Annotated in this window: 221 protein-coding genes, 5 tRNA genes, 1 pseudogene, 6 riboswitches and 1 other annotated feature (2 of these 234 only partly in view); of the genes and pseudogenes, 56 read left to right on the forward strand and 171 right to left on the reverse strand. The window is 49.8% G+C overall.

Annotated features, from left to right (window positions below):
• Positions 1 to 1276, reverse strand: partial view of a PrkA family serine protein kinase gene (locus IEY46_RS17540; RefSeq protein WP_188993232.1) — the 5' portion only. The gene continues 620 nt to the left of window position 1, outside the view; only the first 1276 of its 1896 coding nucleotides appear in the window; its start codon is at positions 1274 to 1276; its stop codon lies off the left edge, out of view.
• A 445-nt stretch (positions 1277 to 1721) separates the two neighbouring features.
• Here IEY46_RS17540 and IEY46_RS17545 point away from each other — a divergent pair, with 445 nt between their 5' ends.
• Both IEY46_RS17545 and IEY46_RS17550 read left to right on the forward strand, forming a co-directional pair.
• Positions 1722 to 2474 carry a DUF2161 family putative PD-(D/E)XK-type phosphodiesterase gene (locus IEY46_RS17545; RefSeq protein WP_188993233.1) on the forward strand — a complete coding sequence of 251 codons (753 nt, stop codon included), beginning with the start codon at positions 1722 to 1724 and terminating at the stop codon, positions 2472 to 2474.
• Complete coding sequence (locus tag IEY46_RS17550) at positions 2467 to 2802, forward strand: Rieske (2Fe-2S) protein (protein ID WP_188993234.1); 336 nt, start codon at positions 2467 to 2469, stop codon at positions 2800 to 2802. The genes IEY46_RS17545 and IEY46_RS17550 overlap by 8 nt, the downstream gene beginning before the upstream one ends.
• Before the next feature lie 61 nt (positions 2803 to 2863).
• On the opposite strand, the gene IEY46_RS17555 is transcribed toward IEY46_RS17550, so the two are convergent.
• From IEY46_RS17555 to trmL, 3 genes are all read right to left on the reverse strand, one after another.
• Positions 2864 to 4060 (reverse strand): aminotransferase-like domain-containing protein, encoded by a 1197-nt coding sequence (locus IEY46_RS17555; RefSeq protein ID WP_188993979.1) that lies wholly within the window; start codon positions 4058 to 4060, stop codon positions 2864 to 2866.
• Positions 4061 to 4603: 543 nt separating this feature from the next.
• Positions 4604 to 4852 (reverse strand): AbrB/MazE/SpoVT family DNA-binding domain-containing protein, encoded by a 249-nt coding sequence (locus tag IEY46_RS17560; RefSeq protein WP_188993235.1) that lies wholly within the window; start codon positions 4850 to 4852, stop codon positions 4604 to 4606.
• A 171-nt stretch (positions 4853 to 5023) separates the two neighbouring features.
• On the reverse strand, positions 5024 to 5488 hold the full coding sequence (trmL, locus tag IEY46_RS17565; protein WP_188993236.1) for a tRNA (uridine(34)/cytosine(34)/5-carboxymethylaminomethyluridine(34)-2'-O)-methyltransferase TrmL: 465 nt from the start codon (positions 5486 to 5488) through the stop codon (positions 5024 to 5026).
• A gap of 137 nt (positions 5489 to 5625) precedes the next feature.
• On the opposite strand from trmL, the gene IEY46_RS17570 reads away from it, so the two are divergent.
• The gene (locus IEY46_RS17570) at positions 5626 to 6351 is read left to right on the forward strand and encodes a response regulator (protein ID WP_188993237.1); all 726 of its coding nucleotides are present in this window, start codon (positions 5626 to 5628) and stop codon (positions 6349 to 6351) included.
• 100 nt (positions 6352 to 6451) lie between these two features.
• Here IEY46_RS17570 and serC read toward each other — a convergent pair whose 3' ends face one another.
• The 16 genes from serC to IEY46_RS17650 form a co-directional block, all read right to left on the reverse strand.
• Positions 6452 to 7540 (reverse strand): 3-phosphoserine/phosphohydroxythreonine transaminase, encoded by a 1089-nt coding sequence (serC, locus tag IEY46_RS17575; RefSeq protein ID WP_188993981.1) that lies wholly within the window; start codon positions 7538 to 7540, stop codon positions 6452 to 6454.
• A gap of 153 nt (positions 7541 to 7693) precedes the next feature.
• Positions 7694 to 9118, reverse strand: coding sequence for a type I glutamate--ammonia ligase (gene glnA / locus IEY46_RS17580; RefSeq protein ID WP_188993238.1), 1425 nt, complete (start codon positions 9116 to 9118; stop codon positions 7694 to 7696).
• 274 nt (positions 9119 to 9392) lie between these two features.
• Positions 9393 to 10454 carry a 3-deoxy-7-phosphoheptulonate synthase gene (gene aroF, locus IEY46_RS17585; protein ID WP_188993239.1) on the reverse strand — a complete coding sequence of 354 codons (1062 nt, stop codon included), beginning with the start codon at positions 10452 to 10454 and terminating at the stop codon, positions 9393 to 9395.
• A 114-nt stretch (positions 10455 to 10568) separates the two neighbouring features.
• The gene (locus tag IEY46_RS17590) at positions 10569 to 11105 is read right to left on the reverse strand and encodes a DUF2062 domain-containing protein (RefSeq protein WP_188993240.1); all 537 of its coding nucleotides are present in this window, start codon (positions 11103 to 11105) and stop codon (positions 10569 to 10571) included.
• Positions 11102 to 12052, reverse strand: coding sequence for a 4-hydroxy-3-methylbut-2-enyl diphosphate reductase (locus IEY46_RS17595; protein WP_188993983.1), 951 nt, complete (start codon positions 12050 to 12052; stop codon positions 11102 to 11104). Before IEY46_RS17595 ends, IEY46_RS17590 begins: the two co-directional genes overlap by 4 nt.
• Before the next feature lie 120 nt (positions 12053 to 12172).
• A complete protein-coding gene (locus IEY46_RS17600; RefSeq protein ID WP_188993241.1) occupies positions 12173 to 13666 on the reverse strand; it encodes a sensor histidine kinase in 1494 nt (497 codons plus the stop codon).
• 5 nt (positions 13667 to 13671) lie between these two features.
• Complete coding sequence (locus tag IEY46_RS17605; protein ID WP_188993242.1) at positions 13672 to 14364, reverse strand: response regulator transcription factor; 693 nt, start codon at positions 14362 to 14364, stop codon at positions 13672 to 13674.
• Positions 14365 to 14544: 180 nt separating this feature from the next.
• Positions 14545 to 16158, reverse strand: a complete 1614-nt coding sequence (locus IEY46_RS17610; RefSeq protein WP_188993243.1) for a S1C family serine protease — start codon at positions 16156 to 16158, stop codon at positions 14545 to 14547.
• A 177-nt stretch (positions 16159 to 16335) separates the two neighbouring features.
• Positions 16336 to 16764, reverse strand: coding sequence for a YugN family protein (locus IEY46_RS17615; RefSeq protein ID WP_188993244.1), 429 nt, complete (start codon positions 16762 to 16764; stop codon positions 16336 to 16338).
• A 62-nt stretch (positions 16765 to 16826) separates the two neighbouring features.
• On the reverse strand, positions 16827 to 17492 hold the full coding sequence (locus IEY46_RS17620) for a response regulator (protein WP_229750342.1): 666 nt from the start codon (positions 17490 to 17492) through the stop codon (positions 16827 to 16829).
• Entirely contained in the window at positions 17452 to 18525 is a 1074-nt protein-coding gene (locus IEY46_RS17625; RefSeq protein ID WP_188993245.1) for a sensor histidine kinase, read from the reverse strand. Before IEY46_RS17625 ends, IEY46_RS17620 begins: the two co-directional genes overlap by 41 nt.
• 8 nt (positions 18526 to 18533) lie before the next feature.
• The gene (liaF, locus tag IEY46_RS17630; protein ID WP_308422816.1) at positions 18534 to 19787 is read right to left on the reverse strand and encodes a cell wall-active antibiotics response protein LiaF; all 1254 of its coding nucleotides are present in this window, start codon (positions 19785 to 19787) and stop codon (positions 18534 to 18536) included.
• A gap of 285 nt (positions 19788 to 20072) precedes the next feature.
• Complete coding sequence (locus IEY46_RS17635; RefSeq protein ID WP_229750395.1) at positions 20073 to 20612, reverse strand: RNA polymerase sigma factor; 540 nt, start codon at positions 20610 to 20612, stop codon at positions 20073 to 20075.
• 125 nt (positions 20613 to 20737) lie between these two features.
• Positions 20738 to 21367 (reverse strand): 3D domain-containing protein, encoded by a 630-nt coding sequence (locus tag IEY46_RS17640; RefSeq protein ID WP_188993247.1) that lies wholly within the window; start codon positions 21365 to 21367, stop codon positions 20738 to 20740.
• Between the two features lie 95 nt (positions 21368 to 21462).
• Positions 21463 to 23400, reverse strand: a complete 1938-nt coding sequence (gene thrS / locus IEY46_RS17645; protein ID WP_188993248.1) for a threonine--tRNA ligase — start codon at positions 23398 to 23400, stop codon at positions 21463 to 21465.
• A gap of 358 nt (positions 23401 to 23758) precedes the next feature.
• On the reverse strand, positions 23759 to 24763 hold the full coding sequence (locus tag IEY46_RS17650; protein ID WP_188993249.1) for a putative sporulation protein YtxC: 1005 nt from the start codon (positions 24761 to 24763) through the stop codon (positions 23759 to 23761).
• A gap of 188 nt (positions 24764 to 24951) precedes the next feature.
• Between IEY46_RS17650 and IEY46_RS17655 the strand changes: the two genes are divergently transcribed.
• Entirely contained in the window at positions 24952 to 26061 is a 1110-nt protein-coding gene (locus tag IEY46_RS17655; protein WP_188993250.1) for a GGDEF domain-containing protein, read from the forward strand.
• Positions 26062 to 26136: 75 nt separating this feature from the next.
• Here the strand turns inward: IEY46_RS17655 and mqnC are convergent, their stop codons facing one another.
• The 4 genes from mqnC to metA all read right to left on the reverse strand — a co-directional run bounded on the left by mqnC (position 26137) and on the right by metA (position 30899).
• Positions 26137 to 27273: a cyclic dehypoxanthinyl futalosine synthase gene (mqnC, locus tag IEY46_RS17660; protein ID WP_188993251.1), complete on the reverse strand. Its 1137-nt coding sequence runs from the start codon at positions 27271 to 27273 to the stop codon at positions 26137 to 26139.
• Positions 27274 to 27532: 259 nt separating this feature from the next.
• Positions 27533 to 28717 (reverse strand): trans-sulfuration enzyme family protein, encoded by a 1185-nt coding sequence (locus IEY46_RS17665; protein WP_188993252.1) that lies wholly within the window; start codon positions 28715 to 28717, stop codon positions 27533 to 27535.
• The gene (locus IEY46_RS17670; protein WP_188993253.1) at positions 28717 to 29886 is read right to left on the reverse strand and encodes a PLP-dependent transferase; all 1170 of its coding nucleotides are present in this window, start codon (positions 29884 to 29886) and stop codon (positions 28717 to 28719) included. The genes IEY46_RS17665 and IEY46_RS17670 overlap by 1 nt, the downstream gene beginning before the upstream one ends.
• Positions 29887 to 29981: 95 nt before the next feature.
• Positions 29982 to 30899 (reverse strand): homoserine O-acetyltransferase MetA, encoded by a 918-nt coding sequence (gene metA, locus IEY46_RS17675; protein ID WP_188993254.1) that lies wholly within the window; start codon positions 30897 to 30899, stop codon positions 29982 to 29984.
• A 113-nt stretch (positions 30900 to 31012) separates the two neighbouring features.
• Positions 31013 to 31121: riboswitch (SAM riboswitch) on the reverse strand.
• Between the two features lie 468 nt (positions 31122 to 31589).
• Here metA and corA point away from each other — a divergent pair.
• On the forward strand, positions 31590 to 32525 hold the full coding sequence (gene corA / locus IEY46_RS17680) for a magnesium/cobalt transporter CorA (RefSeq protein WP_188993255.1): 936 nt from the start codon (positions 31590 to 31592) through the stop codon (positions 32523 to 32525).
• 90 nt (positions 32526 to 32615) lie between these two features.
• Here the strand turns inward: corA and IEY46_RS17685 are convergent, their stop codons facing one another.
• Positions 32616 to 33911 (reverse strand): MFS transporter, encoded by a 1296-nt coding sequence (locus tag IEY46_RS17685; RefSeq protein ID WP_188993256.1) that lies wholly within the window; start codon positions 33909 to 33911, stop codon positions 32616 to 32618.
• A 228-nt stretch (positions 33912 to 34139) separates the two neighbouring features.
• On the opposite strand from IEY46_RS17685, the gene IEY46_RS17690 reads away from it, so the two are divergent.
• The 3 genes from IEY46_RS17690 to IEY46_RS17700 all read left to right on the forward strand — a co-directional run bounded on the left by IEY46_RS17690 (position 34140) and on the right by IEY46_RS17700 (position 37250).
• On the forward strand, positions 34140 to 35042 hold the full coding sequence (locus IEY46_RS17690) for a LysR family transcriptional regulator (RefSeq protein WP_188993257.1): 903 nt from the start codon (positions 34140 to 34142) through the stop codon (positions 35040 to 35042).
• 14 nt (positions 35043 to 35056) lie between these two features.
• Entirely contained in the window at positions 35057 to 35866 is an 810-nt protein-coding gene (locus IEY46_RS17695) for a histidinol-phosphatase (RefSeq protein WP_188993258.1), read from the forward strand.
• Positions 35867 to 36332: 466 nt separating this feature from the next.
• Positions 36333 to 37250 carry an EamA family transporter gene (locus IEY46_RS17700; RefSeq protein ID WP_188993259.1) on the forward strand — a complete coding sequence of 306 codons (918 nt, stop codon included), beginning with the start codon at positions 36333 to 36335 and terminating at the stop codon, positions 37248 to 37250.
• 33 nt (positions 37251 to 37283) lie between these two features.
• Here IEY46_RS17700 and IEY46_RS17705 read toward each other — a convergent pair whose 3' ends face one another.
• Positions 37284 to 38120: a DUF695 domain-containing protein gene (locus IEY46_RS17705; protein WP_188993260.1), complete on the reverse strand. Its 837-nt coding sequence runs from the start codon at positions 38118 to 38120 to the stop codon at positions 37284 to 37286.
• A gap of 275 nt (positions 38121 to 38395) precedes the next feature.
• Between IEY46_RS17705 and IEY46_RS17710 the strand changes: the two genes are divergently transcribed.
• Complete coding sequence (locus IEY46_RS17710) at positions 38396 to 38704, forward strand: winged helix-turn-helix transcriptional regulator (protein WP_308422810.1); 309 nt, start codon at positions 38396 to 38398, stop codon at positions 38702 to 38704.
• Positions 38705 to 38844: 140 nt separating this feature from the next.
• Here the strand turns inward: IEY46_RS17710 and IEY46_RS17715 are convergent, their stop codons facing one another.
• From IEY46_RS17715 to IEY46_RS17730, 4 genes are all read right to left on the reverse strand, one after another.
• Positions 38845 to 39954 carry a citrate/2-methylcitrate synthase gene (locus IEY46_RS17715; protein WP_188993261.1) on the reverse strand — a complete coding sequence of 370 codons (1110 nt, stop codon included), beginning with the start codon at positions 39952 to 39954 and terminating at the stop codon, positions 38845 to 38847.
• Between the two features lie 170 nt (positions 39955 to 40124).
• Complete coding sequence (gene sdhB / locus IEY46_RS17720; RefSeq protein WP_188993262.1) at positions 40125 to 40889, reverse strand: succinate dehydrogenase iron-sulfur subunit; 765 nt, start codon at positions 40887 to 40889, stop codon at positions 40125 to 40127.
• Positions 40890 to 40904: 15 nt separating this feature from the next.
• Positions 40905 to 42647, reverse strand: coding sequence for a succinate dehydrogenase flavoprotein subunit (sdhA, locus tag IEY46_RS17725; RefSeq protein ID WP_188993263.1), 1743 nt, complete (start codon positions 42645 to 42647; stop codon positions 40905 to 40907).
• A gap of 25 nt (positions 42648 to 42672) precedes the next feature.
• Positions 42673 to 43344, reverse strand: coding sequence for a succinate dehydrogenase cytochrome b558 subunit (locus IEY46_RS17730; RefSeq protein ID WP_188993264.1), 672 nt, complete (start codon positions 43342 to 43344; stop codon positions 42673 to 42675).
• Between the two features lie 287 nt (positions 43345 to 43631).
• Between IEY46_RS17730 and IEY46_RS17735 the strand changes: the two genes are divergently transcribed.
• On the forward strand, positions 43632 to 44534 hold the full coding sequence (locus IEY46_RS17735; RefSeq protein ID WP_188993265.1) for a LysR family transcriptional regulator: 903 nt from the start codon (positions 43632 to 43634) through the stop codon (positions 44532 to 44534).
• 154 nt (positions 44535 to 44688) lie between these two features.
• Here the strand turns inward: IEY46_RS17735 and IEY46_RS17740 are convergent, their stop codons facing one another.
• Positions 44689 to 45351: a potassium channel family protein gene (locus tag IEY46_RS17740; protein WP_188993266.1), complete on the reverse strand. Its 663-nt coding sequence runs from the start codon at positions 45349 to 45351 to the stop codon at positions 44689 to 44691.
• Between the two features lie 13 nt (positions 45352 to 45364).
• Complete coding sequence (locus IEY46_RS17745) at positions 45365 to 46717, reverse strand: TrkH family potassium uptake protein (protein ID WP_229750344.1); 1353 nt, start codon at positions 46715 to 46717, stop codon at positions 45365 to 45367.
• 76 nt (positions 46718 to 46793) lie between these two features.
• A riboswitch (cyclic di-AMP (ydaO/yuaA leader) is annotated at positions 46794 to 46987 on the reverse strand.
• Positions 46988 to 47230: 243 nt separating this feature from the next.
• Between IEY46_RS17745 and IEY46_RS17750 the strand changes: the two genes are divergently transcribed.
• Complete coding sequence (locus IEY46_RS17750) at positions 47231 to 48868, forward strand: CPBP family intramembrane glutamic endopeptidase (RefSeq protein ID WP_188993267.1); 1638 nt, start codon at positions 47231 to 47233, stop codon at positions 48866 to 48868.
• On the opposite strand, the gene uvrC is transcribed toward IEY46_RS17750, so the two are convergent.
• A complete protein-coding gene (gene uvrC / locus IEY46_RS17755; protein WP_188993268.1) occupies positions 48840 to 50816 on the reverse strand; it encodes an excinuclease ABC subunit UvrC in 1977 nt (658 codons plus the stop codon). The genes IEY46_RS17750 and uvrC overlap by 29 nt on opposite strands.
• Positions 50817 to 51027: 211 nt before the next feature.
• On the opposite strand from uvrC, the gene IEY46_RS17760 reads away from it, so the two are divergent.
• From IEY46_RS17760 to rsgA, 4 genes are all read left to right on the forward strand, one after another.
• The gene (locus IEY46_RS17760) at positions 51028 to 51174 is read left to right on the forward strand and encodes a YqzM family protein (protein ID WP_188993269.1); all 147 of its coding nucleotides are present in this window, start codon (positions 51028 to 51030) and stop codon (positions 51172 to 51174) included.
• Positions 51175 to 51415: 241 nt separating this feature from the next.
• Positions 51416 to 52051: a TetR/AcrR family transcriptional regulator gene (locus IEY46_RS17765; protein ID WP_188993270.1), complete on the forward strand. Its 636-nt coding sequence runs from the start codon at positions 51416 to 51418 to the stop codon at positions 52049 to 52051.
• 95 nt (positions 52052 to 52146) lie between these two features.
• Positions 52147 to 54378: an MMPL family transporter gene (locus IEY46_RS17770; protein ID WP_188993271.1), complete on the forward strand. Its 2232-nt coding sequence runs from the start codon at positions 52147 to 52149 to the stop codon at positions 54376 to 54378.
• Positions 54379 to 54761: 383 nt separating this feature from the next.
• Positions 54762 to 55853 (forward strand): ribosome small subunit-dependent GTPase A, encoded by a 1092-nt coding sequence (rsgA, locus tag IEY46_RS17775; RefSeq protein ID WP_188993272.1) that lies wholly within the window; start codon positions 54762 to 54764, stop codon positions 55851 to 55853.
• Positions 55854 to 55938: 85 nt separating this feature from the next.
• On the opposite strand, the gene IEY46_RS17780 is transcribed toward rsgA, so the two are convergent.
• The 15 genes from IEY46_RS17780 to IEY46_RS17850 all read right to left on the reverse strand — a co-directional run bounded on the left by IEY46_RS17780 (position 55939) and on the right by IEY46_RS17850 (position 71346).
• Positions 55939 to 57657, reverse strand: a complete 1719-nt coding sequence (locus IEY46_RS17780) for an ABC transporter ATP-binding protein (protein ID WP_188993273.1) — start codon at positions 57655 to 57657, stop codon at positions 55939 to 55941.
• A gap of 33 nt (positions 57658 to 57690) precedes the next feature.
• On the reverse strand, positions 57691 to 58722 hold the full coding sequence (locus tag IEY46_RS17785; RefSeq protein ID WP_188993274.1) for a FecCD family ABC transporter permease: 1032 nt from the start codon (positions 58720 to 58722) through the stop codon (positions 57691 to 57693).
• Entirely contained in the window at positions 58723 to 59778 is a 1056-nt protein-coding gene (locus IEY46_RS17790; RefSeq protein WP_188993275.1) for a FecCD family ABC transporter permease, read from the reverse strand. It lies immediately after the preceding gene.
• A gap of 425 nt (positions 59779 to 60203) precedes the next feature.
• Entirely contained in the window at positions 60204 to 60467 is a 264-nt protein-coding gene (locus IEY46_RS17795) for a YezD family protein (RefSeq protein ID WP_188993276.1), read from the reverse strand.
• A gap of 50 nt (positions 60468 to 60517) precedes the next feature.
• The gene (locus tag IEY46_RS17800) at positions 60518 to 61582 is read right to left on the reverse strand and encodes an ABC transporter ATP-binding protein (protein ID WP_188993277.1); all 1065 of its coding nucleotides are present in this window, start codon (positions 61580 to 61582) and stop codon (positions 60518 to 60520) included.
• Positions 61579 to 62466, reverse strand: a complete 888-nt coding sequence (gene cysW, locus IEY46_RS17805; protein ID WP_188993278.1) for a sulfate ABC transporter permease subunit CysW — start codon at positions 62464 to 62466, stop codon at positions 61579 to 61581. The genes IEY46_RS17800 and cysW overlap by 4 nt, the downstream gene beginning before the upstream one ends.
• Before the next feature lie 15 nt (positions 62467 to 62481).
• Positions 62482 to 63327 (reverse strand): sulfate ABC transporter permease subunit CysT, encoded by an 846-nt coding sequence (cysT, locus tag IEY46_RS17810; protein ID WP_188993279.1) that lies wholly within the window; start codon positions 63325 to 63327, stop codon positions 62482 to 62484.
• Between the two features lie 25 nt (positions 63328 to 63352).
• A complete protein-coding gene (locus IEY46_RS17815; protein WP_229750345.1) occupies positions 63353 to 64489 on the reverse strand; it encodes a sulfate ABC transporter substrate-binding protein in 1137 nt (378 codons plus the stop codon).
• Positions 64490 to 65222: 733 nt separating this feature from the next.
• Positions 65223 to 65681, reverse strand: coding sequence for a YitT family protein (locus IEY46_RS17820; RefSeq protein ID WP_188993280.1), 459 nt, complete (start codon positions 65679 to 65681; stop codon positions 65223 to 65225).
• Between the two features lie 63 nt (positions 65682 to 65744).
• Positions 65745 to 66983 carry a cation:proton antiporter gene (locus tag IEY46_RS17825; RefSeq protein ID WP_188993281.1) on the reverse strand — a complete coding sequence of 413 codons (1239 nt, stop codon included), beginning with the start codon at positions 66981 to 66983 and terminating at the stop codon, positions 65745 to 65747.
• A gap of 4 nt (positions 66984 to 66987) precedes the next feature.
• Positions 66988 to 67482: a cation:proton antiporter regulatory subunit gene (locus IEY46_RS17830; RefSeq protein WP_188993282.1), complete on the reverse strand. Its 495-nt coding sequence runs from the start codon at positions 67480 to 67482 to the stop codon at positions 66988 to 66990.
• A gap of 330 nt (positions 67483 to 67812) precedes the next feature.
• Positions 67813 to 68175 (reverse strand): hypothetical protein, encoded by a 363-nt coding sequence (locus IEY46_RS17835; RefSeq protein ID WP_188993283.1) that lies wholly within the window; start codon positions 68173 to 68175, stop codon positions 67813 to 67815.
• Between the two features lie 178 nt (positions 68176 to 68353).
• Complete coding sequence (gene dnaI, locus IEY46_RS17840; RefSeq protein ID WP_188993994.1) at positions 68354 to 69307, reverse strand: primosomal protein DnaI; 954 nt, start codon at positions 69305 to 69307, stop codon at positions 68354 to 68356.
• A gap of 27 nt (positions 69308 to 69334) precedes the next feature.
• Positions 69335 to 70882 carry a replication initiation and membrane attachment family protein gene (locus tag IEY46_RS17845; RefSeq protein ID WP_188993284.1) on the reverse strand — a complete coding sequence of 516 codons (1548 nt, stop codon included), beginning with the start codon at positions 70880 to 70882 and terminating at the stop codon, positions 69335 to 69337.
• 158 nt (positions 70883 to 71040) lie between these two features.
• On the reverse strand, positions 71041 to 71346 hold the full coding sequence (locus IEY46_RS17850; protein ID WP_229750346.1) for a YuiB family protein: 306 nt from the start codon (positions 71344 to 71346) through the stop codon (positions 71041 to 71043).
• 210 nt (positions 71347 to 71556) lie between these two features.
• Between IEY46_RS17850 and hemQ the strand changes: the two genes are divergently transcribed.
• Entirely contained in the window at positions 71557 to 72300 is a 744-nt protein-coding gene (gene hemQ, locus IEY46_RS17860; RefSeq protein WP_188993286.1) for a hydrogen peroxide-dependent heme synthase, read from the forward strand.
• A 94-nt stretch (positions 72301 to 72394) separates the two neighbouring features.
• Here the strand turns inward: hemQ and IEY46_RS17865 are convergent, their stop codons facing one another.
• Together IEY46_RS17865 and IEY46_RS17870 are read right to left on the reverse strand one after the other, a co-directional pair.
• Positions 72395 to 72652: a hypothetical protein gene (locus IEY46_RS17865; protein WP_188993287.1), complete on the reverse strand. Its 258-nt coding sequence runs from the start codon at positions 72650 to 72652 to the stop codon at positions 72395 to 72397.
• Entirely contained in the window at positions 72652 to 73845 is a 1194-nt protein-coding gene (locus IEY46_RS17870; protein WP_188993288.1) for an NAD(P)/FAD-dependent oxidoreductase, read from the reverse strand. Before IEY46_RS17870 ends, IEY46_RS17865 begins: the two co-directional genes overlap by 1 nt.
• Positions 73846 to 74231: 386 nt before the next feature.
• On the opposite strand from IEY46_RS17870, the gene IEY46_RS17875 reads away from it, so the two are divergent.
• On the forward strand, positions 74232 to 75206 hold the full coding sequence (locus IEY46_RS17875) for an NAD(P)/FAD-dependent oxidoreductase (RefSeq protein ID WP_188993998.1): 975 nt from the start codon (positions 74232 to 74234) through the stop codon (positions 75204 to 75206).
• 257 nt (positions 75207 to 75463) lie between these two features.
• On the opposite strand, the gene IEY46_RS17880 is transcribed toward IEY46_RS17875, so the two are convergent.
• The 10 genes from IEY46_RS17880 to IEY46_RS17925 all read right to left on the reverse strand — a co-directional run bounded on the left by IEY46_RS17880 (position 75464) and on the right by IEY46_RS17925 (position 83290).
• Positions 75464 to 75607, reverse strand: coding sequence for a sporulation histidine kinase inhibitor Sda (locus IEY46_RS17880; RefSeq protein WP_188993289.1), 144 nt, complete (start codon positions 75605 to 75607; stop codon positions 75464 to 75466).
• Between the two features lie 308 nt (positions 75608 to 75915).
• Positions 75916 to 76590 carry a YheC/YheD family protein gene (locus tag IEY46_RS17885; protein WP_188993290.1) on the reverse strand — a complete coding sequence of 225 codons (675 nt, stop codon included), beginning with the start codon at positions 76588 to 76590 and terminating at the stop codon, positions 75916 to 75918.
• A gap of 194 nt (positions 76591 to 76784) precedes the next feature.
• Entirely contained in the window at positions 76785 to 78743 is a 1959-nt protein-coding gene (locus tag IEY46_RS17890; protein WP_188993291.1) for an ABC transporter permease, read from the reverse strand.
• Positions 78718 to 79494, reverse strand: coding sequence for an ABC transporter ATP-binding protein (locus IEY46_RS17895; protein WP_188993292.1), 777 nt, complete (start codon positions 79492 to 79494; stop codon positions 78718 to 78720). Before IEY46_RS17895 ends, IEY46_RS17890 begins: the two co-directional genes overlap by 26 nt.
• A gap of 111 nt (positions 79495 to 79605) precedes the next feature.
• Positions 79606 to 80751, reverse strand: coding sequence for a sensor histidine kinase (locus tag IEY46_RS17900; protein WP_229750347.1), 1146 nt, complete (start codon positions 80749 to 80751; stop codon positions 79606 to 79608).
• 18 nt (positions 80752 to 80769) lie between these two features.
• The gene (locus IEY46_RS17905) at positions 80770 to 81477 is read right to left on the reverse strand and encodes a response regulator transcription factor (RefSeq protein WP_188993293.1); all 708 of its coding nucleotides are present in this window, start codon (positions 81475 to 81477) and stop codon (positions 80770 to 80772) included.
• Between the two features lie 125 nt (positions 81478 to 81602).
• Complete coding sequence (locus IEY46_RS17910; protein ID WP_188993294.1) at positions 81603 to 81989, reverse strand: LytTR family transcriptional regulator DNA-binding domain-containing protein; 387 nt, start codon at positions 81987 to 81989, stop codon at positions 81603 to 81605.
• On the reverse strand, positions 81990 to 82121 hold the full coding sequence (locus tag IEY46_RS37065; RefSeq protein WP_188993295.1) for a cyclic lactone autoinducer peptide: 132 nt from the start codon (positions 82119 to 82121) through the stop codon (positions 81990 to 81992).
• Positions 82102 to 82638: an accessory gene regulator B family protein gene (locus IEY46_RS17920; RefSeq protein ID WP_188993296.1), complete on the reverse strand. Its 537-nt coding sequence runs from the start codon at positions 82636 to 82638 to the stop codon at positions 82102 to 82104. Before IEY46_RS17920 ends, IEY46_RS37065 begins: the two co-directional genes overlap by 20 nt.
• Positions 82628 to 83290, reverse strand: coding sequence for a hypothetical protein (locus tag IEY46_RS17925; RefSeq protein ID WP_188993297.1), 663 nt, complete (start codon positions 83288 to 83290; stop codon positions 82628 to 82630). Before IEY46_RS17925 ends, IEY46_RS17920 begins: the two co-directional genes overlap by 11 nt.
• Positions 83291 to 83666: 376 nt before the next feature.
• Here IEY46_RS17925 and IEY46_RS17930 point away from each other — a divergent pair, with 376 nt between their 5' ends.
• Together IEY46_RS17930 and IEY46_RS17935 are read left to right on the forward strand one after the other, a co-directional pair.
• Complete coding sequence (locus tag IEY46_RS17930; protein ID WP_188993298.1) at positions 83667 to 84614, forward strand: aldo/keto reductase; 948 nt, start codon at positions 83667 to 83669, stop codon at positions 84612 to 84614.
• A gap of 25 nt (positions 84615 to 84639) precedes the next feature.
• Positions 84640 to 85404: an SDR family NAD(P)-dependent oxidoreductase gene (locus tag IEY46_RS17935; RefSeq protein ID WP_188993299.1), complete on the forward strand. Its 765-nt coding sequence runs from the start codon at positions 84640 to 84642 to the stop codon at positions 85402 to 85404.
• A gap of 110 nt (positions 85405 to 85514) precedes the next feature.
• Here the strand turns inward: IEY46_RS17935 and IEY46_RS17940 are convergent, their stop codons facing one another.
• The 3 genes from IEY46_RS17940 to trhA all read right to left on the reverse strand — a co-directional run bounded on the left by IEY46_RS17940 (position 85515) and on the right by trhA (position 87415).
• Positions 85515 to 85781 (reverse strand): hypothetical protein, encoded by a 267-nt coding sequence (locus IEY46_RS17940; RefSeq protein ID WP_188993300.1) that lies wholly within the window; start codon positions 85779 to 85781, stop codon positions 85515 to 85517.
• 528 nt (positions 85782 to 86309) lie between these two features.
• Complete coding sequence (gene erpA, locus IEY46_RS17945; RefSeq protein ID WP_188993301.1) at positions 86310 to 86663, reverse strand: iron-sulfur cluster insertion protein ErpA; 354 nt, start codon at positions 86661 to 86663, stop codon at positions 86310 to 86312.
• A 113-nt stretch (positions 86664 to 86776) separates the two neighbouring features.
• Entirely contained in the window at positions 86777 to 87415 is a 639-nt protein-coding gene (trhA, locus tag IEY46_RS17950) for a PAQR family membrane homeostasis protein TrhA (RefSeq protein ID WP_188993302.1), read from the reverse strand.
• Positions 87416 to 87736: 321 nt separating this feature from the next.
• Between trhA and mqnE the strand changes: the two genes are divergently transcribed.
• A complete protein-coding gene (gene mqnE / locus IEY46_RS17955) occupies positions 87737 to 88840 on the forward strand; it encodes an aminofutalosine synthase MqnE (protein ID WP_188993303.1) in 1104 nt (367 codons plus the stop codon).
• Between the two features lie 87 nt (positions 88841 to 88927).
• Positions 88928 to 89995: an NAD(P)/FAD-dependent oxidoreductase gene (locus tag IEY46_RS17960; protein WP_188993304.1), complete on the forward strand. Its 1068-nt coding sequence runs from the start codon at positions 88928 to 88930 to the stop codon at positions 89993 to 89995.
• A 13-nt stretch (positions 89996 to 90008) separates the two neighbouring features.
• Here the strand turns inward: IEY46_RS17960 and IEY46_RS17965 are convergent, their stop codons facing one another.
• Positions 90009 to 90281, reverse strand: coding sequence for a YuzB family protein (locus IEY46_RS17965; protein WP_188993305.1), 273 nt, complete (start codon positions 90279 to 90281; stop codon positions 90009 to 90011).
• A 94-nt stretch (positions 90282 to 90375) separates the two neighbouring features.
• Between IEY46_RS17965 and IEY46_RS17970 the strand changes: the two genes are divergently transcribed.
• The gene (locus IEY46_RS17970) at positions 90376 to 90624 is read left to right on the forward strand and encodes a NifU family protein (RefSeq protein ID WP_188993306.1); all 249 of its coding nucleotides are present in this window, start codon (positions 90376 to 90378) and stop codon (positions 90622 to 90624) included.
• A 171-nt stretch (positions 90625 to 90795) separates the two neighbouring features.
• Here IEY46_RS17970 and IEY46_RS17975 read toward each other — a convergent pair whose 3' ends face one another.
• The 13 genes from IEY46_RS17975 to IEY46_RS18035 form a co-directional block, all read right to left on the reverse strand.
• Positions 90796 to 91581 (reverse strand): SDR family oxidoreductase, encoded by a 786-nt coding sequence (locus IEY46_RS17975; protein ID WP_188993307.1) that lies wholly within the window; start codon positions 91579 to 91581, stop codon positions 90796 to 90798.
• A 30-nt stretch (positions 91582 to 91611) separates the two neighbouring features.
• Positions 91612 to 92322, reverse strand: coding sequence for a Cthe_2314 family HEPN domain-containing protein (locus IEY46_RS17980; RefSeq protein WP_188993308.1), 711 nt, complete (start codon positions 92320 to 92322; stop codon positions 91612 to 91614).
• A 122-nt stretch (positions 92323 to 92444) separates the two neighbouring features.
• Complete coding sequence (locus IEY46_RS17985) at positions 92445 to 92981, reverse strand: GNAT family N-acetyltransferase (protein ID WP_188993309.1); 537 nt, start codon at positions 92979 to 92981, stop codon at positions 92445 to 92447.
• 228 nt (positions 92982 to 93209) lie between these two features.
• The gene (locus IEY46_RS17990; RefSeq protein ID WP_308422811.1) at positions 93210 to 94160 is read right to left on the reverse strand and encodes a COX15/CtaA family protein; all 951 of its coding nucleotides are present in this window, start codon (positions 94158 to 94160) and stop codon (positions 93210 to 93212) included.
• A 164-nt stretch (positions 94161 to 94324) separates the two neighbouring features.
• Complete coding sequence (locus IEY46_RS17995; RefSeq protein WP_188993310.1) at positions 94325 to 94678, reverse strand: thioredoxin family protein; 354 nt, start codon at positions 94676 to 94678, stop codon at positions 94325 to 94327.
• Positions 94679 to 94715: 37 nt separating this feature from the next.
• Entirely contained in the window at positions 94716 to 96347 is a 1632-nt protein-coding gene (locus IEY46_RS18000) for a copper amine oxidase N-terminal domain-containing protein (RefSeq protein ID WP_188993311.1), read from the reverse strand.
• A 74-nt stretch (positions 96348 to 96421) separates the two neighbouring features.
• Positions 96422 to 98083, reverse strand: coding sequence for a putative polysaccharide biosynthesis protein (locus IEY46_RS18005; protein WP_188993312.1), 1662 nt, complete (start codon positions 98081 to 98083; stop codon positions 96422 to 96424).
• A gap of 33 nt (positions 98084 to 98116) precedes the next feature.
• Positions 98117 to 98839, reverse strand: coding sequence for a ThuA domain-containing protein (locus tag IEY46_RS18010; protein ID WP_188993313.1), 723 nt, complete (start codon positions 98837 to 98839; stop codon positions 98117 to 98119).
• A gap of 23 nt (positions 98840 to 98862) precedes the next feature.
• Entirely contained in the window at positions 98863 to 99339 is a 477-nt protein-coding gene (locus tag IEY46_RS18015) for a DUF456 domain-containing protein (RefSeq protein ID WP_188993314.1), read from the reverse strand.
• Between the two features lie 7 nt (positions 99340 to 99346).
• Positions 99347 to 100099, reverse strand: a complete 753-nt coding sequence (locus IEY46_RS18020; RefSeq protein WP_188993315.1) for a Cof-type HAD-IIB family hydrolase — start codon at positions 100097 to 100099, stop codon at positions 99347 to 99349.
• Between the two features lie 288 nt (positions 100100 to 100387).
• Positions 100388 to 102430, reverse strand: coding sequence for a peptidoglycan D,D-transpeptidase FtsI family protein (locus IEY46_RS18025; RefSeq protein WP_188993316.1), 2043 nt, complete (start codon positions 102428 to 102430; stop codon positions 100388 to 100390).
• 25 nt (positions 102431 to 102455) lie between these two features.
• Entirely contained in the window at positions 102456 to 103616 is a 1161-nt protein-coding gene (locus IEY46_RS18030) for a transglutaminase domain-containing protein (protein WP_188993317.1), read from the reverse strand.
• Positions 103617 to 103793: 177 nt separating this feature from the next.
• Positions 103794 to 104237 carry a hypothetical protein gene (locus IEY46_RS18035; RefSeq protein WP_188993318.1) on the reverse strand — a complete coding sequence of 148 codons (444 nt, stop codon included), beginning with the start codon at positions 104235 to 104237 and terminating at the stop codon, positions 103794 to 103796.
• Between the two features lie 257 nt (positions 104238 to 104494).
• Between IEY46_RS18035 and IEY46_RS18040 the strand changes: the two genes are divergently transcribed.
• The 3 genes from IEY46_RS18040 (at position 104495) to IEY46_RS18045 (ending at position 106395) form a co-directional block, all read left to right on the forward strand.
• Positions 104495 to 105676 (forward strand): MFS transporter, encoded by a 1182-nt coding sequence (locus IEY46_RS18040; protein WP_188993319.1) that lies wholly within the window; start codon positions 104495 to 104497, stop codon positions 105674 to 105676.
• A gap of 117 nt (positions 105677 to 105793) precedes the next feature.
• Complete coding sequence (locus IEY46_RS36415) at positions 105794 to 105913, forward strand: YjcZ family sporulation protein (RefSeq protein ID WP_229750348.1); 120 nt, start codon at positions 105794 to 105796, stop codon at positions 105911 to 105913.
• Between the two features lie 113 nt (positions 105914 to 106026).
• Positions 106027 to 106395 (forward strand): toprim domain-containing protein, encoded by a 369-nt coding sequence (locus tag IEY46_RS18045; RefSeq protein WP_188993320.1) that lies wholly within the window; start codon positions 106027 to 106029, stop codon positions 106393 to 106395.
• Positions 106396 to 106399: 4 nt separating this feature from the next.
• On the opposite strand, the gene IEY46_RS18050 is transcribed toward IEY46_RS18045, so the two are convergent.
• From IEY46_RS18050 to cyoE, 3 genes are read right to left on the reverse strand one after another with little or no spacing between them, the layout of a single operon-like run.
• Entirely contained in the window at positions 106400 to 107326 is a 927-nt protein-coding gene (locus IEY46_RS18050) for an AEC family transporter (RefSeq protein WP_188993321.1), read from the reverse strand.
• A gap of 5 nt (positions 107327 to 107331) precedes the next feature.
• Positions 107332 to 107946: an SCO family protein gene (locus IEY46_RS18055; RefSeq protein WP_188993322.1), complete on the reverse strand. Its 615-nt coding sequence runs from the start codon at positions 107944 to 107946 to the stop codon at positions 107332 to 107334.
• 39 nt (positions 107947 to 107985) lie between these two features.
• Complete coding sequence (gene cyoE / locus IEY46_RS18060; RefSeq protein WP_188993323.1) at positions 107986 to 108849, reverse strand: heme o synthase; 864 nt, start codon at positions 108847 to 108849, stop codon at positions 107986 to 107988.
• A 347-nt stretch (positions 108850 to 109196) separates the two neighbouring features.
• Between cyoE and IEY46_RS18065 the strand changes: the two are divergent.
• Together IEY46_RS18065 and gerQ are read left to right on the forward strand one after the other, a co-directional pair.
• Positions 109197 to 109571: pseudogene (locus IEY46_RS18065) on the forward strand (cell wall hydrolase).
• A 70-nt stretch (positions 109572 to 109641) separates the two neighbouring features.
• Entirely contained in the window at positions 109642 to 110232 is a 591-nt protein-coding gene (gene gerQ / locus IEY46_RS18070; protein ID WP_229750349.1) for a spore coat protein GerQ, read from the forward strand.
• Here gerQ and IEY46_RS18075 read toward each other — a convergent pair.
• Positions 110222 to 110506, reverse strand: coding sequence for a hypothetical protein (locus IEY46_RS18075; protein WP_188993324.1), 285 nt, complete (start codon positions 110504 to 110506; stop codon positions 110222 to 110224). The genes gerQ and IEY46_RS18075 overlap by 11 nt on opposite strands.
• Positions 110507 to 111044: 538 nt before the next feature.
• On the opposite strand from IEY46_RS18075, the gene IEY46_RS18080 reads away from it, so the two are divergent.
• A complete protein-coding gene (locus tag IEY46_RS18080) occupies positions 111045 to 112031 on the forward strand; it encodes a metal-dependent hydrolase (protein WP_188993325.1) in 987 nt (328 codons plus the stop codon).
• Positions 112032 to 112174: 143 nt separating this feature from the next.
• On the opposite strand, the gene IEY46_RS18085 is transcribed toward IEY46_RS18080, so the two are convergent.
• The gene (locus IEY46_RS18085) at positions 112175 to 112405 is read right to left on the reverse strand and encodes an alpha/beta-type small acid-soluble spore protein (protein WP_188993326.1); all 231 of its coding nucleotides are present in this window, start codon (positions 112403 to 112405) and stop codon (positions 112175 to 112177) included.
• A 115-nt stretch (positions 112406 to 112520) separates the two neighbouring features.
• Here IEY46_RS18085 and IEY46_RS18090 point away from each other — a divergent pair, with 115 nt between their 5' ends.
• Complete coding sequence (locus IEY46_RS18090) at positions 112521 to 112697, forward strand: DUF5325 family protein (protein ID WP_188993327.1); 177 nt, start codon at positions 112521 to 112523, stop codon at positions 112695 to 112697.
• Between the two features lie 55 nt (positions 112698 to 112752).
• Here the strand turns inward: IEY46_RS18090 and trpS are convergent, their stop codons facing one another.
• Positions 112753 to 113739, reverse strand: a complete 987-nt coding sequence (gene trpS, locus IEY46_RS18095) for a tryptophan--tRNA ligase (RefSeq protein WP_188993328.1) — start codon at positions 113737 to 113739, stop codon at positions 112753 to 112755.
• Between the two features lie 148 nt (positions 113740 to 113887).
• Positions 113888 to 114134 (reverse strand) — a binding site (T-box leader).
• Positions 114135 to 115200: 1066 nt separating this feature from the next.
• On the opposite strand from trpS, the gene IEY46_RS18100 reads away from it, so the two are divergent.
• The 3 genes from IEY46_RS18100 to IEY46_RS18110 all read left to right on the forward strand — a co-directional run bounded on the left by IEY46_RS18100 (position 115201) and on the right by IEY46_RS18110 (position 117523).
• Positions 115201 to 116226, forward strand: coding sequence for a permease (locus tag IEY46_RS18100; protein WP_188993329.1), 1026 nt, complete (start codon positions 115201 to 115203; stop codon positions 116224 to 116226).
• Between the two features lie 25 nt (positions 116227 to 116251).
• Positions 116252 to 117196 (forward strand): TIGR03943 family putative permease subunit, encoded by a 945-nt coding sequence (locus IEY46_RS18105; protein ID WP_188993330.1) that lies wholly within the window; start codon positions 116252 to 116254, stop codon positions 117194 to 117196.
• 96 nt (positions 117197 to 117292) lie between these two features.
• The gene (locus IEY46_RS18110; RefSeq protein ID WP_308422817.1) at positions 117293 to 117523 is read left to right on the forward strand and encodes an alpha/beta-type small acid-soluble spore protein; all 231 of its coding nucleotides are present in this window, start codon (positions 117293 to 117295) and stop codon (positions 117521 to 117523) included.
• Between the two features lie 113 nt (positions 117524 to 117636).
• Here IEY46_RS18110 and IEY46_RS18115 read toward each other — a convergent pair whose 3' ends face one another.
• Both IEY46_RS18115 and IEY46_RS18120 read right to left on the reverse strand, forming a co-directional pair.
• On the reverse strand, positions 117637 to 118224 hold the full coding sequence (locus IEY46_RS18115; protein ID WP_229750350.1) for a class F sortase: 588 nt from the start codon (positions 118222 to 118224) through the stop codon (positions 117637 to 117639).
• A 136-nt stretch (positions 118225 to 118360) separates the two neighbouring features.
• Entirely contained in the window at positions 118361 to 118660 is a 300-nt protein-coding gene (locus tag IEY46_RS18120; RefSeq protein ID WP_188993333.1) for a hypothetical protein, read from the reverse strand.
• 172 nt (positions 118661 to 118832) lie between these two features.
• Between IEY46_RS18120 and IEY46_RS18125 the strand changes: the two genes are divergently transcribed.
• Both IEY46_RS18125 and IEY46_RS18130 read left to right on the forward strand, forming a co-directional pair.
• A complete protein-coding gene (locus tag IEY46_RS18125) occupies positions 118833 to 119600 on the forward strand; it encodes a polysaccharide deacetylase family protein (RefSeq protein ID WP_188993334.1) in 768 nt (255 codons plus the stop codon).
• Between the two features lie 63 nt (positions 119601 to 119663).
• Positions 119664 to 120269, forward strand: coding sequence for a YhcN/YlaJ family sporulation lipoprotein (locus tag IEY46_RS18130; protein WP_188993335.1), 606 nt, complete (start codon positions 119664 to 119666; stop codon positions 120267 to 120269).
• A gap of 102 nt (positions 120270 to 120371) precedes the next feature.
• On the opposite strand, the gene IEY46_RS18135 is transcribed toward IEY46_RS18130, so the two are convergent.
• Complete coding sequence (locus IEY46_RS18135; protein WP_188993336.1) at positions 120372 to 120779, reverse strand: O-methyltransferase; 408 nt, start codon at positions 120777 to 120779, stop codon at positions 120372 to 120374.
• A gap of 248 nt (positions 120780 to 121027) precedes the next feature.
• On the opposite strand from IEY46_RS18135, the gene IEY46_RS18140 reads away from it, so the two are divergent.
• On the forward strand, positions 121028 to 122287 hold the full coding sequence (locus IEY46_RS18140) for a methyl-accepting chemotaxis protein (protein ID WP_188993337.1): 1260 nt from the start codon (positions 121028 to 121030) through the stop codon (positions 122285 to 122287).
• 256 nt (positions 122288 to 122543) lie between these two features.
• On the opposite strand, the gene IEY46_RS18145 is transcribed toward IEY46_RS18140, so the two are convergent.
• Positions 122544 to 123209, reverse strand: a complete 666-nt coding sequence (locus tag IEY46_RS18145) for an SGNH/GDSL hydrolase family protein (protein ID WP_188993338.1) — start codon at positions 123207 to 123209, stop codon at positions 122544 to 122546.
• Between the two features lie 18 nt (positions 123210 to 123227).
• Complete coding sequence (locus IEY46_RS18150) at positions 123228 to 124190, reverse strand: acetylxylan esterase (RefSeq protein WP_188993339.1); 963 nt, start codon at positions 124188 to 124190, stop codon at positions 123228 to 123230.
• Positions 124191 to 124337: 147 nt separating this feature from the next.
• Between IEY46_RS18150 and IEY46_RS18155 the strand changes: the two genes are divergently transcribed.
• Complete coding sequence (locus tag IEY46_RS18155; RefSeq protein WP_188993340.1) at positions 124338 to 125279, forward strand: polysaccharide deacetylase family protein; 942 nt, start codon at positions 124338 to 124340, stop codon at positions 125277 to 125279.
• Between the two features lie 103 nt (positions 125280 to 125382).
• Here IEY46_RS18155 and IEY46_RS18160 read toward each other — a convergent pair whose 3' ends face one another.
• Positions 125383 to 126027 carry a 3D domain-containing protein gene (locus IEY46_RS18160; RefSeq protein ID WP_229750351.1) on the reverse strand — a complete coding sequence of 215 codons (645 nt, stop codon included), beginning with the start codon at positions 126025 to 126027 and terminating at the stop codon, positions 125383 to 125385.
• A 114-nt stretch (positions 126028 to 126141) separates the two neighbouring features.
• Positions 126142 to 126379, reverse strand: a riboswitch (cyclic di-AMP (ydaO/yuaA leader).
• 158 nt (positions 126380 to 126537) lie between these two features.
• Here IEY46_RS18160 and IEY46_RS18165 point away from each other — a divergent pair.
• Genes IEY46_RS18165 through IEY46_RS18180 form a run of 4 tightly spaced genes read left to right on the forward strand, consistent with a single transcriptional unit; the run spans position 126538 to position 130730 of the window.
• Positions 126538 to 127560 carry a mannose-1-phosphate guanylyltransferase gene (locus IEY46_RS18165; RefSeq protein ID WP_188993341.1) on the forward strand — a complete coding sequence of 341 codons (1023 nt, stop codon included), beginning with the start codon at positions 126538 to 126540 and terminating at the stop codon, positions 127558 to 127560.
• Between the two features lie 46 nt (positions 127561 to 127606).
• Positions 127607 to 129019, forward strand: a complete 1413-nt coding sequence (locus tag IEY46_RS18170; RefSeq protein ID WP_188993342.1) for a hypothetical protein — start codon at positions 127607 to 127609, stop codon at positions 129017 to 129019.
• A gap of 15 nt (positions 129020 to 129034) precedes the next feature.
• On the forward strand, positions 129035 to 129814 hold the full coding sequence (locus tag IEY46_RS18175; protein ID WP_188993343.1) for a HipA family kinase: 780 nt from the start codon (positions 129035 to 129037) through the stop codon (positions 129812 to 129814).
• Between the two features lie 25 nt (positions 129815 to 129839).
• Positions 129840 to 130730: a glycosyltransferase family 2 protein gene (locus tag IEY46_RS18180; protein WP_188993344.1), complete on the forward strand. Its 891-nt coding sequence runs from the start codon at positions 129840 to 129842 to the stop codon at positions 130728 to 130730.
• Positions 130731 to 130837: 107 nt separating this feature from the next.
• Here the strand turns inward: IEY46_RS18180 and IEY46_RS18185 are convergent, their stop codons facing one another.
• Both IEY46_RS18185 and IEY46_RS18190 read right to left on the reverse strand, forming a co-directional pair.
• Positions 130838 to 131797 carry a glycosyltransferase gene (locus IEY46_RS18185; RefSeq protein WP_188993345.1) on the reverse strand — a complete coding sequence of 320 codons (960 nt, stop codon included), beginning with the start codon at positions 131795 to 131797 and terminating at the stop codon, positions 130838 to 130840.
• A gap of 29 nt (positions 131798 to 131826) precedes the next feature.
• On the reverse strand, positions 131827 to 132339 hold the full coding sequence (locus IEY46_RS18190) for a PIG-L family deacetylase (RefSeq protein WP_188993346.1): 513 nt from the start codon (positions 132337 to 132339) through the stop codon (positions 131827 to 131829).
• Positions 132340 to 132860: 521 nt separating this feature from the next.
• Here IEY46_RS18190 and IEY46_RS18195 point away from each other — a divergent pair.
• Together IEY46_RS18195 and IEY46_RS18200 are read left to right on the forward strand one after the other, a co-directional pair.
• Positions 132861 to 133943, forward strand: a complete 1083-nt coding sequence (locus IEY46_RS18195; RefSeq protein WP_229750352.1) for a hypothetical protein — start codon at positions 132861 to 132863, stop codon at positions 133941 to 133943.
• Between the two features lie 76 nt (positions 133944 to 134019).
• Positions 134020 to 135048, forward strand: a complete 1029-nt coding sequence (locus IEY46_RS18200) for a sugar phosphate nucleotidyltransferase (protein WP_188993348.1) — start codon at positions 134020 to 134022, stop codon at positions 135046 to 135048.
• Positions 135049 to 135078: 30 nt separating this feature from the next.
• Here IEY46_RS18200 and IEY46_RS18205 read toward each other — a convergent pair whose 3' ends face one another.
• From IEY46_RS18205 to IEY46_RS18240, 8 genes are all read right to left on the reverse strand, one after another.
• The gene (locus IEY46_RS18205; RefSeq protein ID WP_188993349.1) at positions 135079 to 136548 is read right to left on the reverse strand and encodes a PAS domain-containing sensor histidine kinase; all 1470 of its coding nucleotides are present in this window, start codon (positions 136546 to 136548) and stop codon (positions 135079 to 135081) included.
• 131 nt (positions 136549 to 136679) lie between these two features.
• Entirely contained in the window at positions 136680 to 137306 is a 627-nt protein-coding gene (locus IEY46_RS18210; protein WP_188993350.1) for a TetR/AcrR family transcriptional regulator, read from the reverse strand.
• Between the two features lie 201 nt (positions 137307 to 137507).
• Entirely contained in the window at positions 137508 to 138311 is an 804-nt protein-coding gene (locus tag IEY46_RS18215; RefSeq protein WP_188993351.1) for a CAP domain-containing protein, read from the reverse strand.
• A 308-nt stretch (positions 138312 to 138619) separates the two neighbouring features.
• The gene (locus IEY46_RS18220; protein ID WP_188993352.1) at positions 138620 to 139885 is read right to left on the reverse strand and encodes a TolB family protein; all 1266 of its coding nucleotides are present in this window, start codon (positions 139883 to 139885) and stop codon (positions 138620 to 138622) included.
• Between the two features lie 46 nt (positions 139886 to 139931).
• Positions 139932 to 141404 carry a sensor histidine kinase gene (locus IEY46_RS18225; protein WP_188993353.1) on the reverse strand — a complete coding sequence of 491 codons (1473 nt, stop codon included), beginning with the start codon at positions 141402 to 141404 and terminating at the stop codon, positions 139932 to 139934.
• A complete protein-coding gene (locus IEY46_RS18230; RefSeq protein WP_188993354.1) occupies positions 141405 to 142091 on the reverse strand; it encodes a response regulator transcription factor in 687 nt (228 codons plus the stop codon). It abuts the gene before it with no gap.
• A gap of 204 nt (positions 142092 to 142295) precedes the next feature.
• A complete protein-coding gene (locus IEY46_RS18235) occupies positions 142296 to 143459 on the reverse strand; it encodes an HNH endonuclease (protein WP_188993355.1) in 1164 nt (387 codons plus the stop codon).
• A gap of 149 nt (positions 143460 to 143608) precedes the next feature.
• Positions 143609 to 144490 carry an AraC family transcriptional regulator gene (locus IEY46_RS18240; RefSeq protein ID WP_188993356.1) on the reverse strand — a complete coding sequence of 294 codons (882 nt, stop codon included), beginning with the start codon at positions 144488 to 144490 and terminating at the stop codon, positions 143609 to 143611.
• Between the two features lie 91 nt (positions 144491 to 144581).
• On the opposite strand from IEY46_RS18240, the gene IEY46_RS18245 reads away from it, so the two are divergent.
• Positions 144582 to 146618 (forward strand): beta-galactosidase, encoded by a 2037-nt coding sequence (locus IEY46_RS18245; RefSeq protein WP_188993357.1) that lies wholly within the window; start codon positions 144582 to 144584, stop codon positions 146616 to 146618.
• Positions 146619 to 146716: 98 nt separating this feature from the next.
• Here IEY46_RS18245 and IEY46_RS18250 read toward each other — a convergent pair whose 3' ends face one another.
• From IEY46_RS18250 to IEY46_RS18295, 10 genes are all read right to left on the reverse strand, one after another.
• Positions 146717 to 147142, reverse strand: coding sequence for a hypothetical protein (locus IEY46_RS18250; RefSeq protein ID WP_188993358.1), 426 nt, complete (start codon positions 147140 to 147142; stop codon positions 146717 to 146719).
• A gap of 230 nt (positions 147143 to 147372) precedes the next feature.
• Positions 147373 to 147564, reverse strand: a riboswitch (cyclic di-AMP (ydaO/yuaA leader).
• A 114-nt stretch (positions 147565 to 147678) separates the two neighbouring features.
• Positions 147679 to 147873: riboswitch (cyclic di-AMP (ydaO/yuaA leader) on the reverse strand.
• A gap of 378 nt (positions 147874 to 148251) precedes the next feature.
• Complete coding sequence (locus IEY46_RS18255) at positions 148252 to 149112, reverse strand: Gfo/Idh/MocA family oxidoreductase (RefSeq protein WP_188993359.1); 861 nt, start codon at positions 149110 to 149112, stop codon at positions 148252 to 148254.
• The gene (locus tag IEY46_RS18260) at positions 149109 to 150167 is read right to left on the reverse strand and encodes a Gfo/Idh/MocA family protein (protein WP_188993360.1); all 1059 of its coding nucleotides are present in this window, start codon (positions 150165 to 150167) and stop codon (positions 149109 to 149111) included. The genes IEY46_RS18255 and IEY46_RS18260 overlap by 4 nt, the downstream gene beginning before the upstream one ends.
• Before the next feature lie 86 nt (positions 150168 to 150253).
• Positions 150254 to 151165: a helix-turn-helix transcriptional regulator gene (locus IEY46_RS18265; protein WP_188993361.1), complete on the reverse strand. Its 912-nt coding sequence runs from the start codon at positions 151163 to 151165 to the stop codon at positions 150254 to 150256.
• Positions 151166 to 151302: 137 nt separating this feature from the next.
• Positions 151303 to 151387, reverse strand: a tRNA-Leu gene (locus IEY46_RS18270).
• Between the two features lie 41 nt (positions 151388 to 151428).
• Positions 151429 to 151504: transfer RNA gene (locus IEY46_RS18275), tRNA-Lys, on the reverse strand.
• A 3-nt stretch (positions 151505 to 151507) separates the two neighbouring features.
• Positions 151508 to 151582: transfer RNA gene (locus IEY46_RS18280), tRNA-Glu, on the reverse strand.
• Positions 151583 to 151755: 173 nt separating this feature from the next.
• Positions 151756 to 151846, reverse strand: a tRNA-Ser gene (locus IEY46_RS18285).
• 10 nt (positions 151847 to 151856) lie between these two features.
• Positions 151857 to 151932 (reverse strand) — tRNA-Asn (locus tag IEY46_RS18290).
• A gap of 29 nt (positions 151933 to 151961) precedes the next feature.
• Entirely contained in the window at positions 151962 to 152441 is a 480-nt protein-coding gene (locus IEY46_RS18295; protein ID WP_188993362.1) for a SprT family protein, read from the reverse strand.
• A 109-nt stretch (positions 152442 to 152550) separates the two neighbouring features.
• Here IEY46_RS18295 and IEY46_RS18300 point away from each other — a divergent pair, with 109 nt between their 5' ends.
• Positions 152551 to 152904, forward strand: a complete 354-nt coding sequence (locus tag IEY46_RS18300) for a hydrolase/acyltransferase (RefSeq protein WP_188993363.1) — start codon at positions 152551 to 152553, stop codon at positions 152902 to 152904.
• Between the two features lie 105 nt (positions 152905 to 153009).
• Positions 153010 to 153159 (forward strand): cortex morphogenetic protein CmpA, encoded by a 150-nt coding sequence (gene cmpA / locus IEY46_RS18305; protein ID WP_188993364.1) that lies wholly within the window; start codon positions 153010 to 153012, stop codon positions 153157 to 153159.
• A gap of 182 nt (positions 153160 to 153341) precedes the next feature.
• Here cmpA and IEY46_RS18310 read toward each other — a convergent pair whose 3' ends face one another.
• From IEY46_RS18310 to uptA, 4 genes are all read right to left on the reverse strand, one after another.
• Entirely contained in the window at positions 153342 to 155540 is a 2199-nt protein-coding gene (locus IEY46_RS18310) for a Tex family protein (protein ID WP_229750396.1), read from the reverse strand.
• A gap of 117 nt (positions 155541 to 155657) precedes the next feature.
• Positions 155658 to 156287, reverse strand: a complete 630-nt coding sequence (locus IEY46_RS18315) for an MBL fold metallo-hydrolase (protein WP_188993366.1) — start codon at positions 156285 to 156287, stop codon at positions 155658 to 155660.
• A 1-nt stretch (position 156288) separates the two neighbouring features.
• Positions 156289 to 156855 (reverse strand): thioredoxin family protein, encoded by a 567-nt coding sequence (locus IEY46_RS18320; protein WP_188993367.1) that lies wholly within the window; start codon positions 156853 to 156855, stop codon positions 156289 to 156291.
• 270 nt (positions 156856 to 157125) lie between these two features.
• Complete coding sequence (uptA, locus tag IEY46_RS18325) at positions 157126 to 157743, reverse strand: undecaprenyl phosphate transporter UptA (protein ID WP_188993368.1); 618 nt, start codon at positions 157741 to 157743, stop codon at positions 157126 to 157128.
• Between the two features lie 171 nt (positions 157744 to 157914).
• Here uptA and IEY46_RS18330 point away from each other — a divergent pair, with 171 nt between their 5' ends.
• Both IEY46_RS18330 and IEY46_RS18335 read left to right on the forward strand, forming a co-directional pair.
• Complete coding sequence (locus IEY46_RS18330) at positions 157915 to 158361, forward strand: cupredoxin domain-containing protein (protein ID WP_188993370.1); 447 nt, start codon at positions 157915 to 157917, stop codon at positions 158359 to 158361.
• 61 nt (positions 158362 to 158422) lie between these two features.
• Positions 158423 to 158734, forward strand: coding sequence for a dehydrogenase (locus IEY46_RS18335; RefSeq protein ID WP_188993372.1), 312 nt, complete (start codon positions 158423 to 158425; stop codon positions 158732 to 158734).
• Positions 158735 to 158874: 140 nt separating this feature from the next.
• Here IEY46_RS18335 and IEY46_RS18340 read toward each other — a convergent pair whose 3' ends face one another.
• On the reverse strand, positions 158875 to 159249 hold the full coding sequence (locus tag IEY46_RS18340; RefSeq protein WP_188994007.1) for a hypothetical protein: 375 nt from the start codon (positions 159247 to 159249) through the stop codon (positions 158875 to 158877).
• A gap of 66 nt (positions 159250 to 159315) precedes the next feature.
• The gene (locus IEY46_RS18345) at positions 159316 to 161460 is read right to left on the reverse strand and encodes an O-antigen ligase family protein (RefSeq protein ID WP_229750353.1); all 2145 of its coding nucleotides are present in this window, start codon (positions 161458 to 161460) and stop codon (positions 159316 to 159318) included.
• Positions 161461 to 161707: 247 nt separating this feature from the next.
• On the opposite strand from IEY46_RS18345, the gene IEY46_RS18350 reads away from it, so the two are divergent.
• On the forward strand, positions 161708 to 162421 hold the full coding sequence (locus IEY46_RS18350) for an ABC transporter ATP-binding protein (RefSeq protein WP_188993375.1): 714 nt from the start codon (positions 161708 to 161710) through the stop codon (positions 162419 to 162421).
• Positions 162418 to 163662, forward strand: coding sequence for an ABC transporter permease (locus tag IEY46_RS18355; protein ID WP_188993377.1), 1245 nt, complete (start codon positions 162418 to 162420; stop codon positions 163660 to 163662). Before IEY46_RS18350 ends, IEY46_RS18355 begins: the two co-directional genes overlap by 4 nt.
• 153 nt (positions 163663 to 163815) lie before the next feature.
• Here the strand turns inward: IEY46_RS18355 and IEY46_RS18360 are convergent, their stop codons facing one another.
• The 8 genes from IEY46_RS18360 to yyaC all read right to left on the reverse strand — a co-directional run bounded on the left by IEY46_RS18360 (position 163816) and on the right by yyaC (position 171859).
• Positions 163816 to 164520 (reverse strand): PilZ domain-containing protein, encoded by a 705-nt coding sequence (locus IEY46_RS18360; protein ID WP_188993379.1) that lies wholly within the window; start codon positions 164518 to 164520, stop codon positions 163816 to 163818.
• Positions 164521 to 164738: 218 nt separating this feature from the next.
• Positions 164739 to 164829, reverse strand: a riboswitch (cyclic di-GMP riboswitch).
• A 26-nt stretch (positions 164830 to 164855) separates the two neighbouring features.
• Positions 164856 to 165938 carry an HD-GYP domain-containing protein gene (locus IEY46_RS18365; RefSeq protein WP_188993381.1) on the reverse strand — a complete coding sequence of 361 codons (1083 nt, stop codon included), beginning with the start codon at positions 165936 to 165938 and terminating at the stop codon, positions 164856 to 164858.
• A gap of 35 nt (positions 165939 to 165973) precedes the next feature.
• Entirely contained in the window at positions 165974 to 166663 is a 690-nt protein-coding gene (locus IEY46_RS18370) for a GGDEF domain-containing protein (protein WP_188993383.1), read from the reverse strand.
• A gap of 84 nt (positions 166664 to 166747) precedes the next feature.
• Positions 166748 to 168406: a histidine kinase N-terminal 7TM domain-containing diguanylate cyclase gene (locus tag IEY46_RS18375; RefSeq protein ID WP_229750397.1), complete on the reverse strand. Its 1659-nt coding sequence runs from the start codon at positions 168404 to 168406 to the stop codon at positions 166748 to 166750.
• Positions 168407 to 168538: 132 nt separating this feature from the next.
• On the reverse strand, positions 168539 to 169720 hold the full coding sequence (locus IEY46_RS18380; protein ID WP_188993387.1) for a class I SAM-dependent methyltransferase: 1182 nt from the start codon (positions 169718 to 169720) through the stop codon (positions 168539 to 168541).
• Positions 169721 to 169726: 6 nt separating this feature from the next.
• Entirely contained in the window at positions 169727 to 170392 is a 666-nt protein-coding gene (locus tag IEY46_RS18385; RefSeq protein ID WP_188993389.1) for a DUF6483 family protein, read from the reverse strand.
• A gap of 28 nt (positions 170393 to 170420) precedes the next feature.
• Positions 170421 to 171263, reverse strand: a complete 843-nt coding sequence (locus tag IEY46_RS18390) for an alpha/beta fold hydrolase (RefSeq protein ID WP_188993391.1) — start codon at positions 171261 to 171263, stop codon at positions 170421 to 170423.
• Entirely contained in the window at positions 171260 to 171859 is a 600-nt protein-coding gene (gene yyaC / locus IEY46_RS18395; RefSeq protein WP_229750354.1) for a spore protease YyaC, read from the reverse strand. Before yyaC ends, IEY46_RS18390 begins: the two co-directional genes overlap by 4 nt.
• Before the next feature lie 262 nt (positions 171860 to 172121).
• On the opposite strand from yyaC, the gene IEY46_RS18400 reads away from it, so the two are divergent.
• Positions 172122 to 172349 carry a DUF1128 domain-containing protein gene (locus IEY46_RS18400; RefSeq protein ID WP_188993393.1) on the forward strand — a complete coding sequence of 76 codons (228 nt, stop codon included), beginning with the start codon at positions 172122 to 172124 and terminating at the stop codon, positions 172347 to 172349.
• A 110-nt stretch (positions 172350 to 172459) separates the two neighbouring features.
• Here the strand turns inward: IEY46_RS18400 and IEY46_RS18405 are convergent, their stop codons facing one another.
• From IEY46_RS18405 to IEY46_RS18420, 4 genes are all read right to left on the reverse strand, one after another.
• Positions 172460 to 172933, reverse strand: coding sequence for a hypothetical protein (locus tag IEY46_RS18405; protein ID WP_188993395.1), 474 nt, complete (start codon positions 172931 to 172933; stop codon positions 172460 to 172462).
• 198 nt (positions 172934 to 173131) lie between these two features.
• Positions 173132 to 174727: a UDP-glucose--hexose-1-phosphate uridylyltransferase gene (locus IEY46_RS18410; RefSeq protein ID WP_188993397.1), complete on the reverse strand. Its 1596-nt coding sequence runs from the start codon at positions 174725 to 174727 to the stop codon at positions 173132 to 173134.
• A 192-nt stretch (positions 174728 to 174919) separates the two neighbouring features.
• Positions 174920 to 175906 (reverse strand): UDP-glucose 4-epimerase GalE, encoded by a 987-nt coding sequence (gene galE, locus IEY46_RS18415; RefSeq protein ID WP_188993399.1) that lies wholly within the window; start codon positions 175904 to 175906, stop codon positions 174920 to 174922.
• Positions 175907 to 175998: 92 nt separating this feature from the next.
• The gene (locus IEY46_RS18420) at positions 175999 to 177171 is read right to left on the reverse strand and encodes a galactokinase (protein ID WP_188993401.1); all 1173 of its coding nucleotides are present in this window, start codon (positions 177169 to 177171) and stop codon (positions 175999 to 176001) included.
• Between the two features lie 267 nt (positions 177172 to 177438).
• Here IEY46_RS18420 and IEY46_RS18425 point away from each other — a divergent pair, with 267 nt between their 5' ends.
• A complete protein-coding gene (locus tag IEY46_RS18425) occupies positions 177439 to 178299 on the forward strand; it encodes an AraC family transcriptional regulator (protein ID WP_188993403.1) in 861 nt (286 codons plus the stop codon).
• 39 nt (positions 178300 to 178338) lie between these two features.
• On the opposite strand, the gene IEY46_RS18430 is transcribed toward IEY46_RS18425, so the two are convergent.
• The 4 genes from IEY46_RS18430 to IEY46_RS18445 all read right to left on the reverse strand — a co-directional run bounded on the left by IEY46_RS18430 (position 178339) and on the right by IEY46_RS18445 (position 181478).
• Positions 178339 to 179424, reverse strand: coding sequence for an AI-2E family transporter (locus IEY46_RS18430; RefSeq protein WP_188993405.1), 1086 nt, complete (start codon positions 179422 to 179424; stop codon positions 178339 to 178341).
• Between the two features lie 141 nt (positions 179425 to 179565).
• The gene (locus tag IEY46_RS18435) at positions 179566 to 179961 is read right to left on the reverse strand and encodes a YflT domain-containing protein (RefSeq protein WP_188993407.1); all 396 of its coding nucleotides are present in this window, start codon (positions 179959 to 179961) and stop codon (positions 179566 to 179568) included.
• 137 nt (positions 179962 to 180098) lie between these two features.
• Positions 180099 to 180260, reverse strand: coding sequence for a DUF1328 domain-containing protein (locus tag IEY46_RS18440; protein WP_188993409.1), 162 nt, complete (start codon positions 180258 to 180260; stop codon positions 180099 to 180101).
• Between the two features lie 171 nt (positions 180261 to 180431).
• Positions 180432 to 181478: an asparaginase gene (locus IEY46_RS18445; RefSeq protein WP_188993411.1), complete on the reverse strand. Its 1047-nt coding sequence runs from the start codon at positions 181476 to 181478 to the stop codon at positions 180432 to 180434.
• A 227-nt stretch (positions 181479 to 181705) separates the two neighbouring features.
• Between IEY46_RS18445 and IEY46_RS18450 the strand changes: the two genes are divergently transcribed.
• From IEY46_RS18450 to IEY46_RS18460, 3 genes are all read left to right on the forward strand, one after another.
• Positions 181706 to 182164, forward strand: a complete 459-nt coding sequence (locus IEY46_RS18450; RefSeq protein WP_188993412.1) for a YtxH domain-containing protein — start codon at positions 181706 to 181708, stop codon at positions 182162 to 182164.
• Entirely contained in the window at positions 182103 to 182342 is a 240-nt protein-coding gene (locus tag IEY46_RS18455; protein WP_188993414.1) for a hypothetical protein, read from the forward strand. The genes IEY46_RS18450 and IEY46_RS18455 overlap by 62 nt, the downstream gene beginning before the upstream one ends.
• Before the next feature lie 123 nt (positions 182343 to 182465).
• The gene (locus IEY46_RS18460) at positions 182466 to 183695 is read left to right on the forward strand and encodes an NAD(P)/FAD-dependent oxidoreductase (protein ID WP_188993416.1); all 1230 of its coding nucleotides are present in this window, start codon (positions 182466 to 182468) and stop codon (positions 183693 to 183695) included.
• Between the two features lie 100 nt (positions 183696 to 183795).
• On the opposite strand, the gene cls is transcribed toward IEY46_RS18460, so the two are convergent.
• Positions 183796 to 185223 carry a cardiolipin synthase gene (gene cls / locus IEY46_RS18465; RefSeq protein ID WP_188993418.1) on the reverse strand — a complete coding sequence of 476 codons (1428 nt, stop codon included), beginning with the start codon at positions 185221 to 185223 and terminating at the stop codon, positions 183796 to 183798.
• Positions 185224 to 185454: 231 nt separating this feature from the next.
• Here cls and IEY46_RS18470 point away from each other — a divergent pair, with 231 nt between their 5' ends.
• Positions 185455 to 185889, forward strand: a complete 435-nt coding sequence (locus tag IEY46_RS18470; RefSeq protein ID WP_188993420.1) for a bactofilin family protein — start codon at positions 185455 to 185457, stop codon at positions 185887 to 185889.
• An 82-nt stretch (positions 185890 to 185971) separates the two neighbouring features.
• Here IEY46_RS18470 and IEY46_RS18475 read toward each other — a convergent pair whose 3' ends face one another.
• The 6 genes from IEY46_RS18475 to IEY46_RS18500 all read right to left on the reverse strand — a co-directional run bounded on the left by IEY46_RS18475 (position 185972) and on the right by IEY46_RS18500 (position 190555).
• On the reverse strand, positions 185972 to 186772 hold the full coding sequence (locus IEY46_RS18475) for an ABC transporter permease (RefSeq protein ID WP_188993422.1): 801 nt from the start codon (positions 186770 to 186772) through the stop codon (positions 185972 to 185974).
• The gene (locus IEY46_RS18480) at positions 186765 to 187694 is read right to left on the reverse strand and encodes an ABC transporter ATP-binding protein (RefSeq protein WP_188993423.1); all 930 of its coding nucleotides are present in this window, start codon (positions 187692 to 187694) and stop codon (positions 186765 to 186767) included. Before IEY46_RS18480 ends, IEY46_RS18475 begins: the two co-directional genes overlap by 8 nt.
• 169 nt (positions 187695 to 187863) lie before the next feature.
• Positions 187864 to 188163 carry a hypothetical protein gene (locus tag IEY46_RS18485; protein WP_188993425.1) on the reverse strand — a complete coding sequence of 100 codons (300 nt, stop codon included), beginning with the start codon at positions 188161 to 188163 and terminating at the stop codon, positions 187864 to 187866.
• 223 nt (positions 188164 to 188386) lie between these two features.
• Complete coding sequence (locus tag IEY46_RS18490) at positions 188387 to 188848, reverse strand: PilZ domain-containing protein (protein ID WP_188993427.1); 462 nt, start codon at positions 188846 to 188848, stop codon at positions 188387 to 188389.
• 171 nt (positions 188849 to 189019) lie between these two features.
• A complete protein-coding gene (locus IEY46_RS18495; protein WP_188993429.1) occupies positions 189020 to 189523 on the reverse strand; it encodes a hypothetical protein in 504 nt (167 codons plus the stop codon).
• Positions 189524 to 189583: 60 nt separating this feature from the next.
• Positions 189584 to 190555, reverse strand: coding sequence for an LCP family glycopolymer transferase (locus tag IEY46_RS18500; RefSeq protein WP_188993431.1), 972 nt, complete (start codon positions 190553 to 190555; stop codon positions 189584 to 189586).
• Between the two features lie 374 nt (positions 190556 to 190929).
• Between IEY46_RS18500 and cysC the strand changes: the two genes are divergently transcribed.
• Complete coding sequence (gene cysC, locus IEY46_RS18505) at positions 190930 to 191565, forward strand: adenylyl-sulfate kinase (RefSeq protein WP_188993433.1); 636 nt, start codon at positions 190930 to 190932, stop codon at positions 191563 to 191565.
• A 203-nt stretch (positions 191566 to 191768) separates the two neighbouring features.
• Here cysC and IEY46_RS18510 read toward each other — a convergent pair whose 3' ends face one another.
• From IEY46_RS18510 to IEY46_RS18670, 33 genes are all read right to left on the reverse strand, one after another.
• A complete protein-coding gene (locus tag IEY46_RS18510; RefSeq protein ID WP_188993434.1) occupies positions 191769 to 192833 on the reverse strand; it encodes a glycosyl hydrolase family 28-related protein in 1065 nt (354 codons plus the stop codon).
• A gap of 414 nt (positions 192834 to 193247) precedes the next feature.
• Positions 193248 to 194045, reverse strand: a complete 798-nt coding sequence (locus IEY46_RS18515; RefSeq protein WP_188993436.1) for an SDR family NAD(P)-dependent oxidoreductase — start codon at positions 194043 to 194045, stop codon at positions 193248 to 193250.
• A 30-nt stretch (positions 194046 to 194075) separates the two neighbouring features.
• A complete protein-coding gene (locus IEY46_RS18520) occupies positions 194076 to 195224 on the reverse strand; it encodes an ABC transporter permease (protein ID WP_188993438.1) in 1149 nt (382 codons plus the stop codon).
• The gene (locus IEY46_RS18525; protein WP_229750398.1) at positions 195225 to 196328 is read right to left on the reverse strand and encodes an ABC transporter permease; all 1104 of its coding nucleotides are present in this window, start codon (positions 196326 to 196328) and stop codon (positions 195225 to 195227) included.
• A gap of 49 nt (positions 196329 to 196377) precedes the next feature.
• Positions 196378 to 197313, reverse strand: a complete 936-nt coding sequence (locus IEY46_RS18530; protein ID WP_188993442.1) for an ABC transporter ATP-binding protein — start codon at positions 197311 to 197313, stop codon at positions 196378 to 196380.
• A gap of 131 nt (positions 197314 to 197444) precedes the next feature.
• On the reverse strand, positions 197445 to 198551 hold the full coding sequence (locus tag IEY46_RS18535) for a sensor histidine kinase (protein WP_188993444.1): 1107 nt from the start codon (positions 198549 to 198551) through the stop codon (positions 197445 to 197447).
• A 21-nt stretch (positions 198552 to 198572) separates the two neighbouring features.
• A complete protein-coding gene (locus IEY46_RS18540; RefSeq protein WP_188993446.1) occupies positions 198573 to 199223 on the reverse strand; it encodes a response regulator transcription factor in 651 nt (216 codons plus the stop codon).
• A gap of 203 nt (positions 199224 to 199426) precedes the next feature.
• Positions 199427 to 202057, reverse strand: a complete 2631-nt coding sequence (locus IEY46_RS18545) for a Calx-beta domain-containing protein (protein WP_229750355.1) — start codon at positions 202055 to 202057, stop codon at positions 199427 to 199429.
• A gap of 263 nt (positions 202058 to 202320) precedes the next feature.
• Entirely contained in the window at positions 202321 to 204231 is a 1911-nt protein-coding gene (locus IEY46_RS18550) for a right-handed parallel beta-helix repeat-containing protein (RefSeq protein ID WP_188993451.1), read from the reverse strand.
• A 65-nt stretch (positions 204232 to 204296) separates the two neighbouring features.
• Positions 204297 to 206033, reverse strand: a complete 1737-nt coding sequence (locus tag IEY46_RS18555) for a right-handed parallel beta-helix repeat-containing protein (RefSeq protein WP_188993453.1) — start codon at positions 206031 to 206033, stop codon at positions 204297 to 204299.
• 148 nt (positions 206034 to 206181) lie between these two features.
• Positions 206182 to 207984, reverse strand: a complete 1803-nt coding sequence (locus IEY46_RS18560; protein WP_188993455.1) for an ABC transporter ATP-binding protein — start codon at positions 207982 to 207984, stop codon at positions 206182 to 206184.
• Positions 207985 to 208443, reverse strand: coding sequence for a lasso peptide biosynthesis B2 protein (locus IEY46_RS18565; RefSeq protein ID WP_229750356.1), 459 nt, complete (start codon positions 208441 to 208443; stop codon positions 207985 to 207987).
• Between the two features lie 44 nt (positions 208444 to 208487).
• Positions 208488 to 208796 carry a lasso peptide biosynthesis PqqD family chaperone gene (locus tag IEY46_RS18570; protein WP_188993459.1) on the reverse strand — a complete coding sequence of 103 codons (309 nt, stop codon included), beginning with the start codon at positions 208794 to 208796 and terminating at the stop codon, positions 208488 to 208490.
• Positions 208797 to 208811: 15 nt separating this feature from the next.
• Positions 208812 to 209780 (reverse strand): phosphoenolpyruvate carboxykinase (ATP), encoded by a 969-nt coding sequence (locus tag IEY46_RS18575; RefSeq protein WP_229750357.1) that lies wholly within the window; start codon positions 209778 to 209780, stop codon positions 208812 to 208814.
• A 319-nt stretch (positions 209781 to 210099) separates the two neighbouring features.
• Positions 210100 to 210246 carry a paeninodin family lasso peptide gene (locus IEY46_RS18580; RefSeq protein WP_188993461.1) on the reverse strand — a complete coding sequence of 49 codons (147 nt, stop codon included), beginning with the start codon at positions 210244 to 210246 and terminating at the stop codon, positions 210100 to 210102.
• Between the two features lie 168 nt (positions 210247 to 210414).
• On the reverse strand, positions 210415 to 211581 hold the full coding sequence (locus IEY46_RS18585; protein ID WP_188993463.1) for a nucleotidyltransferase domain-containing protein: 1167 nt from the start codon (positions 211579 to 211581) through the stop codon (positions 210415 to 210417).
• Between the two features lie 35 nt (positions 211582 to 211616).
• Positions 211617 to 212561, reverse strand: a complete 945-nt coding sequence (locus IEY46_RS18590) for a phosphoenolpyruvate carboxykinase (ATP) (protein WP_188993465.1) — start codon at positions 212559 to 212561, stop codon at positions 211617 to 211619.
• Between the two features lie 86 nt (positions 212562 to 212647).
• Complete coding sequence (locus IEY46_RS18595; RefSeq protein WP_188993467.1) at positions 212648 to 212785, reverse strand: paeninodin family lasso peptide; 138 nt, start codon at positions 212783 to 212785, stop codon at positions 212648 to 212650.
• Between the two features lie 31 nt (positions 212786 to 212816).
• A complete protein-coding gene (locus IEY46_RS18600) occupies positions 212817 to 214751 on the reverse strand; it encodes an asparagine synthase-related protein (RefSeq protein WP_188993469.1) in 1935 nt (644 codons plus the stop codon).
• The gene (locus tag IEY46_RS18605; protein WP_188993471.1) at positions 214748 to 215980 is read right to left on the reverse strand and encodes a sulfotransferase family protein; all 1233 of its coding nucleotides are present in this window, start codon (positions 215978 to 215980) and stop codon (positions 214748 to 214750) included. The genes IEY46_RS18600 and IEY46_RS18605 overlap by 4 nt, the downstream gene beginning before the upstream one ends.
• Before the next feature lie 333 nt (positions 215981 to 216313).
• Complete coding sequence (locus IEY46_RS18610; RefSeq protein ID WP_188993473.1) at positions 216314 to 217651, reverse strand: UDP-glucose dehydrogenase family protein; 1338 nt, start codon at positions 217649 to 217651, stop codon at positions 216314 to 216316.
• 32 nt (positions 217652 to 217683) lie between these two features.
• A complete protein-coding gene (locus IEY46_RS18615; RefSeq protein WP_229750358.1) occupies positions 217684 to 218787 on the reverse strand; it encodes a hypothetical protein in 1104 nt (367 codons plus the stop codon).
• An 18-nt stretch (positions 218788 to 218805) separates the two neighbouring features.
• Positions 218806 to 220176 carry a sugar phosphate nucleotidyltransferase gene (locus IEY46_RS18620; protein WP_188993477.1) on the reverse strand — a complete coding sequence of 457 codons (1371 nt, stop codon included), beginning with the start codon at positions 220174 to 220176 and terminating at the stop codon, positions 218806 to 218808.
• Positions 220177 to 220203: 27 nt separating this feature from the next.
• Complete coding sequence (locus IEY46_RS18625; RefSeq protein ID WP_188993479.1) at positions 220204 to 221220, reverse strand: glycosyltransferase; 1017 nt, start codon at positions 221218 to 221220, stop codon at positions 220204 to 220206.
• A gap of 3 nt (positions 221221 to 221223) precedes the next feature.
• Positions 221224 to 222534 (reverse strand): flippase, encoded by a 1311-nt coding sequence (locus tag IEY46_RS18630; protein WP_188993481.1) that lies wholly within the window; start codon positions 222532 to 222534, stop codon positions 221224 to 221226.
• 12 nt (positions 222535 to 222546) lie between these two features.
• Positions 222547 to 223875 (reverse strand): UDP-N-acetylglucosamine 1-carboxyvinyltransferase, encoded by a 1329-nt coding sequence (locus IEY46_RS18635; protein WP_188993482.1) that lies wholly within the window; start codon positions 223873 to 223875, stop codon positions 222547 to 222549.
• A 30-nt stretch (positions 223876 to 223905) separates the two neighbouring features.
• A complete protein-coding gene (murB, locus tag IEY46_RS18640) occupies positions 223906 to 224787 on the reverse strand; it encodes a UDP-N-acetylmuramate dehydrogenase (protein ID WP_373288826.1) in 882 nt (293 codons plus the stop codon).
• Between the two features lie 28 nt (positions 224788 to 224815).
• Positions 224816 to 226051: a glycosyltransferase family 4 protein gene (locus IEY46_RS18645; RefSeq protein ID WP_188993487.1), complete on the reverse strand. Its 1236-nt coding sequence runs from the start codon at positions 226049 to 226051 to the stop codon at positions 224816 to 224818.
• Positions 226048 to 226608, reverse strand: a complete 561-nt coding sequence (locus tag IEY46_RS18650; protein ID WP_188994012.1) for a putative colanic acid biosynthesis acetyltransferase — start codon at positions 226606 to 226608, stop codon at positions 226048 to 226050. The genes IEY46_RS18645 and IEY46_RS18650 overlap by 4 nt, the downstream gene beginning before the upstream one ends.
• Positions 226609 to 226612: 4 nt before the next feature.
• Positions 226613 to 227677 carry a glycosyltransferase family 4 protein gene (locus IEY46_RS18655; RefSeq protein WP_188993489.1) on the reverse strand — a complete coding sequence of 355 codons (1065 nt, stop codon included), beginning with the start codon at positions 227675 to 227677 and terminating at the stop codon, positions 226613 to 226615.
• 46 nt (positions 227678 to 227723) lie between these two features.
• On the reverse strand, positions 227724 to 228704 hold the full coding sequence (locus IEY46_RS18660; RefSeq protein ID WP_229750359.1) for a GDP-mannose 4,6-dehydratase: 981 nt from the start codon (positions 228702 to 228704) through the stop codon (positions 227724 to 227726).
• A gap of 15 nt (positions 228705 to 228719) precedes the next feature.
• Positions 228720 to 229661, reverse strand: a complete 942-nt coding sequence (locus IEY46_RS18665) for a glycosyltransferase family 2 protein (protein WP_188993490.1) — start codon at positions 229659 to 229661, stop codon at positions 228720 to 228722.
• A protein-coding gene (locus IEY46_RS18670) for an O-antigen ligase family protein (RefSeq protein WP_229750360.1) crosses the window boundary here: on the reverse strand, positions 229654 to 230686 show its 3' portion. It continues 359 nt past the right edge of the window; the window shows 1033 of its 1392 coding nt (coding positions 360-1392); its start codon lies off the right edge, out of view; its stop codon occupies positions 229654 to 229656. Before IEY46_RS18670 ends, IEY46_RS18665 begins: the two co-directional genes overlap by 8 nt.

A 230686-nucleotide genomic window follows, 5' to 3' on the forward strand; every position in this document is an offset into this window, starting at 1 on the left:
CCTGCTTGATCAGGGCACTGGATATGCGGTTGATGACATATCGGGGGTCAATCCCTGTCATGCCTTCTTCCATATACTCGCTCTGCATTTCCTTCAGGTCCGCTTCCTTGTAGCCTTCTACTTCTTCGCCGTCGTACATCCGCATTTTCTTCACAAGGTCCATCCCTTGCTTCTTTGTCTCTTTAAGACGGGTAAGTATCGAGAAAATCGCGGCGGCCCGCAATGAATGCGGGGCAATATGGATATGCTTCATATCGCTCTGGCCGATCAGCTTGCTGTAAATCTTCTCTTCCTCCGACACCCTCAGGTTATACGGCACCGGCATAACGATCATCCGCGATTGCAGCGCTTCGTTCTTCTTGTTGCTGATAAACGACCGGTACTCCGTTTCATTGGTATGCGCGATAATGAGCTCATCCGCCGAAATCAGGGCAAACCGGCCGGCTTTAAAATTACCTTCCTGGGTAAGCGACAGCAAATTCCAGAGAAATTTCTCGTCGCATTTGAGCATTTCCTGAAACTCCATAATGCCCCGGTTGGCTTTATTAAGCTCCCCGTCGAACCGGTAAGCTCTCGGATCGGATTCGGAGCCATATTCCGTGATGGTGGAGAAATCGATGCTGCCCGTAAGATCGGCAATATCCTGCGACTTGGGGTCCGAAGGACTGAATGTGCCGATACCGACCCGATTATCCTCTGAAATAAGTACGCGCTCTACGAGCACATTTTCGATATCGCCTTCAAAATCGGTGCGCAGCCGCATTTGACAGGATGGGCATAAATTGCCTTCAATTCGTACCCCCAGCTCCCGCTCTGCGTCGGCCCTCAGTTCATGCGGAATGAGATGCAGCGGATCTTCATGCATCGGGCAGCCTTTGATTGCATAAACGGCGCCACGGTCCGTTCGGGAAAACTGCTCCAGCCCCTTCTTAAGCATCGTTACGATCGTTGACTTTCCTCCGCTGACAGGTCCCATGAGCAGCAGAATCCGTTTACGGACATCCAGCCTCCTGGCCGCGGAATGAAAATATTCTTCAACCAATTGTTCTACAGAACGGTCCAGCCCGAAAATCTCCTGCTCGAAAAACTTGTATTTCTTTCGGCCGTCATCCTCCACCACCCCATATGATTCAATCATTTCGTAGACACGAGCATGCGCTGTCATAGCAGGTGCCGGATCCCGCTTAAGCAGCTCAATGTATTCCTTAAACGTTCCGGTCCATGCCAATTTCTCACTTTCCGCCTTGTACGCCGATATACGCTTCAAAATATCCATGCCGTACCTCCTCTCGTCCGTCCCGGGGTGCTGACTGCCATTTATTCGACCACGGGGTACCCATCTATACGTTGTTCCCACTGACCGGCTATTTGTTGAAGTGTACTACATTTCTATGCATCTGTACGGGGGAAGTTGCCCTCTATTTTAAACGAGTTTTCATCAACTTTCGTGTTCTTTCCCGTTCCATCTATAAAACCACCATTGGCATGTCAGGTTTTACGTCCGCCTTCGATTCATCCCCGCGGGCGTTCGTGATCACTCACACCCCTTTGGGCTTCATCGCGCAAAAAGCGGCACATCATTTCATAACGGCCAAAAAAGCAAAGATATTGTCGAAGGAGCGCCGATTTTCTACCTGTCCATGTTCAAAATTAAGGGCTGAAGGAGCCAGTCTGATATGATATAATCTCCAAAGACGCTTAGGGAAAGGAGCGCGCCTTGAATGGCAATCAAGCATGAAACCGAACTCTACCCTCCAGTCAAAGCCTTCTTTGAAGCCAGAGGCTTCGAAGTGAAAAGCGAGATCATGCACTGTGACCTTGTCGCCATCCATCCACTGAGCGGCGATACGATCCTTGTTGAAATGAAAAAAACCTTCACGCTGCCCCTTCTTCTGCAGGGCATTGATCGGCTGCGTCTAAATGGCCAGGTGATACTGGTCGTCGAACGCAATCGCAAAAAAAGCGGTTCCCATAACCAGCGCTTCGGCGATCTTTCCGAGCTCTGCCGAATGCTTGGTCTAGGCCTGATGACCGTTACTTTCTTCAAGACAAAAGCACCTGTATTGGAAGTCCTCTGCGAGCCCGGTGACCCTCCGCTTCGCGGCCAGCGCCGCACGCGGCAAACCCGCCTGCTCCATGAATTCCGGGAAAGAACCGGGGATTACAATACAGGCGGAAGCAGAGGCCGCAAACTTGTTACCGCTTACCGCGAGAAAGCCCTGCGTATTGCCTGGGCACTCAGCCAGCATGGCCAGCTGCCGCCGCGCATAGCCGCCGAATTGACCGCTGTGCGGCGAGCCAGCTATATCATGCAGAAGGATTATTACGGCTGGTTTGAACGGGTTGAGCGCGGCGTTTACCGTTTAAAGGAAGGCGGAACGGCGGCTCTCCTGGAATACGCTGAAGTGCTGGATGCCTGGCTGGCAAGTGAAAATCGGCAGAACCCTATCCAAGGAGGAGATAAGAATGAGTAACCAGTTGCCTGAAGCAAACGGATTCCGCATTATTGGCAAGGTTGAAGATTTTACCAGTTTCCCCGCATCCGTTACGATTGACCGTGACCCCTATTTTATTATACAAACGGCGTGCCAGGAAGATGCCCCCCAGGAGTATAAACTGGTATCCGCGATTTGTCCGCATGCCGGAGGTGTTGTCCGGCCTTGGGAGAATGAACTGATATGTCCGCTTCATTATTGGTCGTTTGATCCAGCAACGGGGCAATCCACCAATGTCCCCGGCGAGCAGCTTGACTGCCAGCCCATCCAGATCAGTGACGGCCAATTTATCATATCGGCCTCCTGACAAATCAAAAACAGCTCGTTCCTCTTTTTACGGGAACGAGCTGTTTTTATAAGGGCCTGTTTCACATCCGCGCTGTAAATTCGCCGAGCGCCTCCGACAAACGCGAGATGCCGAGCTCCATGCGTTCCCCATCGGTATACGTGAAGTTCAGTCTTGCCATATTCCGCTGCGGAGCAGCCGCATAGAAAGCTGCTCCCGGCACAAATGCAACACCCTTGGCAACTGCTGCACGCAGCAGCGCCTCCGTATCCAGTGCTTCAGGAAATTCCAGCCAAAGGAACATTCCGCCTCTGGGCGAAATCCATTGGACATCCGGCCAGTTCCGGCTGCCAAGAAGGGCTTCCATTTGCTTGAGGCGCGCTCCGTAAGCCTCTCCGATCTTGCGGATATGCGCATCCAGCGGAAAATGCCGCAGCAGTTGGTCAAGCGTCTGTTGATCGAGTGCGCTTGAATGCAGGTCGGCCGCCTGCTTCGCTTTTGCCAACATGCCCATCACACGGCGGTCTCCCATTGCCCAGCCCGTGCGAAGGGCGGGGGCAACGGTTTTGGAAAACGTACTGGTATACAAGACGCAGCTTCCGTCCGCTTTTCCCGCCAGAGAAAACAAGGTTGGAAACTGATCGGCGGCATTGAATTTTATTTCCCCATATGGGTCATCCTCAAGAATAGGAACGCCAAAATGGCTGCACAGGTCAAGCAAGCCTTGCCGCCGCTCCAGGCTCCAGGTCCGGCCCGTCGGATTGCCGAATGTCGGTACAACATAGACCATCTTTGGCTTATACTCGCGCATCAGGCGCTCGGTCTCAGCCATAATCATGCCATCCTTGTCGCTCGCTACCGGGATCACACGCAGGCCGCTCAGGCTGAATACCTGCAGGCTTGCGAGATAAGTCGGATTTTCCACCAGCACGACATCGCCGGGTTCCAACAGGACACGAACCAGCAGATCAATCGCCTGCTGCGATCCCGTTGTCAAAATCATCTGATCGGGCTCGACCTGCATGCCTTTGACTGCCATACGCCCGCAAAGCTGCTCACGCAGCGGCAGGAAGCCTTCTGTCAGGCCATACTGCAAGGAGGCTTTGCCGCCTTCAAAGACCCTTAGCGCGGCATCTCTGATGGCCTGCAGGGGAAATAACTCCTCAGCAGGCAGACCCCCAGCAAAGGAAATGATTTGTTTGCCTTGCGTCAGCTTTAAAATATCCCGGACCGCTGATGACTGCAGCCCTTGTATATGACTTGAAAACCGGAATTCCACTTGCTTTTCGCCCCCCATAATCGTCGATTTATATAGTTTACGCTCATTCAATGGGCGGAGCAACCAGATCCATCGAACAGGTCCAAAAAAAGGAGAAGACTTCATGCGTCTTGACAACTATCCTTTGGCGCTGCCGAAATGGTTGTAACAAGTTGTTCAAACTTTGCACATTTTCTTTTTGATCCGGGTTGGGTATAATAGAAGAAGCGTATTGGAGGTGTGCAGGATGACGATAAAGTTTCTGATCGTATTGGTTGTCTTTCTTTTGTTCCTGGTCGCCATTGTCACTTCGTCCTACAACGATGATAAGACGGAAGGCCTGTAAACCGAACAAGGCAAGCCAAGCGACATAAAAAAGGCATGTACAGAATACTTAGCCCGGCCTAAGTTTGAAAAAAAAGAAGCTTTCGGCAAATGATCCTCAGATGCCCAAAGCTTCTTTTTGTTGTTCCCGCCCGAGAAGAACAAGAACCTGCATTACGCAGGCTCGTATCAGAGCAATACACCTTTCGTACTTAAGGCGCGTTCGCGTGCCTAAAACTGCTAGCGGCGCAAACCGCTCATTTCGGTGATACATGCGGAGCACAGGTATCTTTCTTTAAATTCACGGACATCATCGATCGACCCGCAAAAAACGCAGCGGGGATGATAACGCTCTAAAATAATATGGTCACCCTGGACAAGAATTTCCACGGGATCTCCTTCATTCATTTGATATCTTTTGCGCAGCGATTTGGGCAGCACTATCCGGCCCAATTGATCAACTTTGCGCACTACACCTGCCGGTTTCAATGTCGTCACCTCTTCTGTAATGAATTATTAGCTTAAATAGAAATATACGCTTCTATAGCTTTCGTGAAATAGAATCGTTTTCCTCCCCATCTTCTTAATTTCTTAATATCCTGCAATTAATATTGAGTTTTATTTGTGAAAATAAGCCCATTTAATGGCAAATTAATTTTTTTATTCCAATCCTGGAAAGTCCAGCTGACGAAATGCTTCGTAAAGGACAATTGCAGCGGAATTCGACAAATTCAGCGAACGGACCTGATCTGTCATGGGAATCCTCATCCCCGTTTGCGGATAAGCATCCAAAATGGAAGACGGGAGCCCCTTGGTCTCTTTTCCGAATACAAAAAAATCCCCGTCCCGGAAGGCATATTCGGTATAACGCGTTTTGGTTCTTGTGCTGGCACAGAAGAACCTGGCCTCCGGGAACTGATCTGGCAGCTCAGTGAACGAATCATGGTAATGAACCTTTACTGCATGCCAATAATCCAGTCCTGCCCGTTTGAGCGTCTTGTCATCCGTGTTAAAGCCAAGCGGACGCACCAGATGCAGATGTGTCCCTGTCGCCGCGCAGGTTCTTGCAATATTCCCAGTATTTGCCGGTATTTCCGGTTCAACAAGCACGATATGAAATGCCATTTTTTGAACTTCCCCTTCCATCTGTCACATTTTTACCGTATCCCAAACATTTAACACAGGTTTTACGTTGCCTTAATCTTATGAGAAAAGTTGCTTGTCATAATGGAGCCATGCCGTAAGCAAAGGAGAACAGGACGATGAAGAAGAAAATTTTAGTCGTTGATGACGAACCTTCCATCTCCAAGTTGATCGAGTTTAATTTAAAATTGGCCGGCTATGAAGTTCGCTGCGTCCAGGACGGCGAAGCCGTTTTCGATTTATTAAAACCATTTCGTCCCGATCTTATCGTATTGGATCTGATGCTGCCCAAAATGGACGGAATCCAGGTTTGCCGGGAGCTTCGCAAGCAAAATAATGCGGTTCCCATCGTTATGCTTACCGCGCTGCAGGATGTGACTGACAAAATCACGGGTCTCGATAACGGCGCGGACGATTACATGACCAAACCTTTCTCTCCCCAGGAGCTTCTCTCCCGTATTCAGGCCGTCTTCAGGCGCACGCTCGTTCTTCCGGGAGCAAGCGAGAATGTGGTGCATGAGATCGGCCGGCTGACCGTGCTCACCGAGCAGCGCGAGGTGCATAAGGATGGCAAAAGCATTGACTTGACGCCCAAGGAATTCGAGCTGCTGCTATTCCTGTGCCGCCACCGGGGTAAGGTGCTCAGCCGCCAGCAGCTTCTCTACGGCGTGTGGGATTATCATTTTCTCGGTGATACGCGAATCGTTGACGTGCATGTCAGCCATCTTCGCGACAAAATCGAGAAAAATGCCCGGACCCCTGAGTATATTATGACCGTCCGCAATGTCGGCTACAAGCTGACCGGTCCGGCCGCCGCGGAAAACCTTCATCAGGCAGCAGACTGACACCTACACAATAATAGACCGCCCGCTTTTCGACAACATTCGAAGAGCGGGCGGTCTATTATATCGTGCTACGAATCTTCGGCCGGAATTTAGCTGCTTCTTATCCGTTGCGTTTCTGGAAATCGGCCATAAAGTCAGCCAGCGCCTTGCAGCTTTCCATCGGAACGGCATTGTATGTCGAAGCCCGCAGGCCGCCGACGCTGCGATGGCCTTTCAGACCAACGAATCCATGCGCCTCCGATTCTTTAACAAACTGCTTCTCCAGCTCCTCCGTATGAATCCGGAAGGTTATGTTCATGAGCGACCGGCTTCCCTGGTCGGCAAAGCCGCGGTAAAAGCCGCCGCTTTGGTCGATCGTGTCGTAGATCAGTCTGGTTTTGTCGCGGTTGATCTTCTCGATATCAGCAACCCCGCCTTTGGCCTTCACCCATTTAAGCATCAGTCCCGCCAGATAAACGGAAAACGAAGGCGGCGTATTATAGAGGGAATTGTTCTTGGCATGCGTCTCGTAACGCATCATGGTCGGAATGTTCTTCGGACTTGCTAAGACCATATCCTCGCGGGCGATCACGATCGTCACTCCCGACGGCCCCAGATTCTTCTGTGCCCCTGCATATATCATCCCGAACCGGCTTACATCCACCGGACGGCTCATAATATCGCTTGACATATCCCCGATGAGCGTCACATCGCCCGTGTCCGGAAAAGTCTGATATTGCGTACCCTCAATGGTTTCATTGGAGGTTACATGCAGATAAGCCGCGTTATCCGGCAGCTTGATAGCGGATAGGTCAGGAATCCGGTTGAACTTGTCCGCTTCCGAGCTTGCAGCCACCGCTGTCTCTCCGAACAGTTGGGCTTCCTTGATGGCCTTCTCCGACCAGCTTCCCGTCATCACATAAGCGCCGACCTTGCCGGCCGGCAGCAAATTCATCGGTACCATGGCAAACTGCGTGCTTGCACCGCCTTGCAGCAGCAGTATTTTGTAGGAATCCGGTATCCCCATTAATTCGCGAAGCAGGGATTGAACCTCGTTATGCACTTGCTCGTAGATCGGGCTGCGGTGCGACATTTCCATTATCGACATGCCCGAATCCAGGAAATTTATAAATTCTTCTTGCCCCTGCTGCAGAACTTCCAGCGGCAGCGCTGCAGGTCCAGCATTAAAATTATAAGCGCGTTTGGTCACTCTTACCCACTCCAGTCTTTTCACATTCATTAATGATATCAAGTTTGAAGAATTGCATCAAGTGCCTTTTCCGGCCTTAGGAAGACAAACGAACCCTCCGTGAATGGAGGGTTCGAAGGTCATAAATGACCATCATTATAAGTCCGAAAATGATTAACAGTCGAAGTATAGGCTGTACTCATGCGGATGAACGCGGATGTTTACGGCTTTCGCTTCCTGACGTTTGACCGCCACATAATTCTCAATGAAGTCTTTGGAGAATACGCCGCCTTCGGTCAGGAATTCGGAATCGGCTTCAAGAGCGTCAAGCGCTTCGTCAAGCGTACCCGGTACCGAACGGATTTCTTTCTTTTCTTCATCGGACAGCTCATAGATATTTTTGTCGAAAGGACCATAGCCCAGAGCGACCGGATCGATTTTACGTTTGATCCCATCCAGTCCCGCAAGCAGCAAAGCCGCAAAGCAGAGATAAGGATTAGCCGTGGAATCCGGGGTACGGAATTCAATGCGGCAGCCTTTAGGCGTTACAGCAGCTACCGGGATACGAATGGCCGCGGAACGGTTGCCTTTGGAGAAGACCAGATTGACAGGAGCCTCATATCCGGGAACAAGCCGTTTGAACGAGTTCGTCGACGGGTTGGACAAGGCAATCAATGCCGGGGCATGATGCAGAATCCCGCCAATGTAGTTCATAGCCATCGGGCTCATGTTGGCATATGCGCCTTTCTCATAGAAGAGCGGGGAATCGCCGTTGAAGATGGATTGATGGACATGCATCCCGCTTCCGTTGTCGCCGAACAGCGGTTTAGGCATAAATGTGGCGACTTTGCCGCTCATGCGGGCTACGTTATGCACGATATATTTATATTTCAGAAGGTTGTCAGCCGTCTTGGTCAGCGTGTCGAAGCGGAAGTTGATTTCTGCTTGGCCTGCCGTAGCCACCTCATGGTGATGACGCTCGACGCGAAGGCCGGTTTCCTGCATCAAACGAACCATTTCACTGCGGATATCCTGTTGGGAATCAACCGGAGCAACCGGAACATAACCGCCTTTAACGCCAACTTTAAAGCCCAGGTTGCCGCCTTCTTCCTTGCGGTTCGTATTCCATGCCGCTTCTTCGGAATCTACATAGAAGGAAGAAGTATTCATCGAGCTTTCATAGCGAACATCGTCGAAAATGAAGAATTCGGATTCAGGCGCGAAAAAAGCTGTCGTACCCACACCGGATTTTTTCAGAAATTCCTCCGCTTTGTGCGCGATGCTGCGGGGATCACGGTCGTAACGTTCGCCGTCAGGCGTATGAATATTACACATGATATTCAGCGTCTGGTGTTCCGTAAAAGGATCCACATAAGCGGTTTGGGTATCCGGCATCATCACCATATCGGATTCTTCAATACCGCGGAATCCCGGGATTGAAGAACCGTCGAATGCGACACCGTTCTCAAACGTTTCCTCTTCCACTTCAGTCGAAGGAAGCGTAATGTGATGAGCGCGACCCGAAAGATCAACAAAACGGAAATCGACAAACTGAATTTCATTTTCCTTAATCATGTTTAATACATTTTGTGCTGACATTTGAAAATTTCCTCCATTTCCGAACGTTTGCGTAGTATTGAACCTTGAATGTTCAATTTTTCACCGAAACCATGAAGTAATTATAAAATTAAGGCCAGCACCCGTCAATACTTATGTCAGGTATTTTTGATTCTATTGTCAGGTATCTTCACATTATCGAAATAAGGATACCTGACATGGAAGCCGGCTCAGCAAAAAAAAGCAGCAAAACCTTATATAGCAAGGCTTTGCTGCTTCCATATGTTTCCTCTAAGCAAGTGCTGACCGACCTTATTTATACTTTCCAGGTCGTGAAATAATCAGCCGGCTCCTTGGGGGTATCGAATTTTTTACCGACAAGATTCCCAAGCTGCTCCAGTTCTTTCAGAAGCTTGGCGAATTGGTCAGGGAACAAGGATTGGACTCCGTCACCCGTCATAGAGTTATCGGGATCCGTATGCATCTCGATAATAAGCCCGTTTGCACCTGCAGCCACGGAAGCCTTGGACATCGGCTCAACCAGCTCCCGCCTTCCCGTACCATGGCTCGGATCGGAGATGACCGGTAGATGGCTAAGCTGCTGCAGTACAGGAATTGCCGTCAAATCCAGCGTATTCCGGGTGTAGGATTCAAATGTGCGGATACCGCGCTCGCAAAGCATAACGTTCGGATTTCCGCCAGCCAGAATATATTCTGCCGCGTTAAGCAGCTCGTCGTAGGTGGCACTGAATCCGCGTTTGAGCAGAACCGGCGTCTTGATTGTCCCCAGCTTGCGCAGAAGATCGAAATTTTGCATATTTCGCGTTCCTATTTGAAGAATGTCCGCATATTCCGCGCAAACATCCACGTATTCGGGCGTCATGACCTCCGTAATGGTCAGCAGACCATGTTTGCGGCCGGCTTCCGCCATCATGGCAAGCCCTTCGACTCCGACGCCCTGGAAGCTGTAAGGCCCGGTCCGCGGTTTAAACGCTCCTCCCCGCAGCACCTGGCCACCGGCGGCCTTCACCAAGCGGGCGATTTCATCGATCTGTTCCGGCGTTTCCACCGCGCATGGACCACCCATAATAGCCAGATGCTCACCGCCGATTTTTACGCCTTTGATTTCGATGATTGTATCGTCCGGATGGAAATCCCGGCTTGCCAATTTATACGACTTCGATATTTTAATGACATTCTCAACGCCCTTCATTTGACGCAAATGCTCCGCCAGCGTTGGTTCTGCTGTGCCGATAATACCAATCACCGTACGGTCCACTCCGCGCGATACATGGGCCTGAACACCGGATTTCTCAATTTGCTCCACAATTTCGCTAATGCGCTCTTCGGTTACATGGCTGTTTGTTATAACGATCATAAGTCAGTCTCCCCTTTTCGCGCTTCAACGCGTGTGTGCTTTTAAGCTTTTATGCTTTTAATCGCTAAAGTAAATATACATAATATAACCGGTCTCGTCAAGAGACCGGTACTGTTAAATTTCCGATATTGGTTTGGATTCCAAATGGACCCGTTTCAATTTCCGTTTCTCCCGCCGCTTGTGGGCAAAATATGCCAGAGCCAGCTTGACCGGAAAATAAAAAATGAGGCCCAGCACAATACCGTCAATGATTCCGCCTACGATCAGCTTCAGGTTCATCAACAAGGCGTGATTGAGCCATTGCGGAAGAAATTGGATGTCGACTCTGATCCGGTTGGGCAGTACCCATCCTCCAACCATGTTGTTGACGAAAGCAACGGGAATAAAGATGATCTTGCCGACCACGAATCCAATCAAAGCCCCTGCGAAGCTGGCCCTGAGCCAATAAATGAGAGGAAAAATAAGAAAAAAAGCCAGGCCGTAAGTCGGCAGCGTGAACATTTCCACAGCCATCCCGATAGAAAAACCCAGAGCCACAAAGGAAGGCCCGCCCGGGGCTCTGAGAAGCTGCGTATATTTAAGCTTGAGCCAACGTTTTATTGAGCGCGGTTTTCTCGAAGCTTGTATGGGAGTTGCGCTCCTGCTGCTCATAAAGTAGACTTCGTTCGGAGTGTGGGCAGCAATTTGCCGATATTGACGGTTCGCCGCGGTTCCCAAGTCTCTTCATTGGCTTCATCAAACTGCTCCAGATACGAGATCACTTCTTTGGTGATCGGCGTAGGTGTGGATGCGCCGGAGGTTACTGCCACTCTGCTCTTGCCTTTAAGCCAGGAAGTATCGATCTCTGTAACATCGGATACGCGATACGCTTCCACCCCGGCAATTTCTTCGGAAACCTGCGCCAGACGGTTGGAGTTATTGCTCCGCGGATCGCCGACCACAATGCACAGCTCGGCTTGACCCGCCTGCTGCGCGACAGCTTCCTGTCTGACTTGAGTGGCCAGGCAGATTTCATTATGAATTTCCGCCGTCGGAAACTTCGCAAGCAGCTTGCTGATAATGTGTTTGATATCCCACTGCGACATCGTTGTCTGGTTGGTAATAATAATACGGTCTGTCGGTAGCTCAAGGAGATCGATCTCCGCTTCTTTCTCGATCAGGTGAACATGATCCGGAGCGATCCCGATGGCGCCCTCCGGTTCCGGATGCAGCTTCTTGCCAATATAAATAATTTCGTAACCCTGTTCGACCTTTTCTTTGATCAGGACATGGGTTCTGGTCACATCGGGACAGGTCGCATCAACAACCGTCAAGCCCCTGCTGCGGGCACGTTCCCTGACCTCGGGAGAAACGCCGTGCGCCGTGAAGATCACCGTTCCGCTCTGGATCTGCTCCAGAATCTCAAGGCGGTTGTCACCGTCAAGAGTAATAACTCCTTCACGTTCGAAAGCATCAGTCACATGACTGTTATGCACAATCATGCCCAAAATATATATGGGGCGCGGCAGTTCCAGGTTCTGAGCGGTTTTAAGCGCCAGGACCATAGCGTCAACAACGCCATAGCAGTAGCCCCTTGGTGAAATTTTGACAATTTCCAATCTGTACACCTGCCTTCATTCCTCATAAGTAAGAAGAAACATCTGTCGCTGCACATTCTTCTCGTGCATTCACCGGCGGCGCAACGCGTACGTCCTTCAAATAAACACGGCTTCCCTTCATTATACCTGAATAGGCCTGTCGAGGAAAGCAATTGGCAGCCATACAATAAAGGTCGTCCCTTCACCTACACGGGTAGACACCTCTACGGAGCCGCCATGTTCATCGATAATCCACTTGGCGATCGAAAGTCCCAGACCGGTACCGCTTGTTTGGCCGCGGGACTCATCTGCACGGTAGAAGCGCTCGAAGATATGAGGAATTTCCTTGTTATCCATCCCGATACCGGTATCCCGGATAATAACGCCTGCCTGATTGGATGCGCGGACCGCGCTGATCTCCACGTAACCTTCAGACGTATATTTGAAAGCATTCTCCACAAAAATAAAAAACAGCTGACGGAGAAAATCGGCATGACCGGCGACTTCAATGCCTTCAAGCGGCATCAGATTCCCGATCCGCCATTCGGCCGACCGCGGCAGGAGCTGGGCCCTGCGGGCCACATCCTCCACCAATGGCAGCAGCGGCTGAATGGTTTTTTCCATCTCATAGCCGGCATCTGCGCGGGCCAGCGCCAGCAGATCGTTCACGAGACTGGACATGCGCTTCGCTTCGCCGGCGATATCCTGCATCGCTTCGCGGCTTATGGTTAGCCGCTGGGTATCGCTTTGCAGACGGTTGAACTCATCCTCGTCAGCGGGAGCTCTTCCCTCAGCGGCAGCAAGCGCTGGAAGCCACATCCGCTCAAGCAGCTCAATATTGCCGCGGATCGTCGTAAGCGGCGTGCGCAGCTCATGAGAAGCGTCGGATACAAATCTGCGCTGCGCTTTATAAGCATCGTCAAGCACGTTGTACGTGGTCTCGAGCCGGCCTAACATATTATTCAAGGTATCCGTCAGCCGACCCATCTCATCATTGGGCCCTTCCCGTGGAATGCGGACGCTCAGATCCGAGCTGTGTTGAATTTTGTTACTCGCCTGGATCACATTTTCAATCGGCCGCAGCGCCTGCCTGGCCAGAAACAGCCCCACGGTAAAGGCGATCAGCAGAGCTGCGACAGAGGAGAAAACGAGTATTGTCCGCAGATTGTTCAGCAGAGATTCTTCGCGTCCGGAGTAAGCCGCCACCTGAAGGAGTCCAATTAACGAATTGTCAACATTGCTGTATAACGGCTGCTGGTAAACCAAAAACGGATTTCCAGAAACATTGATATTGTCGTAATATCCCCCTTTCCCTGTCATCTCTTCACTTTTTGGGAAAGGCAGCTTCATATTGATATACGATAAATTTGTGGTCTGTTGCAGATGATTGCTATTCTTATAGTTAATGAGCTGAATGTACAACTGATTATCCGTCAGCACACGTCCATTGAGATCCAAATCAGCCCCGTCAAAACTAATATTCCCCGCGAGCTTTGACGTCTGAGCATTTATCCGGTCTTTCATATCGCTATAAGCGTTATAATTGACAAAAAAGTATACCGCCACGCCAAATGCGATCAGCGTAGCCGCCAGCACCACGGAATACCACAGCGTCAGTCTTAACCGAATGGACATTCCGGTCAGCCTCCTTCTCCTCTGAGCACGTATCCGGTGCCCCGTACCGTTTGAATAAGCCGTTTGTCGGTCTTATCCTCGGTCTTCTGTCTAAGCATGGCAATATAGACTTCCAGCACATTGGATTCCCCGCTGTAATCATATCCCCATATTTTATCCATAATCGCATCGCGCGTCAGTACGCGCCGCGGATTCTGCATAAACAACAGCAGCAAATCAAACTCCTTTGCCGTCAGATCGATTCTTCGTCCCGACCGGATGGCCTCGCGCGAATCCAGATCCAGCGTCAAATCCTCATATTGCAGCCGACTCGAGGAATCCTCCAGCTTGTCAGACTTCCGGCGCAGCAGCGCTCTTACCCGGGCCAGCAGCTCCTCAAGCGCGAAGGGCTTGACCAGATAATCGTCCGCGCCGGTATCCAGCCCTTTCACACGGTCCTGAATATCATCCTTGGCGGTCAGCATCAGGATCGGTACAGTACTCCCGCCTTCCCGCACCCGGCGGCAAACCTCCCATCCATCGACCTGCGGCATCATCACATCCAGGATCAGCAGATTGGGATCGCTTGTCAGCATAATTTTCAGCCCTTCCAGGCCATTATTCGCGGTAACCACCTCATATCCCTCAAAGGCCAGGCTTCTGCGGAGCAGAGATGTAATTTTTTCATCGTCGTCAATTACCAGGATATGCGGTCTCATTGTATTCCCCCGTCATTTATAAGTGCTGGAACTGCCATAATTTGTTGTTCTCCAGAAGAAAGGCTAATAAGCTTATTATAGCGCAATTAATGTCAAACATTGAAGAAGGTCCGCTTTTTTTAACGATAAAAAGACGCAGAACAGCTTCTTGCACTGCCTGCGTCCTTGGTTACGGCTGATTTATTGCTGTCCCGAAAACTTGAACTCTTCCTTGTTGCCGATCGTAACTTTCAGATCCATGGCCTTGCCGTTGCGAATAATGTTCAACGTCGCTTCATCGCCTACCTTTTTCTTTTGAATCTGGGCAATCAATTCTTCGCGCGTTTTATATTTCGTGCCGTCAAGTCCAGTGATGACATCGTATTGTCTCAGATCGGCCTCATAAGCGGGCGACTTGTAATAAACATTGGAGACAATAGACCCTTCTTTACTGCCAAGACCCAGCTGCTGGGCGATGGAGTCCGTAATTTCCGCCAGCTCGGCTCCAATAAATGGAATCGGTGCTTTCGGAATCTCTTTATTGGATTTCAGCGTTTCCAGGTTCTCCTTGATCGTGCTAGTCGGTATTGCAAATCCGATCCCCTGTGCCTGTGAGCTTACTGCGGTGTTGATGCCCACGACTTCTCCGTTCAGATTAATAAGCGGTCCTCCCGAGTTGCCGGGATTAATGGATGCATCGGTTTGCAGCAGATGCTCGTAGTTGCGTGTGCCTTCCGCATCCTGGATGCTGATCGGACGCTCTTTGGCGCTGAGCACGCCTACGGTTACCGTGTGGTCAAAGCCATACGGGTTTCCGATTGCGACTACCCAGTCGCCGATATCGATTGTGCCGGAATCGCCGATGGGAAGCGTCGGGAAGTCTGTTCCCTCCACCTTCAGCACAGCCAGATCCAGATTATAATCGGAGCCCAGCTTTTTCGCTACGAGCGGCTCGGCATGGCCTTGAACCGTTACTTTAATTTGATCCGCGTCTCCAACAACATGCTGATTCGTCAGGATGTACCCGCTGGAGTCGAAGAAGAATCCCGTACCCATACCATTCGGTGTCAGATCGCCGCTCTTGCTGCCTGGATCGGTGCTGCCGCCTTGGCCATTATCCTGATTGCCGCCGAATTCATCTCCAAAGAATTGACGAAGGAAATCGTCATTGAGCGAACCGCGTCCTTGGGAAGCGCTCTGCTTCACGAACGTCTCGATTTTCACGACAGCCGGGCTTGCCGACTCGAAAATCTGCGCGATATTGTTGGGACGGACCACATCGGCTGCTGTGGACACCTTCCCGTCATCTCCGGTTTTATTCACGGCAGAGGACGCCTTATTCGATTCGGGCTGCGTCAGTGCAGCCTGCGCGCCTGTGAACCAGTTCTGATTATCGGCTGTGTACATTAAAGCTCCTACAGCAACTACACCAACCATGAACGATGCGAAAATCGCTTTAAATGATGTACGGCGCTTCTCTTTGACCTGCCAGCCTCCCCGTGTCGATTGAGCCGGAGCAAAAGGCCGTACCTGCTGAGGAGGGGTCATCTCAACTTGCTGGGTGTTCGGGCCCGAGGTCATGCTTCCGCTTCCGCTTTGGTCCATTACGGCTTCTTGCGATGGATCCGCGTCCGTGGATTTAAACGGACCATACGAATAATAATAGGAAGATGACTTGGAATCTGCCTGCTGCTCGGGTGCGTCTGTTTCATGAGCCTGAGCAGGGCCATTGTCATTTTGCTGCTGCGTGTTGTCCTCATCCTTGCGCGAATCAAAGAAATCGTCAAAGGAATTCTTCTTGTTCTGATCGTCCATGTATATCTCCTCCTAAGTATAATGGTTTCCCATGATAGCTGTAACCGTTTTACCTCGTTTGTTGTCTTAAGTCTATTTTGCACAATCTACCTTAAATCAAACTTAAAAATCATATAAAAGGAAATAAAAATACCGGATCGCCTATTGTATACATAGACATTCCGGCATTTTTATAATCTAGTTTGGCGGATTTGTGCCCGCAAACAACTGTTCAACCTCGCCCAGCACATGCCTGGCTTTCTCTACGTAACGGGGTTCGATTTCCGCATCCGGATCAACCGGCTCCTGAAACTGGTTAATTAAACCGCCCATCACCCGCACTTCAGTATCTTCATCAAGCCCTTCATTGTATACATGCTTGAGCACAAAGGGCCTGCCCATTCTAATCAGTGCATGATGGTCATCCGATTCGCTGTCCACAGTCCCGGTGATCACCTGGAACGGAAGACGAAGCCATACTTTATGGGCCTCATCGAGAAAACGGTCAAAAGAGCCACCCTCGTAGCTCCAGCCTCCGCCAAGGGCGAATTCATGCCCCTCCAGCACATTTTTCATATGGGTAAACTCATGTTCAAGGGATTCCAGATTGGATGAAAGTGGGATCATAAGGTTCGCATTCTCCTTTATTGTGAAGGTAATGCCCTTACAATGCCCACAGCTCTCCTCTTTTATCCCGTTTTCACCCAGCCTTTGCGATGCGCAAGCACGGCCAGCTGTGTCCGGTCCTCCAAATCGCATTTCATCAGAAGATTGCTGACATGGGTTTTGACCGTTTTAATGCTGATATGGAGCTCGTCTGCAATCTCTTTATTGGCGCGCCCTTCCGCGATCAGAAGCAGAACCTCCTTCTCGCGTTCCGTTAAGCCTTCGTCGTCTCCTTGCGTTGTCCGCTGGCGCAGTCCCCGGGTCAATGCTTGGGATACATCCGCCGTCATGACCGGCATTCCCTTCACCGCTCCGCTGATGGCATAGATAAGCTCTTCGGCCGACACCGTTTTGAGCACATAGCTGACTGCCCCCGCCTCAACTGCGGCAACCACCTTCTCATCTTCCAGAAAGCTCGTCAGCATCACGATTTTCATCTCGGGAAATTCTTTCATAATCGCTCCCGTTGTTTCCACGCCATCCATGATGGGCATCATCAGATCCATCAGAATCAGTTCCGGCCGCATCTCTGCGCTTCCACCGCGGAGCAGCGCAAGCGCCTCCGCTCCGTTAGCCGCCTCGGCAACAACATCAAACTTGGGCTCCAACATTAAATAAGTACGAAGACCTGCCCGCACCATGTCATGATCATCCACGATCATGATTTTCCACTGCTTCATCCCGCTCATCCTGACCCGCTCCTTTGTTAATGTAATTCGGGAGCGTTACGCGCACCCTTGTTCCACTTCCCGGCTTGCTAATAATCGAAGTATCTCCCCCAAGCTTGTTGGATCGCTCACGCATCGTCGAAAGGCCGTAAGATCCCCGCTTGACCATATCGGCGCGGAAGCCCACACCGTCATCCTGCAGGGTCATCACAATTTGCCGCTCCGTTTCGGCCAAAGTCAGAAACGCGGTCTGCGCGCCGGCATGCTTGACGATATTGGCCATTGCTTCCTGGATGATCAGAAACAATTGATGTTCCTTGGCTTCCGAGAGCTTCTCTTTAATCCGCCATTCCAACACGCCTTGCAGACCATTCTGGCGGCAATAATCAGGGAACCATTTATCAAGCGCCTGTTGTAGCGACCGGCCTTCAAGCTCCATAGGCCGAAGCTGCGCAATAAAGCCTCTCATTTGCTTTTGGGCCAAAGACGACATCGAGATAAGCTGCTCCATGACGGAAACAGCGCGCTCGTGGTTAATTTCCAGCAGCTTGGGAAGGGAAGAGGCCGACATATGAATGGCAAACAGCTGCTGGCTGACGGTATCATGCAAATCACGGGCCAGACGCTTGCGCTCCTCCAGCACGGCCGCTTCATTGGAAGCCGCCTCGCGCATGACCTGGTCCTCGCCTGTCCGCTGGATCAGCTGCGTGCGCTGGTCAAGGGCTTCAAGCATATCGTTGAATTCCCGGAAAACCGCTGTAAAATTGCGGGCTCCTTCCTCCGGCAGCCTTGCTGAATAGTTGCCGTGCGAAGCTTGCTTAAGACCGAGATGAAGCATATCCATCCGCCGCTGAATCCGCTGCGCCGCCCAGTAGCCGAAGCCTGCGCTGATAAGCAGGAAAAGGGCCGTGATGCCAATCCACAAGTCATTGTTATTGACTTCCGGATTGGCAATTCGGGTCCCTATATTCCACAGCAGCACAGATACCGAGGATGCTGCCGCAAACATCAGAATCATGTCCCATTTGCTGTTTCGAAACAATCTCACCATCATGAGCAGTATCAACCTACCTTCGTCACGCGAACATCACCGATAAAGGTGCTCACGACCAGCTTGATTTTTTTGTCCGTCTCCTGGAAATAAGCGGTTTTTACATTCATATTCTTGAACACGCCGCCTTCTTTGCGGTCAAGAACGGCAACATCCCCGATAAAAGCGCTGGAGACCACGTTGCAGCCCACTTCCAGATCATTAGGCAGAAATACTTTTACATCGCCGATAAAAGAAGAAATATTGATTTTCGTTTCGCCGTAAGGGATTTGCGCTTTTGTCAAATCCAGTACCGTATCTCCGATAAAATGCGAGATATTCATCGGTTTCAATTCCCAGTAATCATGGCCGACGTAGATGTCTCCGATAAACCCGGAGCGCGTCTGGGCGTCCGGATCCTGGTTCCACCATTCCACCCGGTCATGGCGCTCACTGTCCCGTCCATGATGTCGGTGGGCCCGATGGGCCCGGTGCTCCATCCGCTCGCGCAGCCGTTCCGCTTTCCTGGCCCACTTTTCCATCTTTTCATTATAATACTGTCTTTCGAACGCGTTTTTGGGTTCGGCATAAGCCTGTCCCGAGTTATCGGGGCGCTCCGCTTCCGTCCCCAGTGGCTCAGCATCAGTCTGAAGCGGCGGAGAAACGGGCTCTTTCTTCAGATTGATCTTCGAATCCAGTCCAACTTTTTGGGTTGGGTCCGGATGAAGCGGAGGAGCAGGCGGCACCGGCTGGTCGGTGGGCGGGTAATTATAAGCTTTCCAGTCATCCGGCGGCGTAGGCTCATTCTTCTGCTTCGGTTTCATAATCATCCGGATCCCGAATATGATAATGATGAAAGGCAGCGCGCTTCGAACCAAGTCGCCGACCGACCAGTCAAACAGATTAAGATTCCGGCCAAGAAATACAAAACCGATCGCAATCAGTACGAAACCGCCCCAGAGCGAACTACCCCCGCGTTCCCGCTTCTTGAGCAGCTCCTGAAAGCCGGACAGCAGCAGCAGAACAGGCCAGAAAACCCGAATGACATCGCTTATGCTAAAATCCAGGAAACCTCCCTGTCTCAACAATAAGCTGATTCCTATGATCACGATGAAAAGCCCCCACATGACCCTTGTTAAAAATTGTCCATTCATGAGCACGATCAGCTCCAATCGTTGTTCTTTAAGTTTGTAATCCCAGTATACCGTATGAATTATAACGCATAAAGGGTCTCCCGGTTGAACCTGGTCTACGACCTGAGACCGAGAGAGAAATCCATCGGTCATCTCTTTGCAGGACTGGCTTTTTTCCTGTCGGGCAGGACCAACGGAAGGGACGCGGGTTGGGGACAACAAAAAAGAGGAGCCTTATCGGCTCCCCCATCACAATTTTATTAGAAACAGCCTTACTTCTGAGCTTTCTGTGAAGCAGACTTATTCGCAGTTGTATGGGTTTCTTCGGCAAATTCAGAGTTGTATTGGTTTTGTGGTGCTTTTGCCTTATTGCTTTTGTTTTTCGCCATTGGACTCACCCCCCCGTAATACCAATAGTATGGCATATCGGGATACCGTTTATGTGATCCAGGCATCGGACTGCTTGTCCAATTTCTTGAGCTGCAGCTTGCTCCGGTGAATTCTTGCCTTCACAGTTCCTACGGGCATCTTCATGGCATCGGCAATTTCCTGATCCTTGAATCCGTAATAAAACTTATACAGCAGCATCGTTCTTGAACGAGGGTCCAACAAACCCAGCAGCTCGGCAATTTCAAATTGCAATCCAGCCTCATCCTGATGCACGCCCTGCGACTGATCCTTCTCCGCTTCTTGCCAGCCATAGCTTTGAGCACGCCTGGACTGCCGGTTAATATTAATGGCAGCATTAGCCGTGATTGTCTTCGCCCAGGAATGTAGCTTGCTTTTTTCGCGCAGCGTATTCTGTTTGGTCAGAATATTCACCCAAGCCTCCTGGACAGCATCCTGAGCATCCGATTTGTTGACGACTTTCGCATAAGCCACTCGGATCATCTGATTATATAATTCCCGCAATCGATCTTCCACTTCTCCCGGCTCGTAAGGTCTTTCCCCATCATTTTCCATAAAATGGTGATCCATACTCACAGGCAACCGCCCCGCTTTTTTATGATAGCGTTTACGGCAATCGTACCACATTTTTCCTATAAAAAAAAGAAGGCATTTCAACATTTTTCATGCCTGTTGAACAGCCTTCCCCATATTTTTTAGGATTCCAACAAAGATTCCGGTATAGGTCCTTCGGCGGGAACCGACTTGTTTAAGGCCTTTATCCACGCTTCCGACACTTTCCCCTCACCTTGCTTGATGAGCTGGACTTCTACCGTCCGTTTGCCCCACTGTTTGTACACTTGCTTGCGGGTCTCAAAATACAAATCTATTTTGTGGCCTTTTATCGCAGAACCCGTATCGGCTACCACTCCGTATCCATAACCCGGGACATACAACAAGGTCCCAATCGGAAAAACCTTGGGATCTGCTGCAATCGTCGAGACGACATCACGCCTGACCTTCACTCCCGAATACGTAATTCCGTAGAGCGGATGCCCCGGCTTCTTGCCGGTCGATTCTATGCCAGCCGTATAACCGGTTGCGACAACACGAATATGTTTCCTTGCTTTTGGCTTCTGCTTCACTTCCTGCACCTTGGTTTCCGGTTTCTTCTGATACATAGCCGGAACAGCGAGATTCAAAGGCCTGATGACCCTGACCGCCGGAACGTCTGTCTGTTCCTGCCGGATGACGGCGAAATCTCCCGAAGTGCTTGTTATCAAAACGGCCCCTGCAGCCAGCATGATTAACAAAAAGCGTAAGACGGGCAATAAGCTTGTCTTCATTTGAATGTAGTCCCCCCTAGAAGGAGGTTACCCATATGAGACAAGCTTTATTCACCTTTCTATGAATTGGAAAATAGTTTCATAGACCCATTTGTTTAAATTTGCTTGGTTTTGATTTCTTCCTGGAGCAGCGCGATAAGCTCTGCAACGGGCTTTGCCCCAATATCGCCTTCACCGCGCTTGCGAACCGATACCGTTTCCGATTGTGCTTCGTTGTCGCCGACTACTAGCATATATGGCGCTTTTTCCAGCTGCGCTTCGCGGATTTTGTAGCCCAGCTTCTCATTGCGCAGATCGGATTCCACCCGGATTCCGGCTTCACGCAGCTTCTCTTCCACCTGACGGGCATAGGACTCGTATGCCGTCGAAACGGGAAGAATTTTAGCCTGGACCGGCGACAGCCATAACGGCAGCGCTCCTGCGAAATTTTCCAGCAGGAAAGCAGTCATCCGCTCCATTGTGCTGATTATTCCTCTGTGAATAACGACCGGACGGTGCTTCTTCCCGTCATCGCCCACATATTCAAGCTCGAAGCGCTCCGGCAGCAGGAAATCAAGCTGTGCCGTGGAGAGCGTTTCCTCTTTGCCAAGCGCTGTCTTGATTTGAACATCCAGCTTCGGACCGTAGAACGCCGCTTCACCTTCCGCTTCGAAGAACGGAAGCTCCAGCTCCTCCACAACCTCGCGCAGCATGCGCTGGGACATTTCCCACATCTCGTCATTGGGGAAATATTTCTCCGTATCCTTAGGATCGCGGTAGGATAACCGGAACCGGTAATCTTTAATGCCGAAATCTTCATAGACCAGGCGAATCAGCTTGATTACACGGCCGAATTCTTCCTTGATCTGATCGGGACGGCAGAAAATATGGGCGTCATTCAAGGTCATGGCGCGGACGCGGTGAAGACCGGTCAACGCTCCGGACATTTCATAGCGGTGCATCGTTCCAAGCTCCGCCACCCGTACAGGCAGATCCCGGTATGAACGCATTTCGCTTTTGAAGACCATCATATGATGCGGACAGTTCATGGGACGAAGGACAAGCTCCTCATTGTCCATAATCATTTTGGGGAACATATCCTCGCTGTAGTGCTCCCAGTGGCCGCTTGTCTTGTAGAGTTCCACATTGGCCAGCACCGGTGTGTAAACATGCTGATAGCCAAGCCGTTCTTCCAGGTCGACGATATACCGCTCCATCGTACGTCTTACGGTTGCTCCATTAGGCAGCCACAGCGGAAGCCCCTGTCCCACCTCGCGTGAGAAAGTGAACATTTTCAATTCGCGTCCAAGCTTTCGGTGATCGCGTTTTTTGGCTTCCTCCAGGAAATGGAGATGCTCGTCCAATTGCGCTTTTTTGGGAAAAGCAGTGCCGTATATGCGCTGCAGCATTTTATTCTTGGAATCCCCGCGCCAGTAAGCTCCGGCTACGCTTAGCAATTTAAATGCCTTGATCCGCCCCGTGGAAGGCAAATGGGGGCCGCGGCACAGATCGAAGAACTCGCCCTGATCGTAAATGGTCAGCTCCACGCCTTCAGGCAGATCGCGGATCAGCTCCAGTTTAAGCGGGTCGCCCAGTTCCGTGAAGATCGTAATCGCTTCCTCGCGGCTAACTACACGGCGGCGGATAGGCAGATTTTCCTGTACGATCCGCTCCATTTCCTTCTCGATTTTGACCAGATCCTCCGGCGTCAGGGATTGCTCCATATCGATATCATAGTAGAAGCCGTCCTCGATTACCGGCCCGATGCCAAGCTTTACCTCGGTGCTGCCATAAAGGCGCTTAATCGCTTGTGCCATCAAATGCGCAGTACTGTGGCGGTAAACCTCCAGCCCCTCCGCCGACTCTACCGTCACGATTTCTATTGCTGCGTCTTGCTCAAGCGGCGTATACACATCCACCACCTGGCCATTGACTTTGCCGGCAATAGCATTCTTCTTGAGCCCGCTGCTAATCGAGCCTGCTATATCCTCAACAGTGGTTCCCCCATCATATTCCCGCATATTCCCATCAGGAAATTTCACTTGAATCGACATGTTCATCCTCCTAAAGTACATATATTTGTGACAACAAAAAAAAGCACACATCCCGTAAAAAAGGGACGAGTGCCTGTTAGACCCGTGGTTCCACCCTGGTTCAATTGACAGCTGCTCTTCAAACAGCCGGTGTCAATCCTTGAGAGCGTTCGGTAACGGGAACGAATCCGGCACAGCTTACTACCGTCTATCCAGACAGCTTCAACTGGGCAGCTAAAAAGGGGTATATCCGCCAGCGCGTCGTAAGGGACTTGCAGCCTTGAAGGTCCCTCTCTCTGTAACGTGCGCATCCTTGGCAAATACTTGGCTCTATCATGGCTTTTACGCTAATAATTATAAGCCTGGAGACAAGAGGCGGTCAAGTCCATTTGCGTTTGGCATTAATCATCCGTACGGCTGAAGCCGGCTCATGCTGCTTGTGGTCATGAAATTGTTCAAAATAAAAGGAACAGCTCGAGCATTCCACGCAAAGCTGCACCCGCTGCTCAAAAATCGTTTCCAGTGTACGCATCACCTGAAGCTCCGGCTGCCGGGTATGAATCACGATTTTTTCCGGAGATATTGTAATCAGCGTGCTGACGATCATGTCTTCCATATTCATTTCCGACTCCAGCATTTCCGCCACAATCCGGTCAGCCGGGACCGCTTCAAGCATTTGGAAATGTTCATCATAGAGAACAAATTCCGTGCCGCCCTTATGGACCACATGGACGACAGGCAGTTTAACCTCCTGCATACGCACAAAATATTTCAATAAGGAAATAAACTCCTGATATTGTTTATCCATCACATATTCATCCACGGCAAATGCCGCGATTTCACGCAGCTCTTCCCAATAGGGGCCAAGCCGGAATGTCACATATCCGTCCAGATGAATCCGGGTATTGCTGCCAAGAAATGTTTCAATCTCGGCCGCCACTTTATTTTTCCTCCGCTCCCTGTCGATCCGGAGCATTTCCGGATCTGCCTCTACACTGTCATGGGACAGCGTACCGCCTCCAAAAAGCAGGTTTTTGCAATACTGCTCCACCAATTTGATCTCGGCGGGCTCTTCATAATGAAACTGTCTCCGGATAATCGACTGCAGCAGCAGCGGTTCCATTTCCGATAATATATATTGGGCAAAAGCGATCGCTGCCCGTCGGTACACTTCCGGGCCATCGACTGGGAGCTTAAAATGCTCCAGCGAAGCGCTGCAGGTTATGGCTGAATGCTGCAGGTCGGGAGTGAAATGCACCTTCATGCAGCCGCCGTCTGCTTCCGCAGCCTTATGTAAATCAAGAAATTCTTCCAGCAAATACTCATGCAGCCGACCGATCGCTTCGCCCGAAGCCGACATCAAAGAAACGGTGAACAATTCCATAAGCTCACTCCTACATTTTTTATATCGTCCGACCCTTAAATTTCATCAAAATGTTTCCTGTTTCAGTATATGGCGGGGCAAAGGCATATATACGATACATCCTGTGGGTAAATGGTTAGGGATTGGAAAGAATGAGCATTCGTGGTATATTGTTTTTTGAACGAAGCTGGTGCTGGAGTGAATGCTATATGGACTATGAATCATTGGATTATAACCGGTACCGCTGGAATCGCATGCTTCTCAGCGGTTTTTGGTTGATTCTGCTTTTTTCGATTTTTTTGGAGTGTCTATATTTAACGATTACCGAAATCCCTTCCAAAGAATTCATTCTCATATATATGGTGAAACCAACCATCTTTCAGTTATTCACCCTTGTACTTGCAGAAACTCTGATCCGGGCCTTGAAAGGCAAGTACCAGGATTACATCATGATCGTTACATCATCCTTACTGGCCTTTATTCTTGCCTACATCCATAATTCCATCGATTATTTGCTGCTTGGCCTGTTCCTGCCCACAATGGTGTCCATTTTTTACTTTCATCCCAAAAAAATGATTTTTGCCTATTTCATAACGCTGGCATCGGTTTATCTCATGTACGGCATCAATGATGTCATGAATGAGAACATCACGCTGGTTGGACTGACTACGATCACCGTTATGTTCTCCAGCTTTACGCTAATTGGATGGGGTGTGATTTCCCGAGGGCGCGAACTGATCAGCCATCTCAAATCATCTTTCGAATCCAATCAGGAGCTGCTGGTCAAAACCATCTGGATGGACAAGCTGGCCAAAACCGACGCATTAACCGATCTGTATAACCATATGACGTTCCATGAATATTTCGAAGAGCTTATTGAACAACATGAAAGTAACCGCTTGCCTCTTCAACTGGCCCTGATCGATATTGATAATTTCAAGCATGTGAACGATACGTGCGGACATCGGGCCGGGGACGCCGTTTTGAAGGGGGTCGCCCAATTAATCCGCAGCAAGGCTTGCTCGAACGATTTTGTAGCCCGCTATGGCGGAGAGGAATTTGCGATTCTGTTCACGGACAAGAAATTGTCCGATGCCATCGAGAAAATCGAGGAAATCCGGGTCCATATTTCCGAGTTGACGCATGCCTCTCTGGGCGGCAAGCCGGTGACAGTCAGTATCGGAATAGGTGAATATTCAGCCAGCGACGACAAAGAGCGATTCTTCAACCGTGTTGACGCGGCCCTTTACAAAGCCAAGAACTCTGGCAAGAACAGAACCATTATCGCCACGAATTACGCCGGAACCCAACTTGCCTGATGAAAATGAAAATAAGCTCCCTGTACAATCCTCAAGGGATTGCTTGCAGGGAGCTTATTCTATTTATCTGTATTCTTAGTTCTGCATAATAAAATCATGCTCGACGCCATCGGTTTCCTGATACATCTTCAGGATTTCATATTTGGTATTCCGCTGGGCTGGGATTTTGCCCGCTTCGCGGATCAGCCGCAGAATCGATTCAATATTGACTTTATGGGTGGTTCCCGCAGCGGAAACCACATTCTCCTCAATCATCGTGCTGCCGAAATCATTACAGCCGTACTGCAGGGAGAGCTTGCCTACCTCCGGTCCCATCGTGACCCAGGAGGATTGGAAGTTATCGATATTGTCCAGCGTAATCCGGCTGATCGCCAGCGTCTTCAAATATTCCTCAGGGGTAGCCTTCTCCCGCTTCATATTGGTGTTTTCCGGCTGGAAAGTCCATGGAATAAAAGCGAGAAAGCCACGTGAATCATAACCATTGGTGATGCATTCATCCTGAGCGTCGCGCACTCTCAGCAAATGTAGCGCGCGCTCCTCCATCTCTTCCCCAAACCCGATCACCATCGTCGCGGTGGTGTTCATCCCTACGCGATGGGCAGTCTTCATAACATCCATCCAGTCGGTCCATGAGCCTTTCAAACGGCTGATCTTGCGGCGCGTCCGGTCATCGAGAATCTCGCCGCCTCCGCCGGGAAGGGAATCAAGTCCCGCAGCATTAAGCTCGCGCATCACTTCTTCCATCGTCAGTCCATCCGAAATCTCGCGCATTTTGTGAATTTCCGCCGGAGAGAAGGAGTGCATCGTGATGCCCGGGAAATGAACTTTAATTTTGCGCAGCAGATCCAGATAATAAGAGAATGGCAGCGTCGGATTGACTCCGCCCTGCATCAGGATTTCGGTCCCGCCCACATCCATCGTTTCCTGGATTTTCTGCAAAATCGTTTCATCCGGCAGAACATAACCTTCCGGCGATCCTGGAGCCCGGTAAAAGGCGCAGAACCGGCAGAAAACGTCGCACACATTCGTATAATTGATGTTGCGGCCGACGACAAATGTCGTTATCGGCTCCGGATGACGCCGCTCCATTAGAATATTTGCGGCATGGCCCATTTTCTCGATTTCGTCGGATTCAAACAACGTCACGCATTCTTCCAGCCCGATTCGTTCTCCCTGCAAGGCTTTATCCAAAATACGATCTATATTTTGCATGTTCGCGAAAGACCTCCTTCATTAATAGTGGTGCCTCTTTTGTGGGATGGCTTGTTTATCAAGGTCCACTCTAATCCACTCTTTAAATGAACGTCTATAATTTCCTATAAAATAGTTTAACATAAAGCGTACGAATGCGTCATTCCCCGTAAGACGATGAAAATGGATGCCTGAATATCGAAAAACGCGGCAGGTCCATCAGGACTGCCGCGTAACGCTATATATCGCTTTTCCGCTGTTTTTAAGCAAATATGTCGGTTTATTGACGGAGTGCCTGTTCAAGATCGGCAATCAGGTCATCGATATCCTCGAGTCCCACGGAATAACGCAACAGTCCGTCGGTAATCCCGCGCTCATGCCGTACCTCACGCGGCATCGCCGCATGGGACATCATTGCCGGGTAGGATAGGATGCTCTCCACCGCTCCCAGACTAACCGCCACAATCGGCAGCTTCACACGGCTGAGCACCGCCTTGGCCCGGTCCCCGTCGCCAACATCGAAGGAAACTACCGCTCCATAACCAAGCGATTGCTTCTCATGAATGTCACGTCCGGGATGATCTTCCAGACCCGGATAATACACACGCTCCACCCCATCAAGCCGGGAGAGCCAGGCAGCCAGCTTGCGGGCGCTCTTCTCACTGTGCTCCATACGCGCCTGCAGCGTCTTCATGCCGCGGATCAGCAGCCAGGATTCCTGGGCCCCGAGCACGGTGCCCAGCCCATTCTGCAGCTGTTTGAGCCTGCGGCCAAGGCTTTCATTGGCGGCGACAGCAAGACCGGCGAGCACATCGCTGTGTCCACCGAGGAACTTCGTTGCGCTGTGCAGCACAATATCCACACCCAGCTCGATGGGCCGTTGATGATAGGGTGTCATAAACGTATTGTCCAGCATGGTCAGCAGGTCATGCTGTTTCGCCCATGCGGTAACTTCCGCAATGTCGGTGATTTTCAGCGTCGGGTTCGAAGGCGTCTCCATGAATACCGCTTTCGTATTCGGTTTGAGCGCTGCCTTCACCTCTTCGAACCGAGTCATATCAACAAACGTCGATTCAATGCCAAGCCGGTCAAGAATGGATGTCAGCAGGCGGTAAGTGCCGCCGTATACATCTTCCGTCACAATTACATGGTCCCCGCTCGAAAGGAGCAGAAAGGTTGTCGAGATAGCGGCCATTCCGCTGGAAAATGCAAAGCCGCGCTCTCCCCCCTCCAGCAGCGCAATGTAATCCTCCAGCGCCTGGCGGGTCGGATTGCCGGAACGGCTGTAATCGTAATCCGGCGGGTTGAAGATATCGTGATGATGGAATGTGGACGCCTGGTAGATCGGAACGCTGGAAGCTCCCGTATGTTCATCGATTTCCGCTCCGAAGTGAATAAGCTTCGTGGCGAACTGCTTGTCTTTTTTTTCTGCTTTATTTGCTTTCTGCTGATCCTGTTCTGCCATTAGCTCTGTTGCTCCTCTCCGATTTCGCGTTTAGCCGCTTCCAGTGCCTGCGCCAGATCGGCAATCAGGTCGTCGGCATGCTCTATGCCTACGGAGAAACGCAGCAGCCGGTCGTCCACACCGACTCGGCGGCGGATTTCCTCCGGAATATCGGCATGTGTCTGCACAGATGGATAGGTCATTAGCGACTCCACCCCGCCAAGGCTCTCGGCAAAGGCGATAAGCCGGATATGACGGAGAATCGGCTCGACATACCTGGCATCCTTCAGTCGGAAGGAGAATATCCCCGTGTTGCCTGAAGATTGGCGGCTCTGGATATCGTGGCCGGGATGGTGGGCAAGACCCGGATAATAAACCTCTTCCACTGCCTCATGATCATACAGCCAGCCCGCAATTCGGACCGCGTTCTCCTGATGGCGTTCCATCCGCAGCGCAAGCGTCTTCATGCCCCTCATCAGCAGCCAGGAATCCTGCGCCCCAAGCACGGCCCCGATGGAGTTATGCAGGAAGGCCATCTGCTCGGACAACTCCTCGCCTTTGGTTATGATCAACCCGGCAAGCACATCGTTGTGGCCGCCAAGATATTTGGTCGCGCTGTGAATGACAATATCCGCACCTTGCTCGATGGGACGCTGAAAGAAAGGCGTGAGCAGCGTGTTGTCCACGATGGTCAGCAGGCCTCTTGTCTTCGCCCACGCGCATACCCGTTCAATATCGGTAATCATCATGAGCGGATTGGTCGGCGTCTCGATCAGAACGGCTTTGGTATTCGGCTTACACAGCTGGGATAACGCGTCAATATCATTCGTATCCACATAAGAAGCGGTTACGCCAAAACGGCTCATGATCCGCTCCAGGAGACGGTAGGTGCCCCCGTAAAGATCAAGCGATACCAGCAGATGGTCGCCCTGACTGAACAATGCGAAAATCGTTTGCAAGGCTGCCATGCCGGTACTGCACGCGAAGCCGGCATCGCCTGCTTCCAGCTCCGCCGCGGCATCTTCCAGCACTTTGCGGGTAGGGCTCTTCGAACGGGCATAATCGAATCCGGTGCTTTGGCCAAGCTGCGGATGGCGGAAGGCGGTAGCTTGATAAATCGGGAAGCTCACCGCTCCGGTTACCGGTTCACTCTGGGAACCTATCTGGGCTAATCGGCTTTCAATTTTCATTTTATGATAAGCTCCTTTTCAGCTCTTGTTATAATCGAATCCAGGATCAGCGTAAAAACAAGCTCCATTGGACCGCTTTATCATCCATTTGAAAGTTAGATACCCGCGCCCAAATCGTATGGGGTCTGCTGATACACATAGTAGTTCAACCAGTTCGAGAACAGCAGATTCGCGTGCGCACGCCAGCTGGACAACGGCATTTGTGATGGATCGTTGTTGGGGAAATAATTTTCCGGAACATCCATTTGCATGCCTTTGGCCTGATCGCGGTCGTATTCCCATTTCAGCGTAAGCGGATCGTATTCGGAATGACCGGTAACGAAGATTTGCCGTTTATCCTTGGAGGCCACCAGATACACCCCGGAATCCGTGGAGGTGGACAGAATCTCAAGGTCGGATATCGGCTCGATATCCTCTTTGCGAAACTCGGTGTGACGGGACTGCGGCACGTAGAACTGTTCATCGAATCCCCGCAGCAGCGGCACATTCCGTTTCTCCAGCGTATGCGGGTAGACGCCGAAAATTTTCTTCGGCAGCTCGTATTTCGGAACACCGTAATGATGGTAAAGCCCTGCCTGTGCGCCCCAACAGATATGCAGCGTCGAGGTGACTCTGCGGGCGCTCCAGTCCATAATATCTTTGAGCTCTTCCCAATACGTCACTTCTTCAAACGGAAGATGCTCAATAGGCGCCCCGGTAATGATCATCCCGTCATAGAACTCGTGCTTGATATCGTCGAATGATTTATAGAAGCTTTCCAGGTGCTCCAGCGACGTATTCTTGGACGTATGCGTCCGCGGGTTGAGCAGAACTGCCTCTACCTGAAGCGGGGTATTGCCGATCAGCCGGAGCAGCTGGGTTTCCGTTGTTTCCTTGGTAGGCATCAAATTCAAAATGGCAATCCGCAGCGGCCGGATGTCCTGGTGAAAGGCAGTGCTTTCATCCATCACGAAAATGTTCTCGCCCGACAAGATGTCTTTGGCGGGTAAATGGTCTGGTACTTTGATTGGCATCTCATTCACTCCTCTTGTTGCGGGTTGCTTCATCGTTTCGCTGGACGCGCGAGAATGAAAAAAGCCCCGCTCTGGTGTCAGAGTAGGGGCATAAATAAATATCGTTCATGCGCCTCTCATCTGTCAGAAACAAATCGTTTCCGCAAGAATTAGCACCGTGCGTATAATACGCCGGTTGCCGGGCTTCATCGGGCTAGTCCCTCCGCCTGCTCTTGATAAGAAAGCTTGCTATTCAATTCATCAATCGACTTATGATTACTTTAAATCATTCCCTTATTCCAGTCAAGTGAGCAGCCCAAAAATGCCGATCAACGGCACTGCTCACCCTGCGCGGCATTCACGCATAAAGTACAATATCATTGCGAATGGTCTAGTTTCTTCTTGAATGGAAAGACAATGTCAGAGTATACTAGACAAGGATTGCCTAACTGAATCCATCAAAATTGAGTTCAAAGGGGTGTTAACGCATATGGAAGGCGACCCGAGGCCTGCGGGCAACCGCATTGATAACCGGTACCGGAACTGCGCATATCTGCTTACGATACAGCCATCCATATCGTCCAATGCCGTCCTTTACAAAATAGGAGCGGCCTAGATTGCTGTGGTCCGCGTAACGCATTTATATGCCTCTCTCCGACTTGCCGGCATCCGGGAAAATGATCATCTTAGGAAAGAGAGGAGAGGGTACGGATGAAAATCCGTCTGGTTAACCAAGGCATATTTACGACGATCGATGATATTAACACGGCACTCATTCCCCCTACTGAGGGTTTCTACTGGATTGACGCAGATGTGGACGATTTGGCTGTGCTCCAGCCAGTCTTCGCCCTTCACGATCTGGCAGTCGAGGATTGCCTCAGCGAGGAGGAGCAGCGTCCGAAGATTGAAATTCATGAGGGTCATTATTTTATAGTGATCAACAGCATCCGTTTTGACGATGAGGAAATTTTTCTCAGAGCCTTGAACATCTTCCTGGGACGCCATTATATTATTACGGTGACCAAACAGAAGATTAATGAGCTTCGTTCGCTCAAACCGGTGCTTTGGGAAGAAGAAGTTACAAGACCGGACAGATTCCTCTATCATCTGGTCGATCTCGTCGTGGATAACTATTTCCTTGTCGGCGACCGGATTGAAGCGCGCATTGAAAGCCTGGAAGAAGATATTCTGATGCATACGAAGAAATCCCATCTGACCGAGATTATCGGACTGCGAAGCGAAATTCTTTGGCTCCGGAAAGTTCTTGGACCCCAGAAGGATGTTATCTTCACGCTCAACAAGAAGGATCTAAAACTGATCGATGATCAGCTTCAAAAGTATTTCAGCGATATTTATGAGAATGCCGTCAAGATTGCTGAAACTTTTGAGACCTACCGCGATCTTATGGGCAACTTGCGCGAGGCTTATCAATCCAGTCTGGCTAACCGGGCCAACGAAATCATGCGCGTGTTCACCGCTTTAACGACAATTTTTATGCCGCTCACCTTCATCACCGGGATTTACGGAATGAACTTCGATTATATCCCAGGCCTGCATCTGCGTGGCGGATCCTATATCCTGCTGTTTATCATGCTTTTCCTCGGCTTCGGGATGTTCTATATTTTCCGCAAGAAAGACTGGCTCTAGAAGTCTGGTGATTTATTCAGGCTGCGCATGCGAAAAACGTCTCTCCCTTTGCGGGCAGAGACGTTTTTTGGTTTTGCGCGGCTTCTTTTTTTAGATAGCAATGCCGCTCCCGCCATCATCCACATCATTGGCCAAAGACTCGCGTTCGCCCTTCTCCAGATCCACTGCCGAGAGCAGCGCGATGCCGATGACGAAGAAAGCGACCAGCGATAGAATCGCTAACCGGCTGGAGCCTGTAAGGGTCCCGACAATGGAGAAAATCAACGGACCCATTACAGAGGAAAATTTGCTGGACAGACTTAGAAAGCCGAAAAACTCCGCTGTGCGGGAAGGTGGAACCAGATTCGCATAAATACTTCTGGCTATCGCCTGACTGCCGCCTTGTACCAAACCGACCATAAAGGCCAAAATATAGAAGTGGAGCGCGCTGGTCATAAAGAAACCAAGCACCACAATCAGAATATAAATCATCAGCGATACATTCAGGGACCGTTTGGTGCCGAGGCGCGCCGCCACTTTGATAAACAGCAGCGTGCTTGGGTAACCGACGAACTGGGTGATCAGCAGCGCAATAATCAAGTGGGTGGTCTGGATCCCAATCCCGCTTCCGTATATGGTAGCCATGACTATAACCGTATTAATGCCGTCGTTAAAGAACCAGAAAGCCAACATGTATTTCAGCAGCTCGGGAAATCTTCGGGCTGACCTCAAGGTACGGCCAATCCGCAGAAAGCCGTTCTGAACCGCCTTGCCGATACCGGCAGAGGTTCCTTTAACCGGTTCTTTCACATGTCTCATGAGCGGAACCGAAAACACCAGCCACCAGATCCCGACAGTAGCAAAAGCGATTTGCGTAGCCGCAGTTTTATCCGCAAACCCAAGCATCTCCCAGCCTTCAATCATCACGATATTGACAGCCAGGAGCAGCCCTCCGCCCAGATAACCGGCCGCATATCCTTTGGAGCTGATTGCCGCCCTTTCCCTGGGAGGGGCGATATCCGGAAGTAGGCCGTCATAGAAGGTATTGCCTGCGGAATAACCGATGGTACCGATTACAACAAGAATGGAGGCTAACTGCCAGTCCCCTTGCCCGACAAAAGCCATTGCTCCGCATGAGAGCGCTCCAATAATGGCGAAGAAAGACAGGAAACGAACCTTTACACCGGAATAATCCGCAATCGCTCCCATAACAGGCGAAAGAAGAGCCACGCAAATCATCGCGATCGTTTGTGTAAAACCCCAATAGTTTTCAGCCGTATTGCCGGGTAATCCCTCGCCTGCGACTGTCTTGTAAAAAACCGGCATAACCGCTGCCATAATCGTCGTCGCAAAAGCGGAATTTGCCCAGTCGTACATCAGCCAGCCGCGTACCACTTTCCGGTTCATTTATACTCGCTCCTTTGTTTTCCCTCGAATGGCCAACTGCAAGAGGCCCTCCTGTTCCTTACATTCGTGGGCGGCGCTTGTCTTGATTCAATCTTTTCGACAGCTTTCCTGCGAATCCTTCTTAAATTTTTTGCAAAGGCCTGCAGCGACCTTTTGCTGTATCCCCGCTTTTCCTTTATACTAATAGGATTAGTGATAAAATTCTTTAATCGATTAAGGAGGGTTTCCGTGAATATCAGCCAGCTTGAAACCTTGCTTACAATCTCAAAGACGATGAGCTTCCGCAAAGCCGGAGAATTGCTCAATTTAACGCAGCCGGCCGTATCCGCTCAGGTGAAAAGTCTGGAGGATGAATTCAAGACCGTGCTGATTGACCGGAACCAGCCCGTAACCTTGACCGACCGCGGACAAGTTTTCCTGGACCATGCGTCGCGTATATTATCCATTGTGGAGGAACTCAAGCAGAAGCTATCCGACCTGAACGAGACGCCACAAGGGCATATCACGCTCGGAACCACCTCATCGATTGCCATCCAGATTCTTCCCCGTGTTCTGTCTTATTTTCAGAACCAGTTTCCTTTGATCAAAACAACCATTCACTCCATGCCTTCCTCTCAGGTCATGGCGAGTGTGGAGAACGGCTCCGTGGATATCGGGATCACTTATTTGTCGGAACGAAATCCCAATGTCGAAACCTCCGTGCTTTATTACGATACGTACGATCTGGTCGTGTCTCCTGAACATCCGCTAAGCGGCTTGAAGCATATGCCGGTCGAAGCGCTTAAGGACATTCCGATGATCATGCTGTCGCCCGATACTCTCGGCAGACGTTTCCTCGATAAAATATTCCGCAAATTCAACATTGAGCCCAACATTGTTATGGAGCTGTCCAGCAGCGAAGAGGTCAAGCGTATGGTGGAAATCAATTTGGGAGCCGCTGTCGTATCCAAGCTGTCCATTGATAATGAGGTCAGGTTGGGCACATTAAAAAGAATTATCGTCAATGAGCTCGACATGAGCCATCCCGTTGGTGTTGTCTTTAAGTCCGGGCGTTACCTCAACTCGGCCATGCAGCAGTTTCTAAGCGACCTCAAAGGCATGCCCGAAGATCAATTTATCAGCAGCGAATAGGAGATGGATCAACAATGAAATTCGATTTGCATACCCATCACTTCAGATGCGGTCACGCCGACGGCGATATTGAATCCTATATCCAGGCCGGCATCAAAGTGGGACTTACCGTAATCGGTATTTCCGATCATTCCCCTTACTTTGCCAGCGAACATGATCAGCCCCAGCCGGGTATCGCCATGGGCAAAAGCCAGTTCCTCCATTACATCGATGAGGTTCTGCGGCTCAAAGCCAAATATGAAGGCAAAATCGATGTCCTGCTGGGAATGGAATCCGACTTTTATCCCGAATCCATCGACTTGTACCGCCGCATGTATGAGCCTCATCCCTTCGATTACATTATCGGCTCCGTTCATCATACGCGGGGGATCAGCATTTTTAACCGAACCCGCTGGAAAGGCATGTCCAAAAGCAAGAAAATCGAAGAGAAGCGCGAGTATTACAGCCAGATTGCGCAGTCGGCGAGCAGCGGCGTTTTTCAGGTGCTTGGACATATCGATGCGATGAAGGGTTATTATCCTGCCTTCTCCGATATCGAAGCTGCGGATGTCATCGACGAAACGCTGAAAATTATTGCGGATAACCAAGTATCCATCGAAATCAATACATCCGGTAAAACAAAGGATGTGGGCGGCTGGTACCCTTCGGATGCCATTCTGGAACGGGCTTTGCATTACGGGGTTCAGGTCACCTTCGGCTCGGATGCCCATGTGCCAAGCCGCGTCGGGGATGATTGGGAACTGGTACGCAGACAGTTGAAGGAAATCGGCTTTCGCGAATGGGTTTACTACAAGCAGAAACAACCTGTTGTAGTCCCACTTTAATCCGATTCCTTGTCTGACTTCGTTGTCAAAACTACCCTTATAATAAAGGTTTAAAAAGTTCGATTTTCAGCACCGAGAAGGTTGGATGAAGCTAGGGAATGAGTAGCGCAGCGTAGGCAAACCTACGTGAGCAACGGAAGTCCCGGCTGAATTCAAGATTCGACGCCGAGTCCGCTTCCTGAACAACTTCGTGATCAAAATTGGACGTTTTGAGTTACCTTTACAAAAAAAGTGGACCTGCCAGCGGCAGGTCCCATGTTATATATATAAGTAAAAGGGGGTCTTGTTTATTATAATAGCCCATGAATGTAAAAGGACGATAACAGAATCATTTCATTTGTGTAACAAATGATTAGGGGTGGATGACATCCGATTATCACTCTCTGCACATGCCAAAGGGCAGGAAAAGCAACTTACTCAATCGGTCCGATTGTACAAGCATTTCTCAAAAAAAGGATGATTCTTCATGTGGTTTGCAGCTGCAGTAGGCAGTGCGCTATTGTTTGGACTTGCGGGCTGGTGGATGAAAGTTTCCCAGATGCGCAGCGGTTCGTCCAATTATCTGCTATTGGGGTTATATCTCTCCGGTACGGCCGGCTTTGGCGTACATGCGGCGCTGGAACATTCGCTGGCCGTTTCTTTGACGGATGTCCGGGTGTGGATGGCGGGGTTGCTCATTGGCGCGGGCTCCGCGCTGGGCAATGTATTATTCATGAAAGCACTGGAATACGGTCCGGCCAGTCTGACCTCTCCCTTGACCAATATGAATATTGTGCTTGTGATCGCTCTTGGCACCTTTGTTTACCATGAGCCGCTGGGCACCATGGAGTTCATCGGGGTTGTCCTGCTGCTGGCCGCTGTCGTTCTGGTATCAATCCGCGGCAGGGAGAAGCTGTCCATCACACAAAATAAATGGTATCTCTATGTGGGTTTGAGCATCATCCTGTTTGCCATACGTAACGGAGGGCTCAAGGTTACCGGGGACTGGGGGCTGTCAAGTGCGCCTGTATTATTTGTCTCCTATGCGATATCCATTCTTTGGTTCGCCTATGCCGCCCTTATGGACCACAAGCGATTGGCGTCAGGCGGCGCTGCATCCGTACCTGCGGATGCTGCATCCGTGGAGCGCAGCGCAGCAGCTTCAAACCCGACCCGGACAGGTCTGCTCTTAGGCCTGCTGGCCGGCTTATTCTCTTATGGCGGGCTGCAGCTTTATGCGGTCGCGCTGCAAACCGGACAAGCCAACATCGCCGGGCCCATATTTGCTGCCAACAGTCTTGTTGTCGCCGCCGGCTCGATTGTATTGTACCGGGAACGGCTGACGGTATTGCAGTGGGCCGCTTTCATCCTCATGATTGCGGGACTGGTGCTGATCCGGGCATAATTTGCCCATAACCGTGCATGCACCCAGATCTTCTTATTGACGGTGCGAATCGCTTTTCTTGAATATTAATGCTTGCAGGGAGTCAATAAACTTGCGTATTTGAAATCTCATGCGCTTTACCGTCGTCAGTTTCATGACGGAGCCCCAGCCGTCATAACGCCCTCCATTGCCAGACATGAGCCTGTAGAGCTCCCGGACCCGGTCGTTGACCGTATCGAGTCGGACATCCTCGTATTTGCTGATGACCAGCGGATAAGGAAACCCATTATCGGGACTGCCCTCCTTCTCCCGCTCGATCCGGTAGCCGAGCTCTTCCAGCATCGTTTCCATCTCCCGTCTGTCCTCGTCTTCACGAAATAACAGCCAATGGTAAACATGCCTGGGCTCGCGGATATTATCGCCTTTATGGATTAGCGCATAAATCATCTGGGCGTTGTGTACAAACAATTCCTCCAGCGGGTCGGGAAGAATGTACAAATAGAACGCCCACTCCGGATCCGGCTTGATATAATGCTGGGCTCTGTATTCCCAATTCTCCTTCATCCAGGCGCTGATCACACCGCTATTGATGCGGTCCTTCCGCGAATAATAATAAAATTCAAGCCGGGTCGACACATTGATTCTCCCGACATATATAGCATCCGCCGTTTCTTTGAGCCACTGCTCAAGCTTGCCTTCCAGAATCTCCAGCTGCTTGATAAATTCGCTCTTTGAGCGATTTTGTGCCCGGACAGGATATAAGTTTATCGTTATTGAAAGCAGTTCGTCGAATTCGGCCAATGGAGCGAGTTTTTTATAGCCCGTATTGACTAATACACGCATCTGCTCCGATTCTGACCGGCGTTCATAAAATCCCCAGTTGTCTGTCATACGGCAGCACCTCTATATTTGAATTGACATAAAATGAGTTCAGCTCTTAGCCTATCCCCCATTATAACGGTTTTCTGTCGTTAACAATGTAGTTTTACAGCTATCTTTGATTTATTTAACGCCCGCGTGGCATATAGAATCAATTCGTGCTATAGTAATACTAACCTAACTATAGTTGGTATTCATTATATAGCAAATGAAAACGGATTGAAAACCTGCTGCCTTTTAAAACCGTCATGTGCTACAATGGAACTAGCAAAGAGGGGTGATTAACGGTGGATTATTCCAAAATGTGCCCGAAATATGAGCATGCCGCAGAACTGTTGGGGAAGAAATGGACGGGTATGATCATTCGTGTTTTATTGGGCGGACCAAAACGCTTTAAGGCCATTAAAGAGCAAATCCCGGAAATGAGCGATAAAATGCTGACCGACCGGATGAAAGAGCTTGAACATTGCCAGATTATTAAACGTAACGTTTACCCGGAGATGCCTGTCCGGATTGAATATGAACTAACCGAAAAAGGACGCGGTCTTGAACCCGTTATCCAATCGATTCAGGATTGGGGAGAAGATTGGTGCTGAAGCTGCCCGGAAACCGGACAGCTTTTTTTAATACAACCTTGCCACAGAAATATCCGAATAGAACAAGCCAATATTGTATACGTTCTGATATTTGATCAAAAGGCATGCGGCCGTCAGGAAGACCTGGCGCTTGCCTTTATTTATTCGGAAGGAAGGGAGCCCAGATAATTCGACTGGGGACGGAATATCCGGTTATTTTCAGATTGCTCCAGAATATGAGCCGTCCATCCAACCACCCTTGCAGCTGTGAACGTAGGCGTAAACAGCATAATCGGCATGTGTACGGAACGCATGAGCGCCGCAGCGTAAAACTCGACATTAGTAAATAATTGTCGGCCTGGTTTATATTCCGCCAGCAGCCGGATTGCCGCTTGTTCGGTGTGTATGGCCAGATCGAACCATTTATCTTCGCCAGCGAGTGCCTGTGTGACCTCCCTGAGCGCTTCCGCTCTGGGGTCACGTGTCTTGTAGATGCGGTGCCCGAACCCCATCAATCGTTCCCCATTCTCCAGCATTTCGCGCATGACTGGCTCTGCTTGCTCCTTGGACCCGATTTTCTCTAACAGTGTGATAACACCGGAGGGAGCTCCGCCATGCAGCGGACCTTTCATGGCACCCATTGCGGCGCCTACAGCGGAATACATATCCGATTCCGTGGAGCTGACTACGCGCGCGGCGAAAGTCGATGCATTAAGCCCATGTTCCATAGCCAGGATCATATAAGCATTCAACACACGGGTATGAGCCTCCGAGGCAGGATGACCGAACAAGGCATGCAGATAATAAGCTGCGTGTTCCTGCTGCTCATCTGCCTGTACAGGCCAATGTGTACCTGAAATCTGATGATACCGGTATGCAATTATCGTCGGCAGCATCGCCGTAATCCGAATCGCCTCATGAAATCGGGGCGGCCAAGCGGAGCTCTCCTCCCCCGGATTGGACGCAGCAACCGCGGACATCACCGCGCTCATTAAGGGAACCTGACTGGGGATGGCATCCAGCAGCGTCTTGAGCGCCGGCGTGAGTCTTCTGCCTTCAGCAAGCTGTTCCCGGCAAGCTTTCAATTCTGATGCATCCGGAAGGCGGCCCTTCCATAGCAGCCAGGCTGCTTCTTCAAAGGAATGATGAAGGGCCAGCTCTTTCGCCCAATGTCCCCTGTATACCAATTTCCCCTCAGAGCCGTTTACATAGCTGAGAAAGGTATCCGCAGCGATAACGCCTTCCAAACCGGTTACACCTGCTTGCTTCACGCCGTTTTCCCCCTTTATTGAGTATCTCACGATAAATCCAGCTTATCAGGAATATCCGATAAATTAAACAACAACAAATTAATCGTCTATATAAATATAATTTATCAATTCTACAAAAAAAGCACACATGACCGTTGAGGTCCATGTGTGCCAAATGTATGCGGGGCTATTTAGAAACCGAGCCATTGTTTAAACAATTGTTTGGTCGTATCTTTATTGATAGCCGCAATGGATGTCGTAAGCGGAATTCCTTTCGGGCAGGCGCGAACACAGTTCTGCGAGTTGCCGCAGCCTTCGATACCGCCATCCTCCATCAAGGTTTCCAGGCGTTCCGCCTGGTTCATTTCGCCGGTCGGATGCGCATTGAACAACCGCACTTGGGAAATTGCCGCAGGTCCGATAAAGCTGTTGCGGTCATTGACGTTCGGACAAGCTTCGAGACAAACACCGCAGGTCATGCACTTGGAGAGCTCATAAGCCCATTGACGCTTGGTTTCCGCCATACGCGGGCCAGGCCCCAGGTCATAAGTGCCGTCAATTGGAATCCAGGCCTTAACCCGTTTGAGCGCATTAAACATCCGCTCGCGGTTGATTACCAAATCCCGCACAACCGGGAAAGTGCTCATTGGAGCGAGTGAAATAGGCTGCTCCAGCTTGTCGATCAGGGCACTGCACGCTTGGCGCGGCTTGCCGTTGATAACCATGGAGCATGCGCCGCACACTTCCTCCAGACAGTTGGAATCCCAACATACCGGAGCTGTATCTTGTCCATCCTGCTTCTTCGGATTACGCTGAATTTCCATTAACGCACTGATAACATTCATATTCGGGCGATATGGAATTTCAAAATGCTCTGTGTAAGGCTGAGAATCCGGAGAATCCTGACGCGTGATGTTCAGCTTTACTGTTTTGGCTGCCACAGTCGTTTCCGCCATTGTTTATTCTCCTTTCTATTTTTCCTTCGAGTAATCGCGTTTGCGCGGTTTGATGAGAGAAACGTCCACATCTTCATAAGAAATCGTCGGACCTTCAGCCGACCAGGTTGCTTTGGTCGTCTTCAGGTAATCGTCGTTGCGGTCCGGGAATTCCGGTTTATAATGCGCGCCGCGGCTCTCATTGCGCATAAGCGCGCCCAATGTCATCGCCTCGGACAGCTCCAGCATATTCCACAGCTGACGGGTAAACGCCACACCGGCATTGTTCCAGCGCGAAGTGTCATTGATATTGATATTGTTGTAGCGTACCTTCAGTTCCTTGATCTTCGCAATCGTCTCTTCAAGCTTCTTGTTGAAACGGACGACAGTCATATTGTTGGTCATCCACTCGCCGAGTTCCTTATGCAGCACATAAGCATTCTCGGTTCCATTCATGGCCAGGATGTTTTCATATTTGTCGGTTTGTCGCTTCTTCTCGCGGTCGTATACGGTCGATGAAATATCTTCCGACGATTTTTTCAGGCCTTTGATATATTCCACGACTTTCGGACCGGTAATCATCCCGCCGTAAATCGCCGATAAGAGTGAATTCGCCCCCAGGCGGTTCGCGCCATGATATTGATATTCGCATTCCCCGCAAGCAAACAGGCCGGGAATGTTCGTCATCTGGTTAAAGTCCACCCATAGTCCGCCCATCGAATAATGAACGGCCGGGAATATTTTCATCGGAATTTTACGCGGGTCATCGCCCATGAATTTCTCGTAAATTTCAATGATGCCGCCCAGCTTGACATCAAGCTCCTTGGGATCTTTATGGGACAAATCAAGGTAAACCATGTTCTCGCCATTGATACCCAGCTTCTCGTCCACACAGACATGGAAGATTTCCCGGGTCGCAATATCTCGCGGAACCAGGTTGCCGTAAGCAGGATATTTCTCTTCAAGGAAATACCATGGCTTGCCGTCTTTATAGGTCCAGATCCGGCCGCCTTCGCCGCGGGCCGATTCCGACATCAGGCGCAGCTTGTCGTCGCCCGGAATAGCAGTCGGATGAATCTGGATAAATTCGCCGTTGGCGTAATGAACGCCCTGCTGATAAACGGCGCTTGCCGCCGTACCGGTATTGATAACCGAGTTGGTCGTTTTGCCGAAAATAATACCAGGACCTCCGGAAGCCAGAATAACCGCATCTGCAGCTATCGTATGCACTTCCATGGTACGCAGGTCCTGAGCGGATATGCCGCGGCATACGCCGTCATCATCCAGGATGGCGCCCATAAACTCCCAATGCTCGTATTTCGTGACCAGACCTGCTGTTTCCCAGCGGCGCACTTGCTCGTCCAGTGCATACAGCAGCTGCTGGCCGGTCGTAGCACCCGCAAAAGCGGTGCGGTGGTACTGCGTGCCGCCAAAACGGCGGAAGTCAAGCAGTCCTTCCGGGGTTCTGTTGAACATAACGCCCATACGGTCCATCAGATGAATAATCCCGGGCGCAGCATCGCACATCGCTTTGACAGGCGGTTGATTCGCGAGGAAGTCGCCGCCATATACCGTGTCGTCAAAATGCTCCCAGGTGGAATCGCCCTCGCCTTTCGTATTCACGGCGCCGTTAATGCCGCCCTGCGCGCATACGGAGTGAGACCGTTTTACCGGAACAACGGAGAAGAGGTCGACATGAAGACCTGCTTCCGCCGCTTTAATTGTAGCCATCAGGCCGGCAAGTCCGCCGCCGACGACAATTACTTTATTTTTAGCCATTTCGATTCGCTCCTTATCCTAAAACCTAAACGAGATTCGTCACAAATGAAGCAAGGGAAGCCGCTTCCTTGAACTCATCCCCACGGAAGGAGAAGAGCGACAAGAGGAACAACAGCGACACGATAACGAATACGCCGATCATAATATTAGAGGAAATACGCTGCGCACGCGGTCCCACCGTGATGCCCCAGCTCACAAGAAAAGCCCACAATCCATTACTGAAGTGGAATGTAGCCGAAACAACGCCGATGATATACAAAATCAGATAGAAGCTGTTGTTCGTAATATCGTGCATCAGTCCACCCAACTCTTCATGCGTCACTGCGCCGATCATAACCTGATAACGAGTTTGGTACAAATGCCAGAAGACAAAGATAAACGTAATAACCCCCGATATCCGTTGTGCCGCAAACGCCCAGTTGCGTCCATACTTAAACTGACCGGTATTGATATTGGACTGATACGCAACATAAAGGCCATACACGCCATGGAACAGCAGAGGCAGCCAAATGCCGAAGAGCTCCAGGAAGAAAACCAGAGGCAAGTCATTCAGAAACTTGACACTGTCCTTAAAACCTTGCGGCCCGCCCTCGTATGCTGCATAATTGGTCAGCATATGTTCAATGAAGAACAGTCCGAGCGGAATCACCCCGAGCAAGGAGTGAATCTTGCGCGATAAATACGAATTACCTTTCATAACGTGTGCGTTCTCCTTTCAAAACTGTGGGTTGCAAACATTCGCCAAACTTCGCCAAAATCATTCTCCATTGTAACCCCCGACCCCATGAGCGTCAACAATTAGTATGACACATTTTATTCACAGTTCACATGATACTCCTTTTTCGCTTATAATGGAATTGCTTATTATTCATTAAAACTTATAACCAATACACATATGTAATCATCGGCTTCAAAATAAAGGTTTCGGGTGGCCATTAAGCAAACCGGGCAACATGAATATCTTTAAAGGAAAGGAATGAGATCATGCTCGATGAACTGTATGTTTTTTCGATCATTGTGGAGCAATCCAGCATGAATAAAGCTTCTGCAGCACTCAATCTGTCCCAGCCAGCCCTGTCGCGTAAAATCGCCAAGCTGGAACAGGATTTGGGAGTTGAGCTTTTCCGGCGCGTCGGAAAGAGACTCGAGCTGACCCGCATTGGCCGGCTGACCTACGATTATGCGATCGAGACCCGCCAGCAGCATCGGCGTTTTCTGAAAATGCTTGCCGAATACAAAACGGCTGGACGGTCGGCTCTGACCATCGGCGCGAGCCTGACCACGCTTCAGACGACGCTGCCGGATCTGATTCAGGCATTGACGGAACAAAGCCCGGACCTCGACATCAAAGCCATAACCGGAAAAACCCATGAAATCGTGTCGCTTGTGCGCGACCGCAAAGCGGATCTGGGCATCGTCGCATCCCAAATTGACGATCCCGGCCTGCGCTGCGTGCCCCTGTTCGAGGACCATCTGGTGCTGGTGCTGCCCCGCAATCATTTTGTGATGGACAAAGGCGAGACGGTCATCGGCGATTTGAACGGATTGCCGATGATTCTTTTCTCCAAGGGCACCTGGTACCGCATACTGACCGATGAATTATTCGAAAAATATCATCTTCTGCCGGATGTCCGAATGGAAATCGATTCTTTCGAGGCCATCCTGCGCCTGCTTCATACTTGCCGTTCCGGAACCCTTCTGCCAAAATCCTATCTGCGCGAACAGATGCTGGACGATAATGATCTGATCAGCATCACCATCCGTGAGCTCAAGGAATCCAGACGGACCACCTCGCTGATTCATGCCGAGACCGACAGCTTGACTCCTGCCGTGCGACTGTGGATCGATGAGATCGCCACTCTTTACAAGCCGCGGAGAAATGGATGAGAGTGCCTACCATCCTGCAATAAATACAGGAGAGGGCAGCTATATCACCCTCTCCTTATTCTTTGCCATTTTCCGTTTCTGAATCCGCTACGAAATGCGATAATATCGGCCTGCTTTATGCCCGTTCCAATGCCGCCGTTCTGTCAACTGCCTATTAACGGGTAACGGACGCCTCGAATTGTTCTATCTGGTGATTGGTGCCGATCACCACCATTACATCCTTCTCTGTCAGGACATCGCCCGCCGATGGGGCGATGATGATACCTTTGGGCTTGTTGATAGCCACTATGCTGCAGCCGAATTTAGCTCTGGGATTCAGAGCCTGCAAGGAGACGCCATCCAGGCATTTAGGAACGGAAAGCTCGGCAATGGTATAGTCCTTTGACAGCTCGATATAGTCAAGCAAATTAGGCGAAACCAGCTGATGGGCAACTCGGATTCCCATATCCCGCTCCGGATACACGACACGGTCGACGCCGATTTTCTCCAATACTCTTCCGTGCAGCTCGCTCATCGCTTTAGCTACCACTTTTTTTACGCCCAGGTCCTTAAGCAGTATTGTCGTCAGGATGCTTGCCTGAATATCGTCCCCGATGGCAACGACGCCGCAATCAAAGTTACGGACGCCAAGCGACCGGAGCACCTCCTCGTCCGTTGATTCCGCTACGACGGCATGGGTCAGCAGCTGGCTCATATCCTGAACGGCTTCTTCGTCCTTATCTATGCCAAGCACTTCATATCCAAGCTGCACTAATTCCTTTGACAGACTCGACCCGAAACGGCCCAGTCCGATAATGACGAACTGATGATTCTTCATCACGAATTTTCCCCTATCCAATAATGATTTTGCCTTCCGGATGACGATACAGTTCCTTCTCGGCCCGCGGCCCGAGCGCGTACGCGAGGGTCAGAGGTCCCAGCCTCCCCGCAAACATAGTAAAGCAGATGATGATTTTGCCGGCTGTCGAGAGCTGCGGCGTAATGCCAAGGGTGAGACCAACTGTACCGAAGGCGGATGTGGTCTCGAAGAGAACCTTCAGAAAAGCCATATCCTCAATCGTGGACAGCACCATGGTGACAACGATGACAAGCACAAGTGACATCAACGTAATCGTTAAGGCTTTGAAGATTCGCTCGCGGGCAAGCCGGAAGCGGAACAGGACAATATCTTCCCGGCCCCGGATCATCGCAATCACCGCGACGACCAGTGTCGCAAAGGTGGTTGTCTTAATTCCGCCTCCGGTAGAGCCCGGAGATGCGCCGATAAACATCAGGATTATCGTAAAGAATTGCGTGGCTTGCCTCAAGGAGCTCATGTCAAGCGTATTGGCACCCGCCGTACGCGGAGTTACCGATTGGAAGAAGGATGCCAGAATTTTACCGCTCCAGTCCAGGGATCCCAACGTTTTGCTATTTGTGAATTCAAATATAAAAACGATTACGGTGCCGAATATAATCAGAAAGCCCGTCATCGAAAGTACGACCTTAGAGTGCAGCGAGAGCTTCCTGATGCTTCGAAAATCAAACAGATCCGACAAAACAACAAATCCGATTCCACCTGTAATAATGAGCATCATGGAGACAAGGTTGATTAAGGGGTCATCAACATATTGCGTCAGGCTTGCAAAAGGAACCCCAAACTGGCCGAACAAATCGAGGCCTGCATTATTAAAGAATGAAACGGCATGAAAAATGCCAAAATAAACTGCCTTTCCAATCGGCATGTCATACGACCAGCGGATCGTAAACAGCACGGCTCCGACGAGCTCGATCGACAAGGAGAACAGCAGCACCTTCCGGATTAACCGGACGATCCCTTCCATACTGGTCTGGTTCATCGCCTCCTGGAGAATCAGCCGTTCCCGCAGGGAAATACGCTTCCGCAGAACAAGCGCGAACAAGGTGGCCATGGTCATGAAGCCCAGACCGCCCAATTGAACCAGCGTCATAATGATCAGCTGTCCGGCCACCGAATAATGGAGACCTGTATCCACGGTGACCAGTCCCGTCACGCAGGTAGCCGTCGTCGCAGTAAAAACGGCGTCAACAAACGGGGTCGGCACGCCCTGCCGCGAAGCGAAAGGCATGGACAGAAGGAATCCTCCAAGCAAAATAATAAGGGCAAAGCCCGTTACCAGGATACGGGGGGGCGACCATTTGGATAGATTAAAAATAGAAGGCACAATAATACTTTCCCACCCCTCTTGGCTGTTTAGGCGCACAAAAAAAGCACTGGAAGCCCAAGTGCCGATGCGTTTGAGTCCTGTTCTACGAAGCCTGCGAGGTTAGCTGACGGATTCGGGCCTGAACAGCAGCCCTATTCACAAGCAGTCAATCTGCCTGAAGAAATTCACCCCGGGCTGTCCTTCATGATCTCGCACAAACACGGCGATTTCTTGTGGACAGCATTATGGTTCCCCCGTTTTCATTTCGAAATTCGGCTTGTCATATGCAATTGATTCACATTATACGGGCATCGATCCGGAAACAACAACTGACAATTAAGGAGGAAAGGAACCGATTTCAGCCAAAATAGTCATCCGTTGTGCCCAAATCGCAATGTCTTATGCATTATTGCCCATTTACCTCGTCCGCAAAACGTAAACGGGAGCAATCGCATGGATAATTCCGAGACAACTATGATAATGTAGATGTATGCGGTTAATTGCTTGTATATTAAGATCAGAGGTGCAAACATGAATAGTTATCAACTGCGTCCCAACTGGAGAGCGTATGCCTGGCTGGGCGCCATCGGAATTGTGATTTATTTGCTTGTACAAGTGGTACCGCAAACCTCGGAGTCTTTCTTCGACACAAACAACAAGAAAGTCATTGCCAAAAATGAAGCGGAGCGCATTGCGGAGGATTTTGCCGTCCAGCAGTTCAAGCAGCTGCCTGAGAGCACCCACGCGGTTCATCAGTCCGACACCATGCTCTATGGTTATCTTTCCAAAGAAAAACTGGTCGATGCTTATGACAAGAAGTACGACAGCCGCTTCCCGACCGATACCTTCCAGACGATGGCAGCCATGCCGGACGGCAGTACGATATTTATCTACGTACATATGCAGAATGGCAAGATCCTCGCCTGGAACCAATATAAACAACGGCATACAACTGTACCGCAGCCCAATGAAGCCACCGATGCCGCATTTAAATTCGCTGTTTCCCAGGGATTTAAGGCGGAGGAGCTTACGCTGTTCAAGACGGATCAGAAACAGGGAAAAGTCTGGTACACGGTAAGCGGCGCTGTCATGAAGGAAGCGCAGCTAATGCTGGAGCTGAGAACCGGCAAGACCGACACCGGAGAACTTGTCATAAACGAATACAAACCCGGCTTCACCGTTCCGGGAAGCTATAAGTCTTATGTAAAAGCCCAACAGGATCTTGCCTCCATCTTATCCTTACTAGGGAGCATCCTGCTTTCTTTTGTACTATTTATCCTGGCGATTGTCTATGCCGCTCTATACCGCAAGCATTCCTCGTTTAAACGCGGCGTTGTGCTGAGTTTGCTGTTCCTGGGCATGTATCTGGCGAATGATTTCAACCTGATGGACGGTCTGATCGCCAGTTCCGGCGAAGATCCCAATGCGCTTGCTTATGCCGCGATCAATGTGGGCATTACCTGCATCGTCACGATTATCATGGGGTTGGCCGTCTATTTCTCATTGGTAGGCGGCGATGGCTTATGGAACGCCATGGGCCGGCGCATGTGGCCGCGAATGAGCGAGCCGGGTTATGGCGATCACGTATGGCGCAGCATGTGGCTTGGTTATTTGATTGCGTTTATGCTGCTGGGACTGCAGACGGTCATTTTCATCCTGCTGGTGAATGTTACCGGCGCATGGTCCACGACAGATGTCACACAGTCTCCGTACAACCTGGGTGTGCTATGGATCTTCCCGATGCTTGCCTGGTGCGCGGCCATATCGGAGGAAGCGGTCTATCGGTTTTTCGCGATTGGGATTTTCAAGAAATGGTTCAACAACACTTTCGTCGCTTCTCTGATTCCAACCGTCATTTGGGCGCTGGGGCATGTCACCTACCCGATCTTTCCATCGACCACCCGGCTGCTTGAATTGACCGTTCTGGGGCTGATCTTCAGCTTCATGTTCCTCCGGTTCGGATTTATGACCGTCGTATTCGCCCATGCCATATTCGACAGCATCATGATGGCCCTCTCGCTTATCTTTACAGGGTCGCCGGGCAACATCCTGATGGGGATCATCTATATTCTTCTGCCGATTCCGATTGCCTGGTTGCTTCGCTACCTGCATAGAAAGAAAAAAGGGACGGAGCCGTTTGTCACGGTTCCTCCCTCAACGCTTCAATAATTTGTGCGGCGAGCTTCTCGCCGATGGACAGGGGCCGGAAATCTTCAATTCCGGCTTCTTTAATTTTTTTGATCGAGCCGAAATGCTTAAGCAAAAGCTTGCGCCGTTTCTCGCCTATTCCGGGAATGGCATCCAGCCTGGAGGCCACCATCGACTTGCCGCGCTGTTCCCTGTGGAAGGATATGGCGAAGCGGTGGACCTCGTCCTGGATTCGCTGAAGCAGATAAAATTCCTGGCTGTCGCGGGGCAGCGGCACGATTTCCGCAGGATCGCCCATCATCAGCTGGGCTGTCTTATGCTTGATATCCTTCACCAGCCCGCATACCGGTACGTAGAGCCCCAGCTCATTCTCCAGCACATCAAGCGCGGCCGATATCTGGCCTTTGCCTCCGTCAATAACAATAAGGTCGGGAAGCTGCAGGCCTTCTTTAAGCACCCGTTCGTACCGCCGTCTGACAACCTCGCGCATCGTTTCGTAATCATCCGGGCCCTGAACCGTCTTCACCTTGTACTTGCGGTATTCCTTCTTGTCAGGCTTCCCGTCCGTAAAGACGATCATCGCCGAAACCGGATCGGTACCCTGGATGTTCGAGTTGTCAAACGCTTCGATGCGGCGCAGCTCCGCAAGCCCCAGCGCGGCAGCGAGCCCCTCCGATGCTTTCACCGTCCGCTGCTCATCCCGCTCAATCAGGCGGAATTTCTCATCCAGGGTTACCCTGGCGTTATTAACCGCCATGGCGACAACGTCGCGCTTGCGTCCGCGCCGTGGGACGAAGACCTTGACCTTGAGCCATTTCTGCAGTGCAGAACCCACCTCATCGGCCGCAGATCCCGGCAGCGGATCATCGCCTTCCTTATGATCCGCCGCTTGCTCTTCAGCAACAGCCTGGAGCTTTCCTGTCTCATCCTCCGCTTCCCCTGTAGCCGGATCCGGCAGCACGGGAGAAGGTGTCTTGCCCTGAACCGTCTCATCCGGCTCCGGCAGGAAAATTTCCTTGGGCAGTGCCGGATTATCGCTGTAGTACTGGGTAACGAAGGTCATAAAATCATCATAAGCTTCCCCGTAATAGGGAAAACTCGTTGCTCTGCGTTCAATCAATTTCCCCTGCCTCATGTACATGATTTGCACGCACATCCAGCCTTTATCGGTGGCATAGCCGAACACATCACGGTCCATCGCGTCGGCAAGCGTAATCTTCTGCTTCTCCATCACGGCATCGATCGCCACCAGCTGGTCGCGGAATTCCTTGGCCCGCTCAAACTCAAGCGCCTCCGCCGCCGCTGCCATCTTGCCCTGAAGCGACTTCTTCACTTCATCGTGGCCACCGTTGAGAAAACGGGATATTTCCTGAACCATCGTCTCGTAGGTTCCCGGAGCGACATCATATTCGCAAGGAGCGATGCATTGGCCCAGATGGTAATACAAACACACTTTGTCCGGCAGCGTGTTGCATTTGCGCAGCGGATAAAGCCTGTCAAGCAGCTTCTTCGTTTCTTGCGCGGCATAAGCATTGGGGTAAGGCCCAAAATATTTCCCTTTGTCCTTGACGACCCGCCGCGTCACTTCAAGCTTGGGATGTTTCTCATTCGTAATTTTAATATAAGGAAAGGTTTTGTCATCCTTGAGCAGCACATTATAACGGGGATGATACTGCTTGATCAAGTTGCATTCCAGGATGAGAGCCTCCATATTGCTGGAGGTCACAATATATTCAAAATCGCGGATTTCCGATACGAGCTTCTGCGTCTTTCCATCGTGGCTGCCATTGAAATACGAGCGGACACGATTTTTGAGAACTTTCGCCTTGCCTACATAAATGATCGTACCGTCGGCATTTTTCATTAAATAACAACCGGACTGATCCGGCAGCAGCGCAAGCTTGCTGCGGATACGTTCATCCGCCAGCCGGCGTTCCAAAGCCGCCTCGATATTCCATTGTTCTTCCATCGACGTACTCCTCCCGGACCTGTGTTCACATTTCTATTGTAGCACATCTGTTCCCCCGATGCGGCTATGTAAATACCGCCATGAACCTTTCCTGAGCGTAACAGCTGCAAGTTGCCTCACAATTGTCACGAACAGCGCCTTTACAATTATTCTGAATGTTGGGTATACTAAGGGGAGCATTCGTCGCCCTTCAAGGAGGTAGTTTAACGCAATGGAAAATGTCAGAGATCCGCGCGATCATGTGAACGAGGAACCCCGTGATGACTTCATGGATACAGCTATTGGTTTTGCCGGATTTTTCGGCGTATTGACCCTTATCTTCATCATTGCGGTTGTTATTAAACTCATGATTTCGTAAATGGTAAGGCTCCATTCCGGTTTTTCCCGGTATGGGGCCTTTTTACTGTGCGCTGGACCTTTTTCCTTCAAATTCGATGCCTCCCTTTCCTCCTGTCCCTTTCGTTGATTACGGACTTCCGTTACCTGAAGAATCCCTCTTTCCAGCTGGTTGACAGCACAACCCAACAACGCATATTATCTTATCAAGTGATAAGTCAATTCATACTTATAACAGACACGAACGAAAGGAAATGCACCTCATGACCAGCCATAAAGCAAACCAACTGCAGGAAACGCGGAAAATGATCATCAAAACAGCTAAAAAACTGTTTATGGAATCCGGCTATCGCGCTGTTTCGACAAGGCAAATTGCCGATGCATGCGGTCTGACGCAGCCTGCGCTGTATCACCATTTTGCAGACAAGCAGTCGCTTTATGTGGAGGTCATGCGTACGGTTTGCGAAGGCACGCAGAAAGCCCTCGAAAGAATTATTAAACGGGAGCAGGCCATATCCGAATGCCTGTATCAGATTGTCTATTACATGATTGTGAACCATCCCGACGATTTGAGCACCATGTTTCATGATATCCGGCAGGAAATGAGCCCGGAATCGCAGCAGTTGATTCAGAAGTGCTGGTTTCAAGCTTATATGGCCCCGGTTATCTCGGTGTTTGAAGCCGGTCAGAAGGATGGCCGACTGCGGGATTCCGGTCAATTCGGCATTGATCCCGTCATGTCCGCCCGGCTGCTGCTGGGACTGATCAACCAATCGCTGATGGTATCTCCGGTACCGAATGCAAACACCCGCTTGCCCGAGAAAAAAGGCTGGGATCAAAGCGCCCGAATGCTGGTCAACCTGATGCTGCACGGACTTGCCGAACCGGGCAAACCATAAGCCTGCCCGGTCCCACCGGCAGGTTTCATGATGTCCATCACTTATCAATTGATAAGGAACACTGTCGCTGACTAGAACATAAAGGAGATGAAGAAATGGCTGGATCAAGGATCGAAAAACTGGCGCAAGGCTTTGGGGGAAATAAAGGAAAGTGGATCACGCTCTTTGTCTGGATCGGGGTAGTCGCCTTAATGAATGTTTTTTTACCGCAGGCGAGCGAGCAAAAAAATGAGACTCTGGGCAACTTTGGTACCGATAAACCATCCGTGCAGGCGGAGCAAATCATCGAGGAGCAGTTCCCATCCGGATCGGGCGTACCTGCGCTGCTCACCTGGTATCGCGAAGCGGGAATTACCGACGAGGATCTCGCTAATATCCAGGCTCTGTCCAAACAGCTGACCGAGCAGCCAGTGGACTCACAGGATAGTACGGTTCCGTTTGACAAAATGCCTCTTCCAGCGTTGAAGCAGCAGGTATCCGAGGATGGCACAACTTTCGTGCAGCCGGTATTGTTCCAGAAAGGGGCCAGCTCCAAGGAATTCAAGACGGGCCTTGAGCAAATTGAAGAAAAGGTAAACGGCATCTTCCCGGACAACCCCTTCGAAGCCGGTATTAAAGGCTCGGACGCGCTGGCTGTACGCGCCTCGGGACCTGTCGGTATTGCAGTGGACGCCAATGGATTATTCAGCAATGCAGATGTCTCGCTGCTGATTGCAACGGTGTCGCTTGTTCTCGTATTTCTTCTGCTTATCTACCGCTCCCCTGTTCTTGCGCTGATTCCTCTGATCGCAGTCGGATTTGCTTATGGAGCGATTACCCCTCTTCTGGGATGGATGGCGCAGCAGGGATGGATCGATTACGATTCGCAGGCTTTGAGCATCATGACCGTTCTGCTGTTCGGTGCCGGGACGGATTATTGCCTGTTCCTGATCGCCCGCTTCCGCAGCGAGCTTAAGGAAGTGGAGAATAAGCTTACGGCGCTTAAGCTGGCATTCAGCGGATCGTCAGGAGCCATCGCCATGAGCGGTCTGACGGTCGTATTCTCCCTGCTTGTTCTGCTGCTTGCCCAATTTGGCAGCATCCAGCGCTTTGCTGTCCCGTTCAGTCTGGCGATTCTCATTATGATGATTGCGAGCCTGACCTTGGTTCCCGCTTTTCTGGGCATCTTCGGTAGAGTCTCCTTCTTCCCGTTCGTGCCCCGCACAGAGGCTATGGAAATCGAACGCGCCAGAAAGAAAGGCAAACCGGCACCCGTCTTCAAGCATAAGCCGACAATTGGCGACCGCCTGGGGGACCGTGTTGTCCGCAAGCCATGGACGATTACAATCGTCACCACCATTCTGATGGTAATCTGCGTGTTGTTCGCCACGCAGATCAAATATACCTTTGATACATTATCGTCGTTTCCGGCTAGTTCGCCTTCAAGGGAAGGATTTACTCTGATCGCCGACCATTTTAATCCGGGGGAGCTGGCTCCCGTCCAGGTTGTCGTCCAAACAGAGAATAAGGCTTCGGGTCTTAAGGAAACGCTGGCTTCTCTGGATTTCGTCAGAAATGTTGCGGACCCTGTCAAAGGGACTTCGGATCCCGGTCTGCTCAAATTCGAGGTTCAGTTGGATCATAATCCGTATTCCAACGAGGCGGTTGACCGTATTCCTGTCATTCGCAGCACGGTGGAAGAGGCGCTTAAAGTCGCATCGATTTCCGATGCCGCAGATAAAGTTTGGATTGGCGGACAGACTGCCGATCAATTCGATACGCGCCAAACGACAAGCGACGATGCCAAAATCATCATTCCCGTTATTGTGGTGCTGATTGCGCTGCTGCTGCTGATTTATCTGCGCTCGCTAATCGCCATGCTGTATCTGATTGCCACTGTCCTGCTGTCGTATTACAGCGCCCTTGGATTGGGCTGGATCGTCCTGCATTACGGATTCGGGGTCGAAGCGATTCAAGGATTGATTCCGCTCTATTCATTCGTATTTATCGTTGCACTTGGCGAGGATTACAACATCTTCATGATCTCAAGCATCTGGAAAAAAAGCCGTACCATGCCTTTGGCTCTTGCGGTTAAGGACGGCGTTTCCCATACCAGCTCGGTTATTACCTCTGCGGGACTCATTCTGGCCGGTACTTTCGCCGTGCTGGCTACCCTGCCGATCCAGGTTCTTGTGCAATTCGGGACGGTGACGGCAATAGGCGTCTTGCTCGATACCTTTGTCGTCCGGCCGTTCCTGGTTCCGGCCCTGACCGTTATTTTCGGGAAATGGGCCTTCTGGCCGGGCAAAATCAAGCAGGAACAGGCTGGCTCGCGCAGCAACGCTTGACAAAAGGTTCGATTCCCCTCTACAATGACAATTACAGATTAAGGAAGGAGGCTGATGTATTATGGTGACGGCTATCGTAAGAACATTCCAAACTGTATATGCATCAGTCTCTACGGATACTTAACAAGCTGACAGCAAGCGATAAGAACCGGATGATCATCTGGTTTTTGTTGCTATAGAATCAGAGCCCATCATGCTCTGACTTACATGCGCTGGCAGCCGTATTCTTCAAGAAAGGGCCCGGAAGCTTTGCCGGACTGTCCCCTCCTGAAGAAAAGTATATAAACCGCTGGAGACTCGTATGTCTCTGGCGGTTTTTTTTGCGTTTCTATTCACTGAAGCCCCACCGTGGTCCCATCCCATTATAAAGGAGCATACCTAATTTGAATCTGAACGAAAATGAGTATTTACAGCTATTCGGCTGGAATGAGTCATGGAGAACCCTATTTCTGGCCAGCGGTTACGAAGGGCTGATTCCGGCGAGAATCATTGCGCAGTTCGCCAATCAGTACCGCGTGATTACGAGCCACGGGGAGTGCCAGGCTGCAGTAAGCGGTAAATTTATGTTTGAGGCGGCCACACGAAGCGATTATCCCGGTGTAGGCGATTGGACGGCTGTCCAGCCCTTGCCTGGTGAGAGCCGCGTCATTATTCAGGCTGTCCTCCCCCGCAAGTCCATGATGCTGCGCAGAGCGGCGGGGACCATTCCCGAGGAGCAGGTGATCGGTGCCAATATCGACACACTGCTGATAGTCAGCGCCTTGAACGAAGATTTCAATATTCGCAAAATTGAGCGGTATTTGATTGCCGCTTGGGAAAGCGGCGCTGTTCCGGTCGTTCTGCTGACCAAAGCCGATTTATGCGCGGAGGTGCAGGATCGGATCGCGGCGGTCGAAGCGGCAGCTCCCGGAGTAGCCGTTCATGCGGTCAGCGCCTTGCAGGATCAGGGAAGGGAGGCTCTTTCCGCCTATCTGCAGCCGGGCCACACTGCGGCGCTGACCGGTTCTTCCGGTGTAGGCAAGTCCACCCTCCTGAATTGGCTGGCAGGCGGCGACCTTCAGCGCGTCCAGGAAATCCGCGAGGATGATGCCCGCGGCCGCCACACCACAACCCACCGGGAATTATTCCCCCTTCCCTGCGGAGCAGTCATGCTGGATACTCCGGGTATGCGGGAGCTCCAGCTGTGGGAAGCGGGGGACGGACGGCAGGAAGCATTCGCGGATATTGAAGCGGCTGCGTCGGCATGCCGTTACCGGGATTGCCGCCACGAGGGCGAAGATGGTTGCGCGGTAAAGCAGGCGATCGCTGATGGAGGACTTGATCCTCTCCGACTGGCCAGCTACCGCAAAACCGGACGCGAGCTTCGGCATATAGCCCGCAAGGAACAGCAGCTGAGCAATCGAAATAAAAAAAGCGCCGGAAAAAGATCCGACGCCTACTATAACCGCAATAAACATAAGAGAGCGGAAGACTAAGTGATGCCCGACTTCAGTATTCAGCCGGGCCGAGAGCTTGGCCACCCGGCTCCGGCTCGACAGAAGCCGCGCTGCCATGCCGCAATCAGATATTCCCGAACTGAGCCTTGTGCAATCGGCTGTAAACGCCGCCGGCTGTCACGAGCTCCTGATGGCGGCCCTGCTCGCTGATGCCTTCTTCCGTGACCACAACGATGCGGTCCGCATTCTTGATCGTCGCCAGACGGTGGGCGATTACAAGCGTAGTTCGGCCTTGCGACAGCTCGGCCAGCGCCTGCTGAATGGCCACCTCCGTCTCCGTGTCCAGTGCGGATGTCGCTTCATCGAGAATTAAGATCGGCGGGTTTTTGAGGAACATCCGGGCGATCGCCAGACGCTGCTTCTGGCCGCCGGACAGCTTGACTCCCCGTTCCCCGATCATCGTGTCCAGCCCGTCAGGCTGGGAACGGATCAGCTCTTCCAGCTTGGCGCGTCTGGCCGCTTGCCAGACTTCCTCTTCGGTAGCGCCAAGCTTGCCATATGCGATGTTGTCGCGGATCGATCCATTAAACAGGAATACATCCTGCTGAACGATCCCGATCTGTTTACGCAAGGAGGCGAGCGTCATATTGCGGATATCGATACCGTCTATGCTGATGCCGCCCGACTCGATTTCATAGAAACGCGGGAGGAGGCTGCAGAGCGTCGTTTTACCGGCGCCTGAAGGCCCGACGAAGGCGATGGTTTCTCCCGCATTCATGCTCAAATCAATATTTTGCAGCACCTTGGCTTCGTTCTCATAGCCGAATGTAACCTTGTTGAACCGAATCTCGCCGCGCAGATGCTGGACATCAACCGCACCAGGGGTGTCCGCCACATCCGGTGCGGTTTCCAGAATCTCAATATACCGCTTGAAGCCGGCAATGCCTTTGGGATATGTCTCAATGACGGAATTGATTTTCTGGATAGGACTCAGGAAAACATTGGAAAGCAGCAGAAAGGCGATAAATTCTCCGTAAGAAAGCTGATTATGCAGCACGAACCAGGTACCGCAGATCATGACGAACAACGAAACCAACCGCATCAGCAAATAGCTGATGGAGGAGTTTTTGGCCATGATTTTGTAGGAAAGCAGCTTTGTCAGCCGGTAACGCCCATTATTGACAGCGAATTGCTCCTTCTCATACTCTTCATTGGCAAACGCTTGAACGACGCGGATACCGCCGACATTATCTTCTACCCGTGCATTGAAATCAGCTATATCCGAGAACATCTGGCGGAAAGCCGAGGTCATTTTGCGGTTGAAGTAGACAGCCAGATAAATCATCAGCGGTACGAGAATACAGGTCAGCACGGCGAGCTTCCAGTTGATCAGCATCATCATCACGAAGGCGCCGATCAAAGTCATGACCGCAATGAAAATATCCTCCGGCCCATGATGCGCCACTTCGCCGATTTCATTGAGATCATTGGTAATGCGCGACATCAGGTGACCGGTCTTGTTATTGTCGAAGAACCGGAAGGAGAGCTTCTGGATATGATTAAACAGCTGCCTGCGCATATCGGTCTCGATGTTGATGCCCAGTTTATGGCCCCAATAAGTCACAATATACTGCAGCCCGGTGTTCAGGCAGTAGATGAACAGCAGGCCGAAACAGGCCAGCACGATCAGCGACCAGTCTCCGCTCGGCAGCAATTTATCAATAAACTGGTTTACCACAAGCGGAAACCCAAGCTCCAGCAAGCCGGCAATAACCGCACAGGTAAAATCAAGAATAAACAATCCTTTATATGGCCGATAGTATGAAAAAAAGCGACGCAACATTTCATTCTCTCCTCGTTTCTTCCGTTAAATAAGCTATGCTTTGGACCGGGCCAGCAAGTATAGAAAATAAGGAGCTCCTATGACAGCGACCACGATGCCCGTCGGTATTTCCGAAGGCTGAAGGATAATACGGGCTAACGTATCGGCTACAATAAGCAGCAGCGCGCCTGCAAGCGCAGATGTCGGAAGCAGCAGCTGATGTTTGGGACCAACAAGCCGCCGCGCCAGATGTGGGCCTACAAGTCCCACAAATCCGATCCCGCCGCTCACCGCTACGCAGGAGCCTGCAAGACCTACAGCCACAGCAAGCAGCACAACACGATCCTTCTCGATCGGCAAGCCCAGACCGGTAGCCGTCTGATCCCCCAGGTTCAACACGTTGAGAACTCTGGCCTTGTAAATGGCAAAAGGAAGGAGCACCACAATCCACGGGAGCAGAGCAAGCACGAACTTCCAATTGGAGCCCCAGATGCTGCCTGCCATCCAGGTTGCGACAAACTGGTAATTCTCCGGATTAAGCCGGAGCGTGAGTACGATCATCGCTGCGCTGATCCCGGCAGCAACCGCAATTCCCACCAGCAATAGACGCGTGGGCGAGATGCCCTCATGTCGTTTGTAAGCCAGCATATAGATCAAGGCGGCGGTCATCCCTGCCCCTAACAAAGCAAGAAAGGGCAGCAAAAATACGGGAGCAGCCGCTGTGCTCGGAAAAAATGAGATAAACAGCATCACCATCAGCCCCGCCCCGGCATTGATTCCCAGAATCCCGGGATCCGCCAGCGCATTGCGCGATAATCCCTGCAGGATACAGCCGGACACGGCAAGTCCCATGCCGACCAGAATGGAGATGACGATGCGGGGAAGGCGGAATTCAAAAAGAATCAGGCTTTGCTTGGCATCCCCTGCGCCAATCAAGGTATTGAACACCTGCGCGGGTGACAGGCGCGTATATCCTGTATTCATACTAATAATAAAAGCGGTGATTATCAATATACCAAAGATCATTAATACGGTAAGCCCGCGCACATTGCGCGCCCGTTCTCCAAGCTCTCGCACAGATTTCATCTACAGCGTCCTCCTCTCTCTTCTCGCCAGATAGAGGAAGAAGGGAACGCCGATCAAAGCAATCAGGGCGCCGATTGGAGTCTCATAAGGCGGATTGATCATCCGCGCGGCAATATCCGCAAGCACGATTAGCAAGCTCCCGAGCACGGCCGAGCAGGGAATGATCCACCGGTAATCGACGCCAACCAGATAACGGGTCAGATGAGGAATAATCAATCCAACAAAACCGACGGCACCTACCGCAGAGACGGCAGCCCCCGCCAATACAAGCACAACAGCCATAGCGGCGAATTTCACCAGCCGTGTCCGCTGACCCAGGCTGGTGGCTATTTCCTCGCCGAGACTGAGAAGGGTAATGGATCTCGACAGCATAAAGGCACCGGTCATAGCGGTTGCAATCCAGGGCAACATCACTTTAATTTGCGCCCATTTCGTTCCGGCCACCCCTCCCGCATACCAGAAAGCCAGATCCTGTCCGATTCGGAAATAAAGCGCGATCCCTTCGCTCAATGCAAGAAGCAGTGCCGAGACGGCAGCGCCGGCCAGGGCGAGTCTGACCGGTGTCAGCCCGTTCTTCGCCAGGGAACCAACACCAAACACAAGCAATGCTCCAAGGCCCGCTCCCAGGAAGGAATAGAGGATCAGGCTCATGTACGACAGCCCCGGAAAGAAAGCAAAGCATAGAGCCAGCGCAAAGCCCGCTCCGGCGTTCAGGCCAAGCAGCCCCGAATCAGCCAGCGGGTTGCGGGTCATGCCCTGCATAATCGCTCCGGCCACTGCAAAACAGGCACCCACCATAGCCCCCGCAATCGCGCGCGGCAGCCGCAGCTCCTTGATAATCTGATGAGGGGTCAGATCAGGATTGAAATGAAAGATGGCATCCCATACGGTAGCAAGCTTAATATCAACGGCCCCGACGGAGATGGAAGTAGCCAGACTGAAAGCCAGTGCGGCAAGCCCTGCGATTAGAATCACGGAAGCCGCCAGCGGTCTGGTCCGCAGCCTGATTTCAGAGGATTGGTGTGTATTTGATTCGTTATTTGTTGAATTTGCCATTACAGATCCGCATACTCCTTTAGAGGTTGTTAATGGGTACAGTTAGACACAACGATTGGCGGCAAGCGGTTCTCAATTGTTTCAGAGCGATTGCTGACTGAACCGGAAAAATGGCTCCTATAAGACCCTATTTTTATGTACATCCTTCACGAAATGAAAACATTCAACCTGAAGCTTTGCTATATTTGTTCCCCCGTTCTTATGTTGCATCGCTGCCGATCCACGCTTCAGCATTGATGGTGATACTGATAATCATTATCACCATCATAACGTGATTGCCCCTGCTATTCAATAGCCAATCTTCATTTTCCCCCTTATACCTCATAAGTTTTGAGCGCTGCGCACAATAAAAAGCCCCGGCTGCTCCTTTGCAAAGAGCACTAACGGGGCTTATCAAGCTTCAGACAGCCGGTATCGGTCATCAATTATCCGTTCACAGCCTTCAGCTTGTCATTGCCGCCTGACTGCTGCTGGGTTTGATGCTGGACCTGGGCCTGGGCAGTTTGCTGCTGAGGCTGGGCAGCCTGCTGCTTCGTGCTGGACGCGTCAAACCTGCGGCGCTCGGTGCGGTCAATCTGGACAACACGTCCATCATGGACGGTAATCAAAACAGAACCATACTCCAAGCCATTCACCTGTGCGGAAATACGTTCCAGCCATTCCTGATCAAGTACGATTGGCTTTGCCATACTATCATTCCTCCATCCTCAACTTATCCTGACTCTTCCCGGCAGTGGATCTAAATATGGACAGGCAGCGGATCAACTTTCAGCGGATTTTCGACCATAACGACGGAATTCTCCGATACCACATACAAGCGGTGAATGAGAACAAATACTTCTTCTCCGGGCTGCAGCGTTTCCTGGTCCAAAGACCGATGGGCAAGCAGACGGTTGTCGCCGACCTGAATATCCAGCTCCAGATGCGCTCCGCGGAAAAAAATATGGCGCACATATCCCTTCTCCGCCGCAGAGAGGAAAGCGATCTCCCATTCATGGCCGGCTTCTACAAATTCGGGGCGGATAATCGCCCGTGAGTGATCCGGCACCTGGGTTAAATGAAAACCCTTCAGCAGCGCCGGCCGCTCCACCAGGGTGGAACTGCCGATAAACCCGGCGACAAAGGCCGTTTGCGGTTCCGTATAAATCGCGACCGGCGAGCCCTGCTGCTCCAGTTTTCCCTGCTGTACGATCAGCATCTCGTCCGCCACCTCGACGGCTTCATCCTGATCGTGGGTGACAAAGATCGAAGTGATGCCAAGAGTGCTGATCAGCTGCTTGAGCCAGGTACGCAGCTCCTTGCGCACCTTCGCGTCAATTGCCGCGAACGGCTCATCGAGCAGAAGCAGCTCCGGCCGCGGCGCCAGCGCGCGGGCAAAAGCTACCCGCTGACGCTGGCCTCCTGACAGCTGGTGGGGATAGCGGTGCTGGAATCCCCGGAGTCCCGTCAAATCCAACAGCTCGTCGACGCGGTCCTTAATCTGCGTTTTATCGGAACGGCGGATCGTAAGTCCGAAAGCAATATTGTCAAATACCGTCATATGCTTGAAAAGCGCATAGTTTTGAAAAACAAAGCCGATTCCCCGGTTCTGCGGAGCGACATCGTTGACCCTCTGACCGTTGATGAAGATATCTCCGGAATCCGGGGTCTCGAGCCCTGCCAGCATGCGCAGCAGCGTTGATTTCCCGCCGCCGCTCGGGCCAAGCAATCCAATCAGCTTCCCGCGGTTGATGGAGAAGCTGACATTGGATACCGCCGCATGCGAGCCAAAGGTTTTCGATAAATTGCGGACCTCAATCGTCATGGCGTGCCCTCCCCTTCATGCAGCTCTTTGGCTGCTCTCCATTCTATAAAGCTTTTCACGACCAACGTGACCAGAGCAAGCAGCAGAAGAAGCGATGCAACGGCAAAGGAAGCTGAAAATTGGTATTCATTATACAAAATCTCGATATGCAGCGGCAGCGTATTCGTCTCTCCCCGAATATGCCCGGAGACGACGGAAACCGCGCCAAATTCGCCCATCGCTCTGGCATTGCAAAGAATAATGCCATACAGCAGTCCCCATTTGATATTCGGCAGTGTAACACGCCAGAAGATCTGCCAGCCTTTTGCTCCAAGGCTTGCCGCCGCTTCCTCCTCCTGTACGCCCTGTGCCTGCATGATGGGAATCAGCTCCCGGGCTACGAATGGAAAGGTAACAAACGTTGTCGCAAGCACAATCCCCGGGAGCGCAAATATAATTTGCAGGTTATGGTCATCCAGCCAGGGACCGAACCATCCTCTTGCTCCGAACAGCAGGACAAAAATCAAACCGGAAATAACCGGTGAAATTGCAAAAGGCAAATCAATCAGCGTAATCAGGATATTTTTGCCGCGGAAACGAAATTTGCTGATCGCCCAGGCCGCCGCGACGCCGAAAACGGTGTTAAGCGGTACGGCAATCAGAGCCGTCATAACGGTCAGCTTGACTGCCGACAAGGCATCCGGATCCTTAATGGAAGCGAAATAAACCTCGGTTCCTTTCTTAAACGCTTCGACGAAGATCGTGACCAGCGGAAGCACGACAATCAGAGCCAGAAACAGCAGCGCCAGACTGATCAATATCCACCTGACCACTGGCGGCTCGTTGATGTGTTTCGGCCGAACGGACGCTTTATCCGATAAATGCGCGGTAACAACTCCTGCCATATTCCCCGTTCCCCCTTATACCGCTTCAACGCGGCGGTTGCTCCGCCATTGAAGGTAGTTGATAAGCAGCAGCAGCAGGAACGAAGCAACAAGCATCACCAGGGCGATTGCGGTTGCTCCCGCATAGTCGTTCTGCTCCAGCTTGGTCATGATCAACAGCGGCGCGATTTCCGTCTTCATCGGCATATTGCCGGAGATAAACACTACCGAGCCGTATTCTCCGACGCCTCTGGCAAAAGCAAGCGCAAAGCCCGTCAGCAGCGGCGGCAGCAGCTCTGGCAGAATAATTCGCCTGAAGGTTCTCATTCGGTGGGCGCCCAGCATGACTGCCGCCTCCTCCGTGTCCTTCTCCAGATCCTGAAGCACCGGCTGAACCGTGCGAACTACAAATGGCAGGCCGATAAAAATCAGCGCAATCGTGATCCCGATCGGCGTGTAGGCAACCTTGATGCCAAGCGGCGATAGCATGGAACCGATCCAGCCGTTCGGGGCATAGATGGTTGTCAAAGCAATGCCGGCAACGGCCGTCGGCAGTGCGAACGGCAGATCCAGAAGGCTGTCGATCAGCTTTTTACCGGGAAACCGGTACCGCACCAGCACCCAGGCAACCAGCAGGCCAAACACGAGATTAATAAGTGCGGCAAAAAAAGCGGTCAGGAAACTTACCTTGTAGGAGGCGATCACCCGCGCATTGGTAACGGTGTGCCAGAACTGTTCCCAGCTTAAGCCCAATGTTTTGATAAACACACTGGCCAGCGGGATCAGCACAATGATACTTAAGTAAAGAATTGTGAAACCGAGCGATAAGCCAAAACCCGGCAGCACGCTTCTCGATTTGGTCCTGCTTCTGGAACCTTTCATGTGAAGTCAGCTCCTGTCATGCGCGTTATGAGCCCGGCGTGTAGATTTGATCAAATACACCCTCATCGGCAAAATATTTCTTCTGGGCATCAGCCCAGCCGCCGAAATCCTTGTCTATCGTCAGCAGCTCCAAAGCGGGAAATTTATCTTTGAACTGCTCGGCAACGGATGCCAGGCGAGGACGGTAATAGTTCTCCGCGACCAGCTTTTGGGCTTCTTCCGTGTACAGGAACTTCAGATACGCTTCCGATACGTCGCGTGTTCCACGGTCATCGACGACTTTGTCAACGATCGCAACGGGCGGTTCTGCAAGGATACTGATGGAAGGATAGACGATTTCGAATTTGTCGTCGCCGAATTCTTTTTTGGAAAGCAGCGCTTCGTTCTCCCAGGCCAGCAGTACGTCGCCGATTTCGCGTTCCACGAACGTTGTCGTCGATCCGCGGGCTCCGGAATCCAGCACGGGAACATTCTTGAACAGCTGGGTGACAAATTCTTTGGCCTTGGCTTCATCGCCATTGTTCTGCTTCAGTGCGTATCCCCATGCCGCGAGGAAGTTCCATCTGGCGCCGCCGCTGGTTTTCGGATTCGGTGTGATGACGGAAACGTCTTTCTTGACCAGGTCGTTCCAGTCCTTGATTCCTTTCGGATTTCCTTTGCGCACCAGGAAGACGATCGTGGAGGTGTAGGGCGAACTGTTCTCTTCGAATTTCTTCTGCCAATCGGCATTGATAAGTCCGGTTTCCTCAATGGCAGTAATATCATAGCCCAGAGCAAGCGTGACAACGTCGGCTTTCAACCCATCCACAACCGAGCGGCTTTGTTTGCCCGATCCTCCATGGGACTGCTTGATGGTAACGACTTGCCCTGTCTCATTTTTCCAGTAATCGGCAAACAATTTATTGTAGGCCACATAAAGCTCGCGGGTAGGATCATAGGAGACGTTCAACAGTTCAACCGGGTCTTTGGAAGCGGCTGGCTTTGTGTCTGAATTGTCAGTTGCGGCGCCCGGGTTCGCCGGTTCGTTGGCTTTCGGCGTATTGTTGTTTTTCTGAGTGTTCGCTGTGTTGTTTCCTCCGCAACCGGCAACGCCGAAGGTCATAATGATCAGGATAAGCAGCAATTGTACCGGTAAACGTTTTTTCTTTATCATGTTTGTCATGTTATGGCACTCCCCTTGTTCTCATACTGACAGATAAATGAAAAGAGACGTTTCACTCCGGTTGTTCCGGTCGCTTATAATCTATTCCTACCTGTTTAGTTGGTTATGAATGAAATCATAACAACGGACGACCTGATGTGTCAAGAAGTAAATTTCATTTTTTAATACATTCGATAACTTTTTCTTATATCGCTCTCCCCTCCCTAAATCCCTCCATAGGAGGGACCCCAGAGAGGACCGCCCCTCTGGACTCCCGGAATGACATAACGTGGGCGTTTGCAGAGAACCGGATGTGAGTTACTAGTCTGCCAGGATCGTTTTCGTCCCTTGCGGGACACACTTCCTTATCTCTGCTCCCGTGCCACCTGACTTCGTCCTTCATAACGTTGAACCCCAAGAGTCGCATTTTGTTTTTTTTCGAGGAGAATGTTTGCTTCAATATCCTATGAGAAGCTGGCTTCAATAAGCTTCTCTTCCCTGTCCTGAAGGGACTTTCGCCAGCTCGGGTGTGCCAACCATGCTAATCCTTCCCGACTGGGACGTAAACGCGACTTGCTCGCTGCTAGCTTTCACGCTGGTTGCAGAGGGATCGGAACCTTTTTAGGGTCCCCCTCGGGGGGGATTTAGGAGGAGCGCATATTACAAAAAGACTCCAGCATGCCTGTTTAAACGGGCCTGCTGAAGTCTTTTTCGATTCAATCCTTCTTGCCGGCGGACTTTCTGCCAGGCATGTTTAGCGCAAATCTTGACGGCCTTCCCCTTTCCATTCGTAAAAGGGCATAATTCTGCATACCGCTTCCGGATCAATAGAACGCACCAGATCCTTCAGCATTCTCTCCTCCAGCCTGTAGATAAGCAGCTTCATCCGCTGCTTGCTCTCATCGCTTTTACCAGCCGGAATCCGGGTTACTTGCCGCCCGACCGCTGCTTGGATGGCTTCTTCAAGCGCATCTCCGCGGCTGCTGCTGATCCACATCATGCGGGTATAAATGGAGCGATGCCGCCGCGGATAAACAAGCAGGAACACGACAGCGAACAGCAGCGCCCAGGCCGGGTCAAAATACATCGCTTGCGGTAAGGACATTATGGCCACGATGCTGATAAAGAATCCCTTGCCGGCAGACAATTGGAAGCCCCTCAGGCGGATAGGTTGTTGATTCCTGTCTATCGTCATTACAGTCTCATGTCTCATTCTTGTTTCCTCCTTGTCAAGGTAGTTGAAGCAAGATGGCTCACACGGGCCGTTTGCAATACATTAACGTGACGACGTGGTTGTACCTGCGGATTTTTTCTTGCCCAGCTGAATGCCGAACAATTTAAAGGTTTTCTCCAGCAAAGTGTAAATCCATTTGGTTTCTTTGGTTAACAGCGGTCCCAGAACAGCCAATATAAGCACGTACAGCGCGGCGAATGGCTGGACAATGGGAAGCAGCCCCCCGGACTTGGCCAGATTCGCCATGATGATCGAGAACTCGCCCCGCGCCACAATCGTAAATCCAATATTCACTGATGCCTTCGGGGATAGCCCCGCGCTGTATCCCGCCCACATACCGGCCGCGAAATTCCCGGCTAAGGTCAGCAGCACCGCCCCCAGCGACAACCAGACTGCACCGCCAAGCGTAAGCGGATCAATCGTCAGGCCAAAGCTGAAGAAGAAGATGGCGCCGAAGAAATCGCGAAAGGGCAAAATCATATGCTCGATCCGCTTCATATGCTCCGTCTCCGCCAGTACCAGACCGACAAGCAGCGCCCCAATCGCTTCCGCAACGTGGATGGTCTCGGAGAAGCCTGCGACCAGAAACAATATCGAGAAGATAACAAGCAGGAACAGCTCATTGGACCGGATATTCAGCAGCTTGTTTAACAGTGGAACCGCTTTGCGTCCGACAATCAACACCAGCAGCATAAAACCCAGCGCAATCAAAGCGGAGGTAACAACACCGCCGATGGAAGAGGAGCCGCTGAGCACAAGCCCGGATACAATTGAAATATAAATGGCCAGAAAAATATCCTCAAACATGATGATCCCCAGTATCATCTCGGTTTCGGGGTTCGCCGTCCGTTTCAGATCGACCAGCACCTTGGCTACGATCGCGCTGGAGGAAATCGTTGTAATCCCCGCGATAATCAGCGTTTCCAGCAAAGGCATGCCGACCGCCCAGGCGTACAGCAGACCCAGCGTAAAATTGATCAGAATATAAATCGTTCCGCCGACTGCAATCGATTTGCCCGATTTGATCAATCGTCCAACCGAAAACTCCAGGCCCAGGTAGAACAGCAGGAACAGCACACCAATGCGGCCGAGAAAATCAATCAAAGGCGCGCTGGAGATAAAGGTAAAATCAATATGCCAAATTTGGAAAGCATGGGGGCCGACGGCCATGCCGACCAATATATAAAAAGGGATGACCGAGAATCTAAGCTTCGCGGATAATAAGCCGGCCAGCGCAATGAGCGCAATCGCCACCCCAACTTCAAATACAAGATGGTTCATCGATTCACTCACCTCCGTTTTTAATCAGGTTTTTAAATAATTTTTGCTGTGACCTTTCTCCTGCCACCACCAGCATGGACTCGGCGAGGAGAACAATATCCGGTCCCGGGTTTACATATTTCATATGATTTTTCTGGATGACCGCAATAATGGTGGCGCCCGAATTTTGCCGTACATTCAGCTCTCCGATCGTTCTGCCCACCGCTTGGTCGTCGGATTGGACCCGATACCATTCAATGATCAGATCGTCGAGCGCCATCTCCATCGTTTCGACGGCTGTGGGCTTATAGGTCATCCCTCCGATGATCGCGGCAGCCATTCGGGCCTCGTCATCATCGAGCGTAATCATGGAACGTGCTTCGTCCAGGTTCCCTTCTTCAAAATGGTAGCATTCTCTCCGACCGTCATCATGGACGATCACAATCATCTGGTCTCCGCTGCGGGCCGAGATATGGAACTTCCTGCCGATTCCCGGCAGATCGGTTTCTCTAATATTCATGGGTAATAACCCCTCCTGTTGTTAGTGTGGTTAATCGTTCATTATAGGAAGCGGCGGCGCTGCGCCGGATATTATTGGTTTTTGGGCATGAGCAAACAGACCTTCGGTTTTCGTTTTTTTACAAAACGGATCACCAAACGCGGGTTATGACGGTGAAGTCAAGTGAAACGCAAGTATATGCTGAAGGCAGCGGCGGCTATTTCCAGTCATGGCAAATAACCGGTCATGCCAAGGCCTTTTTTTGGCGAAAAGAATATCGTACGGAAATAATGGGTGAGTTCAACTAAAACTCCATAACGAAATAGAATGGGGGATGCAGGCAAAAGACGGTTATACAAAAAGGGATGTTTTTTGGATAGGCGTTAAAAGCAGGCGGGTCAAACATCGGGAAATCAGAGGGTAAAAGGAAACATGCGTATCCAGCAGGGTGCGGATCGCGTATTTGCGGAACAGGATAACCGCAAAGAACAAAGCAGATACAAGCGAAGCGAGGCGTAATTTCTCTAAAAGGGTGACATGATGCTGGCTGACTGATATACGGCTTGTTTTATTCTCCATACCGGCGGACACAACGGTTCGTGTTGTCTCCCCGGGCACAGACTCTGAAATGGTAGTAGGCATCGAGAAGACCGTGAAGATCACAAGGAATAATAGCGAAAACCAGCGCTTTACCGAGATACAACGAGATAACATTCGACTTCACCTCCTTTTAGATGGTTTATAACGATATTATAGCATAAATCAGCTAATTCATCAAATTTAAAGCTTTATTTATGTTTGAATAGTTAATTGAAATATGCTAATATACGACTTTTTTGATAACAAAAAAGCCGGAGAACGGTTGTACCCGCTCTCCGGCTTCTCCAGCGTATTATTTACCCCGCTTATTATGGCCTTTCACATGAACAATTTGTACATAATGCCTGATCCGGTCCATGATCCGCTGCCCTTTGTGCAGCTCGTCGCCATCCTTGTTCGTAAAGCTGAAATGCTGCTCCAGCGCATCCAGATTGTAGTTGGATGTGTAAAAGGTCGGTTTCCGGTTCATACGGTAGTTAAGAATAGCTCCCATCACATGATCTCTGACCCAGGGATTGAGATTCTCCGCCCCGATATCGTCAAAGATCAGCAGATCCGTTTCTTTCATTACATCAACGGTTTCCTTCAGCTTGCCCGGCTCATGCATCAGCGATTTCAGATCCTCGACGAACTCCGGCATATAGACGATCGCGCCAGTATACCCCGCCTTTGCAAGCTCGTAGAGCATATAGCACATCAAAAACGTCTTTCCCGTCCCGAACATGCCGGCCAGGTACAAGCCTTCCTTCTGGAGGCCCTGCTCCTTGGTCACATCGATATATTTCATCAGCTGGCCGACCGCTTTCATCCGTTCCAGATCATTGGTTAAAATTTCATCGGCGGAGTATCCCCGCGATAGCGCCTTCTCATCCACGTAAAAGCTGCGTACCCGGCTGCGGATCAGATCCTGGCTCTGCTTGGCCAGCAGCTTCTTGCAGGTGACCTTGCGTTCATTGAGCTGCACCAGGCTTCCGGTCGTCTCGCAGGAAAGCAGCGTATAATGCCCTTCAAAGTCATTGGGGCAGCGTTCAAGCCCCGGACAATTCGAGCAGTTGCGGTACTCTGTTGTATATTGATAAACCTTATTCAAGTTCAACCGCAGCACATCGCGGCTAAGCTCCGGATATTTGTTTTGCAGCCGCTGCACCAAAGGCTCCTCCAGAAGATCATTCATCAACCGGTCGGCCTGCGCCAGCGCTTCGTTCCCTCCAGGCCACTGGCCCAGCAGATCGCCAAGCGATTCCATAGCCATTGTATGTTTCACCTCTCCTCATTACGTTTGGCCGTCCAGCTTGCGGGCCAGCTTGCGCATTTCTTCAAGCTCCTCCTGGGTCAGGGCATCGGAATCCGGCGTATCCTGAATGATGGATATGGCAGGCTTGCGCCGCCCCCCGCCCCGCGAGCCCACCGGCGATCCACCACGCGCAATGCCTGAAGTAAAGCCGGCACCGGAATCCCTTCTGCGTTCTTTGTCCGCCTCAAGCTTAATCTGCTCGCGCACATAACGGACCGCCTTCTCGAACGAATCGATATGCTTCATGAGCATGTTCGAAGCAACGGCGTCTATGTAGGTTTTCGTAACCCGCTGGGAGTCGTTCATTCCCAACACATAATGGATAAGGACGTTAATGACAGAGCCGTGAAGACGGTAATTCAAATCGACTACCTCGAAAACCCGGATAATCCATTCCGGTACGGCACCGGGAAAGAAACGGGCGATAAAACGCGTATGCGGCTCATTGCGCATCAGCATGTTGTATTGATGGATATCGCAGCGTCCCTCCAGCTGCGCAGGCACATCCATATAATACTCAGCCTGCACGCCAACCTCATCCGGGGGTTCATCTCCAGCAGCATCCTCGCCAGCCTTCACAGCTCCTGTCTCAGCGGTTTCCGCTGGCTGGGCGCGTCCGAACAACCGCTGACGCTCCTCATTGCGCTTGCGGTCCTGGCGGTACATCTGGTTGGCCCGCAGCTGCAGCTCATCGATCATCAGTTCGCCGCGCTGTCCGAATACATCGTCCTCATCCAGCAGTCTGCATAAATCGACTACCGACAAGCCGTACTTATAGGCGACGTAATTAAGCTGAGCCAGCTTCTCGTCATCCCCGCGCAGCCGTTCCACGTATGCCCGGTTGGTTGAATTCCGCGGAAATCTCATGATGATCTCCCCGTATTGGATACCGGCCGTTTCCGGCGCCGGCTTGGGGTTCGCCTGCCGGGTAGGCGCGACTTCCGTGAGCGCCTGTTCCAGTTCAAGATCAATCCCCTGCGTATTTAAACGGAACAACTCATAGAACGGTACCGTTAAATTCTCTCGTTGCAGTTCCGAACCTGCCAATTCATCCGCTTCCTTCGCATAGAAGGATTCGCGCAGCGCGATAACGGAATGTTTGCCGACCTTGTCGCGCAGCAGCATCGTCAAATGCGGGCTTCCGAAAAAATCATCCGGCGACAGCGGCTTGATCAGCTCATATTCATAAACGACATCGTCATTGTCCACAACGCCCAGCTGCGAGGTTTGCAAAAGCCCTACCGCTTCAAGACGCGAAGAATGAATGACCAGCTCCTGCCGGCCTCGTTCGTTCATGTCAAGTCCAAGGCCCAGAAACAGCTTGCGCTGGGGCTCCAGGGGCGAATAGCCTACACGGTCATCGGCTACTTGCTGATAGAGCTGTTGATAGAGGCCGGCGGCAAATGCGCCGATCATCGGCTGATAGATCAGTCCGATCATTTTGCGATCCACCGCGCTCAGCGAGAAATCGCGAAAAATGTAATAACGGTGATGCTCGGTAAATTGATGTAAGCTTCCCATCCTCATCTTTCTTCGACTCCATCCGAGTAAAAAGTGCGGTTCAAAAAGACAGACCGCCTGTCCGTTTTTTTGAACATCCTCTTTAAGACTTTCATTTATTTTAACACATATAAGGAGCGGTTAATGAACGCAAAAAAAAGAAAATTCCCCCGAATGAGGGAATTTCAGAACATTTTATATCCGCCTCTGCGTAGCGCCCTGATCGTCGCGCCGCTGACATAAGCTCCGATAAGCGCCCCGATTGCAGGCAGGATATCGACGAAAGTAAAGGCGGTAAAGTTGCCTGCAAACGACTTCGTGTCATCCCAAGTCTGCCAGATGAAGAGGGGCAGAAGCACGATCAAGTACATATAAATGGGAAACCAGGTCGTCTTCAGCAGCATATTTAAAATGAATCCGATTCCGAACATCATTACAAGGAACAAAACTGTCGCAATGACGAGCTGAAGTATATCCACATCTGTGTTCATACCATCGACTTCCCCTTTCGCTACAAATAGTGTAGTAGATGGCCCGCAGGAAGTCAATTTGATTTGGCATGTTGTCACAAGTCCGTCATTTGCGCTCCTTTGCCGCGGTACGATACAATGGACACGACTATTCGTGCGAATTGAACGGCCTGGCAGCCCCTTATGCAGCCGGAGCGGTTTTTTACGAACAACCAAAGGAGTGGATAAACGATGAGTGAAGTGGCCCAAACGCTGGAAGGCTGGTATGCGCTGCATGATTTTCGTTTGATCGATTGGACGGCATGGGAAGCAGCGGATGAGCATGTGCGCCAGGCCGCAGTGGACGAGCTCCAAACGTATTTGAAGGAATGGCAGGCTATGGAAGATTCCAAGGCGGGAAGCACGGCTTTTTATTCCATTATTGGCCAGAAGGCCGATCTGGTATTTATGTTTCTGCGCGAAACGCTCGAAGAGCTGAGCGAGCTTGAAACAGCCTTCAACAAATCGATTTTCGCCAAGTTTACGTATCCGGCTTATTCATATGTCAGCGTCGTCGAACTGAGCAACTATATGACGCCTCCTGGCACGGATCCGATGCAAAATCCGGATATTATGGCCAGACTCAAACCCATTCTGCCTAAGTGGAACCATATCTGCTTCTATCCTATGAACAAACGCCGTGAGGGCAACGACAATTGGTATATGCTCGGCATGGACGAGCGGCGTACCTTGATGCGCAGCCACGGCATGATTGGCCGCCAGTATGCCGGCAAGGTCAAGCAGATCATCACCGGCTCCGTCGGCTTTGACAACTGGGAATGGGGCGTTACGCTGTTCGCCGAAGATCCGCTCCAGTTCAAGAAGCTCGTGTACGAAATGCGTTTCGACGAAGTCAGCGCACGTTACGGCGATTTTGGCGATTTCTATGTCGGGAATCTGTTGAACGAAGAGAAACTCGTCCAACTGCTGAAATAAAGTCCTTAAAGAATCAAGCATAAGAAACGGCCCGCTGCATCACTTGATGCGCGGGCCGTTTCTTATGTGTCCTGATTATGAGAGAGATGCCGGCTTAATCCTCGTCATCGTCTTCTTCGAGAATCCGCTTCGCTTCCAGATACGCTTCCGTCTGCCGGTCGCGTTCGCGCCCCTTCTCCTTAAGTCTTTCAATCGCCGGGAGAATAAGAAGATCCACTTCCTTCTGCACCGTATAAGACAAGTCATGACGGTTCTGCGTTTCCAGATAGGAGCCGACTTCCATCAGCGCGTTGTAACGATCCAGCTCCTCGCGCGTCAACAGCCCACGGACCTGTACGCTGCAGTGGCGCATTACAGAAACTTCCCTTTGCGGAGCACGAGTGAAATGCCGCCGATAATATACAGATAACGGATATCAATCATCTTTTTGAGCCATGCCGCATAAGAACCTTTGTACTTCTTGCCGAAGGCGATGCCGACGGCCTCACCCTTGCCCAGGGAAGCGACGGTTCCCTTGTTCTTGAATTCAAATACTTTGAGCGGCTGATTGCGGATGGAGGCAACCAGATTATGCGCGCATGTAACACCCTGCTGCATGGCAATTTGCGCCGTCGGCGGATAAGGGCGGCCTTCCGGGTTAAACATCAGCGAGTTATCGCCAATCACATAAATATTCTCATGTCCGGGGACGCGCAGCGATTCATCGACCTTCACGCGTCCGCGCATCGTTTCAATACCAGCTTCCTCAATCAAACGGTTTCCGCGCACGCCAGCCGCCCAGATGACGGTGGCGGAGCGGATTTCTTCGCCTTCGCCGACAATAACGCCGTCTGCGGTGCACTCCTTGATCGGCGTGCCGATGCGGAAGGTAACGCCTTTCTTCGTGAGCACATCCATCGCATATTCGACAAGCTCCGGGTCAAATCCGGGCAGAGCGGTAGGCGCAGCTTCGATGTTATACAGCTTGACAAGCGCCGGATCCACATCGTTCTGCTTGCACAGCTCTGGCAGCCGGTCGGCAAGCTCTCCGACGAATTCGATTCCGGTAAAACCCGCTCCACCGACAACAAATGTCAAATAATCGGTGCGGTGCGGCTCCCGTTTATAGCGTGCGAATTGATATTCAATATGTTCACGGATCAGACGAACCGAGTTGATGCTGCGGATATTCATGGCATGCTCAAGCATACCGGGGATACCAAACGTCTCCGGCTCGCCGCCCAGGCCAATCACCAAATAATCATAGGATAAGGTTCCATCCTCGAGAATGACCTTTTTGTCCTGTGTACGGATTTGCACCACGGTCGATTTCACAAAATCGATCTTGAATTCATCAATCAGCTTGGAGATGCTCACGCGCGCGTTCTCCGTCTTGTCTGTTCCGGCAGCCGGCATATGCAAATGCGTTGTAAAATAGTGATAGTCATGCTTGTTGACAAGCGTGACATCAGCTTCATTATAATTCAGCTCTTTCTGAAGACGCAGAGCGGTCAAAATCCCACCATACCCAGCCCCTAGAATCACAATCTTAGGTATGTTACTCATCGCAAAATCCCATCCATTCTTATTTCTCTTTACTTTGTGAAAAATCACACAAGCCCAGTCAAAGGTTATATTTTATCTGCTGTTAGTTTGCTGACCGAGAGGCGCTTTTATGAATCCATATCTATAATTTCACAATTCGTTTATTAATACCTCACATGATACAAATTATTTCAAAAGTTTTCAAGGGTAAAATATACGAAAAACTTTAGAATAACATACAATATTATTTCCCTCCCGCTTGGCAAAACGCTATAATGGTTGGAATGGGTAGACTAATACCTATGCTTCCGATGTGAGTTTTCTTGTTGCAGAGGAGCATATTCAAGGAAGTACAAGAAAACTCTTAGGAGGTGAAAACGTTGTCCCACACAAATGAACCCGATAATATGATGGATATCGTTATCATCGGAGGCGGACCGGCTGGAATGTTTGCAGCGTTTTATGGCGGCATGCGTCAAGCTTCAGTCAAAATCATCGAAAGCATGCCTCAGCTCGGCGGCCAGCTCGCTGCGCTTTATCCGGAAAAGTATATATATGATGTTGCCGGTTTTCCTAAAATTACGGCAGGAGAGCTCGTTGAACAGCTCAAAAGGCAAATGAGTCATTTCAGTTCATCGGTCTGCCTGGAGGAGAAGGTGCTGGAAGTCATCAAACGCGAGGAGCGGCTATTCGAAATTGTCACCGACAAAACAACCCACTTTGCGCGGGCCGTCATCATCACGGCAGGAATCGGGGCCTTTGAGCCCAGACGGCTGGAACTGCCTGATGCGGCAAAATACGAACGAAACAATCTCCATTATTTCATCAGCGATTTACAGCAATTCAAGGGACATCATGTACTGATCAGCGGAGGCGGGGATTCCGCGGTTGATTGGGCGCTCATGCTGGAGCCCATTGCCGCCAGCGTCACTCTGATCCACCGTCGGGACAAATTCCGGGCTCATGAACACAGTGTGGAGAATCTGATCCATTCAACCGTCAAGGTGCTCACACCTTACGAAATCACCGAGCTGCACGGAGAGGACCGGATCGAACGCGTGACACTGCAGGATGTCAAATCCAAGGAAATCAAGGAAATGACGGTTGATACGGTTATTGTCAATTTTGGTTTTGTCTCCTCGCTCGGGCCTATTGCCCAATGGGGCATCGAAATCGAGGGCGGGTCGATTCGCGTCGACTCCCGTATGGAGACGAGCGTTCCCGGCATTTTTGCCGCAGGCGATGTGACCACTTATCCCGGCAAGCTCAAATTAATCGCCGTAGGCTTCGGAGAGGCACCGACCGCCATCAACAACGCAAAGGTTTATTTCGATCCAAGCGCCAAGTTATCGCCTGGACATAGCAGCAATATGAAACTGTAACCCCAAACAAAAAATAAAGGTATCCTGATCTGAGGCCGGAGGACAATGTCCAATGTGGGCCGAAAGCAAACAGGATACCTTTTTTATGTTATGTCCTGCGTGCAACTGATTTCCGCACTTTCCTTCCGTCAGCTGTCCGACATGCATGAAAGATCACGTTCAACGGCTTTCAAGTCTTAAGACTAGGTTTTGTGAGATTTGCCCTGAGGTTGGAACTTGAATTGATTCTTTCACGAGGATGTAAGAACGTCGGGAATTCAAGCGGTTATTCGGTACGTTTCGGGATTAATCTGCCTGCGTATCATTTCGACAGTCAACAGCTTGATGAAATCGGAGTCCAGGTTGAATTGAATTGCCGCATGATAGGCATCCACGAGAAGTTCATCAGACAGCATATCCATTGTCCACCCTCCTTTCCTAATTCTTCCTTGTCATCTTAGCATGTCCCTATTAGCGGAACAAGCGTTCCGATTATCCACAGTCTGTTGTGGACAGCGTGTGTGTAACTTGTGGGTAAACGTCGAATAAACAGGAATATCAACGAGGATAATGTGGATAGGGTTATACACAGGCTTAAAATACAGGATTGTAATAAAAAAGTTTGATGATCCTCTATGAACCTATCAACCAAATATATTAAATCCTGTTAATTATTCGCAGCTGCAACAAGCTAGAAGAGATCAAAAAGATCGTCCGGAAGCCAAAATCCTTATTCGGGACGGGTATTCACTTCGAATATCCACATTTTTCCGTTCTGATCGATTCCATAATCAAAGCCAAGCTGGCCGATTCCCGGAAAATGCCGTTCCAGAATCTCTGTCGATAAACGGGTCAATTTCCGCATCTCCTGTTTTTTATTTTTGACCGCATGGGACGAAACGGATAAACGGATGCCTTCCGATCCTCTTAGCTGGGTGCCCCCGCGGCATAAGTTAGTTACAAAAAGCCCGGGACGCGCCAGTCTTCCCACCATCGCAGTAATCGTCCAGTGCCCGTTTGGCTGCTTCACATACTTGACACGGTAGTCGATTGGACGGCCGTTGATGGTTGCCAGGCGAATTCCCTTCTGGATCAAATATCGACGGCCTTTGCGAAGGTTGTTTAACGAATGGAAGAGACCATCAAATGATTGAAAACTCCTTTTTTGTGAATAATACGTATGCGTGTAACCGCCACTTGCAAGCGTTACCTTGATAACGCCGTTCCCCCCAGCTCCGACGACGGGTTTAATGACCACCATTCCATGCGTCCGCAGCATATTCCTCAAATTAACCGAAGAAAACATTCGAGTCGGGGGAATATGGGGCGCAATCTGTTTGTGTGAGAGCAATGCCGCCGTTTTGGCCCATTTGCTGGCAAGCTGCCTTCCATGTGCTTCACCCATGATGCCATCATCCTTCCTGTTGGAGTCTACTAAATACTATATGCCCCAAAGACAGGTCTCTCTTGGATGATTGAACGGGGCAACTCGCCTGATTTAATAGGCTGATAGAAAAGGACAGGCTGCCCTGCCATCCGTTGAAGGATGACAGGGCAGCCTGTTGTGCGGCAATCCCCGTTATTTGCCGCCTGTGCTCGTTACCGGATTTGTACTGCTGCATGCAGCATCCGCTTCGTGTATCCGGAGCAGGCGACCGCAAAATAAACGCTCTGCATAATGATGTATATGCCGATAACCGTTCCGGCGTACAGCCATATATTAGCCTGCATTAACGCGCTGAGCGCCTTCATCGCAAAACCCATATGAATGGCGCCTACCACGACAGGCACGTAGAAAATCATACTCACCTGCGAGGCGACAATCCGCCTGATCTCCCGGGATGTCATCCCGATTCGGGTAAGTGCGCGGAATTGAAGCTGATCTTCTTTCATTTCCGTAAACAACTTGAAGTATAATACGCTGCCGGAAGCAATGAAGAACAGCAGGCTGACAAACAGTCCTACAAATATGGTAAGAGCCGAGGATTGACCTGTTTCCAAATACGAGCTGACCCTGTACGTCATGGCATATTCCGATTGCGATTCAGGAATCAGCTTCTCGATTTTCTCCACCGTCGGAAGCGCATCCTGCCAGCCTTTAATTTCAAACCCGTAATTTACCATCTGTTTGGACTCCGGCGTCGATGCCAGAAGGTTCCTGAATTCCGCATCATTCAAGACGGCCAGTTTCGTAAAATAGTCAAGCGGGCTGATCATAGCTCCAAACTGGTATTCGTCGATGCTGTAAGCAGACTCGTCACCGTTAATATCCAGCGATAAGGAAGGTCCTGCGAAAGGCGGCCGAGGTTTCTGCTCCACATAAGGGAACACAATGACTGCATGCCCTTTTGTTACAGATAGTTTTGGCATACCCCGTAATCCGGCAACGTGATTGTAGTCGTTTTCGGATATGACCGCAAGCTTATAGTTATATTCCCCATTCTTGTTTTTCTTTTGTCCCGCACCCAGCAATCCTGCAGGTATGCCAATGACCTTGCTTTCATATTCAAGTTCCTGCCCGTCCTCCTCAAGGATGCTCCGGACTTTCGCCGGATCCAACACCTTATGGGACGCCAATCCGTGTTCCACAAATCCGATCGTTTGCGGCGTATGGGAGAGCAGCTGTTTGGCTGATTCCTGCTGGAACGCATAAACCGTTCCGGATGCGGTCAGAATAACCGCGCTCAGTAACGATACCATAAATAAAATCCGCGCATTATCCTTCAGCTTATAGGCAATCTGCGAAAAAACAATCATATTGGTACGCTTGTAGTAAACCGATTTGTTGCGCTGGATCAGCCGGATCAATGCAATGCTGGATTGTGTAAACAAAAAGTAGGTCCCTACGGTAACAAATCCCAAAACGGGAAGGGCCAGAATTATAAAATTGGATGTATCCATCATATAGGCCAGCGTATAACCGGTTCCCAGGCACAGAAGCGATAGAACAGACAGCCATAAGGAGTATGCTGGCTGGCGCTTCGGCTGGTTCGCTTCCTTCAGCAGCTCGATGATTTGCGATCGTCCGACACGGAGACTGGTCAGCCACGTCAATATATTGAATAACGCAAAATAGCCAATTGCCGTTATGAGAACGGCTTTCAGAGGAACAATGAACCGAATGGGGTTCTCCACCTCAAGCAGTGCTGCCATGGCCATAAAAAACAGCTTGCTGAGCAGCATGCCAATACCGAGTCCTGCCGCAATAGCCAGAACCGCGATTACGACGCTTTCGACCATAAGCATGCGGCGCAGCTGGCGGCCCGTCATGCCGAACAGCGTGTAGAGGCCAAATTCCTTTTTACGGGTTTTCAGGAACGCCGAATTGGCGTACAGAACGAAGAAGAAGGAGAAGATGACAACGATATACTGGCAGGCCTCCATCCCTTTTCTCACGCTCGCCGCTGCTTCGATATGCCCGTTCATGACATCGGGATGATAAATGAAAGCTCCATACATATAAAAAACAAAGACAGAAAACACACTGCTCAGAAAAAAAGCGCTGTATGCCCGCCAGTTCCCCTTGATGCCGCTAATCGCGAGCGAACGGAATGTCATCGAAGTTTCCTCCTAACAGACTCAGCGCGTCCATGATTTGCTGGAAAAACATCTGTCGGCTTGCGCCACGGCGGATCTCCGAATAAAATTTGCCATCTTTTATAAATACAATGCGTTTGCAGTAGCTCGCGGCAAACGGGTCATGCGTCACCATGGCAATTGTCGCTCCCCCGGTCTCATTAAGATCCTTGAGGGATTCCATGACGTCCTTGGCGGCTTTGGAATCGAGATTGCCGGTCAGTTCATCGGCGAGTAAAATAGCGGGCTGATGAATCATTGCCCGGGCAATAGCTGCTCTTTGCTTCTGTCCGCCGGATACTTCATATGTCCGTTTACCAAGAATGCCTGTAATACCCAGCAGCTCGGCATACGGCTTGAGCGCCTCTTCAATCTTGCGCGGCGCCAGCCCCTCCAGGACAAGGGGAAGTACAATATTCTCTTTGATCGATAACGTGTCAAGCAGGTTGAAATCCTGAAAAACGAAACCCAGTTGGCGGCGCCGGAATAAAGCAAGCTCCATGTCTCCCAGTCGCGCCGGCTCCGTCCCATTGATCTGGATCCGGCCAGAGGTCGGTTTGTCGATCGTCGCAAGCAGATTGAGCAGCGTCGTTTTCCCGCTGCCCGAAGGGCCCATGATACCGACAAATTCGCCTTTTTCCACTTCGAAATCAATATCCTCCAGTGCTTTGAAGGTCACATTGCCCTTGCTGTTGTAAGTCTTGCTTAAATTTTCCGTCTTTAGCACGCTCATCGCTTTTCCCTCCAGAAAACATTTTACATGATAGATCCAAGTATAAAGCTGCCGGAGGCCGTTTCCCCATCGATTTCGCTTTCAAATTCATGTTCAAACCTTACAATCCTGTCACTTTCCTTCCAGCTTGAACAAGCTTCTGGCCTCAAAAGTAACCGTTACAGTTGTTCCCCCGCCGTCCGGTTCAGAGTTAACTGCAATCCTGTGTCCCAGCTTGCCGCAAACGCTTTTGGCCAGAAACAAGCCCATTCCAGTCGATTCTTCTACCCGCCTGCCATTATCTCCGGTAAAGAAAGGATCAAATACGCGCGGCAGATCATGCTCCGGAATCCCCATGCCTTCATCCTTGACCTGCAGCTCGGTCAGCCCGCGTTCCGTACCGATCAGCAGCTGCAGCTTCTTTGAGCCAGGCTGATGTTTGCTGTACTTGATCGCATTGCCGACAAGCTGATTGATGATAAAGAACATCCATTTTTCATCGGTCTGAACGGAAGCTTCGCCTGTAATTTGCGGATAGATGGAATATTTGATGCACAACCGCTTATAGGAATTAATAGCCCGGCGGGCGATTTCATGAAGCGGAACTGTACGGACATGGACATCCAGCTCAAATTTCTCAAGTCTGGCGGCATAAAGCATCATATCAAGCCCCCTGGTCAGCCGCTCCGTTTCCTCCCGGAGGCTGTTCAGGCTCTGATTGGACGCCGGTCCGTTGTCTTCACCCTGAGCTTGATCAGCCTGCTGAATCATCAGGTCAATGACGGCTATTGGCGTCTTCATCTGGTGCACCCATTGATGAATAAAATGCTGATGCATTTCCTGCTGCCTGCGGTAACGGCCCAGTTCGTTCATATAGGCTTCATGCTGTGCCTGCAGCAGGCGCTGCACGGCAATCTGATCCCCGGTCACGCCGGAGCGAACCCGGAGCGGTGCATCCAGCTCCGCTGCATGCACATAGGCTTCGTCCAGTTGGCGAAAGTACGAACGCTGCCGCATATAATCCAATGTCAGCCAGATAGACAAGCAGCACAGAACAAGCGCCCCTGCATAAAGAACTGTGCCTATGTCCACACTGGACGGATAATAGATCTGCCCCAGCACAAGGGCGGCACCGGCCAGAACGAGCGCAATCGCAAAAGCCGCGATATAAGAAAGACGGTCGCGAAAATAACGCAGCGGCGATGCCGTTGCCATAGGTAAGGCAGCAGGCGCCTTTTCCTCCTGCAGCTCCTCCGCTGCCCCTTCATTCTCACGCATGCTCATTCCCCATTTCCGTTATGGTCTGGTTGTTATTCCGTTAAGCTCCAGCTTATAACCTTGTCCCCGGATCGTTTGAATGACGCCTTCAAGTCCAAGCTCCTCCAGTTTTTTGCGCAGTCGGGTCACATTAACGGTCAGTGTATTGTCATCGACAAACTGGACATCGTCCCAGAGGGTTTCAAGCAGCCGCTCACGGCTGACAATGCGGCCGGCTTGTCCGATCAAGCTCTCCGCCAGCTGACACTCATTTCGGGTAAGCGGAGCGATCTTGCCCCGCCATTCCAGCTCTCCTCTGCTGATATGCAGCTTCAGTCCACCTGCGTCAAGCTCAGCGCCGGGAGCAGTCATGATGGCGTATTCCCCATAAGTCCGCCGGAGCAGGCTTTTAATTTTGGCCAGGAGCAAATCCAGCGGAATCGGTTTGGTCACATAATCATCCCCGCCATTTTCAATCGCCATGACCTGATCCATCTCTCCTGCTCGGGCAGAAACGAATATAATCGGCGCACTGGTGACTGTACGGAACTGGCGGCACCAGTAATAACCGTCGAAGTGAGGCAGATGGATATCGAGCAGAATGAGATCCGGCTGGACGGAAGTCAACTCTTGCTTCAGATCGTCGAACCGCCGCGCACGGACAGCTTCAAAACCATATTTAACAAGCGACTGCGTTAACAGCTCACCGATTTTGTCATCATCCTCGACAAGAAATATCGTATACATGATGGCAGTCCCCCTTAACAATTATTAGCTGCTCCTACTGAAGAGCATTCCTTAACCTTGGATCATCTATAAAAAAAGCACCGCGGACAGGAGATGTTACCATCTCTTGCCGGAGGTGCGCTTCTTTAACTATTAGATAAATGGATGCGTTTATCCTTAATTGCTGCAGGCTTTCCGAACATTTCAACATCTTTTTTGTGAATTCGAGAAACTGGTGCGTTAGGAGCGTCCTTGGATGCGGGATGCTGCTCAAAAAACACGCAGGACCGTTCTTCATCGAAGTATTCGATCTTGTTCATCTGCACGAGATAACCGCGTTCGACTTTCTGGAACCCGTTAGTCATTAAGAAGCGCTCTTGTTCCTCCAGTGTCGAAATTTGGCTGTACGTTTCTCTCTTGGTTTGATACATCAAAGTCCCATCTTGAATGTAGGTGTAGAGGACGTCGGCCACAGCAATCATTTCGATTACAAAATCTTTCTTGCTTAACTTCTTTACTACGGGAATCTGCATTTAAACTCCCTTCCTCCTAAGTTCTTGTGGAATTGGCGGATTGTGCAAAAAGAAGTAACAGCCTGTAAATACAAAAAGCGATGCTGCAGATACGATAACTGCGCCTAATAAATTATACGCCTTCTTCTTCATTTTTTTTCACCCCCTTTATTGGTAACAATATCGACTGTGTGGCAAAGACGAGCGCGAGCAGTTCCGATCCGATAAAGAAATTGGATGCCACAATTGCAGAGGCCAGTAATTTTAATAATGGATAATACCGCTTCGGAATTCTTGCATGCTGATCGTAGTTGGAAGGCGCAAATACAACCATCATTACAAAAGCTGCCGCATTAATACTATACACCCAAATGCTGGGTAAATGAATAAAAGGTATTGCCGCTAATACAATCGAAGAAGCAAAAATACAGCCAATACTGGTTGGAAGATGATACCCCCCCGTCAAAAACCGGATAACGGCTAAGACAACAATAACAATTGATGTTTTCCCGGGCTCCCCTGTAACCATTCCAAGAATCATTGCCAATATAACGATTGAAACCGTATTAACAAAGATCTGCAATACATATAGAATGACGGGAACCGATGGCGGTTCTGTGCCGGCTGCAGCCATTCTTGCATGTAATTGGAATGCGGCTTTATGAAGCATCGTCATGATCCTTTCTTAATGAGTAATAAAGAAAAAGTGGAATCGTGATGACAAATAAAGCACTTGCGTAAATTAAGTAATCCTTATAGTGGTATCGCATGAGAAAAGCAATCACACAAGCTGCAGAAGCGCTAAAAACAATCAAACTTAACAGTACCGCATTCGTGCCTGTAATTTTCACATGCGCTCTGTGAGAGGTGGGAACGTAGTCAAACCCCCAATTTTTAATATGAATCAGGCGGCATATTCCGATTAGTATCGTGGCTGATAATAGTTGAGTGGCAAGTATAATCAAATTATTTCCTTGTATATTGCTTAATGTTACGCCGCTTCCCCATAGCGATAAAATAACCAGGCCCTGCACTGCAAAGCCGCTAACGAATCCTGCGCCATTCATAACGATTGAATAATAGAATGGAACACGGAACAATATCCATAATACGAGTACGAACAGTACAAGCTGAATGTAAGAGGATAACTCGCCAATTTCAGGAATCAGCCGGGTAAAATACGAGACTTGGCTCATTAGGATGGAAATGATGATAATGAGCATAATCTGGCGTTTGAATCGAAAACGAAATAAAGTAAACATCAATAAAAAACAAGATAAATATTCAAAGATTGAACCAGCAACAAATAAAACATAGGACACGCTTAACGCTCCTTTGATGGTAATTTTAACCTTGATGACGGGAACGTAGATAGAATTGAGCGATATCGATCGGGAATTTGTAAAATATCCCTATTTTCACTTCAGTATAGCAGAGATTTTAAATATAAAAAATATAAATTTTATCAGCATTCCCGCTGCTGGAGGCGCTAAGAATCATTTGATTTCCAAACCTCTCGCAGCGGACTTTTGGCTTAGGCTTGGAGCTTATATATTCCTCGCTATCATTCAAGTAACCTGGTAACGTTTATTTCAGTTCTTCTCCTGGTTATATTGTTTATCTATAATAGAGAGATCTTTATGTTTAATGAAGCCACTGCCCAATTTGTTATCAACCAAATCGAAGGAGTGATGGTTTATGAAATATCGTAAATTAGGTAAGAATGGGCCAGAGATTTCAGTGATCGGTTTTGGCTCGTGGGCAATCGGCGGCGCCGGCTGGGCAAGTGCCTGGGGAAGTCAGGATGATCTGGCCTCCATCGAGAGTGTCCGGGCTGCACTGGATGCCGGGGTTACCTTTTATGATACAGCTGCCGTGTACGGTCTTGGCCATTCCGAGGAAGTGTTGGGTCAGGCCTTAAAGGCTGACCGCAGCAAGGTCGTTCTCGCCACCAAATGCGGCCTCGTCTGGAATGAGGAGCGCACACCTGTCCGCAGCGCAGCCTATGATTCTGTCCTGAAAGAGGCCGAAGCCTCCTTGCGCCGGCTGGGAACCGATTACATCGACCTCTATCAGGTTCATTGGCCGGATACCGAAGTCCCGGCAGAAGAGACGATGCGCGCCTTGGACAAGCTTGTCAAGGATGGCAAGGTGCGTTATGTCGGCGTAAGTAACTACGATGTGGATCTTCTCCAAAAATCGCTCGCCGTCCGTCATATCGATTCTCTCCAGCCGCCGTATTCGATCCTGCGTCCCGCCGCCGAGAAAGAGCTGCTGCCTTTCTGTCTGGAGCATGGCATTGGCGTCGTTGCGTACAGCCCTCTCACTTCAGGCTTGCTTTCGGGGAATTATACACATTCGACGACTTTCGATGAAGGCGATTGGCGCTCCCGCAGCAAAGCCCACACCGGCGAGGGGCTCCGCCGTAATGTCGACAAGGTCGATAAACTCAAAAACATCGCGGGGCGTTACGGCATTACGCTCCCGCAGTTGGCTGTAGCTTACGACCTTGCTCATCCTGCAATCACAAGCGCAATTGTCGGCGTGCGCAAACCAAGCCACATCCTGGGCGTCCTGCCCGCTATGGATGTTGCACTCGATGAGGCAACTCTTGCAGAAATTCGTGCTATTGCCTCGGCTGAATAAAAGTAGAGAAAGGTGACGAACCCAGATGCAAATCGATTTATCCCACAAAACAGCGCTCGTAACGGGCGCGACCGGCGAATTAGGAAGAGTCATTGCCTACACGCTTGCTCAATGCGGTGCCGACATCATCATCCATTACCATCAAAATGAGGCCAAAGCCGGTAAGCTGAAGCAGCAAATTGAGGAGCTGGGCCGCAAAACAATCGCCGTTCAGGCCGATGTGGCTGAGCTGGATTCGGTGCTGCGGATGAAGGAATCCGTCCTTGAAGCCGGATTCAGCTCTCCGGATATCGTTGTAGCCAACGCCGTATCCCAGTATACCTGGACTTCCGTCCTGGAGCAGGATTCCAGCGATTATGTCGACCAATTTAATTCCTGCGTCCTCCAGGCCGTTCATTTGTCCAAAGTATTCGTACCGGCTATGATCGAACGCCAGACAGGCCGCATCGTCGCGATTAATACAGAATGCGCCATGCAGAATTTCCCTACCCAGTCGGCATATGTAGCCGGCAAACGCGGGATGGACGGCGTCTACCGGGTGCTTGCCAAAGAGATTGGCGAACACCAGATCACCGTCAACCAGGTAGCGCCCGGATGGACCATCAGCGAGAAGGACCGTTTGAACCATACCGAGCGAAGTGAATCCTATGAAAGCACAGTGCCGTTGAAACGGCGCGGCACCGACCAGGAAATCGCCAATGTAGTGGCTTTTCTCGCTTCCGATTTGTCCAGCTTCATTACGGGAGCCTATATACCTGTAGCAGGCGGCAATGTGATGGCTTCCATATAAAAGAGATCCCGCAAGTAAAAAAATTCGCAAATAAAACTGCCCCACTGCTAAGCAGGGCAGTTTTATTTGTTTGGAAGAATCACTTGTGCAGGGAATCTAGTGTCCACGCGCTAGTGCCGTACTCTTCCGTATTGGATAGGTTTCAGCTCGGAAAATTGCGTTAAACGGAGTCTTCCGGATCGATGGCTTAGCGGAGACAATATCTGAGCGCGCCCTGAAACACCAGGGTTCACCGTTACATTATTTTGTTGCAGATTTGGAATCGCTACAATTCCGCTGGAAATAAATTCGAGCATACGTCCCTTATCAAGATTAAGGTGCCCGGCAATTTCCAGGATGTCCAGTTGAATCGGCGAATCATTCTCGAAAACTGTCAAAACGTTTCCTCCTTACTCCCACTATCTATATCTATAACCAGATTATAAGGACTCAAACGTGAGGAGGCTGTCGAAACTTGTAACATTAATGAAATTTTAGAAATCCGGCGATAATCCCGATTATTCATACATCAAACGAGCAAGGCGAAAGGTAAAAGAAACAGAATCGCCTTTATAGGGGAATTCTTTAAAATGCTTGATACCACTAGCCTCCAGAATACCTTCGAAAAGAAGACATTCCTTAAATACTCAAAATAACACCCAATTGTGGTAAATGAAGGAGATGAAACATAGAGAATGTCATATTCACACCGAACTAGTCGGGCCAGACTATATATTATGAAAGGGTAGTCAGGAAGTCATGAAGCACTCGTATATGCAATCTTACACTTATATTACAAGATGAATCATTCGACTTTTCCTGTTTCTTTCATCAAACAAAAAAAACCTCCAAGGACGAATGAACCGAGTTGTTCACCCCATTCGTCTTAGAGGCCGGAGAACTTTTATCCCAGATACCCTGTATTCTTAACAATCACCCGGTTTACCCGCGGCAACCGCCGTACGGAAGGACGATCCGCATCCGCATGTAGCGGAAGCATTGGGATTGTTTATGGTAAACCCTCCGCCCATAGCGGATTCCTTGAAATCAATTTCCAGACCGTTCAGATACTGCAGGCTATCATTGTCAACGACCACTTTAAGTCCACTGTATTCAATCACTTTATCTTGGTCATTCTGCTCATCGTCAAATCCCATGCTGTACGAAAACCCGCTGCAGCCGCCTTCCTTAACACCGATGCGCAAAAACAGGTTAGGCGTTTCTTCTGAGCTGAGCATTTCTTTTATTTTTTCATTTGCGGTTTCGCTAATGTTAATCATACATAATCCCTCCTTAGTCCATAGTCATGCAATCTCCGGCAGCAATGCCGCCCTTGATTCTTAATTATACTCCACTTTACGGTACGGCTCAATATGCTTTGCGTCTGTATTCATTACGGCAAAATAGACAAAATCGCAAAGAAATGAAAAACGGAACCGCCTACCACGAAGAGATGCCATACGGCATGGTGATATGGAAAACTCCTCCACATATAAAAAATCGTTCCAAAGCTGTACAGAAGACCGCCGATGATCAGCAATTGCAGGCCGCCCGGATTAATATGCGCTTTGAGCGGTCCCCAGGCAAAAACAATCATCCATCCCATCACCAGATAAAGGATCGTCGAAGTAAACAGAAACCGGGATGTGAAGAAGGACTTGAATATAACTCCGCAGACCGCCACTCCCCAGATAATGCCGAAAAATGTCCAGCCTTTGGCTCCCGGCACCAAATGAAGCAGAATAGGCGTATAGGTTCCTGCAATAAACAAATAAATACAGGCATGATCCAGCTTCTCGAACACATCCTTCACCTTTCCGGCTGGAAAGCTGTGCAGCAGCGTGGAGCAGGTATAGAGCAGCAGCATCATGGTGCCATAAATGGTGAAGCTCACCACATGAGACGCTTGTCCCTTGAGAGCCGCAAAAACGATAAGGACCACCAGCGCCGCGACACTGAGCAGGATGCCTAGGCCATGGGTAAGGGCGTTGGCCACTTCTTCCCTGCGTGAGTATGTGTGCGTATTTGCCAATTCCACACCTCTTTTCGTGCGCGTTAAAAATAAATCCCATCCGTCTGTAAGTGCCCTAGCCGCGCTTTCTCTTCTATTGTACCCCAATTCTCTTCAAGACGGTAATGGACGGCCTATCGCGAGTTGATTTCCTATTGCCTCTTGATCCCAGCCTGACTTTTGTGGTTGCCGCTCAGCGCGAGGAGGTTTATAATAGGGTCAGTTGAGGTTCATAAACGGTTATTACGGTATTCGCAAGTGACTTTTTTCACAAAGTATTTATTTCATAACACATATCACCGGACCTATACCCAGTGCCCGGCGGACTAGGAGGAAGCCGTCATGAATGTAGCCATACCGACAGAAGACAAGCAGATGCAGGATATTATCGAGAAAGTTCGCTCCGGGGAGCGTCTGACCCGTGAAGACGGGGAATTTTTGTATCGTTCCGATGATCTTTTGACTATTGGACAGCTGGCAAATGAGGCTAATATGCGGAAGAACGGCCGCAAGGTTTATTTTATTGAGAACATGAGTCTGTATTTCACAAACGTCTGCGAAGCCCACTGCGCTTTTTGCAATTTCCGCAAGGATAAAGGCGAAGAAGGTTCCTACACGCTCTCCGGAGCGGAAATGATCGAGTATGTGGAACAGCATATCCATCCTGGCGTTCGGGAATTCCACATTGTCGGCGGACATAATAATCATGTTCCGTTTCAATATTATGTAGATTCGTTAAAAGCATTACATGAGCGTTATCCCGATATTACGCTTAAAGCCTACACAGCAGCAGAAATCGACTTCTTCTCCAGAATCAGCGGGCTAAGCTATCGCGAGGTGCTTGAGGAGTTGATGAAGGCCGGCCTGAAAAGTCTTACCGGCGGAGGTGCGGAGATTCTCTCCGACGAGTACCGTAAAAAAATGAAGGTGGACAAAGCCGACGTTTCCCAATACCTTGAGGTTCACCGTACCGCCCACAATCTTGGGCTTCGCACCCACACGACTATGCTTTATGGTTCCGTCGAGAAACATGCAGACCGGATTAATCATATGCTGCAAATCCGCGAGCTGCAGGATGAGACGAACGGATTTTTGGTCTTTATCCCTCTCTCCATGCAGCCAATCAGCCCGAAGGCGGGTATCCGCCGTCGCAACTCGGCTTTTGAAGACCTGAAGACCATTGCGATCAGCAGGCTGATGCTGGATAATTTTCAGCATATTAAAGCTTATTTTATCAATATTGGGACCCAGCTTACGCAAGTCTCGCTGACAATGGGCGCATCCGATGTGCATGGTACGATCGTCAAGGAACGAATCAGTCATGCTGCGGGCGCTCTTACTCCCGAAGGCATTACACGCGAGGATCTGATCTGGCTGGTTAAAGGTGCTGGACGTATTCCCATAGAACGGGATACCTTCTATAACGAAGTAAAGATTTATGAGTAAGACAGCGGACATTAGCGCGCATACTAAGCATCATCATTTAAACGCAAAAGGCTTTACTGCAGATGATAAAGAAGGTTGGGGTTGCCAATGAAGCGTTTTGTCATACTCGGAGGCGGCTACGGAGGCTTAACCGTTGCCCATCAATTGCTGGATGGCGAGCTGCCCGATGACACCATTATTGTTATGATCGACCGCATGCCGTATCAGGGACTTAAGACGGAATATTACTCTCTCGTTGCCGGTACGGTAGCGGATATTGACCTTCGTGTCGGTTTTCCTTCCGACCCCCGGCTGCTGATTATGTACGGAGAAGTCTTGTCGGTTGATCTGGAATCCAGGCAGGTGGGAATTGCGGGCCAGGATCCCATTCATTATGACTGGCTGGTTATCGCCCTTGGCTGTACCGACAAGTTCCACAGCATTGAGGGCGCAGAGTTGTATTCCAACAGTATTCAGACCTTCACTGCCGCCCGCAAAACGTATCAGGCTGTCAACGATGTCAAGCCTTACGGCCAGGTCACGATTGTAGGCGGTGGACTAAGCGGGGTGGAAATCGCATCGGAGCTGCGCGAAGGCCGTCCGGACATCAACATCCGCATTGTTGACCGTGGACCGAGCATTCTTTCGGCTTTCCCCGGCAAACTGCAGAACTATGTGTCCTCCTGGTTCACGGAGCATGAGGTGGAGATGCGCGGCCATGTTTCGCTTCACAAGGTGGAGCAGGGCGTGTTGTATGACCAGAACGATACAAGCCCTCTTATGACCGATGTTATTGTATGGACTGCTGGTATCCAGCCCGTATCGCTGGTGCAAAAAATCAATTTGCCCAAGGATTCAACCGGGCGTCTGATTATCAATGAATATCACCAGCTTCCCGACCATCAGGAAGTATTTATTGTCGGGGACTGCGCGTCTGTTCCTTTCGCGCCAAGCGCCCAGGCGGCGGAGGCCCAGGGCAAGCAGGTAGCCGAAGTGATGCAGGCCCATTGGAGCGGCAAAAAACCGAAGCTCTCTAAAATCAAGCTAAAAGGCGTGCTCGGCTCGCTTGGCAAGAAATCCGGTTTTGGTCTGATGGGCCGTACTCCGATTATGGGCCGTGTGCCGCGTGTACTCAAGAGCGGTGTGCTCTGGATGTCCAAGCATCATTTGGGATAAAGCAGCAGAAGCCTTATAAATCGTCAATCAGCCGGTCGAGGGCTGCCCGTTCCGCATCCTGCTCATTGATTGACTTCATGATCTCATCATAAAGTTCTTCAGCTTCTGCGGCCGCAACGATCTCGCCATTGACCATGGCAAATGGAAACAGGTAACATTCACCGCAGTTGCCGAGGCAGCCGTATTCTATAATTTCGAGCTCGGGATTCCCTTCGAGCCGTTTCATCACTTGGTCGGTGCCATGGTGCATATTGCTGGCGCAAAATTCTATTATCGGTTTTAGCATGCGGGTTCTCACCTTACCTTAAATGATATCGGATGATATCCATTTTCAATTACGCTACTTTGTATTATAATAGGGGAGAAAGGAGTGGATTGCAATGAGTGAAAGTACACAAAGCAGCACAATGTATGATGAAGTGTTGGATGTATTGGATAAGCTTCGCCCTTTCCTTCAACGCGATGGCGGCGACGTCGAGCTTGTTGACGTAGAGGATGGTATCGTTAAGCTGCGCTTGATGGGTGCTTGCGGCAGCTGCCCAAGTTCAACCATTACTCTCAAAGCAGGTATTGAACGTGCCCTGCTTGAAGAAGTTGAAGGCGTACAAGAAGTCATGCAGGTATTTTAAGCCATAACAAAAGCTTCCAAGAAGAAACGGCTGCGCCGTCCTCTGGCGGCAAGGTTCGTTTCTTCCCTTAGACCTTATAGAAATTTATTAGAATTAAATTCTATAAGGCTACAATAAAGAGTCTTGCCGGAATTTGCCTAAGGGCAAGCCGTCAAGACTCTTTTCTCTTGTTTATGTAACCGGGATGCTGTTCTTAATGGGATCGAAGCCGCCGGTGACATCAATAATATTGCCCGTCAAATAATCGGAAGCGTGCATGCACAGAAAACCAATGACGCGAGCGATATCTTCCCCGCTTCCCGGTCGGCCGCCCGGCGACTCTTCATCACGCTCACTGCGGACTTCCAAAATGGACCGTTCCTTGTTCAAGCCTTTAATATCGCCCGGGCAAATCATGTGAACCGTAATCCCGTCCCCTGCTTCCTCAACGGCCAGCGTTTTTGTGAACGAAACCAGTCCTGTTTTAGCGGCAGCATAAACAGCCCTGTGCGGCCAGGCGCGGCCTTCTCCCGCATGCCCGAAGCCAAAGTGGATAATACGCCCCCACTTTCTTCTGCGCATCCCTGGGAGCAGTTGATGATCAAGCAGCATCACGCCCAGCAGATTGCCATTAATGAGGCCGATAATATCCTCCACTGCGTAATCGGCAAAACGTTTGCGTTCCCTGATAAAAGGTCCGGCGTTATTAATCAGGATGTCGATGCACCCGCTGGATGACCAGCTTTGTGCCTGCGCGGCCAGCCGTTCAACGTCGGAGCGGATGGAAATATCCGCCTGGAAAGCCGTACAACGGACGCCCAGCTGTTCAATTTCTGCGGTAAGCTGCCGGGCTTCTTTTTCACTGGATACATAGTTCAATACAAGATCGCAGCCCATACGGGCCAATGCCAGCGCCGTCACCTTGCCTAATCCTTTGGCGCTGCCCGTGATTAAAGCAGTTTTACCACTTAGCTCCATGGGTCACCCTCCCATGTGAAGTATAGCATATCAGATTTGTTTCCTCATATGGTTGCATGCATAATCAAATGTCAACAGCAGCGTTCCGTAAATGAGTTCCATTCCTTGTGCAAGATCGGCGCATCGTTCCTTCAGGTTCTCCAGCCGGTGCAGTTCCCCGTAGGCCGAGTAGCTCTGCTGCAAATCATCCTGCAGCTCCGAATTCATATAGTGAATCTCCGTGTTGCGGCGCTTGCGCAGTCTCCCCATTGGCTCTTTGTACTGCTCCTTCAGCTGCTCCAGGCCGGAACCCAGCCGTGTATGCAAATTCCGCTGCCGCATGCCGCGCAGCACCGTGAAGTAGGAGAAATGAACCTTGAATCGTTCCGTATGAAGGTCAAATAATTCATTCATCAACGTTCCCAATTTATCGAGTAAGGCGAATAAACGGATAAAGGCGTTTTTATCAAAATAGACATGCCGGTGGTAATTCAGCAGCTCTTCCGCTGACATGCTTTCCATAGAAGGAGATGTCACTTTGTCTGCCAGTTTCCGCGCCGCATATTGACTCTGCTCCAATTCATCAAGCGATACGATGAGCCCAAGAGTCCATATTTCATACTTCTTCATCTTATGCTCGCGATCCTGTCCTTTAGAAATGGAACCATGCAGCATGGATGCAAAACGCTCCATGATTTCCATTGTTTTGAGAAGTTTTCCCTCCGATTTGCGCGGTGGTTCGTCGAACAATATTCGCAGCATCTGCTAAATCCCCCTAGGGTCCGCTGTATGATGTAAACAATCTCTGGAATCAGTAGGTAGGTTTCCCCAAAAGGTTCAAGTCCAACATGGCAAAGATTGAAGGTCCAGTCACGGTGAATGGATCAAAGACGCTTCAAACGCTCCTGATCATTGATTTGTCCGAAGATCAACTTCCATCGCTCAATCTGACCAGGATCGGCGATTTCCGGTTCATAACCGAGCTTCAAATAACTTACGATCGCAGCCAAGCGCGAATCATCCGTGTTCAGAATGGCGCTTACGCGCTTCTCTTCAGCCATCCGGTGCATAGCTGCCAAGCTTACCATATACCCTAGCTTACGGCCTGCGTGGGCTGCAAGAGCGCCTACCATATGCAGGTATCCTGTCTCGTCCCCCCACTGCTTTCGCCACCATGCAGATGCGGTTGCAACAGGTTTCCCTTCCCAGCATATAAAGAAAATCCGTTCTGGTCTATATTCATCGTCATCGGCCATCATTGCGAAACGGTATTCTACCCCGAAAGCTTCATTGATAATAGTTTCCCAAGCAGCTTCGTCGCCTGGTTGGAATGAACGTACTGTGTAGTCTGAAGCAAGCTGTACTTCGGGCAGTCCAGCCAGTGAAGGGTTAAACATCACCAATTGCGGTTGTTCTTCCATATTAGCCCTCCTTCGCCCATCAGATATCGTTACTCTAAGCGCTTCCATGAAGCCTTGTTAATCTCCGGCTCCTTCATCAGCTGTGCATCGTTCACTTCCCATGATGCTCAAATCGTTGAACCAAATCAAGCATTATTTTTTGTGTCGCATGCATGAGGCATCAAAAAAAGGAAAGGAAGGGCCGTCACGGGTACGGGCCTTCCAGCTAACAGACATGGAATCAAAAAATCACGATCGCTTGAGCGGGCGGTTGAAGCGCCCTTCCTGCCATTTCCAGGCGCGAACCATCAAATCCGCCATTATACCGAACAGGAAAGAAACGATAATATTATGGAGGATACTCGTAAACACCAGCAAATCATCATTAGACAGCGTAGCCGTCAGGACAGCTCCGCTGACAATCTGCAGGCAAATCAGAGCTAATGCCAATGAAGCTGTGCGGCGCAGCTCAGGATTTGTCGCACAAACCCGGCTGACATGGCGCCACAGCCAAATGACGGCTATCAGCAGAACCAGTGCGCCCAACCGGTGGATAAAAACAATCCCGGTGGCTCCTTCCATCGTCGGAATGAATTCTCCATTGCAAAGCGGCCAGCCTTGACAGCCTCCTGAAGAATCCGTATGACGGACAAAAGCGCCTAAATAAACGACAATATACGTATAAATCAATACACCCAGCACCAGACGGAAAACCGATCGCGGCACCGCGGAAAGCGGTTTGTCGTCGATGGTTCCGCGCCGGACCCTGTTGACCCAGAATACCAGCAGCAGAGTACTGACAAATGCCAGGATCGAAAACCCGAAATGCATGGCCAGTACGGCCGCGGACTGCTCCCATACTACCGCGATAGCGCCCAGTACTGCCTGAAGCAGGGTGAAAAACCCAGCCAGACTGGCATAAATGACAGCCTCAGGTTTCCGGCGGTAAAGCACCAGAGTGGAAATAAATACAGCCAGCACCAGAAGGCCAACCAGGCCGCTAATCAGTCGATGTGAATATTCAATTAACGATTCCAACGTATAGGCTGGTATGAACTTCCCGTGGCATAGCGGAAAATCTGTCCCGCATCCTCTGCCAGAATCGGTATTCGTTACCAAGGAACCGGCTATTAGTACAAGAAACATTCCAATGCACGCCGCAATAGCAATATAACGATAACGGCTTGGGGTCAATCTCATCACCTAGCTTCCAAAAAAGATTCAACTCCACAATTATAACGAACTCATTCGACAAATACCATGTTCAAACTGTGAACGAACGCTTCTTTAACCGCAATGTAGGCCTAAATGTGTCACAATACAAAAAAAGCCCGCAAGTGCTGGCCTGCGGGCTTCAACCTGTATTATTTTGATTGGTCCAATACTTCCGCTACTTGCAGGGCGCGGTCCAGAAACTGCTCAATTTCCTCGCGCGATTTACGCAGCTTGTTAACGAAACGTACAAGCTCCCGGCTGTCTTGGAAGGCAATAAAGCTTGGGATGCCAAGAATATTCAATTCTCCGCACAACTCCGGTAAATCGTCCCGGTCCACCTCGACAAAACGGATACGACCGGCATACTTCTGCTCGATATCTGGCATGAAGGGCTCAATAAAATGGCAATCCTTACACCAGGTCGCCTTAAACACGGCAACGGTGATTGGTTCTTTGGAAGCAATCGTAGTACGGAAAGCTTCGTCGGTTTTAATGATCTCCATAAATCCAAAGCACCACCTTTCTCATGCGGTCAAGCGTTTAAGGCTGGCGGTTGATGACTAACGTGTCATTCGTTTCATACCAATCCTGCCATTCAAGCTCCCCGCCCAGAGCCTTGACCAAATCACGGGCGGACACGTAAGTGACTCCTTGAACAACCGTCGTCGGGAATGCCCATTTCAGTGTCTTCCCATTCACAACGGCTTGGTTACTTCCGGCCTTTAATACGAGCGTTGTGTAAGTTGCATCGTCGTATATCGTTATTTTACCTGTAGCGGCATCCTTAGTCAAAGTCGCGCCAAGCTGCTCAACCGTTTCTCGCAGCGGAATGATCGTCACGCCAGCCGGTGTCCGGATAACAGGATTGCTGCTGTAGTCAGCATTGAACTGCACAGATTGTTTGTTAATTTCCAAATCATTGCGAAGCAAACCATATAGGGTGGAATTGCTCTCAAGCTGGCGGAGCAGCTGATACCCTTCCATGGCATCCAGATCGGTTTCATGAAGCGCCTTCGGGGAATCCACAGGAACTTCCGGTGTCACCGCGCCGTTGACATTCCAGGTCTCACCTGAGAGTTTAATCCAGATTCCTTCGAACGGCGAATCGGATAATTCGTCGCCCATACTCGTCAGTTCATCCGTTTCGGCCGCCGCAGCGGCAGAGTCGTCAAACTGGGGAACGATGGAAGCTTCCACAGTCGATTTGCGGATATCCAGCTTGCTATCTACAAAGAGGTCTATTTTGATATAAGTCTTCTCGTTTAATATCTCATTCACCGATTGCGGGTCGGATTCATTCATCCCTTCCCTCATTTCAGTGAGAAAACTTGCAATACTTTCGGATGCTTCCTCGACAGCGGCCTGTTTCTCGTCTTCCTTGGGAAGCGTTCCAAATATGCTCTCTCCGGCAACCGAGCCAACTAAATCGGTTTGCTCCTCCAGTGCATCAAACAGGGCGGCAATCATAGCGTTCAAGCCTTCTTTATCATTCAACAGGGCATCAACATATTTGCCTGCCCAGTCCCATAACTCCGGGCCGTTCAACTCGGCGTGAATACGCATGCCAGCCACAGATTCGCCATTTACCGGCTCCTGGCCTGCCTCCACCGTCAACTTGCTGGGATTAGGCAGATTATTGATAGCATAGCCACTGACAATGTCGACAATCTGCTTGGCTGTTTTCGTCATGGCTTCCTTGTCTTCCGCTGTCCCGTCATTGCCCGGATATAGATCATCTGCATACAAACCGCCCAGCAGCTCATCGTCCAAACGAATGACGACCGGCTTCTTGACGCCTTCCAGATTTAATTCCAGGAGCTTGTCATTGGCTTTAAGCGAGAAACCTATGCTTTTCCCGTTCAGTATAAGCTTGCCGTTCAGGGAAATATTTCCGCCTTCCGACATTTTTATATCATCCAGCTCCAGATTGATTTGTGAGATCCACTTGACCAGCGTAGTTAATTCCTCGTCTTCGCCGTCCAAAGCCCCATCGGCAAGAAGCAGCTTGAATTCGATATTCTGCTTACTTTCCATCGAAGAAACCTTAACCGATTGCTTGAGCATTTCATTAAAATCCACCCCGCCAAGCGCCTGACAACCTGCTACGATCATCAGAGTCAACGCAAGCAAGGTCAGACCGATAGCTTTACCGCTCCTCTTCCACTTTTTCAACAAAAAAACCCCTCTCCATGGGTAAACAGACTAACGTCTATTCTACCACGGAAAGGGTATTAATGGAATATTGTTTATTCGCTTCCAGCTTTCTTCGAACGGGCAGTTAAGCGCATTAACGGGCTTAATAACTTCCTCATCGGCCCGGGGAACTGGCGGACATCCTCCTGGGTTACAACACGCAGCAGGACCAGCAGCGCGACGTAAAGCCCCAGGGACACCACACCGGCCGCCCCCGCGGAAATGAAATACGTCAGCTTGTCCGGGAGGGCATCAAGCAGACGTCTGCCAGCGAAGTCCACAAGCCAGCCTGCGGCCGCCGATACTGCGATCGTCACCCCATAGCCGAACCAGCGGCTTCCAAGGACTTTGATCGGCACGTCCTTGCGGATTTCCCTTAGATTCAGATAAGCAATAATAACAAAACAAATCGTAGAGGAAAGAATGAGACCGTATGCCCCCATTAAAGGAGCAAGAACCAGACTCAATATTACTTTTGCCGCAAGTCCCACCAGCGTATGACGCATCGGCAGACGCGGTTTACCCAGGCCGAAAAGCACGGAATTGCTGGTCATCATCGTAATCTGAAAAATCGTGCCCGCTGTCAGCGCAGCCACAAGCCCGCTTCCGCCCGTACCGTCAAACAGAAAACCCGTAACGGATATGGAGGCAATTGTCAGCATGAGCGCAGCCGGCACACCGGTAAAGACAACAATCCGCATCACCAGCGAGGTTTGCCGCTCAACCTCATTCATATTCCGGACCGAGAAGGCGGAGGAAATAACCGGAATAATGGAAGAGCTGAGGGCAATCGCCAGAATCGGCGGAATCCCCGCAATTCCCTGGGCTCTGAAGCCCAGCCATTTGCTGGCGAGTTTCCCGGCTTCTGCTGACGAATAGAATGCATCAGTCAAGCGGCTGAACAACAGAATATCAAAATTATAAATAAACTGTACCGTCATTGCGGCAATAACGACCGGAACCGAGATCGAAAACAGTTCTTTGTAGATGGACCGGTAGGCCAGTTTCGAGGTTGAGGAACCGTCTCCCGGTTTTTTGGCGTTGGCTTTGACCGGACCTTCAGCCGCATCCTGCCGGCGCAGCCGCCTGGCGTAATAAAGCATGACGAGAAAAGCGCCCACACTGCCCAGCACGCTTCCGAAGGTGGCGGCACCTGCCACCCAGCGGTCGCTCCATCCCCAGGATAACAGAAGTACAACGAGTCCTATTGCTGTAATAACACGCATAAACTGTTCGACGATCTGTGAGATTCCGCCTGCCATCATGAACTGGCGGCCTTGAAAATATCCCCTCATCATCGCTATGACCGGAAACAGCAGCAAGGCAGGGGCTATCGCCCGAATGGAAATGTCCGCCCCAGGGTGCTGCGAGATTTCGGTGGCGATATATGGAGCGAACAGATACAGAAGACTGGCAACAACTAATCCTGTTACCGCTCCGAACCACAAAGCGGCACGGTAGATGCGCTGGGCATCATCGGGACGGCCGAGAGCGTAACGCTCCGACACCATCTTGCTGATGGCGCTTGGGATTCCCCCCGTGGCAATGATAAGCAGCATAAGATAAATGTTATTGGCGACGTTGAAATAATTTCCTCCGTCAACAGTGAGCATATTATCCAGCGGGATACGCTGGAAGATCCCCAGAAATCGGGCTACCAGCGCCGCAGCCGCCAGAATAATTGTTCCTTTGATCAAGGAGTCTTTTTTAACCATAAGCTGCTCTGAATTCTCCCCGCACGTAAAAATTTATTTCGCTTTGATTTCCTCGAGCGGCTTATGGTTGCCGCGAATGGGTGCTGCAGCATTGGATGGGGCAGCCCAGCGTGCTCCGTTGCGGATAACTTGAAGTACGTTTTCGTTATAATAGGTTGGATATGTTTCATGGCCGGGACGGAAATAGAACACTTTGCCTTGTCCGCGGAAGAACGTGCATCCGCTGCGGAACACTTCTCCGCCTTCAAACCAGCTGACAAGCACCAGCTCGTCTGGAGCCGGAATATCAAAATGCTCGCCATACATCTCTTCGCGCTCAAGCACGAACTGTTCGGGAATGCCCGCAGCGATCGGATGCGCCGGATTCACAACCCAGATCCGCTCCTTCTCATCGGCTTCGCGCCATTTGAGGTCACAACCGGTACCCATAAGCTTCTTGAAAATTTTCGAAAAATGTCCGGAATGCAGCACGACCAGGCCCATTCCGCCCAGAACTCGAGCATGTACGCGGTCGACTATAGCATCGTCCACTTGATCATGGCCTCTATGGCCCCACCATACCAACACATCAGTACCGTCCAGAACCTCTTCCGTCAAGCCGTGCTCCGGCTGGTCCATTGTAGCCGTACGGACCTCGAAACCATCGGTCCCAATCCCCTTTGCAATGGCATTATGTATGCCGTCCGGATAAACCGCTCGTACTTCTTCGCTATCCTTCTCGTGCAGAAACTCATTCCAGACTGTCACTTTGACCATAATTTTCGCCTCCAAAATTTAATTTAGATCCAAATAAAGAACAGCACGATCATCACAACCTGCAGGATGATCTTCACAACCGTACTGGAAAATAATCCGACAACCGCGCCGAACCCGACCTTCAACGATTTCTTGAAATCGGAACCCACGATCAGCTCGCCAATTACAGCTCCAAGCAAAGGTCCGAGCAGCAGGCCGAAAGCCGGGATAACGAAAGGTCCGGCAATGACGCCGATGGTGCTGCCGATAATAGAAGCCCGCGTTCCGCCATATTTCTTCACACCCCATGCGCTGATCGCATAGTCGGCCAGAAACAGCGCCGCCACAATCAACGTCTGGATCGTCCAGAACCAGAAACCGAAGGGCTGAAAGGAAATAAAAAAACCGTAAACGAAAAAAGCGGCATAGATAGCAAGCGCACCAGGAAGGATGGGGAAAATCGCTCCGGCCATACCAACCGCAAACAAAATGATTACAAGTATCCAACCGGCGATTTCCACAGCTTCTTCACCCCTTCAGTACAAAATCCCGGATCAGATGCGCTACAGCATGCTCGTTGTTCGTTACCGTTACTGCGTCCGCCGCTTCCTTAACAACCTCCTGAGCATTCCCCATCGCAACGCCAAGGCCGGCTTCGCGGATCATGGCAATATCGTTCAGGCTGTCGCCCATAGCAGCCACCTGCGACATTTCGATGCCGAGTACACTGCACAGCTCTCGGAGCGCACTGGCCTTGGTTACACCCTCGGGATTCAGCTCCCAGTTGGTCGTTGATGAATTGGTGATTTCCATGCCGCCCCAGGTGGAGAATTCCTTATAAATCCGGGCAAGCATTTGGGCATCCTCGCTAAAATAACCGAATTTCAGCCAGTGCTTGCTGTCATAATTGTCGGCCGGCTCTATCCACTGCTCTTTATTGAATATGCCTTCTACCGCATAAGCCCAGAACCAGCTTTCCTTGTGTTGAAGCGCCAATTCATGGAGCCTGCGAATTGTTGCGGCCGGCATTAGCGTGCGCTTATGCAGCACATGGGGTCTGCGCCAGATTTCGCCGCCGTTGACTGTAATCATCGGCGTGTCGAGCTTAAGCTGCTCCGCGTAAGGCAAAGCGCTCTGGAAGCCTCGTCCGGTTGCAAAACAAACCGTAATTCCGGCATCCAATGCTTTATGAATCCATTGTTGATTCTCGCTGCTTATTTCCTGCATTTCGTTCAGCAGCGTCCCATCCATATCCAGCGCAATCAGCTTGATCTTCTCCATCCGTACCTCCCAAATCTTCTGCACCAACAGCTTTCATTTGGGCGCAAGCAGAGAAAACGAAAACAGCTCGCGCCGTTCTGTCTGCAAACAGGCAGTTTCTTCCCGCAGACTTGTTCAAAACAAGTCTGTCTTACGGCTGCTTCAAGTTTAGCACATTCCGGCCAACTTCCAAACCGGACAGCATCAAACGCCCCAACGAACCAAAACTCCCACAGCCTCTTTTACTATTATATAAGGTTCTGTTCAACCGTTCGCTACCCGATCTTGTACAGTTAATGTTGGATCTTGTTAATTTCCCGCTTCGTTTCCTGTGTTTGCGGTATTGGCCTGGTCCTCCTGCTTTTTGGTCGGAACACCGTGCAGACCAATGACTTCATCATAAGCATCGAAGATTTTACGGGCAATCGGCGCCGCACCGGCCGACCCGAATCCGCCCTCCGGCACAACAACAGCAACGGCCAGAACGGGATCCTCGGCAGGAGCATACGCGATAAATACTGCATTATCAACGAACTTCCCCCCTGCTACCTGCTGCTCGGAGGTCCCTGTTTTTCTCAACACCTTATAAGGGGCATCTTTAAAGGCATTGACACTGACATTTGCCATTCCCCGCTCGATTTCATTCCAATAGGCTTTGGGAAATTCAATCGTATTGAGCACTTTCGGTTCAAAGCCTTGCACGATATTGCCCTCACTGTCGACGATCTTGTTGACGAACTGCGGCTTCATCCGCTTACCGTGGCTGGCAAGCGTAGCCGCATATTGGGCTAACTGCAATGTTGTGTAGCGCCCCATCTGACCGAAGGAAGCTAAAATAAGGGCCGACTGCGAGCTGGCCACTTCAAGCTCATGATAGTAGCCGATAACGCCGGTATTTTCATTCAGCAAGCCGCTTTCCGTCGAAACGCCAAGCCCGAACTTTTTCACATAGCGGTCCCAAAGATCCACACCTTTTTTGCCGTCTCTTTCATACAGCGCGTTCCCTATCATCTTGGCCATGAATGGATTGGAAGATTTCTGGATCGCTTTGGCAGGATCCAGAGAACCGTAGGCATGACCTTGGGCATTTCCGATTTTCCGGCGGTATTTGCCTTCCTGCCCATAATAGAACGCTCCATTATCCTGATAAACAGAACTTGTCGTAAAGAGCTTCTCATTCAACCCTATCAGGACAGATAACGGCTTTTGCACAGATCCCAGATATACGATAGAGGAAGGATGCTTGTTCTGCTCCTTCTTATCCTTATACGGGCCGATAACCGGACTGATCGTACCATTCTGAAGCACGGTGCTGATCTTGTCGTAATCCTCCGTACTGATCCGCCCGCCTTCCCAAATATTAGGATCGTAATCGGGCATGCTGGCCATCGAGATCACTTTGCCCGTCTTGACCTCCATCGCGACCGCATAGCCGGTCTTGGCCTGTTCTTGACGCTCAGAGGTGTATGTGGTCTGAAGATAATGCAGTTGATCGGTGATCGCCTTCTCCGTCTTCTCCTGGATCTCGCGGTTAATCGTCAAATACAAATTATCGCCTTTCTCCGGCTTGGTGATGGCAGGAGGTCCGATAATCCTTCTGGCGGCATTGACCGGGTACAGCTTCAGCCCGTTCTTGCCGCGCAGCACATCCTGGTACATATACTCCAGACCATCGAAGCCGACATCCTCCGCAGGCAGATACTGCAGCAGCGGGTCTGTGATATTTCCTTTGTTTTTGTATAGATTATTTTCCGCTCCGCCGCTGTATTTCTTCAAATAACCGACAAGCTGCACGGCAAAGGTGGTTTTATCGTAATGGCGGATGCTTTCTTCCAGAATCTCGATTCCGGGATATTTGTCCGTGTTCTCAAGAAAGACGGCGATTTCCTTATTGGTGAGTCCCGCCTTGATCCGCCTTGGCACTTCATAGGTATTTTTCTTATGATCCAGGTCCATGTTCGCAATGATCTGATCCAACGTCATGGAGACAGCCGGGTCGCCATAATCCTTGAATGCCTTGAACATTGCCGCGGCGGCTTCAATTGCCTTTTCCTTCACCTTCTCCTCATTCCCGGGCTCGATCTTGTAGTAGAGCGACTGCGTCGAAGTGGAATAAGCGATGCGGTTACCGCTTGAATCGTATATATTGCCCCGAATAGGCGGAATGAGCACTTTGGTTGTCGCCCTGCTGACCTCTTCCTCTTTCAGCGAAGGCCCTTCAACGAACTGCAATATCGCCAAACGGACAATAAGGACACTAAACAGAAAGAAAGTCGCGAAAAAGAATAAGTTCAACCGGAAAGCAAAATGCCTCCGGTTTGATATCGCCCGCTTCTGCGGATCCTCCTGCATGCTGCAATACCTCCTCTCATAATCCCTATGTTTCGCGAATATGGGTACGGGAGAACCCATCCGGGTTAAACCAGTCGCCTGACGACGCCCAGGTCGCGTCAAGCGGAATCCATATACCGCCCTGGTCGGCCAGCCTGACCTCATTCCAGGCATGCGGACCGTAACCTGAGCCGGTTGCCCCCTGTCCGGTAACTACACGAACCTCAAGACCGGCTGAACGGCCCATGACCGCATACAGTCGAGCGACGTCGATACATACCCCCAGGCGGGTATTGAAGGTGTCGACCGGCGTCTGCTCTTTCCATATGCCATGCTGCTCATAATTGTCAGCCTTGTCCCAATCGTATGCGATGCGCGAGCCTACCCAATCATACAGGGCGCGGGCTTTATCCTTATCGGTCTTGGCTTTGGACGTGACGGCTGCCGCTGCCTGGCCGATATCCTCCGGCACGTTTGCGTCGATCACTTCGTATTTGCGCTGAAGCACGCGGCGGAACTCTACGCCCACCGCTTCCGTGAAGACCGGACCGCGACGAAGCACATCTCCGGCGACCGGATCCAGCAGCTCGTCAGCCGTTTTATTATAGAAAGCCGACGCGCGGATGGATTCCGTAAGCGGGCCGCCCGGAATGACGGTGACATAAACAAACAGGAAAGCAATGATAACAAAGGCCCGGCCAGCTCCCAGCAAAGTCCCGATTGCGGCCCCCGTCGTGCGGCTGGCCGTTTTGGAGAGCAGCTTCTCGCTGCCCTCTCCGCGGTCTTCGCGGGAATTCGCGAGCGTCTGAAACAACAGTCCGCACAGCGGCTCCAGCCAGCCCAGCAGCATCCGCAGCAGGAGATAAGAAATCAGGAACAGAACGCCCAGGCGCAGCAGCTCAAAGTCCCGCAGGCTGGTCACCAGCGTATACCAAAGCTGCTTCCAGGCGCCGAGCTGCTCCTGCGGCACCTCAATGCCGCTTTGAATAAGACGGTTCTTCAGCAGAGGGGAAAGCCATTTGGCTACCCTTCCGGCAAGCAGCAAGGATAGAATGACGGCAGCTGCCTGCCATATAAAAAAGAAAAGGCGCCTCGCAGAACCGGACGCACCTCTCTTCATTCCCTGAATCAGCGATCCGAGTAAAACGAGTAGAACCATGAGCGCCACTGGCTCCGGCTTCAGCAAAGCGTGAACCCATGTGTTCATACATTTCCCCCTAAGGCGTTTTCCCGAAGGGAAAACGCCACTTCGTAAGCATAATCCAGGCGTTTTCGAAAAAACGCCACTTCGTAAGCCTAAACCTTGCGTTTCCCGAAGGGAAACGCCACTTCGTAAGCATAATCCTTGGCGTTTTCGCGAGAAATCGCCGTGATAACGTAGGTTCTATACGTTTTTCTTTGCTGTCTCAATCAAGGCCCGGATAGTTTCATCGATCTTCCAGGTGCCAAGCGGCGCGCCTCGGAACGAAACCTTCACTTCGTTGTCCCCCGGCTTGCCTTGCATTTCCAGGTTTTTGGTGGTAATGGTGAAGGTGCCGTCGCTGTTGGACGTATAGGTAGCATCCTTGGCTTCTCCAGCCATCGCTGTAATAGCTTCCTGTTTCACGCTTTCGGTTACCTTCGTGCTGAGCGAAGCCAGATCATCCATGGTATAACCGCTGTATAGGACCAATCCCACCACAATAACGGCTACAATCAACCATTTGACAACCGTCTTCACAATCCGAATGACGATAAATAAGACCACCAGCGCAATCAGCAGAATAACCCAGTTGTCCTTCAAGAATTGGATCCAAGTATCTGTGTCGTAGTTAAAATCAAATCCCATACGCCGATTCCCCCATTATATACCTTGAAAAGTCTGAACACAAAACATTATACCTTATGCGAATATAAGCGTAAACCAGCGTATTCCTTATGAATTTTTGTAGCGGGGTCGTATTTCCATCCCCTTCATAAGACGAATAAATCCGGAAAAAGTTTCAGAGCAACGCCCACCTCCATCCGCCCTGACATAACCGGGCTTGCCCAAGCGTACAAGTAGTAACATGTGGTTATGAAAAGCGCGATTGAGGAGGTAACATTGTGAGAACCGCAATCTGGCTGTATCTGTTTTTATTTGTCGCTTTTTTTGATCTTCACGCCCAATATCCCATCCTGACTCCTTTTGCCGTATCCATCGGTGCGGCGCCTTCCTTTATCGGGCTGATGATGGGCATGTATTCACTCACCCATCTGCCAGGGAATGTGATCGCAGGTTATGGCGTTGACCGTTATGGAAGCCGGTTGTTCATCGTATTCAGCCTGGCCGCGGCGGGAGGCATTCTGCTGCTCCAATCGAAGGTCACTGATCCCTGGCAGCTGCTTGTCCTGCGATCCGTAAGCGGCTTTGTGCTTGCTTTCCTGTCCCCTGCCTGCATGTCGCTGCTTGCCAGAATTGCAACGGACCGCGTCAAGCAGGGCAAGCTGATGGCCGGCAACGGGCTGATCCACACACTGGCATCCGTTGTTTCTCCTGCGGCTGGCGCATTTATGGTTGCCCAGATTGGTTTTACAACCGCCTTCTATGTGCTTGGCTGGATCCTGATCGGCACCGCTGCCTGTGCCATGCTGTTCATACGGGAATTGCCGACGAACTGGAAGCAGAACAAGGATCTCGTGTCTGCCTCCCCCTCCAAGCATGTGCCGATAAAGAATGATGAACCCGCCACGCCGACGGTTCCCTGGCTTATCTACATCCTGCCCGTTGCAATGGCTTGTGCTCAAGGTATCCTTTCTTTTGAGCTGCCCCTCATGTCTACTACCAAAGAAGGCATGATGACAACAGGGCTGCTTTTCTCCGTTGTGAGCCTTGGGGCATTGATTACGCTCAGTATGCTTTTCCTGAACCGTTACTCGCCTTTTATCCGTTCTTTATGGGGCGCATTTGCATTGGCCCTGGTTTATTTCTCCATCGCCGCCGGAGCGCCCCTTCCTTTTTATATCCTGTTATTGATGTTGGGTATGGCCAAAGGCATTATTTTCCCGGCCATCCCGTCCCTGCTAATCGAGCTTAGCGGAGGCTTGAAATACGGACGCACCTTCTCTATCCTCTCGATCGCCTTCTCGATCGGCGCATTTATCGGCCCCATGCTTGCCGGACAACTGCGCAATTATGTGTCCCCTTACTATATTGCTTTTATCATCCTGATGCTCGCCGTGTCCGTGCTCCCCTTCTACACCATACGGTCAGGAAGAAACTCAGCCCATTTTTCAAGAACTGGGTAAAGGCACAGGGCCACAGGCCTCTATAGGCATAGGATACATCGTGGCAGATGGCTTACGCTTCCTACCCACAAGCAAGCCAATCTCCCTGGAGATAATGCGAAAGAGGGTGACTTCTCAATGTCTGAAAGTGTTGAACGCGGTGGATACGGCAATGTCGGTGGTGCCTTTACCTCAACTGGCGCGATTCTTGTATTGTTTATCCTGCTCGTTATTATCGTATGTGGATGCTGGTACTAATCCTGTATACCTTCTCCTCAAACAAAAGGAAGGTGTTGCCTGCGGGCAATGCCTTCCTTTTTTTTATTTCCTCAAGTCAATCGGTTACAATGGCGTAAGAGGTGAAGCATGATATGGACATCGCTATTATCGTGGAAGGAAAGAACGACCGCAGCCGGATCCGGCGCGTATTGAGCCCGGAGGTGTTCATCTATTGCACCTACGGCACGCCCGGGACTGACCAATTGGAGAAGCTGCGCCGCCAGGTAGGGGACAAGCAGGTTTATATCTTCACGGATAATGATTCGTCCGGCAAACGAATTCGCGGCATGCTGCGGGATACCTTTCCTGATGGGGAGCATATTCACACCCGCAAAGGGTATCCCGGTGTAGAGAAAACCCCGCAAGAATACTTAATTGAACAATTCGAAAAAGCGGGACTCGAATCGTACATTATATACCCCGCCCCAGATCCCGCTCCCTGGCGCAAAGAAGATCAATGATTGCTCAAATGCGCAGTGCAAATATAACGAATGTAACCGTGATGATGCTCAGCACCGTGGACACAAATACCACCTGTGAAGCGAACTCCGGCTCATTGTCAAATTCAACGGCCAGCAGCACGCTGGACAGCGAGGTCGGAACGGCGGAGGAGACGATCAGCGCTTTAGCCATAATGCCTTCAATTCCGAGCATCCATACGACCAGCAGGGCGAGAAGCGGCCCGATAATCAATCTCGTTCCACAAGAGATCAACACATCCTTCAGCATCAGACCTTTATAGGACCAGCGCATGCTGCCGATCTGCACCCCAAGCGTAATCAGCGCCGTTCCGGTAAACGCATCGGCCAAATAATCCAGGGGCGTCGCCAGAAATCCCGCCAGGGGAATGTCAAAGCCGCGCATCAGAAAAGCAAGCGGAATCGCATATATAACCGGCTGCCTTGCGATCGTTCTCACAATCATGCGGCCGCTGCTCCTGTGCGCATTAACACTGTAAATCCCCCAAGTGTTGGGGATCAGGGATTGCATCATCATAATGAGAACCTGGACGGAGAGCGTAAAGGGATTGGCTGCAAAAGCCAGCTGATTCAGCGGAATCCCATAATTTGCGCTGTTGTAGAACAACACGCTGTTGCGCATCGCCCCTCTCATGCCCCCTTCAAGCCGCCGGAGCCTTACAACCGCTTCCACTGCGCCGAACAGCAGGATCATAAAAACAAGAAAGAACAGCAGCACATTGCCGATAACCTCAAGCGATATTTCCGTAGTATATAATAATTTGAAAATGATAGCTGGCGAGAACAAATAAAAATTAAGCCTGGAGAGGGTTTTGATATCCAAAGAAAAAGCCCGCTGCAGCGTGACGCCAATGGCAATCATAACCGACAGCGGGAGCACATTGTTCCATAATACAGACCAAAATATTTCCATCTCGTTTATTCCTTCACAAGCGCATTAACGATTTTCACGATCTCGTCCGCCTGCGTCTCCGTAATGGATCCCGCAATGGCCTTGCGCACATTTCCTGTCCGGTCTACAAAGGTGATCGCATCAGAATGAGTGAAATAACCATTCGCATCCTTGACCAAGCCAAGACCAAAACCCTTCATCAGCTGCTTGGTATCTTCTTCGCTATCCTCGCGCAAAAATTTCCAGCCTGCCGCATCCACATTGAATTTGCCTGCGAATTTTCTGATCGCCTCTGTCGTATCCCGCTCCGGATCGAATGTAATCGAGAGGAACTCGACTTCACTGCCGAACACGCCTTTTTTCTTCAACTCGTCCTGAGCTTCAGTCATCAGATAGGTTGTCGGCGGACAGACGTCCGGACAATTGGAATAAAAGAAATATATGACACGCACCTTGCCGTTCGTATTCTCCAGCGATACCTTGCCCCCATCCAGATCCGTGAGCTCAAAGCTTGGCGCTTTGTAGTTCTGATCCAGATTAGGCTTATCCGCTTTTGTGGAAGAAAGGTATAAATAAGTACCCATCACTGCGCATAGCGCCAGAACGGCAATCTTAAAAGCATGTTTCCGAACAAAATTCATCCGTCTTCGTTCCTCCCCATTACATAATTCCCAGGCCTCTTAACCGACGCCGTTGGTGTCCAGTATCATCACCAGAAAGACGATCATCAAATAGTTGATCGATATAAAAAAATTGGTTTTCGCCCATTTGGTGTCGTCTGTTGCAGATAACCCCATCATGGTATGCACCGTCCAGAAGCCCGCCAGGGCGACAGAAATAATCAGAAAGAAGATTCCGGTGTAATCATAGGTGTACATCAGAATGCCCGTTGGAACAAGCAGCAGGGTATAGGGGATCATTTGCAGCTTGGTGCGTTTGATTCCCTTAAGAACCGGCAGCAGCGGATAACCGGCAGCACGGTATTCCTCGACCCGCCTGATCGCAAGCGACCAAAAATGCGCAGGCTGCCACAGGAACAAGAGCGCGAACAGCAGCCAAGCCCCGGCATCCACCTGACCGGTAACGGCGCAATAACCGATTACCGGAGGCATCGCTCCGGAGATCCCGCCAATGGAGGTGCTCCATGTGGAGGTTCTTTTTAGCCACATTGTGTATATAATCACATAAACAAACAAGCCCAGAAGACCGAGCCAGCCAGTTAAGGGATTAACAAGAATGAACAGTACAGCAATCCCGATAATCCCGAGCACGATCCCGTAGATCAGCACATTTGTCGGGTTCAGGCGCTTCATCGGAAGCGCCCGGTTGCAGGTCCGTTCCATCTTCTTGTCAAGCTCCCTGTCCCAATAATTGTTGATGACACATGCTGATGCCATGGTTAGCGCCGAGCCGACGAGCATATAAATCAACAACAGCCAGTCAATATGATCCCATTTAGAAGCAACCCAAAACCCACCGAACGCTGCAAACGCATTGAGGCGTATGATGCCCGGTTTTGTTAAGGCCACGTATTCTTTAAGCACAGCCAGCCTCCCCGTTCCGATCCCATTATGGGCGTACATCGCCCATCATCTGTGTTATAAACCGTCCTAATCATACCGAAAAAACAAGCAGAAGACAATCTTCGCGGCTCTTGTTCATTATATTGACACCGCTTGACAAAACATGAATTCAAATCCCATTGTTTTAACTTGCGCTGCATCCCAAACGTGCACGTAACGGCATTTCAAAAAAATATGGAACCCTTCCGCCCATTTTTCAATACACTGTCATTGTAGGTAAACGCCCAGCTGAGCGAAAGGAAGTGGGATGGTTCAGAGATGGCAGTCTAAAGACAAATTCCGAAGACGTCAGGCTGCTGGCCCGATTAATGCGCGCTGAAGCGGAGGGTGAAGGTGACCTCGGCATGCTGATGGTCGGCAATGTGGGAGTCAATCGTATTTTGGGCAATTGCATCGATTTCCGGAATATCCGCAACATGCAGATGGTGTTCCAAAGTCCCGGCGGCTTTGAGGCCACATAAAAAGGATATTTCCTAGCAAGGGGCCCGCGACGGGCGAAGTCAGGCTTGCAAAACGCGCCATCAATGGCGAACGACAGCATCCGGCAACCAATGCACTGTGGTACTTCCGCCAAGCGAGCGGCCGGCTGTCCGGATACCTGGTTCGATCAACAAAACGTCGGCATCTTCAGAGCACACTGCTTTTTCGCTCCGACGCCGGATGATTGTCCGACTGTTTATTAGCTTTGTTTTGGCGCGAGGAAAATTTAGAGTCCCTGCTTGGATGAAACCATGAGAGTGAGGTCAATAAAACATGTCAAACGGATTCGGTTACGGGTACGGTTACAGAGATGGAAATACTGCAGGCGCCGGAGTCTACCCCGGTTATAATTATGGTCAACATTATTCTTACCCGCAGACTGCTCAAACAATGGCTGCAACCAACCAAATGCCAGCACAAATGCCTATGCAAATGCCTATGCAAATGCCAATGGCATCCGGGCAAATGCCTCCCAGTGTGCCCAACGGCTCATTTGTGACACCGGCTGGAGGCAATATTGTTACGGTTCCGGTCACAGAGGAGTCCTACGTAGAGAACATACTTCGAATGAACCGCGGTAAAATGGCGACCCTTTATATGACATACGAGAATAACAGCGAATGGAACGCCAAGATTTTCAAGGGTATTATCGAAGCCGCAGGACGCGATCACATCATTATCAGCGACCCCACCACAGGCATGCGTTATTTGCTGCTTACACTCAACCTGGATTATGTCACCTTTGACGGTCCAATCAATTACTCCTACACCTTCCAGGGTCAGACCATTACGAACACCACTCCTGTGACCACTACAGCAGGCTCGGGAATGACGGGCTCGGGCTCGCCTATGCTTAGCCGTTAATGGGGCGGAAAGTCCAGGCATGAATGCCTGATGCTCCCCGGGGAACCCACTTAACCATCGCATGCCAGGAAGAACGCTCACTGCAGCGTTCTTTTTTTATGGCCATCGCCGCCTCTTCCCCCGGGGCTTCCCAAACCTCCACAAAAAGCAGCGGCTGATCCGTCCCTTCAAACAGCTGAAATCCGCTATTTTCCGCTTGCCGGATCTTCATCCATGCCCGGTATTCATTCGCATGGTCTTCGCTAATTTGATATTCCACGAAACAAATATGCATCTAAATTCGTCCTTTCGTTATAAGAACCCGCGATTCAGAAAATACTTATACGTACAATATAGAAGTATACCACTTTTCACCTTTGGCCCTGTTGACAGTTTTTTGCCCATTTTATAAGGGTACAGATGCATTTACAGGTAACTTGGTGTATGCTACAGGGAAGGCGCAACCTAGCTGGCCGCTTGCTGAAAACGCATGTTTGCCATCATCGGATTTATGTCAACTATGGCCGAATAAAAACAACTGAAAACTTTGCAACAAACCGCTTTCCGCTTTAACCGATAAAGGCCCTGGAAGTCGCCGCAGAAACCTTAAGCTTATGCTTCCGATGTAGTTTTCTGCTCTTACCTGATATGTTGCCTGGAAGTCGCCGCAGAAACCTTAAGCTTACGCTTCCGATGTAGTTTTCTGCTCTTACCTGATGTGTTGCCTGGAAGTCACCGCAGAAACCTTAAGTTTACGCTTCCGATGTAGTTTTCTGCTCTTACCTGATGTGTTACCTGGAAGCCACCGCAGAAACCTTTTAGGAGGAATGTTCATGGATAGTGGGACGCATTTGGTCATGGGGCTCGGACTTGCTGGGCTCGCATCCATCGACCCGGTCGTCGCCTCCGATCATACGATCTATGCCGCCGTTCTCATCGGTACGGTTGTGGGATCGCAAGCTCCGGACTTTGATGGATTCTTAAGACTTAGAAACAATGCCGTCTATATAAAAAATCATCGGGGTCTGTCGCATTCGCTGCCGGCCATCGCTATCTGGACCGTGCTCATCACACTTCTGATTCAAACGTTCTTCGGTTTCAGTATTCCGATGCTCCATCTCGGGGGTTGGGTGCTGCTGGCCGTTGTGCTCCATGTATTCGTCGATTTATTTAATACGTACGGCACACAGGCGATGCGGCCGTTTACAGAAAAATGGATATCCTGGAATATTATTCATATTTTTGACCCCTTTATTTTCACAACGCATGTGATCGCGATTCTGATCTGGGCTCTTCAATTGGCGGATCCTGCTTTTATTTTCCCGTTTCTCTATGGTGTGCTTGTTGTATATTATATTTGGCGGACTGTAGCCCATCGTCTATTGACAAAACGGATGCGGGAATTGGATACCGATTGTCATGAGGGCGATCGTTATATTCTTATCCCGACGGTATCGATACATGAATGGAATGTGGTCAAAAAACGTGAGGATGGCTTGTACCTGATTGGTGATTTCCGCCGCGGGCAGCTTCGCTGGGTAGACCGCGCCAAAGGCACCGAGCATCCTGCAATCGAGGCGTCGCGGAATGATCCGTCGATCTTTGCTTTCCTCTATTTCACCTCGTATGCCTGCGCAGAAGTGAAGGAGCATTCGTGGGGCTATGAGGTTAGATGGTCGGATGTCCGTTACCGTCACCGCAAGCAGTACCCTTTTGTTGGCGTGTTGTTGATGGACCATGAATTCAATACCCTTGGCTCCTATGTAGGCTGGCTTAGTGAGGACCGCTTGCAGAAAAGGCTTAGAATGAACACATATTGACATTGACGGTTGAGGGCCCCTTCTTGCACAATAGAGGGGGCCCTTCGCATGGGGTCCTATGCCTCTAAGCAAAATCAGGCATAGAAAAAGCCCAAGGTTTCCCTTGAGCTTGATGCTTAAATCGAAAACAGCTTGCCTTAGGCTTAGCGGTTTTGCGATTGTCCGCCGGACAGTTGCTGCTCAGCGATTTGTACAAGTTTGCGGGTGATATAACCACCAAGCGAACCTGCATCACGAGTTGCCATGTTGCCATAGTAACCGTCTTGTGGAATTTGGATGCCAAGTTCTTGAGCAACCTCATATTTCATTTGATCCAAGGCTGCGCTTGCTTGAGGTACGACCAATGTATTGCTGCTGCGAGATTGTCCTGCCATGTTGAATTTCTCCTTTCGTCCTCTAACAATGGTGTGTTGCAAGCTTATTATGATACGATAGCAAGAAGAATATGCTTAACTTCAAGAATTTCTTTTTCCAAGGAGATTGCCAATTATGCCCAAATCAATTGCTTTGTTTTTCGCCGTATTTTCTGTGCTTCTTATGAGCGCAACCGCTATTGCCATCAGCTACAATGGATGGATTGCAGCTCTCTTGTTTGTTCTCATGATTTGCAGCATTGGTCTCGGATTCGTTGTCAGCGCCAAAATGAAACGCCGCAAGCAAGGGTAAGCACCCTGCTGCGGCGTTATTTGTCTGTACGTCTTTCCAATAAAGACGGCTTCCTTCAGCGGGGGAGAATAAAACCCATCCGCTCCTTGACATCCCTAACGGTCTGGTTGGCAATTGACGATACCTGATCTGCTCCTTGCTTCAGAATATCGTGGATCGCCCCCGAACTGCGAATCTCGGCATAACGGGTTTGCAGCGGCTCCAGCTTGGCGACGACATGTTCCGCAAGATCCTTCTTGAACGCACCGTAGCCCTGGCCTTCATAGCGTGCTTCAATTTCGCTCAAACTGATATCCGCGCAGTGCGTGTAAATCGTCATGAGGTTGCTCACCTCGGGCTTTTCGGCAGGATTAAACAGGACTTCCCGGCCGGAATCCGTCGTAGCCCGGCTGATTTTTTTGCGGATCACATCCGGCGGATCCAACAGCGCAATAAAACTGGCCGGATTCGGATTACTTTTGCTCATTTTTTTGGATGCGTCGTCTAGCGACATTATGCGGGCCCCAACCTTCGGGATATAAGGCTCCGGAATGGTGAAATATTCACCGAATCGCGCGTTAAAGCGCTGAGCCAAATCGCGTGTCAGCTCCAGATGCTGCTTCTGATCATCGCCAACCGGCACCAGATCTGCATTATAGACCAGAATATCCGCCGCCATCAAAGCCGGATAAACAAACAATCCCGCTCCGACCGACTCCTTGCCGGTCGATTTGTCTTTAAACTGCGTCATTCGCTCCAGCTCGCCGATTGAGGAGAGAGTCGTCATCAACCAGCCCAGCTCGGCATGTGCAGGAACATGGGATTGGGCAAAAACACTCGCTTTGGACGGATCGATCCCGGCCGCTACAAACAACGCGGCAACGGACTCCGTCTGCTCGCGAAGCGCGGCTGGCTCTTGGGGAACTGTAATAGCATGCAAATCCACGACCATAAAGAAACATTCATGGGTCTGCTGGAGCTTCACAAAATTTTGCAGAGCGCCAATGTAATTTCCGAGCGTTAATTGGCCGCTCGGTTGAATACCGGATAGAACACGCGGCATCTTGAAAACCTCCTGTTATCGTCATGAAGCGCCAGGCGCTTTTGATAAATTGTTCCTGTTATTCCTCTAATTCCGGGCGCACTTGTTAAATTGTCCCTCTTATTCCTCTAATTCCGGTTTCTTTGGGAACGCAAAAAAGCCTTCCGCCGAAAGGGACGAAGACCGTGGTGCCACCCTAATTTGTCGTTCCAGACGCTTATAAAAAATAGCGAACGGAACAAACCTCTGGTTCCCTAACGCGGAACAACACGGAGATGCATACCCACGATCGTACGCTCGCTTCCTCATCTCGGCTCCGGGATCCATTCAGCATCAGACACATGCACCGGTTCACACCACCCACCGGCTCTCTGAAGCGTTCATCTGTGCTTACTTATTCCCATCATTGCAGTTACGCTGATTATACTCCTCTGAATATAATTGTCAACCTCCTTTTGTTCCCCCTAAATCCCCCTGAGGGGGACCCCAGAGAGGGCAGCCCCTCTAGACACCCGGCATATAAATTAACGTAGGCGTGACAGAGAATCGGCGTATAGTTACCTCTTCTCGTGGATCGTTTTTCGTCCCTCGCGGGACACACTTCCATGCTTTCTGTTTCCCCCCTAAATCCCCCTGAGGGGGACCCCAGAGAGGGCCGCCCCTCTGGACACCCGGCATAAAGATTAACGTAGGTGGCACAGAGAATCGGTGTTTAGCTGCCTCCCTTCGTGGATCGTTTTTCGTCCCTCGCGGGACACACTTCCATGCTTTCTGATTCCCCCCTAAATCCCCCTGAGGGGGACCCCAGAGAGGGACCCCAGAGAGGGCCGCCCCTCTGAACACCCGGCATATAGATTAACGTAGGCGTGACAGAGAATCGGCGTATAGTTACCTCTTCTCGTGGATCGTTTTTCGTCCCTCGCGGGACACACTTCCATGACCCGCTCGCGTGTCACCTGTGGACTTTCGTCCCTGAATAACGTTGGTGTGCCTGTGGCGCGTTTGCAGCTGCTGTGAGTATGAACGTGTACCTCCCCCTTTCTCTAGTCTCCTCTGGGAACCAGAGGAAACTTAGACATGAGCCGGAGCAGGTTTTATTTTCCTACTGGGAAAATAAAAACAAAATGCCGGCCATGCCCTGTCTTCATGCAAAGGTAAAGTGTGTCCCGTATGGGACGAAAACGAGGATACGAACCATTCAATGGGGAAAGCGCCTCTGTCTCCCATACGTTATTCAAGCCCCGACGGGGCACGAGTGCCCGGGAGCGCCTAATTTAGAGTGTGTCCGTATGGGACGTAAACGAGCTTTGCACGCAATAACTAGTAAGCTTGTGAGAACCGCCCACATTACTCCATTCCGGGTGTCCAGAGGGGCGGCCCCCTTTGGGGTCCCTCCTTAGGAGGGATTTAGGGAGGGTCTGTATAAGGCCAAGCCTGCATATTGTATAACATGGACAGGTTTAAGCAGGAGGGGATTATCCGTTGAAATACATCTATAGATGGGGAACGCCGCTGCTTGCAGTCTGCTGCCTGGTACTGATTGCACGTATCTGGAGCCGGGACAGCCTGACGGATCTGATTCTGTCCAATCCGTCGCTGCAGGCTTTCAAAATATTGTTTATCAGCATCATCCTCGAAGCATTCCCGTTCATTCTCCTGGGGGTGCTGTTCTCGGCGCTGCTGCAGGTGTTTGTTTCTGATCAAACAATTGTCCGGCTCACACCGAAAAACCCGGTAATTGGCGTATTGTTCGGCAGCCTGCTGGGTCTGCTGCTCCCCCTTTGCGAATGCGGTATGATTCCCGTCGTACGCCGTCTGATCCGCAAGGGCATGCCCGCATATATAGGAATGGTGTTTATTTTTGCCGGACCGATCATTAATCCCGTCGTCTTCACTTCGACCTACACGGCTTTCCGATCCCAGCCTGTTATGGCCTATTCGCGAATGGGTCTTACTTTAGTTGTCTGCGTGCTGCTTGGCCTGCTGCTTTACCGTTTTCTCCGCAGCAATCCGCTGCGGGAAGCGCCGGCTGCCTCACATCTCCATGCCGGTCATACCCACAACCATAACCACAGCGAGGCGCATGGGGGGCTGCGCAGACGGATCGCCTCCACGTTTGCCCATGCATCGGACGAGTTTTTCGATATCGGCAAATATTTGATCATGGGCGCCTTGATCACCGCGGCCATGCAAACCGTCCTGGACCGGCAACTGCTCACATCCATCACCGACCAGCCCTTCATCTCCCATATCTTTATGATGCTGCTTGCTTTCGCCCTTTCTCTCTGTTCCACCTCGGATGCATTTGTAGCGTCAAGCTTCAGCGGCCTGTTCACGCCCGGCGCGCTTCTCGCCTTCCTTGTCTTCGGTCCTATGGTTGACCTGAAAAGCACGTTGATGCTGTTCTCCGCATTCCGCACCAAATTTGTTCTTGCAGTCATTTCATTCCTGTTCATTGCGGTGCTGATCGGTTCCGTAGTTGCGGAAAAGCTCATATTCATCCCTTGACAATTGAAGCTAAGGAGCGGGAAGCATGACTAAAAAAGACCGGAACACGATTGTCCACCATCTGCTGCGAGCTGCGATTATGAGTGGGTTTACCTTCTACATTATCCATCTTTCCCTTAGCGGAAATCTGCTGCAGTACATCGCACCGCGCATGGCGGTCTACGTGAAACTCTCTGCTCTTGGATTGTGCGCTACCGCTATGTATTTGGTTTACTCCGCCATTCAAGTCGGTAGGGGCAACGGGGCGGCCGCCCATGATTGCAATCATGAGCCGTCATCTTCCTGGCTCAGAAACATCCTTATTTACGGGATGTTTGTATTTCCGCTCGTCATTGGCTTCCTGCTGCCTGATACGATACCGGGAAACTCTGCCGCATCCAGAAATGAAGCCGGCTTTCATGATTCAGGCAGTTTTGTAGGGTCCGGAGATCATGAGCATTCCCTGCCACTGCCGGCCGCCGGCTATCTGGATGCCTTGTTCCCGGCAGATGAATATACGGCGCCCTATGCAAGGCTTGGCAAACATTTATACGGAATGAATGAAATTATTATTTCCGACAAGCAATATTTGGAAACGCTCGCAACGCTGAATATGTTCCGTGAAGCTTTTATCGGCAAAACAATTGAGATTACCGGATGTGTCTACAGACAGGAAGGGATGCCGGTAACGCAGCTGGCCGTCAGCCGGCTGGCGATGAACTGCCGCTCCGCGGATTCCAAACCGTACGGACTGATCATCGACTATCCCCAGGCGGCTCACTTTCCCGATGATGTCTGGCTGAATGTACGGGGTACGTTAGAGGAAGGCGTTTTCGAAAAAATTCCAGTCTCCATCCTCAAGGCAACACATGTCGAAACCATTCTTCCTCCTGAAGGGATTGGTTTGGACGGCGAATCGTTAGATTCGACGTTCAGCATCCACCTACCTGATAATTCCTATGTATATCCGGATAATGAATGGGACCATTAATAGTAATGCGGGACAGCGAAATAAATTTCGTATTTCTTTTGCATAAAAGCTTCCAACAGGAACATAATAAGGCCCAAGAACATGTAGGAGGTGAATATTATGGCAGGACAATCCCGCAGCAGCAACTCTCTGGTCGTCCCTCAGGCAAGCGCAGCTTTGGATCAAATGAAATACGAGGTAGCGCAAGAGCTGGGTATTCAAATTCCGCAAGACGGCTATTACGGCTACATGGCTACACGCGATACCGGTGCATTGGGAGGATACATCACCCGCAAACTGGTGCAAATCGCAGAGCAGCAATTGGCAGGCAGCAATATTCGCCACTAGATTTCAGAACCACCCGAATACCGATCCGAAATAACAGCTGCTTTAAGCGGCCTGAAACACCAAGAAGGTACAGTCCTTTAACAGGGAGTCTGTACCTTTTTTCTGGGCTCCTTTTATCTCTTGCGGGGTCCCGCCTCATCAGCCGGATTTCCTTTTGCCCTTGTCCGCAGGCCGTACGTTTCGTCCAAACGCTTAGTGAATATAACCAGCCTGGCTTCATGCTCACGTTTTTTCCTGCTGTATCTGCCGGCACAGGTAATCAGGTTCAGTCTGGCTTCATCCGTGCGGCCGAAGATTTTCTCGAGCGGTGCTTCAGAGGTCATATAGGTCTTCACTTCTTCTACAACAAACTCCACAGACGCGCCGCGTTTATTCTTTATGATAACGAGATCCCCAGGGTTCAATTCCCGCAGGCGAAAAAAAATAGCAGGACCTGTATAGTTGTCTACATGCCCGTCCAATATTGCATTTCCCTTTTCGCCAGGAAGCGCGCCTGTCGACAGATATCCTACCATTCGACTATCGCGGGGAACACCCATTGAACCGTCCGCTTTTACGCCAACAGGTTCAATGTTTGCATGGAGATCGAGCACAGGAATATACAGTCTGGCCGGGACGATACCTTTATGCTGGCTTATTGGCTGAACGGGACGAGACAGTTCCGGCAATCCGGAGTTTTGAATCAACCCCGACACTGCCATTGCATGCGGCTCTTTGATTTGTTCCTGGAAAATGAACCCGGCACTGCAAATGAAGAGAAACAGAATTGGGATGAGTATACGCTTTTTCATAACTGAATTTAGAAAAGAGGGGAATATTCATCCCCCCTTTACGCTCCTATTCCATTTGTTCGCTAGCGCCGCCAAAGCCTGTTTTTGGCATTTCGGTCGCTTTTGCCTTCAAGCCTTTAGCATGCAATTTGTGGCCTGTGCCTTTAGCTTTCATTTTAAGCTTTTCACTGTGCAGCTTCTTCATATGCATTTTTTTGCTCTCGGCATGCATTTTTTTCTCGTGCACTTTCTTCTCGTGCATTTTCTTCTCGTGCATCGTTTCGGTTGCCGGATCAGCCGCATAAGCTGCCGTACCTACCGATAACAGCATACAAGCGGTGACGATCATCATGGCTAATTTTTTCATTTCATTTCCTCCTCATAATTTAGAAAGTTGGGAAGCCCTCCTTCATGTTGTCCTCCAAGCAATAAAATATGTAACCAACTATTACCTGCGTATGCAATAGCTATTTTTTTGAAAAGATATGGCTTAACGTCAACAATGTCAACATGACGCACATTGCAAAGGATGGAGATTCATGATCGCACACAAATATCTGCTGGGGATCGTAAGCCTTTCGATGCTGCTGTTCGCAAATGAAGCAGATGGCGCACCTATGAAGAAGGACCGTTTTTATTATGAGAAAAAGGGCGAAATGATTTGGGAGGTTCAGACGAAGCAGAAGGTCATGGCTTTAACCTTTGATGACGGTCCGGATCCCGTTCAAACGCTTGAGATATTGGATCTGTTGAAGCAGTATGACGCCAAATGTACTTTTTTTGTAGTTGGCAAACGGGTGAAGCAATACCCGGATATTATGAAACGGGTATCTGCCGAGGGACATGAAATCGCAAACCATACCTATAGTCATGCTTATTTCAGAATCCCCTCCTCGGGAAGGCAAGTAAGGGAGGAAATCGAGCGAACAGAGAATGAAATATTTAAACTGATCGGCCGTAAATCTGTATTGTTTCGGCCTCCCGGCGGGGTTTATGACGATACCATTGTCAAGGTTTCCAATCAGATGGGATTGGTTCCCATTATGTGGTCCTGGCATCAGGATACGCGAGACTGGAGTCGTCCAGGGGTTCAGCGGATAAGGAATAAGGTGCTGGAAAATGCCAGAAACGGAGATATTGTGCTCTTTCATGACCATGTTCAAGGGAAAACACAGACCACAGCTGCCTTGAAAGTCATTCTTCCTGAACTGAAGGCAAGAGGCTATCGCTTCATTACTGTCTCCGAGTTAATGAAATGTTCAATAACCGAAACGGACAAACAGCATCCTCCACAGAAATACTCCTAAGAAATATTTCCTGCATGGTTTTAAGCCCGGCCGAGAATCCTATAAGCCAGGAGGTGAAAACCAATGTACAAATTTGGAGCAATTGTGGTGCTTTCCGTATCTCTTGCCGTCGTTTCAACAGGCTGCGCAACGAGAACCAACAACAATACGAAGGCGAACAACTACAGGGCCCAATCTACCGACAACCGGTCCCTTATGAACGAATCCCGCGGGCACATGAATGAAATGAACCGTTCCATAAACGGGAATCAACATTTGATGGATGGTACCAATCATTCCATGAATGGTACCCATTCGATGAACAATTCAGCCCCGAATTCCCAATCAGCCAATTTGACCGCTTCCGAGAGAATAGCCAAACGTGTTTCGGCAATCAACGGGGTCGATAAGGCAACGGTCATCTTAAACAATCGGGATGCCGTTGTTGGCGTCGATTTGAAGCAGGGTGCAAACAAGGCGGCGGTTGAGAAAAACATCATGCAAGCCGTCAAACGAATAGAGCCCAAATACGCCGTTCATATAACGACGGACAAAAAGCTTCATACCCGTATCCGGACTCTTCACAGCCAGATGGTACCGCTGGACGGCCATCCGATTCGTAATTTGTCCGAAGATATTGGAACATTAATCCGTGATTTAGGAAACACCATTACCGCACCGCTTCGCTAAGATACATCACAATAAGGACGTTTGAACAATAACAAAGAAATGCTGCCCGCAATTGATTTGCGGAGCAGCATTTTTGTACGTTGAGGCGGCAGCAAGGGATCGCTACGGGGTATCCCGAAGCTTCTGGGAGTATTTAGGCTGGTATCGGAACATTCCATTGGCTAAATTATAGTTGGATTCGAATAAAATACTTGCCGACCAGGTGCCCGTGCCAGACCGGACGGAGAAATCATATAAAATTTCACCATGTGTCCAATTCCGTTTAAGCTTCAGGGAGTCAACGGCCATCTGACGAAAGGACTGTACCTGTGAAGCGGTCATACCTTGCTCGGCTTGCCCGATCTGGCCGTTTTTGCTTTCGATGGGATTATGCCGGATTCCGTATTTCCCAACCGCATTATTTCGAATATGTATAATAACCGTTCCAGCAACGGCAGAAATAAGCTCCTCTTCCAACTGCCTGAATACATATTCCACTTGCCTGACCAATGATAACGCTTCCAAACTCATAATAAACCTCCTCATAATTTCCTTCTTTTCTTGATGCTTACAAGTGATACATTAGGCCTATTATATGACAGGTTTCTAGTTCCTACAACATATTTTTTACAATTACATTACAAATTCCCTGGTTCTTGCGGTCTTTATGCATATTTCAACTCATTCTTTCGACTCAGTATGATGGGATCAGACCAATATAGACAAATTTCCCCAATATGAATATAATGAGATTATTCTAATAAAGAGGAGCCTGCGTCATGCTATGGTTTAATTCATTATCTATCCGCAATAAACTACTGATCGGGTGTTACACGATTGTCGGCATTTTCTCGATCGCTTTGCTTTTAGGATTAATGATTACGGGAAGCAGCATATTGCTGGGTCTTATCGTCATTTTAGTTGCCGCAGTCGTCACCTTCCCACTGGTCAGCGTGATCGAGAGAGCGCTTACATCATCTATCGATGAAATGTCTTCCATTGCTTTTGGCATTGCCAAAGGGGATTTCACCCAGAAAGTTGATGTTTCCTCCTCTTCATCCCTGGGTCAACTAGGCCATTCCTTTAACAGCATGATTGACAAGCTCCGCGACATTTTGAAGGATACCTCTAACATTTCCCGGATCGTCAACGATACCAGCCGTAATATATTTGATAAGAATAAGGATTTAAAGCAGGTCATGGAGCAAGTCGCTTTGTCCGCTGGCGAGCTTGCCACCGGAGCCAATGAGATTTCTGAAGATGTAGCCGACATGGCTGAATCCATACGCGAAATTGAAGACAAAGTCGCTTCCTATGCCACCTCCACGAAAGAAATGAATGAACGATCCGAACAGACGCTTGGTCTTGTCGAGAAAGGCCGCAAGGCAGTCGACAGCCAAACTGTCGGTATGCAGCGCAACGTGGAAGCTACTTCTACTGTAGCAGCCACGATCGAGGATCTTGCCCGTAAAGCGGAGGGCATCTCGGCAATTACCCGCACGATCTCCGATCTTGCAGAACAGACGAATCTGCTTTCCCTGAATGCTTCTATTGAGGCAGCGCGTGCAGGCGAACATGGCAGGGGATTCGCGGTTGTCGCTCAGGAAGTACGCAAGCTGGCAGAAGAATCCACTTCCTCCACCAAGGAAGTGTTCAATCTGGTACGCAGCATCGATTCCGGAGTCAAGCAGGCGATCGAAAATATTAAAATCAATGAGGAAGTCGTCAACCTGCAAACCCAGATGCTCCAGGAATCCGAACATATTTTCACCGAAATTGTGGCCAGCGTTGATTTTATTACGAAACAGATTTATCAATTCTCAAACGAAAGCGATCAAATGCTGGAAAGTGCCAGGAAAATTTCCGGAGCGATCCAAAATATATCCGCGATTACCCAGGAATCGGCAGCCGGTACGGAGCAGGTATCCGCCTCGATGAATGAACAAATCAGCTCCGTACAAGCTGTTGTCGATGAAACCGAAAAAATGCAGCAGGTTGTTGTACAGCTGCAGCGGACGGTATCGATATTTAAAATTTAATCATCACCTGATTTAAACCTTCAAGAGAATCGACCATGTTGCAAAATATGGAGATAACCTTGGAGGTGTTTTTGCATTTGCAAGAAGAGCCAGTTCCCTGGCAGAATAACGAAAATTCGAATGCTGATGAAACGAAATAACCAGTCGCCGATTGGATTTCCGACGACTGGCTGCTTAAACCATAGGCGTTACCGCTCCCTTGACTCACGAACAGGGGGCAATTCAGCTTGCACGTTTCAGGTGCTATTGTTTTGTGTTACAGGCCATTCTGATAATCAAACCCGATGCCTTGCAGAAACGCCCGAGCCAGAACCGTATGTCCCGCCTGGCTTGGATGTACACGGTCCCAGGCCAGCGTTGCCGGATAGATATGCTCTAGCACCCGGTTGAATGCAGCCTGTGTATCGACAAACACTGCGTTATGCTTGCCGGCGATCCGTCTGACCGCTTCGCCGTAACGATCCATCGTCTCCCGCATGGCATCTTGCGGATTAGGCTCGATATAGAACGGGGACATCAGCACCAATCCTTTCAGGGATGGCTTGGTGCGGATCACCAGTTCTTCAAGCGTCTGTTCGTATTCCTCCAGGTACACATGGGTTTCGGTCATGGTCGGGACATCGAACTGCCGCCAGACATCATTAATCCCAATCATGATGGACAGCCAGTCCGGCTTGAGATCGATAACATCAGTCTGCCAGCGGTCTTTCAGATTTCTTACGTTATTTCCGCTTGAACCAACGTTTACTACCCGAATGCCCATATCCGGATACACTGCCGTAAGAAGCGCGTCAACTATACCGACATACCCTTTGCCAATTGCGTTGAACAGCCCTTCTCCAACCGGTCTTGCGCGTTCACAATCGGTAATGGAATCGCCGATCATGACGAGCTTGTCCCGCTTCTTTAATTGAAGTGACATCCTTTTCTGCCTCCCCTTTTAATAATCCCCTAAGAAAAACTGAAAAATCTTATCCTGCAGACCCGGCAATCCCTCATGTCCGAAATCCGGGTAAATTTCAAACCGTTTTGGTGCCGTAATCTTATTGTAGGCGGCAAATTGAGTGGAGGGCGGACAAATCGTGTCCATCAGCCCTACTCCAAGAAGCACTTCGCCTTGAATCCGGCTGGCCAAATATTGAATATCAATGTAACCCAGCTTTGTAAAAATCTCATTTTCCCGTTGATGCTGCGGATCGAAAAAGCGGAAATAAGTACGTATTTCGGCGTATGCGTCTTTGGCCAAATCCATTTCCCAGACCCGGCGATAGTCGCTCAGGAACGGGTATACCGTCGCTACTTTGCGGACACGCGGCTCAAGCGCTGCGCAAGCAATAGTCAGCCCGCCCCCCTGAGACCAGCCAGTGGCAAAAACCTGCTCCGGATCGACATGCGGCATCCGCATAACGATGGAAGCAAGCTGAGCGGTGTCCAGAAAGATATGCCGGAACAGCAGATTATCCGGCTTGTCGTCCAACCCGCGGATGATATGTCCGTTATGTGTATTTCCGGTCACGCCGCCAACGTCCTGCGACAGTCCCCCCTGACCCCTACAGTTCATTGCGAAGACGGAGAAGCCAAGCGAGACAAACCCGAGCCGCTCATGCCAATCTCCCACATTGCCGGTATAACCATGAAACTGCAGCACGGCAGGCTGCGGCTTCTCCGCAAAGCGGGGACGGGCATATTTGACATGGATCCGTGCCCCCCGCACGCCGGTAAAATAGAGATCGAAACATTCGGCAGCGGGCGTTTGAAAGGAGCTCGGTACGATTTCGATTTGCGGGTCCGTCTGGCGCATTTCATTCAACGCACGTTCCCAATAATCGTCAAAATCGGCTGGACGCGGATTTCTTCCTGAATACGCTTGCAGATCGTCAAGTGGCATGTCAATGGTCGGCATCTTTTTTATAACTCCTCTTTGGATGTGGTTTCTTTCTATGTTAGCGGTTTTATTCTTCATCTGTAAAGTTTTATTTGCTCCAAAGACATGAATGATTGGTATGGTCCAGGGCACAATGAATGAATCATAAGAAAATGGAGGCAATATATGCGGGGGAATAAATATTTCAGGCGATATGCGTGGAAAACCGTGCTTCTCCTGCTGGTTTGCACGACTTTAAGCATCCATTCAGCACTGGCAGGCCGACTGCACGCCTCACAAACGGATCGGGCTTCTATTCGGGACCTCTTGTTTTCGCATGCCCGGACGCCGCAGCTGACGGAGGATTCCATTACCTCCCTGCCTGAAAGCAATCCACGGCCCTCCTTTTTGCAAAAGCAATATGCGGAGCAGCAGTCTAAACGCCCGCGCCGTAAAGCTCCTTCATGGGCAGAGCTGCAAAAACGTTACCCGGGGTCTTTCGTAATCGGAGGTCCGCGCGGCGAAAGGAAAGTGGCCCTCACTTTTGACGATGTGCCGGATCCCCGCTTCACGCCACAGATTCTTGATATCCTTGCCCGCTACAAAGTCCGGGCGACCTTCTTTGTTGTCGGATCCCGCGCTTCCAAACATCCATCAATGGTTAAGCGGATTGGCAGGGAAGGACATATTATTGGCAACCATTCGTATAACCATGCCGTATTCTCGCGGATTTCCTTGCCTGCCTTCCAGCAGCAGGTTCTGCAAACCGATGCCATACTCCGTCCCCTGGCAGGATACAGCCCCCGATTGATCAGGCCACCATATGGTGAAATTTTGCCTGAACAGATTGTGTGGATGAAACGAAATGGTTATATCGCGGTCAACTGGGATGTCGATTCCTCCGATTGGCGGGGCATTGACAGCAATAAGGTTCTGTTGAATATTAAGAAAACCCTGCAGCCCGGCTCTATTGTGCTTCAACATGCGGGAGGCGGTACCGGACAGAACCTGTCCGGCACCATTGAAGCTCTGCCCCGTCTCATTAAACTGCTTCGCAGCAAAGGGTACCAAATTGTTACACTTCCCGATCTGCTCAGCAAGCCTGCCGCAAGAAGCACGGAACCCTAAAGTAATATTTGCGAGCTTTGGGGCATGCACAAACCCAAAAAAGCGGCGTCCCGGTATCGGGAAGCCGCTTTTGCTTCATGCTCTTTTATGAGGGATCAGCTTTTTATGATTTGCTGAGAATGAAGACCTTAACATATTGATAACCGAACTCCCTGGCTTTTTCCTGCGATTGCGGTACAAAGATATCAATACGGTCGCCTTTGATTGCGCTCCCCATATCTGTCGCCACGGCCATCATGCCTCCTACAGGCAGTCCCTCGTGATCATAGCCGGTAATATACACTTTGCTCCCCATCGGGATGCGTTTGGGATCAACTGCAATCGTGCCAAGCTTAAGCGGATTGCCATAGTAATCGACGGGGCCCCAACCATTCTCGGATGCTGCAGCTGTATACACGCTCGCTTTGGCTTGGACAACATCCGTATAGTTATATACAAGCCCTTTCACAGTAACGGAATCTTTCGCCACTGTCTTGGATACTGCCGGAGCCGCGGCCGCCTTGGCCTTGACAGGGGCAGCCGAATCCGGAACTGTAAGAGACAATCCTTGGTATATATTCAGTGGATCGACATTCGGATTTGCTTTCATTAACTGCTCCAGTTTTATTCCAAATTGCTTGGACAAGCTCCAAAATGTATCATTATCCTTGGCTGTGTAGGATGCTGCCTGTGCCGGGCCTGCATGGGCTAGAATAGCAAAGCTAAGCGCTGCGGCTGCCGCGCTTTTTTTCCATTTCAAATTGAACAAAATTAAAGTCCTCCTTTTTATTTACGGTTGCACAAGGCCTGTCCTTTCCAGGAGCCGGCTATTGGCACCGTCATCGCCGAAGCGGGCTGCGCTCGTTATTAACGGTCAATCAGCCTGATCAGGCATGCGGCCTGCGAGGTTAGTTGTCGGATTCGGATTGAGGAGTTTCAACCCTACACTGCAGCGTATCGGCTACGCCTCAGCGATTCACCCCCAGCGGATTTTCACCCATCCACTACTGCCATTTTGGATGATATTCCGCAGGAAGAATTACGCTTTAATTTGCCGGAGAATACGTAATTCTTGCCTTAATAAGCTCCCCCGTACGAATAAGTTTCGGCTCGCGTTAAAGAATACCACAATTATCATTTGCATTGAAACAGGTAAATGGGTCCAGTTTGGAAACAGGCACGTACAAAAGCCGTTCCAAAGCCTTTTGAAGAACGAATACAATGACAGTACATTTACGGGTGACCCTGTCTTTTTTTGTAATCGAAAGGTGGTTAACCATTGAATATTGTTATCATGGCGGGCGGTAAAGGAACCAGATTCTGGCCGCGCAGCGTCGATGCCAAGCCCAAGCAGTTTTTGTCTTTTCATACGGAACGCACGCTGATCCAGGAGACACTGGCGCGATTCCGTAAGCTTGTTGACGATTCCCGGTTATTCATCGCCGTGCCCAAACGTTATTTACCGCTAGTGGAGACTCAGCTCCCTGACCTCAATCCCCGGCAAATCATTGTTGAGCCGGAGCAAAAGGATACAGCCGCCTGCATCGCGCTTGCCGCATTCCGTTTTCTTCAGGCAGGGGATGACCGACCCGTTGTATTTGCCCCGTCTGATCAATACGTAGCCGATGAAGAGCCTTTCCTCAGCGCCATCAGGGTTGCCGCCCGGACTGCCCAAATCAAGGATGCTATTGTCACGCTCGGCGTACAGCCAAGCCGGCCGGAAACTGGTTTTGGTTATTTGCGAACCACGGCTTCGGATGAGGCTCAACCTTCCGAAAACATACTTCGGGTAATCCGGTTTCTGGAGAAACCGGACACCCGGCAGGCGGAACAGCTTATTGAAGAACCGGACGTGTTTTGGAACAGCGGTGTTTTTATCTGCCGCCCCTCCACCATCCAACGCGCTATGGAACGGTTCCAGCCCCAGCTGTGGAACAGCCTCGTACAGTATCCTTCAGACGCAGCTGCCGCTTATGCCCGAATGCCTCAATTATCCATTGATTATGCGGTTATGGAGCATATTGAATCACTTTATTGCATCCCCATTCATTGCGGATGGGATGATATCGGCTCATGGGCAGCTCTGCGCAGGCATCTTCCTCTTGATGCGAACGACAATCTTATAAATGGCGCAGCGACTCTAGTGGACGCAAGAGGCAATACCGTATATGTCGGTGATCAGCAGGCCTTGATCATTGGGGTCCATGACCTGATTATTGTATCTACCGGGACCGGGCTGCTGGTCTGTCCGCGGTCCGAAGAACCGAGGTTGAAATCGTGGTTAAATCAAACTCCAGGGTGATACTGACTTAAATGCAAACAAATGCTGTACTATGGGGTGGACTCTTATGGAAGAGCTGAGAGCTTATTCGAAAAAAATATGTTTTGCCCTGCTGGTTCATAACAATAGAGAAGTGGTTTTGGACCTCCTTGATAACATCAGATGTTATTGCCCGAACAGCGCTGTCGTTCTATACAATGGAGGCGATGATCCCCAGTTGTGCCATGAGCTGGGATTCCCCGTCTGTCCTACCAGCAGAAAATTGGAATACGGTGTCACGGCTATCTATTTGTTAGAAACGATGAGATGGCTGGAGGACATAGAATACGATTATGATTATTTGATTAACCTCGATTCGGATGCCCTTTTTGCCAGGGAAGGCTACGAGCAATTTATTGTAAGTCAGATGGAAAACAAGGACTATATGGGGGTTGACACCAGAATTCCGGAAGATGACTTTTACTGCCTGATCCAGGTGCGTAAAGAATATGATTTATGGAAGCCGTTATTCGGAACTGAACCTTTCTATAAATCTTTTAATGTCGGCCAGGTGTTTAGCAGACATCTTGTCCAGCTCTTTTTGAATAACGAGCAATATGGCGATCTCCTGGATAACTTAAACAAGACATCATCCTTCGGAATAGATGAAATCGCTTATGTGACCATGACGGAGCGTTTTGGCGTCAAGCTTCATGCTTACCCCAAAACAACAGGGGACTTTATTCGTTACCGGCCTCATTTCCCGCTGGATGAAACCTTAGGTCAGCTATACCGAAACACATCCTGTTATCTTATTCACCCGGTACCGAGAGACATGGGGGACGAAACGCGTGCCTTTGTACGAAGCGCTCTCAAACAACATATTCAATATAATGCAAAAGCACAAACATGCTTTCTTGATACGTATATCGGGAAAATGCCCTTCTTTATCCGCAGGAAGAAAAGCGCCGGGAATACCATCGAATGGCTGAGCGCTTCCCGGGAGAAAGGGTTATCATACTGGAAATCCGTAGAAACCCATGACAATAAACATATATACGGCCCGTTTACATTCGGCAGCGACAACATAGAGGCGTTCACCGCCATTGAGACCCATTACGGCAATATTGAACTGATAGGCAGAGTTGGAGACAGCCTTGTCCATTATTGGCGGGATGAGGAAAGTGAAGAATGGTTCAAGTCACCCGTAATTGCGGATGGTGTGAAAGGAACGCCTGTAATGATTGAGAGCTCCCACGGAAATTTCGAGGTGGTAGCGCCCTTGAAGAAAGGGGGTTTGGGTCATTGGTGGAGAAACAACCATCATTCGGATTTGACCTGGACCGGTCCAGCCGTATTCGGTCATGATAGTTATAACCGTGTCATTCTAGTGGAAAATAATGCAAACCAATTAACGACAATCGTCAAAACGAATGGTGGATACCGATATTTTGTCAGAGATGACGCGAATAGCTTAGAGTGGCTTGGATCTTATATTTAAAAGGCGGGATATAAAATGAGTGTTCATGCATTATCTCATATCAAATCCATTGGCGAGGGCTGGACGCTGCCCCATCTGTTCTATTGCGATGATGGCCACGAATATGTGGTTAAGCTAATGAATAATCATCAGGGGCCGGGAGTGCTTGCAAACGAGTATATTGCTTTCAGACTGGCTAAATTATTGGATTTACCTGCAGCCGAATACAAAGTCGTTAATATTTCATATGACCTGGTCGAGATATTTCCCGCTCTCAAGAAACTCCGCGTTCCGGCAGGCCCTCATATCGGTTGCCTTTTCGCTGAACAGGCAATCACGTTAAAGAAAAAAGTCGATTTGTCAGTTTGCAAAAATATCAGGACAATGGCGGGAATGATCGTTTTTGACCATTGGATCAAAAACTGGGACCGATATGTTACAGGAGCAAATCTTTTATTATTACAGGATACGAAACAACTGCTTTTGATTGATCATTCCAATGCCTTTTGCGGGCCGGAATGGGATACCAAAGATATCATTAAGAGTACAGATACCATGGAAGTCTATTGGGGACACTACTATGAAATATTTGCCCCCTATATCGACGGTCCCGATCCATTTGAGCCTTACCTGAGTGTATTAGAAGCGCTTGACCGTCGGAAATTGGAACAAGCGGTCAGCGGGGTTCCCGGACAATGGAAGATCTCCACTAAGAAGCTGGACTATCTTATTGATTTCTTGTATGGCAGAAAAGATCTGGTTCGCGGCGCTCTAATGCAGCTGCAGGATAAATTTCCAATCTGGAGCAAGCATTAAAAAACGGTTCATTGGAGAGTGAAACATGACTAAAATTTCGGTATTGATGCCTGTTTATAACTCAATCAGGTATATTGACGAGGCCGTAAACAGCATACTGAGGCAAACGTATAAGGATTTTGAGTTTTTGATTATTGACGACTGTTCTTCGGATGGCACATTAGAGTATCTACAGAATCTGAAGGATCGGAGAATTCGGCTGATCACTCATGCCCAAAACAAGGGCCTTGTTTATTCCCTTAACGAAGGGCTGGATCTGGCAAAGGGTGAATATATCGCCAGAATGGACGGCGACGACATTAGCGCCCCTCTTCGGTTTGAACGACAACTTCTTTATATGAAGCAGAATCCGGAAGTCGGCGTTCTCGGTACATTTATGACCTTTCTTCATAATGGTCTACACCACCCTAAGCCAGAAAGTCATGAAGAAATCTGTTGCTGGCAGCTTTTCTACTGCTGCTTTGTTCATCCGACCGTCTTTATGCGCAGTAGTGTTCTTAAGCAAAATGACATCCGTTATGATCCTGATTTTCTGCATGCGGAGGATTATGAGATATGGAACCAGCTGGCTGCGGTAACCAGACTGGCCAATTTGCCAGAATATCTTTTATCCTATAGAATTCATCCAAACCAAGTATCCACGAGTTATCTGCAAATTCAGAATGAAACGGCAGATCGGGTACGCATCAAACAGTTGAACAAACTCGGAATAGTTCCGACTGAAGAGGAGTTTACGATTCATAAGCAATTTTTGCAGTACGGCATTCCTGTTTATGACTTTAACCTTTATTCAAAAGCCCTTGCCTGGGCGGAGAAACTGTTGGAGCATAACCTGCGGAAAGGCATTTATCATCAAGCTACGCTCAATTCTTTATTGTCGTTATGCTTTACCAGATCGGAAAATAATTTCAGGTAGCGACTGGGATTCCTCTATACATTTTCCTTTTTCCCTATCACATGACCAAAAGCCCCGCACACGTAAAAAAGTGTACGGGGCTTTTGGTCATCCATGATCGAATCCGCTTATTTCCAGCCCTTAATGGCTCTTGCATACAGTTCCAAATATTTATCGGTCATTTTTCCTTTTGTATACCGCATGGCAACATACTCGCGAAGCTCTTCTGGAGAGACGAGTGACTTTCCTTTGATCAGACGTTTCATTTCATCCCAATTCGCACAAATAAACTGGGGAAGCCCCTGCAGCACTTCTGGAACTGCCCCTCTCCCGTATGCGGCAACCGGTGTCCCGCAAGCCATGGCTTCTATCAGCACCAACCCGAACTGTTCCTCGCATGCTGTAGGAAACAAGAGCCATTTTGCATGCATCAGCAGGTTTTGCTTTTCCACGCCATGTACTTCACCTACATAGGATATATTTGATGCCTTCTCAATCCGCGGATGGAGTTCGCTGAATAATTTGCGGTCCCAAATCGGTCCGGCAATGATCGTTCTCATCCCGGTCCGTTCCGCCAATTTTATCGCATCCTCCACTCCTTTCTCTCTATCAATCCTTCCCAAAAACAATAAATAATCGCCTTTCTTCTTTTCAAAAGCATAGGCGTCCAAATCGATTCCGTTGTGTACGTATGCGCCTCGTTTTTTATTTGGTGACTGCAGCAATTTCGTTTTGCTTACATACACCGGGCATTTGACAGAGATTTTCAATCCCCATTCCGTGTGAATCGTGGAGACGGTGGGCACATCCAAATATTCGCGTCCGATGACCAGATCATGGGTATGATCATGAATGACATCAATATCATCGGGAAGCGTTTGAATGACAAAATCCTTTATATTATTTTTGGAAAACCCTCGGTGTCCATATGGAATAATAATCGCTTTGCTTTCGCTTCCCGCCAAGGCATAAACATAAACCTCATGGCCTCTCCTTACAAGTTCATCTGATAAGTTATAAGCAACTCTTTCAATTCCGCCGCTTCCAGGAATCGGAATAATATTCGGGACAACCTGAACGATTTTCATGAATCATCACCTTCTTATTCTGATGATAGTTACTTGGAGGCGTCGAACGGTACAATACATTCATATAGAATATACGGCATCAATTGCTCAATGACGTACATCTGACTTTGATAAACCGACAATAGAATTAATTTATCCCGCAGCAGATGGAACGGCAGTATGTCGTTTGATTTTCCAAACACATATAAATGATCAACTCCCCGATCATGCAATATCTTCGAGAGTGATTTGTGCTGGCTGTGCCCATACTCTCCTTGAAGATTATGGGTGACAATACGATGAAACCGGTGTTTATTTATAACCTTCTCCAAATCCCTCCCGACTACTTCTGCATTAAAGCTCCCTTCATATTTATCCGGGTAGTTCCATATCTCACAAGAGGCCCCTACCCTTCTCATTGCTCTGTGGAATTCGTACGATCGGGTTTGATCATCACCGTTTGTCAAACATATGACCTTCCATCCTTTTTCTCTTATCAAAGCAGCCCCCCCAAAAATAGATTCATCGTCAGGATGGGCGACAACCATCAATTTATCAATCATCGATGTACCACCTTTTCTTTTTAATACCCCCGTTTTTGTGCTTCTTCAAACTATGTTTGAAATCCGGATGATGACAGGTACAGGAACATATTGTTCTAATTTTTTCAATCATCACTATGATTAGTCCAATCCTCTCAATAGACCTCGCATATGATAACTAGCATATAAATTGATATTAGAGGTGATCTGCTGTGGAACAAGCAACTAATCGTCCAGCCAAAATATGTTTCGCTTTGCTGGTTCATAACAAGTTAAGTGTTGTTTTGGATCTTCTGGATAACATTAGATGCTATTGCCCTAATAGTTCTGTCGTTTTGTATAACGGAGGCGATGACTCAAAACTGTGCAACAATTTGGGATATCCCGTCTGTCCCAGCAGCCGAAAGTTAAACTACGGCGTAACGGCCATCTATATGCTCGAAACGATGAGATGGCTGGAGAAAATAGAATACGATTACGACTATTTAATTAATCTCGATTCGGATGCCCTATTTGTCAGGGAAGGCTACGAGAATTTTATTATGGAGCAAATGAAAAATAAAGAGTACATGGGGGTTAACACGAAGAGTGCTCAGAAGGATTCTTTCATAGCTAATCAGGTACGTGAAGAATATGAGCTGTGGAAGTCGATTTTTGGAAAATATTCACTGTACGAATCCTTCAATGTGGGTCAGGTGTTTAGTAGACGTCTGGTCCGGCGCTTCTTGAAAAGCTCACGCTACGATGATCTCAAATCTAAGCTAAAAAAGACACGTGCCTTCGGAATAGATGAAGTCGCTTATGTCACCATGACGGAGCGCTTTGGCTACAAGCTCAATGCTTATCCCAAATCAGTCGGAAATTCTATACGGTACCGACCGTATTTCCCACTGGACGAAACCTTAGGTCAGCTGCACAGAAACAAAGCGTGTTATCTTCTTCACCCTGTACCGCGAGACATGGGGGACGAAACGCGCGCTTTTGTTCGAAGCGCAATCAAACAGCAAATACAGTATAATGCAGACGCACAACAGAGCTTTCTCGATAATTTTATCGGGGATGTACCGTTCTTTATCCGCAGGAAGAAGAGTACCGGAAAAACAGTCGAATGGCTGAGCGCTTCATTGGACAAAGGAATGTCGTACTGGAGATCCATACAAAGCAGCGACAAAAAGCATTTATACGGCCCGTATACGTTCGGCAGCGACAAAGTAGAGGCGTTCACCGCCATTGAAACCCATTATGGCAATATTGAATTAATATATCGAACAAAAAACAAACTTATCCATTATTGGAGGGATAATGAAAGCGGCGAATGGTTCAATTCACCAGCCTTTGCAGATGGGGTAATAGGAACACCCGTTATGATCGAGAGTTCGCATGGTAATTTCGAGGTGTTAGCGCCCTTGAAGAAAGGGGGGTTAGGCCATTGGTGGAGAAACAACCACCATTCTGATTTACGCTGGACCGGGCCAGTAGCATTCGGTAGTGGCAGTTATAACGAAGTCATTCTCGTTGAAAATAACTCGAACCAGTTGACAGCCATTGTCAAAACGGATGATGGGTACCGTTATTTTGTCAGGGATGACGGGCACAGCTGGGATTGGCTCGGACCCTATATATAAATAAGACCAGAGGGGTTACAGGGGATTGTGGAATTCGAATGTCTTTACTCCGCCAAGGAAAGGATGAATAAGAATAATGAAGGGGCTCATTCTCTGTGCTGGTAATGGTAAGCGGCTTCGGCCTTTTACCCATTCCCTTCCGAAAACGCTGCTGCCTGTTCTCAACCAGCCTATTTTGCTCAAATGCATTCAATCATTGGAGGAAAGTGGCATTACGGATATTGGTGTCGTTATCAGGCATGATCAAAAATCTATAATGGATTATTTATCTGAAGTCCACTTATCCGTACAGGTGACGTTTTTATTCCAGACCGAACCGTTAGGCATCGCCAACGCCTTGCTTTCTGCTGAGGAGTTCCTGGGGGGAGATTCTTTTATCCTGATACTTGGAGATAACCTCATTACGGTACCTCTCCAGGAGCTGCAGGATGCTTTCGCCGGAAATGACGGCGCGCTGATGCTTTCTCCTGTTGATAATCCGCAAGAGTTTGGCGTCGCAATAATCTCAGAAAACCGTATAGTCCAGTTGGAGGAAAAGCCGGAGAACCCGAAAAGTAATTTGGCAGTTATCGGAATGTATGCCTTCAGCAGCAAAGTATTTGATGCAATACGGTGTATTTCTCCTTCACCCAGAGGCGAATATGAGATCACAGACGCTATTCAGCAAATGATCTCAAGCGGGCTCAACATTTCGTACAGTGTGACCAGCCACGCCTTTTTTGACATCGGTACGCCGGAACGATGGTTGGATGCCAATGAGTCGTTGCTGTCCGAAAGAACAGAGGAGATCGGCACCGGGACTGTACTGGAGAACTGTACGTTGAATGGGCATGTTCTTATCGGAAATGGATGTCTGATAAAAAATGCGACCATCGGGCCTAATGTTTCGATAGGTGATGGGTGTATAGTGATGAACGGTATCTTAACCCATAGCATTTGCCTCAACAATGCTTATCTCGACCTATCCGGGTTAACTGTTTCCAGAAGCATTTTTGGAAAAAACAGCAGGTTTGAACCTGCTGCCACAAGATCTTCCCGTGTTCTATTAGGCAATGATTCGATGGTGTCATTTCTTAAAGGACGAATAGCTCAATACGATGATTAAGTTGCGTTCAGCAAGAGGAGGTTACAATCGTTATGCCGTGGGGCTGCTGCCCGTTCCGTAACCGGCCCTGGGCAGCTCCACAGTAACGGTTGTCCCGCTGCCCTTGGTGCTTTCGAAGCGAATCGTGCCATGATGTGCCTCGATAATGCGCTGGCAGATCATCAGTCCCAGACCCGTACCGGAGCTTTTCGTCGAATAGAATGGACTGCCGAGCTGTTCCAGCTGCTCCTTCGGAATTCCCATACCCTGATCCTTAATCCGGATGCTTAGCATTCCAGATTGGTCAGTGGAAAGAACGATGGACAGGTCTCCTCCCCCCGGCATAGCTTCGATGGCATTTTTCATCAAGTTGATAAAGACCTGTTTCAACTGGTTTTCATCGCAATAGACCATGGGATCCTCACAAACAAAGTCCTTTTTCATCTCCACATCATTCATAATCGCCTGCGTTTCAAGCAGCGTGATTACATTCTCCATAATCGGGATGAGGTTATAGTGGCTAAATTGTTTGATCTGGGGCTTGGCCAATGCCATAAACTCCTGAACGATCGTGTTGATCCGGTCCAGCTCTGTCAGCATAATGTCCAGATAATCATGATGATCGCTTACTTTAGTTTTAAGGAACTGCGTAAAACCCTTTAAGGACGTTAAAGGGTTTCGAATCTCATGTGCAATCCCTGCAGCCATCTGGCCGGCAACTGACAGCTTTTCCGAGCGGATTATCGCTTCTTCTTCTCTTTTACGTTCCGTCAAATCGCGGTAGACGCTTTGAACGACATAGGCATGCCCCTGAAAGTCATGAATCCGGATTCCGGAGACCTCCACATCGACAGCTTGCCCATCCAGTCGGATGATTTTGGATTTCATAAAACCAAGCGGTTCGTCCGAGGTAAGCAGCATATTCAAGCTCCCCATCGTCATTTCCTGGTAATCAGAATGAATCAGGCTCAGATAAGGTCGTTCAAACAAATCCTCCAGCCGGTTGAACCCGAAGAACTTCAGACCTTCATTATTCGTATAAAAAATCCGTTCTCCGTCGTGTACCACAATAGGCTCCGGCAAATATTTGATCAGCCGCTGATACCTCAGATCATTCTCCCGCAGCATTTTATCGGCTTTAATAGAGCTCGTAACATCTAGTAGCGTACCCAACAGCGCTGGCCCGCCTTCATATTTTGTCACAGTGACCTGGGCTTCATAATAAAAAATACTGTTGTCTTTACGAAGTCCCCTGAAAGAGCTCGAGTCGGCTACATGTTCACCCTTCAATTTGCGCTTGAAATTGTCCGTAAAGGAATACCAGTCCTCTTCACAGACCATATCCTTGGGCAGCATTTGGGTGAACTCCTCCTGCGTATAGCCGAACATCTCCGCCAGACATGGATTCACATAATAAATACGGTCTTCCTTAATCAGGAAAACGCCAATATTCGTTTGGTCAACCAACTCATGCAAATGAGCGGAAATAAATGACTGATGAAGAAATTGATTCTCTTTCATAAAGCTTCATCCCCCGACAATTACAAAAGAAGTATTGTAATCAATTCGCTACCAATTCATCATTTCCCTCCATGCCATACGACTCATTTAAAAAGCCCCTTCTCCGGAGGGATAATTTCCGCTTATTTTAGTTACCGGGCCTTCATGCCTGCAACGATAGTCTTGATCCCGTCATGATAGATGGGAACGGTCCGCTCCAGGAGCGGTTCTACAGCTTCCAGGCTTCCTGTGTAGGTCTGAACAAACCCCTGCATGTAATAAAACAAAATGCGCGCACGATTAAGCCGGAGATCCGGATCGGCCTCGTGCTCCTGCGAATGAATCGTTGATTCCAGCATTTGAATCAGATGGCCGAATATCCGGTTGCGGATCACATTGATTTCCAGCTCAGGCTCTTCCTTATCGACACGGCCGCTGGCCGAAGTAATCATGACATTAAAGAAACTGCCGCTGCTCAGGCAGAAAATGGCATATTCCCGGCATATGCCCAGTAATTTATCCAACGGCCGCAGGGAGGTATCGCTCATATGGAACAGCATCCGATCCTCCATCTCCAACAGCGGGGGGATAGCGATTTGCTGCAGCAGGTCCTCCTTGTTCTTAAAATACAAGTAGATTGCCGTATGAGAGCAGCCCGCCTCCTTGGCAATCTCGCGCATGGTAACAGCCTGATACCCTTTCTCAGCAAATAAACGGGCTGCAGAATTCCGGATGGCCGATTTCATTTCCTCTGTCAGTTTTTTTCGTCTTGAAGTCATAACAAGGCCCCTTCTCACCGACGCTTTAATAACCATTGGTTACATTTTAATGGTGGATTATTTAAGAGTCAAGCGGCCAATCAGAGGCAACCGAAAGAACCAACCGCGTTAGCCGCCTTTATCCAGACTGAGCTTGCTCCACCCTTGAAGGCTCGCAGGCGCAAAAAAAAAGCGGCCGATAATGGCCGCTTTAGCATTTAATTAAGAAGTAAATTCCTGTACCCACTCACCATTGTAATACGCAACGCCGATTTTTTTGAAGTTTGCACCGAGGATATTGGCCTTGTGGCCCGCGCTGTTCATCCAGGCCGTCATAACTTCCTGCGGATTGCGTTGGCCTTTGGCAATATTCTCACCCGCATAGGAATAGGATACGCCGAATGAACGCATCATATCAAACGGAGAACCATAGGTCGGCGAATTGTGGTCAAAATAATTGTTGTCGTACATATCTTTTGCTTTGGCTGCCGCTACTTTAGTCAGAAGGGCATCCGATTGCAGCGAGGACAAGCCTGCTTTGGCGCGCTCCTGATTAACAAGCTTCACCACTTCAGCAGCATAGCTGCTTTGCGCAACGTCGCCGGAATCGGTACCCGTGGAACCGCCGGCTGACGGCTTCTCTGTCGACGGCGTGCCGGTCGATGGTGTACCTGTTGACGGCTTGCCTGTCGACGGTGTGCCGCTTCCCGTACCGCTGCCATTATCGGTTGTTCCGTTGCCTGTGCCTGAACCGTTACCGCCTTGAACCGGAATGGTAACCGTAAAGCCGGGCCATACGAAATTGCCGTTGCCCAATGATGGGTTGGATTTAAGCAGCTCGTTCAAATCGATGCCGTACTGCTGGGCGATTTTCCCAATGGTATCATTGATATTTATATTATACGTCTTTGGATTTGTGGTTTCAGACGCTGCATCAACCTTCTGCAAGCCTGCTCCTCCTCCAAGTACAATCACACTTGCTGCGAGCACACTGGCTACACCCATTCGAATTGATCTTGACTTCATGTTCTATTTCCTCCTCGTTCGTTTATGATGATGGCGGTTTAATCCGACGCCACTCATGTTAGCATAGGAGAAATCGTTATTCATGCCTCAAAATTTGGGATTCACCACTACCGCAGAAGCTCCTTCCCTTTGTTTTTCACGAAAATCGGGACTTTATGAAAAGAATCTTAAAATATTCTAATGCGCCTTTATTGGTTATTCGGAGCAGTTTTGATGCTACTACCGAGGACGTCCGGGTGATTCTTCCCGCGGAGAATCCCTGGCAACGATCAAGCAGCCCAATCGCGATAAGATTGGGCTGCTGCTTATTATTGAAAGGAAATGACATACGTATAGAAGATATATTTATTATCTTCCAGAACCGCCGAAGATGTGAGAAGCTTGCTGCCGGAGGGACTCCAGCGCAAGAGTCCGCTTCCGTTTTTGGCATCAACGGCAATGGGAGTCGTCTTGCCGGATACGGTATCCGCTACGAAAATGCCGTTTACTCCATCCCCTTGGGAGATGACCATATAAACAAGCTTCGTGCCATCCGGTGACCAGCTCATGCCGTAGATCTGCGTTCCTTTGGCCAGCGTCAGCTTCTTCTGGAGCCCGGAGTCCGTCACCGTCAGCTCCATCTCCGTTTCGGATGTGCGTTTAACCAAAGCCGTTTGTGTATTATCATGGGTAGGCACAAACCAGATAACCTTTCTTTCAAGAATCTTTTTTTCCTTGGTCTCCAGGTTATAGGCATAAAGCTTATCCTGTCCGGAGGTATAATAGACCGTTGATCCGCGCTGTGTGGCGTTGAGAATGGAATAATCCGCTTTGGGCACTATAGTCGCATTACGTTCCGACGCCTTGGTTGCATTCTGGACGATCTCCTCCACGGGGAGAACAACTTCTGTATGCCCGGTAACGTCCGATGTTACGATGCTTCCCGTAATCAGCGAGAAAATCACCCGTTCATTGTCAATCCATTCCCCTTCATTGGCATGAAGCTCTCCTTTGCCTGTCCGGACAGACTCACGTGTTGCCATATTCATAATATAACCGGTCGCCGTATCCTCGATGTTTTTCTTGTAGAACAAATATTTTTTGTCAGCGGACAAAAGCGCGAAACTTTGATTATCAGGCGCCTCAACCAGCACCTTATCCTCTTGATCAGGCGCAGCCAAATCACGTATATACAGATTGCGGGGGTACCGCTGCTCGCCTTCGATTGTCGCCGGCTTCATCTTGATATTGTCTTTATTTACGATGATCTTGTTCTCGCTCAGCCAATCCAGCCCTTGAATGCCTTTCAGCTCGTCGATATGGGCGACCTCCATCTGATGATCCGTCTCCACAGGCGGGTTATCGATTACTGTAATGGTTTTATCCGGCTTCTTGATGACCTCCCGCTCAGTTCCGTCACCGTTCATTGTCCCCTGGCCGCCGCAGGCAGTCAGAACCAGCATACAGGCATTAAGCAGCAAGAAGGCCGCGCCACGCTTTCGTTTTCCTTTATTGGCATCCCTCATCACATTTACCTCCATCTCGTAAGCGGATCGGACCTTTGCTTTAAGCCGCAGCTTAAACCCCATAGACATCACGGACCCTTTCTCCCGGGCTTGCCCGCTCTTGTTCCCGAGGCTCCTAGTCCGGGGCCGGGAGGGCAAGCGGAAATTCCACTCTGAATAACGAGCCTTTCTCTCCAAGAGGAAGCGGAACAACCGTGATGCTCCCTTTTTGCACCTCTACCAGCCTCTTCACAAGCGACAGCCCCAGACCGGTCCCTCCCGTGAGGCGCGCCCGGTCCTTGCTAACGGTATAAAAAGGTTCAAACAGCTTGACCACTGCCTCCCGCGGAATACCAATCCCCGTATCCCGGAAGATAATGACGGCTTTGCCTCCTTCCGGATAACAGGAGACCTGGACCCTGCCGCCCTTAATATTATATTTGATCGCATTATCCAGCAGATTCAGAAATATATGCATCAGGCTCTCGCGGTCAATCCGGATGGGAGCCGGCTGCAAATCCGTCTCTACGGCAATGCCAAACTGCACCGCCTTCCCCCTCATGCGGCTGCAAACCTCTTCCAGCGATTCGCGGACATCGAGGCGCTCTGCATGCAGACCGAATTCATACTGCTCCAGTGCCGACAGATGCAGCACCTTCTCCACCATCTCCAACAGACGGTCCGCTTCCTTGCGGATATTCCCCCTCGCTTCGTCCAGCAAATCCGGGTCATCCCGGTACATATCCAGCAGATCGGAATACGCAATAATGGAGGTCAGCGGCGTTTTGAATTCGTGGCTGATATTCCCGATAAACTGCTTCTGGCGGGCGAAGCTTTGCTCGATTTCGCGGCTCATATAGGTGATCCCCTCGCTGAGCTCGCCAAGCTCGTCCCTGCGCCGAATTGGCGATTCCTTAATAAAATGGCCGTCTCTGATCTGATCGGCGGCGGATCTTAGCCTGCGCAGCGAGCCAGTGACCCTTGACACATATAGAAATCCGATCAGAAAGCTCACGCCAAGCGCGGTCAGTCCAATATTGCGCAAAGAACGCTGCAAACTGGCATAATAATCCTGATCGGCCTGCAGGGAGGCCTCAAGCTGAACGATACCCACCTGCCCGACCGACCACACAAGCGGGGACAAATAAATGAGCGAATTGCCGGATACCTGATAGACCGTTCTGCCCTTCATCGCATAGCCGAGGATATCCTCGACCGCAGGTGTCGTCGAAAGCGGCTGGGAATTGCCGATTTCCTTGCCGTTGGCATCATACAGCACAATCCGGGCGTTACCCAGCAGGCTGCTTAAGTCCGAGGCAAGCTCAGGTCCCCTCCGACGGAAAAAGGTATCCACATCATCCCGGGCATCCGCGCTCAGATAGGTTTGCCTGAGACGTAAATTGGCCAGTTCGCTGCGCTGCTTCAGATTTGCCTCTACCTTGTTCATCTGCTCCTGCTCGATCCCGCTGAGCACCAGCCAACCCAGTGTCAATATCGTGGTGGTCAGCAAGATGCCTAGACCGATGGTAAAGCGCCATTTCAAGCTGAAATGCGGGCTCTTATGCCGCACCAGATCCTCCTGGCTGCCTGGACCTTTCTTGCGCTTCATCTAAGGCAGCTCCCGAAGAGCTTTATAACCGATGCCGTAGACAGTCTGCAGCAGATTGTGGTAGGGCTCGCCCAGCTTCTTGCGCAGGCGCTGCATATGAATATCCACCGTCCGGGTGCCTCCGGCATAATCCATGCTCCAGACGAGATCAAGCAGCTCGTCGCGCGTATATACCCGTTCAGGATGCGTAAGCAAAAGGGCCATTAAATCAAACTCCTTGGGAGTTAAGTCAATTCCCCTTCCGCCCAATTGAACCGTGCGGTTCAGACTATTCAGCCGCAGCTCCCCGATTTCCGCAAGCTGCGGTTCATCCTCGCCGCGATTCTCCATCCGCCGCAGAAGCGCTTTGACGCGGGCCACCAGCTCGCGCAGATCGAAAGGCTTGGTCATATAATCATCCGCACCCAGCTCGAGGCCGATTACCTTATCGACGATATCATTCTTCACCGTCAGCATCACAATCCCCAAACTGCTGCGATTCTCCAGCTTGCGGCAGACGTCGAAGCCGCTAAGCTTGGGCATCATGACATCCAGAACCATCACATCTGGCTTGAAGGATGCGGCTTTCCTGAGCGCCTCTTCCCCATCATAGGCGATATCAACCTTGTAGCCCTCGCGCCGGAAAGCATAGGCGATTGCTCCAGCGATACTCATTTCGTCGTCCACAACGAGAATTTTCTTCTCCATTTTCCGCATCACCCTATCATTAATCTAAAGGAGGCTTATTTCTTTGACATCTCTGAAATGTTTCAAACTCGTAAAGAGACCGCTCCGCTTGAGTCGCGCTTCATCCGGTCATCCCCACTTTCAGACACGTTCCAATATGAAAAATGCCATCCTTTTCAAGGAAGCAAAGGACTGGCATTCATACAGCATTCAATTTGGCGAAAATTAAAAATCATCGTACACAAAATCGAGACTGTCTGCTTTTTTCAGGTTGCAATCCGCACAGGCACATACACAATTAGCCGGCGAAGACAGACCGCCTTTGGATTTGGGCATGACATGATCAATCGTATCGCCGAAACGGCCGCAATACCGGCAGACATAATTGTCACGCTGCAGCACAAGCAGACGAAAATCCGTTTTCGAATATAATTTATGGATCAGGCCCGGGCTCAAAATCCCCGCCGCACCTTCCCTTACCATGGTTGCCGCCATCTCAAGCGGAATATCCGTCGACCAGCGCTTGCCGGTTTCGCGGCGGCCACGCAGGCGGATCATCCCGGTTCCCCGATCATTAAGCAGGGAGGGATCATATTTGAAAGGCCCCTTGAAAGGGACAATCCGTTTGTCTGGAGGGCGCTTGTTAACCTGCGGTTCCGCGAGAACTACGACAGTTTTGTCAGCGCGTTTGCGCCTCTTGCGCCCGCGTTGTCTGCGTTTGCGCCTGGGAGCCGTTTCTTCTGCAGCTTCCAGGTCCGGATCAGACGTTCTTCCAGCAGGACGCGCTGCGGATATCTCCGCATGAGCGGCGGAATGATCCACGCTTGACACGGCAGCCGGTACGGGAACGAGAAGACCCGTGGTAATAGGCTGAACCGAACCTTCATCTGTCCATGCATCGGTGCGTTTGCCTGTTTTCCTGCTCCGGCCGCGCTTACGGCGTTTGCGCTTGGCCGGAGCCTCCTCCTTTTCGGCCGCTGCCGTGTTCGCTGCCGCGCTTTCCTCAGGCTCCATCGCCAGCGCCGGTGAAACGTTCTGGCCGCGTCTTTTCCTGTCGGGCGGGTCTGGCCAGATGACGGTATTCCAGACAGGCATGGCATTTGGCTTGCGATGGCCCCGCGCCCGTTCCTCTATTGCAGAATCGCCTTCAGTTACGCCTGTTCCCCTCTCCTTCGTTACGGAATCGCGTTCGGCTACACCTGTTCCCCTCTCTGTCATAACGGATTCATACTGCTGTTCGCTGCCGCCTGTGCGGCTGCGAATGATTTCCCGCTGCCTCTTTCGCGTGCAGGAGCGGCAGGTGCCGCGCCGGCTGCTGCCAGAGGCGCGTTTGGTAAATGCGGTAAGCGGTTTCTCTGAGCCGCAAGCCGCGCATATTTTTACATCCATGGTTAATGTTCGTCTCCGTTCATTTCAAGAAGAAACGGCTGACGCCGTCCTTTGCGGCTTAGCCAGGTTTCTTCCCTTAGAAATATAAGCCGGGTATTGGTGAAAACTTCCCTTTCTTATATTTACAAAAAGCCAGCCGCTGCTGATCTTTATGTCATATAAGTCAGTCCCTGCAGCTTGCGGAACTGGTCGGGTGTCATCCCTTCGGTTTTGCCAAAAGCGGATATAAAATGGCTCGGGTCGCGGTAACCCGCCAGATGGGCGATTTCTTTAATCGATTTGCGTTCGCTTTGGCTCATCAGCTCTTTGGCTTTGCGGATCCGCAGCCGGATCAGATAGGCATAAGCTGTGATGCCAAAAGCCTGCCGGAACAAGGCGTTCAAATAACGGGGGCTGATGTCCAGCCGGTCTGCCATATCGACCAGTCCGATTTCTGGGTCGCCGAATTTCTGGTCCAGCCAGTGCAGCAGAGGGTCCAGTTTCTCCAGATGCTGAAACAGCGAGGACCTGCCGCCGGTCTGCCCGTATATTTTGACCATGGTGAGAAACCGGTACAGCTGCGCGGAAGCATTCAGACCTGTCCGGTCTTCATCGTATTGGGTTTGCTCCACCATATCCATCAGCTGCTCCGTAATTGGGGCATCATCGTTCCAGTGCAGCCACTCCGTATGCCGGATACCCAGCAGAGCCAGCATGGAATCGGCCAGCGAGCCGCCGAAGGTAACATATAAAGTAGCCCATTTTTTGTTTTTGGAAGCCGAATAGGAATGCGGAACGCCCGGAAAAATAAGGGAGCCATTGCCTTGGGATAACGAGAACCGCCTGCCGCTCAGCTCGAATTCCCCTTCGCCATCTATCGTCTGAAGCCAATGAAAGTACGGGTATCCTTTGCGCCTGAGAACCGGCTCCTGATCAGGATTATAGCCGATGCTTTCCACATACAGCGGCAAATCATTTTTGCCGAGCACAAACATAAACCGTCGAAGCTGATCTTCCACGATCCATTCTTTGCGCCGGATGTTTTGTTCCATATTATCATATCCTGCCTATCGAAATATTATATATCGTTAACGAGAATCATATCATAAAATGAACCTACATACATCACAGGAGGTTGATATCTTGAATACAGCCAAGCTGTCCAAAATGTTATATGGCGGAGACTACAATCCCGAGCAATGGGACCCCGGCGTCTGGCCGGAGGATATGCGCATGCTCCGTTTGGCGGGGATGGACATCGCTACGATAAATGTATTTTCTTGGGCCAAGCTGCAACCGGATGAAAACACTTACAATTTCCAGACACTGGACGAAATTATGGATATGCTGCATAAGAACGGCATTTCTGCCTGTCTGGCCACATCGACAGGCGCACATCCCGCCTGGATGGCCCGCAATTTTTCGGATGTGCTGCGGACCGACTTTGACGGACGTCGGCGCAAATTCGGCGGCAGGCACAACTCCTGTCCCAACAGCCCCTCTTACCGCACATTCTCAGAGCGGATCGCTTCCAGGCTGGCCGAGCGCTATAAGGATCACCCGGCACTGCTGCTGTGGCATGTGTCCAATGAATATGGAGGCGAATGCTATTGCGACAACTGCGCAGCCGCTTTCCGCGTTTGGCTGAAACAGAAATACATGACATTGGACAAGCTAAATGAGCAGTGGAATACCTCTTTCTGGGGCCATACCTTTTACGACTGGGAAGAAATCGTCCCGCCGAACGCCTTGTCCGAGCAATGGGCTTCCAACCGCACCAATTTTCAGGGCATTTCGCTGGATTATGCTCGCTTCAACTCTGACGGCATGCTGGATTGCTATAAGCTCGAATATGAGGCAATCAAGTCGTTCACGCCCGACATTCCGGTAACGACCAACCTGATGGGCACCTATAAGCAGCTTGATTATTTCAAATGGGCCAAACATATGGATATTATCGCCTGGGATAATTACCCTGCCGCGGATACCCCTGTCAGCTTCACATCCATGACCCATGACTTGATGCGCGGCCTGAAGGGCGGCGCGCCTTTCCTGCTGATGGAGCAGACACCGAGCCAGCAGAACTGGCAAGCCTATAACTCCCTCAAGCGTCCAGGGGTCATGAGACTATGGAGCTACCAGGCAGTTGCCCATGGCGCGGACAGCATCATGTTCTTCCAGCTGCGCCGTTCGGTGGGCGCCTGCGAGAAATATCACGGCGCTCTTATCGAGCATGTCGGCCATGAGCATACCCGCGTATTCCGTGAATGCGCGCAGCTCGGCGAGGAATTGGGCCAACTGGGCAATAAGCTGCTCGGGTCGCGCACGCCCGCCAAAGTGGCGATCATGTACGATTGGGAGAACCGCTGGGCCATTGAATTTTCCAGTGGTCCGAGTATTGCGCTGCAGTATCTGGATGAAATTCACAAGTATTACGATGCGTTCTATCAGCTCGGCATTCAAGTGGATATCGTTTCTTTTGAAGATGAGCTGAATGGCTACGATATTGTGCTGGGGCCGGTTATGTATATGGTGAAGCCGGGTATGACGCAGCGGATTGAGGCCTATGTCGAAAATGGCGGCTGCTTCGTTACCACCTTCTTCAGCGGTATTGTGGGCGAGAACGATATCGTCACTTTGGGCGGATACCCGGGCGAGCTTAGATCGCTTCTTGGCATCTGGGCCGAAGAAATCGATGCCCTGTTCCCGGATCAGACCAACCGGATCATCATGAAGGATTCTTATGGATCGCTCGCCGGGGAGTACAGCTGCTCCCTGCTGTGCGATCTGATCCACGCCGAACGAGCGGAGGTCATAGCGGAGTATGGAGACGATTTCTATGCAGGGATGCCGGCGCTCACCCGGAATTCATTGGGCGCAGGAGAAGCCTGGTATGTCGCGACCAGCCCCGACGCCAGCTTCATGCAGGCCTTTCTCGGGTCGCTCTGCGCCAAGCGGGGGATCAAGCCGCTCCCGGGCAAGCAGCCAGGCGTGGAAGTGGCCAGCCGCAATAAGGACGGCCATTCTTATCTGTTCGTCATGAACCATAATCCGCATATTGTAGTGGTGGAATTCGCCCCCGATTACGGCCTGGATCTGCTGACAGGTCTTCCAGTCTCCGGTCCCTCCCCTATCGCGGGACGCGGCGTGATGATTATTGAAACCTCAGCGTCATCCTGATCACATGCTAAATAAGGCGGGATCCCTCGGGTTCCCGCCTCTTTTATATTCGCAAGCACTGTTAAACCCTTACAATTATCTTTACATCAAGCATGTCCCTAGCCGTCAGACGCTAAATGATTGGAGATCAAACATGAAACGTCCTGACCTTCCGTGTAAATAATATAATCGGCGCCGAGTCCCCGGTAGATCGATCTGGGATTGCCGCAGCCCGTCACCACATATATCGGTTTGGACGTCCAGCTGCGGCAGATCTGGATGTAGCGGCAGCAGAGATTAAGACTGCTCTCAAAAAGAAATACTTTTCCCAACCGCTTGTCAGGTACTACCCAGGTCTCTTCTTTTTTAGTATTGATACAAATAATGTCCTGTACCCCGAGCGCGGAAATCCGCTCCCTTTCCAGGCTATTGTTCACCATTACGGCGACAGGAATCTTATTTTGCAGCAAATATCGGATAAACACCTCTCCGGCCGAATTGGGCGCGGAAATGAGGATCAGATCTTTTTCTTTTGTTGGCTTCATTTTAAAATGTTCTCCTCCCCGATGCACCCTTTTGAGGGCAACAAAAAAGAAGCCGCGGCAAAAGTACTCTTCCATTGAAGAGGAACTTTCATCGCGGCTTCCAGGCACAACAAGAAGAACAGCAGATGCAGCTTTGGATACAGTCAGGCAGAAACCTTAATATCCGCCGACCTGTAACGCCCTTTATGCGGGGCGCTGCATTTGTCTTCCATGTCCGTTAGCACGATTACGTTGCCTCTCTCTGTACGCTTACGAGGTTAGCTGTCGGATTCGGGCGTGAGAGTCGCCCTACCTCCGGCTGCATTTCCTGCAGATGCAAGAATGAAATGCAAACCTTTGGATTCACCCCATGGATTTCAATTCGAAATCCTGTTGGTTCCCCCGCTTCCTATGGTGCTCAAGGAATTCAGCGATAACTATTAATTGTTGATAAAATGCAAGGCTTCAGAGGATCAATCACCAATGAAGCGGATTATATTCACACGTTTATACCATCCTCTCTCTCCAATAGAAGCCCATTCCCAAATAAAAGGAGCGATAGCTTCCGGTACGCTTACGAGGTTAGCTGTCGGATTCGGGCGGTGAGAGTCGCCCTACGCAACGGGACGAAAACCAGACGTCCGGCCCCTCGCGATTCACCCCTGACGGATGGCGTCTGACTCTCACATCAGCAGCCAACCATACATGTGGTTCCCCCGTTCCCCTTTAAGGAAACTCAGCGTTTCTTGTTTCACTTATTGAATTCATGAATCGTATATTACGCCTGCCCCGAATGTTTGTAAAGGAACCCCAATAGGGCCCTATTGAGAAAATTTGTCTTGTGGGTGAATTGAATCGCTTACAAGCAGTGTTCTCTCCTGATAGTTCTCTCCAGCTCACTCAATCTCGCTCTTCCACTAATATAGTCTAAAAATTATAGAATTCTTTCCTCTCCACAATAGTTGTACCCGGGAAGACAAGCCTCTTTGGATGAAAATAAAAATAACCGCCCAGTTCGCTGGGCGGTCTGAAAAGACCGATTCGGCAGCTTCTAATTCCATTCTCCGGTTAGTTGTGCTTTCATTCCCTCACAACGGGCCGGAGAATCATTTTCTTCGCGCTGCCCCTCTTCATTTCCTCGAAATCGCTATCCAGATATCATCATTTGCCATTGCCCTATGCCCCGCTTCGATCATGCTCATGATCTCCAGCGTCTCTTCCTTGGGAACAGGAGGAATACCTGTTTCAAAAAATTCCAACAGCGCATGAATGAATCCCGGAAAAAAATTCGTGCAGGGGCTTATAAATATCCCATCGCCGTTCGCCCATTGCATAGATGCTTGAAAGGGCGCATCCTGCAGCTGATGCATCGATGCGCGTCTTCCATCCGCATAATCCACCACCATTAACCGTCCGTTATTTGTCGATAAGCTTTTGATTTTGTTCGCTCCGATACCCATGAGGGAAACGATCATCTCAAATTGATGCACCGCATAATTTTCATAGTGCCCCGGCCCCGTTACGGCCAGATACTCCAAGGAACGTTCCATTCTGCCGCCCGAATAAGGGGTTAGCTCTTCCGAAAAACGCAGGGCTGAGCTGGAAAATAGAGGGGTGTGATGCTCCTCAGCCAAATGAAACATCCGGATTCCCGATTGCAGATCGGGAGAGAACGTTTTATCGATATACACCGGTTTGCCGGATTCAAGCGCAATTCGCGATAATCGCTCATGATGTTCCGGATGGTCCGGGGAAAGAACGATGATGCAATCGGATTTATCAACGAGCTCCTCAATCGAAGCGGATCTTTCCACCTGGTGCTTATGACACCAGCTTTCCGTGTCCAGCCCGGTTTCAAGATCCTTCTCCGCCCAGGCATAAGCAACTGTATAATCGCGGCCTGACCTTGCGGCCTCCTCCTTGATCCACCCCGGGTATTGATTGGCATGCCACTCATCAAGGTAATAATCGATAAAACCGATCTTTTTCATAGGCTCACTTCTTTTCCCAGCTCGGAGGATTGATAAAGGGCTTCCATAACTTGAGAAGTCTGGATCACATGGTCGATACTGGCCCGGTTCTTCGTATTGGCGCTCGCGGATTTCAGGAAATCATCGATCTCATCATGGAACATATCGGTTTTGGCAAAAGAATGGCTGGTTTCACTCAGCATCCCGTTCTTCGCGGAATATACTTTGAAATCTCCACCGTACTGCAGCTTTACGCCTGCCTTGTCACCGAGAAATTCAATAAACATCGCAGATTCATTAATATTCTGAGCCCATGCTCCATTCAAGCTTAAGGTCGGTCCCGATGTGCGGATCAGACCCGTCACAAAATCTTCGACATCATACGTGCCGCTGTAATCAGGCGGACCTGCCCACATATCCAGGTAGGTGTAATTCTTCATATCTTTCCCCAGCTCGCTGTGAACCGTCCCGGATACCGTGAGAATATCGGGCTGGTTCAGACAGTACAGAATCAGATCCAGGAAATGAACGCCCCAGTCGATGAGCACGCCTCCTCCAGCCTTCGCTTTCGTCGTGAAAGGTCCACCAAGTCCGGGTATGGAACGGTGAGACCGGAAGGAACAATAGACATGATAGATGCTGCCCAGTTCTCCCGCTTCAATCATGTCTTTTATCTTGTTGACAGCCGTATTAAAGCGATTGACCACCCCGATGCTGAGTATTCTGTCATTGCGGTCCGCAGCCGCTTTCATTTCACGGACAAGATCCATATTGACCGACGCAGGTTTCTCGCACAACACATGCTTGCCCGCATTCAAACAGGCAATCGCGATCTCGGCATGCGAGTCGTTCGGCGTACATATGGAGACCGCTTCCACTTCCTCATCTTCCAGAATCGCTTTGTAGTCCGTTTCCGTGAAGGGCACCTTATACTCGCCTGCCAGTTCAACCGCCCGTTCCCGTCTGATATCGACCAGATACTTGATTTCTGCATGCTCATTTTGAGCGTAGGCTTTAATATGCTGCGATTTTGCAATCATGCCGCAGCCAATTACCGCCACTTTCATTTTCCGCATCCATAATCCCTCCTTTAGTCTACCGGGACTATAATAGCAGAATGAAAAGAGGCTTTATTTAACCTTTTTCGTTATTGTATTGTTCATTATTTGCGGTTTGCATATAGGCTTTGGTATTCAGACGGAGAAATGCCGAAATTTTTACTAAAGGCTTTGCTGAATGTATGAATGGATTGGTAATGCAGTTTTTCGGCGATTTGCGTAATATTCATATCCGAAGTTTTCAGCCATTCAACCGCTTTTTCAAACCGTTTACGGTTGTAATACTCTTTGATTGTCAGTCCCACTTCTTTGGAAAAGAGATGGGAGATGTAGGAGTAGCTATAATGGAGCTCAACGGCAATTTGGGTAAGCTCCGATATCTTATGCAGGTTGTAATCGATGAAATGGATGACTTCATAGACGATTTTTTTGCTTTCATCCGTTTTGTTTTGCGGAGAATAGTCCGTTTTCCGGCTTTCAAAAAAATTGCGGTAGGCCATTACAACAATCTGGTAAAGATTCGTTTCGATCATTAAAGACGAATAGCTGTTCAGGTTGATCAATTCGTTGAATATACTGACAAAAGCCCCGTGGATTCCGAAATCATCTTCCATCACGGGGTGTTGAATGCGGTCAAACATTTTTTTGATATGTACAAGCGATTTCGGGCCATCCATACTTTCGGTAAAGTTAAATCCAACATAGAAATAACGGAAGGGCTCAATGGGATCTGCTTTGCCGTCATGCCGCTCACCCGGAAGATTGATCATAACATCCCCCGCCTTCACGGGGAAAGCGATGCCATCGCGGTAGAAGACGCCCTTGCCGGATACAATATAGCTGATTTCATAACAGAATTGGACATGCTCGCCGATGACATAACCCCCATCACAGGATAAATCTCCAATTTGCAGCAGCAAAATCGATTCAAAGACCTGGGGATCATTAAAATAGATATGATCATAATGGAATTTTTTCTGTTTATCCGCTCCGCCAACCATTCCGGTCTTGTCCAATTCCGGCAGCCCCCCATTGATGAACGTTACTTCGACATTTCCTCATGCCAGTCTATTTTCCAAGCTTACATTAACACAGCCAAAAATAATACAAAAAGAAGCCTTGCTAAGCAAGGCTTCCTGGAATAATTAAGGTTTGGTGCGGTCGGCGGGATTTGAACCCGCACACCCAATGGGCGCCACCCCCTCAAGATGGTGTGTCTGCCGTTCCACCACGACCGCGGAGTGATATGCAATTATGATAATAACATATCGGATAAAAATGGTGAGCCATGAAGGACTCGAACCTTCGACACCCTGATTAAAAGTCAGGTGCTCTACCAACTGAGCTAATGGCTCGAATGGTGACCCGTAGGGGAATCGAACCCCTGTTACCTCCGTGAAAGGGAGGTGTCTTAACCGCTTGACCAACGGGCCGCAATAGTGATGCTCAGATGTGCCGCTTTCAAGCGACAAGAACTAGTATAACCAATTTCATTCTTCACGGCAAGTACTTTTTTTGATAAATTTCATCGTTGTCTTTCAGCAATTTTCGCCCCGGAGCAAACAAAAAGGACCGGCTTACGGCCCATGTCTGTCATCCATAAGTATGGCGGAGAGAGAGGGATTCGAACCCTCGCACCACTTGCGCAGTCTAACCCCTTAGCAGAGGGTCCCCTTGAGCCACTTGGGTATCTCTCCAGAAAAGAAATGGCTCCCCGAACAGGACTCGAACCTGTGACAACTCGATTAACAGTCGAGTGCTCTACCAACTGAGCTATCAGGGAATGTGTTTTTGGTGACAAGAAATAATGTATCATGATTCAATTTTTAAGTCAAGCATAAATAGCAATAAATTGCCCCGGCATTTTCCACAGGCATATTTTCGGGGGTCAACTTTTCTTTTCCGTAAATATTCCATGCCGCAGCTTCGGCATATCAGCTTGTACCGGTAAGGCTCCACACGCCTCCTTGCACGATCCGGAAGCGATTTGCAGAACCGGGTGCCGCCCACTTTCGCCAGCAGATTTTTGAAATCGGCGTCACGGTGCTTGTAACCGCGCCCCAGCAGATGCAGATGATAGTGGCACAGCTCATGCTTGATGATCTTCTCCGTTTCCTCCACGCCGTAGTTCGCCAGCTGATGCGGGCTGATCTCGATATGATGGGTCTTGGTGAAATAACGCCCACCTGTCGAAGTCAGACGCGCATTGAACGTTGCCTGGTGCCGAAAAGAAAGCTGGAAATACTGGAGGGATATTTTCTCGACCCACGCTTGCAGGATATGGTCTTCCATTACGTTTCTCCTTTATCAGCTCTTGCATAATTATACTTGAATTTTAAAGGACGGATACGCTACACTGTCAAGTAGTATTCACCTGTAGGAATGAGGGGAGCTTAATTCAATGGCACATATGCGTTTTATTATAATGAAAAATGAACAAGATATCTCTTTCGTGGAGATGCCGCAGTCTCATGCTTACCAGCTGAGCGCACTTAATCTGCGCCTGCATAAGGAAATCGACAAGCTGACCGCAAGCAATGTCCCGGCCCTGCCTCTGGCCATCGCCGAATGCGATGAACTCGAGCTGCATGACCCGTCGCTCGCCGTTCATTCCGGTCTGGATTATATTAATTCGCTGGAGCGCGACTTCTCTTCCATTCAGGAGAAATCGTATCCCCTGATATCGCTGCTTACCGAAATTCGTGCCCTTCAAGCGCAGCTGGAGCAGTGGTATGAGGAAGAAGCAGAAGTTTAACCGCTGATTATGGGGCAGACCACGATTGGACCTGCACGGATAATCGCCTATTCCCATATGCTAGTTACTGCAACAAGTGACGGCTTTGGAAGGAGGCGAAGGATCGTGCCGCAATGGCTATGCAATCAATTGATGCGCGCTTTTGTGAAGAAGGACAGACGTCAAATCCGTCTGCTCAACGATTGCTGGTATTTCTACCGGACAAAACAGCAGCCCGATGAAAGTCCGGCAGGCGACAGGGTGACCGATGTTTAAGCATAACCTGGAAAGAATGGAACAAGTCTTGTTTTTCTCGTGATGGCGAACAGTTTCTTCGCGTTGCCGTTATGCGGCACACTCGAATTAGCTGATAAATTTTCATCAAAAAAAGGGTGTTATCTCCCGGCAGTGACTCGTGACTGCCTGAAGATAACGCCCTTTCTGCCGTTTACGCGATTTTAGTCCGGCTTGCGCATAGTCAGGCTTACGCGTCCTTTCTTCAAATCAACGCCAATGACCCATACGGTCACGGTATCCCCCACAGAAACGACGTCCGTGGGATGTTTGACGAACTTGTTGCTGAGCTGCGAAATATGGACAAGCCCGTCGTTTTTGATCCCGATGTCGACAAATGCGCCAAAGTCAATTACATTGCGCACCGTCCCGTGCAGCTCCATGCCAGGGTGCAAATCCTCCATGCTCAGCACATCCGTATGAAAAATAGGAGCGGGAAGCTCCTCCCTCGGATCCCTGCCAGGGCGCAGGAGGCTGTCTACGATGTCTCTGAGCGTCGGAACACCCACTTCCAGTGATTGGGCTACCTTGTCCATCTCTATCGCCGCCAGAGCCGCTTTAAACGCCTCTGAACCCAAATCTTCCAGCTTCAGCCCAAGCGTCTTGCAAAGCTTGCCGACCACCGCATACGATTCCGGATGGATCGGCGTCCGGTCCAGCAGGTTGGTGCTATCCGGCACGCGGATAAAACCGATGCACTGCTCATAGGTTTTGGCTCCCAGCCGCGGTACACCCTGAAGCGTTTTGCGCTCGCTGAATTTTCCTTTTTCCTCCCGGAATTTCACGATATTCTTCGCTGTGGTGGCATTAATCCCGGCCACGTAGGAGAGCAGCGAGGCTGAGGCCGTATTCACATCGACTCCGACATGGTTAACCGCAGACTCCACCACGCCGCCAAGCGTTTCTTCAAGCCGCTTCTGGCTCACATCATGCTGATACTGCCCGACGCCAATCGCTTTGGGCTCGATCTTCACAAGCTCCGCCAGCGGGTCCTGGAGCCGCCTGGCAATCGATACCGCACTGCGCTCCGCTACGTCAAGTGCCGGGAACTCCTCAGCAGCAAGCTTCGAGGCCGAATAGACGCTTGCTCCCGCTTCGCTGACAATAATATACTTCAGCTCCACCTGCTTGTCCTTGCCGGCAGCCTTGCGCTTGCCGATCAGGTCCGCAATAAACTGCTCCGTCTCGCGGGAAGCCGTGCCATTGCCAATGACGATCAATTCGACCTTATAGGTGTCGATCAGTTCCCCGATCCGCTTCTCCGCGTCGGCCGTCTTGTTGTGCGGAGCTGTCGGGTAAACAACGGCGACTTCCAGCAGTTTACCGGTCTCGTCAATCACCGCGAGCTTGCAGCCTGTCCGGAATGCGGGATCGACGCCAAGGACAACATTTCCACTTACTGGGGGCTGCAGCAGCAGATTACGCAAGTTTGTGGAGAAGATCTGAATCGCATGCTCCTCCGCTTTCTCGGTTATCTCACTGCGCACCTCCCGCTCGATGGACGGAGCGATCAGCCGTTTATACGCATCCTGAATCGTTTGCAGCAGCAGGCTTCCGATCGCCGGGATCGTTCCGCCGCGGATCGTCTGGCGGTCGATATAATCAATTATGCGTTCTGCCGGCACATCTAAAGACACGCGCAGCACATCCTCGCGCTCAGCCCGGTTGATCGCAAGTGTACGATGGGGCGGCAGCCGCTTCAACGGCTCCTGATACGCATAATACATCTCATAAACCGTTTCCTGCGCATTGTCCTTCGCTTCTGTACGGACTACGCCATTGTCGAATGTGAATCTGCGCACCCATGCGCGGATCTTGGCATCGTCAGCCAACTGCTCGGCGATAATATCCATCGCTCCCTGGAGCGCATCTTCCGCAGAGGAAACCCCCTTCTCCGCATTCACATAACGCTCTGCCTCACGGCCCGGGTCCCCTTGGCGGGGCTGCGACAACAGCCAGGACGCAAGCGGCTCCAGACCGCGCTCCTTGGCAGTGCTGGCGCGGGTTTTGCGCTTCTGCCGGTAAGGACGGTACAGATCTTCGATCTCCTGCAGCTTAATGGAGGACACAATCGAGCTACGCAGCTCATCCGTCAGCTTACCCTGCTCGTCGATCAGCCGGATCACCTCACGCTTGCGCACTTCGAGATTGCGCATATACTGCAGCTTCTCTTCTATGGAGCGGAGCTCCGTCTCATCCAGCTCCCCGGTCATTTCCTTCCGGTAGCGGGCAATAAAAGGGATGGTATTGCCTTCATCCAGCAAACTGACGGCCGCTTTCACCTTGGTCGCCGGCAAACTGAGCTCGGTGGTAATCCGCCCAAGAATCCGCTCCTGCTCGGCCGCCTGCTCCTCCTTGGTCAGCTCAACCCGGACTCCCGGCTCAAGCTCCCATTCCTGCTTCTTCGTATTCTCTTTGGTTTCAGCCACTTTTATTTCCCTCCATCTTCTATAACAGGGCATAACCCCTACCGCTCGGCTCTAAGCCGGCACGTAAGGGTTATTTTCCATCTCATATCCAATACTTGTCTGCGGTCCATGACCGGGGTATACACGCACATTCGAATCAAGCTTGTACAATTTGCCGCGGATGGAATCATACAAATCCCTTTCACGTCCGCCGGGCAGGTCCGTCCGGCCCACTGATTTGCGGAAAAGCACATCGCCGCTGAAGAGATGCTCCCCGCACAGAAGGCTCACGCTTCCCGGCGAATGACCGGGTGTATGCATCACCTGAAATTTGTGACCGATCAGTTCCAGCTTCTGACCCTGCGCAAGCGCGAACTCCGCCGGATCGGTCGTAAGCGGCTCCGTGACATCCGACCAGCGCTCGGAGCCGTTTTTGCGGGCATCTGTGAGCCAATCCGCTTCCAGATCATGCAGATAAACGGGGCAGCCAGCCGCTTTGCGTACCGCATCGACACCCCCCATATGATCGAAATGGGCATGCGTCAGGACAATCGCTTCAATGGTCAGGCCTTGAATACGCGTCAGCAGCCGCTGCGGATTCATGCCGGGGTCGATAACAATGCCCCGTTCGCCGGTTTCCTCGGTAATCAGGTAAGCGTTTGTTTGCAGGGGACCGAGTGTAAAAGTCTCAATCTTTAACATCTTAAAAAGAAGCGAGAAGCTTGCGCAGCTCGTCGACGATTATTTGTTGATAGCCTGTGCCTTCGCCGTAGCGGCGGCCCATTTCCTGGCGGGCAAGACCGATCTTCTCCTGATAATCGGCAGCGTCCCGATCCGGATTGGCCAGCTTGAACGCGGTCATCACTTCTTGCACATGACTGGGGCGCGGGCCCCATTGGCCGAGCACATGGCCGCCGGTATCGGCAAAAATAACGATCGGAATCCCGCGTCCGCCCATGGTCAGAAACTCGTCCATCGTGTCCAGATGCTGTTCCATCACAAGGACTTCCGTTGGAATTCCGGTAACTTCAAGCGCTTTGAATACGACAGGAACGTTACGGACCACATCGCCGCACCATTCCGCCATCAGAATCAGACAGCGCAGATCATCACGGTTGTTGAGCGATTCGAAAAAATCACGGTCTTCATCGCTGGCCCATTGGAATTGGCTGCCCCAATCAAGAAAAGCATCCTTGTTCTTTTCCATTGAGTCAATAAACTGCTGCGGACTGATCCCCTTATTAAGCTTGCTAGCCACATTTTTTGCCATTATGAGACCCCCTAAAAGTTATTGGTGAAACTTCCTGAAACGGCTTCCTGCGAGCCAATAACTCACTTCGGAAGCATATGCTTCAGTTTTTGGTGAAACTTCTTGAAACGACTTCCTGCGAGCCAATAACTCACTTCGGAAGCATATGCATCAGTTTTTGGTGAAACTTCTTGAAACGGCTTCCCGCGAGCCAATAACCCACTTCGGAAGCTGCTTTCTGCGGATTAACCAGCAGTCTAATTATACCAAACCGGGACGCTTTATCACAAACTAGATGGACTTCCCGCGGCCCTTGAGCACTTTAAACAGCACATAGATAACAAGGAGCGCGATAGCTCCCAGAATTGCCGGCTGCACATAGGGGGCCGCTTTCTCATCAATCGTCTCCCACTGGTCGCCCAGCTTCCATCCCAAATAAACAAACAGCAGTGACCACGGAATCGAAGCAAGAGTCGTCAGCAGCGTAAACAACCAGAAATTCATTCTGGCCATGCCCGCCGGTATGGAAATAGCCTGACGCATAACGGGAACAAACCGGGCTGTGAAGACAATTCCGGATCCGTACTTCTTGAACCACGCTTCCGCGGTATCCAGATGCTTGGATGAAATTTTTATGTACTTGCCGTATTTCTCGAAGAAAGGTCGTCCGGCATACCGGCCAATCGCATACAAAATCCATTGCTGGATGACAGCGCCAATTATGCCGAATATAACAGCTCCAGTAAACGTAATTTGACTGCCTCCCGCTTCCGAAACCAGATAACCGCCGTAAGCAAGTACAATTTCACTCGGAATCACTTCAATCGCAAGACCAATAACTATGCCATAATAGCCCAAACCTTCAATCCATAGAAGCACCGCATCAAGAGCATTGTGAATCCAGTCCATTCTCCTTCTCCCATCGTCACCTAATTTAGCCAGCCTCTTTGTCTATCGGTATTCTAGCATATTTCCAGACATGCCTCCAGCAAGAAAGCAATCGGCAGATCAGTCATGCTCTGACAAGCCCCGGCATAGACTAGCTTTAATCAATACGAAATGGAAGGAGGAATGTTTCATATGTCCAAAATGTATGTAGTCAGCAAAAAACAAATTCGCTTGTTCGCCGTTCTGCTGCTGGTCCTTTTTATCGCTGCGGTCTGCCTCAAATGGAATCAGTCCAGAGCCGCGCTGGCTGCCCCGCCGGACACCAAGGTCATTCAGCTGGTTACGGGAGAGTTTGAGTCTACTACCGATGACGGCAAAAAAATTGAAGTTTACCGCTGGGATCCCGGCACTGTGGTCGTGAACAAAGGTGATCACGTTGAGCTGCGGATTACCGGCATCAACGGGTCCTCGCATCCTTTTGTCATCGAAGGGCTGGGCATCAAGGGCGAGGTCAGCAAAGGCAAAACAACGGTTGTCCGGTTCGTCGCGGAAGCCAAGGGCACCTATCCGATTGTTTGCTTGACGCATACCACCATGGCCCAAGGTGGTCCAATGGTTGGCTATATCATCGTACAGTAACAGCCTGTGACAGGTTGTGGCTCGGATGCATATATAGGGGTAGAGAGGAGTCGGTATCTCGATGAAGGCATCTACCCCGCGAAATAAAGCAGGCTACCCCACTGCCCGCAAGATCAGGCGTGCGTGTGAGAATGAGCTGTACCGCACCGTAAAAAGGCTGGGCGTCTGGATCTCAAAGGAACGCTTGGGCCAGGCGGAGAAGATCTATTTCAAAAAAGTCGCGCTCAATCTGCCCTGGATCCATGAAAACGCCAGCAACCGCAAGCTGCTTGCCGACTGGTGGGATGACAACGTCAGCGGTGAAATCGCCCAGTTGTGGGAAGTGGATCCGGTCCGGCTGAAGGCTGCCTTTCGCGAAGCTTTCGGCGGTTGAGTATTCACAACCAAAATTTTATACTGTCAGATATGTTAAAAAACAAGCGCTCAAAGGGCGGAAACAGGAATCATCCTGCTTCCGCCCTTTATTTGTTCTTGTGGTCAGATAAGGGCAGCAGCCCTTGTTCTGTTCACACCTTAGCCGATAACGGCAAATGTCTCAACGCCGGCAGGAATCGTACGGGTGCGGAACAAAATGCCGCGTGAATTAAACAACTGAAGTCTGAAGCTCACTCTGGTCAGGGTGCCAATGTTATTGAACCGGACGACGCCGAAGCGGTCAAAGGAAGCCGTCGAAACAACCTGGTTATTGCGGATCAGTCGCGCGAAAAATCCAGTCGTGTTAAAAGGAACGCCATTGCCCTGTACCCAAACGACGGTTAAACGGTTAAAGATTGGGCCGCTGGTAAGCCCCCGCCCTTTTAGTTTTATGCTGCGGATCACTTTACTCTTGCTTCCGGGATTGTTTAATTTTGGTCTGATGCGTACTGTAGCTATGTTAATCACTCCCATCCGTTCTTGCTCCAGCTTATGCAGCTGAAGCTTCAAAGGGATGGACCAAACGCCCCCGCTACCTGTCTATTTCCCCTCCTGCTTCCCGGCTTCGGTTTCTCCAGCCTGAAGTTCGTCAAGCAGGACCAACATATCATCCGCCGCTTCCTGCGACTCCGGGGTGACCTCGAATTCCCGCCCGCCCAGACGCGCAGCGATTCCCTGGTCTTTGAAAGCTGCGAAGAAGGCCAACGCTGTTTGTGCGGCATGGAGGGATTCGTCAACCTGTCCTTCCGCCTGTTTATCACGGGCTAGTCCCGCCATAACTACAATCGCTCCTGTCTGGTTACCGCGATCATAATGATCATACGCCAGCGCCAGACGAAAATAATCAGCCGTTTGCGCGACATCGCCTAGCTGTGCATAGGTCCGGCCAAGAGCGCTCAGCAGCGGAACGGATTGCGGTTCGTACCGAAGGCCCTTCTTCAACTGCTCCAGGCCCTCATTCGGCGGTACAAGCAAGGAGAGTTCAATACGAACCCGGCTCCAGTAAGGATTTGCCGCCAATGCTTGCTCAAGCAGGGAAATCTGCTGGCCCTCTGCCGCTTCGACTGCGTCCATGCGGTGCTGCACCGACTTGTCAAACCGCCAGCTGTACAGGGAAGCAGCGGCAAAAACAAGCACCGTCGCCAACCCCAGCAGAGCCCGCCATCCCGGCGCCGGTTTCTTTAACGCCTTTACCGCAGGTGAGGAATGGAGGAGCGGTTCTTCCCCAGGGTCCCTTCCGGAGCCGCTGGCTTGCTCCGCAACCTTCGGGCTGTAATATATGATCCAGGCGAACAAAAGCAGCCAATAATACCCGAAGGACATATCAAAATCAACGGCGGCATGGGCAAGCAGCACACCTGCCGGGAGCAGTCCCGCCCGATCATTCTTCCATACCCTTCGCAGCAGCAAAATCAGCATGATGAGGAATATTATCAAACCGGCAGCGCCCAAATTCAGAAGCAGCTCCAAATAGCCGCTGTGTACTTCGTTGCCGATATAGGGGTAGGTCTGGATTTGGGTGAACAACATACGCCATGTATCTCCCCCCCGGCCAAACAGCGGCGTATCCAGGAAGAGGCTCCACGCATCCTTATAGAACATGGTACGCGCACCTGCGGTCTGAAACTGGCCGCTGAGCCTGCCCTGGATAACGGCCGGCAAGAGCAGTGCCATAACCAGAAATGCCGCCCCGAGCCCGCTCCATGCCGCAATTTCGAGCTTTCTGCCGGCTGATCCTGCAAGCCCTGTCCGAAGGAGGCTGAATCCGGCTGCCGATACCAGCAGAATGACCAGAAGCCATAGCGTTTCCTCCGTATGAACGACAACAGCCTGGTTGCCATGCGGACCTGCGCCTACGACAAGACGATAGGCGGCACCTGTGCCTATTAGCATCCAACCGGTATAAATCAGCCATTTCACCCGCTGCTCGCGGTTAGCAAGCACAAGCCCAGCCAACCAGCCTGCAGCCGTTGTCAGCCAGGCTGCCCTGGATTCTGTCAGCAGCAGTACGAGCGCAAGCGGCACCATCAGCACCGCAGTTATCAGAAAAGCCCGGTAGTTCCCGGCCCGGATGGCGAGCAGCAAATTCCAGAGCAGATAAGCTCCAGCGATAGCACCCAGCGCATTGGGATATTGAATAAATCCGGCAAGTCTGGCCCCGACAGCGGACAAGCTGGAATCTCCTGTAATCATGAACATTTCGGGGAATTCAATCCAGCCCAGCCAAGCGGCCAGTGCTCCACCCATCAGGAATATCCCCGATGCCTGCAGCGCAAAGAGCAGCCAGCTGCGAAATCCGTCTATTCTCAGCCACATATAGCCCGATATGAGGAATGCCGTATACGCCGACCAGCGGAGCGCCTGCTCCACGGTTGCCAGCACAGAGGCCGGTCCATTCAGCAGACTGCATCCGTAGAGGAACGCAAGCGCAAGCGGAGCGTAAGCCTCAGGAGGAACATGGAACCAGCCTGTCCATAAACCGGCTCCTGCCTGGATCTCATGCTCATACCGCCGCTGCTGCCTAAGCTTCAGATATCCCGTGACCCAACCCGATATTACGGTTGCAGCCATTAGGATCCATTCCCATCTATAAAAGTTTTCGTCAAAAAACATCCCGTAACGGAATGCGGACAAAATCATCAGCCCGGTAAACAGCAAACCTGCGGCTCCAGCAATAACAGCCATTCGAATCCCCTTTTCAATCATTTCAATCAAGCTGCCATCAAGCCTTAATCTATCTAGAAATTGTACCATATGCCGTTTGGATTCGATAATACGAGATTATCTGCTCCCCGATGCTGACTTCTTGAAAGAATCAGGTCAAGCGGGATTGTGCCGTAAAACTTTTTGGATGTCCAGGTCGTTATGTGGTCATCAAGCAAGGGACTTGCGGCTATTGCCGCACGCTGCCCTACATCCAGGAGGCAATGTCATGATTAAATTGCAGCACATCGAGCATGCTTTTACGCTTGGGCACAGAGGCCGGCAGAGAAGCGTGCCTGTCCTGCGCGATATCAACTTAACGGTTGGTGAAGGTGAAATTGTAACCTTGATCGGCCGCAGCGGGTCAGGCAAATCGACGCTCCTTCATGTCATCGGCGGTTTTATCCGTCCGACTCAAGGCATGGTCCAGATTGCCGGATCCGATGTTACCTCCTATAGCGAGGGGCAATGGGCCGATTTCCGCAGACGCCACCTTGGTGTTGTGTTTCAGAATTTCCAGCTGATTCCCAGCATGACCGCTTATGAGAATACGGAGCTGCCGCTCGTTCTTCAGGGCGTTCCCGCCCATGTCCGCCGCAAGCAAACGATGGAGCTTCTGGAGAAGCTCGGTATTGCCGAATACGCCGAGCATTACCCCAGCGAGCTGTCCGGCGGCCAGCAGCAGCGGGCCGGGATCGCGCGTTCGCTGATTCTGGATCCGCCGATTCTGCTCGCCGATGAGCCGACCGGAAGCCTGGACAGCGAGAATGAGGAGCAGTTCCTGAAGCTCTTGCAGTCCATCAACAAGGAGCGCAACATCACACTTCTGATTATTACCCACGACGAGAAGGTGGCATCGATCGGAAACCGCAGACTGCGGATTGAGGACGGCCAACTGCTGGATTCGGTCCAGAAAACGAAGATGGAGGTCATCCGATCATGAAAACCAGCGATAAACTGCGGTTTGTCCGGCAGAATATGAAGAAGAACAAATCCCGGATCTTTATGACCGTGCTGGCTACCGCCATGGGCTGCGCCTTTCTTATGATGATCGCCTCCGTGGCGTTCGGGCTTCAGAAGAGTGTCATCAATGAGATTTTGCAGGACCGCTCGCTGACCGAAATTGAAATGAATGCCAAGATGAACGGTGATTCCTACGAGGGGCTTCAGTTATCCGATTTGGATGCCCTGAAGCAGCTCAAGCATGTCAAAGCTGTCATTGCACAAAGCCGTTTGCAGGCTACGGCAGCTGTGGATGGGTACAAAGGCAATACCAACGCGATTTTCTCCGATTTAAAGGAGGAAGCCAAGGTGGGACTGCCACTTGCAGAAGGCCGGATGGCTGAAAATGAAGGAGAAACCGTCGTCGGTTACCACCTTGCCGAGCATTTATTAAACGAAGCAGGCGAGTCCTACGGCAAAAGTCTGGTGGGCCAGACATTATCCTATCAAATAAACATTTACGACCCGCAAACGGAAAAAGAAACTTTATCCCAATCCTTCACAGTGAACATTGTCGGAATTACCGAAAAGCCGGCCAAAGAATGGCGGCAGGATATTGATATTCGTCTGTCGGATTCGCTGCTGGGCAAGATTCTGCCCGCTGGCGAAGAGCCTTCCTTTATGGTAAAGGTGTATGCCAAAAGCGCCGACAGCGTTGCTGAACTGTCAAAAACACTGCGCGCGCAGAATTATCAAATCTACTCGGTCGCCGACTCAATCAAGGAATATGACCTGGTGTTTCTTGTGATGAAGGTCGGACTCATCTTTGTCGGTACCATTGCCGTTCTGATTGCCTCCATCGGCATTTTCAATACGATGACCATGGCGGTAACGGAGCGGGCTCAGGATATCGGCATCATGAAAGCGATCGGCGCCCACCCGCGCACGATCCGGAGCGTTTTTATGCTCGAGAGCTTCGGCATCGGACTGATTGGCGTTCTTATCGGCACCCTCATCGCTTATGGCTTGAGCGCATTAATCAATACGGTTGTGCCGCCGATACTCACGTCCGTAATGGATGGGGCCCGTCTGCCCGAAAATTTTGTTTTCTCATCCATTCCTCTGGTCCTTACGCTTGTGAGCGTGGCGATCAGTCTTGGCGTAGCCCTTCTATCCGGGATGCGTCCCGCAGCCCGAGCCACCCGCATCGATGTGCTGAGTGCTTTAAGGCGCGACATTTAACATCCCACCATGCGACGAGGGATTAGTGGGGCCGCACGACTCAAACTAAGCAACCAAGCCGCAATGAAGATTTGCATAAGGTAAAACAAAGAAACAAGAAGCTCCTTCCTGGAAGAGGGAGCTTCTTGTTTCTTATAGCTGACAGGCAGGCTATTAAACGACTTTTTCCTGTTTCCCCTTATAATAGGCGGCCACCTGCTCGCGGAGAATAAATGCCCGCAGCGCACGCTGCTGCGCCTCGTCGAGTTCGCAAAAACGCGCCCCGTAGAAAGACTGCCCTCCGTCACTTTCCTGACGGATGATCTCCAGGCGGCATTGAAGCTCAAAGCCCAGGGATAATGTCGCTTCCAATTGTTCGTGCGTCTCCAGCCTGGGGCCGGCGGCGGCAACAAAACCTAAACCGGAAAAACTGATATTCCGTATCTTCAGTTGGATGTCCTCTACCAATTCGAAGGTTTCAGGGCCGGTGGACAACTCTCTTGTTTCCGAGAATACTTTATGCAGTATCCCCTTATGATCGATCCTTACCCGGGGCGATTCCCGCTTCTCTTCCAGTCCGCATAACGCTCTGGCCGGAAAAATCGCGGCTATTGATCCCTCCGCTTTGCCAATCACCGTCGATTGCAGACGCTGGGTTCCCACCGGGGAGTAGATCGTTAATTCAATGGGATTGCCAAGATCAAATGACTTGTATTCGCTCATTTCAATCTCCATCATTTCTCCCTCAATATGACTCAATATCCCGGTGGAAACATATCCCTCTTTCTCGACAACCGTCCGGCTGTGAAGCAGCACTTTGTCGGAGAACTTCTGTTTTTCTTTACCTGATCCTTCCTTCCTGTAGGTGTTTGAGTTCAAGAGCACCATCTCCTTTGTGGACAATCATCTGGTTCGCCCGCCTCTGAAAGAAGGATGTGTCACCATCAGAATGGAATCGCGGTTATTCGTGCAAACAAGCCGCGCCATAGGTCGGCGCAAGCCTGATGCAAGGTTTGGCTAAGAAAAATAAAAATAAAAAAAGCCGTTCCTACTCCGGGAGCCGCCTGATCGCCACCCTTCTGTTAAAGGGCGTTCATTTCGGCAGCCAGGCTGTCATTCGTTCTTATCAGAACCTTAGACCCTTTAGCTTTGCGTCCTTGCCTTTCAACAAGTTTGCCATTATCGGATGTATGAAATTAGAAAGCTGCTTGTCCTTACATTTCATTCACAATCATAAGGCTGTGGGAATCCTTCAAATCGATCTGATATGGCTGAGAGGGCGGTGTTCCGTCCGCCTCGCGAAGAATGCGTACAATGGGGCGGTTGACCGCAAGCGGATTATTAAGCGCCACTACCCCAATCTGCCCCGAGCTGAGCAGGACCGTAGTCGCCACCGGATAGATGGAGATATGCTTGCAAAAGGTCTGTATCAAATCAAGATTAAAAAAAGTATTGCCTGCAGCGAATAAAAATTCAATGGCCTCCGTCGGCGTATACCGTTTGCGATGCGGTCGTGGAGAAGTCAAGGCATCGTAAACATCAGCCAAAGCCACAATCTGCGCATATTCATGGATGGCATCACCCTTGAGCCTGCGCGGATAACCCGTTCCGTCATATCGCTCATGATGCTGAAAGGCACAATGGGCGGAGAGCAGCGAAATATCATGCTGGGCACGTATAATATTGAAGCCCTCCTCCGTATGCTTTTCCATCAGCACACGCTCTTCAAGCGTCAGCGGCACGGTCTTGTTCAGAATCTCCTTGGGCAGGCGTGTCATTCCGATATCGTAAAGGAGCGCACCCATTCCTAACTCTTCCAACTGATTGCGGCTGTATCCCCTGGCAAGTCCCATAATGCCGGATAATATAGCCACATTGACGGAATGTTGAAACAGATAGCCATCCGCCACTTGAATATTGGTCAAGCTGACCATTACGTCCTCACGGTTCACCAGATCCTGCATGATTTGACCAAATACATTCCGGAATGTCCGGCCCATTTCGGGTGCGATCGTTCTTCCTTTGGTCATAGGGTGGTCCTTGAGCGTGTTCATGGTCTTAAATACCGCATCATGCGCTTCCTTGCGCGTATTGTCATGAATCGCCGTTTCCGGCTCCAGGTCCTCCGTGAGCGGATCATCGACAAACAGCATGTCTACCCCGAGCATTTGCAGCCGGTTGAGAAACCGTTCATTCAGTTCGACGCCAACGCCCAGCAGCACATTCCCGTTTTCCTGCAAAATCGGGCGTGCCAATCTGTCTCCTGGTTTGGCCGAAAGTATATGTAATTTTCTCATTTGCACATTCCGCCTTTATTCGGTTGCCTATTTGATCAAGCTTGCATCGCTGCCAGGTCGGCAGCACGCAGTTTATGTAATTGCTTATCGGCGTACATCCTGTTGTCTGCGATTTGCACAAGCATATTCAATTCGCTCCCTTGGTCAGGACAAATGGCACTTCCAACAGAGATGGATAGATGAAGCCCTGTCGATGCAGAAAGCTTGAACAGCTTTTCATGAAGCTGGCGGATTAAGGTTTCTATTCTTCTATCGTCGGAATAGGGACAAATCATTATAAATTCATCGCCGCCCCACCGGCCGACGATTTCCACCTGTTTTGTGCCACAGCCAAGCAGCTGTGAGATCATTTTCAGCGCGCGGTCACCCTGGATATGGCCAAGCTTATCATTAACTTCTTTAAAATCGTTGACGTCAATCATCAACACCGTTATTTTCTTTCGTTTGCGCTGCGCCCGCTTCCGTATCTTCGGAAAAATCTGCTCCATGTAACGACGGTTGCAAAGTCCAGTCAAATAATCAAGTGTCGAGCTGGAAAGAAGACGGTCATACTTTAATCCCAGGAACCAGGCTACAGGAAATGCGAAGGCAGCAACTGCCACCGCTTGGGCCGCCACCGGGAGCGCCTGACTGGATGCGCCGGCTTGCCACACAGACAGGCCAACCGTAAGCAAGATTGTAATCAAAGCTATGGCGCAAGCAGTAACGCGCCCTACGATGCACATAATGCCGCCTTCCTCTCCAAATGAATATTCCGCTCCCCATTATTCCAGCTTATTCCCTGTTTCTTTGCCCATGCACCGACCCGATTATTGAACAACCGCTAACTGGTTGCGGCCATTCTCCTTTGCCTCATAGAGCGCCTTATCGACCTTGACAAACATCTCATGCACATAAGACTCCCCGTCCTCAAGACAAGAAGACGGCTGCGGATCTACGGCAAGCACACCCATGCTGATGGTTACGGAAACCAGGGCATGGCCTTTTCCCGTTTCAATCTCGTTATGCTCGACTGCCGACCGTATGCGGTGTGCCAGCTCCTCCGCCTCTTCCTTTGTTGTTCGTGGCAGATAAATGGTGAATTCCTCGCCGCCGTACCGGGCAAACATATCTTCAGGTCTCAGCATGTTGCGTACGACGTCTGAGGTATTCTTGATGACTTCGTCGCCAACCAAATGGCCGTATGTATCATTAACCGTTTTGAACAAATCAATATCAAATAGAAACAGCGCAAACGGGATTTGATCGCGCCTGTTCATAACCACCTCATGCTCCAGATGCTGCATCAGATATCTCCGGTTATAACAGCCCGTCAAACTATCCGTTATGGCCATCAGCTCCAGCTTCAGGTTCGCCTGATACAGCTCATCTTGCATCATGAGCAACGCGCGGCTTCTCGTTTGCAGCGCTTCGTTCTGACGATTCGATTCCTCGACAAGCCTTGTTAACTCCGTGAGGTCCTGAACTGTAATAACTCTTCCCACAATTTGCTGGTTCACGACAACCGGCGCGACATGCATCGAAAGATAAACCATCCTGCCGGCTTCCGCCACCCGAATTTCCGTATGAATCCGCTCTCCGGGATGCAGGCGGTACATCTCCAGAAACGTATCGAAATTGCCGGAGTCCTCTACGCTTTGAAGCAGTTTGACCATGTCGAGCCTCACGCCGACGGTCAGCTCGAACATGGAGTCGACAACGCTGTTCTTCTCGATCACGACATTCTGCTCATCCATTACAATAACACCCACTGAGAGCGTGTCGGCTACATCCTGTTGAGCGATATTCACAAGATCGAACATTCCATGCTTCTGAATCGAGAAAACAAAATAGATGTCTGCAATGACGATGCCAAGCGACGTCAAACCGGGGACAACGGGCAACCATCTCGCAAGCACGACATTAATCAACAGGTCAAGCAAAGTGAAGCATACAAACACTCCGATACCCGTCAAAGCATTGCCGATCTGCGCGCGATCCGATGGCGGCACATCCGTTTGGTATGCGCGAGCCAGCAGTTTCATGGAGTACAAAAAGTAAGCAATCAGCATGACGGCCATCAACCAGAATATCAATCCATATTGCCGGTATTCATAACGTCCCTGGACAGCGGACATGAACCCCTCATTTGGATTCCAGATTATTCCGGCCACCACAATAACAGACGGCACCAGCAGCAGCAAAAAATCGCGCGGCGACAGCATTAATTTGTGATTCGTCAAATATTTGGTGAATAGCAGCCATCCAAAACAAAGCATGGATAAGCCGACAAACGAAATATTGATGCATATTTGCTGTAGCTGAGGGTTGTCTGTCATGTGGACTGCGACCTGGCCAAGCGGCCAAATCATCATGGAGAAGTGGAAAAACAGATAGACTTTATGTAGTTGTGTTATAACGTTGGTTGCGATTACATACACAAATAGAATAAAAAGCAAAAGAAAGGAAACAAAATCCAGCCATGTCATCAGTCCCAATTTTATTCACCCAATCATAAGATTATTATGAAAAATGGCCTGGGACCTGCCATGCTCTCCCATTCTACCATAATCTATATTTATTCGACAATAAACAAGTGGCTTCGAACAGGAGAGTGCTGGTTATAGGTCCATTTGCTTGCGTATCCGGGGCAGCAGCCTGTTTTCCAGATATGGCGAAAGCTGCAGGGCATTGCGGAACACCTCATACTCCCGCCACTTTTTAGCCGAGTCAGCCTTGTGGCTTTGGACGGCGCGGATCAGCATGTTTTTGGGCGTATGCTCCGGGTCGATAAATTCCAGCAGCTGTACCTTGTATCCCAGAACCTCCAGCAGCTGCGCCCGGACAGCATCGGTCGCAAGCGCCGAGAACCGCTCCTTCAGAAGACCATGAGCAAGCAGCGGGGCGAGCGCTTCGTTATGCACCTGTTTGAACAGCTCATGCTGGCAGCAAGGAACGGACAGAATAACCGAGGCGCCCCAATCCACAGCTTTTACAAGCGCCGCATCTGTAGCCGTATCGCAGGCATGCAGAGTGACCACCATGTCCACCGCCGTTTGTTCATTATAATCGGCAATATCTCCAACCTGAAAGTGAAGCCGTTCATACCCGAGTCTGCTTGCAAGATCGGAGCAGAAGGCAATAACATCCTCCTTCAAATCCAGTCCGACAATGGAAATCCGGCGCTGCTGCGTAATCGCGAGCAGATGATACAAGGCAAAGGTCAAATAGGATTTCCCGCAGCCGAAATCAACGATTTTAAGCTCTCTTCCTTCCGGCAATGAAGGCAAAACGTCATTCACCATCTCCAAAAACCGGTTGATTTGGCGAAATTTATCCTGCTTCCGGGCGACAACCTGACCTTCCTTGGTCATAATGCCAAGCTCCACAAGGAAAGGCGCCGCTTCCCCTTCACGTACGATGCGCTGCTTATTCCGGTTATGGTTCATTCTATCCTGACTGGCTTTGGCTGTCGGCGGCTTAACCAGCTTTGACGCTTTCCCTTTCTTGTTGAACAGCAGTTGAACGTCCGCATCGGCCGTTTTGAACAAGGCTTGCCGGTAATGCTGCTCCAGCCACGCTCCCATCCGCCTGGATGCTTCGGCCCCTGGCACATTGTCATGGGTGACTTTGGTCGGGAAATGATATTCAAACTGATAATAAAGACCGTCCTTCAATTCGACCGGACGTATGGTTGTTTTCTGCGGAACGGAATCGTCCTTGCGGCGCAGTTGGCTGAATGTTGCCTGAAGCAGCTCTCCGCTTTCTATCCAATCGTTCAAATCATCCTGCCAATTATCCATGACTGCCTACTCAGCTCCTAAACCAACTTCTCGATTAATGATCGATCTTTGTCCATCCAGCACTTCTTCGCGCGGCAAACCTCCCGATTCCAGCAGATCATCCGGAAGCAGAAGCAGCCTCTGATAGAACGATAGAGCTTCCTCCTGCGAAAGAGCGCCATCCTCCAGCAGTTCATACAGGATATTCTCCGCCTGATCGTATCGATGATCCGCATCATGCCATTCAAATATCAGCCATTTTGTTTCTTCCGGCAATTCATAGGCATCAAGCTTTCCGAGCAGCTCCAGCGCTTCATCTGAAGGTTTGCGCGGCATCGGTGGCGAATCCAGCAGGGCAAGGTGCAGAAACAGCTTTAGCGCCTTAAGCCTTACCGGATAGCTTCTTTCCCCCAGTTCCTGCTCGTCATAGATTTCCGCTTCCTCTTTCATCAGCAAAGCGATCGCATGCAGATTTGCGGTCTCCACTACTCCATTTGTCGTCATGATACGAAGCAGATCAGACTCTGACATGGAGCGGATAAGCTTGCCGTTAAGGCGAAAACGCTTGTCAAGCATATCGTTGATAATGAGCAGCGCTTCCTCGGGCTTGCCTTCTCTGCGCAGTCCTGCCACCTGCCGCACAACCTCCGTCATCTGTTCAATCATCCGCATGAAATAATCCCGTTGAAACATCGTGAGGCCCTCTCCTTCCGGCTATGCCTTAAAGCGTTGCAATAAAACGGACAAATGCCGATATCCGGTCCCCCATCAAAACAGGCTGCTCTATCATCCCCATATGTCCAGTATCCTGAAGGATGACCCGGGAAACATTCGGCCCATCGGCAGTAAAGGTGTTCTCCACTGGAATCACACCATCCTCCGAGCCCGCTATCAACAGGCGGGGAATCTTCATTCTGTCCAGAAGGTGCCGATTGTCTTCGCGCACCTTCATGCCCTTTGCAGTGGCTGCCGCACCTTCCGCGGAGGCAGCCGCTCCTACCTCTATCATCTGTTCTATGCTCTCCGCCATGATTTCCCGGTGCCCGGGAGCAAAAAGTTTGGGGACAAGTCCCTCCGCAAAAGCCCGAATGCCTTCGGTTTGGATCGCGTTCACGGCTTTATCGCGGTTCACTCTGGCCTCTTCCCCGTCAGCCAGAGCTGAAGAATGGACAAGGCTGAAGGACAGCAGCATATCGGGGTAATCCTTTGCAAAAGCCAGCGAGATGTAGCCGCCGAGAGAATGACCGAACAAGCAAATTTGATTCACCCCAAGCTCCTGCAGCAGGTCATGCAGGTCTTTGGCAAAAGCCTTCATCGTATATATATCTTCGGCTGGAGCCGAGCTTCTTCCATGCCCCCGAAGGTCGGGAACGATAATCCGGCCTAGTCCGGCAAGTTTCGGGAGGACCGGTTCCCAATAGGCAGAGCTGCCGCAGTATCCGTGGAGCAGCACAATAGCCGCATCCGCCGGCAGAAGGGTGCCGGCTTCGCCGGTATCATAATAAGCAAGCCGCAGTTCTCCGGGTAAATCAGCCGAGCGGTTGGCAAGTGACAGAGTTGTCATGATATCGCATCCTTTCCATCGAATCTAGACTGACCGGCGACTTCTGCCGGGAATTGATTCCAGGCTTCGCGGATCGTTTCCGCAATTTCACGCGCCATTCCCATAACCTGGAACAGGGAAGCCTGCTGCAGTGACCGGTAAGGTTTAACGCTCATTGGCCCGACAATGCAGCCCAGGCTGTAATGCCCGACAGGGGTCAGCCTTAGTCCGGCAGCCCTGCCAGGCAGAAGTGGTCCGTGCGCGACCAAATATCGGGAAGGGGAATTTACCCCTCCCAAACAAGCGTCAATGGCAATCACAGTTCTGCCGGAAGGGATTCCCGCGACAGCCTCCTCGTAATGATTGGCGTCACAGGGGCGCTCAAGCGTGCCGATAACCGAAGGCCATCCTTGCTCCTGCAGCAGCGTGCCTACCCAGGGACCGAGGGAATCCCCGGTCGACCGGTCCGTTCCGATGCAGACAAAAACAAGATCGCTGCGAAGCGGATGCCGCATGGCTATTCCCTTAAAAAATTCAGCCGCTCCCGAGATATCGACCTTGTCTCTGCGGGGCTGTTCTTCTTTCAAAGTCTTACGTAATTTAGCACGCTTGACCAAGGAAGTAACACCTTACCTTTCCTGCTTCACATGCGGTATATAAATGTCGGAAGAGTGTATCCGGGCTGGGCAATAATCGAAGGTAATCCTGTGAAAATCGCCGCAGATCCGCAAGTTCCCGCTTGAAGCGGTCGTTTTGCAGATGCTTGCCTTCTAATTGTACCTAAATCCGGCTGAAGCATCAAACTTACCCGCTGGCGGACGCTCCCGTCTCATGATACAATACGTACAGCCATTATGGTCTTCCGGGAGGAGAGTAGCAATGAGAAACTTGAATGATCCTACGCAGGATAATGTAGAATACATGATAGAAGCGGTAAAAACCAAGCTGCGGATGGCATCCGGGGCTGCTATGCAGGCATCGCATTTCAAGATGGAGCAATATGAGGATATCAAAGACATTTACGATGTGGTGGCGAGCAAAGAGAAGTTTAGTATCAGTGAAGTCGAGGCGCTTGTTTCGGAGCTGGGACGGCTGCGCAGTAAATAAAAATATAACACAAACCATAAATCTACAATTATCGACATATTTTACCAAAAAATAAACCAAAGCCAATTCCTGGCTCTGGTTTATTTTTTGTTGTCCGTTTCGGCTGATCTTCACATTCTGTTCAGCGCTTCCACGCCTGTTTCCTCAGACTCTTTAGGTGATTTCAATGCCGCTTTAATCGATAAGCTGACCGTAATTTCCTTGTTCTCGCCCTTTAAAAAATGAGCCAGCCGCTCCAGCTTGTCGGCAAGCTCAGGACCGTTCAATGTTACATTAAGCTCATAGCCGAACTGATCCGCAGGCGCCGATTTGTCGATCACCGTATACACGGGAGGGGCGTACATATCGGATTGGTTATGCGAATTCATCAACTGCTCCGGTGAAAATTTATCCGATTTGTTGACAACCCTTTCATAGATACGCAGCTTCTTGAGCAGCATGTAATATTGAGCGGAATGCTTGAAGCCCCACGCATCCCGAATATCCTTGAGATTGTAGTCCAGCTTCCACTGCTTTAGTTTCTCTACCTGCTCATCCGTTGTCAAAGCCAGAAAGTCATCCAGCGGCATGATGGATAAAGGCATGAAAATGTCCCCCTTGTTCAGATAAATGACCCACTAAATATAATTTCGCTATTACTATTTAATTTCCCTTTATTAATTATAAAAAAATACCATATATCTTTGCAACAAAAATAATCAACCATGCTCCGGGCGAAATAACGCAATAAATAACCCGCGAGGGACGCTTGCGCGTTCCTCGCGGGTTATAGCTGCGATGAATTAAGTTTGCCTGCCTTGCCCGGCAGCTTCCAGCCCGAGAGACAACAGGAATTTATCAAATGACCGCTGTCCCTCTTCTGAGCGTTTGAACACGCCGGAGTCATTCAGCACTTCCTTGAACTTGCGGCCGACCTCGCTCTGCAAAAGTTCAACCGCCTCATCCGTGGTCCATTTGCTGCCATGCGCAGCAAGCAGTTCCTCGATCCACATGCTGTGTTTGCCGAGCGGGCCCCCTTCAATTGCTGATTTATCGTAGGCGGCAGCTCCTGTGAGCAGCGCTGCGATGTCTTCAAGCTCCGATTTGAGCCTTCCCGGCAAGATCGCAAGCCCCATGACCTCGATCAGGCCGATATTTTCCTTCTTGATATGATGCAGCTCCTGATGGGGATGGAAAATGCCGTCAGGGTGCATCTGGCTGGTTCTGTTATTGCGCAGCACCAGATCCAGCTCGTACATCCCGTTATCCCGAAGCCTGGCAATCGGGGTGATGGTATTATGCGGAACCTGCTCGTCGTTCACGTCCGAAAAAGCAAACACCTCCGCTTGCGGGTCGCTGTATGCTCTCCAGGCATCCAGAATTTTGCCGGCTGCCTCCAGCACTTCCCCTTTATGCCCTCCATTGATTCGGATCACCGACATCGGCCAGACTACGATCCCAAAGCTCAGTCCTTTCACCGATGGGTCCGTAAAGCATCTCTCCACTTCTGCCTGCGCCATGGGGAAAACATGCCTGCCCGCCTGGAAATGGTCATGATTGAGTATCGAACCCCCGACAATCGGCAAATCGGCGTTGGAGCCGATGAAATAATGGGGGAAGGCATCGACAAAATCAAGCAGTCTCGCAAAAGTCTCATGTGTGATCCGCATCGGTACATGCCTGCTGTTAAACACGATGCTATGCTCATTGTAGTAGACATAGGGAGAATATTGAAAATACCATTCCTCGCCCTTCAGCTCCAGCGGGACAACACGCAAATTTTGCCGGGCGGGATGGTCGGCACGCCCCGCATAGCCGATATTCTCGGCGCATAGCAGGCATTTGGGATAATTGCTGGGTCCCATCGTCCGCAGCAGGGCAATTTCCCTGGGATCCTTCTCGGGCTTTGAGAGGTTGACCGTAATCTCAAGCTCGCCGAATTCCGTTGCATGCTTCCAATACTGATTTTTGCGGATGCGATCCATACGGATATAGTTGGAATCGATACTCAGCCGGTAGAAAGCATCGGTAGCGCTGATTATGCCTTCGCTTACCGCTTGGCGGTCGAATCGCGCAGCCGCCTCCGCAGGTCTTGGCATCAGCAGCCCCATGATCCGCGCGTCGAGAAGATCGCGGAAGGTCGTCGTATTATCGGCGATCAGTCCAATCGAAGCCCCGTAGCTTAGCAGCGGCTCAAGCAATCCGATCGCGCTTTCCAGCCTTTCTTCCGGCACCTCGCCATCATAGGCTTCGGTGAAACCGAACAAATCCAGCAGCGCATTGCGCGAATACAGAACGTCCAGAGGCTCGGTCAGGCCGCGCTGCCCAGCGAATTGGACCAAACGTTCAATAAGAAGAAGCGCTTCGCCGTCATTCGGCAATTGATGATATTCAGTCATAATGAATGCTCCTTTGGACTCGTTATTCGTATTTCAAGAAGAAACGGCTGCGCCGTCCTCTGGGGGCAAAGAGTGAAACTTATAAATTCTATAAGGTTGAATAAAGCACGCCGTGAAAGGCGTGCTTCATTCGTCATTTTGAGCAGGAGACAAGCTATGCCGCCGCCGGATGACGAAAGCCGTTTCGTCATGTTAATCGTTATATCCGCCTGGGTTGGCCTGATGCCAGGCCCATGCACTTCCGATTATATCTTCAAGCTTGCTCCGTGAAGGATTCCAGCCAAGCTCCTTGCGGGCGCGGGCGGAGGAAGCGACAAGCACCGCCGGATCACCTGCACGGCGCGCTTCAACTACAGCGTGAATCTCCTTGCCGGTTACCTGTCTTGCAGCATCGATTACCTGTTTCACCGAGAAGCCTGTGCCGTTGCCCAGGTTGTATACGGCGCTTTCACCGCCCTGACGAAGCTTCTCCACCGCCAACACATGAGCATCCGCAAGATCGCTGACATGGATATAGTCCCTTACGCAGGTGCCATCCTCCGTAGCGTAATCTTCCCCGAATACGGAAATATGGGGACGCTGGCCCAATGCCACCTGAAGCACAACCGGAATCAGATGGGTTTCGGGGTCATGATCCTCGCCGATTTGGCCTCCGGCATGGGCGCCCGCAGCATTAAAGTAGCGAAGCGAGATGAACTTGATATCATGCGCAGTATCGAACCACTTCATCATTTTCTCCATGGCAAGCTTGGTTTCGCCGTAAGCATTGGTAGGAAAGGTGCGGTCATGCTCATCGATCGGCACGTTTTCCGGTTCACCGTACGTAGCCGCTGTCGATGAAAATACAATTTTTTTCACGCCGTACTGATTCATTTTTTCGAGCAGGCACAAGGTGCCGTATACATTATTATGATAATACTTGCCCGGATCCTTCATACTTTCGCCGACAAGCGAATTAGCGGCAAAATGAATGACCGCATCGATTGTATTTTCTTTAAAAACCGTATCCATAAAATCGGCATCGCGCAAATCGCCGATATACAGCTTGCCGCCGAGCAGGGAAGCTTTATGCCCCTGCTGCAAATTGTCTGCAATTACGATCTGCTCGCCGCGCTCCTGCAGCGCAGCTACCGCATGGGAGCCGATATAACCCGCTCCGCCTGTAACTAATACCGCCATAATAGAGTCCTCCTTAAATAAGTTGCGATGACACATGAACCCGCTGTCCGAGTTGTTGGTTTGCCCGTCAGCCCAAGAGGCTTGCTGCCAAATCAGCTCAATTGCTCTACGCCATTCCCGATCTTGCATACATAGAAATCCGCATCCAGTCCCGTTGCTTCCTTATACCGTCGTCCCACTTCCGTTTTGAACGTCTCGATGCTGTCTTCATGTACGAGAGAAACGGTACACCCGCCGAAGCCGGCGCCGGTCATACGCGAGCCCAGTACGCCGGGTATATCCCGGGCTGCTTCCACCATGGAATCGAGCTCCATGCCTGTCACTTCGTACAAGTCCCGCAGCGAGTCGTGCGACTGGTTCATCAGCTGGCCGAAAGCAGCAAGATCATGATCCTTGAGAACGTCTATGGAACGGATAACGCGGTCGATCTCCTCCACCACATGCTGGGCGCGGCGGCGTACGGTTTCATCCTTAATCAGATGCTTGCTGCTGTTGAAGTCCTGAAGCGAAAGTTGACCCAGAAGCGTAAGCTCCGGAAATGCCTCCCTCAGATCCTCCACCGCCTGCTCGCACTGGCTGCGGCGCTCATTATATTTGGAATCCACCAGTCCCCGGCGTTTGTTCGTATTGCCGATCACCAGCTGGTAGCTTCCGGATTCAAAGGGAACCAAATCGTATTCAAGCGTGTCGCACATCAGCAAAATCGCGTGATCCTTCTTCCCGTTGGCAACGGCAAACTGGTCCATGATCCCGCATTGGACGCCATTGAATTCGTTCTCCGATCTTTGCGCCATCAGGGCGATCGCTACCGTATCCGTTTCGTAACCAGCCATGGCAAGCAGCGCATAGGCTGTCACTACTTCAATCGATGCCGATGAGGACAAGCCGGAGCCATTTGGAATCTCTCCGTGAAAGAGCAGGTCAAATCCCGTATCGAAGGTCTTCCCCCGCTGCTGGAGTTCATTGACGATGCCCTTGGGGTAGTTCATCCAGTCGTCCGCCTCCGCATAAACGATCGGCTCGATCGGCAGATGCTTGTGGTCTGTGAAATTCGTAGAAGCCAGTCCCAGCAATCTGTCGCTGCGCCTGCGGATCAGCAGCGTCGTGCCAAAGGTCAGCGCCGCCGGAAAAACATAACCACCATTATAGTCGGTATGCTCGCCAATCAGATTAACCCGTCCCGGCGCATGAAACACGTGAATGCTTTCCGCCGACTCCTGATATAATTGCAGAAACCGTTGTGTCAGTTCGTGGAGATCCGCCATTATCGCACCACTTTCCTTTTTTGGTTTGTTGGAACAGCTGTATAGGAACAGTATAACGGAATGCACAGGCGAACAAAATGGCTTGATGTGAATTAAGCATGGATAAATGTGACATTGTCGAATCCATCGCTAGTCACGCGACTAAGAGATGTGTAGAATAATCTTCCCGCCATTGGGGGATTCCTGATAGGTAACGTCGAATTAATCATCACTGCGCAAATCTTATAACCAGAACCAATAGTTGGAATAATCGGGAGGATGTCAAAGATGGCAAGACCCGTCAGCTACACAGTAGTTTCCAATCCGGTACCGAGCGAGCATGGCGAGCTTTATGTGCTTTTTGCCGGTGAAAGCCAGACCAGATCTGCCCATCGAATCGGGCCGAAGGTATACAGCTTCTATCTGATGCATCATGTATTGTCAGGATCGGGGACCTTTCATTGCGCCGGCGGGGAATATGAATTAAAACAGGGACAATCCTTCCTGATTCCGCCGGAGCAGCTTGTCAGCTATGTGGCAAACGAACAGGATCCATGGCGGTACAGATGGATTGCTTTCAATGGACGGCAGGCGCCGGAAATGGCTGAATGGGCCGGCCTGTCCGCAGCCCGGCCTGTAATTGATACAGGTTCAAACAGGCGCATCGGCGTATTGTTCCGCAGCATGGAGCGGACCTTCCGCCAAGGAGGATCGGCGGCCCATTTGCGGGCCATCGGATATTTGAATCTGCTGTTTGGGGAATTCAGCTCCGCTGCCGATCAGCTTTATCACAGGCAAACGGGAGCTGCCGCATATGAAAGTGAATCCATCCCTCAGCAGTTGATCCGGTATCTCTCCGCTCAATATGCCGAACCCGTTTCCATTGAGCGGATGGCAGAAACGATGGGCTACAATCGCGCTTATCTGTCCCGGGTGTTCAAGCGTCATACCGGCATGACACCCGTTACTTTTCTGCTCAAACTGCGTCTGGATAAAGCTCGCCAGCTGCTAAGAGAGCGCCAGGAACTGACTACCCAGCAAATTGCCGCATCGGTCGGACTCCAGGACCCGCTATATTTCTCCAAACAATTCCGCCGTTACTACGGACTGTCGCCCAGTGCGTACCGCGAGGAGATGCGCGGGATTTAACAGTGGGCTCCTCTTTCGCGGCGATGATGAAGGAGGGCATTACTCTACCAGCTCCTCCACTTTCTCCGCAAAAAACAGGCGGTATACGCGCACGACGATAATTTTAACGACCATATAAAGCGGGATAGCCAGAATAGCTCCCAATATGCCTGAGATCTCTACCGCGACGAGCAGAATAACAATAGTCGTTAACGGATGCATATCCAGCTTTTTTCCATATATATGGGGAGACAGCAGGTTGCCTTCGACCTGCTGTGCGATTAGTACGACAATCAGGACCCAGATCACCATCATCGGCGAGTCGGTCAGGGCGACCATTACGCAGGGGACAAGTCCCAATATCGGTCCGATATACGGAATAATGTTAAGAATGGTGGCGATAATCGCAATCAGCAGTGAATAGGGCAGGTCGATAATCAGGAAGCCGATATACATCATCACACCAAGCAGGAATGTGATGATCATCCTGCCGACAATGAATCCGCTCAATGCGGAATCGATTTCATCCAGAACTTCCTTGCCGTCACGGCTGTAACGCCCCGGTATCAAATGAAGAACGGATCTGGGTATCGCTTCGCTTTCCTTAAGCATGTAATACAGAATTATGGGGGCCGTCGCGACCACAACCACAAAATTAGTAATAAACGCGATGATGTCGGTCACATATTTGGATGCACTTGCAATCGTCTGATTCAAATAGTCGGAAATTCTGGTGGACATATCGGGTTGGCTATTGGAGCTGACCAACGAAACGAGCCGGTTTCTCTGCCAACTGGACAATTGCTCCTTTAAACCCTCGATAAGCTTTGGCGCGTTCTCCACAAAGGTATTGATCTGAAGGACCAGTGTCGGCCAGACTACAACCCATAAGAGGGCAAGCACGGCAGTGAGCGCCAAATACACAAGGAGAATCGCCAGAATCTTATTCATTCGGCGATCCGTCAGGAAATGAACGACGGGCCGCAGCAGATAATAGAAAAAACCGGCCAGCATAAAGGGTACGATCAGAATATTGATCATTTTAATCAAGGGTATAAAGATGAAGCTGTCTACCGCTATCAAGTAGATAATGATCAACAGCGCAATCGTTCCCATACAAAATCGAAAAAACCGGCTTTGCAGCATACGGCCCCTTCCTTTCGCTTCGTTATGTATAACCATCTATCAAACTCTGCCATTACAATTTATAGGGATCAAAAAGTAGACCGTTCTTCTTGCGAACGGTCTACCTTGGTGTGTGTATCGCCATCTATTATGCGGTTAGTGTCAGATCAGGAGAGGCGGGAAATAGACGATATTGGGATCGTAGTCATGATCGTCATATTGATTTCCGCCCCATGCGATAACGACAATCCGGTCCTTGTCCATTTCCCCTTCCAGCCGTTCCGCTTCTTCCTTGCTGACCCCCATTGAGCGGAGCTTGGCTCTAAGCTCAGAACCGCGCGAGCGGAAGATGTTGGCGATTGTCGTATTCAAGCCTTCCTCGGATACGCCGATTTCTTCGGCATCGGTAGATTCCGCGATCCGTTTGTTGCGGTCCTTGTCATGAGTCAGGACGAAGAGATGGTCCTTATCGTAACCAAGCGATTTGTAGCGTTCCAATTGCTCCCGCGCCTGTGGGATAGTATCAACGGTGTGAACATTAGTTACTTGAATCTCCATTATTACTTCCTCCCTGCTTTAACTCTTTTGGGGATGTCCTGAAATTTAGAAAACTCACAAACATAAAAGATTCGCGAGTTTTCTAAAAGTAGGACCTATGAATTTGCGGACTGGCGAAGACTTGCATTAGGCCTCGCCTAAGCTCTTCTTCTTCCGAAGATTAGAGATACAACAAACAAAATGAGGAATACGACGAAAAGTACTTTTGCAATACTAGCGGCAGCCGCTGCCAGTGTGAAAAATCCGAGTATTCCTGCAACAACAGCAATTACGAAGCATAGAACAGCCCATCCTAACATTGACGCTCACCCTTTCAATTCTATATTTGGAATCGTTATTCCGTCTTCCTATCATGCTTATAAACCAATCGCTTTAAACATGAAACTTGGCAATATATAGATTCTTATGGCATGCAGCAGGGTAAAGAGCGCCTTTTCCAGACGCTTATCCGGATACCTTTTCATGCTCCTTTAATGAAACTTCAGTCTCAGACTCGGCTCGCGGCGTCCTGTCAGCTGCCCCGCACTATTGTAAATTTCCGCCGAAAAATAGTTGTTTATCCGCTCCATTACATCCGCTCCGGCATGAAGTTGCTCCAGAACCGCAGCCGAACACCCCGGCCATGCAGACTCTCCTCCGTCCGCTAGCTTAAGCGCCACAGCGATCCCTTCTTTGCGCAAGGCAAATACAAATACGCCCTGAGCTCCGCTCTTGGCAATCACATTATCGTCGGCAAGCATAACGCTGGCCAGCCGTCCATATCCTTCAACCAGGTCGGGCGCGTTGTTCATCGCGGCGGTAATTCTGGCCGCCGCTGCTTTCGTTGCCGAGTCCACGCCTTCCGGGGACGGGGACGATAACCGCGCATACATGAAGGCAAGCCGCCACAGCGGCAAGGCGAATACGGGCAAGCCGCAGCCATCAACTGCGAGACCGATAGAATCGAGCGGCAGGCCGGCATACGAAGCGACCGTTGCCAGCAGCTCCTGCTGCAGCGGGTGTCCGGGATCCGTATATGAATCCGGCGGCCAGCCTTTCAGCTTGCACAGGGCAAGCATGGCGATATGTTTGCCGGCGCATACGTGAAACAGCTTTCTCGGCTTCACCCCGATGTGAAGCCCTTCTTCACGGTTTTGCGGATCGGCCGGCATCGTTTCAGCAAACACCAGGTCATTCTCATCGACCCCCGTAAGCTCCAGCATCCTTTCCAAAACGAAGAGATGTCTTGGCGTACCGCGGTGTGAGGCGGTCATAAGGGCTATTGCTTCATCCGGCAAACCGTATTTTTCCACGATGCCGCCAAGAACGGATGGGATCGCCTGAAAGGGCTTCGCAGTCGATCGGATTATGGTTCCGATCCCGGGATCGCCTGCGTGGGCTATTATTTTTCCTTCGCTGGAGACAACGGCAACATGTCCGCTGTGCACATTTTCCACCCAGTCCCCGCGTGTGGTGACTTCAAGAGGTTCGCCAAGCACCTCAATTGCTCGCTGCTCGATATTCTGATTACTGGTCATTTTTAGCACCATCCCATACAGTTCCATCATGATTGATACGAAAGTCAAAGCCTCTAGTTGCTCTTATAATTACCAGCCTTCTCCATAAGTTTCCTTATTGCCAATAAACTATTCATCGGTAAGACAATCGTTTCAAATGACAACGAGGTGTTTATTAGTAGACAAGAAGATGAATGGTGTGACACACACCTCAATACATTTATGGAAAATAAGGAGTTGACTGAACAATGGAAACGACGAATACAAAACAAACAGGTGGCAGCTTGGTTAAAGGAATCCTGATCGGCGGTGCTGTAGGTGCAGCAGCTGCTGTGTTATTAACGCCTAAAACAGGAAAAGATATGCGTGAAACGATCCGCCGTAAGTCATCCGAACTTTCTACCGCTACCCGCGATCATGCGGTGAATATTGCCGGTGTAACCCGCGATACCGCCCTAAGTCTTGCCGGAGCGGCACGAGACCGGGCAACGTCTCTTGCGGAACAAGCAAAAGAAAAAGCGAGCAATGTTACGGTTAAAGTCAATGAGATGGGCCAAGCAGCAGCCGAAAAAGTGGCTACAACCGCTGAATCGACAGCCAACGTGTTTCAATCCATGAAAAAAGAAGAAGAAGGAGCGAAACCTAATGGAACGTCAACCGGTTCAAACGGATCAAACGGCGCAGCCCAAAATCGGAGCCAGCCCTGACTTGCCGACTTCCGCAGGGCAAGCTGGACGGAAATCCGAACCTATCGAAAACGCCCATAACGGGTCGATGGTGCAGGATGAACAGGATATGAAGCGTCTGGGCAACGACATGAAAGGGATGAAGACGAATAGCCAGCTTGAAGAAGAGGGCCTCGTGCCTGATCCCATTCAGGAATAAAAAAAGGAGGGGCTACCCATAGGGGCAGCCCCTCCTTTTTTTGCCGGATAAAAATCGCTCTGCTTGTGTTTTGTACGAGTGACAAATTGGAACAGGGGCATAATAATTCCAGGAGGAATGCTGATGAAAGACCTGCATAATGGCCGACTTTATTGGCCCGAGACCTTGGAAGACCCACACATTTATCCGTCTTTAACGTCGAATAAGGCGACCACCGTCGCCATCATCGGGGGCGGAATGTCAGGTTGTATTTGCGGTTATGTGCTGGCCCAAAGCGGGATCGACGTCTGTATCGTCGAGCGCGGAGATATTGCCGGGGGCAGCACATCTGCCAATACCGGCTTATTGCAGTTCAGCAATGACATTATGCTCTCGGAGCTTATCGAGCAAATCGGCGAGCAGGACGCTTTGCTTTTCTACCGCGCTTGCCGTGATGCTGTTGTCCAAATTGGAGAAATTGCCGCCAGATTGGAAATAGACGTTGCGTTTATCCCCCGCAGCAGCCTTTATTATGCCAGCACCGAGCAGGACATACCCAAACTGCAAAAAGAATATGAGGCCTTGCGGTCCAACGGTTTTGACGTGGAATATTGGGATGCCGACGAGATCGGTGCCCGCTATCCGTTCCGTAAACCTGCGGCAATTATTACCCGCGGGGATGCGGAAATTAACCCTTACCGTTTTGTTCGGGCGATTACAGCGGCCGCTGCGGAGCAAGGTGCTGCGATTTATGAGCATACCGATGTGGTGACCCATGTGACAACCGAAAAAGGTAAACAGCATATTACCACCTCCACTGGCCATGTTCTGGAAGCGGAGCATGTGATTTATGCCATTGGTTATGAGCCAGAGGAGCTGCGCGGGCAGCTGGTCAAAGCAAACATGAATCGTACATACGCCATAGCCACTGAACCCCAGCACGATCTGTCACCCTGGAAAGAGAACATGATGATCTGGGAAACGGCCCGTCCTTATTTCTATATGCGGACAACCCCGGACGGAAGAGTTCTCGCCGGCGGACAGGATGAGGAGCTATCCGAGCCAGTACACAGTGAAAGTGAACGGCGCAAGCGCACTGACAAGCTGCATCACCGGATCAAGGAGCATTTCCCTATGTTTACCGGGAAGCTTGAATATGACTGGACGGCCGTTTTTGGGGAATCGCGGGATAATTTGCCCTTTATCGGTGAGGACCCTAAATGGCCGAATGTGTACTATTGCCTGGTTTATGGCGGCAACGGCACGGTTTACAGCATAATCGCCTCCCAACTGCTGCGCAATCTCATATGCGGTGAGGATCATCCCATTCGCCATATTTTGCGATTGGACCGCCCTTCGCTCCAGAACGTCTGATAGAGGACATATGTGGCAAAAGCGCCCGTCCCCATCCGCCAACATGAGAAGGCCTTTTCCACAAGCCGAATGAGCTTGAAGGATAAGGCCTTCATGTGTTTTAGAGCAGCGGGGACAACATGCGGGCGACCACCTCGGCACTTTTCTGCCATCTTGGACGCTGCTGGAATGCAGAGAGATGGAGCTCTTCACTATCCTCCATATCCTTTTTGTAATCATCATCCAGAACTTTTAAAGTCCTTTCATCAAAGAAAAGTCCATTCAATTCGAAATTGCTGAAAAAGCTTCGCATATCCAGGTTGGCCGATCCCACGGATGCGATCAAATCATCCACGATCAACACTTTGGCATGGATGAAACCTTTCTTATACCGGTAAATCCGCACACCCGCCGCCAGCATTTCAGCCACATAGGAAAGAGACGCATACAGCACAAGCTTGGAATCACTCACATCCGGAATAATAATCCGTACGTCCAGACCGCTCAGGGCAGCTGTCCGCAGCCCCATCAAAACGCTGTTGTCGGGAATAAAATAAGGAGTCGTGATATAAATGCGCGTCTTGGCTACTGATATAGCTGAAAATACACATTCCAGAATGGCATCCTCGCTGCTGTTTGGACCACTGGAGACAATTTGCACCTGCTCGTTCCCTTTGCAATTATGCTCAGGCAAATACTCCGGTCCGGTCAGACGCTGCTTGGTGGTAAACCACCAATCGCGCATAAACACATCCTGCAGAAAATATACCGCATCTCCTTCGACTTTCATATGCGTGTCCCGCCAGAATCCGAGCTTGGGGTTGCCCCCCAAATATTCATCTCCAATATTAATTCCGCCGAAGAATCCGGCAAGTCCGTCCACCACGACGATTTTCCGGTGGTTGCGATAGTTCATTCTTTTCTCAAAGAAGGCCAGCCGCGGCGTAAGAAAACAGTGGGTCTCCACCCCTGCCTCGTTCAGTTCCCTTATATATTGCCCTCCAAGCTCCAGACTGCCGACCCCATCGTAAATGAGCCTGACTTCCACACCCTGTTTCGCTTTGCGAATCAGAGCCTCCTTCAGACGGCGGCCGATCTTGTCATCGCGGATCGTATAAAATTCAACATGAATGTGGTGTCTGGCTTTCTCGATCGACCCCAGAATCGCCCGATATGCAGCAAGTGCGTTGGTCAAAACTACTGTTTCATTGCAGCCGGTGATCGGTGACAACGTCATGCTCTGCAGCAAGCCGAAAAACCTCTCCTGCGTGTTGAACTGCTTATTGTTCATATCCCCGGGACGGTGCACGATTCTGCAGCGCATCAGAGCTTGCAGCCTCATCTCCTCGGCTACCACGCTTCTTTTGCGCACTGTGCGCCGCCGCTGGAATTCTCTGGCCAGAAAATAATACATGACGAAGCCGATGATAGGGAAAATAAATAAAATCAACAACCAGGCAACCGTCTTGGACGGCTGGCGAAATTCTACTATAAGAATGGTCGCAATTTGGAAAATGAAAATAAGCAGTGCGATGATGATCCAAAACATAAACTTCCCCCTGATTTTCTGCTATGAGTACCTATAGTTTTCGCCTGCCCTGCTAGCAGTATACGTGCTTTGTTGGTATGTTTTAACGCTTCCAGGAATAAATAAGCTGTAGGAACATTTTGAAGAGCAGCATGCCTACTACTATTTACAACGGATTGGTGCACAGCGAAACCATAAAAACTATCAGTTCCTTTCAAGAGTGGCGCAAGAAACAAAGAAGGAGGGATCACGATGTTCAAGGATAATAAAAGATCGATCCAAGCCGAGACGCTAATCGGACAAGGGACCTCAATGGAAGGAACAATGATCAGCGAGGCAAGCATTCGCATCGAAGGTGAATACCGCGGGGACATCGAATGTAAAGCCAATGTCATTATCGGAGAATGCGGCGTAGCCAGATCCAATATTTCGGCTAAAGAGATTGTCGTTGCCGGGAAAGTCATTGGAGATGTCGCAACTTCCGGCCGCTTGACGATTACCTCTTCCGGCTCCGTACAAGGCAGCATACAAGCATGTGGACTTCACATCCAAGATGGCGGGATGTTCAGCGGAGCCTGCCATATGGAGCAGCAGCAGCGCCAAGCAGCAGCGAAATCGGCTCCTCCGGATGACAAGGGCCAGAAGGCTAAGGATTCGTCCAAAGATAAGACGCGCCAGGCCGGCTGAATCCCATTCTTTATACGCATGGACAGAAGCCCCGCTGCCAGTAACGGACAGCGGGGCTATTTGGCATCTAACTTGCTGCTTTTTAAGCGGCAACATCTCTTTTATTGAATATGGACCAGGTGAGCGCCATAAACACCACATAATAGACAGCCAGCACACCTAAAGAAAAACCAAGTGTATTGCCCTGGGGATCGGGTCCGCTATTACCGATATAACCGGTCAAATTCATGTGCAGAAACAAAATATAATCGACCCATGCATAGTCCAGCATGCTCAGCAGAGCGCTGATGGTCGTCCCTCCGAGGAGGACGAACAGTGAAAGGCCAATCGCCAATCCTCCGCTGCGGAACACGGTAGAAATCATAAATGATAAGGTGACCGTAATAATCAGGGAGGTAAATTGGGCCACGTAGAACAGCAGCATATAGCTCAGGGAGGAAATACCGCTATCGATCCCTGCCAAATTGCTTGCTCCCTGCGGGCTGCTATCGTAACCGAATAAAGCCGCATTCAGCACAAAGGACAGTACGAACAGGAAAATCGTCATCAATAAACCGAACAGCAGCAGGCTGATGTATTTGGAGAGCAAGATTTTGGAGCGGCTCCACGGGCGGATCAGCAGCAGCTTGATGGTACCGGTCGTAAACTCCCCCGCTACGCTGTCAGCCGATATAACGACTGTGAATAAGGTAACTAGCATGAATAATATATTGGATTCAATCAGCATCATCGACCAGTTGCCCGGATTGCCGTCGCCAACGAATTTGGCAATGACGGAAATCGCAATCAGCATTGCTCCAATGATTCCGAACATGATCCATGTCCGCATCCGCCTGTAGATCTTCATGTTCTCATTGCTGACCAATTGCAAGAAATTAAACAACGCTTTCGCCTCCTGTCATTTCGAGGAACTGCTCTTCCAACGACTTGTTCAGAATGCGAATTCCATAAACGTTGTATCCGGCCGAGACCAGCCTGGCATTAATTTGGGCTACGCCCTCCCGGTCAGCATTCAGCAGCACCGCATCCTGCTCGCGTACAGCCCCGGCTTCGGCCAGCAGCTCTGCCACTTCATCCGGACGGTCAACCTCGAACAGGACCCGGTTGAGATCGCTGGCGAGCGGAACGCCTTGACGTATGCTGCGCACATCGATCAGCTTGCCCGCTTGGATAATGGCGACACGGTCGCACATGAGTTCCATCTCGCTCAGCAGGTGACTGGAAACAAATACGGTAATGCCTTCTTCTTTGGTCAGCTTGCGCAAATAATCGCGCAGCTCGCGGATGCCGGCTGGATCCAGGCCGTTGGTGGGCTCGTCCAGTATAAGAAGGGAAGGCTTGTGCATGATCGCTTGGGCCACTCCCAGACGTTGGCGCATCCCGAGAGAGTAGGTTTTCACTTTATCGTTAATGCGGGTTTTCAGACCGACCAGCTCTACGACTTCCTCGATACGCTGACGGGTAATCCCGGGTACCATGCGCGAATAATGAAGCAGGTTTTGGTAGCCGCTTAAATATTTGTACATCTCCGGGTTTTCCACAATCGCTCCGACATGCCGAATAGCTTTTTCAAAATCTGTTCGTATACTGTGACCGCGAATGATCACATCGCCGTCCGACATCGCCATCAGTCCCACCATCATGCGGATGGTCGTGGTTTTGCCCGAGCCATTAGGCCCAAGAAATCCAAAGACCTCTGCCTGGGGGAGATCCAGCGTTAAATGATCGATTATAGTCCTGCGTCCGATTACCTTTGTTACGTTTTTTAGCTGGACAACCGGCTCGTCCGGGGATTGGTATACCATTTTTTTCCTCCTGTCACACGAGGCATCCCTACAAGGCGCCTCACATCATTTTCATTATACTGAAGCAAGGAAACGATTGGAAGTGAGTTAAAGGAAAATTAATGCCTTTCCCCGATTGCGGCACAACCGCAGTTGGAGAAAGGCATTTTTAATGGCATTTCATGCTGATTTACAAGGAGACTGCCCAGGATAATGGCATCAGCGGCGAGTCGGTTGGCTTCTCATACTGAGGGGCACGCGTGTGGGCCGGTATTTGCAGGAGAGCAGCCTCCTCATCTAAGTCTGCATGAAGCAAATCAGTTGATTGCGCGTTGGCCGTGTTTATTTTTTCCTCCTGCTTGAAGCATGCCTTGCAGTAACCCAGCGGGTGTATATTGCGGAAGAATCCTGTCCGAAAGATCAAATGCGCTTCTTCCTGCGAGAACATGACCTCACAGCATACACAACAAAATTGATTTCTTTGCGGCATAATATCCCTCTCCTTTTCAGACCCCATAATCTACTATATGTATCAAATAACGATAATATGTTACATTTCGTATCAATAATTTTAGATTATGATAATTTCCTCTATTTGTCAATACAAGCAGGATAAAAATAGCAAATTTTGTCGTGTATGCGTTTACATTTTTTAGGGCTAAATAATCATGTTAAAGAGGGAAGTGACCCTTCTGGGCCAGATTCCCTTTATTTCAACTTTTCACATCTATCTCTAAACCCAGCTTTTCCTTGTTTTCGCTCAAACGGGTATACAATTCGTGTACTCTCTTGCCAAGAGGGTCACATTCGTCCAACTTCAAGGAAATGGCGCGGATGAGCGCGCGCCGCATCTCGGGGTCAGGTTGAAAACAGGAACCGTACACATACTGATTCTCGTCGCGCCCTCTCCATACCACGTTCCCGCACAGGTTGAACTCCCAGCCACTGAATTTAATAATGAAGCGGACCGTATAATCTCCGCTGACCGGAAACCGGAGATGCGTTTGAAAACGCAATCCCGTTGGACTGATATCCTTCAGCATGACCGGGATTCCCTTCGACTCCAGAGCGCTGCCCTGCACATTCGCAATAAATACACTGACCTGGATTCCTTCACGAATCCGGATTCTCATATGCTGTCTCTGCTGAACAGCTTGAGTATGAACAGCTACCATCTGCTTCACCTTCCTTTACAGATCGATTAAAAATTTATGTTCCGATACATTATGTAACCTCCTGGATAAACAGATCCATTTCCGCACGAGCACTTGGCATAATTCGCCTGAAATGCCAAAATACAGAGCCCATACTCATAATTTATGATACATTTTGTATCCAGTCAATAGCTAATCTGAGTTCACCGCTTCCAGTTCATTCTGATAGGACCACAGCAGTGTCCATTTCCCCGAAAAGTAGGCAGCAAAGCAAGGCTGAACGATTCTAAAATTCCCGTATGGACTATGGAAAATTTCCGTTACTTCAATCTCGTAGACCTCGGCAATCAGTTCTGCCTCCTGGCTCATTCTCCAATCACTTATCCGTTTCGGGGTGCCGGTATGAAACTCGAAGGTCCGCACGCCAAAATCCTGCATGATAATATGGGCACGCCTCTGGATATAGTCGGATTTGGCAAAACGCTGCTGCATGAAAGGATGGAACAGTTCCCAGGCACTTCCGAAATCGCCGACCTGTTCATATTTATAAAACTGTTCCACTGCTTCAAGCGCTTTGCTGCTATCGCTGGGTGAAAACATCCGGGAGGCGTTGATCCATGTCATCCAGACAACAATAATGATCAGGCCGCCCAAGACAACTTTGACTGCCCCGATGCGCCGTCTTCTTCTTACCATCCCTTAACCCCCTGTCCCTAAAGCTCTTACACTTTATGAGACAAGGCCTTTATTTATTCATCATTGCGCTGTCGCCTGCGTTAAAGGAGCGGATTCAACATTCTCCTGCAGATGCGCCTTCATAACCTCATGGATCCGGTTCTTCTCTTCGCTTGGGACAATGTAATACCAGATTCCGTTGATCGTTTCACCTTTACCTTTAATTTCTACAGAGTCGATCTTGTCGATATGAGGGCGGTAATCGGTCAGAAAAGTCTTCATATCCTCGAACGTAATATTGCTCTTTACGCTATCGCCCACTTCATCCAGGAGACCCTGCACTTTGACGATATTGGACAAGCTTAAGGAGCTCTTCATCCCTTCGATCAAGATCTCTCTCTGCCTCGCATTCCGTCCCAGATCGCCTCGCGGATCGTCATAACGCATCCTGGAATAGAGCAGCGCTTCCTTCCCGTTCAAAGAAATCTGCCCTTTGACAAATTCATGCCCTTGCATCTTGAACGTATAGGGATTATTGACCTTGACGCCACCGACCAGATCGATCAGTCTTTCGAACCCTTCCATATTTACCTTCATATAATAGTCGATCGGATAGTCGAGAAAATTCTCCACCGTTTGAATGGACATCTCCACGCCTCCGAATGCATAAGCATGATTAATTTTGTCCACTGTTCCGTGTCCCACAATCTCAGTCCGGGTATCTCTGGGGATATTAAACATTAAGATGGAGTTCTTGGCCGGATTGACGGTCAGAACAATCATCGTATCCGAGCGCCCGCTGTCATTCTCGCGCTGGTCGACCCCCAGAACCAGAATGTTGAACGCATCCAGATTATCGAATATCGGCTCTATATCTTTCTTCACACCAGGATCTTTACTGACATAGACCGGTTTCGTTGTTTTTTCATAGATTTTGTCGGCCACCTGATGAACAGAGTGATAGAGATACCACACTATTCCTCCTCCCAGCAGCAGCACAGCAAAAACAGCGCTACCCGACCAAATCAATATTTTTTTGGTTCGACGTTTCATTCCAATCACTCCTAAAGATACAATTTGTAACTATATAGACAAATTAAAATAGACGAAACAGCGCATACCTACGCTACATCTCGATCCGCGACATTTGATCTATAAAAATATAATACCATATTAAGATACGTTTTGTAACATTATTTTAGCCCTCGGGACCCGGGCCAAGCCTTACAGTCGGAATCCGGCAAGGGTAGTTTTTCCTATTTGGATAATGGACAAAAGATTATTCTAATTTTTCCCTCATTGTTCTCATCCTATAATGCCTGGCTCCCATCATTCCGTAATTTGTATCATGAAAATATTTGACTAGTTACGAAATGTATCATAAAGTGAAAGTACAAATTTTCTCATTTAAACGGGGTGACATGAATATGAATACGAATCCTCTTCCTCCTGCTGAAAGCTATAAGAGCAGCAATCTGACCTGGCATCGTTCCAATGTTACCCGGGAAGACCGTTACCGGTTGAACGGTCACAAAAGCTGCGCGTTATGGCTCACCGGCTTATCCGGCTCCGGGAAATCTACTTTGGCATTTGCTTTGGAGAAAGAGCTATACCGCCGGGGTGTCAGCTCCTACGTGCTGGATGGGGATAACATTAGACAGGGTCTGAACCGTGATTTGGGTTTCGCTCCTGAAGACCGTACAGAGAACATCCGCCGGATCGGGGAAACCTCGAAATTGTTTGTTGATGCAGGAATGTTTGTGATCGCAGCGTTTATTTCCCCTGACGAAGGTGACCGGGCGTCAGTGCGCGGCAGGTTCGCCGGTGGCGAATTTCTGGAGGTCTATGTGAAATGCTCCTTGCAGGAGTGTGAACGAAGAGATCCCAAAGGACTTTACAAGAAAGCCAGGGAAGGGACGATTCCTAACTTCACCGGAATTTCCGCACCGTACGATGTGCCGGATAAACCTGACCTGGTTATTGATACCGAGCAATTCACCCTTGAGGAGTCAGTGGAATTCTTGCTGAGTGAGCTTGGGGAGCGGGATTATTTGAATGTATGAGCGATTTGCCTAGAGGGTCGAACGTGGAGGCAGTGCGGTATCCGGCGCAGTCTCGCAGGAACGAGAACATCTGCTGTTTCCTCAGTCAGACTGGAAACAGCAGAAACGTCCTTGATGCAGCAAAGCTATTTTTTTCTAATCGGCTGTTTCGACTGTCAATAGATCGTTTAATTATATCCAGCGGGCTCAAACGCTAGATTATTTTATTTCAGAACGATATCTTTATTGGTTGAAGAAACACTGGCACTCACTGTTCTCAGGTTGAAAACGGAATTTGTGACGGTGACTTTTCCCGGGTTTGGTCTGCCTGCGTTGTGAATCGCAAGCGAGCTGTAATTGCTGTCAGGCGCATAGAAGATGCAGTCGATAATTTCTGCAGAGGCATTGGACAATACGGCGATATCGGCTTTCGGGCTGCCTGCATAATTTTTAGCGCCGTTATTTTTGAATTTAGAACCGATAATGGTTACTTGTGATCCGCCTTCAACATGTATGCCTTGTCCAATGATATTCGTGAAGCTGCTGTCTTTAATGGTAATGTTCGTGGCTTTCATCGCCACGCCTACACCAAAACCGGCAGAGCTTTTGGCGTGCACATTATTCTCAAACGTGCAGTCTTCGATGAGCCAGTTATTACTGGGCGCATTAATTTCAATATCGTCTGCAGTGCTGTTTCTGAATACGCTATTGAGTATTTTGACGTCATAGCTTGGCTTCTGATTGGATAGAATGCCGTAACCGTTGCCATCAAAAAGACTGTTGATGACATTGAAATTACGGACGGTCTTCGCCATTTGAATGCCTTGCGTCTTACAATTGAACTTGACATTCATAATAAAAATGTGGTCCCCGATCGGCATAAGTCCAATTCTCGATTCAAATCCGATATTTTGTACAATTTGATTTCCTTTTAAAGAAAGAATTCTTTCCGCTTTGTTATCGTCCCTCTTCAAGGTTGTCTCCGTTCGGCCCTGGCCTACGATACTCACATTAGGCGGCACGTCAATCAGTGCAGTTATACGATAAACTCCTTTTTCAAAGGTTACGGTTCCTCCACCGGCCGTTTTTGCTGCCGCCAGAGCCCTCGCAATTTTTTTCGTATCGTCTGTTACCCCATCCCCAACGGCGCCATAATTCTTAACACTAAAAACGGGAGCCGCATTCGCAACGGATGCCTGAAATAAAGACTCCTTACTCGGCTGGTAAAACTCAAATGAGAATGAGATGGCAATTAACGCAATAACCTTCATGGTCATTCTCCAATACATCACAATCTTCCCCCTTCTTATTGTCCAATATTATATAATCCTGTCGAGAAGATAGTAAATATTCCAAAGTACCTAGTGCAAAATTATGAAAGAAACTTAACTTTACAAATGTTTACACTTCTATCGGCATTCACCTCGATTCAATACTCTATCAATTTTATACATCATACTCTAGCATTTACTGCTTAGTGATAGTTATCGACATAATAGGGCAAATTTTTAGTTATTTTTTTATTTTTTCATTTTATAGCCCATACGCTCAAAGCAGCAGGAATACAAAATGCTTTTTTTAACATTCATTTTCTTCAAGATACAGGAAAATAATTCAGCTAAAATCGATATATACATCCTAATTAAAATAAAAAAAACCCTTCATCAGAAGAGTTTTGTTGGTGGTAGGGTGACGCCGGTTTACTAATCTAGCAGAAAGCCGCCGGACAAATTAGTGACTGTGCCGGTCATCGCGCCTGCGCGGTCAGAGGCAAGGAATAACGCGGTTTCTGCAATTTCGTTCAAAGTCGGGAGTCTGTTAAGCAGGGTACTCCCGGCAGCCCCTTCAAGCATCTGGTCCAATGTAATCCCAGCCATGGCCGCATTTTCCTCGAACATGTCTTTGCTGTGGGAATTCATTGATATAGCTTCAGGTATCATATGAGAGCGTATGCAAACACTCCGTATGCCGTCCTTAGCCAGTTCTCCCGCCAAATTACGGGAAATCGCTTCTACGCCTGCGCAAGCAACGCTATGTCCGACGAATCCCGGTCCTGCCATGCGTGATGCCGGTGTAGTCACATGGAGGATAACACCTGTGCGAGCCTTCTTCATATGGCGCGCAGCCGATTTGGAAATCAGAAAGGTAGAGCGGATATATGCGGTGACCGGCAATTCAAACTCTTCGAGCGTGAGCTCTACGGAGGGCTTGAATTGGTTGTGCGCAACTGCGATTGCGTTCAATGCAATATGAATACCGCCAGCTTCTTCTGCTACCCAATCGGCATGCTCCTGGACCGCTTGTTCATCAAGCGCATTCACAATCGAGGTGTGTACCTCCCCTCCCGACCTTCTGATGTCTTCGGCTACCATCTCCATTTTGTGCGCAGTACGACTTGCCAGATATATCGTTGCTCCTTGCTGCGAGAATAACCGGGCCACGGCACCTCCGACTGCTCCACCTCCACCATAAATGATTACATTCTTCCCTGCTAAATCCATCTCATCAGCTCCTTTTGTTTTGTGATAAATCTAAATATAATTTCTCGTGTCCTTGTTTCGTCCGAACTTATAAATGGCAACAAGCGACAAGGTCACAGCGAAAGCGAGCAGGATCGCCAGGTTCAGAGATAAGCTGGTCAGCGGACTTCCGAGCTGCAGTTGGCTGAAGGTGTCCAGAAGCCAATACTGCGGCAGAAAGTTGGCGATTTGCTGGAACGATGCCGGCATGATTTCGATCGGAAATAAACATCCGGCAAGAAGACTTGTCGGCATAATCACTATCGTTTGTATTCCGCTTGCTGCCATAGAACTATTGGAGAAAGCGACAATGACAAGCGACAGACTGACCGCCACCAAAGCAAACATCAGAAGGATCAGGAACATTTGCCAGAACGGAATGCCAGGGTCGATATGAAACAGACGGATCATGACCAGCAAGGTCACTGCGATTTGGATCATCATCATGACGAAATTAACAATGACGTTGGACATCACATACGTTCTGGCCGTAATCGGTGCCGACAGCAGTCGGAAATAAGTCCGGTTCTCTTTTTCTTTCACAATAATTCCCGATAAACTTACAGCGGAGAACAACATGAGGACGAGCAGATAACCGATGGTCTGATTGGTCATGCCGCGGCTGGCGGAATGATCCTCTACCATCTCCGCCGACAGCCCGAAATCTGCGTTCCTATAATTGGCGTAGAGAGTATTGAATTTATCGGTATTTCCCTGCGCCGCATTGCCAATGGATGCTATATTGTCTATATAAGCATTTAAATATGATTTCACATAACCCGTGACCAGCATCCCTTTGATCGACTCGATATGAACAGCTTCAGGGCTGCCGCCCTTCAAACTTTGTGCAAATCCATCGGGAAAAATCAGCACGGCGTCCAGTTTGCCCGACACAATGAGATCATTGGCATCCGGCTCCTTGATCTCCTTTGTGTGCATTTTATCCAGCCCGCTGACGAATTGAACCGCATCCCGGGTCAACGCTTGGCCGCCATCTTTGTTGACAATGCCAATGTTCAGCGAGGACTCCCCTGAACCTCCCTGGGTAAGCGTGGCCAGCAGGATACTGATTACGGGCAAACCGATAAACAGCAGCAGATTTTTATAGTTCCTGAATGTTGTCAGCATTGTTTTACGGATTAACCAGAGCGTATTCCCCACTTACAATCCCTCCCTTCTTCGCATCGATATAACAGCCACCATTAAAAACAATGCGGCAATCCCTATATTCAACATGATCGCAATAAAGGCTGGCGACAGGTTATCCGCGTATATGATCTGCAGAAGAGCATCATTGGACCATCGGAGCGGCGAATAATAGGATAGTGTCTTCATGATTCCCGTGCTGTCTGCAGTTGGAAAGTACGCCCCGCCAACAAACGCGGCCAGCTGAATAATAATCATGATAACGGCACCGGATGCCTCCCCTTTGAAGACATAACTGATGCCAAGTCCCAGGCTGAGAGCAAATACGATTTCCGTAAACAGCACAAGAAATACCATGCCCAAATTCCCGCCCCAATTGGCAGCGAACATATATTTGCTGATGAAGACAATGAGCACAATGAATAGAGTATGAAGCAGGAGATTTCCAATTATTTTCCCCGTGAAAATCTCTGTTTTGGTTATCGGAGATGCCAACAAGCGATAGGCAGTATTTCGTTTTCTTTCGGTTTCGATCATTTGACCGGCCGTCAAGGCGCTGTATAAAATAATCAAGGTGGTCACTGCAATTGCATAATAATCCATCGCGCCTGGCTGCTTAGCCCCATGAAGCGATGTTTCTTTCACATAGTCCTTGCTGCCGGCTAACAAAGCTTTCACGTTCTCCGGATCCGCCTTATCCAGTTCCGCAGTCAACTTGTAACGATCGGCAAACACCGCAAGCATCCCTTGGACGATACTGCTTTCAATGACGCTGCGATTGTTGCCGTAATAGTTCAAGCCTGTGTCGGCCATTACCATATACCCCGTATAACGGTTGTTCTGCACCTCCAGCTTTCCATCCGTGTTACCGCTTATTTTCTCAAAGCGAATGCCGGATTTCCCCGCCTCTTGGGCGAATGCTTCCCAATGCGCGGCAAGCGAGCTGTCGTTGCTGTTGTTGGTATAGATAACATGGATATTTCCGATCTTGTCGCTGCCATTAAAATTGTTCGTAAGCGCCGTTCCCAAAATCAGCATAAGCGCCACAGGCGTAATCAACATAAAGATCAGCATCTTGAAATCCCGGAAAACCAGTAATTCTTTGAACGCTATCCGCATGATATTCAATCGTCCCGCCTCCTCCTCTTCCCTTCACTTTAACCTTTGATCAATCCCGCAGGCTTCGGCCGGTTAACGTCAGGAACACCGTTTCCAAACTGGGCTCATGCGCCTCTACGGAGCGGATTTCTATATCGCTGAGCATAAGCTGTTGAATAATTTTGTTCAGGTTATTGACTTCGGCAGCGGAGCTGATTTTCACGAGAGTGTCCTCAACCTCAACCGTGTTTACCCCGACGATTTCCTTCAGTTTGTCCAGGTTCAGGTTTTTGGATGACCGGACTACAATGCCTATGTTCCTCTGATTAGTAATGATGGCCTTCAACTGCGCCTTCGTTCCTTCCGCAATGATCTTGCCATGGTCGATGATTGCGATCCGGGTACACAGCTCTTCGACCTCCTCCATGTAATGACTGGTATAAATAATGGTGCTGCCCATTTCATTCAGCTTCTTCACGGAGCCGAGGATATAGGATCTTGACTGCGGGTCAATTCCGACCGTCGGTTCATCCATGATGAGCAGCTTCGGCCTGTGGGCAATGGCACAGGCGATATTCAGCCTTCTCTTCATGCCACCCGAGAAATTTCTCGGATAGCTCCTGAGCTTGTCGCTTAGCCCGACGAACGTGAGCGCTTCTTCCGCCCGGCTTTTTAATTGCGATCCCCTGAGGCCATATAACCCGGCAAAAAACTGAACATTTTCGTAAGCCGTCAGATCCTCGTAGATGGCCAGCTCCTGCGGAATGATGCCTATGTTCGACTTTGCAAACTTGCTGTGTTTGATGATATTCTTGCCCAATATATCGATTTCTCCTTTGGTTATGGACAATAGCGAGGCGATCATATTGATTGTCGTGCTTTTGCCGGCGCCGTTGGCTCCCAGAAATCCGAAAATTTCGCCCTCCCTGACAGACAACGATATATTGTCCACGGCAATGAAATCCCCGAATCTCTTCGTTAGCTGCTTGATTTCAAGAACATTCATCGTGCATCCTCCCGTTTCGTCTTTAGATACCCCTATCGTAATAAAAAAGATGAACCTGTGGAAGTGCACAAGTTCATCCTTACCCCCTGAGAATCTTCATGTTTTCGACCACAAATCCCGAATCCCGCTCATTATTCTGAATAGGGAATCAACGTGGTGACGGAAAAGCCCCGTGAGCCATCCACAATCACCTTTCCATTTACGGCAGCCGTCCTTTCCTCCATCCCGATAATTCCGAGGCCCTTGATCACCTTCGGCGCTCCTTTGCCATTGTCCGATATTTCCACCTTTATAAAGGTGTTAAGCACCTGTATGTGGACTGCGACGGCATCAGCATCTGAATATTTCATCGTATTGGTCAAGGCTTCCGTAGCATTCTGCTGAATGATTTTCCAATGAATCGGAGAAATAATGTCTACATTTCCTTCATAGGTCAATGCTGTCTTGATTGGATGTCTGGCGGAGAATTCATCAATGAACAATTTCATTCTGTTGATGCCCAGCTGCTCTGTGACAGGCTTCACACTTTTGAGTACAAGACGGATTCGTTCTATGCCGTCTTTGGAAATATGTATGGCATTCTGCAGCAGTTCGGCCGACTTCTCCGTATCGGTTGCGATCAGCCGCTTCGCGGCTTCCATCTGAATTAACGCGCCGGTCATGGAATGGCCGATTTGATCATGAATTTCCTGAGATAGCCGATTGCGCTCTTCCAGCTTGAACAGATATTCGGACTGCTTGATATATTCATTGTTTTCGTTCAGGCGGCTCGTTACTTGATGCAAATCACCCCGCATGTTCTCTATGATGTCCTTGTACGTTTCGATCCTGCCCGCATATGTCCTGAGCATCGTGAAATAGACTGAGCTAAGCAAGGCTACGAATCCGTACATGATGAACAGTTCATGCGGGAGGAAAGCCAGGGGGATCAGCATCAGAATAAGGACCACCCCATAATTCTTGAAATAATGCGAAACGAGTTCATATATATTTACAGGAATCAGCAGGATCAACAAGGGATGAACGTAAGAAGAAGAAGCGATGAGAAGCACAATGGAGAGCGCTGCCAGGAGCGGCTTCATCCCCTTCTGTCTCCATATATACGCGGCGACATTCAAGGATAAGTAAAGCAGAATGGATAGCGTATACCAGGGCGTTATGGCGGTTTGGGAGACATAGGACAGACCCACCACAAAGAGCAAGAGAATGGATTTGTTGCAAATCGTCCAAAATTCCATGGGGGTTCCTCTTTCGCTCATTTAATTCAATTCCCCAGTCAGGTAATAAATGGCGATTTGAGTTCGATGAGTAAGACCCGTCTTGCCCAGAATCGAAGTAATGTGGTTGGCAATGGTCCCTTCCGAAATATACAGATTTTTCGAAATCTCCTTATTGGCCATCCCTTTGGCGATGAGAGCCATAATGTCCAGCTCCCTTTCGGTGAATTGACTCCTGTCGATCTTGTCCCCCAGGCTTTCTTTCCTTCCCTTCTCCGCGGACAAACCGGATTTCAGCTTCTCCATCACTACATCCTGAAGCACGTTATGTCCGTTATAAACGGATTTGATGGCATCGCTGATCTGCTCCGGATCGTTATTCTTGAGCAAGTATCCTTTGGCACCGTATTTAATCGCATCCAATATAAATTCATCGTCATCGAACGTTGTCAGGATGAGCGGCTTCGTTTGCGTCCGTTCGGCAATAAGTCTCGTCGCTTCGACACCGTTCATATTCGGCATCCGCACATCAAGCAGCGCCACATCCACCTCGTTCAGCTGACAATAGTCGACGGCTTCTTGCCCATCGTTGACCGTCGCCAATACTTCAAACTCGTTGAATGAAGCCAGGATGATTTTCATGCCTTCCCGGATAAAGGGATTGTCATCCGCAATAATAACTTTAATTTTCAACGCTTCTCACTCTCCCCATTATCGATCTGACTGTCCCATACGTTTATGCCAATACTACCAATTTATCTTATAGCGGCATTCTGTCAATAGACTTCAGGAGCAATCATTGTGAAAAAAGGGTTCCTGACTCAATAATGAAGACAACACAAATAACGTGCAGCCAGATAACTAACCGGCTGCACGCATAACATTGTTCATATGCCTTAACGACTTAGCTGATCCTTATCATAAATAACGACTTCCCGCTGAGCGTTTGGCCCAAGTACGGCGCCGCCTGTGGGATCGCTCAATTGAATAAGAAACGATTCCGGCTGTTCATGAACAGCATCATCCAGAATGTCGATGATGAACGTTCTTTCCGTTTCTCCTGATTTAAATTCTAGAATTCCTGATGTGTCCACATAATCCTCTCCCGGAGCAGCCGTCTTGGCGATGAGCGAATAACGAACGGATACAACCCCGTCGGCACCGCTTCTGCGCAAAACTTTCATCCGGATCGGACCCGTTTCTTCAAGGGTATTGAAGACCGGTGTTTCAAAATATAGCTTGCCTGGCCGCAGCTGGGCGGGAGGCGCATCATTATCGGCAATCAGAACGCGTGTTTCCGCTAGATCTCCATCAAGTATCGCCCCACCGCCTGGATTGCTCAAGGTAAGGTAGAAGTCCTCCGTACTTTCCTGTTCCGTGTCATCGTAGACAGGGATGGCAATAAGCTTGCTCATCTCTCCCGCTTTAAAGACAAGCGTACCTGAAACTGCTCCATAATCGCTCCCGGGAGCAGCAGAGCCCGGGCGGACACCCGTCGCGTAGTCAATGCTGACATCCCCTGTATAGCCATTACTGAATAGACGGGATACTTCAACGTTCACCGTGCCTGCATCTTCTGTCGTGTTCTGTACAACCTCCTTGACTCTGATACGGCCCGGGGACGGGGCCAACTCATTGTCCTCAATCGTAACCGTGATCGTCGTAATTTCGCCCAAGGATGCTCCGCGGGTTGGATTCGTGATCGTGATCGTAAAGGATTCATCGCCTTCAAACTCATCGTCATCAAGAATTTGGAGCGGAATTAATGCTTTTCCCAAAACATCTATCTCCAGAGTCCCTGGCTCAAGCAGGAAATCCTCCCCCGCTGCCGCTGTTCCACTGGTCGCATAATAATCAATGGTCGGATTAGTATAGAAAGGGAAATTATCTTTTAATCTCACATCGATATACGCATATCGGGTGGGATTCCCGTCGATATCGTTCTCATCCACAGAAGCAGCTTCGGATAATAGGGATAATGTTCCTCCGTTCTTGAGGCCTAAATCATGTATGAGTACGGTCGAGCTTGCCGCGGGACCGATAGAGGCACCCCCAGTGGCATTGCTCAGTAGAACAGAAAACTGCTTATCGCCATCTGTGAAATACAGAGGGATGGGCACCTCCTTGCTGACCACGCCGGCCGGGAATGTAACGGTCTGATGCACCCCCTCATACTCATAAGGGCTGACAGCTGTTCCGTCCGAGGTTGTAAGCTCGACAGAAACAACGCCATCTGATCCACCGCTTCTCACTAAAGTTACGATCGCGTCACTGTCGTTCTCATTCCTTTCATCCACGTTATAGGAAGCCTGCTTCATTTGAATGACCCCTGCACTTGGGGCATCATCATTATCCATAATGATCACATCCAGCGTGCCGGGACTTCCAATGACCGCTCCACCGGTAGGATTGCTGAGCTGAATGGTAAAATGCTCATCGCCTTCATCCTCATCGTCATCATAGATAGGTATTGTAATTCCCTTGCTTGTCTGTCTCCCTGTCATCACAAGCGTCCCGGATACATCTGCATAGTCGCTGCCTGCAGCTGCGGAATCCGGAATTAAAGTATAGTCCACAGTGACATCCCCAACAACGTCACGCGTGAAGTCTTGGCGGCTGATCCAGAAGCTGATCTTCCCTGCATCCTCATACACCTGAATCGTGTTCTCTTCGTCGCCGCCCATTAGAGTGAAGGCCCCGGGATAAGAGGGCAGGTCGTCATCGGTAATCGTAATCGTCGTTTCACGAATCGCACCCAATACAGCGCCTCCGGATGATTCAAATTGAAGTTTGAAGGATTCATCGCTCTCCGGAAGAATATCATTCACTATTCTGAATGTTAAAGTCTTCGTTAATTCCCCTTCTGCAAACGTAACGTTACGAACTGAATAATCGAAATCATAATCATTACCGCGCGTGGCCGTTCCAGATTGATCTGTGACATAAACCGATAATTTTCCGGTTGCCCCAGGCGACCGTGTCAATGTAATTTCCACATTCCCATCATCTTCACTGAAGGTATAATGATCGGATTCAAATGCAATGATGCCCGCCTCGGCCCGTTCATTATCCGTAATCGTTAATTTCAGGTTCGTTATAGCGCCTAACCCTGCTCCCGCTGAGGGGCTGCTCAAGGTCACATAAAAATCCCGGTCTCCGTCCAAATCGAAATTATCGATAACACCCACTCTTAGCTTGACCTCTGATACGCCGGGTGCAAACGTAAGTGTCCCGCTTTTGCCCGCATAATCGATGCCGGAAATGGCCGTACCATCCGAGGTGGCGTAATTGACCGTTGCCTGACCCGATGTTCCTCCCTTGCGCAAAACCCGAATCGTGAACTCGCTTTTTCCCTCAGTGCCCTTAGCCTCTGCCAGCGCAAATGTAAAGTTTCCTGAGGGTGAGGGGTCCAGTGCATGGACCGTACCCGGTGGTAACGCCAACATAAGAATTAATAAAGAGGGTAATAGAAGCTTGAGTACCCTCCATTTTGGATTGATTGATTGTCCTTGACGTCCAACTACCATATTCAATTTCACTCCTTTATAGGTTATCAACGAATTCCCCGCCCTCTCTGCTGCAATTCTTCGTGGTATTTGGTATTAACCTCCTTTTCTTTGATACGTTTCGTATCATTACTAATTTATACCAGTAGGACATTACCGTCAAGGAAAGAGTATAATTTGTCGATCCGACATCTGTACACGACAAATAAATGCATCCGTCCCCATGATAGCCTTAGGGTCAGATGCATGATTTTTCATTCTCCATATCGTATCATTCGGAAGTCTTAATTCTCTACGTAATACATTCCGGTAAAGTCATAGTTAACCGTCACAGCCGCCAAACTGCTTGTTGTATACATATTCAGTGCAAGCGATCCGTTATTATTGACCAATGGGGCGCTGCCGGAATAACCGAGCAGAATGCTCCCTGACTGTCTCTTGATCATATTGTTCATCGTTAATGTTGTCCCGTCCCATGTCACATCGCCTGATAAGATTAACCTTGACGATCCGGCGTTGATCCGGCATACCAGCTTGATCTGCAACAGGCTTGGCAAAGCGAACAGGTTCAATAGATTGGTGCTTCCTGCAACGGTTGTAACGGGGCTGGTGAATGCAACCAGATTTTTAAGGGTCGCTCCCAGCTTGCCGCTTGTTCCGATATATGACATAACCGATTGAGGTACGGTTAAGGCCACAACCTTTTCCACGATAGCTCCGTTCTTGGCTGTTACCAGGGTAGGGCAATCCTTCACAAGCAAGCTGCCTATGACTTTAGCAGTATCTCCTAAATAAATCCCTGTGTTGCACCCCTCTATTAGAGTGCCTTCCACATGGCATGCGCTCGGTCCGTCAATCCATATCCCACGATCAAAGCCGCGTATATAATTGCTGGCCAGGTTGCATTCCAGGCTTCCCAAAGGATCATATAACCGGTGAATGCCGCTCCCCGTCCGGGTTAGATTTTTTTTGACAAAAGAATTGTTAGTAATGGTCGGCGATTGAGCCGCCGAGCTGTTCTTAATCCGGCAGCCATCGCCTGTACATCCATTAAAGATGTTCCCAATGACCATGAGATTTTGCTGATCCCCTTCGATGTGAAGGGCTTCCAGTCTCGATTTCTCGCTGATATTTCCCATTACGATAACCTCGCGGGTATTGGCAATCCCAATAGCAAAGCCAGCTTGCCCGCTTGTTCCATATTCGTCCGCGCTCAGACGGTTACCCGTAATAAATACTTGTCTGAATCCCTCGTATTCTGAGCCGGATAACGTGCCGGACGCATTCAATTCAATGGCATCGGAGGTTCTGGAATAAATCGAGTTATTGACGATACGGAGGTATTTGCCCTGCTTGGCCCCGCTGTTTAATAGAATCCCGTATTTCTCAGCTGTAATGGTGCTCTCGCTCAGGCATATATCTTCTGTGGAAGGGGTACTGATCTGCATTCCATGGCCGGTTGTGTTTATCTTGATTCGGGCGAGCCGAATGCGCTTGGGACTGCCTGAGAAATAGATGGATTGGGGAGAGGATCCCTGAACTTCAACATTATTGACCTCAATATCTGAACCGTTAACCCTGAGATCGCCGGGGACATTTGAATTTGTGATGGTAATCTTGCTGCGGCTGTTCGAGAACAGAGTCGTCTGACTGCTTAAGGTGAGTGTATTCACCACGTTCTTATCCTTTATGATGGAAACTGCAACCTTCGAGGCAGCGAAAGCATTCAGCGCCCGCTGCAGCGATGAAGGATCCACCGATCCGAACCAGTGGGGAAACAGGGCATCCGCCTTCATGTCCCCTGCAATCGATCCTCCCGCGCTCAAGTCAAATATCCAGTCATCCGGCTGAGCCTGAACGGCTCCATTGACCGTAAGGGTTTTCCCGCTTGCGGGCTTCAAGCGTGCTCCTCTTTGGAAAATTAATTTCTTTGTATCCGGTACAGTCAAACTTGATTTCAATAAATACACGCCTTTGGGAATGATAATCCCATCTGTCTCTTCCGCGAGAATAAGAGAAATGGCTGCTGCGCTGTCCCTTATGCCAGCGGGATCCGCATTTTCCCAAAATATATTCAGACCTCTGTGAACAAACTCCTGCTCAATTTCGCGGAAATTATAGCTTAAATCTGCGGGGTTCACATTCTCCCCATTATCCCATAGATTCAACCCCATATTTAATGATTTTTCTACCATTATTATACACCCCCTTTACATTATATTAGTTATAGCCTTGCATGCTCCGGCGTTTATTCCTATATTTATTTCATCATAATTAACCCTTCAAACTGTACATCAATGGCTACGCTCCCCGCTGTGGAACTGTATGCCTGAATTTGCAGCTTGTTTCCGCTCATTTGGGGCAAGGTTACTTCAACCGATCCCTTGGCATCCTTTGAAACAGGACTCGCTGTAAAAGTCGTGCCATCCCAAGCCACTTCATAGATTTTCGTCGAATAAGCCGTGCCTTGCTTCGCTGTTACATAAAGTGTTCCATTGGCCCCGCTGCCAAGTGAAAAAGCATCGTTCCAAGGCGTAGTGGATGTGTTTTTCTCGATTGCGGTTACAATGACCGTATTCTGGTTGCGCAACGGTACGGGAAACGTAAAGTCCGAACCATAACCAATCTCATCTTTTTGATTTCCATAGAGTGAATTTCCCGATAGATACCAGCCCAGTCCTGACTTTTTGAAGAAAAGACCGTATCCGGTATTGTTTTTGACGATATTATCGGTAATTTTCAAATCCCGCATTTCACCGTCAAGCCGGATGCCATCCCCCTTATTTCCGGTTATGATGTTCTGCGAAACAATGATACTGGATTCGCCCATACCTCCGGCAATCCGGATTCCGCCTTTCCCATTATCCGTAATCGTATTGGAGCTGATTACCGTATTGGTAGCCTGATTATTTGCAGCATATTCGAGATGAATGCCATAATCATGAGCCTGAAAAATCGAATTGTCGGATATGGTAATATAGTCCCCGTCAATAATATAAATGCCGGAATTCAATCCTTTGTCCGGGTCGTTATCTACACCATTTATGATGTTGCCGACAATGGTTATATGCTTGGATTTATCTTCAATATGAATGGCCTCGTAACGGGCCCGCTCGATAATATTCCCAATAATGGTGACATTGGTAGCACCGGCGATGCCAATACCGAATCCAGCCCCCGCCGACTTGCCCATCCCTTTAGGAACGGAAATATAATTGTTGGCAATGATGAACTGCTCGCCGCCTACATAATCGTCGCCCGGATGATTGAGCTCAATGGCATCTCCGTAAATATCGATAAACTGATTGTTGACGATCCTTACATCTTTAACATCATTGGCCTTCCGGTTCGTGAGCACCCCATAGGTAACTTTCTCAAAATGATTGCCGCTCACCTGCACATGCTTGACTCCCGTAGCGGCAATATTAATGGACTGCGAGCGCGGCCCTGAAAAGGAGTTATTCGTGATCCAAATATTCTTCACATTCGCATGCAGATCAATGCCTACATTATTGGATGCCTGTTTGTTGTTCACGGTGATGCCTTCAATGACAATATCATGCTGATTAGGCGAAATGACGATAACAGCCGAATCTTTTTTGGCACTGACCTTCACAATATTTGCACGGTCCCCAAGCAGCTTTGTGCCCGAGTAAACATAAATATTGCTGGTTGTGCGATAAATACCTTCCGGAAGGTAAACAATTCCCCCACCTAATGACTTCGCTTTATTCAGGGCAGATTGAATAGCCTTCGTATCATCGGCCTTGCCATCTCCGGAAGCCTTGAAGCTCTTGCTCTTCACATCAAGAGTCGCAGCATATGAAGCAGGCGCATCACTCAAATAGGACTGGGCTGAAACCCGGGTCAGATTGCCTGGTGCTACAGAAGGCCCCTCCTCTAATGGATCCCCGTTATCCATGGTAATGGCCGCAGCGGCGTTCAGAATCAAAACAATTATTATAAATGAAAAACCGATTTTCATTATTCTTTTCATCTGTTTCTCCTTTCTTCATACATGGTTTTGGCCAAAACGGTTGAATAAAGCAGGATTGGGGATGGGTCTCATTTGTAGTAAAAAAAGGAATTCCGCAAACGCGCAAGAAGAAGCGGGTAATCCGCTCCTTCAGTGTGCTGGCTATCTGTTAGGCTTTCGAGCCTGTTTGATAGGCTAATAATTGACTGAATGTACCTTTTGTTTCTTTGGATAGCTGCATGTACCCGCCCTGCTGAATGATTTTCCCATTCTCCAGAACGATAACCTGATCGGCATTGCGGATCGTTGAGAGGCGGTGCGCGATCACGATAATCGTCATATTGCCTTTCAAACGATCAAGAGCGCCTTGAATTTTTGCTTCATTCTCATTGTCCAGCGCGCTTGTCGCTTCGTCCAGGACCAGTATAGCCGGTTTGCGCAGTATCGCCCTGGCCAGCACGATACGCTGCCGCTCCCCGCCGGAGAGGCGGATGCCGCGGTCTCCGATTATGGTGTCCATGCCTTGGGGTAGTTTACTGACAAAATCGTCCGAGGCCGAGAATTTCAGAGCTTCCCAGATTTCCGCTTCGGTCGCATCCGGCTCCACCATCATTAGATTTTCCCGAATGCTTGCATTAAACAGAAAAGGATCCTGGGATACATAACTGATCGAGTTTCTGTAGGAGAACAGATTGTCCGGGGTAAGCGGAACCCCGTCGATTACAATCTGGCCGCTCTCCGGCTGAAATAGGCCGATCAGAATATCGATGAGCGTGCTTTTTCCCGCTCCTGATTTCCCGACAAATGCGGTTGTGCTGTTGGCCGGGATATGAAAATTGATATTACGCAGCGCATAGCCTGTTTTATCGCCTTCATAACGGAACGAAACCTCATGACAGGTGATCCCTTCTTCAATGGTAAAAGGCTTCAGTTGGCTTTCGCGCTCCAGCAATGCCATCTCCTTGGCTTCCTGGCAATCGCGCTGCAGATCCGTCAGGCTCTTGAACGCCGGAAAGGTCGCAACGATTTGTTCCAAATTATTCTGAATCATGGTAAATCTGGGCCAAAGGCGGGAAAATATTAAAATGATCAGCATCAGCTGCTCTGCCCGGACATGAAGCACTTCAAAAGAGATGAAAATAAACAACACGATTAATACGGCAGAAGATGATTTATACAACAGCTGGCTGGATGATTGCATGCGTACAAATTGGATGAAATTCTGCTCCATCCTGTTGCATAAGGAGCGGAACCAGTTCAGGTTCGTTTTCTCCAGCATATTGCTCTTGATATCCTTGATCCCGTTAAAATGGTCATTCACGCCGGCAAAATAGCTTTGCGACAGCTCGGAAGTCCGGTCACCCAGTACCTTGGCCCCTTTAACAAATCTTCTGGAAAAAAGGACAAAACCAATTCCGCAAATAATGACAAGAGCAGTCAGTTTCGCGGACAGCCAGAACGCAAAAGTGATCTGAATGACGGTGAAGATAAGCGAGGTCAGCAGCATCATCGTCTGTACGGTTCCCTGGCTGACGCGCGCAAGCTCAGAGGTGAGGACATGGTTAAAGTCAGACCTTCTTTTTTTCACAAAGAAACTCCAACGTGATTCCAGTAAAGCCTGATAAATATCCAATCTCAGAAGGCGGATAAAACCTTGCTGAATTTCACTGCTTCGGATGGATTGATATTTCTGCATGACGGCCTGGCCGATAATAAGCAAAGCGTAGATGGACAAGATCAGGAGCAGGCTCCACTTTTCCGGAACCCAGCGAATAAACTCAGAAAAACCGGAAACGAACGGAATACTGCTGGTCCCCGCACTGAAAATTCCGATCAGGCTTAGCATCGGAACCAATAAGTAAATGCCTACACTTTCCAAGCAGCTGATAATGACGGAACTGATCAGATTAATATATAGTTTTCTTCCCGCAAAAAGCCGGAGTCTGTTTACATAAAAGAGAAGATCCTTCACCTATTCACCACCGTTCCATATCCGATTAGGGCTATAATCCGTGTTGCTAAACTGTTTGCCAAATATGGCCACAACCGTATATTTCTTTATTTCATCTGCGCCAGTCAGATAGATCGAGCCGCTTCTGAGCCAGGCGTGGGCGATCATATGCCCAGATGCATCCCTTGCCGTTCCCATGTAGAGCGTGCTTTCGATCTTCCGTCGACCCAGCATCTTCATGCCTGCAATGGCCATCACCAGACATTTGCTCTCCCATAAGGTATGGCGGCTGACCATATGGATCGCCTTGGCGATATCGACCAATAATCGTTCATTGGATCGCTCACGGGTATAGGTTGTTTCCTCCATCCGCTGTCCAAGAGAGGGGGCTATCTTAGCGAAAGGCAAAGCTTTGAGAATCCGGGCCCATCCCAAATAGAAGAAGGCTTCAAGCAGCAGCATTCTCGAACTCCAGCTCATGGAAAAGAATCTGCCCGCTATTCGCCACACTCGTGATCGTCGCATCAGATCCCGGAATCCGGCTCATCTTCAACTTTAATCAAGTCCTCGCTAATTAATTGCCCCAGAAACGAAAACACTTGTCTTTCGCATTCGGCTTCATCAATATCATATTCAGCGGTCAAGGCGGCAATGATGGCCGAGCCTGTCATTGGCTTCTCGATCAAATCCCAGATCCTCCCGCCGACCTGTCCAAGATTATAATATTTGCCGGTTTTTACACTCATCATCACTTTCTCGCCGTCCATATTGCTGGCCAGGTTGCCTTCCACCTGGGAATAACGTTTATCCAAAGTCATAGCCGTTTGATTCATGGTTAGTTTGCTCCTTTATTTTATAATATTTATAATTTGAGAAACCAAATCTTGAGCGCTAAACCCCGCAGTTGCTGACGCAGGGCGGTGCAGCCTGAATATCCTGGCCTGTCTGATGATGCTTGACGAAACGGAAAAATGCCACGGGACCAACCCAAGCAGCGGAACAAGAAAATTCCGGTACGTATGCAGGCTCAGGACAGGAAACCGCTCCAGGTTCAATAAAGGATTGATTTCTGAATGTTCGCAGTCAGAAGGAAGAAGTTCAAACACGCCAGCAAGCTGAACGGCGTCGGCACAATATCTGCCCGATACCGGTATGGCAAATTTGGCCGCATCATAATGTAGAGGAACATATTTGTTTTTTTTCATGCCCAGATTCTCAATGCTGTTCTGCCATAGTTTTTGCTGGGGATAGGAAGGAATAACGGTTATAGTACCGGTCTCCTTCGAATAAGATACAGCGATCACATCGTCGCTGAGCAGCTCGTACCCCTCGTTTACAAACGCAGCCGCAAGCGTTGATTTGCCTGCACCTGATTCCCCTATAAACGCATAAGCTTTCCCTTCAATGACAACGGCACTGCCATGCAGAGGAAGAATATTGCGCTGCAGCAGCAGTGCCCCCATGCAGGTTCCAAGCAAGTACAGGCGGATCATGCTTTCGGCAGCACCTGCAAATGGTGAAATAATAATACGTTTGCCGTCTTGAACAGCAAATATGGCTGTGCGGGGCATGTTGAACAAGACCTGTTTGTGTCCTGCAGCATAATACGTTTGATGAGGACCAGCCTGCTCCCACTCCTTCGACAAATCCCCGCGTACAATCTTGACCTCCGGAGGTGCTTGTCCGCTTATCGATGGTAATTCCGGCAGTGGAATTTCACTGGTTATGTTCAAACCGAAAGCTTTATAAATGGTTCTTTTCTCTGTGGCAATCATCAGCTCACCCTTATCCTTATGGGCTAAGTTATTAAAATTCAAGAGATCGGTGCACCAAAAATAGAATCCGTACGCCGCTTGATAATGGCCAGAGGATCGGCAAGACAGGCTGCATGCAGTTGTTTTTGTACAACAGGAAGGGTCTGCAGAGGAGATTTCGTGGTGCAGTTCGCATATGAGAATGATGTCTGGCTCTTTCGTTTCTTGCCGCCCAGGTCATAGATGCATTTTGCTACTATATGTATCTATTATACACAATTAGATACATATTGTAACTAAATATTTTGTTTTCAGCCAGCAATCCACAAAAAAATGCCCCTATACCGAAATGGTATAGGGGCGCCTAGCGAATAGTTGCCAATTATGAGATCGGCGGTGCATCAGCAATGTCAAGATCACTTGGCGTTACGTAGTCAATGTACTTCGAGCCTTTACCTTCCAGCGTTCTGCTAACTTGCAGCGTCTCCAAAGTCGGTTGCTCCCAAACATTCTTCACTTGTTGTGTCATGGTCTCACCTCCTTTCAAGAATACAGGCCGTTCTTCGCCTGCCTGTTCCTGAAGCTTGACACTTTTGTCAACTCCCGCAACGGTTCACAGTTATATATAATCAGACCCGCTTCCCAATCATAGGGAAATAGCCCGCTACCTGCGGCAAGCCTGATTTGCTTTCAATGATCAGGATGATGTTGGCTGCTTCATTCGCCGCCAGCACCATAGAAAGGGCCGCAAAGGAAAATACAGAAGATGCAGCTGTCTAGGGAGCGGAAGTGTTTCCAGGTCCCGGTTGTTGGGATACATCAGGCTCACGATCAAATACCATTTTTGCGGCATGGACCGTAAAGAAAACAAATATTTCCGGTAATAAATATCCAGCTCCTTAGGAACCGGTGATAAAGTGATCATATCTTTCATAAATACAACGGCACTCTGTGCAAGGCGGCAGGAATGACGGCTTGCTATCCACTCTGCTTGAACAGGCGTGCGTAACAGCTCCGCAGCCAATAGGAGTGCTTGGCCGCCGATCGGCAGGGAATCATATCGTTCCAGTGTTTTAACCAAACGGTTCCAGTCCAGTTCTTTGCGGACCATACGATCGATATCCGCCAGCCAGCGCAGCCGGAACCAGGCATGACGCGCTCCATGCGAGACCAGGAAAAAAAACAAATCCTCCGTGCCGAGCGTACAAATCGAAGATTCCGAAAGCGAGCTTACGCATCTGCGCTCCCATAATTCATTAAAAGTCGGTTCCTTCCCTTTATCAGGGTTAAGCCGCCAATGCAATTCAACCTGAACCCGGCTTTCCGGATGTGTATAGGAAATATGATGGACCCTCCATTTCCAGTCGCTCAACACCCGTATCTCATCGCTATCCAGCTCAAAACCGCTTTGAATTAAGAGCTGCTCGGCTTTCTCCACATCCTCCAACGACACAAGAATATCCAGGTCCTTGCAAGTGCGCAGAGAGAGATCCCCATACAGGATTTCTGCTAATACGGGTCCTTTAAGCATAAGGGTACGGATATCCTGCTCATGAAAAAGGGTGCAGATTTTTTTCATTTCAGCGGTCAGTTGAAGCATCTTAAAGGTGTTTCGGGTGTATTCAAACTGTAGAGCATCCATTACCTCTGCAGGAATCAGATCGCTTTTCATTTTTTTGGCTTCCAGATAAACCGTTGGGTAGACCCGATGGTGGATGACCAATTGAATAAATTGCTTCCAATCCACAGGCTGTGACTGGCGGATCAGCCGCTCCTGCAGCTCTGCATCGGAACCCGCGCAAGCAAATGAAAGCATAAGCATGAACTCTTTGGAAAATTGATCAAGCTTGACGTTCTTATTCATCACAAATGCTCCTTTGAACTCCACAGGCAATCAGGTCAAATTTTATTGGCGAATTCCAACTTATTGTTGACAAGCTGAATAATCTGAGATGCCAATTGTTGAGCAGTGAACCCGGCTGTCGGTCTGCGAAGCTGAAAGATTTCGCAATGCCTGGCGATATTGGCCATACCAGCAAAATGCCATTGCTCCAGATGAAGAAGCGATACGAAATGATTTCGGTATGTATGTTGAAATAATAGGGGGAACCTGTTCAGCTTCGTAATCGGCTGAATATCCCATTGTTCACCTTCTGTCCTGACTAGCTCAATCACACCGCCCAGCACAACCGGCTTTGTGTGAAATTTTGCAGCGACCGGTACTGCGAATTTGCTTAATTCCTCATATAGAGGTACGAAAGAACCGGATTCCATGCCAAGCCCGTCTATGCTTTCCTGCCATAATTTCTGCTGTGGATATGCCGGAGCCACATATGGCACGCCAGCATCCGTGAAGGATAGGGCAATAACATCATCTGTTAGCAGCGAGTACCCCTTGCTAAGGAAAGCGGCAGCAAGCGTTGACTTGCCTGCACCCGATTCGCCCACAAATGCATAGGCTTTATCATCGATAACCACAGCACTTCCGTGGAGCGGCAGCATATGCCGCTGAAAGAGCAGCGCACCCATGCAGGAGCCGAGCAGATAAACACGAATCTTCTTTTCATCCGCACCGTCCATGGGGTGAATCGTAACCTTGCGACCTGCCTCAATGCTGAATACAGCTGTAGCGGGAATATAAAACAAGATCCGTCCTTCTTCGCAGACACAGAAATGACGATGAGCGTCCCGTTCTTCATTCCATACGAATGACAGATCCCCATAGACGAACTCGGCATCGTTGTCCTTCGTATCATGCATAGAACGGGTCAGCTCAGGCAATGGGATTTCACTGGTTAATCGCATTCCGAAGGCTGTATAATACGTCTTCGCGGCTGTAACCATGATTATCCCCCTTTAAAATTAGAATAAATGCTGATAAAAAATAGGGCCCTTAAATCAAGCTATTGAATAAGGGCCATGCACAAGACTTAGGACGGATCATAGATATCCAAGTCGGAAGGGGTAACAATATCAACTACTTTTGTGCCTTTACCTTCCATTGTCATGCTAACCTCAAGCACTTCAACAGTTGGTTGCTGCCACATTTTTTTAGTCGTGTTTTCCATTTTTTTCACCTCCCTTCCTGTCATCAAATTTCTACAACCGGTTAAGGAACCGGTGTATAATCACGCTTCGCATAAGAAGTCTTATTTCCGGATCAAATGCTTCATCGGGCCTTGGCGTATCCCCGACTTTGACAAGCGCCGAACGGATCGCATCGACATTCAAATACTCGGCTCCAATCGGGCTGCTGCACAGCTCCTGCACCTCATCCTTGAAAGGTTTCCATACCGGAAGCATGCGGTGGACCCAGTCTGCGCCTTGAACGCCGCGAATCCGCTGATTTAAACGGACTTTATCCGGCAGCAGACCCTTGGTGGCCCTGCGGATAAGTGCACGGTCCATGCCGTTTTTGACATATTGCTCGATGGGCACGGACAAGCAGAACCGGACTACTCTCGGGTCGCAGGTAGGATCCCGCTCCCATATGGAATAATTGAGCGACAGCCGCGTCCCCTTTGTCCCTCTCAGATTCGCAATCAGCAGGCTCTGCAGATGGCTTTCGCGCGCCTCTGTATAATCCCGTTTGAGAAATCCGCTGAGCGCCTCGTCATGTTCCGAGAGTCTTTCAATGACTTTCGTTTTGCGGGCAAACTCGGGACTGATCATCCGTGGAAGATCCGACTCGCCTGTCGCGAGCGACTGCTCAGCGAGGAATGGCATAGCCTGCTTTCCGATAACGCGCATCAGATAGGAACGGCCGATTCCCCGTCGTTGACTGAACATATGAAGCTCCCGGTAAAACTGCAGCCATTTCAGCTTTTTCAGCAGCATGGTGTAATAGTGAATGGCGGGGCCCCAGGAAATCGTCTGGTTGCCTCTGGCTCCAGTGAGCATCACACGGACACCCTGCTGAGCTGCCGTCTCGTAAATGCCCCTTATCCAGAAGGAGTTCTCAAAATACTTGTAGGGCATTTCCAGCAGATCAAGCCAAGGATCCACTTCCGAAATCGGACTTCGTCCAGGAAATTCAAGCAAATGACTATTGATATTGCCCACATGACGAACCGTTTCCTGAATATATTCCCGCTCATTGGCAAGTCTTCCCCGCGACGTCCAGTCCTGAAAATCCGAGACGGGCACATAGCTGTATGTTTGCAAAGTTTTATTTTCTTCCGCAAGCGACCCTGAAGCAAAGCTCGCGATCGTCCCCGAATCAAGTCCCCCGCTCAGCTTGGCTCCGACTTGTCCCATGGAGCGGACGCTTGAACGGATGGCGAGATCGAAGATGTCCCGGAAAGCTTCTTCATATTCCTCATCCGACTTCAAGATCAACTTTTCTTCAGGAATGACACTGCCATAACGGGACATGGTAACATTGCCATTCATTACGGTGATGGTATGCGCCGGTGGCAGCTGCCTGATTTGCTTATATACGGTAGAGAATGTGTCGGTGGATTCTACCATTACAGGGATCGCCAGAAATTCGGCCAGCCACATTTGATTCAATTCTTTGGCCGCACCCGGCAGCGCCTGCAAGGGTGCTATCGTGGTGCAGAAGGCAAACCGCTCATGATTCTGATCAAAGTATAGCGTACGGTTTCCAAACAGGTCCCTTGCTCCGAACAGGAGCTTCTTCTCCTCATCCCAGATCATGAAGGTGAAATCCCCAATCAGATAATTGGGTGCTTCCATTCCCCATTTGCGGTAGGCCAGCAAGATGAGGTCGCTGTCCGTTAACAGCTCCTTATGGGAAATGCCGACACGCAGCCTGCTTAACAGTTCATTGCGGTTGTCCAGAATAGCATCGGCCGTAATCGCAAGCTTGCTCTCCGGATCATAGAAAGGCAAACGTTCATGCACGGATTCCGGTGTCACCCACTGGGCCAGACAACCAAAGGCTGCGGTATCTCCCTGCCAAATGCGCTGATCATCAGCGGGATAACGTTCAAGCGATTCCATCATCGGATGGATCCCGTTCAGATCTCTATGATTATGATGGTGAGAAACAATACCTGCGATTGCGCTCATCTTTTCTTCCCGCCAATCAAATAGGTAGATGCCAAATGAGATAGCTGATTTCCAAAAGGAATCATGGCTTTAACCCGTTTTATTTTTTGCCTTGTAGCCTCAAGCTGAGACTGCAAGCGCCTTTGTTCCACATAGCTTTTTTCCAATCTTCTTTCCAGCGCCCGCAAAGTAATTTGCAGCTGCAACTGCTGGGCGTTCACACTCTGCTGCAGCTCGGGCAGGCTCATGTCATCCCTCGGGCTGCCCGGATTGGATTGGAGCTGATAATGCTCCTTCCATACGCAGCCAGAGGCGTCTGCCAGCTGCTTCGTCCGAAGCTCCAGCAATTCCCGGTCAGGCTCCATTTGAAATTGCACGCCGGTGATCCGCTGCGCCTCCTCCAGTTCCTCGCTGTAGCCAAGGTCATGGAAGAGCTTCGCACCCAGTACACGGGTGTACATTTCAATTTCTTCGCGATCAAGACTTTCCTTCCAGCTATGGAGGGAATCCAAATGCGGCTCCTTGTGATGGGCGACAAACGGATCGCCGACCCCCATACTGTAGTACAGATCCGATTTGGCTGAATCCTGGAATTCTCCGTATTTCTCCAGGCCTTCCTCGTAGCTTAACCCCAGGAAGCCGCAAAGCTTCTGTAATTCAAGCTCGGGATGCTTGACCATCTCCTCATAACGCAAATGATGCGCGTAGCTGCTTGGAGCAGAGAAGTAATCGAAGTAGCGGAACAACCCGATCGTAATATCCGCCATTTTAATATTAAACTTAGGGTTTCTCAGGTCTTCTTTCATTGCAAAGCGGTCATTGACATGTTTATTTACTTTCTTATAGGAAGCAATCACAGCGAGTGGGTTGCGGATCAACCATATTCGCTTGGATTCCGGAAACAGTGCATCAATAAATTCAAGATTGTAATAATATCTCGGCGATTTATCGATCAGCATATCCGCCCCGCTGCTTTGCAATAATCCGTTATAGACCTGAAGAGCAAAAGCTCTGCTTGCATTCTCGAACGTTTCATCCGGGAGAATCCCATTATAGAACTGCCGGACTATCCCTTGTCCACCATACGGACGCTGGGCAGCCAATGGCAAATCGCTTAATCCCATCAGAAACCACATCTCCTGGGTGGCAAAAACTCTACTATGGTTTTGCAGCATGACGGTTGCAAGTGAACTGCCGCTGCGGGGAGTACAAAGGAGAAATATAAGATTATTACCGCGATTGTCGATCAAATGGATCCCCCCAAAAACAACTAATGCTACTCTTTGTTTCAATTATACACTAAATGATACATTTTGTAACTATAAGAACGAAAAAATACATTATTTAACTAAACTTTATATTAAAATACGTGTTCAAAAAGTCTGCTTTTCGAAGGCCGAGAAGGTTGGAAGAAGCGAGGGAATGAGGAGCGCAGCGTAGGCTAAACCTACGTGAGCACCTAAAGGTTTTCATAAGAAAACCAGCTTCGGAAGCATGCACTTAGTCCCGGCTGAATCCAAGATTCTTGTGTGAGTTACTTCCTGATTACCTTCGTCATCAAAAGGGGACTTTTTGAACATCCTCTAAAAAGAGAGTTGCGGCGTTTGTTCTTTTACACCATTATTCATATTAGGCCGGCCAACCGAATAATAAATCAGTTCCGTATTCGCCAATTCTTCTTCACTATACATATTGCGTCCATCAATCAGGTTCGGTCTTCTCAGCCATGCCTGAATCATTGCCGGAGATACAGCGCGGAACTCCGACCACTCCGTCAGAACACATAAGGCATCGGCATTCTGCGCCGCTTCTTGCGCGGAAGAGCAGTACTCCACCTTGGAATGATCGAGTAGCTTTCTGAAATTAGGCGTCGCTATCGGATCATAGGCTTTGACGCTGGCGCCGCAGTGCAGTAGAGAGGCAATGATTTCAAATGCGGGCGAATCCCGTACATCATCCGTTTCAGGTTTGAAGGCAAGCCCCCATACGGCAATGCTCTTCCCGCTCAGATCATCCAGAATGGTTTCGAGTTTGCGGATCACATTATAACGCTGGTCGCGGTTCACCTCGACAACCGATTTCAATAATTTGAATTCGTAATCGACATGTCCGGCAATCTGAATTAAAGCCTGTGTATCTTTGGGAAAACATGATCCTCCATATCCAATACCCGCTTTGAGAAACGATGAGCCAATCCGTTTGTCATAGCCCATCCCTTCGGCAACCATGGTGACATCCGCCCCGACTTTTTCGCAGATATTGGCAATCTCGTTAATGAACGATATTTTGGTAGCCAAAAACGCGTTGGACGCATATTTAATCATTTCCGCGCTTCTGACATCCGTAAACAGGATTTGGTCGGTAAGCGGCCGATGCAGCTCTTCAATCCGTTGACGGGCTGCTTCGCTTTCCGTGCCCACAACAATACGGTCCGGATTCATCGTATCGCGTACAGCCGATCCTTCTCTAAGGAATTCCGGCACGGAAGCAACCGCGACAGGATGGACGGATAATTGCTTGAATTGATTTTCTATTTTTTCATTCGTGCCCACCGGCACGGTGCTTTTGGTCATAATGATCTTGGGGCCTTTTATCGATAATGCGATTTCCTGGGCTGCCCCTAAAATATAGGTAAGATCCGCTTCGCCATTGGCAAGCGAGGGCGTGCCGACAGCGAGAATGATGATATCAGCATGCTGGACGGCCTCAGACAGATCCGTCGTAAAACTCAGCCTTCCCGCTTCGGTATTTTTCTGGATTAACTCCTTTAGTCCCGGCTCATAAATCGGAACCTCGCCTTGCTGCAGCAGCTCAATTTTTTCGCTTAATTTATCCACGCAGACAACCTCGTTGCCTAAATCCGAGAAACACACGCCCGATACAAGACCCACATACCCGGTACCAATTACAGTCAGCTTCATCTTCAACACTCTCCTATTTGGATGATCTCTTTTTACCTTATGATTTGACCGATAAATTCACATATATCCCGCTCGGCATCCTGCCCGAATTTCTTATCTGACCGCTCTCCGGGCCGCAGCCCCATTGAAGCCAGTACAGGCTCTATCCTACTCGCTTGTTTCAGCCATTCCCAACTCATGAGGCCGTATGGATGCCGGTTATTCAAGGCGTCAATCGTAGAGACGTCTTCCGTAAAAGAGGACCGGTCCAGAAGAATAAGCGGTTTATTCAACTTCACCGCTTCGCTGACTGTCCCCCAGCCGGGCTTGGTCATCACAATATCGGAGGCGGCAACATAATTCTGGGATTCCGTGTCGTCTCCGGGAATCCGGAATACATTCGCCCGTTCAACCTTCATATTCCCGGAAACGATAAATAAGCAGCTCTCATCGTCCCATAGGGGCAGCTCGGCGAGGTCGTCAACACCGACGCTCATTCCTAAAGCAAAGAATACAACAAGCCTGCTGCCGTCCGGGTTCAACTGGACGCGGAGCTTTGAGACTTCCCGCTCTTCGGGTTTACGGCAGAAGAAATCCGCACGCAAGCGGCCCAGCCTGCCCCAGTCCGGCTCATTCCCCGCGCCCGGGAGCGCCACAAAATAATCCATGACGGAATAAGCATCATAAAGCGGAGCCAGAAGCCGTTCATTCAACATCTGTTTGTAAGCTGTAAACCAAGTAAAATTAGACACGCCGACACTTCGTATGTTTACTAGATTTGCAGCCAACAAAGGGATTGGAGAAATATCCGAAATGACCAGATCCGCCTTATTCTGCAGCAGAAACATTTTTTCTTTGACCGCTTCCTTTGGAAGTTCTGCTATATATTCGCCATAACGACTATGGAGCAGCTCAAGATCCGGTTCAATGGAATTGGCCTTCAGGCAATAGCCCAGATCACTGGCCGTATGATGATATTCGATATCGGATTCCCCGCAATCCTTCAAAGATTCGCGAAGGAACCCAAGCGAGCGGGAGGCGCAAATGATCAGCTTCAGCCTCTTTCGCTCTCTCATTACCAGCATGCGGATAATCGCAATGCTTCTTGCCGCATGCCCGTATCCGTAATCAGAGACATAGTAGCAAATCGTGATCATAGAAACCAAAAACCTTCCCTACAGCTTGATACAATGCTCCGTCACTTCATCCCAAGTCGTGTAAATCTCGACCACTTGATTGGTAGCCGCTTCAACACCGGTTTGCACCACGATAATTTCCAGCTCGGAAACGGCTCGGACGCTATGGAGTGTCTTCATCGGAATATGCAGCACATTGCCCGCATTAACCTGCATGAAATTGCCGTTCTGGACAAACTCCCCCTCGCCTTTGACAATCGTCCAGACTTCCTCCCTGTTGGAATGAAGCTGATAGCTCAGATTCTTACCTGACTTTATGCAGACCCGTTTGGTTAACACACAGCGTCCATCCTCATAGCTCTGGTCATCCAGAATACGGTGCCAGCCCCATTGCCTTTCCTCATACATAGGACCTTGATCATAGTTGATAAAATCCTTGATCCGGGGGCTTGCGCTCTTATCCGTGACGAGAATGCCGTCCGGACTAACGGCGACAACCACATTGGACAGGCCGAGTATGGATACCGGAATATCCAGCTCATTAATCAGATGCGTATTCACACAATCCTCGCTGATTGTACCCCAGCCGATCTGCTTATTTTTCATTTCTTCCGTCAGCGTATTCCAGGTGCCGAGATCCTTCCAATAGCCTTCATAAGGAAGAACCACGATATTGGCCGCTTTCTCCACCACTTCATAATCGAAGCTGATTTGGGGCAGAGACCGGTACTGCTTGGCCAGCTCCTCATATTGAATGGAGAGGCCCTTCTGCTCAAGCAGCTGGATGACATAACCCAGTTTAAAAGCAAACACGCCGCAATTCCACAGCGCTTGCTCTTTAATCAGATCCTCCGCCTGCTGCTCTGTCGGTTTCTCGCGGAAACGGCTTACCTTCTGATATACCGAAAGGCTGGAATCCTCTACTTCCGGTATAATATAGCCGTATTTGGAAGATGGATAGGTTGGCCGGACCCCGATCAAGGCGAGATCGGCTCCAGAAGAATGCAGCACATCCTCCAATTGCTTCACGGATTCAAAAAAATGATTCTCCACATAGGGATCGACAGGCAGGATCGCTACGACTTCATCCAGATTCACGCCTTTAAATGAATACAGAAAGGTGGCCGCCAAAGCAATGGCCGCAAATGTATCCCTGCGTTCAGGCTCAATAATCAGAGGCACATCAGTCCCGATCTGACTATGCATCATTTCAATTTGCGATTTGCTTGTGGCGATGTAACTGGAGTCGCCAAGATTGTTGGACTGAATTTGTCCCCACACACGCTGGACCATGGAGACCATATGATCCTCATCGTTCTCCAGCACCTTGAGAAATTGCTTCGATCTCGCATCATTGGATAAGGGCCATAGACGTTTTCCGGAACCTCCGGACAACAGGACAAGTTTCATCTCGTCACTCCCTTTCTCCTCTATTTCTCATGCTATTTGCTTCTGCGGCTCTTTCTTAGAGTCAGCTGCTTTTCGATTCTTTCTTGTCTTTACCACCGTCAAGCTCTTCACAACCAGCCGTTTAATCCATTTGCTGCGGTTCATGCTGACCAGAATCGTTTGTAAACCCAGGTTATAAAGAGTTCTCTTCTCCTCCAGGCTTTTCTTGTTGATCTTCATCGCACTGATGGAATCGCCCTGATACAAGGCAATGAGAGACAGTCGCCACAATATTTTGGACAATCGTCCGCTTCTTTCCCTAAAAAAAGAACCATACATGCCATAGCTATCGATTAAATCAGGCTTGTGTTTCATTCGTAATTCCACACATTGTTTTCCCATCTCGCCAAAATACTTCTGCATGAGGGTTTTATCAATCGATGCGCTCACGCCGTCGGGCAACGTGTATCTTCTGTAAAGCACCTCAGGCACTACATGGAATTGGGTAATCAGACTCATCCTCAGCCATAGATCATAGTCTTGAGTGAATTTAAAAAAATCACGATAGCCGCCGCTTTGCTCGTAAACACTCCTGCGGTACATCACCTCGCCATGGGTGAAAATATTGCCCTGCAGCAGCTGGTGCGTAATCCCGATCGAGTCATTAATGGCTGGTTTACCAATAAAAGATACATTGGTCACCGTGTTGACATTTTCCACATAACACCCTACAACGCCAACTTGAGGTTGAGTCAGCAGAACATGGAGCTGGCTTTCTATTCTTGTTTCATAAGAGATATCCCCGGAGCCATGAACGGCAATAATTTCCCCGGAGCTTTGGGCGACAGCCTCAATAATCGACTTTACGAATCCGCGGTTGGAGTGTGAAATGATTTTCAGCCTTGGATCCTTCAACGTATGCATAACCGCAAGGGTGTCATCCGTTGAGCCGTCATCCACAGCAATGACTTCAATATTCGTATAGGACTGTCCAAGCAGGCTTTTGATCGATTCAATAACATGCTCGGCGCGGTTATAATAGACAGTTACGATTGAAACTAGCATGGGTCACCCCTGAACTGATTTGACTTTCTTAAATCGTTTCAAAACGGCTTGAACATCCGTTAACTTTAAAGCAAATATCGAGCGGATCGTGATGCCTTCTTTTCTGGTATAGACCCATAAAAAAAGAATCCCGGCTAGCGTATACGAAATGCTTGAGGATATCGCCGCTCCTTCCGCCCCGTACAACCGGATCATAAAGAAATTCATTCCAATGTTCACAAACAGGGGAGCAATAGAAACCCATAACGCATATAACGGGTATCCTCTACCCGCCAGGTCAGCATGAAGAATCTTCACGATAACCATAACGAGAACGCCCGGCAGCAGATAACGGATTACAGAGATAGAGGAAGTAAACTCCGCTCCGTACAGGACATTGACGATAAACGGACATAGAATCCAGAACGCAATGCCGCCGAGTATCAATAATGGCGCGAGATAACGCATAAGTACAACCGACCGGTTGACGGCTTCCGCTTCGGTTTTGCTGTTGGCGCTTCGGGAGAAGATCACCATTCCGATTGCCGCGGGCAGCTGCCAGATCAGTTCCGCCAAATTAGTCCCGACCGAATAAATGCCGACTTCGAAGGGAGTGGACATTGCGCTCAAGAATACAACATCCACCCTGTAGTTCAGCTGCAGCATGAACAGTGCAATGGCAAAACTGAACCCTTTTTTGATCAGCTGCATCGGAATTTGCGGCACATAACGGATACGGATACTGAAATCGCGATTGGACCACATGGAATACAGCAGCGTGAAAGCAGCCATAAACAACTGCGTCAGAGCAGCGCCGATGACACCCATATCAAATATCCAGACCAGTAAAATAACGGCGAGCAGATTAGCCGAAACCCTCACGATCTCAGACATGTTGATGTTGCCGATCCGCTCTTTCCCTTGCATGATGCCTTTAAAATACTGCACAGCCAAGTTGACAGGAATCGAAGCCAAAACGATGACGAAGATCGTCCAGCCGTATTGATCGCCAAATTGCAAATAATAGAAGATCCCGACTACGATCGTACTCAGTACGGAAGTGATCAGCCAAATGAACGTTACGGATGCCACGATATCATTCGCCGGAAACAGCTTCTTGCCCAAAAAATAAGCTGTTGCCTGTCTGATTCCCAGATCGGCAAGTGTAATCACAATGGTAGAGGTGACAAAGACAGCTGTTACAATCCCTCTTCCCTCAGGTCCAAGGAGCCTTGCCATAACGACAGATACGATAAAGCCGCCAAACAAAATCAGTATCCGTGTTGCGATTGTAGTCCATAGCTGATGAGCCAGACGTGATTTAGAGTTTGTCATAGTCAGCCATGCCTAATTGATTTTAACAATGCTGGCGCCCAGAGCCTGGAAAATTTCCGTGAAATTCCCATAACCCCTTTCCAGTTGATACAGATTTGTGATCCGGCTGGTCCCGGTGGCGCCCAAAGCCGCAACAGCTACTGCAGCTCCTCCTCTAATATCCGTTGCCATTACATCCGTTCCTCTTAACTCCCCGGTTCCAACGATTCTGGCAATCTGTCCCTGCGCTCCGTTCACACACTGAAAGCCGCCGTCCGATACCTCAATGGTTGCTCCAAGCTTGTTTAGTTCCTCGCAATAAGCGAAACGTCCATCCAATATCGTTTCCGTAAGCGTGGAGGTCCCCTGCGCCTTGCACATCAATGTTGTATGAAGCGGTTGAATATCTGTGTGGAAACCGGGATATGCCCGGGTTGTAACATCTACAGCTTTTAGCGGTTTCCTCCATTCGACATGGATCCCGTTATCAACCTCTTCAATGCTAAGCCCGGCTTCACGCCAAGTCTTCACTTCTTCCTCAAGCACCTTCGTTGTTGCATTCCGGATTGTAGCCTGGCCTTTCGTTACTCCTACTGCAGCGATTATGGTAGCGGCTATGATCCGGTCGCTCATTACGGTATAATCCGTTCCTTTAAGCTTTTCCACACCCCGGACCCGCAATGTTTTTGGCTCTACCCATTCGATATCTGCTCCCATCGACTGAAGCAGCTGAATCACATCGATGATCTCCGGATTTTTAGCCGCGTTTTTCAGAGTAACGACGGAACCCGATCTCACAGCGGCGAATAATACGTTCAGTGTCCCGCCGAAAGTGGGATAATGAAATTCAAACTCAACCTCTTTCTTCGGCTGGCTTTCCTTCAAATGCAGTCCCATTTCGCTTTCTTCCATTGCAAAGCCCAGCTCCTGAAGAGCAAATACATGAAGATCATGTTTGCGGCTGCCTATATTGCATCCGCCTGGCAGAGGCAAAAACATATTGGCTCTCCAGTTGGCGGACAATCCGAGAAGCAGCAAGGAATGGCGAATTTTACCTGCCAATTCACCGTCCAAAGTTCCCCCTGACCACTGCCTGCCGGAACAGATCAATTTGTCCCCTTCCACCTTCACAGTCGCTCCCGCCTGGTTCAGCAGCTTGGTCAGCTGCTTAACATCATTCAATTCAAGCGGCACATTATGCAGCACGACCTCTTCTTCCGACAAACATGCAGCGACTATAGCCGGCAGCGCGGAGTTTTTAGCACCTGGCAAGGAAACCTCGCCATGCAGCGGAATGCCGCCCTCAATTTGCAAATACGGCTCATAAATCAGATTTGTTTTGTTTTTTAACGCTAGTACCATCGTAATCTCTCCCTCCAAGATTTTGCTTTTCTATATGAATAAAACTTCGGGCTCCAATTCAATGCCAAACTGTTTGGCAACGGTATTCTGCATGATTTCCATCAGCTTCTTCACATCGTCTGCGGTCGCCTCGCCTTTATTAATAATCCAGTTCGCATGGACGCTGCTGATCTCGGCTCCGCCGATCCGGTAACCCTTCAGCCCCGTTTCTTCGATTAGCCTGCCTGGATGAGGGCCTTCTGGCGGGCTTTTAAAGGTGCTTCCCACCGTGGCAACATTTATCGGAAATTTGCCTTTGCGAATATCTGCGGCAGCCTTTGTATTTCGCATGACTTCCTCTGTGTCTCCCAGGGTACTGGCGTCGAATGCGGCACTCAGGATGATATGATGCCGGCCAAGAAAATAACTGGACCTGAAACGAAGCTCCAGTTCCTCCTTGCTTTTCGTTTGCACCTTGCCATCTGAATCCAGGTAAGTTACCGACTGCAGAATGGATGAAGTTTCCTTGTTCAAGCAGCCTGCATTCATGACGACCGCTCCGCCTACCGTTCCGGGTATGCCTGCCATAAATTCAAAACCTGCTCTGCCCTCTTTGGCCATGTGGAAAGCAATTCTCGGTACTGGAACGCCTGCTTCAGCTTGAAGGACGTTATTCTCGATTTGGAATTTCCGCATCCCTTTGCCTACGTGAAGTACGACCCCTCTAAACCCTGAATCATCGACAAGGATATTGGATCCATTCCCGATAACCAGAAGTGGGATCTCCTTCTCCGAGCAAATGTCTGAAACGCTTTTTATTTCTTCAATGGTTGAAGGAACAATGTAATAATCACAAGGCCCGCCTACTCCCATTGTCGTAACGGTTTTCAACAAAAACCCTTCGGTAACCGCGGCGCTGACATCATTAAACAATCGAATCACCTCCAGGAATGAAATGAATTTACATGGAAAGCAGCAAATTTCTGTATTTCTCAAGCGAAAGCTCTCTGCGCAAATGTTCCTCCAGATAGGAACGTCCCCGCATACCTGATGCCGCAAGCTCCTGTCTGTCCATTTCGTACAACTGACGCAGGTTATGGATGGCTTCCTCATAATCCTGCGGCTCGGATACAACGCCGCAGCGGCTTTCCTCGATCAGACGATGAGCTTCGCTGCCTCGCTCCAGGACGCCGAAGACGGGCTTGCCAGCCGCCATGACCCCATAGATTTTGCTGGGGACCGATACGCCTTTAATCCCTTTTTGGTTAACCACCATATGAACGTCGGCGGCATTAAGCGAGTATTTGATATTCTCAATGGGCTGATAAGGCAGAAAATAAACCTGCTGCAGTTGATTCTCATCCACGAACTGCTGCATTTGCTTCTTAACGGCGCCTTCACCGATAAACACAAAGACAAGATCCTTCTTATCCTTGAATTCCTTGGTGATCTTGATCACATTCTCCAGATCATAGTACAGCCCTAAATTTCCGGAGTACATGACGATGAACTTATCCTGCCAGCCATTGCTTTCAATAAACTCGGCCACTTTGGGATGCTGCTTGGACAGCGGGATAATATCCTGCTCGTTCGTCCAGTTGTTAATGACGGTATTCTTCGTAACCTTCCGGTCGGCGAAACGTCTGAGCAAGGTCTCCTGCATATCCTGTCCGACGGTTATGATGTGATCGGCATATTTGCAGTTCAGGGTATCTACCCAGCGGGCTGCGCGGAAGAGCTGCTTGTTCTTCGAGAATCCGACCGCTTCGGCCTGCTCCGGATTGAAATCCTGAATATTGTAAATATGTTTGGCCCGTTTGGTCAGCTTCCCCAATGTCCCGATTAATCCACCCAATATAGGCGGCTGCGAAATCGTATAAATAAAATCAAGGTTTTTCTGCCGCTGCACCAGAATATTGGCATAAAAAAAGTAGGTAGCAATAAATCGCAGCCTACTTAATTTGTTCTGTTTATCCACCTTTGGAAGCTTGATCCGGATAATTCGGATATTCTCCAGGTTGTCATAGGTGATACGCTTGCTTTCCTCGTTCGCCTCGCCGGCATAACCGGGCTGGGCTGCGATTACCGTGATATTGAAGTCATCCTGGATATGGAGGCAAAGCTCCGTCAGCAGTTGGCCGGTAGAAGCGTAGTCGGGATAGAAATAATTGATGACAAATACGATATTCCGCTTCATACCATAACCTCATTTCGCACTCTGTCTTTCAAATATTTGGCTGGGTAGCCCACATGAATTTCATTGGCCGGAATATCCTTCATGACTGTACTCCTCGCTCCGGCAACGCCCAATTCATGAACGGTCACTCCCGGGCAAACAAATACATCGCTGGCAATCCAGGCCCCATCCTTGACCACAATCGGCTTGACGATCAGACCGAAAGCAGGATCGTTCAGCTTATGGCTCCCGGTGCATAAATAAGAATGCTGGGAAATGACACAATTGCTGCCGATGCTGATTTGATCCAGACTGTAGAACTCCACATCATCGCCAATCCAGGAATCATGGCCGATCTTCACCTTCCAGGGGTAGGTAAACTTGGCAGAGGGCCTGACGCGCACCCCTTGCCCGATATCCGCTCCAAACATCCGCAGCAGCCGGTTCCGGAAGCCGTACATATTATGGAGAGAGAAACGGAATACCGTACCCTGAACAAACCACCAGAGAATAACAACCAACCCGCTGCGGCCTCTGGAATACCACGACTGATCGTATTGGGTTAAATCGACCTTCATTGTATCAGACCTCATCCATGATCATTTCCAAGCGGTTGATGTAATCCGCTTCCTTGAAATTCATCAATGTCGTTTTTCTGTTCTCCCGGGCAAAAGCAACTAATTTGCTCCGGTCCGCCAGCAGCTCCCGGACGGCCAGGACAATATCCTCTGGTTGCTGCTTTCTGATCAAATAACCATTATTTAAAGTTACAATATCCGGGATTCCCGCATGATTTGTAGAAATAACGGTCAATCCGTTCCCCATCGCTTCAATAATGGAGATCGGCTGGCCTTCATTCGGGTAATAGGTCGGCAGCGCGAATATATCGCATTGCGCCAGCAGATTTTTCTTCTCCTGTCCCATTACAACCCCATGATATCGAACGATATTTTCCAATTCATGAACTTTCACATATTCAAAGAACTCCTGCTTATCCTCTTCCTTGAAAAAATTGCCGGCAAAATGAAAAAGAACCGGTTCTTTTTTTAACCGGTTAGCTGCCTCCAGCAATTCGAAATAGCCTTTGCTCTTGATAAAATTGCTTAGATACAAGACTTCAAGGCGCTCTTTGCCTTGGCCCAGTTTATCCAGTTTATCCTGAAACTCCGCTTCGCTAAGAAGGGAACCATCTTCGATGCAGTTTTCACATATTTTGATTTTCTCGGGACTCACAATATCCGTGAACAAATCCTTCAAGCTCTCGCTGAGCACAATCATCGTGTCCACACGGGAAATCAGCCGTTTGTTCATAACCCGCTGAATGGGATTGAACGCTTTATAGAGCTGTTTGTAATAACCGCCATGATAATGGATCACTACTTTTTTCTTCTTGCCGAGCAGCCGCCACAAGATGAACATATCCCGCAAATTTCCCATTTTCGTCTGGGAGATCGTGAAATAATAAATATCCGCGCTGCTGCTGCCCACCTGGCTTAAATGATTGGCTATCTTCTTATTATCCTTGATATCCACAAAAGACAATGCAAACTTCTCATTGAAGCGCCGCGAATTCAGCATGATTTGCAGCGCTTTGGATAATCCGTGGACGGGCGGAGGAAATTGACCAACCAGACAGATTTTTCTCATCCATTTTCACCTGATCCTGTAAGTTCATAATGTCGGTATTCCGGAGTTAGTTTGATATTTTCACTTTCTCGTTCCGGTACCATTCGACGAATTTCCCGATGCCCGTCTCGAATTTGGTTTGCGGGTTATAGCCCAGCAATTCTTTGGCTTTGGTTATATTGGCATAGGTCTTCTCCACATCGCCAGGCTGCATCGGAAGCCGCTTGAGATTGGCTTGGCTTCCAAGCTCGTTCTCGATCGTCTTGACCATTTCCGCAAGCGATATTGTTTGCGATTCTCCAAGATTGACGATTTCGTAAACATCCTCATGGTTCTCCAGATATTTTAACGATTTATATACCCCGTCGATGATATCGTCAATATACGTATAATCCCGTCTGGTTGAACCATCGCCGTAGAAAGGAAGCTCCTTGCCCCGGGATATTAAATCCGTGAATTTATGAATCGCCAGATCCGGACGCTGCCGCGGCCCATATACGGTAAAGAAACGGAGCATAATCACATCCATATCATAAAGATGATGATAGACATGCCCCAATACTTCACAGGATTTCTTCGTAGCCGCATAAGGAGATATCGAGAAGTCCACAACGTCCGTTTCGGAGAAAGGAGTCGTTTCGTTGTTCCCATAGACGGAGGAGGAAGAGGCGCAAACAAACTTGCTCACCTTATATTTGCGGCTGGTCTCCAATAGATTAATCGTCCCGCGGACGTTGACCTCTTCATACAGCAGCGGATTGACGATCGATGGCCTGACACCCGCCATAGCGGCCAAATGAATAACGGCGTCAATCGAATGGTTGCTGTAGATGCTCTCCAGAAAACCCAGATCCCGGATATCGCCCTCCATCAACACGTAGTTCGCATTGTCAAGGTGGCCGCCGATATTCTCTCGCTTTATTTCGGGATCATAAAAATCGTTAAAGTTATCAATATTGATCACTTTATAATCATGATCCAGCAGGTAATCACACAGGTGGGAACCGATAAATCCTGCTCCCCCTGTTACAAGTATGGTCTTCATCATCAGCGCCCTCCTTCCTTACATTCGAATCGCAAATTTATAAAAGACGGAATTAATCAGCAGATCCCTGCTGTATTTGGAATATAACAAACAAGCTGAAGCCTTCGTAAGCTTATCCAGCTTGCTCCCCGCTTGCCGTACATCCGTAAATTTATGATGCGACTGCGTAAACTTTTCATTTTTTAATTGAAGCTGGTTTTTGGACAAATAGTCCTCCAATGACTCGAGACTGAACGAATCCGTCCCGCTTTTCTCTCTTTCATCATGAAGCTTACGAATATATTTGGCTATCAAATATTGTTTGAAGCCTCGGGATGATGAAATACTGCTGTCCCGCAGTCTATATCGGACCAGCTTCTGTTCTGTCAGCAGAATATGATAGTTCTGGCTGATCATTCTCAGCAGAAAATCATAATCCTGGCTGCATTCAAACTCCCGATAACCGCCCAGTTTGTCAAAAACCTCACGGCGCATCAGCCACGACGGATGAATCAGGAAATTGGTATACATCAAGCCTTTCTTAACTTTGTCAGGACGCTTGCTGCCGATTTTCTGTTCGCCTGTTAAAACGCCATCGGAATCGATGTATTTACAGTTGCTCGATACCAGATGAATATTCGGATTTTGTTCCAGAAGCTGAACCTGCAGCTCAATCCGCTCGGGCTCGCAAATATCATCTGCATCCATACGGGCGATATAATCTCCGCGGGCGACCGCGAATGCTTTGTTTAAACTTAGAGCAAGCCCAATATTCCGCTCATTCACCAATACTTTCACCTGTTCATAACGGGCTTCATATTGGCGGAGAAGGGCAATGACTCCCTGTTCATCCGGCTTATCGACAACAATGATGACTTCCATGTTGCTGTAAGTCTGGGTCATAATAGAATCAAGCGCCTCTTTGACCCAGACTAGTTCTTCATTATATGTCGTCATAATGACGGAAACCAAATTACCCATGTGTCACCTGCTTAGCCATAATTACTAATGATCCTTCCCTGGAATCGTAAGCGGAACTCCGATTGGGAATCTGTTGTGCATGCGCGACTTTCGAAGCTCGAAGCTTATAGATCTGTAATTTCGATATGAAAGGACTCTGCAGCAGCGCGAGCCAGAAAAATAACTGTATGAAGGCCAGTGAATCAAATTGCAGCAAGGCAACTAACAGCAAAATGAGAATCATTTTCGAGAAATTCCTACCTTTGAAGGAAAGTATGAAAGCCGCTGTAAACAGAAATAACGCTATGCCCATTACACCAAATTCAGATAACAACCTCGTATACATATTGTACTGCGGCAGACTTAAATGGTTGGTGGCATTATACAGCTCGCCGTCTTTTTTGAAGTCCCTTGCCGGAATCTTGTCCAGGTGGTTCATGTAGCCGTAATAATAATTGCCAAGTCCATACCCAAGCCAAGGTTTGTCTCCGAACGAGTATATCCCCAGTTTGGAATACGTGATCCGGATACTGAAGGAATCATCCTTTGAAATCTTCGACGGGTCTTCGTACAGATGCAATATCCGGTAATAATGCGAAGATTCCAGATTAAATACATTTTGCACAAGCACGGTCTGAAGCAGCAGGAAAAGTACTCCCGCCGAAACCGCAAATTTCAAAATCACCTTCATGAAATCCTTGGACTTTGACGTTGCAAACACATACACCAGATACAGAATGGTCAAATCCACGAAATACCGGATCGAGAGCGAAAAAATGGAAATCGGGATAAACAGAAAAACAATCCATTTATCATAACGCGAAAGATTATTCGTATGCCTCAGGATCAGATAGGCAGGGATAAGCAGCAAATTGGTGTGCAGCCCGATATACGATGGCTCGGAGAAGCTGAAATGAAGCCGATGCGCCTGGATGTAGGCCGTTCGTTCAACAAACAAGCCAATCAGTCCTCTGAGCGCCCCGCTGGGCAGCACATAAATAAAGAGCAGCTGCAGAACCCCGATAACCAATGCAAGACCATAACCT

The organism is Paenibacillus nasutitermitis, from assembly GCF_014641075.1.
GTDB lineage: Bacteria > Bacillota > Bacilli > Paenibacillales > Paenibacillaceae > Paenibacillus_Z > Paenibacillus_Z nasutitermitis.

What these genes read in the sequence shown, in the direction of transcription:
- IEY46_RS18210 (WP_188993350.1), bottom strand. Translation starts at nt 137,306, where the DNA reads ATGACTTCAAGACGAAAAAAACTGACAGAGGAAATGAAATCGGCCATC.
- IEY46_RS18630 (WP_188993481.1), bottom strand. Translation starts at nt 222,534, where the DNA reads ATGACAAACTCTAAATCACGTCTGGCTCATCAGCTATGGACTACAATC.
- IEY46_RS18260 (WP_188993360.1), bottom strand. Translation starts at nt 150,167, where the DNA reads ATGCGGAAAATGAAAGTGGCGGTAATTGGCTGCGGCATGATTGCAAAA.
- IEY46_RS18470 (WP_188993420.1), top strand. Translation starts at nt 185,455, where the DNA reads ATGTTCAAGGATAATAAAAGATCGATCCAAGCCGAGACGCTAATCGGA.
- IEY46_RS18045 (WP_188993320.1), top strand. Translation starts at nt 106,027, where the DNA reads ATGGACATCGCTATTATCGTGGAAGGAAAGAACGACCGCAGCCGGATC.
- IEY46_RS18570 (WP_188993459.1), bottom strand. Translation starts at nt 208,796, where the DNA reads ATGAATCAAACGGCTATGACTTTGGATAAACGTTATTCCCAGGTGGAA.
- IEY46_RS18445 (WP_188993411.1), bottom strand. Translation starts at nt 181,478, where the DNA reads ATGACCAGTAATCAGAATATCGAGCAGCGAGCAATTGAGGTGCTTGGC.
- IEY46_RS17885 (WP_188993290.1), bottom strand. Translation starts at nt 76,590, where the DNA reads ATGGGTGAAGCACATGGAAGGCAGCTTGCCAGCAAATGGGCCAAAACG.
- uptA (WP_188993368.1), bottom strand. Translation starts at nt 157,743, where the DNA reads ATGGACTGGATTCACAATGCTCTTGATGCGGTGCTTCTATGGATTGAA.
- IEY46_RS17795 (WP_188993276.1), bottom strand. Translation starts at nt 60,467, where the DNA reads ATGGCAAAGCCAATCGTACTTGATCAGGAATGGCTGGAACGTATTTCC.
- IEY46_RS18010 (WP_188993313.1), bottom strand. Translation starts at nt 98,839, where the DNA reads ATGGTCAAAGTGACAGTCTGGAATGAGTTTCTGCACGAGAAGGATAGC.
- IEY46_RS17850 (WP_229750346.1), bottom strand. Translation starts at nt 71,346, where the DNA reads ATGAACACAGATGTGGATATACTTCAGCTCGTCATTGCGACAGTTTTG.
- IEY46_RS18545 (WP_229750355.1), bottom strand. Translation starts at nt 202,057, where the DNA reads ATGGTAGTTGGACGTCAAGGACAATCAATCAATCCAAAATGGAGGGTA.
- IEY46_RS17835 (WP_188993283.1), bottom strand. Translation starts at nt 68,175, where the DNA reads ATGTTATCTCGTTGTATCTCGGTAAAGCGCTGGTTTTCGCTATTATTC.
- IEY46_RS18565 (WP_229750356.1), bottom strand. Translation starts at nt 208,443, where the DNA reads ATGAGCTGGAGTTCGAGAATGCTGCTGCTTGAAGCCTTCTTCTATTTG.
- IEY46_RS17760 (WP_188993269.1), top strand. Translation starts at nt 51,028, where the DNA reads ATGGAAAATGTCAGAGATCCGCGCGATCATGTGAACGAGGAACCCCGT.
- IEY46_RS18590 (WP_188993465.1), bottom strand. Translation starts at nt 212,561, where the DNA reads ATGGTTACAGCCGCGAAGACGTATTATACAGCCTTCGGAATGCGATTA.
- mqnC (WP_188993251.1), bottom strand. Translation starts at nt 27,273, where the DNA reads ATGCAAAATATAGATCGTATTTTGGATAAAGCCTTGCAGGGAGAACGA.
- IEY46_RS17995 (WP_188993310.1), bottom strand. Translation starts at nt 94,678, where the DNA reads ATGGAGATCATTAAAACCGACGAAGCTTTCCGTACTACGATTGCTTCC.
- IEY46_RS18625 (WP_188993479.1), bottom strand. Translation starts at nt 221,220, where the DNA reads ATGCTAGTTTCAATCGTAACTGTCTATTATAACCGCGCCGAGCATGTT.
- IEY46_RS18030 (WP_188993317.1), bottom strand. Translation starts at nt 103,616, where the DNA reads ATGAACACATGGGTTCACGCTTTGCTGAAGCCGGAGCCAGTGGCGCTC.
- IEY46_RS18660 (WP_229750359.1), bottom strand. Translation starts at nt 228,704, where the DNA reads ATGATGAAGACCATACTTGTAACAGGGGGAGCAGGATTTATCGGTTCC.
- IEY46_RS17865 (WP_188993287.1), bottom strand. Translation starts at nt 72,652, where the DNA reads ATGCGCCACTGCAGCGTACAGGTCCGTGGGCTGTTGACGCGCGAGGAG.
- IEY46_RS17970 (WP_188993306.1), top strand. Translation starts at nt 90,376, where the DNA reads ATGAGTGAAAGTACACAAAGCAGCACAATGTATGATGAAGTGTTGGAT.
- IEY46_RS17770 (WP_188993271.1), top strand. Translation starts at nt 52,147, where the DNA reads ATGGCTGGATCAAGGATCGAAAAACTGGCGCAAGGCTTTGGGGGAAAT.
- hemQ (WP_188993286.1), top strand. Translation starts at nt 71,557, where the DNA reads ATGAGTGAAGTGGCCCAAACGCTGGAAGGCTGGTATGCGCTGCATGAT.
- sdhB (WP_188993262.1), bottom strand. Translation starts at nt 40,889, where the DNA reads ATGGCGGAAACGACTGTGGCAGCCAAAACAGTAAAGCTGAACATCACG.
- IEY46_RS18330 (WP_188993370.1), top strand. Translation starts at nt 157,915, where the DNA reads ATGTCCAAAATGTATGTAGTCAGCAAAAAACAAATTCGCTTGTTCGCC.
- IEY46_RS17700 (WP_188993259.1), top strand. Translation starts at nt 36,333, where the DNA reads ATGTGGTTTGCAGCTGCAGTAGGCAGTGCGCTATTGTTTGGACTTGCG.
- IEY46_RS18455 (WP_188993414.1), top strand. Translation starts at nt 182,103, where the DNA reads ATGGAACGTCAACCGGTTCAAACGGATCAAACGGCGCAGCCCAAAATC.
- IEY46_RS18200 (WP_188993348.1), top strand. Translation starts at nt 134,020, where the DNA reads ATGAAGGGGCTCATTCTCTGTGCTGGTAATGGTAAGCGGCTTCGGCCT.
- IEY46_RS17735 (WP_188993265.1), top strand. Translation starts at nt 43,632, where the DNA reads ATGCTCGATGAACTGTATGTTTTTTCGATCATTGTGGAGCAATCCAGC.
- IEY46_RS18530 (WP_188993442.1), bottom strand. Translation starts at nt 197,313, where the DNA reads ATGAATGTTCTTGAAATCAAGCAGCTAACGAAGAGATTCGGGGATTTC.
- IEY46_RS17695 (WP_188993258.1), top strand. Translation starts at nt 35,057, where the DNA reads ATGAAATTCGATTTGCATACCCATCACTTCAGATGCGGTCACGCCGAC.
- IEY46_RS18080 (WP_188993325.1), top strand. Translation starts at nt 111,045, where the DNA reads ATGGATAGTGGGACGCATTTGGTCATGGGGCTCGGACTTGCTGGGCTC.
- IEY46_RS18410 (WP_188993397.1), bottom strand. Translation starts at nt 174,727, where the DNA reads ATGACTGAATATCATCAATTGCCGAATGACGGCGAAGCGCTTCTTCTT.
- IEY46_RS18120 (WP_188993333.1), bottom strand. Translation starts at nt 118,660, where the DNA reads ATGAAAAAATTAGCCATGATGATCGTCACCGCTTGTATGCTGTTATCG.
- IEY46_RS18600 (WP_188993469.1), bottom strand. Translation starts at nt 214,751, where the DNA reads ATGAGCGCAATCGCAGGTATTGTTTCTCACCATCATAATCATAGAGAT.
- IEY46_RS17605 (WP_188993242.1), bottom strand. Translation starts at nt 14,364, where the DNA reads ATGAGACCGCATATCCTGGTAATTGACGACGATGAAAAAATTACATCT.
- IEY46_RS18335 (WP_188993372.1), top strand. Translation starts at nt 158,423, where the DNA reads ATGAAGGCATCTACCCCGCGAAATAAAGCAGGCTACCCCACTGCCCGC.
- IEY46_RS17670 (WP_188993253.1), bottom strand. Translation starts at nt 29,886, where the DNA reads ATGAAAATTGAAAGCCGATTAGCCCAGATAGGTTCCCAGAGTGAACCG.
- IEY46_RS17750 (WP_188993267.1), top strand. Translation starts at nt 47,231, where the DNA reads ATGAATAGTTATCAACTGCGTCCCAACTGGAGAGCGTATGCCTGGCTG.
- IEY46_RS18295 (WP_188993362.1), bottom strand. Translation starts at nt 152,441, where the DNA reads ATGGAAGACCATATCCTGCAAGCGTGGGTCGAGAAAATATCCCTCCAG.
- IEY46_RS18205 (WP_188993349.1), bottom strand. Translation starts at nt 136,548, where the DNA reads ATGAAAGAGAATCAATTTCTTCATCAGTCATTTATTTCCGCTCATTTG.
- IEY46_RS17815 (WP_229750345.1), bottom strand. Translation starts at nt 64,489, where the DNA reads ATGACAAACATGATAAAGAAAAAACGTTTACCGGTACAATTGCTGCTT.
- IEY46_RS18645 (WP_188993487.1), bottom strand. Translation starts at nt 226,051, where the DNA reads ATGAAGCGGAATATCGTATTTGTCATCAATTATTTCTATCCCGACTAC.
- IEY46_RS18235 (WP_188993355.1), bottom strand. Translation starts at nt 143,459, where the DNA reads ATGGATGTAAAAATATGCGCGGCTTGCGGCTCAGAGAAACCGCTTACC.
- IEY46_RS18140 (WP_188993337.1), top strand. Translation starts at nt 121,028, where the DNA reads ATGCTATGGTTTAATTCATTATCTATCCGCAATAAACTACTGATCGGG.
- IEY46_RS17880 (WP_188993289.1), bottom strand. Translation starts at nt 75,607, where the DNA reads ATGGATATGCTGTCTGATGAACTTCTCGTGGATGCCTATCATGCGGCA.
- IEY46_RS18220 (WP_188993352.1), bottom strand. Translation starts at nt 139,885, where the DNA reads ATGTCTATGGGGTTTAAGCTGCGGCTTAAAGCAAAGGTCCGATCCGCT.
- IEY46_RS17780 (WP_188993273.1), bottom strand. Translation starts at nt 57,657, where the DNA reads ATGTTGCGTCGCTTTTTTTCATACTATCGGCCATATAAAGGATTGTTT.
- IEY46_RS17990 (WP_308422811.1), bottom strand. Translation starts at nt 94,160, where the DNA reads ATGAGATTGACCCCAAGCCGTTATCGTTATATTGCTATTGCGGCGTGC.
- IEY46_RS18435 (WP_188993407.1), bottom strand. Translation starts at nt 179,961, where the DNA reads ATGGAGATTCAAGTAACTAATGTTCACACCGTTGATACTATCCCACAG.
- IEY46_RS17600 (WP_188993241.1), bottom strand. Translation starts at nt 13,666, where the DNA reads ATGTCCATTCGGTTAAGACTGACGCTGTGGTATTCCGTGGTGCTGGCG.
- IEY46_RS18405 (WP_188993395.1), bottom strand. Translation starts at nt 172,933, where the DNA reads ATGCCTTTATCCATCATGCCGCTGGATGACTTTCTGGCTTTGACAACG.
- IEY46_RS18440 (WP_188993409.1), bottom strand. Translation starts at nt 180,260, where the DNA reads ATGTTAGGATGGGCTGTTCTATGCTTCGTAATTGCTGTTGTTGCAGGA.
- cysT (WP_188993279.1), bottom strand. Translation starts at nt 63,327, where the DNA reads ATGAAAGGTTCCAGAAGCAGGACCAAATCGAGAAGCGTGCTGCCGGGT.
- IEY46_RS18125 (WP_188993334.1), top strand. Translation starts at nt 118,833, where the DNA reads ATGATCGCACACAAATATCTGCTGGGGATCGTAAGCCTTTCGATGCTG.
- IEY46_RS18350 (WP_188993375.1), top strand. Translation starts at nt 161,708, where the DNA reads ATGATTAAATTGCAGCACATCGAGCATGCTTTTACGCTTGGGCACAGA.
- IEY46_RS17625 (WP_188993245.1), bottom strand. Translation starts at nt 18,525, where the DNA reads ATGATGGTGAGATTGTTTCGAAACAGCAAATGGGACATGATTCTGATG.
- IEY46_RS18225 (WP_188993353.1), bottom strand. Translation starts at nt 141,404, where the DNA reads ATGAAGCGCAAGAAAGGTCCAGGCAGCCAGGAGGATCTGGTGCGGCAT.
- IEY46_RS18215 (WP_188993351.1), bottom strand. Translation starts at nt 138,311, where the DNA reads ATGAAGTCAAGATCAATTCGAATGGGTGTAGCCAGTGTGCTCGCAGCA.
- IEY46_RS17730 (WP_188993264.1), bottom strand. Translation starts at nt 43,344, where the DNA reads ATGAAAGGTAATTCGTATTTATCGCGCAAGATTCACTCCTTGCTCGGG.
- IEY46_RS18610 (WP_188993473.1), bottom strand. Translation starts at nt 217,651, where the DNA reads ATGAAGCTGACTGTAATTGGTACCGGGTATGTGGGTCTTGTATCGGGC.
- IEY46_RS17975 (WP_188993307.1), bottom strand. Translation starts at nt 91,581, where the DNA reads ATGGAGCTAAGTGGTAAAACTGCTTTAATCACGGGCAGCGCCAAAGGA.
- IEY46_RS18025 (WP_188993316.1), bottom strand. Translation starts at nt 102,430, where the DNA reads ATGCAGGAGGATCCGCAGAAGCGGGCGATATCAAACCGGAGGCATTTT.
- IEY46_RS17895 (WP_188993292.1), bottom strand. Translation starts at nt 79,494, where the DNA reads ATGAGCGTGCTAAAGACGGAAAATTTAAGCAAGACTTACAACAGCAAG.
- IEY46_RS18380 (WP_188993387.1), bottom strand. Translation starts at nt 169,720, where the DNA reads ATGGATAATTGGCAGGATGATTTGAACGATTGGATAGAAAGCGGAGAG.
- glnA (WP_188993238.1), bottom strand. Translation starts at nt 9,118, where the DNA reads ATGTCAGCACAAAATGTATTAAACATGATTAAGGAAAATGAAATTCAG.
- trmL (WP_188993236.1), bottom strand. Translation starts at nt 5,488, where the DNA reads ATGGCATTTCATATCGTGCTTGTTGAACCGGAAATACCGGCAAATACT.
- IEY46_RS17790 (WP_188993275.1), bottom strand. Translation starts at nt 59,778, where the DNA reads ATGGCAAATTCAACAAATAACGAATCAAATACACACCAATCCTCTGAA.
- IEY46_RS18615 (WP_229750358.1), bottom strand. Translation starts at nt 218,787, where the DNA reads ATGATCACGATTTGCTACTATGTCTCTGATTACGGATACGGGCATGCG.
- IEY46_RS18420 (WP_188993401.1), bottom strand. Translation starts at nt 177,171, where the DNA reads ATGGCGGATCTCCACGAACTGACACAACGGTTTCTGCAATTATATCAG.
- IEY46_RS17910 (WP_188993294.1), bottom strand. Translation starts at nt 81,989, where the DNA reads ATGCAGATTCCCGTAGTAAAGAAGTTAAGCAAGAAAGATTTTGTAATC.
- IEY46_RS17635 (WP_229750395.1), bottom strand. Translation starts at nt 20,612, where the DNA reads ATGGATCACCATTTTATGGAAAATGATGGGGAAAGACCTTACGAGCCG.
- IEY46_RS18595 (WP_188993467.1), bottom strand. Translation starts at nt 212,785, where the DNA reads ATGGAAAACACGACTAAAAAAATGTGGCAGCAACCAACTGTTGAAGTG.
- IEY46_RS18665 (WP_188993490.1), bottom strand. Translation starts at nt 229,661, where the DNA reads ATGGGTAATTTGGTTTCCGTCATTATGACGACATATAATGAAGAACTA.
- corA (WP_188993255.1), top strand. Translation starts at nt 31,590, where the DNA reads ATGAAAATCCGTCTGGTTAACCAAGGCATATTTACGACGATCGATGAT.
- IEY46_RS18005 (WP_188993312.1), bottom strand. Translation starts at nt 98,083, where the DNA reads ATGGTTAAAAAAGACTCCTTGATCAAAGGAACAATTATTCTGGCGGCT.
- IEY46_RS18240 (WP_188993356.1), bottom strand. Translation starts at nt 144,490, where the DNA reads ATGGAACAAAACATCCGGCGCAAAGAATGGATCGTGGAAGATCAGCTT.
- IEY46_RS17740 (WP_188993266.1), bottom strand. Translation starts at nt 45,351, where the DNA reads ATGAAGAATCATCAGTTCGTCATTATCGGACTGGGCCGTTTCGGGTCG.
- dnaI (WP_188993994.1), bottom strand. Translation starts at nt 69,307, where the DNA reads ATGGAATCGCTTGGCGATCTGCTGGGCCAGTGGCCTGGAGGGAACGAA.
- IEY46_RS18105 (WP_188993330.1), top strand. Translation starts at nt 116,252, where the DNA reads ATGACTAAAAAAGACCGGAACACGATTGTCCACCATCTGCTGCGAGCT.
- IEY46_RS18635 (WP_188993482.1), bottom strand. Translation starts at nt 223,875, where the DNA reads ATGGTACTAGCGTTAAAAAACAAAACAAATCTGATTTATGAGCCGTAT.
- IEY46_RS18355 (WP_188993377.1), top strand. Translation starts at nt 162,418, where the DNA reads ATGAAAACCAGCGATAAACTGCGGTTTGTCCGGCAGAATATGAAGAAG.
- metA (WP_188993254.1), bottom strand. Translation starts at nt 30,899, where the DNA reads ATGCCAATCAAAGTACCAGACCATTTACCCGCCAAAGACATCTTGTCG.
- IEY46_RS17765 (WP_188993270.1), top strand. Translation starts at nt 51,416, where the DNA reads ATGACCAGCCATAAAGCAAACCAACTGCAGGAAACGCGGAAAATGATC.
- IEY46_RS18090 (WP_188993327.1), top strand. Translation starts at nt 112,521, where the DNA reads ATGCCCAAATCAATTGCTTTGTTTTTCGCCGTATTTTCTGTGCTTCTT.
- IEY46_RS18145 (WP_188993338.1), bottom strand. Translation starts at nt 123,209, where the DNA reads ATGTCACTTCAATTAAAGAAGCGGGACAAGCTCGTCATGATCGGCGAT.
- sdhA (WP_188993263.1), bottom strand. Translation starts at nt 42,647, where the DNA reads ATGGCTAAAAATAAAGTAATTGTCGTCGGCGGCGGACTTGCCGGCCTG.
- IEY46_RS17640 (WP_188993247.1), bottom strand. Translation starts at nt 21,367, where the DNA reads ATGAAGACAAGCTTATTGCCCGTCTTACGCTTTTTGTTAATCATGCTG.
- IEY46_RS18050 (WP_188993321.1), bottom strand. Translation starts at nt 107,326, where the DNA reads ATGGAAATATTTTGGTCTGTATTATGGAACAATGTGCTCCCGCTGTCG.
- IEY46_RS18425 (WP_188993403.1), top strand. Translation starts at nt 177,439, where the DNA reads ATGGCAAGACCCGTCAGCTACACAGTAGTTTCCAATCCGGTACCGAGC.
- IEY46_RS17615 (WP_188993244.1), bottom strand. Translation starts at nt 16,764, where the DNA reads ATGATCCCACTTTCATCCAATCTGGAATCCCTTGAACATGAGTTTACC.
- IEY46_RS18370 (WP_188993383.1), bottom strand. Translation starts at nt 166,663, where the DNA reads ATGTGCATCGTAGGGCGCGTTACTGCTTGCGCCATAGCTTTGATTACA.
- IEY46_RS18385 (WP_188993389.1), bottom strand. Translation starts at nt 170,392, where the DNA reads ATGTTTCAACGGGATTATTTCATGCGGATGATTGAACAGATGACGGAG.
- IEY46_RS17965 (WP_188993305.1), bottom strand. Translation starts at nt 90,281, where the DNA reads ATGCTAAAACCGATAATAGAATTTTGCGCCAGCAATATGCACCATGGC.
- IEY46_RS17655 (WP_188993250.1), top strand. Translation starts at nt 24,952, where the DNA reads ATGGACTATGAATCATTGGATTATAACCGGTACCGCTGGAATCGCATG.
- IEY46_RS18400 (WP_188993393.1), top strand. Translation starts at nt 172,122, where the DNA reads ATGAGAAACTTGAATGATCCTACGCAGGATAATGTAGAATACATGATA.
- IEY46_RS17650 (WP_188993249.1), bottom strand. Translation starts at nt 24,763, where the DNA reads ATGGAATTGTTCACCGTTTCTTTGATGTCGGCTTCGGGCGAAGCGATC.
- IEY46_RS18555 (WP_188993453.1), bottom strand. Translation starts at nt 206,033, where the DNA reads ATGAAAAGAATAATGAAAATCGGTTTTTCATTTATAATAATTGTTTTG.
- IEY46_RS18650 (WP_188994012.1), bottom strand. Translation starts at nt 226,608, where the DNA reads ATGAAGGTCGATTTAACCCAATACGATCAGTCGTGGTATTCCAGAGGC.
- IEY46_RS18230 (WP_188993354.1), bottom strand. Translation starts at nt 142,091, where the DNA reads ATGGAGAAGAAAATTCTCGTTGTGGACGACGAAATGAGTATCGCTGGA.
- aroF (WP_188993239.1), bottom strand. Translation starts at nt 10,454, where the DNA reads ATGATCGTTATAACAAACAGCCATGTAACCGAAGAGCGCATTAGCGAA.
- IEY46_RS18155 (WP_188993340.1), top strand. Translation starts at nt 124,338, where the DNA reads ATGCGGGGGAATAAATATTTCAGGCGATATGCGTGGAAAACCGTGCTT.
- IEY46_RS18035 (WP_188993318.1), bottom strand. Translation starts at nt 104,237, where the DNA reads ATGGGATTTGATTTTAACTACGACACAGATACTTGGATCCAATTCTTG.
- IEY46_RS18535 (WP_188993444.1), bottom strand. Translation starts at nt 198,551, where the DNA reads ATGGAATTTTGGACGATTTGCAACAAATCCATTCTCTTGCTCTTTGTG.
- IEY46_RS17845 (WP_188993284.1), bottom strand. Translation starts at nt 70,882, where the DNA reads ATGAGGATGGGAAGCTTACATCAATTTACCGAGCATCACCGTTATTAC.
- IEY46_RS18020 (WP_188993315.1), bottom strand. Translation starts at nt 100,099, where the DNA reads ATGGAGAAGATCAAGCTGATTGCGCTGGATATGGATGGGACGCTGCTG.
- IEY46_RS18135 (WP_188993336.1), bottom strand. Translation starts at nt 120,779, where the DNA reads ATGAGTTTGGAAGCGTTATCATTGGTCAGGCAAGTGGAATATGTATTC.
- IEY46_RS18460 (WP_188993416.1), top strand. Translation starts at nt 182,466, where the DNA reads ATGAAAGACCTGCATAATGGCCGACTTTATTGGCCCGAGACCTTGGAA.
- IEY46_RS18430 (WP_188993405.1), bottom strand. Translation starts at nt 179,424, where the DNA reads ATGCTGCAAAGCCGGTTTTTTCGATTTTGTATGGGAACGATTGCGCTG.
- liaF (WP_308422816.1), bottom strand. Translation starts at nt 19,787, where the DNA reads ATGACCGATGGATTTCTCTCTCGGTCTCAGGTCGTAGACCAGGTTCAA.
- cysW (WP_188993278.1), bottom strand. Translation starts at nt 62,466, where the DNA reads ATGGCAGGAGTTGTTACCGCGCATTTATCGGATAAAGCGTCCGTTCGG.
- IEY46_RS17980 (WP_188993308.1), bottom strand. Translation starts at nt 92,322, where the DNA reads ATGCTGCGAATATTGTTCGACGAACCACCGCGCAAATCGGAGGGAAAA.
- IEY46_RS18315 (WP_188993366.1), bottom strand. Translation starts at nt 156,287, where the DNA reads ATGTTAAAGATTGAGACTTTTACACTCGGTCCCCTGCAAACAAACGCT.
- IEY46_RS17920 (WP_188993296.1), bottom strand. Translation starts at nt 82,638, where the DNA reads ATGCTTCATAAAGCCGCATTCCAATTACATGCAAGAATGGCTGCAGCC.
- IEY46_RS18170 (WP_188993342.1), top strand. Translation starts at nt 127,607, where the DNA reads ATGGAAGAGCTGAGAGCTTATTCGAAAAAAATATGTTTTGCCCTGCTG.
- mqnE (WP_188993303.1), top strand. Translation starts at nt 87,737, where the DNA reads ATGAATGTAGCCATACCGACAGAAGACAAGCAGATGCAGGATATTATC.
- IEY46_RS17570 (WP_188993237.1), top strand. Translation starts at nt 5,626, where the DNA reads ATGAAGAAGAAAATTTTAGTCGTTGATGACGAACCTTCCATCTCCAAG.
- IEY46_RS18345 (WP_229750353.1), bottom strand. Translation starts at nt 161,460, where the DNA reads ATGGCTGTTATTGCTGGAGCCGCAGGTTTGCTGTTTACCGGGCTGATG.
- IEY46_RS18185 (WP_188993345.1), bottom strand. Translation starts at nt 131,797, where the DNA reads ATGAAAATCGTTCAGGTTGTCCCGAATATTATTCCGATTCCTGGAAGC.
- cysC (WP_188993433.1), top strand. Translation starts at nt 190,930, where the DNA reads ATGAATACGAATCCTCTTCCTCCTGCTGAAAGCTATAAGAGCAGCAAT.
- IEY46_RS17930 (WP_188993298.1), top strand. Translation starts at nt 83,667, where the DNA reads ATGAAATATCGTAAATTAGGTAAGAATGGGCCAGAGATTTCAGTGATC.
- trpS (WP_188993328.1), bottom strand. Translation starts at nt 113,739, where the DNA reads ATGCCGCGTGTTCTATCCGGTATTCAACCGAGCGGCCAATTAACGCTC.
- IEY46_RS18340 (WP_188994007.1), bottom strand. Translation starts at nt 159,249, where the DNA reads ATGGGAGTGATTAACATAGCTACAGTACGCATCAGACCAAAATTAAAC.
- IEY46_RS17870 (WP_188993288.1), bottom strand. Translation starts at nt 73,845, where the DNA reads ATGAGTAACATACCTAAGATTGTGATTCTAGGGGCTGGGTATGGTGGG.
- cls (WP_188993418.1), bottom strand. Translation starts at nt 185,223, where the DNA reads ATGTTTTGGATCATCATCGCACTGCTTATTTTCATTTTCCAAATTGCG.
- IEY46_RS17875 (WP_188993998.1), top strand. Translation starts at nt 74,232, where the DNA reads ATGATGGATATCGTTATCATCGGAGGCGGACCGGCTGGAATGTTTGCA.
- IEY46_RS17890 (WP_188993291.1), bottom strand. Translation starts at nt 78,743, where the DNA reads ATGACATTCCGTTCGCTCGCGATTAGCGGCATCAAGGGGAACTGGCGG.
- IEY46_RS18510 (WP_188993434.1), bottom strand. Translation starts at nt 192,833, where the DNA reads ATGTATTGGAGAATGACCATGAAGGTTATTGCGTTAATTGCCATCTCA.
- IEY46_RS18525 (WP_229750398.1), bottom strand. Translation starts at nt 196,328, where the DNA reads ATGCGGATAGCGTTCAAAGAATTACTGGTTTTCCGGGATTTCAAGATG.
- IEY46_RS17900 (WP_229750347.1), bottom strand. Translation starts at nt 80,751, where the DNA reads ATGCGTGAGAATGAAGGGGCAGCGGAGGAGCTGCAGGAGGAAAAGGCG.
- IEY46_RS18655 (WP_188993489.1), bottom strand. Translation starts at nt 227,677, where the DNA reads ATGAGAAAAATCTGTCTGGTTGGTCAATTTCCTCCGCCCGTCCACGGA.
- IEY46_RS18085 (WP_188993326.1), bottom strand. Translation starts at nt 112,405, where the DNA reads ATGGCAGGACAATCTCGCAGCAGCAATACATTGGTCGTACCTCAAGCA.
- IEY46_RS18620 (WP_188993477.1), bottom strand. Translation starts at nt 220,176, where the DNA reads ATGAAACTTGTCCTGTTGTCCGGAGGTTCCGGAAAACGTCTATGGCCC.
- IEY46_RS18055 (WP_188993322.1), bottom strand. Translation starts at nt 107,946, where the DNA reads ATGAATTTTGTTCGGAAACATGCTTTTAAGATTGCCGTTCTGGCGCTA.
- IEY46_RS18485 (WP_188993425.1), bottom strand. Translation starts at nt 188,163, where the DNA reads ATGCCGCAAAGAAATCAATTTTGTTGTGTATGCTGTGAGGTCATGTTC.
- IEY46_RS18585 (WP_188993463.1), bottom strand. Translation starts at nt 211,581, where the DNA reads ATGAATAAGAACGTCAAGCTTGATCAATTTTCCAAAGAGTTCATGCTT.
- IEY46_RS18195 (WP_229750352.1), top strand. Translation starts at nt 132,861, where the DNA reads ATGGAGCAAATGAAAAATAAAGAGTACATGGGGGTTAACACGAAGAGT.
- IEY46_RS18375 (WP_229750397.1), bottom strand. Translation starts at nt 168,406, where the DNA reads ATGACATGGCTGGATTTTGTTTCCTTTCTTTTGCTTTTTATTCTATTT.
- IEY46_RS18150 (WP_188993339.1), bottom strand. Translation starts at nt 124,190, where the DNA reads ATGCCGACCATTGACATGCCACTTGACGATCTGCAAGCGTATTCAGGA.
- erpA (WP_188993301.1), bottom strand. Translation starts at nt 86,663, where the DNA reads ATGATTAACATTAGCGAAACCGCAAATGAAAAAATAAAAGAAATGCTC.
- IEY46_RS18180 (WP_188993344.1), top strand. Translation starts at nt 129,840, where the DNA reads ATGACTAAAATTTCGGTATTGATGCCTGTTTATAACTCAATCAGGTAT.
- IEY46_RS17935 (WP_188993299.1), top strand. Translation starts at nt 84,640, where the DNA reads ATGCAAATCGATTTATCCCACAAAACAGCGCTCGTAACGGGCGCGACC.
- IEY46_RS17960 (WP_188993304.1), top strand. Translation starts at nt 88,928, where the DNA reads ATGAAGCGTTTTGTCATACTCGGAGGCGGCTACGGAGGCTTAACCGTT.
- IEY46_RS18490 (WP_188993427.1), bottom strand. Translation starts at nt 188,848, where the DNA reads ATGGTAGCTGTTCATACTCAAGCTGTTCAGCAGAGACAGCATATGAGA.
- IEY46_RS17665 (WP_188993252.1), bottom strand. Translation starts at nt 28,717, where the DNA reads ATGGCAGAACAGGATCAGCAGAAAGCAAATAAAGCAGAAAAAAAAGAC.
- thrS (WP_188993248.1), bottom strand. Translation starts at nt 23,400, where the DNA reads ATGTCGATTCAAGTGAAATTTCCTGATGGGAATATGCGGGAATATGAT.
- IEY46_RS17685 (WP_188993256.1), bottom strand. Translation starts at nt 33,911, where the DNA reads ATGAACCGGAAAGTGGTACGCGGCTGGCTGATGTACGACTGGGCAAAT.
- IEY46_RS18515 (WP_188993436.1), bottom strand. Translation starts at nt 194,045, where the DNA reads ATGGATTTAGCAGGGAAGAATGTAATCATTTATGGTGGAGGTGGAGCA.
- IEY46_RS17785 (WP_188993274.1), bottom strand. Translation starts at nt 58,722, where the DNA reads ATGAAATCTGTGCGAGAGCTTGGAGAACGGGCGCGCAATGTGCGCGGG.
- IEY46_RS18130 (WP_188993335.1), top strand. Translation starts at nt 119,664, where the DNA reads ATGTACAAATTTGGAGCAATTGTGGTGCTTTCCGTATCTCTTGCCGTC.
- IEY46_RS18450 (WP_188993412.1), top strand. Translation starts at nt 181,706, where the DNA reads ATGGAAACGACGAATACAAAACAAACAGGTGGCAGCTTGGTTAAAGGA.
- IEY46_RS18480 (WP_188993423.1), bottom strand. Translation starts at nt 187,694, where the DNA reads ATGGTATACCAATCCCCGGACGAGCCGGTTGTCCAGCTAAAAAACGTA.
- IEY46_RS18500 (WP_188993431.1), bottom strand. Translation starts at nt 190,555, where the DNA reads ATGAAACGTCGAACCAAAAAAATATTGATTTGGTCGGGTAGCGCTGTT.
- IEY46_RS37065 (WP_188993295.1), bottom strand. Translation starts at nt 82,121, where the DNA reads ATGAAGAAGAAGGCGTATAATTTATTAGGCGCAGTTATCGTATCTGCA.
- IEY46_RS17985 (WP_188993309.1), bottom strand. Translation starts at nt 92,981, where the DNA reads ATGGAAGAACAACCGCAATTGGTGATGTTTAACCCTTCACTGGCTGGA.
- IEY46_RS17820 (WP_188993280.1), bottom strand. Translation starts at nt 65,681, where the DNA reads ATGAGACATGAGACTGTAATGACGATAGACAGGAATCAACAACCTATC.
- IEY46_RS18495 (WP_188993429.1), bottom strand. Translation starts at nt 189,523, where the DNA reads ATGGTAAGAAGAAGACGGCGCATCGGGGCAGTCAAAGTTGTCTTGGGC.
- IEY46_RS17830 (WP_188993282.1), bottom strand. Translation starts at nt 67,482, where the DNA reads ATGAATATTAGAGAAACCGATCTGCCGGGAATCGGCAGGAAGTTCCAT.
- IEY46_RS17905 (WP_188993293.1), bottom strand. Translation starts at nt 81,477, where the DNA reads ATGTATACGATATTTCTTGTCGAGGATGATGACAAAATCGGTGAGCTG.
- uvrC (WP_188993268.1), bottom strand. Translation starts at nt 50,816, where the DNA reads ATGGAAGAACAATGGAATATCGAGGCGGCTTTGGAACGCCGGCTGGCG.
- IEY46_RS17800 (WP_188993277.1), bottom strand. Translation starts at nt 61,582, where the DNA reads ATGACGATTGAGGTCCGCAATTTATCGAAAACCTTTGGCTCGCATGCG.
- IEY46_RS18115 (WP_229750350.1), bottom strand. Translation starts at nt 118,224, where the DNA reads ATGGCAGTGTCGGGGTTGATTCAAAACTCCGGATTGCCGGAACTGTCT.
- IEY46_RS18550 (WP_188993451.1), bottom strand. Translation starts at nt 204,231, where the DNA reads ATGGTAGAAAAATCATTAAATATGGGGTTGAATCTATGGGATAATGGG.
- galE (WP_188993399.1), bottom strand. Translation starts at nt 175,906, where the DNA reads ATGGCGGTATTAGTTACAGGCGGAGCGGGTTATATCGGCTCCCATGCG.
- IEY46_RS18580 (WP_188993461.1), bottom strand. Translation starts at nt 210,246, where the DNA reads ATGACACAACAAGTGAAGAATGTTTGGGAGCAACCGACTTTGGAGACG.
- IEY46_RS17705 (WP_188993260.1), bottom strand. Translation starts at nt 38,120, where the DNA reads ATGACAGACAACTGGGGATTTTATGAACGCCGGTCAGAATCGGAGCAG.
- IEY46_RS18390 (WP_188993391.1), bottom strand. Translation starts at nt 171,263, where the DNA reads ATGACAACTCTGTCACTTGCCAACCGCTCGGCTGATTTACCCGGAGAA.
- IEY46_RS18250 (WP_188993358.1), bottom strand. Translation starts at nt 147,142, where the DNA reads ATGAAGCCAACAAAAGAAAAAGATCTGATCCTCATTTCCGCGCCCAAT.
- IEY46_RS18320 (WP_188993367.1), bottom strand. Translation starts at nt 156,855, where the DNA reads ATGGCAAAAAATGTGGCTAGCAAGCTTAATAAGGGGATCAGTCCGCAG.
- gerQ (WP_229750349.1), top strand. Translation starts at nt 109,642, where the DNA reads ATGTCAAACGGATTCGGTTACGGGTACGGTTACAGAGATGGAAATACT.
- IEY46_RS18255 (WP_188993359.1), bottom strand. Translation starts at nt 149,112, where the DNA reads ATGAAAAAGATCGGTTTTATCGATTATTACCTTGATGAGTGGCATGCC.
- IEY46_RS17610 (WP_188993243.1), bottom strand. Translation starts at nt 16,158, where the DNA reads ATGGACGATCAGAACAAGAAGAATTCCTTTGACGATTTCTTTGATTCG.
- IEY46_RS18175 (WP_188993343.1), top strand. Translation starts at nt 129,035, where the DNA reads ATGAGTGTTCATGCATTATCTCATATCAAATCCATTGGCGAGGGCTGG.
- IEY46_RS18300 (WP_188993363.1), top strand. Translation starts at nt 152,551, where the DNA reads ATGGCACATATGCGTTTTATTATAATGAAAAATGAACAAGATATCTCT.
- IEY46_RS17550 (WP_188993234.1), top strand. Translation starts at nt 2,467, where the DNA reads ATGAGTAACCAGTTGCCTGAAGCAAACGGATTCCGCATTATTGGCAAG.
- IEY46_RS18190 (WP_188993346.1), bottom strand. Translation starts at nt 132,339, where the DNA reads ATGATTGATAAATTGATGGTTGTCGCCCATCCTGACGATGAATCTATT.
- IEY46_RS18365 (WP_188993381.1), bottom strand. Translation starts at nt 165,938, where the DNA reads ATGAGAAAATTACATATACTTTCGGCCAAACCAGGAGACAGATTGGCA.
- IEY46_RS36415 (WP_229750348.1), top strand. Translation starts at nt 105,794, where the DNA reads ATGTCTGAAAGTGTTGAACGCGGTGGATACGGCAATGTCGGTGGTGCC.
- IEY46_RS18075 (WP_188993324.1), bottom strand. Translation starts at nt 110,506, where the DNA reads ATGCATATTTGTTTCGTGGAATATCAAATTAGCGAAGACCATGCGAAT.
- IEY46_RS17545 (WP_188993233.1), top strand. Translation starts at nt 1,722, where the DNA reads ATGGCAATCAAGCATGAAACCGAACTCTACCCTCCAGTCAAAGCCTTC.
- IEY46_RS17825 (WP_188993281.1), bottom strand. Translation starts at nt 66,983, where the DNA reads ATGAACCATCTTGTATTTGAAGTTGGGGTGGCGATTGCGCTCATTGCG.
- IEY46_RS17590 (WP_188993240.1), bottom strand. Translation starts at nt 11,105, where the DNA reads ATGAGCAGCAGGAGCGCAACTCCCATACAAGCTTCGAGAAAACCGCGC.
- IEY46_RS17620 (WP_229750342.1), bottom strand. Translation starts at nt 17,492, where the DNA reads ATGAGCGGGATGAAGCAGTGGAAAATCATGATCGTGGATGATCATGAC.